Origin of the sequence: Lentzea sp. NPDC058450 (assembly GCF_042721395.1) — a bacterium.
GTDB lineage: Bacteria > Actinomycetota > Actinomycetes > Mycobacteriales > Pseudonocardiaceae > Lentzea.
This window is the reverse complement of record NZ_JBHXLO010000019.1, coordinates 1-174,632: the sequence shown is the minus strand read 5'-3', so window position 1 is coordinate 174,632 and position 174,632 is coordinate 1. Positions and strand designations below refer to the sequence as shown.

At 69.1% G+C, this 174,632-nt stretch carries 166 protein-coding genes, 2 pseudogenes and 2 riboswitches; of the genes and pseudogenes, 91 read left to right on the top strand and 77 right to left on the bottom strand.

Going from position 1 to position 174,632, the window contains the following annotated elements:
* Nucleotides 1–997 (bottom strand): histidine kinase dimerization/phospho-acceptor domain-containing protein (locus tag ACFWNN_RS27870; RefSeq protein WP_382442880.1); only part of this gene is annotated, 997 nt, incomplete at its 3' end.
* Nucleotides 998–1,005: 8 nt separating this feature from the next.
* Entirely contained in the window at nucleotides 1,006–1,704 is a 699-nt protein-coding gene (locus ACFWNN_RS27865; RefSeq protein WP_198680521.1) for a response regulator transcription factor, read from the bottom strand.
* Between the two features lie 135 nt (nucleotides 1,705–1,839).
* On the opposite strand from ACFWNN_RS27865, the gene ACFWNN_RS27860 reads away from it, so the two are divergent.
* From ACFWNN_RS27860 to ACFWNN_RS27850, 3 genes are read left to right on the top strand one after another with little or no spacing between them, the layout of a single operon-like run.
* Entirely contained in the window at nucleotides 1,840–3,198 is a 1,359-nt protein-coding gene (locus tag ACFWNN_RS27860; RefSeq protein ID WP_382442879.1) for a ferric reductase-like transmembrane domain-containing protein, read from the top strand.
* Between the two features lie 14 nt (nucleotides 3,199–3,212).
* Entirely contained in the window at nucleotides 3,213–3,713 is a 501-nt protein-coding gene (locus tag ACFWNN_RS27855; RefSeq protein WP_382442878.1) for an FMN-binding protein, read from the top strand.
* Nucleotides 3,714–3,715: 2 nt separating this feature from the next.
* Nucleotides 3,716–4,456 carry an FAD:protein FMN transferase gene (locus ACFWNN_RS27850; protein WP_382442877.1) on the top strand — a complete coding sequence of 247 codons (741 nt, stop codon included), beginning with the start codon at nucleotides 3,716–3,718 and terminating at the stop codon, nucleotides 4,454–4,456.
* Nucleotides 4,457–4,559: 103 nt separating this feature from the next.
* Here the strand turns inward: ACFWNN_RS27850 and ACFWNN_RS27845 are convergent, their stop codons facing one another.
* Nucleotides 4,560–6,119 (bottom strand): purine-cytosine permease family protein, encoded by a 1,560-nt coding sequence (locus ACFWNN_RS27845; protein WP_382442876.1) that lies wholly within the window; start codon nucleotides 6,117–6,119, stop codon nucleotides 4,560–4,562.
* A 109-nt stretch (nucleotides 6,120–6,228) separates the two neighbouring features.
* Entirely contained in the window at nucleotides 6,229–7,263 is a 1,035-nt protein-coding gene (locus ACFWNN_RS27840; RefSeq protein ID WP_382442875.1) for an ADP-ribosylglycohydrolase family protein, read from the bottom strand.
* Between the two features lie 101 nt (nucleotides 7,264–7,364).
* Here ACFWNN_RS27840 and ACFWNN_RS27835 point away from each other — a divergent pair, with 101 nt between their 5' ends.
* Complete coding sequence (locus tag ACFWNN_RS27835; RefSeq protein WP_382442874.1) at nucleotides 7,365–10,130, top strand: BTAD domain-containing putative transcriptional regulator; 2,766 nt, start codon at nucleotides 7,365–7,367, stop codon at nucleotides 10,128–10,130.
* A gap of 143 nt (nucleotides 10,131–10,273) precedes the next feature.
* Here ACFWNN_RS27835 and ACFWNN_RS27830 read toward each other — a convergent pair whose 3' ends face one another.
* The 7 genes from ACFWNN_RS27830 to ACFWNN_RS27800 all read right to left on the bottom strand — a co-directional run bounded on the left by ACFWNN_RS27830 (nucleotide 10,274) and on the right by ACFWNN_RS27800 (nucleotide 18,338).
* A complete protein-coding gene (locus tag ACFWNN_RS27830; protein WP_382442873.1) occupies nucleotides 10,274–11,047 on the bottom strand; it encodes an SGNH/GDSL hydrolase family protein in 774 nt (257 codons plus the stop codon).
* Between the two features lie 577 nt (nucleotides 11,048–11,624).
* Nucleotides 11,625–12,638: an N-acetylglucosamine kinase gene (locus ACFWNN_RS27825; RefSeq protein WP_382442872.1), complete on the bottom strand. Its 1,014-nt coding sequence runs from the start codon at nucleotides 12,636–12,638 to the stop codon at nucleotides 11,625–11,627.
* A 5-nt stretch (nucleotides 12,639–12,643) separates the two neighbouring features.
* A complete protein-coding gene (locus tag ACFWNN_RS27820) occupies nucleotides 12,644–13,912 on the bottom strand; it encodes a 6-phospho-beta-glucosidase (RefSeq protein ID WP_382442871.1) in 1,269 nt (422 codons plus the stop codon).
* Nucleotides 13,909–14,802 carry a carbohydrate ABC transporter permease gene (locus tag ACFWNN_RS27815; protein WP_382442870.1) on the bottom strand — a complete coding sequence of 298 codons (894 nt, stop codon included), beginning with the start codon at nucleotides 14,800–14,802 and terminating at the stop codon, nucleotides 13,909–13,911. The genes ACFWNN_RS27820 and ACFWNN_RS27815 overlap by 4 nt, the downstream gene beginning before the upstream one ends.
* The gene (locus ACFWNN_RS27810) at nucleotides 14,799–15,773 is read right to left on the bottom strand and encodes a carbohydrate ABC transporter permease (protein WP_382442869.1); all 975 of its coding nucleotides are present in this window, start codon (nucleotides 15,771–15,773) and stop codon (nucleotides 14,799–14,801) included. The genes ACFWNN_RS27815 and ACFWNN_RS27810 overlap by 4 nt, the downstream gene beginning before the upstream one ends.
* 11 nt (nucleotides 15,774–15,784) lie before the next feature.
* On the bottom strand, nucleotides 15,785–17,110 hold the full coding sequence (locus ACFWNN_RS27805) for an ABC transporter substrate-binding protein (protein WP_382442868.1): 1,326 nt from the start codon (nucleotides 17,108–17,110) through the stop codon (nucleotides 15,785–15,787).
* Between the two features lie 16 nt (nucleotides 17,111–17,126).
* Nucleotides 17,127–18,338 (bottom strand): ROK family protein, encoded by a 1,212-nt coding sequence (locus tag ACFWNN_RS27800; RefSeq protein WP_382442867.1) that lies wholly within the window; start codon nucleotides 18,336–18,338, stop codon nucleotides 17,127–17,129.
* Between the two features lie 126 nt (nucleotides 18,339–18,464).
* Between ACFWNN_RS27800 and ACFWNN_RS27795 the strand changes: the two genes are divergently transcribed.
* The 3 genes from ACFWNN_RS27795 to ACFWNN_RS27785 all read left to right on the top strand — a co-directional run bounded on the left by ACFWNN_RS27795 (nucleotide 18,465) and on the right by ACFWNN_RS27785 (nucleotide 21,184).
* Entirely contained in the window at nucleotides 18,465–19,112 is a 648-nt protein-coding gene (locus ACFWNN_RS27795) for a DUF3159 domain-containing protein (protein WP_382442866.1), read from the top strand.
* A 72-nt stretch (nucleotides 19,113–19,184) separates the two neighbouring features.
* Nucleotides 19,185–20,453, top strand: a complete 1,269-nt coding sequence (locus tag ACFWNN_RS27790; RefSeq protein WP_382442865.1) for an AAA family ATPase — start codon at nucleotides 19,185–19,187, stop codon at nucleotides 20,451–20,453.
* Nucleotides 20,450–21,184 (top strand): HNH endonuclease, encoded by a 735-nt coding sequence (locus ACFWNN_RS27785; RefSeq protein WP_382442864.1) that lies wholly within the window; start codon nucleotides 20,450–20,452, stop codon nucleotides 21,182–21,184. The genes ACFWNN_RS27790 and ACFWNN_RS27785 overlap by 4 nt, the downstream gene beginning before the upstream one ends.
* A 1-nt stretch (nucleotide 21,185) precedes the next feature.
* On the opposite strand, the gene ACFWNN_RS27780 is transcribed toward ACFWNN_RS27785, so the two are convergent.
* The 8 genes from ACFWNN_RS27780 to ACFWNN_RS27745 all read right to left on the bottom strand — a co-directional run bounded on the left by ACFWNN_RS27780 (nucleotide 21,186) and on the right by ACFWNN_RS27745 (nucleotide 27,524).
* A complete protein-coding gene (locus ACFWNN_RS27780; protein WP_382442863.1) occupies nucleotides 21,186–22,358 on the bottom strand; it encodes a hypothetical protein in 1,173 nt (390 codons plus the stop codon).
* Nucleotides 22,355–23,659 (bottom strand): hypothetical protein, encoded by a 1,305-nt coding sequence (locus tag ACFWNN_RS27775; RefSeq protein WP_382442862.1) that lies wholly within the window; start codon nucleotides 23,657–23,659, stop codon nucleotides 22,355–22,357. Before ACFWNN_RS27775 ends, ACFWNN_RS27780 begins: the two co-directional genes overlap by 4 nt.
* A complete protein-coding gene (locus ACFWNN_RS27770; protein ID WP_382442861.1) occupies nucleotides 23,656–23,982 on the bottom strand; it encodes a hypothetical protein in 327 nt (108 codons plus the stop codon). Before ACFWNN_RS27770 ends, ACFWNN_RS27775 begins: the two co-directional genes overlap by 4 nt.
* Nucleotides 23,982–24,494, bottom strand: coding sequence for a YbaB/EbfC family nucleoid-associated protein (locus ACFWNN_RS27765; RefSeq protein ID WP_382442860.1), 513 nt, complete (start codon nucleotides 24,492–24,494; stop codon nucleotides 23,982–23,984). The genes ACFWNN_RS27770 and ACFWNN_RS27765 overlap by 1 nt, the downstream gene beginning before the upstream one ends.
* Before the next feature lie 43 nt (nucleotides 24,495–24,537).
* Complete coding sequence (locus ACFWNN_RS27760) at nucleotides 24,538–24,699, bottom strand: DUF397 domain-containing protein (RefSeq protein WP_382442859.1); 162 nt, start codon at nucleotides 24,697–24,699, stop codon at nucleotides 24,538–24,540.
* Nucleotides 24,696–25,511, bottom strand: coding sequence for a helix-turn-helix domain-containing protein (locus ACFWNN_RS27755; protein WP_382442858.1), 816 nt, complete (start codon nucleotides 25,509–25,511; stop codon nucleotides 24,696–24,698). Before ACFWNN_RS27755 ends, ACFWNN_RS27760 begins: the two co-directional genes overlap by 4 nt.
* A 151-nt stretch (nucleotides 25,512–25,662) precedes the next feature.
* Nucleotides 25,663–26,733, bottom strand: coding sequence for a 3-dehydroquinate synthase II family protein (locus ACFWNN_RS27750; RefSeq protein WP_382442857.1), 1,071 nt, complete (start codon nucleotides 26,731–26,733; stop codon nucleotides 25,663–25,665).
* On the bottom strand, nucleotides 26,730–27,524 hold the full coding sequence (locus ACFWNN_RS27745; RefSeq protein ID WP_382442856.1) for a 2-amino-3,7-dideoxy-D-threo-hept-6-ulosonate synthase: 795 nt from the start codon (nucleotides 27,522–27,524) through the stop codon (nucleotides 26,730–26,732). The genes ACFWNN_RS27750 and ACFWNN_RS27745 overlap by 4 nt, the downstream gene beginning before the upstream one ends.
* Before the next feature lie 203 nt (nucleotides 27,525–27,727).
* On the opposite strand from ACFWNN_RS27745, the gene ACFWNN_RS27740 reads away from it, so the two are divergent.
* Nucleotides 27,728–28,636, top strand: a complete 909-nt coding sequence (locus tag ACFWNN_RS27740; protein ID WP_382442886.1) for a LysR family transcriptional regulator — start codon at nucleotides 27,728–27,730, stop codon at nucleotides 28,634–28,636.
* Nucleotides 28,637–28,643: 7 nt separating this feature from the next.
* Here ACFWNN_RS27740 and ACFWNN_RS27735 read toward each other — a convergent pair whose 3' ends face one another.
* A complete protein-coding gene (locus ACFWNN_RS27735) occupies nucleotides 28,644–29,567 on the bottom strand; it encodes an N-acetylglucosamine kinase (protein ID WP_382442855.1) in 924 nt (307 codons plus the stop codon).
* A 51-nt stretch (nucleotides 29,568–29,618) separates the two neighbouring features.
* A complete protein-coding gene (locus ACFWNN_RS27730; RefSeq protein WP_382442854.1) occupies nucleotides 29,619–32,435 on the bottom strand; it encodes a S8 family serine peptidase in 2,817 nt (938 codons plus the stop codon).
* Nucleotides 32,436–32,548: 113 nt separating this feature from the next.
* Here ACFWNN_RS27730 and ACFWNN_RS27725 point away from each other — a divergent pair, with 113 nt between their 5' ends.
* From ACFWNN_RS27725 to ACFWNN_RS27685, 9 genes are read left to right on the top strand one after another with little or no spacing between them, the layout of a single operon-like run.
* Entirely contained in the window at nucleotides 32,549–33,403 is an 855-nt protein-coding gene (locus tag ACFWNN_RS27725) for a fumarylacetoacetate hydrolase family protein (RefSeq protein WP_382442853.1), read from the top strand.
* Complete coding sequence (locus ACFWNN_RS27720) at nucleotides 33,403–34,710, top strand: enolase C-terminal domain-like protein (RefSeq protein WP_382442852.1); 1,308 nt, start codon at nucleotides 33,403–33,405, stop codon at nucleotides 34,708–34,710. The genes ACFWNN_RS27725 and ACFWNN_RS27720 overlap by 1 nt, the downstream gene beginning before the upstream one ends.
* Nucleotides 34,707–35,459: an SDR family NAD(P)-dependent oxidoreductase gene (locus ACFWNN_RS27715; RefSeq protein ID WP_382442851.1), complete on the top strand. Its 753-nt coding sequence runs from the start codon at nucleotides 34,707–34,709 to the stop codon at nucleotides 35,457–35,459. Before ACFWNN_RS27720 ends, ACFWNN_RS27715 begins: the two co-directional genes overlap by 4 nt.
* Nucleotides 35,460–35,473: 14 nt before the next feature.
* On the top strand, nucleotides 35,474–36,511 hold the full coding sequence (locus ACFWNN_RS27710) for a sugar ABC transporter substrate-binding protein (protein ID WP_382442850.1): 1,038 nt from the start codon (nucleotides 35,474–35,476) through the stop codon (nucleotides 36,509–36,511).
* On the top strand, nucleotides 36,511–37,986 hold the full coding sequence (locus ACFWNN_RS27705; protein WP_382442849.1) for a sugar ABC transporter ATP-binding protein: 1,476 nt from the start codon (nucleotides 36,511–36,513) through the stop codon (nucleotides 37,984–37,986). The genes ACFWNN_RS27710 and ACFWNN_RS27705 overlap by 1 nt, the downstream gene beginning before the upstream one ends.
* Nucleotides 37,983–38,996, top strand: a complete 1,014-nt coding sequence (locus ACFWNN_RS27700; RefSeq protein ID WP_382442848.1) for an ABC transporter permease — start codon at nucleotides 37,983–37,985, stop codon at nucleotides 38,994–38,996. The genes ACFWNN_RS27705 and ACFWNN_RS27700 overlap by 4 nt, the downstream gene beginning before the upstream one ends.
* 5 nt (nucleotides 38,997–39,001) lie before the next feature.
* Nucleotides 39,002–39,313 carry an L-rhamnose mutarotase gene (locus tag ACFWNN_RS27695; RefSeq protein WP_382442847.1) on the top strand — a complete coding sequence of 104 codons (312 nt, stop codon included), beginning with the start codon at nucleotides 39,002–39,004 and terminating at the stop codon, nucleotides 39,311–39,313.
* The gene (locus tag ACFWNN_RS27690) at nucleotides 39,310–40,266 is read left to right on the top strand and encodes an aldo/keto reductase (RefSeq protein ID WP_382442846.1); all 957 of its coding nucleotides are present in this window, start codon (nucleotides 39,310–39,312) and stop codon (nucleotides 40,264–40,266) included. Before ACFWNN_RS27695 ends, ACFWNN_RS27690 begins: the two co-directional genes overlap by 4 nt.
* Nucleotides 40,263–41,093, top strand: a complete 831-nt coding sequence (locus tag ACFWNN_RS27685; RefSeq protein WP_382442845.1) for an amidohydrolase family protein — start codon at nucleotides 40,263–40,265, stop codon at nucleotides 41,091–41,093. The genes ACFWNN_RS27690 and ACFWNN_RS27685 overlap by 4 nt, the downstream gene beginning before the upstream one ends.
* Here ACFWNN_RS27685 and dapA read toward each other — a convergent pair.
* Nucleotides 41,090–41,947, bottom strand: coding sequence for a 4-hydroxy-tetrahydrodipicolinate synthase (gene dapA / locus ACFWNN_RS27680; protein WP_382442844.1), 858 nt, complete (start codon nucleotides 41,945–41,947; stop codon nucleotides 41,090–41,092). The genes ACFWNN_RS27685 and dapA overlap by 4 nt on opposite strands.
* 71 nt (nucleotides 41,948–42,018) lie before the next feature.
* On the opposite strand from dapA, the gene ACFWNN_RS27675 reads away from it, so the two are divergent.
* Together ACFWNN_RS27675 and ACFWNN_RS27670 are read left to right on the top strand one after the other, a co-directional pair.
* Nucleotides 42,019–42,897 carry a LysR family transcriptional regulator gene (locus ACFWNN_RS27675; RefSeq protein WP_382442843.1) on the top strand — a complete coding sequence of 293 codons (879 nt, stop codon included), beginning with the start codon at nucleotides 42,019–42,021 and terminating at the stop codon, nucleotides 42,895–42,897.
* Nucleotides 42,898–42,943: 46 nt separating this feature from the next.
* Nucleotides 42,944–43,681, top strand: a complete 738-nt coding sequence (locus ACFWNN_RS27670) for an NYN domain-containing protein (RefSeq protein ID WP_382442842.1) — start codon at nucleotides 42,944–42,946, stop codon at nucleotides 43,679–43,681.
* A gap of 79 nt (nucleotides 43,682–43,760) precedes the next feature.
* Here ACFWNN_RS27670 and ACFWNN_RS27665 read toward each other — a convergent pair whose 3' ends face one another.
* Nucleotides 43,761–44,435 carry a FadR/GntR family transcriptional regulator gene (locus ACFWNN_RS27665; protein WP_285642861.1) on the bottom strand — a complete coding sequence of 225 codons (675 nt, stop codon included), beginning with the start codon at nucleotides 44,433–44,435 and terminating at the stop codon, nucleotides 43,761–43,763.
* Nucleotides 44,436–44,624: 189 nt separating this feature from the next.
* Between ACFWNN_RS27665 and nagA the strand changes: the two genes are divergently transcribed.
* Nucleotides 44,625–45,827: an N-acetylglucosamine-6-phosphate deacetylase gene (gene nagA, locus ACFWNN_RS27660; protein WP_382442841.1), complete on the top strand. Its 1,203-nt coding sequence runs from the start codon at nucleotides 44,625–44,627 to the stop codon at nucleotides 45,825–45,827.
* Nucleotides 45,828–46,040: 213 nt separating this feature from the next.
* Entirely contained in the window at nucleotides 46,041–47,069 is a 1,029-nt protein-coding gene (locus ACFWNN_RS27655; protein WP_382442840.1) for a serine hydrolase domain-containing protein, read from the top strand.
* Between the two features lie 54 nt (nucleotides 47,070–47,123).
* Here the strand turns inward: ACFWNN_RS27655 and ACFWNN_RS27650 are convergent, their stop codons facing one another.
* From ACFWNN_RS27650 to ACFWNN_RS27630, 5 genes are read right to left on the bottom strand one after another with little or no spacing between them, the layout of a single operon-like run.
* Nucleotides 47,124–48,167, bottom strand: a complete 1,044-nt coding sequence (locus tag ACFWNN_RS27650) for an SIS domain-containing protein (RefSeq protein ID WP_382442839.1) — start codon at nucleotides 48,165–48,167, stop codon at nucleotides 47,124–47,126.
* Nucleotides 48,164–49,582, bottom strand: a complete 1,419-nt coding sequence (locus ACFWNN_RS27645) for a glycoside hydrolase family 3 protein (protein ID WP_382442838.1) — start codon at nucleotides 49,580–49,582, stop codon at nucleotides 48,164–48,166. The genes ACFWNN_RS27650 and ACFWNN_RS27645 overlap by 4 nt, the downstream gene beginning before the upstream one ends.
* Nucleotides 49,583–49,585: 3 nt before the next feature.
* Nucleotides 49,586–50,404: a carbohydrate ABC transporter permease gene (locus tag ACFWNN_RS27640; protein WP_382442837.1), complete on the bottom strand. Its 819-nt coding sequence runs from the start codon at nucleotides 50,402–50,404 to the stop codon at nucleotides 49,586–49,588.
* On the bottom strand, nucleotides 50,404–51,402 hold the full coding sequence (locus ACFWNN_RS27635) for a carbohydrate ABC transporter permease (RefSeq protein WP_382442836.1): 999 nt from the start codon (nucleotides 51,400–51,402) through the stop codon (nucleotides 50,404–50,406). Before ACFWNN_RS27635 ends, ACFWNN_RS27640 begins: the two co-directional genes overlap by 1 nt.
* 10 nt (nucleotides 51,403–51,412) lie before the next feature.
* The gene (locus ACFWNN_RS27630) at nucleotides 51,413–52,687 is read right to left on the bottom strand and encodes a sugar ABC transporter substrate-binding protein (RefSeq protein WP_382442835.1); all 1,275 of its coding nucleotides are present in this window, start codon (nucleotides 52,685–52,687) and stop codon (nucleotides 51,413–51,415) included.
* Between the two features lie 223 nt (nucleotides 52,688–52,910).
* Here ACFWNN_RS27630 and ACFWNN_RS27625 point away from each other — a divergent pair, with 223 nt between their 5' ends.
* Together ACFWNN_RS27625 and ACFWNN_RS27620 are read left to right on the top strand one after the other, a co-directional pair.
* Nucleotides 52,911–53,666: a GntR family transcriptional regulator gene (locus ACFWNN_RS27625; protein WP_089910302.1), complete on the top strand. Its 756-nt coding sequence runs from the start codon at nucleotides 52,911–52,913 to the stop codon at nucleotides 53,664–53,666.
* Nucleotides 53,663–55,123, top strand: a complete 1,461-nt coding sequence (locus ACFWNN_RS27620) for an MFS transporter (protein WP_382442834.1) — start codon at nucleotides 53,663–53,665, stop codon at nucleotides 55,121–55,123. The genes ACFWNN_RS27625 and ACFWNN_RS27620 overlap by 4 nt, the downstream gene beginning before the upstream one ends.
* On the opposite strand, the gene ACFWNN_RS27615 is transcribed toward ACFWNN_RS27620, so the two are convergent.
* Nucleotides 55,097–56,005 (bottom strand): threonine/serine dehydratase, encoded by a 909-nt coding sequence (locus tag ACFWNN_RS27615; protein WP_382442833.1) that lies wholly within the window; start codon nucleotides 56,003–56,005, stop codon nucleotides 55,097–55,099. The two genes, ACFWNN_RS27620 and ACFWNN_RS27615, sit on opposite strands and share 27 nt — an antisense overlap.
* Nucleotides 56,002–56,931 (bottom strand): threonine/serine dehydratase, encoded by a 930-nt coding sequence (locus ACFWNN_RS27610; protein ID WP_382442832.1) that lies wholly within the window; start codon nucleotides 56,929–56,931, stop codon nucleotides 56,002–56,004. Before ACFWNN_RS27610 ends, ACFWNN_RS27615 begins: the two co-directional genes overlap by 4 nt.
* Before the next feature lie 64 nt (nucleotides 56,932–56,995).
* Here ACFWNN_RS27610 and ACFWNN_RS27605 point away from each other — a divergent pair, with 64 nt between their 5' ends.
* The gene (locus ACFWNN_RS27605; protein ID WP_382442831.1) at nucleotides 56,996–57,484 is read left to right on the top strand and encodes a hypothetical protein; all 489 of its coding nucleotides are present in this window, start codon (nucleotides 56,996–56,998) and stop codon (nucleotides 57,482–57,484) included.
* A gap of 693 nt (nucleotides 57,485–58,177) precedes the next feature.
* Nucleotides 58,178–58,996 carry a S1 family peptidase gene (locus ACFWNN_RS27600; protein WP_382442830.1) on the top strand — a complete coding sequence of 273 codons (819 nt, stop codon included), beginning with the start codon at nucleotides 58,178–58,180 and terminating at the stop codon, nucleotides 58,994–58,996.
* A 52-nt stretch (nucleotides 58,997–59,048) separates the two neighbouring features.
* Here ACFWNN_RS27600 and ACFWNN_RS27595 read toward each other — a convergent pair whose 3' ends face one another.
* A complete protein-coding gene (locus ACFWNN_RS27595; RefSeq protein WP_382442829.1) occupies nucleotides 59,049–59,975 on the bottom strand; it encodes an NADP-dependent oxidoreductase in 927 nt (308 codons plus the stop codon).
* A gap of 49 nt (nucleotides 59,976–60,024) precedes the next feature.
* On the opposite strand from ACFWNN_RS27595, the gene ACFWNN_RS27590 reads away from it, so the two are divergent.
* Nucleotides 60,025–60,588 (top strand): TetR/AcrR family transcriptional regulator, encoded by a 564-nt coding sequence (locus ACFWNN_RS27590; RefSeq protein WP_382442828.1) that lies wholly within the window; start codon nucleotides 60,025–60,027, stop codon nucleotides 60,586–60,588.
* On the opposite strand, the gene ACFWNN_RS27585 is transcribed toward ACFWNN_RS27590, so the two are convergent.
* Nucleotides 60,571–61,332 carry a dioxygenase gene (locus ACFWNN_RS27585; RefSeq protein WP_382442827.1) on the bottom strand — a complete coding sequence of 254 codons (762 nt, stop codon included), beginning with the start codon at nucleotides 61,330–61,332 and terminating at the stop codon, nucleotides 60,571–60,573. The two genes, ACFWNN_RS27590 and ACFWNN_RS27585, sit on opposite strands and share 18 nt — an antisense overlap.
* A gap of 31 nt (nucleotides 61,333–61,363) precedes the next feature.
* The gene (thiE, locus tag ACFWNN_RS27580) at nucleotides 61,364–62,002 is read right to left on the bottom strand and encodes a thiamine phosphate synthase (protein WP_382442826.1); all 639 of its coding nucleotides are present in this window, start codon (nucleotides 62,000–62,002) and stop codon (nucleotides 61,364–61,366) included.
* 26 nt (nucleotides 62,003–62,028) lie between these two features.
* Nucleotides 62,029–62,140, top strand: a riboswitch (TPP riboswitch).
* On the opposite strand from thiE, the gene ACFWNN_RS27575 reads away from it, so the two are divergent.
* The 5 genes and pseudogenes from ACFWNN_RS27575 to ACFWNN_RS27555 all read left to right on the top strand — a co-directional run bounded on the left by ACFWNN_RS27575 (nucleotide 62,126) and on the right by ACFWNN_RS27555 (nucleotide 64,821).
* On the top strand, nucleotides 62,126–63,091 hold the full coding sequence (locus ACFWNN_RS27575) for an FAD-dependent oxidoreductase (RefSeq protein ID WP_382442825.1): 966 nt from the start codon (nucleotides 62,126–62,128) through the stop codon (nucleotides 63,089–63,091). It overlaps the preceding riboswitch by 15 nt.
* Nucleotides 63,088–63,288: a sulfur carrier protein ThiS gene (thiS, locus tag ACFWNN_RS27570; protein ID WP_382442824.1), complete on the top strand. Its 201-nt coding sequence runs from the start codon at nucleotides 63,088–63,090 to the stop codon at nucleotides 63,286–63,288. The genes ACFWNN_RS27575 and thiS overlap by 4 nt, the downstream gene beginning before the upstream one ends.
* 1 nt (nucleotide 63,289) lies before the next feature.
* Nucleotides 63,290–64,045, top strand: coding sequence for a thiazole synthase (locus ACFWNN_RS27565; protein WP_382442823.1), 756 nt, complete (start codon nucleotides 63,290–63,292; stop codon nucleotides 64,043–64,045).
* Between the two features lie 77 nt (nucleotides 64,046–64,122).
* Entirely contained in the window at nucleotides 64,123–64,566 is a 444-nt protein-coding gene (locus ACFWNN_RS27560; RefSeq protein ID WP_229693556.1) for a MarR family winged helix-turn-helix transcriptional regulator, read from the top strand.
* Between the two features lie 49 nt (nucleotides 64,567–64,615).
* A pseudogene (locus ACFWNN_RS27555) lies at nucleotides 64,616–64,821 on the top strand (VOC family protein).
* Here the strand turns inward: ACFWNN_RS27555 and ACFWNN_RS27550 are convergent.
* Nucleotides 64,777–65,214, bottom strand: coding sequence for an SRPBCC domain-containing protein (locus ACFWNN_RS27550; RefSeq protein ID WP_382442822.1), 438 nt, complete (start codon nucleotides 65,212–65,214; stop codon nucleotides 64,777–64,779). The pseudogene ACFWNN_RS27555 and the gene ACFWNN_RS27550 overlap by 45 nt on opposite strands.
* Nucleotides 65,215–65,216: 2 nt before the next feature.
* Here ACFWNN_RS27550 and ACFWNN_RS27545 point away from each other — a divergent pair, with 2 nt between their 5' ends.
* Nucleotides 65,217–65,819 (top strand): TetR/AcrR family transcriptional regulator, encoded by a 603-nt coding sequence (locus ACFWNN_RS27545; RefSeq protein WP_382442821.1) that lies wholly within the window; start codon nucleotides 65,217–65,219, stop codon nucleotides 65,817–65,819.
* On the opposite strand, the gene thiD is transcribed toward ACFWNN_RS27545, so the two are convergent.
* The 3 genes from thiD to ACFWNN_RS27530 form a co-directional block, all read right to left on the bottom strand.
* Nucleotides 65,762–66,577: a bifunctional hydroxymethylpyrimidine kinase/phosphomethylpyrimidine kinase gene (thiD, locus tag ACFWNN_RS27540; protein WP_382442820.1), complete on the bottom strand. Its 816-nt coding sequence runs from the start codon at nucleotides 66,575–66,577 to the stop codon at nucleotides 65,762–65,764. The two genes, ACFWNN_RS27545 and thiD, sit on opposite strands and share 58 nt — an antisense overlap.
* Nucleotides 66,574–68,229, bottom strand: a complete 1,656-nt coding sequence (thiC, locus tag ACFWNN_RS27535; protein WP_382442819.1) for a phosphomethylpyrimidine synthase ThiC — start codon at nucleotides 68,227–68,229, stop codon at nucleotides 66,574–66,576. The genes thiD and thiC overlap by 4 nt, the downstream gene beginning before the upstream one ends.
* A riboswitch (TPP riboswitch) is annotated at nucleotides 68,219–68,343 on the bottom strand. (Overlaps the previous gene by 11 nt.)
* Before the next feature lie 712 nt (nucleotides 68,344–69,055).
* A complete protein-coding gene (locus ACFWNN_RS27530) occupies nucleotides 69,056–69,658 on the bottom strand; it encodes a LysE family translocator (RefSeq protein ID WP_382442818.1) in 603 nt (200 codons plus the stop codon).
* Between the two features lie 89 nt (nucleotides 69,659–69,747).
* On the opposite strand from ACFWNN_RS27530, the gene ACFWNN_RS27525 reads away from it, so the two are divergent.
* A complete protein-coding gene (locus tag ACFWNN_RS27525) occupies nucleotides 69,748–70,680 on the top strand; it encodes an aldo/keto reductase (protein ID WP_382442817.1) in 933 nt (310 codons plus the stop codon).
* Here ACFWNN_RS27525 and ACFWNN_RS27520 read toward each other — a convergent pair.
* Entirely contained in the window at nucleotides 70,677–71,252 is a 576-nt protein-coding gene (locus ACFWNN_RS27520) for a peptide deformylase (RefSeq protein WP_382442816.1), read from the bottom strand. The two genes, ACFWNN_RS27525 and ACFWNN_RS27520, sit on opposite strands and share 4 nt — an antisense overlap.
* A gap of 108 nt (nucleotides 71,253–71,360) precedes the next feature.
* On the opposite strand from ACFWNN_RS27520, the gene ACFWNN_RS27515 reads away from it, so the two are divergent.
* Together ACFWNN_RS27515 and ACFWNN_RS27510 are read left to right on the top strand one after the other, a co-directional pair.
* On the top strand, nucleotides 71,361–71,639 hold the full coding sequence (locus ACFWNN_RS27515; RefSeq protein ID WP_382442815.1) for a DUF3263 domain-containing protein: 279 nt from the start codon (nucleotides 71,361–71,363) through the stop codon (nucleotides 71,637–71,639).
* The gene (locus ACFWNN_RS27510) at nucleotides 71,639–72,247 is read left to right on the top strand and encodes a LytR C-terminal domain-containing protein (protein WP_382442814.1); all 609 of its coding nucleotides are present in this window, start codon (nucleotides 71,639–71,641) and stop codon (nucleotides 72,245–72,247) included. Before ACFWNN_RS27515 ends, ACFWNN_RS27510 begins: the two co-directional genes overlap by 1 nt.
* Nucleotides 72,248–72,280: 33 nt before the next feature.
* On the opposite strand, the gene ACFWNN_RS27505 is transcribed toward ACFWNN_RS27510, so the two are convergent.
* A complete protein-coding gene (locus tag ACFWNN_RS27505) occupies nucleotides 72,281–74,434 on the bottom strand; it encodes an AAA family ATPase (protein WP_382442813.1) in 2,154 nt (717 codons plus the stop codon).
* Between the two features lie 230 nt (nucleotides 74,435–74,664).
* On the opposite strand from ACFWNN_RS27505, the gene ACFWNN_RS27500 reads away from it, so the two are divergent.
* The 4 genes from ACFWNN_RS27500 (at nucleotide 74,665) to ACFWNN_RS27485 (ending at nucleotide 85,269) form a co-directional block, all read left to right on the top strand.
* Nucleotides 74,665–74,952 (top strand): hypothetical protein, encoded by a 288-nt coding sequence (locus ACFWNN_RS27500; protein ID WP_382442812.1) that lies wholly within the window; start codon nucleotides 74,665–74,667, stop codon nucleotides 74,950–74,952.
* Between the two features lie 250 nt (nucleotides 74,953–75,202).
* Nucleotides 75,203–78,481: a LamG domain-containing protein gene (locus tag ACFWNN_RS27495; protein WP_382442811.1), complete on the top strand. Its 3,279-nt coding sequence runs from the start codon at nucleotides 75,203–75,205 to the stop codon at nucleotides 78,479–78,481.
* A gap of 31 nt (nucleotides 78,482–78,512) precedes the next feature.
* Nucleotides 78,513–84,770 (top strand): RHS repeat-associated core domain-containing protein, encoded by a 6,258-nt coding sequence (locus ACFWNN_RS27490; protein WP_382442810.1) that lies wholly within the window; start codon nucleotides 78,513–78,515, stop codon nucleotides 84,768–84,770.
* Between the two features lie 19 nt (nucleotides 84,771–84,789).
* A complete protein-coding gene (locus ACFWNN_RS27485; protein WP_382442809.1) occupies nucleotides 84,790–85,269 on the top strand; it encodes a hypothetical protein in 480 nt (159 codons plus the stop codon).
* A gap of 104 nt (nucleotides 85,270–85,373) precedes the next feature.
* Here ACFWNN_RS27485 and pssA read toward each other — a convergent pair whose 3' ends face one another.
* The 4 genes from pssA to glp form a co-directional block, all read right to left on the bottom strand.
* Entirely contained in the window at nucleotides 85,374–86,333 is a 960-nt protein-coding gene (gene pssA / locus ACFWNN_RS27480; protein WP_382442808.1) for a CDP-diacylglycerol--serine O-phosphatidyltransferase, read from the bottom strand.
* Nucleotides 86,334–87,029: a phosphatidylserine decarboxylase gene (locus ACFWNN_RS27475; protein ID WP_382442807.1), complete on the bottom strand. Its 696-nt coding sequence runs from the start codon at nucleotides 87,027–87,029 to the stop codon at nucleotides 86,334–86,336. It lies immediately after the preceding gene.
* A 204-nt stretch (nucleotides 87,030–87,233) separates the two neighbouring features.
* Nucleotides 87,234–88,634, bottom strand: a complete 1,401-nt coding sequence (locus ACFWNN_RS27470; protein ID WP_382442806.1) for a M48 family metalloprotease — start codon at nucleotides 88,632–88,634, stop codon at nucleotides 87,234–87,236.
* Nucleotides 88,631–89,827 carry a gephyrin-like molybdotransferase Glp gene (gene glp, locus ACFWNN_RS27465; protein WP_382442805.1) on the bottom strand — a complete coding sequence of 399 codons (1,197 nt, stop codon included), beginning with the start codon at nucleotides 89,825–89,827 and terminating at the stop codon, nucleotides 88,631–88,633. The genes ACFWNN_RS27470 and glp overlap by 4 nt, the downstream gene beginning before the upstream one ends.
* A 72-nt stretch (nucleotides 89,828–89,899) precedes the next feature.
* Here glp and ACFWNN_RS27460 point away from each other — a divergent pair, with 72 nt between their 5' ends.
* The 4 genes from ACFWNN_RS27460 to groL all read left to right on the top strand — a co-directional run bounded on the left by ACFWNN_RS27460 (nucleotide 89,900) and on the right by groL (nucleotide 93,979).
* Entirely contained in the window at nucleotides 89,900–90,541 is a 642-nt protein-coding gene (locus tag ACFWNN_RS27460) for an AIM24 family protein (protein WP_382442804.1), read from the top strand.
* A gap of 88 nt (nucleotides 90,542–90,629) precedes the next feature.
* Nucleotides 90,630–90,836 carry a cold-shock protein gene (locus tag ACFWNN_RS27455; protein WP_030470913.1) on the top strand — a complete coding sequence of 69 codons (207 nt, stop codon included), beginning with the start codon at nucleotides 90,630–90,632 and terminating at the stop codon, nucleotides 90,834–90,836.
* Between the two features lie 82 nt (nucleotides 90,837–90,918).
* Nucleotides 90,919–92,154, top strand: coding sequence for a serine/threonine-protein kinase (locus ACFWNN_RS27450; RefSeq protein ID WP_382442803.1), 1,236 nt, complete (start codon nucleotides 90,919–90,921; stop codon nucleotides 92,152–92,154).
* A gap of 205 nt (nucleotides 92,155–92,359) precedes the next feature.
* On the top strand, nucleotides 92,360–93,979 hold the full coding sequence (gene groL, locus ACFWNN_RS27445) for a chaperonin GroEL (RefSeq protein WP_382442802.1): 1,620 nt from the start codon (nucleotides 92,360–92,362) through the stop codon (nucleotides 93,977–93,979).
* Nucleotides 93,980–94,709: 730 nt separating this feature from the next.
* Here the strand turns inward: groL and ACFWNN_RS27440 are convergent.
* Both ACFWNN_RS27440 and ACFWNN_RS27435 read right to left on the bottom strand, forming a co-directional pair.
* Entirely contained in the window at nucleotides 94,710–95,186 is a 477-nt protein-coding gene (locus ACFWNN_RS27440; RefSeq protein ID WP_382442885.1) for a carboxypeptidase regulatory-like domain-containing protein, read from the bottom strand.
* 5 nt (nucleotides 95,187–95,191) lie between these two features.
* Nucleotides 95,192–95,797: an RNA polymerase sigma factor gene (locus ACFWNN_RS27435; protein WP_093593868.1), complete on the bottom strand. Its 606-nt coding sequence runs from the start codon at nucleotides 95,795–95,797 to the stop codon at nucleotides 95,192–95,194.
* A 347-nt stretch (nucleotides 95,798–96,144) separates the two neighbouring features.
* Between ACFWNN_RS27435 and ACFWNN_RS27430 the strand changes: the two genes are divergently transcribed.
* From ACFWNN_RS27430 to ACFWNN_RS27410, 5 genes are all read left to right on the top strand, one after another.
* Complete coding sequence (locus ACFWNN_RS27430) at nucleotides 96,145–96,804, top strand: copper homeostasis protein CutC (protein WP_382442801.1); 660 nt, start codon at nucleotides 96,145–96,147, stop codon at nucleotides 96,802–96,804.
* Between the two features lie 82 nt (nucleotides 96,805–96,886).
* Entirely contained in the window at nucleotides 96,887–98,164 is a 1,278-nt protein-coding gene (locus tag ACFWNN_RS27425; RefSeq protein WP_382442884.1) for an extracellular solute-binding protein, read from the top strand.
* Nucleotides 98,165–98,166: 2 nt separating this feature from the next.
* On the top strand, nucleotides 98,167–99,051 hold the full coding sequence (locus ACFWNN_RS27420; protein WP_382442800.1) for a carbohydrate ABC transporter permease: 885 nt from the start codon (nucleotides 98,167–98,169) through the stop codon (nucleotides 99,049–99,051).
* Nucleotides 99,048–99,881 (top strand): carbohydrate ABC transporter permease, encoded by an 834-nt coding sequence (locus ACFWNN_RS27415; RefSeq protein WP_382442799.1) that lies wholly within the window; start codon nucleotides 99,048–99,050, stop codon nucleotides 99,879–99,881. The genes ACFWNN_RS27420 and ACFWNN_RS27415 overlap by 4 nt, the downstream gene beginning before the upstream one ends.
* Entirely contained in the window at nucleotides 99,878–101,248 is a 1,371-nt protein-coding gene (locus tag ACFWNN_RS27410) for a beta-N-acetylhexosaminidase (protein WP_382442798.1), read from the top strand. The genes ACFWNN_RS27415 and ACFWNN_RS27410 overlap by 4 nt, the downstream gene beginning before the upstream one ends.
* On the opposite strand, the gene ACFWNN_RS27405 is transcribed toward ACFWNN_RS27410, so the two are convergent.
* Together ACFWNN_RS27405 and ACFWNN_RS27400 are read right to left on the bottom strand one after the other, a co-directional pair.
* Entirely contained in the window at nucleotides 101,249–101,479 is a 231-nt protein-coding gene (locus tag ACFWNN_RS27405; protein WP_382442797.1) for a PspC domain-containing protein, read from the bottom strand.
* Nucleotides 101,480–101,565: 86 nt separating this feature from the next.
* Entirely contained in the window at nucleotides 101,566–101,949 is a 384-nt protein-coding gene (locus tag ACFWNN_RS27400; RefSeq protein ID WP_382442796.1) for a VOC family protein, read from the bottom strand.
* A gap of 191 nt (nucleotides 101,950–102,140) precedes the next feature.
* Between ACFWNN_RS27400 and ACFWNN_RS27395 the strand changes: the two genes are divergently transcribed.
* From ACFWNN_RS27395 to ACFWNN_RS27355, 9 genes are all read left to right on the top strand, one after another.
* Nucleotides 102,141–102,971 (top strand): AAA family ATPase, encoded by an 831-nt coding sequence (locus ACFWNN_RS27395; RefSeq protein WP_382442795.1) that lies wholly within the window; start codon nucleotides 102,141–102,143, stop codon nucleotides 102,969–102,971.
* On the top strand, nucleotides 102,968–103,942 hold the full coding sequence (locus ACFWNN_RS27390) for a VWA domain-containing protein (RefSeq protein WP_382442794.1): 975 nt from the start codon (nucleotides 102,968–102,970) through the stop codon (nucleotides 103,940–103,942). Before ACFWNN_RS27395 ends, ACFWNN_RS27390 begins: the two co-directional genes overlap by 4 nt.
* Complete coding sequence (locus tag ACFWNN_RS27385; RefSeq protein WP_382442793.1) at nucleotides 103,935–105,026, top strand: XdhC family protein; 1,092 nt, start codon at nucleotides 103,935–103,937, stop codon at nucleotides 105,024–105,026. The genes ACFWNN_RS27390 and ACFWNN_RS27385 overlap by 8 nt, the downstream gene beginning before the upstream one ends.
* Nucleotides 105,027–105,106: 80 nt before the next feature.
* Entirely contained in the window at nucleotides 105,107–105,640 is a 534-nt protein-coding gene (locus ACFWNN_RS27380; RefSeq protein ID WP_382442792.1) for a (2Fe-2S)-binding protein, read from the top strand.
* Complete coding sequence (locus ACFWNN_RS27375; RefSeq protein ID WP_382442791.1) at nucleotides 105,637–108,063, top strand: xanthine dehydrogenase family protein molybdopterin-binding subunit; 2,427 nt, start codon at nucleotides 105,637–105,639, stop codon at nucleotides 108,061–108,063. The genes ACFWNN_RS27380 and ACFWNN_RS27375 overlap by 4 nt, the downstream gene beginning before the upstream one ends.
* Nucleotides 108,060–108,875: an FAD binding domain-containing protein gene (locus ACFWNN_RS27370; protein ID WP_382442790.1), complete on the top strand. Its 816-nt coding sequence runs from the start codon at nucleotides 108,060–108,062 to the stop codon at nucleotides 108,873–108,875. The genes ACFWNN_RS27375 and ACFWNN_RS27370 overlap by 4 nt, the downstream gene beginning before the upstream one ends.
* Entirely contained in the window at nucleotides 108,872–109,468 is a 597-nt protein-coding gene (locus tag ACFWNN_RS27365) for an SRPBCC family protein (protein WP_382442789.1), read from the top strand. Before ACFWNN_RS27370 ends, ACFWNN_RS27365 begins: the two co-directional genes overlap by 4 nt.
* A 26-nt stretch (nucleotides 109,469–109,494) precedes the next feature.
* Complete coding sequence (locus tag ACFWNN_RS27360) at nucleotides 109,495–110,586, top strand: CapA family protein (protein WP_382442788.1); 1,092 nt, start codon at nucleotides 109,495–109,497, stop codon at nucleotides 110,584–110,586.
* Between the two features lie 54 nt (nucleotides 110,587–110,640).
* Nucleotides 110,641–111,186 (top strand): Uma2 family endonuclease, encoded by a 546-nt coding sequence (locus tag ACFWNN_RS27355; protein ID WP_382442787.1) that lies wholly within the window; start codon nucleotides 110,641–110,643, stop codon nucleotides 111,184–111,186.
* On the opposite strand, the gene ACFWNN_RS27350 is transcribed toward ACFWNN_RS27355, so the two are convergent.
* The 4 genes from ACFWNN_RS27350 to ACFWNN_RS27335 form a co-directional block, all read right to left on the bottom strand.
* Complete coding sequence (locus tag ACFWNN_RS27350) at nucleotides 111,176–112,093, bottom strand: o-succinylbenzoate synthase (protein WP_382442883.1); 918 nt, start codon at nucleotides 112,091–112,093, stop codon at nucleotides 111,176–111,178. The two genes, ACFWNN_RS27355 and ACFWNN_RS27350, sit on opposite strands and share 11 nt — an antisense overlap.
* 8 nt (nucleotides 112,094–112,101) lie before the next feature.
* On the bottom strand, nucleotides 112,102–112,548 hold the full coding sequence (locus tag ACFWNN_RS27345) for a GerMN domain-containing protein (RefSeq protein ID WP_382442786.1): 447 nt from the start codon (nucleotides 112,546–112,548) through the stop codon (nucleotides 112,102–112,104).
* Between the two features lie 308 nt (nucleotides 112,549–112,856).
* On the bottom strand, nucleotides 112,857–114,212 hold the full coding sequence (locus ACFWNN_RS27340; RefSeq protein ID WP_382442882.1) for an ATP-binding protein: 1,356 nt from the start codon (nucleotides 114,210–114,212) through the stop codon (nucleotides 112,857–112,859).
* 26 nt (nucleotides 114,213–114,238) lie between these two features.
* Nucleotides 114,239–114,949 carry a response regulator gene (locus ACFWNN_RS27335; RefSeq protein ID WP_382442785.1) on the bottom strand — a complete coding sequence of 237 codons (711 nt, stop codon included), beginning with the start codon at nucleotides 114,947–114,949 and terminating at the stop codon, nucleotides 114,239–114,241.
* Nucleotides 114,950–115,050: 101 nt separating this feature from the next.
* On the opposite strand from ACFWNN_RS27335, the gene ACFWNN_RS27330 reads away from it, so the two are divergent.
* Nucleotides 115,051–116,562 carry a trypsin-like serine protease gene (locus ACFWNN_RS27330; protein WP_382442784.1) on the top strand — a complete coding sequence of 504 codons (1,512 nt, stop codon included), beginning with the start codon at nucleotides 115,051–115,053 and terminating at the stop codon, nucleotides 116,560–116,562.
* Here ACFWNN_RS27330 and phnE read toward each other — a convergent pair.
* The 4 genes from phnE to ACFWNN_RS27310 are packed head-to-tail and all read right to left on the bottom strand — an operon-like array spanning nucleotide 116,480 to nucleotide 119,995.
* A complete protein-coding gene (gene phnE / locus ACFWNN_RS27325) occupies nucleotides 116,480–117,283 on the bottom strand; it encodes a phosphonate ABC transporter, permease protein PhnE (RefSeq protein ID WP_382442783.1) in 804 nt (267 codons plus the stop codon). The two genes, ACFWNN_RS27330 and phnE, sit on opposite strands and share 83 nt — an antisense overlap.
* A complete protein-coding gene (locus ACFWNN_RS27320; RefSeq protein ID WP_382442782.1) occupies nucleotides 117,280–117,897 on the bottom strand; it encodes a phosphonate ABC transporter ATP-binding protein in 618 nt (205 codons plus the stop codon). Before ACFWNN_RS27320 ends, phnE begins: the two co-directional genes overlap by 4 nt.
* Nucleotides 117,897–118,784, bottom strand: coding sequence for a phosphate/phosphite/phosphonate ABC transporter substrate-binding protein (locus tag ACFWNN_RS27315; RefSeq protein WP_382442781.1), 888 nt, complete (start codon nucleotides 118,782–118,784; stop codon nucleotides 117,897–117,899). Before ACFWNN_RS27315 ends, ACFWNN_RS27320 begins: the two co-directional genes overlap by 1 nt.
* Complete coding sequence (locus tag ACFWNN_RS27310) at nucleotides 118,784–119,995, bottom strand: TIGR03364 family FAD-dependent oxidoreductase (RefSeq protein ID WP_382442780.1); 1,212 nt, start codon at nucleotides 119,993–119,995, stop codon at nucleotides 118,784–118,786. The genes ACFWNN_RS27315 and ACFWNN_RS27310 overlap by 1 nt, the downstream gene beginning before the upstream one ends.
* A 107-nt stretch (nucleotides 119,996–120,102) precedes the next feature.
* Between ACFWNN_RS27310 and ACFWNN_RS27305 the strand changes: the two genes are divergently transcribed.
* Entirely contained in the window at nucleotides 120,103–120,849 is a 747-nt protein-coding gene (locus tag ACFWNN_RS27305) for a GntR family transcriptional regulator (protein ID WP_382442779.1), read from the top strand.
* Nucleotides 120,846–121,514 carry a phosphonatase-like hydrolase gene (locus tag ACFWNN_RS27300; RefSeq protein ID WP_382442778.1) on the top strand — a complete coding sequence of 223 codons (669 nt, stop codon included), beginning with the start codon at nucleotides 120,846–120,848 and terminating at the stop codon, nucleotides 121,512–121,514. The genes ACFWNN_RS27305 and ACFWNN_RS27300 overlap by 4 nt, the downstream gene beginning before the upstream one ends.
* On the opposite strand, the gene ACFWNN_RS27295 is transcribed toward ACFWNN_RS27300, so the two are convergent.
* Nucleotides 121,488–121,913 carry a hypothetical protein gene (locus tag ACFWNN_RS27295; protein ID WP_382442777.1) on the bottom strand — a complete coding sequence of 142 codons (426 nt, stop codon included), beginning with the start codon at nucleotides 121,911–121,913 and terminating at the stop codon, nucleotides 121,488–121,490. The genes ACFWNN_RS27300 and ACFWNN_RS27295 overlap by 27 nt on opposite strands.
* On the bottom strand, nucleotides 121,913–123,553 hold the full coding sequence (locus ACFWNN_RS27290; RefSeq protein WP_382442776.1) for a DNA repair helicase XPB: 1,641 nt from the start codon (nucleotides 123,551–123,553) through the stop codon (nucleotides 121,913–121,915). The genes ACFWNN_RS27295 and ACFWNN_RS27290 overlap by 1 nt, the downstream gene beginning before the upstream one ends.
* A 109-nt stretch (nucleotides 123,554–123,662) precedes the next feature.
* Here ACFWNN_RS27290 and ACFWNN_RS27285 point away from each other — a divergent pair, with 109 nt between their 5' ends.
* The 4 genes from ACFWNN_RS27285 (at nucleotide 123,663) to ACFWNN_RS27270 (ending at nucleotide 126,539) form a co-directional block, all read left to right on the top strand.
* A complete protein-coding gene (locus ACFWNN_RS27285; RefSeq protein ID WP_382442775.1) occupies nucleotides 123,663–124,244 on the top strand; it encodes a hypothetical protein in 582 nt (193 codons plus the stop codon).
* Between the two features lie 50 nt (nucleotides 124,245–124,294).
* A complete protein-coding gene (locus tag ACFWNN_RS27280) occupies nucleotides 124,295–124,777 on the top strand; it encodes a hypothetical protein (RefSeq protein ID WP_382442774.1) in 483 nt (160 codons plus the stop codon).
* A 314-nt stretch (nucleotides 124,778–125,091) separates the two neighbouring features.
* Nucleotides 125,092–125,643, top strand: coding sequence for a hypothetical protein (locus ACFWNN_RS27275; protein WP_382442773.1), 552 nt, complete (start codon nucleotides 125,092–125,094; stop codon nucleotides 125,641–125,643).
* Between the two features lie 83 nt (nucleotides 125,644–125,726).
* Complete coding sequence (locus tag ACFWNN_RS27270) at nucleotides 125,727–126,539, top strand: hypothetical protein (RefSeq protein WP_382442772.1); 813 nt, start codon at nucleotides 125,727–125,729, stop codon at nucleotides 126,537–126,539.
* 58 nt (nucleotides 126,540–126,597) lie between these two features.
* On the opposite strand, the gene ACFWNN_RS27265 is transcribed toward ACFWNN_RS27270, so the two are convergent.
* Nucleotides 126,598–127,575 (bottom strand): ABC transporter substrate-binding protein, encoded by a 978-nt coding sequence (locus tag ACFWNN_RS27265; RefSeq protein ID WP_382442771.1) that lies wholly within the window; start codon nucleotides 127,573–127,575, stop codon nucleotides 126,598–126,600.
* Between the two features lie 484 nt (nucleotides 127,576–128,059).
* On the opposite strand from ACFWNN_RS27265, the gene ACFWNN_RS27260 reads away from it, so the two are divergent.
* The 4 genes from ACFWNN_RS27260 (at nucleotide 128,060) to ACFWNN_RS27245 (ending at nucleotide 133,225) form a co-directional block, all read left to right on the top strand.
* Nucleotides 128,060–131,398 carry a nitrate- and nitrite sensing domain-containing protein gene (locus ACFWNN_RS27260; RefSeq protein ID WP_382442770.1) on the top strand — a complete coding sequence of 1,113 codons (3,339 nt, stop codon included), beginning with the start codon at nucleotides 128,060–128,062 and terminating at the stop codon, nucleotides 131,396–131,398.
* Nucleotides 131,395–131,814, top strand: a complete 420-nt coding sequence (locus ACFWNN_RS27255) for a roadblock/LC7 domain-containing protein (protein ID WP_030470879.1) — start codon at nucleotides 131,395–131,397, stop codon at nucleotides 131,812–131,814. Before ACFWNN_RS27260 ends, ACFWNN_RS27255 begins: the two co-directional genes overlap by 4 nt.
* A gap of 201 nt (nucleotides 131,815–132,015) precedes the next feature.
* Nucleotides 132,016–132,639 (top strand): DUF742 domain-containing protein, encoded by a 624-nt coding sequence (locus ACFWNN_RS27250; protein ID WP_382442769.1) that lies wholly within the window; start codon nucleotides 132,016–132,018, stop codon nucleotides 132,637–132,639.
* Nucleotides 132,620–133,225: an ATP/GTP-binding protein gene (locus ACFWNN_RS27245; RefSeq protein ID WP_093605474.1), complete on the top strand. Its 606-nt coding sequence runs from the start codon at nucleotides 132,620–132,622 to the stop codon at nucleotides 133,223–133,225. The genes ACFWNN_RS27250 and ACFWNN_RS27245 overlap by 20 nt, the downstream gene beginning before the upstream one ends.
* A 142-nt stretch (nucleotides 133,226–133,367) precedes the next feature.
* Here the strand turns inward: ACFWNN_RS27245 and ACFWNN_RS27240 are convergent, their stop codons facing one another.
* On the bottom strand, nucleotides 133,368–134,183 hold the full coding sequence (locus tag ACFWNN_RS27240; protein WP_382442768.1) for a hypothetical protein: 816 nt from the start codon (nucleotides 134,181–134,183) through the stop codon (nucleotides 133,368–133,370).
* Between the two features lie 121 nt (nucleotides 134,184–134,304).
* Nucleotides 134,305–136,551, bottom strand: a complete 2,247-nt coding sequence (locus ACFWNN_RS27235) for a helicase-associated domain-containing protein (protein ID WP_382442767.1) — start codon at nucleotides 136,549–136,551, stop codon at nucleotides 134,305–134,307.
* A gap of 85 nt (nucleotides 136,552–136,636) precedes the next feature.
* Here ACFWNN_RS27235 and ACFWNN_RS27230 point away from each other — a divergent pair, with 85 nt between their 5' ends.
* The 4 genes and pseudogenes from ACFWNN_RS27230 to ACFWNN_RS27215 all read left to right on the top strand — a co-directional run bounded on the left by ACFWNN_RS27230 (nucleotide 136,637) and on the right by ACFWNN_RS27215 (nucleotide 139,775).
* The gene (locus ACFWNN_RS27230; protein ID WP_382442766.1) at nucleotides 136,637–136,822 is read left to right on the top strand and encodes a hypothetical protein; all 186 of its coding nucleotides are present in this window, start codon (nucleotides 136,637–136,639) and stop codon (nucleotides 136,820–136,822) included.
* Between the two features lie 107 nt (nucleotides 136,823–136,929).
* Nucleotides 136,930–138,312: an NAD-dependent malic enzyme gene (locus tag ACFWNN_RS27225; RefSeq protein WP_285642747.1), complete on the top strand. Its 1,383-nt coding sequence runs from the start codon at nucleotides 136,930–136,932 to the stop codon at nucleotides 138,310–138,312.
* A 91-nt stretch (nucleotides 138,313–138,403) separates the two neighbouring features.
* A complete protein-coding gene (gene moaC, locus ACFWNN_RS27220) occupies nucleotides 138,404–138,877 on the top strand; it encodes a cyclic pyranopterin monophosphate synthase MoaC (RefSeq protein ID WP_382442765.1) in 474 nt (157 codons plus the stop codon).
* Nucleotides 138,874–139,775, top strand: a pseudogene (locus ACFWNN_RS27215) (molybdenum cofactor biosynthesis protein MoaE). Before moaC ends, ACFWNN_RS27215 begins: the two are co-directional and overlap by 4 nt.
* A gap of 761 nt (nucleotides 139,776–140,536) precedes the next feature.
* Here the strand turns inward: ACFWNN_RS27215 and ACFWNN_RS27210 are convergent.
* Nucleotides 140,537–141,178, bottom strand: a complete 642-nt coding sequence (locus ACFWNN_RS27210; RefSeq protein WP_382442764.1) for a transglycosylase family protein — start codon at nucleotides 141,176–141,178, stop codon at nucleotides 140,537–140,539.
* 460 nt (nucleotides 141,179–141,638) lie between these two features.
* Here ACFWNN_RS27210 and ACFWNN_RS27205 point away from each other — a divergent pair, with 460 nt between their 5' ends.
* Nucleotides 141,639–142,049, top strand: a complete 411-nt coding sequence (locus ACFWNN_RS27205) for a hypothetical protein (RefSeq protein ID WP_382442763.1) — start codon at nucleotides 141,639–141,641, stop codon at nucleotides 142,047–142,049.
* Nucleotides 142,050–142,078: 29 nt separating this feature from the next.
* Nucleotides 142,079–144,496, top strand: coding sequence for an ATP-binding protein (locus ACFWNN_RS27200; RefSeq protein ID WP_382442762.1), 2,418 nt, complete (start codon nucleotides 142,079–142,081; stop codon nucleotides 144,494–144,496).
* Nucleotides 144,497–144,502: 6 nt separating this feature from the next.
* Here ACFWNN_RS27200 and ACFWNN_RS27195 read toward each other — a convergent pair whose 3' ends face one another.
* Together ACFWNN_RS27195 and moaA are read right to left on the bottom strand one after the other, a co-directional pair.
* Nucleotides 144,503–144,769, bottom strand: coding sequence for a MoaD/ThiS family protein (locus ACFWNN_RS27195; protein ID WP_382442761.1), 267 nt, complete (start codon nucleotides 144,767–144,769; stop codon nucleotides 144,503–144,505).
* A complete protein-coding gene (gene moaA / locus ACFWNN_RS27190) occupies nucleotides 144,766–145,824 on the bottom strand; it encodes a GTP 3',8-cyclase MoaA (protein ID WP_382442760.1) in 1,059 nt (352 codons plus the stop codon). Before moaA ends, ACFWNN_RS27195 begins: the two co-directional genes overlap by 4 nt.
* A gap of 115 nt (nucleotides 145,825–145,939) precedes the next feature.
* Here moaA and ACFWNN_RS27185 point away from each other — a divergent pair, with 115 nt between their 5' ends.
* From ACFWNN_RS27185 to ACFWNN_RS27170, 4 genes are all read left to right on the top strand, one after another.
* A complete protein-coding gene (locus ACFWNN_RS27185) occupies nucleotides 145,940–146,386 on the top strand; it encodes a MarR family winged helix-turn-helix transcriptional regulator (protein ID WP_382442759.1) in 447 nt (148 codons plus the stop codon).
* Between the two features lie 4 nt (nucleotides 146,387–146,390).
* The gene (locus ACFWNN_RS27180; protein WP_382442758.1) at nucleotides 146,391–147,179 is read left to right on the top strand and encodes an HAD-IIA family hydrolase; all 789 of its coding nucleotides are present in this window, start codon (nucleotides 146,391–146,393) and stop codon (nucleotides 147,177–147,179) included.
* A 94-nt stretch (nucleotides 147,180–147,273) separates the two neighbouring features.
* Entirely contained in the window at nucleotides 147,274–148,059 is a 786-nt protein-coding gene (locus ACFWNN_RS27175) for a metallophosphoesterase (RefSeq protein WP_382442881.1), read from the top strand.
* Nucleotides 148,060–148,073: 14 nt separating this feature from the next.
* On the top strand, nucleotides 148,074–149,669 hold the full coding sequence (locus ACFWNN_RS27170; RefSeq protein WP_382442757.1) for an AMP-binding protein: 1,596 nt from the start codon (nucleotides 148,074–148,076) through the stop codon (nucleotides 149,667–149,669).
* Here the strand turns inward: ACFWNN_RS27170 and ACFWNN_RS27165 are convergent.
* A complete protein-coding gene (locus ACFWNN_RS27165; RefSeq protein WP_382442756.1) occupies nucleotides 149,666–150,202 on the bottom strand; it encodes a DUF3558 family protein in 537 nt (178 codons plus the stop codon). The genes ACFWNN_RS27170 and ACFWNN_RS27165 overlap by 4 nt on opposite strands.
* 117 nt (nucleotides 150,203–150,319) lie before the next feature.
* On the opposite strand from ACFWNN_RS27165, the gene ACFWNN_RS27160 reads away from it, so the two are divergent.
* Complete coding sequence (locus ACFWNN_RS27160; protein WP_382442755.1) at nucleotides 150,320–150,706, top strand: VOC family protein; 387 nt, start codon at nucleotides 150,320–150,322, stop codon at nucleotides 150,704–150,706.
* A 4-nt stretch (nucleotides 150,707–150,710) separates the two neighbouring features.
* On the opposite strand, the gene ACFWNN_RS27155 is transcribed toward ACFWNN_RS27160, so the two are convergent.
* A complete protein-coding gene (locus ACFWNN_RS27155; protein ID WP_382442754.1) occupies nucleotides 150,711–151,085 on the bottom strand; it encodes a YccF domain-containing protein in 375 nt (124 codons plus the stop codon).
* A gap of 22 nt (nucleotides 151,086–151,107) precedes the next feature.
* Here ACFWNN_RS27155 and ACFWNN_RS27150 point away from each other — a divergent pair, with 22 nt between their 5' ends.
* Nucleotides 151,108–152,061: a Gfo/Idh/MocA family protein gene (locus ACFWNN_RS27150; protein ID WP_382442753.1), complete on the top strand. Its 954-nt coding sequence runs from the start codon at nucleotides 151,108–151,110 to the stop codon at nucleotides 152,059–152,061.
* On the opposite strand, the gene ACFWNN_RS27145 is transcribed toward ACFWNN_RS27150, so the two are convergent.
* A complete protein-coding gene (locus ACFWNN_RS27145) occupies nucleotides 152,040–153,245 on the bottom strand; it encodes an Nramp family divalent metal transporter (RefSeq protein ID WP_382442752.1) in 1,206 nt (401 codons plus the stop codon). The genes ACFWNN_RS27150 and ACFWNN_RS27145 overlap by 22 nt on opposite strands.
* A gap of 52 nt (nucleotides 153,246–153,297) precedes the next feature.
* Nucleotides 153,298–153,840 (bottom strand): TetR/AcrR family transcriptional regulator, encoded by a 543-nt coding sequence (locus ACFWNN_RS27140; protein ID WP_382442751.1) that lies wholly within the window; start codon nucleotides 153,838–153,840, stop codon nucleotides 153,298–153,300.
* A 52-nt stretch (nucleotides 153,841–153,892) separates the two neighbouring features.
* Between ACFWNN_RS27140 and ACFWNN_RS27135 the strand changes: the two genes are divergently transcribed.
* Nucleotides 153,893–154,510 (top strand): HAD family hydrolase, encoded by a 618-nt coding sequence (locus ACFWNN_RS27135; RefSeq protein ID WP_382442750.1) that lies wholly within the window; start codon nucleotides 153,893–153,895, stop codon nucleotides 154,508–154,510.
* On the opposite strand, the gene ACFWNN_RS27130 is transcribed toward ACFWNN_RS27135, so the two are convergent.
* Entirely contained in the window at nucleotides 154,482–154,685 is a 204-nt protein-coding gene (locus ACFWNN_RS27130) for a hypothetical protein (protein WP_382442749.1), read from the bottom strand. The two genes, ACFWNN_RS27135 and ACFWNN_RS27130, sit on opposite strands and share 29 nt — an antisense overlap.
* Before the next feature lie 125 nt (nucleotides 154,686–154,810).
* On the opposite strand from ACFWNN_RS27130, the gene ACFWNN_RS27125 reads away from it, so the two are divergent.
* A complete protein-coding gene (locus tag ACFWNN_RS27125) occupies nucleotides 154,811–155,200 on the top strand; it encodes a cold-shock protein (RefSeq protein ID WP_285642948.1) in 390 nt (129 codons plus the stop codon).
* Between the two features lie 375 nt (nucleotides 155,201–155,575).
* Complete coding sequence (locus ACFWNN_RS27120; RefSeq protein ID WP_382442748.1) at nucleotides 155,576–156,160, top strand: HD family hydrolase; 585 nt, start codon at nucleotides 155,576–155,578, stop codon at nucleotides 156,158–156,160.
* Here ACFWNN_RS27120 and ACFWNN_RS27115 read toward each other — a convergent pair whose 3' ends face one another.
* From ACFWNN_RS27115 to ACFWNN_RS27105, 3 genes are read right to left on the bottom strand one after another with little or no spacing between them, the layout of a single operon-like run.
* On the bottom strand, nucleotides 156,161–156,595 hold the full coding sequence (locus tag ACFWNN_RS27115; RefSeq protein WP_382442747.1) for a DUF2771 family protein: 435 nt from the start codon (nucleotides 156,593–156,595) through the stop codon (nucleotides 156,161–156,163). It lies immediately after the preceding gene.
* A 31-nt stretch (nucleotides 156,596–156,626) separates the two neighbouring features.
* Nucleotides 156,627–158,132 carry an MFS transporter gene (locus ACFWNN_RS27110; RefSeq protein ID WP_382442746.1) on the bottom strand — a complete coding sequence of 502 codons (1,506 nt, stop codon included), beginning with the start codon at nucleotides 158,130–158,132 and terminating at the stop codon, nucleotides 156,627–156,629.
* Between the two features lie 4 nt (nucleotides 158,133–158,136).
* Nucleotides 158,137–158,889 (bottom strand): glutaminyl-peptide cyclotransferase, encoded by a 753-nt coding sequence (locus ACFWNN_RS27105; RefSeq protein WP_382442745.1) that lies wholly within the window; start codon nucleotides 158,887–158,889, stop codon nucleotides 158,137–158,139.
* Between the two features lie 58 nt (nucleotides 158,890–158,947).
* Between ACFWNN_RS27105 and ACFWNN_RS27100 the strand changes: the two genes are divergently transcribed.
* Together ACFWNN_RS27100 and ACFWNN_RS27095 are read left to right on the top strand one after the other, a co-directional pair.
* On the top strand, nucleotides 158,948–159,742 hold the full coding sequence (locus ACFWNN_RS27100) for a DUF3027 domain-containing protein (RefSeq protein ID WP_382442744.1): 795 nt from the start codon (nucleotides 158,948–158,950) through the stop codon (nucleotides 159,740–159,742).
* Entirely contained in the window at nucleotides 159,739–162,513 is a 2,775-nt protein-coding gene (locus ACFWNN_RS27095) for a sacsin N-terminal ATP-binding-like domain-containing protein (RefSeq protein WP_382442743.1), read from the top strand. The genes ACFWNN_RS27100 and ACFWNN_RS27095 overlap by 4 nt, the downstream gene beginning before the upstream one ends.
* Here ACFWNN_RS27095 and ACFWNN_RS27090 read toward each other — a convergent pair.
* From ACFWNN_RS27090 to ACFWNN_RS27080, 3 genes are read right to left on the bottom strand one after another with little or no spacing between them, the layout of a single operon-like run.
* Nucleotides 162,479–163,741, bottom strand: coding sequence for an MFS transporter (locus ACFWNN_RS27090; protein WP_382442742.1), 1,263 nt, complete (start codon nucleotides 163,739–163,741; stop codon nucleotides 162,479–162,481). The two genes, ACFWNN_RS27095 and ACFWNN_RS27090, sit on opposite strands and share 35 nt — an antisense overlap.
* A 58-nt stretch (nucleotides 163,742–163,799) precedes the next feature.
* Nucleotides 163,800–164,225, bottom strand: coding sequence for a MarR family winged helix-turn-helix transcriptional regulator (locus ACFWNN_RS27085; RefSeq protein ID WP_382442741.1), 426 nt, complete (start codon nucleotides 164,223–164,225; stop codon nucleotides 163,800–163,802).
* Between the two features lie 40 nt (nucleotides 164,226–164,265).
* Entirely contained in the window at nucleotides 164,266–165,699 is a 1,434-nt protein-coding gene (locus ACFWNN_RS27080) for an NCS2 family permease (protein ID WP_382442740.1), read from the bottom strand.
* Nucleotides 165,700–165,715: 16 nt separating this feature from the next.
* Here ACFWNN_RS27080 and ACFWNN_RS27075 point away from each other — a divergent pair, with 16 nt between their 5' ends.
* A complete protein-coding gene (locus tag ACFWNN_RS27075) occupies nucleotides 165,716–165,982 on the top strand; it encodes a DUF2530 domain-containing protein (protein WP_382442739.1) in 267 nt (88 codons plus the stop codon).
* Between the two features lie 6 nt (nucleotides 165,983–165,988).
* A complete protein-coding gene (locus ACFWNN_RS27070; protein WP_382442738.1) occupies nucleotides 165,989–166,753 on the top strand; it encodes an ABC transporter permease in 765 nt (254 codons plus the stop codon).
* A gap of 137 nt (nucleotides 166,754–166,890) precedes the next feature.
* Here the strand turns inward: ACFWNN_RS27070 and ACFWNN_RS27065 are convergent, their stop codons facing one another.
* Complete coding sequence (locus tag ACFWNN_RS27065) at nucleotides 166,891–167,514, bottom strand: superoxide dismutase (protein WP_382442737.1); 624 nt, start codon at nucleotides 167,512–167,514, stop codon at nucleotides 166,891–166,893.
* 86 nt (nucleotides 167,515–167,600) lie between these two features.
* Between ACFWNN_RS27065 and ACFWNN_RS27060 the strand changes: the two genes are divergently transcribed.
* Genes ACFWNN_RS27060 through ACFWNN_RS27050 form a run of 3 tightly spaced genes read left to right on the top strand, consistent with a single transcriptional unit; the run spans nucleotide 167,601 to nucleotide 170,699 of the window.
* Nucleotides 167,601–169,253 (top strand): ABC-F family ATP-binding cassette domain-containing protein, encoded by a 1,653-nt coding sequence (locus ACFWNN_RS27060; protein WP_382442736.1) that lies wholly within the window; start codon nucleotides 167,601–167,603, stop codon nucleotides 169,251–169,253.
* Nucleotides 169,250–169,660, top strand: a complete 411-nt coding sequence (locus ACFWNN_RS27055; RefSeq protein ID WP_382442735.1) for a hypothetical protein — start codon at nucleotides 169,250–169,252, stop codon at nucleotides 169,658–169,660. The genes ACFWNN_RS27060 and ACFWNN_RS27055 overlap by 4 nt, the downstream gene beginning before the upstream one ends.
* 55 nt (nucleotides 169,661–169,715) lie before the next feature.
* Nucleotides 169,716–170,699 carry a hypothetical protein gene (locus ACFWNN_RS27050; protein ID WP_382442734.1) on the top strand — a complete coding sequence of 328 codons (984 nt, stop codon included), beginning with the start codon at nucleotides 169,716–169,718 and terminating at the stop codon, nucleotides 170,697–170,699.
* 12 nt (nucleotides 170,700–170,711) lie between these two features.
* Here ACFWNN_RS27050 and ACFWNN_RS27045 read toward each other — a convergent pair whose 3' ends face one another.
* Complete coding sequence (locus tag ACFWNN_RS27045; protein WP_382442733.1) at nucleotides 170,712–172,208, bottom strand: glutamate--cysteine ligase; 1,497 nt, start codon at nucleotides 172,206–172,208, stop codon at nucleotides 170,712–170,714.
* 209 nt (nucleotides 172,209–172,417) lie between these two features.
* On the opposite strand from ACFWNN_RS27045, the gene ACFWNN_RS27040 reads away from it, so the two are divergent.
* The gene (locus tag ACFWNN_RS27040) at nucleotides 172,418–173,209 is read left to right on the top strand and encodes a TrmH family RNA methyltransferase (protein ID WP_382442732.1); all 792 of its coding nucleotides are present in this window, start codon (nucleotides 172,418–172,420) and stop codon (nucleotides 173,207–173,209) included.
* Nucleotides 173,210–173,260: 51 nt separating this feature from the next.
* On the opposite strand, the gene ACFWNN_RS27035 is transcribed toward ACFWNN_RS27040, so the two are convergent.
* On the bottom strand, nucleotides 173,261–173,869 hold the full coding sequence (locus ACFWNN_RS27035; protein WP_382442731.1) for a DUF2537 domain-containing protein: 609 nt from the start codon (nucleotides 173,867–173,869) through the stop codon (nucleotides 173,261–173,263).
* Between the last annotated feature and the right edge of the window lie 763 nt (nucleotides 173,870–174,632).

The window sequence follows — 174,632 nt, the reverse complement described above, 5'->3', positions numbered from 1 at the left end:
CCACCGAGAGGTCCATCTCCTCCGGCCGCAACGGCGGTTCGGACTCGGCGGAGTCCAGGCGGGCCAGCAGCAGGAGGTCGTCGAGCAGCACGCTCATGCGCGACGCCTCGGACCGCAGCTTCTCCAGGTGCTTCTCGCGTTCGCCGGGTTCGTTGGCGGCCGCGTACTTGAAGAGGTCCGCGTAGCCGCGCAACGACGTGAGGGGCGTCCTCAGCTCGTGTGAGGCGTCGGCGATGAACCGGCGCAGGCGTTGCTCTGCGGCTGTGCGTGCGGCCAAGGAAGAGTCGATGTGCGCGAGCATCTTGTTGAACGCCTCGCGCAGCTCCTCGACCTCCACGCCACCGCCGCTGCTGTCCACGCGCATCTTCAGGTCGCCCGAGTCGGTCAGGTCGTGCGACGAGATGTCGTGCGCGGTGTCGGCCATGTCCGACAACGGCTGCATGCCCTTGCGGATCAACGCCTGACCGCCCACGACCAACGCCACCAGCGCCGCCAGGAACGCGATCACGCCGACCGTGACGAGCTGCGAGATCGTGCCGTCGCGGTCGTGCATCGGGGCCGCGCTGACGACGATGTACTCGTCCTTGATGACCTGGCACGCGCGCAACCGGAACTTGCCCTCGTCGCGCAGGTACTCGGTCTCGAACTCGTCGGCGACCAGCGCCTTCCTGGCGAGGGCGTCGAAGTCCCCGCGCTCGCCATCGGGCGGCAGCTGGTCGCCCGGTTGCGGCTGGAGGTCGCCGTCCTCGATCTTGTAGACGACGGCGAACCAGTCCGGTGGGATCTTGGTGATCTTGCCGTAGTACTCCAGCTCCTTGACCGAACCCTGCTGGCTGATGATCATCTGGTCGTCCAGGCGGCGGTCGAGGAAGTCCTTCATCGACGTGACCATGACCCAGCCGACGATCGCGAACACCGTCAGCGCCAGCGCGCCGAGGCCCAGGGCGAGGCGGGTGCCGAGCCGCCAGTCGCGGACCGGCTTCACGCGGAACTTCATCGCCGAACTCACTCTGCTGCTCGGCGGAGCACGTACCCCACACCGCGCACGGTGTGGATCAACGGCTCGCGGCCGTCGTCGAGCTTGCGGCGCAGGTGCGAGATCACGAGCTCGACGACGTTCGAACGGCCGCCGAAGTCGTACTCCCACACGTGGTCGAGGATCTGCGCCTTGGTCAGCACGGCCGGTGAGCGCCGCATCAGGTACCGCAGCAGCTCGTACTCGGTCGGCGTGAGCGTCACGAGCTTGCCGCCGCGACGGACCTCGCGGGTGTCCTCGTCCATCACCAGATCGGACACCTTCAGCACCGACCGCTTCCACGACGGACCGGTCGAGCGGCGCAGCACGGCCCTCAACCGGGCCATCAGCTCCTCGACCGAAAAAGGTTTCACGAGGTAGTCGTCGCCGCCCCGGGTGAGTCCCGCCACCCTGTCCGCGGTGCCGTCGCGGGCCGTCAGGAAGACCACCGGGACCATCGCGCCGGCCGCTCGCATTCGATCGAGAACGGTGAATCCGTCCAGGTCAGGCAGCATGAGGTCGAGCACGACGATGTCCGGCTGGAACTCGGCTGCCTCTCTCAACGCGTCCTCGCCGTTGAGCGCCGTCGCGGCCTGCCAGCCCTCGTACCGGGCGACCGTCGCGACCAGGTCAGCGATGTGCGGCTCGTCATCTACGACGAGCAATCGAACCGAGTTCCCCTTGTCCACGTGCTCATGGTGCGTCACCCCGTGGCCCTCGCGCTCGATCGACAGGAACTCGACAGCGCGTGCAAAGGGGAGCCACAGCTCGACAGCTGAGGATCGACACCGACCGACAGAGACCGCCCGACCGAGGAGCCCGCCGTGACGACCACCCTGCAGCACACCGCGAGACAGGCTCCGGCCGGTCGCGCGACGCCGCACAAGGTGCTGGCCAAAGCCGGCCTGTACGTGTTCCTCCTCGCCAACGCGGCCTTCGTGACGTACCTGTTCAACGCGGCCGGTGTGGGGTCCAACAAGCTGATCAACTTCGGCCGGCTCGCCGGGCTCTACGGGGCGCTCGCCATGGCGTTCCAGCTGCTCCTGGTGGCGCGGCTGCCGTGGCTCGACCGCCGCCTCGGCATGGACAAGCTCACCGGCTGGCACCGCTGGGTGGGCTTCTCGATCTTCTGGCTGCTGATCGGCCACCTGGTCTTCATCGCGTTCGGCAACGCCGGTGACGAGGGCCCGATCGCCGAGGTCGTCCGGCAGGCGACCGAGCTCGAAGGCATCCTCCGCGCCCTGGTGGCGTGGGCGATCATCATGATCGTCGGCATCGTCTCGGCCCGGTTCGCGCGCCGCAAGCTCGCCTACGAGACCTGGCACTTCATCCACCTCTACACCTACGTGGCGATCTTCCTGGCGTTCTCGCACCAGGTCGCGGTGGGCAGCACGTTCCGCAAGTCGGCGCTCGCGACCGGCTACTGGTGGGGCCTGTGGGCGTTCGCGCTCGGGTCCGTCCTCGCCGGACGGGTGATCCTGCCGCTCTACCGCAACTGGAAGCACCAGTTCCGGGTCGCGGCCGTCGTGCCGGAGGCGCCGAACGTCGTGTCGGTCTACATCGAGGGCAAGGACCTGGACCAGCTCAACGCTCGCGCCGGCCAGTTCTTCCTCTGGCGCTTCGTGACCAAGGACCGCTGGTGGCAGGCCAACCCGTTCTCGCTGTCCGCGGCGCCGAACGGCAAGTACCTGCGCCTCACCGCGAAGGCCCTGGGCACCGGCAGCGCCGACGTCCGCAACGTCAAGGTCGGCACCCGCGTGTTCGCCGAGGGCCCGTACGGCGCCTTCACGACCATGCACCAGACCAGGCCCAACGCGCTGCTCGTCGCGGGTGGCGTCGGCGTCACGCCGGTGCGCGCGCTGCTGGAGGAGATCCGCGGCCACGTCGTGGTGCTCTACCGGGTCAGCGACCCGCGCGAGGCCGTGCTGCTGCGCGAGCTCGAAGGCCTCGCCAGGGCCAAGGGCGCGGTGCTGCGCCTGGTCACCGGGTCGTCCAAGACCATCACCGCCAACGGCCCGTTGCTCGGCCCGGAGAACATCATCGCGCTGGTCCCGGACGTGCAGGACCGCGACGTGTTCATCTGCGGCCCCGGCGGCATGACCGGTGCGGTGATCAAGAGCCTGGACGAGCTGGGCGTGCCCGCCAACCAGATCCACGCCGAGCGCTTCGCGCTGGCCAACTGAAGGGGTTCGACGACGTGAAGTGGGCAATTCCCGTAGCGGTGCTCAGCGTGGCCGGTCTCGTTCCGGTCTGGCTCTACTCGCCCGGCGCGGCGCACGAGGGTGAGATCAACGAGGTCGCGGCCCCGCCCGCGCAGGAACAGCAGACCGTTCCGCCGGCGACCACCACCGCGCCGCAGACCACCGGGTCCGCACCGAAGACGACCGGCTCCGCGCCCAAGACGACCGGCAGCACCCCGCAAACCCAGCAACAGCAGCAGAACCGCACCGTGGCCGGCCCCGCGGTCAACACGTCCGAGGGCACCGTCCAGGTGCAGGTGACGTTGCAGGGCACCAAGATCGTGGACGTGAAGGCGTTGCGGGCTCCCAACTCCGACCCGACCAGGATGGCGCTGCCCCTGCTCAAGCAGTCGGCGCTGAAGGCCCAGAGCGCGGACATCGACACGGTCTCCGGCGCGACCGCGACCTCCGAGGGCTACAGGCAGTCGTTGCAGGCCGCCCTCGACGGGGCGAAGTAAGCGTGTCCGTGCGGCGCGTCGAGCACATCATGGGCCTGCCGATCTCGGTGGACCTGCGTGACGGGGACGCCGCACTGGCCGAGGAGGCGTTCGCCTGGCTGCGCGCGGCGGACGCCCAGTTCTCGCCGTTCAAGCCGGACAGCGAGGTGTCCCGGCTGGACCGGGGTGAGCTCACCAGGGATGAGCTCACCCCGGACCTGGTCGAGGTCCTCTCGCTGTGCGACTGGTACGAGCAGTCCACCGGCGGCGCCTTCACCGCACGGGTCCCCGGCCGCGGCCTCGACCCGTGTGCCGTCGTGAAGGGCTGGGCCGTGCAACGGGCCGCGGACATGCTCCGCGACGGCGGTGCCACGTCGTTCTGCGTGAACGCCGGCGGCGACGTGGTGGTGTCCGGCGAGCCGGAACCCGGAAAGCCTTGGCGCGTGGGCGTTCGGCATCCCGACCTCGCCGACCAGCTGTCGGTCGTGCTCGGCGTCCGCAACGGAGCTGTTGCCACGTCAGCGTTGTACGAACGCGGGCAGCACATCCTCGACGGCCGCACCGGCGAGCCGGTCACGGGGATTCTTTCGGTCACAGTTTTCTCCGACGACCTCGCGATCGCGGATACCACTGCCACAGCAGCGTTTGCGCTGGGCAGGGACGGCATCGAGTGGGCGGCGGAGCAGGAGGGCTGCGAGGTCTTCATCGTCGACGAAGATCGTCAGGTGTACTCGAGCCCTGGACTTCCCGTACACATCTGTTAACATGCCCGCCCAACGGAGCTTTGACTCCGGGGCACGTTTCTCGTTGATCAAGAGCTGGATCGGAACTCGCGCTCGGGGCAAGACCCGGCCTGCTGTTGACCAACTACTCGTGCGGAACAGCCCGTCGTTGAGCGAATTCGGGAGCGCTCTCCGCCGGGCTGTTCCTGTTTCCGGTGATGGGCGGGACTTCCACGTCGACGGCGGGCACCAGCCGCGGCCCGTCCGGCCCGTAGACCGCGCGCGGTTCGGGGAACACGAACAGCAGCACCAGGAACAGGATCGCGGCCACCCCGATCGACAACGGCAGGCTGACGTCCACGCCGCCGGCGACGTCCCCGAGCGGCCCGACGAACTGCCCGGGGATGTTGGTGAACAGCACGCCCACGAGCGCCGCGACCCACCACGCCGTCATGCCCCGCCAGTTCCAGCCGTGCCGGAACCAGTAGCGGCCACCGCGCTGCCGCCGGTTGAAGACCTGCAACGCCTCCGGGTCGTACCAGCCGCGCCGGGTGAACAGCCCGAGCATCATCACGACCATCCACGGCACGGTGCACGTGATGATCAGCGTCGCGAACGTCGAAATGCTGCGCACCAGGTCGAACCCGAAGCGCCCGATGAAGATGAACACGATCGCGAGCGTGCCCACCAGCACCGTGGCCTGCACCCGCGACAGCCGGGGGAAGACCGAGGAGAAGTCCAGGCCGGTGCCGTAGAGCGCGGTCGTGCCGGTGGACATGCCGCCGATCAGCGCGAGCAGGCACACCGGCAGGAAGAACCACTGCGGCGCGATCGCGAGAAGCCCGCCGACGAAGTCCTGGGTCGCCGGGTCCAGGTAGGACGGTGCCTTCGTGGCGATGATGCTGGCCGTCGCGAGCCCGAAGAGGAACGGCACGAGTGTCGCGACCTGTGACAGGAACGCGGCCGCCACGACCCGGCGGTGCGGGGTGTCAGCCGGGATGTACCGCGACCAGTCCCCGAGGAAGGCGCCGAACGACACCGGGTTCGACAGCACGATCAACGCCGACCCGATGAACGCCGGCCAGAACATGTCGTCGCTCGGCAACATCCCCGCGTACGACGGGTCGAAGTCGCCCGCGAACGCGATCGCGCCCAGCACGAACAGCAGCGTCGCCGAGACGACCGCGATCTTGTTGACGAACAGCATGAAGCGGAACCCGTACGTGCACACGACCAGCACGAGCCCGGCGAAGATCGCGTACGCCGCCGCGTAGGCGAGTCCGCTCCGAGGCAGACCGAACAGCCGGTTCGCGCCGCCGACCAGCGCGTCTCCGGAACTCCAGACAGCGAGCGAGAAGAACGCCACCGCCGTGAGCAACGACAGGAACGAACCGACCACCCGGCCGTGCACACCGAGGTGCGCCGACGACGACACGGCGTTGTTGGTGCCGTTGACCGGACCGAAGATCGCCATCGGGCAGAGGATCAACGCGCCGGCAAGCACGCCCAGCAGCGTCGCGGCGAGCCCCTGCCAGAACGAGAGTCCGAAGAGGATCGGGAACGCGCCGAGCACACATGTCGAGAACGTGTTGGCGCCGCCGAACGCGAGCCGGAACAGGTCGAGCGGCTTCGCGGTCCGCTCGGCGTCCGGGATCCGCTCGATGCCGTTCGTCTCTACCTGGGTCAGCGAAGGTGGCTCGGCCATGAGGGGCTCCTGACGCGGCGGGGTGGTGCGCCGACGCTACAAAGCCGAGCTGACCTGCGAACACTGGATGTTTCGTCCAATCTCGCAGCCGAGATTGGACGAAACGTCCTCACGCGTAGCGGTCCTCGTTGAAGTCCAGGTTCACCGCGGACATGCCGAGGTCGCGGCCCATCGCGTCCAGCACGTCCACCATCTCCAGCCCCATCAGCCAGTCCCGGGGCAGCGCGTCCGTGCCGTGCAGCGCGCCGAGCACGTTCCCGGTCAACGCCGCAGTGGCGTCGCTGCCGCCGGAGTGGTTGGCCGAGGCCCGCATCGCGTCCACGAACTGCGACGGCTTCGGGTGCGTCAGCACGGTGTAGACCGCGATGGCCAGCGCCTCCGGCCCGGTCCACCCGCTGCCCAACCGGTCGACGCGCACCGGTGCCGACCCGTCGTGCTCCTCCGCGAGCACCACGGCCCTGGTCAGCACCGTCGCCGTGTACGTGTCATCGCGCAGAACCCGGCCGATGACCTGGTCGATCGCCTCACGCAACGGCCGCGCCTTCACGGCCAGCAGGTGGATCAGCAACGCCAGCGCGCCACCGGACACCCAGCCACCCGTGCCGCCGTGCGTCAGCGCGGCGAACCGGCACCCGAGGTCGTAGGCGATCGCCGCCGAAGGCGCGAAGCCGGCCGGGGCGGTGCGGGTGACGCCGTTGCAGCCGGATGACTCGTTGTGCGGGTTCTCCGGAGTGGACGGTGTCTCGGCGGCCAGAGCACGCAGGCACGTGAGGCCCGGCGACCGGCTCTCGTACAGGCGCTCGTCGGCGAGCAGGCCGACGGAGCCGTGTTCGGGGGCCGGTTGCTGCTGGGTGACGAGCCACCGGCGGTAGCTGTGCCAGACCATCTGGGACGGTTCCCACTCGCCGGTCCGCTTGCCGCGCACCCAGGCGCGCAGATAGCCGTCGGCGGTGAAGAGGGTCAGCTGGGTGTCGTCGGTGAACAGCGCGGGCTTGGGCGGGCCCAGCACGCCCTCGGGGCCGTGTTCTCGCTGGATGTCGGCCCAGCCGAGGTACTGCACGGGCGCTCCCAGCGCATCACCGAGAGCGCCGCCGAGGAGGCACCCGGCGCCGCGGTCCACCACGGAATTCCTGTCTCGCGGCACGTGTGAACAGTAGCGTCCCGCGAACTCGGGCCGAACTTGTATCTGAGACACGGGCTTGCGCACCTTCTGAAGTGACGAGGTCAGCGCACCTGAGGAGGGGCATGCGGAGCAAAACCGGACTCGAGTTCGGCGTGCTCGGTCCACTCCAGGTGCTCGCGGACGGACGGCTCGTGCAGCTCGGCCGCCGCGGCATGCGAGGACTGCTCGCCATGCTGGTCGTGGAGGCGAACCGACCCGTCTCCATAGATCAGATCGTCGACGCGCTGTGGACGGACACGCCTCCGGCCACGGCGCGGACGATCGTGCACGGCTACGTCTCGCGGCTGCGCAAGGTGCTGGAGGAGTCCGATCCCGCGGGCTCCGCGACGATCCGCACCACGCCGACCGGGTACCAGCTGACCGTCGATCCGTGGCGTCTCGACCTGCACCGCGCCCGGCAGCTCGTGGCGTCTTCCCGCGGCAAGCCCGCCGCCATCAGGGCGGGCCTGTTGCGCGAGGCGTTGGGTCTGTGGCGCGGGCCGGTGCTCGCTGACGTACCGGGTGACCCGATGACCTCCGACCTCGAGGAGCTGCGGCTGTCGGCGCTGGAGGAACGCATCGACGCCGAGCTGGAACTCGGCCGCCACCTGGAGCTCGTGGGTGAGCTGCGCGGTCTCTGCACCGAGTACCCGTACCGGGAGCGCCTGGTCGCGCACAGCATGCGGGCGCTGTACAGGTCGGGCCAGCGCGCCGACGCCCTGGAGGCCTACCAGCGGTTCCACCGCCGGGCAGGGGACGAGCTGGGCATCGACCCCGGTCCGCAGCTGCGGGCGTTGCAGGAGCAGGTGCTGCGCGACGACCCGTCGTTGAGCGTGATCGGACCGGTCGAGTCGCGGCCCGTCGCGCCACGGGCCGGGATCGTGGCGCCCGCGTTGCTGCCGGCGTCCGCGTCGAGGCTGTTCGGCCGTGACGACGACCTGATGTGGCTCGACAACGTCGTGACGGCCAGGAACCTGCTGGCGACGACGGTGACGGTGCTGACCGGCCCGCCCGGTGTCGGCAAGAGCGCCCTCGCGATCACGTGGGGGCACGAGAACTCCGAGATGTTCCCGCACGGCGTGCTGTTCGCGGCGCTCGGCGACCAGGAACCGGGCGAGGTGCTGACCCGGTTCCTGGTCGCGCTGGGCGTGCCGGCGGACGGCGTGCCGGTCGGCGTCGAGGACCGCGTCGGGCTCTACCGCTCGCTGCTCAACCGCCGCCGCGTGCTCGTCGTGCTGGACGACGCGACGGCGTTCGAACAGGTCCAGCCACTGCTGCCGCCGGGCTCCGGTTCGGTGGTGGTCGTGACGTCGCGGTCGCAGCTGGAACGCCTCGTCGTCACCAACAGCGCCCGCGTGCGCAAGCTCGGGCCGCTGGAGGACGAACCGGCCCGCGCGCTGGTCGACGACGTGCTCGGCAGGCCGTTGTCCGAGGAGGACCCGGTCGCGGCCAAGAAGCTCGCCGAACTCTGCGGCGGACTGCCGCTCGCGCTGCGGGTGGCCGCCGCGAAGCTCGTGATCAGTCCCGAGTGGACGGTCGACGAGCTGGTGGGGGAGCTGGCCGACGACGGGCAGCGGTTGCGCGGCCTCGACCTGCCCGAAGCAGGCGTCGGGGTGTCGCGGGCGCTCGACCTGTCGACCCGCGACCTGCCGCACGAGCTCGGCGAGGTCTTCCAGTCCGTCGGCATGGCGCCCGGCCGCTGGATGTCGTCGCACGCCGTCGCCGCGCTGACCCGCACCCAGGTCGAGGCGGCCCGCTCGCGGCTCGGCCAGCTCGTCGGGGTGAACCTGCTGGTCGAACCGTGGCCGGACGGGTTCACGATGCACGAGTTGGTGCGCCTGTACGTGCGCGGCGCCGGACGGCCGGACCTGGACTCGTTGCGGCGCCTGGTGAACTACTACCTCGTCGCCTGCGACCACGTCCGCCGCTACCTCCGGCCGGCGCGGGACGGACTGGACTTCGTGTTGCGGGACAACGGTTCCACCGCGCTGCCCGCGTTCGAGGACCCGGTCGACTGGTTCGACCAGGAGTGGCCCAACATCGTCGCGGTCGTGCACGCGTCCGCCGAACGGGGCCTGCACGACCAGGTGTGGCAGCTCGTACGGCTGTTGCACCACTACGCGACGGTGCGCGCGCTCACGGGGGAGTGGGTGGCGCTGGTCGGGTTCGGTCTGGCCGCGGCCGAGGTGACGGGGAGCCGCCTCGGCCAGGTCCTCATGCTGGACACGACCTACACGACGAACGCCCGGCTCGGCAGGCCCGTCCTGCTGCCGGACGCGCGTCGTGCGCACCGGATCGCGGCCGAGCTCGGCGAACGCCAGTTGCTGGTGCTGACCCTCGCCCAGCTCGCCGACGTGCTGTTCCGGCTCCAGCTGCACGACGAGGCGCTGCTGCACTTCTGGGAGTCCGTGCAGCTCGCGCAGCAGTCCGGTGACGTCGTCGGCGAGGCGCACGGGCTCAACAACGTGGCCCAGGTGGAGCAGGCCCGCGGGCACGTCGAGGTGGCGTTGCGGCACCAGGCCCACGCGGTCGAGGTGTACCGGCGCTCCGGCGACACCGTGGCGTTGATCCGCGGCCTCGCCAACCTGGCCGAGCTCAACCTCGAGGCAGGGGCGCTCGACCAGGCCGAGACCCTGGCCCGCCAGGTCGTGGACCAGGCCGCCGTCGCCGGGGTGACGTACCTGGAGGGCTTCGGGCGGCACGTGCTCGGCGGGGTGCTGCTCCGGCGGGCGGAATGGGTTGCTGCACAAGCGGAATTGACGGAGGCACTGCGCCTGTACGCGCAGGTCAACTCGGCGCGCGCGGTCGAGGTGAGGGCCGCTTTGGACACTCTCTCGTCCGAGGTTTAGTCAGCGTTTAGTCGTCTGGTCCCAAAGCATGGGATGTTGGACGAGCAGGTTGCCGAGTGGGGGATTACCGAGGGGGTAAGGCGGCCTGCTTCTGGAGGGCCCGACCGGCATTCGGGGGAGAGTGCCGGTCGGGCCTTCCGCCTTCACTGGCTCTGCTGGAAGTTCTCCCCGGTGCAGCGCGCGACCGGAAGCAGTTCCGGACGCTTCGGCGCCAGGCCGTCGCCCATCGACTCGCCCCGCAGCGTGCGGCCGATCCACGGCACCACGTGCTCGCGCGCCCACTTCAGGTCGGCCTTGCGCTGGGTGACCCAGTCGGCCTGTTCGAGCGCGGGCCACGGCTCGTTCCACGAGTGGTCGTCGATCAGCCCGAGCACCTCGGCGGCCTTCAAAGCGACCCGCTGGTGCCCTTCCGGCGAGAGGTGCAGCCGGTCCGCGCTCCACGCGCGACGGTCGTGCAGCGGGTGCATGGCCCACAGGTCGACCATCCGGCAGTGGTAGCGCTCGGCGATCGACCACAGGTGCGTGTTGTAGATGGCGACCTTGCCGCGGATGCTGCGCAGCAGGGGCGTGGACCGGGTGTCGAAGCCGGTGAAGATCACGACGTCGGCGCCGGTGGCGCGGAGGTCGGCCACGGCCACCTCGTAGACCTCGGCCAGCGCGTCCGGGTCGCTGTTGGGCAGCATGATGTCGTTGCCACCACCGCAGAACGTCACGAGGTCCGGCTTGAGCGAGATCGCGAGCGACACCTGGTCGTCGATGATCTCCTGCAGCATCTTGCCTCTGACGGCGAGGTTGGCGTACCGGAACTCCGGCGCCCGCTGGGCGATCATGCCGGCCAGCCGGTCGGCCCAGCCGACGTAGGTGTCTCCCGGGCCCGGGTCGTCCATTCCCTCGGTGAAGCTGTCCCCCAGGGACACGAGACTGTTCCATCGCAGCAGCACAACATCCCCCTATCTCCGTGCGACGTGCCTGTCCGACCACCGCCCGCGGGCTCCCGTCCGAAGGCGACTAGTTAGCATGCACAACGAACCCGTGGTTACGCCACCGTCGGTTACGGCATCGTAGGTTTTGTTGCACTGGGTGACGATTCTTTTACCACTCGATCGAGGGAAACTAGAGGCTGTTCCGGGGGATTCGTCCTTCTGTGTCGCTAGTTTTTACCTGTGCGTTCTGATTTGCCGCTTCCGTTCCTTTCCTTCGGTGTCGCGCTTCTCACAGCCGCCGCGCTGGCCGCTGTCGCACTGAGTGGACCACCCGGAGGAACGGTCACTCCGCCACCGCATTCCAATCCGGTGGTGACCCCGCGCACCGGCGCGCCCGTTCCGTCGCCAATGGAAAACCCCGCAGCGACCTCGGCGCGTGAGGTCGCTGCGGGGTCGTAAGGCCTTTCCGGGCAGACGCCGCCGCCGGTCTTGTCCACCCGGAAAGGGGTTCGGGACCGTCTCAGGGGGCGCCGCCGCCGATCTACCCCCTGAGACGGGTTCCGCGAGCGGGCTAGCCGCTCGCCGCCACGTCCAGCTCAGGCGCCGGAACGTGGTCGTTGTAGGCCGAGCGCAGCCTCAGCTCCGCGCTCGGCGAGGCCCCGATGTGGTCGAGGCCGAGGAGTGCCGCACCCACCACGGGCGGGACGTCGACCAGGCGGACCTGGGCGAGCGGTGCGGCTTCCAGGATCTGCTGACGGACGGGACCCACGACCGTCTCGCCGGTGTGCGTGAGCACGCCACCGCCGAGCACGACGTCGACGGGCTCGTTCATCAGGTCGAGCTTGCGCATCGACACCGTCGACAGCAGGACGATCTCCTCGATGAGGCGGTCGATCTGCGCCAGCGCGACCTCGTCACCCTGCTCCGCGACCTGGAAGACCAACGGGCACAAGGCGTGCGGGTCGAGCTCGAGCTCCTCGAAGTGGATCTTCTCCACGACGTTGAAGATCGACTTCTCGCCGTAGTGCGCGAGCAGCGCGTCGAGCAGCAGCGTGGGCTTGCCGCGGCCGTCCTCGGCCCGCACGGCGTGCCACAGCGCGTCGTTGCCGAGCTGGCCACCGCCACCCCAGTCACCCGAGATCGCGCCCAGGGCGGGGAAGCGGTGGGTACGTCCGTCGCGTGCGACACCCACGGCGTTGATCCCTGCACCGCAGACGACCGCCACACCCCCAGCGGCGGCGGTCCCTGCCCGCAGGAGCGCGAACGTGTCGTTGCCGACGAACGTGGTCTTCGACCAACCTCGCTCGGTGATCGCCCGCGTCAGGTCCTCCTCCTCGCGGGGCAGGTCGGCCCCGGCGAGGTAGGCGGACGTGTGCGAGGCGATCGGCTCGTCGGGGGACAGTCCCGCCTGAGCTGCGGCCTCACGTGCCAGTCCCTCGAACACGTCGAGTCCGCGCTTCATGCCCACGGTCTGCGGCGGGGCGCCGGGCCCGCGCACCTGCGCGAGCACCTTGCCGTCCGCGTCGACCAAGAGCACCGCGGTCTTGCTGTTCCCGCCGTCGATGGCGAGCACCCGGTCGGTCATCGTTGTCAGTTTCCCTTCACCCACGGCAGCAGATCGCGGTTCTGCGCGATCAGCTCGTCGGCCAGCTGGTCCGCGATGGCGTGCTGGCCGATCAGCGGGTGAGCGAGCAGCGCGTTGGCCACCCGGTCCCGTCCGCCGTGCTTAGCTGCTTCCAGAGCCAGGTACTCGTACGCGGTGACGTGCGAGATCAGGCCGGAGATGGACGGTTCCACGGGACGCACCGGCAGCGCCTTGCCGCCGTTGGCGTCCACAGTGGACGAGACTTCGATCACGGCGTCGTCGGGCAGGAAGGGCAGCGAGCCGTTGTTCTGCACGTTGACCACGTGCTTCTCCGCGCCCTCGCCCCCGGTCAGCGCGTGCACGAGCTGCACGGCCGCCTCGGAGTAGTACGCGCCGCCGCGCTGCGACAGCTGCTCCGGCTTCGTCACGACCGACGGGTCGCCGTAGATGTCGAGCAGTTCCTTCTCAACGGCAGCAACGACTTCCGCCCGCGGCGGAGTCTCCAGCTGCTTCTTCACGACGGCGTCGTGGTTGTAGAAGTAGTTCAGGTAGTACGACGGCACCATGTTCAGGCGCCGCATCAGCCCGCCGTCGATGCCGATGTGCTCCGCCAGGCCCTCGACGTGCTTCTCGAGCAGCTCGGGCAGCCGGTCGACCCCGTCGACGTACACGCCGCGTTCCCACGTGAGGTGGTTCAGGCCGACGTGCTCCAGCTCCACCGACGACGGATCGACGCCGAGCAGTGCGGAAGTCCAACGTTGGAACGTGATCGCCACGTTGCACAGGCCGATGGCCTTGTGGCCCTCCTGCAGCAGCGCACGGGTCACGATGCCGACGGGGTTCGTGAAGTTCACGATCCACGTGTCGGGCCCGGCCAGCCGGCGCACCTTGTCCGCGATGTCCAGGACCACCGGCACGGTCCGCAGGGCCTTGGCGAGGCCTCCCGCGCCGGTGGTCTCCTGGCCGACGCACCCGCAGGTGAGCGGGAACGTCTCGTCCGAGGCACGCGCCTTCTGCCCGCCCACCCGCAGTTGGAGGAGGACAGCCGACGCACCCTCGATGCCTTCTTCGAGCGACGAGGTGGTGCGCACCTTCGCCGGGTGACCCGCGTGCTCCAGCAGGCGCTGGCTGAACGGGCCGACGATGCCGAGGCGGTGCTGGTCCGGGTCGACGAGGACGATCTCGTCCACCGCCAGGCTGGTGCGCCGGCCGGCGATGCCGTCGATCAGCTCCGGTGTGTAGGTGGACCCGCCACCGACGACCGTGAGTTTCATCCTTTTACTCCCGTGAACGTGATGCCCTTGACGAACGACTTCTGGGCGAAGACGAAGAGGACGACGGCCGGGATCATCGTCAGGAACGTGACGGCCATCGAGGAGTTCCACTGCACGATGTGCATGCCCTTGAACGTCGCCAGCGCCAGCGACAACGTCCACTGGTCCTTGACCTCGCCCGTGTACAGCAGCGGCCCGAAGTAGTCGTTCCAGGTGAAGAGGAAGCAGAACAGCGCGGTCGCCGCGATGCCCGGCTTCGCCATCGGCACGATGATCCGCACCAGGGCCTGGAACTCCGAGCAGCCGTCCACCCGCGCCGCGTCCACGTAGGACTGCGGGATGGTCAGCATGAACTGGCGCAGCAGGAAGATGCTGAACGCGTCGAACAGGAAGTACGGCGCGATCAACGGCACCAGCGTGCCGGTGAGGCCGAGCGACGACCACGTGTCGTACAGCGGCACGGCGACGACCTGCGGGGGCAGCATCATGGCGCCGATGACGAGGATGAACGCGATGTTCCGGCCACGCCACTTCAGCTTCGCGAGCGCGTAGGCCGCCGGGATCGACGAGACCAGCATGCCCAGAGTCGCCAGCAGCGAGTAGGTGAGGCTGTTGATCAGGTACTGGAAGAGCGGCGCCTTGTCGAAGACCTCGACGAAGTTCTCCCAGTGCCACTCGCGCGGCCACAGGTCCGAGGTGAACGCCTGGTCGTCCGACATCACCGCGGTGAGGAAGACGAAGACGACGGGTGTGGCGAACATCAGGCCGAGGGCGAGGCCGAGAGCGTGCGTAGCGACCCAGTTCAGGAGGGCCCCGACGTTCATCTTGCGGCGTGGCTCTTCCGGCTCCGCTGGGACGTCGACCGGTGGTTTGGTCAGCGTGGCGGTCATGCTCCCGGACCCCCTTCCTCAGCGGTGGAGTTCTTGCGCATCCGCTGCACCAGTACGATGGTCACGGCGAACGAGATGATGAACAGGACCGTGGCCATGGCGGCCGCGTAGCCCATGTCGAAGTAGCGGAAGCCTTGCGTGTACAGGTAAACCGGGAACGTCAGCGTGGAGTTGTCCGGGAAACCGAGATATTTGGTCGATCCCGTGGCGTCCGCCGCTCCCGATGCCGCCGACCCCGCGACGACGGCCTGGGTGAAGAGCTGCAACGCGAGGATCACCGAGTTCACGATGCCGAAGAGCAGCACCGGGGAGATCGTCGGCAGCGTGACGTGCCACCAGCGCCGGATCGGGCCGGCGCCGTCGAGCTCCGCTGCCTCGTACTGCTCCTGCGGCACGTCCAGGATCGCGGCGAGGATGATGATCATCAGGTCGCCGGAGATCCACAGCATGATCGCCGTGATGCCGGGCCGGGACCACGCGGGGTCGGCGAACCACAGCGGCGAGTCGATGCCGAACCAGCCGAGGATGCTGTCCAGCGGGCCGCCGTTGGGGCGCATCACCATGAAGAACACGAGGGTCGCGGCCACCGGCGGTGCCAGGGACGGCAGGTAGCAGAGCGTCCGGATCAGGCCGACGCCCGACTTCAGACGAGCGATGACCGATGCCACGCCCAGCGCGAACACCGTCCGCGCGATCGTGAGCACCACGACGAACCAGAGCGTGTTCGAGATCGCCTTGATCAGCAGGGGATCCTTGAACATGAACTCGTAGTTCGCGAGGCCGTTGAACTCCGGCGCGTTGATCAGGTCGTACTTCGTGAAGCTGAAGATGACCGTGGCGATCAACGGGTACACGAAGAAGATGGCGAAGCCGATGATGGCCGGGGCCATGAACCCGAGCACGGCGAGACGGTGGCGGGCACGAGCCCGCCCCCTGCCGGGGGCGGGTCGGGCGCCGAGCGTGGCGGTCATCTGGCGAGTCCCTACTTGCCGCTCTTGGCGATCAGGTCGTCGATGTTCTTGTCGACTTCCTTGAGACCGGCGGCCAGGTCCGGGACCTTGCCGGCCTGGTAGGAGATCGAGAAGTCCGTGACGGCCTTGATGTGCGCGTCACCGATCGGGGTGACCGGGTTGCCCTTGAGCTTGTCGCTCTTGGCCAGGTCGATGAACGTCTTGAACTGCTCGTCCACCTCGAGCTTGGAGCTCTCCATGGCGGCCTTGGTGCTCGGGACGTTCTTGATGGCGTTCGACAGGCCCACGATGGTGTCGGTGTCGAACGTCAGGTGCTTGATCAGCTCCCACGCGGCGCCGGGGTTCTTGGCGCCCTTGGGAATGCCCATGATCGTGCCCGTGGTGAACGCGGTGCCGTAGTCGACGCCCTTGGCCGTCGGGAACGGGGCGGTGCCGAACTTGATCTGCGGCGCCTGGGCCTTGAGGAACGCGGTGCGGTACTCACCGTCGATCATGATCGCGATCTTGCCCTGGTGGAACGCATGGTCGGCCGAGTACTCCTGGCCGAGGCCGGCGCGGAACCGCTCCAGCGCGTCGTAGCCGTAGAAGTCGACGAGCTTCTTCTGGAAGGTCATCATCTCGGTGAAGCCGGCCGAGCCCGCGAGGTTGGACTTGCCGTCCTTCTCCCACTCGCCGCCGAACGTCGGCGCGAGGATGGTCGGGCGGTTGGCGTAGAAGCCCATCGTGGGCAGGTAGCCCGCGACCTCGATGTCACCGTTCGGCGCCTTCTTGGTCGCCTTCACGGCCGCGTCGTACAGCTCGTCGAGCGTCTTCGGCGGAGCCGTGATGCCGGCCTCGGCGAGCTTGTCCTTGTTGTAGTACATGGCGTACACGTCGGTGAGCATGGGCATCGCGCAGCGGTTGCCCTTGTACTCGGTGTACTGCTGAACCGCCGGGGTGAGCTGGTTCAGGTCGACCTTGTCGCGGTCGATGTAGGACTTCAGCGGCTGGAACGCCCCGGAGGAGCAGAACTGGCCGATGTTGTCCGTGGTGAACGACAGCGCGACGTCCGGCGTGTTGCCCGACCGGATACCCGCGGTGATCTTGTCGTCGTCCTGCGAGCCCTCGTGCTTGATCTCGATGTTCGGGAACTTCTGGTTGAACGTCTTGAGGGCCTTCGTGACTTCTTCGTACTCGCGGTCGGAGTAGTTGCTCCAGACCGTGAGGGTGAGCTTGTCGTCCTTGCCAGGAGCAGCTGCGGCGTCAGAACTGGCGCCACCACCCTTGCCCGCCGCACATGCGGTGAGGGTCAGCGCTGCGGCGACACAGAGCAAGGCAGCACGGGTGTGCTTGCGCATGTGCACTCCTTCTCGATCAACGTGGGGACCCGGCGACCACAGGGCCGCGGAATGGAGCCGTGGTGGCTGCCGGGAGGCCGAACACCTGTTCACGTGCCGCGGCCAGGGCCGAGTGCAGTGCGCCGCTGCGCACCGGTTTCCCGGTCACCAGAGCCAGCTGAATGGGTGTTCTCGGCACCACCAGTTGCCGCAGTTCCGCGGCAACGAGGTCGTTCAGCGTGGTTCCGCCTGCCTGCGCGATGTCGCCGGACAGGAGGATGAGTTCCGGGTCGAGCACCGCGACGACGCTAGCCACGCCCGTGGCTATGCGCTTGGCGAGATCGGCCATGAACTCACGGCCCGCCGGACCTGCGGCCAACGCCTTGCGCACGGCCCCGTGGCCGTTGCGCGCGGCGAGCCCGTGGGCCCGTGCGAGCTTGCAGATCGAGGTGTTGCTGAGCAGTTCACCGAACGTGCCGCCGGAGCGGTCCGTGTCGGTGTCGGCCGCCGCGCGGTCCGGGATCATGAGCCCGTCGATCTCGCCCGCGCCACCGGAGGCACCGCGCAGCAGCGCTCCGTTGACGACGACGGCGGCACCGACGAGGTCCGCGGGCCAGATGACGACGAAGTCGCGCACCTTCGTGGCCCTGCCGGCGACCATTTCTTCCAGCGCGACCAGGTTGACGTCGTTCTCGACGCTCACCGAGGTCGCGAGCTGCTCCCGCAACTGGCCGGGCATGTCGAAATTGCTCCAGCCGGGCAGATGTGGTGCGTAGGCGAGTTCGCCGTTCGCGGGGTTCACCGCTCCCGGACAGCCCACCACGACGTGCAGCAGCTGGTCGGCGCTCAGGCCCGCTTGACCGCAAGCCTTGCCGACCGCGCTCACGAACGCCTCCAGCACGCCGTGCTTCGCGGGCATCGGCGCCTTGTGCTCGGTGAGCACGGCACCGGAGATGTCCGCGATGGCGATGTCGACCGTCTCGGGGGTGAGATCGACAGCGGCGATGTGCGCAAGCGCCCCGTTGACCGACCACAGTTGTGCCCTCGGCCCGCGTCCGCCGCCACGAAGTCCGTTGCGGACCACCGTGTCGGCGTCTTCGAGACGCGTGAGCAGCTGTGCGGTCGCCGGCTTCGAAAGACCGATCAGGCCTTCCAACTCCGACCTGGTCAGCGGCCCGTTGCGCAGCAAAGCCTCGATGGCTGCGCGGTCGTTGATCTCCCGCAGCAGTCGTGGGCTTCCGGCACGCATTAGGTCCGCTCCTGTCTGTTAACTTTCCAGACGATTTCGGGCAACGGTAGTGACGCCGTTCACCCCGGTCAATCCCCGATACGGGTCCGTTACCTGACTTAGGCTCACCTAAGGCACCCTGGAACCATGACGGACGTGCGCCAGGAGTCGCTCGCATCACTGCTAGGAGGCCGAGGCGGCGCCCTCGACGCCTCCCTGCCGCCCCTGGCGTTCGTGGCGGGGTGGCTGATCTGGGGTCACTCGATCGGCGCAGGTGCGATCGCGGCCGTCCTGTGCGGCGTCGTGATCGCGGTGGTGCGGTTCGTGCGCGGCGGCAAACCCCGCGCCGTCGTCTTCTCGGTCTTGGCCGTAGTGGCCGCGTCGCTGGTCGCCCTGTACACGGGCCGCGCCGAGGACTTCTTCCTGATCCAACTGCTGTCCAACGTGGCGTCCGCGCTGGCCTGGGCGGGCTCGATCGCCATCCGCTGGCCGTTGCTCGGCGTGGTGGTGGGCACGCTGCTGGGGCAGAAGACGCGGTGGCGGCGGGACCCCGACCTGCTGCGCGCGTACTCCGTGGCGTCCTGGCCGTGGGTCGGGCAGTACGTGCTGCGGGTGGCCGTGTTCACGCCGTTGTGGCTGGACGCGCAGGTCTACTGGCTCACGGCGGTGAGGCTTGCGCTGTCCTGGCCGTTGCAGATCGTCTGCATCCTGGTGTCGGGGTGGATGCTGCGGCGGGCGCTGCCCGCGGACCACCCCGGGTTCCGGCATCCGCGGGTACCGGAGTCTGCCTCTTAGAACAGCGGGTGCTGTGGATGGCCCACTAGAGTTGCGCCAGGAACTTTGTGCAGCTAGGCGACCGGAGTGGACATGTACGTCTCGCAGGTGAAGCTGCGGAACATCAAGGGGTTCCACGGCGCCCGCGAGGCAGACCTGACCCTTACCCGGCCGGATGGTTCGCACGCCGGTTGGACTGTCATCGCAGGGCGCAATGGTTCGGGAAAATCCACCTTGCTGCAGGCAGTCGCCAGCACGCTCTGTGGCCCCCGTGTTGCGTTCGCTTTCATGCAGGATTTCAGGAACTTTGTGAGTCACAAGGCGCATGAGGCCACGACGGACCTGTTGATCAGCCAAGACACTGAGCTCGACTTTTTCGAGAACGGCACGCTACGCACCGAGACGCTTCATCGGCTGGTGATTGATTGGGCGCGTAGCTCTTTGCGCATCGGTGCTGATGAGTACCTGCTCGAAGGTCCCTGGAGCCTCGAGTCAAGCGGGTGGCTGTGCGTGGCCTACGGGCCATTTCGCCGGCTGACGGGAGACACTCGCAAACTGCGTGGCCGGGCAGCCCGGATCTCCACCCTGTTCAACGAGGATGCTTCTCTGGCAGAGGGCGTCAGCTGGCTGATCCAACAGCACCTGAAGGCGCTCGAAGGCGAGTCTGGAGCCAAAGAGCTCAAGGATGCCGCGTTGCGTCTCTTGAGCGATGGTCTGCTTCCCGATGACCACAGGGTTGAGGACGTCACTTCTGACGGCCTTTGGGTCACGTGTGACGGCAACAGGTTTCCGCTGCGCGAGACGAGTGACGGCTACCGGACAGTGACCGCTCTCGTCGTCGACCTGCTCAAGCAGATTCACGACGTCTACGGGAAACTCGATGTGGAGGGAAACGCGGTCACCGCGCCCGGCGTGGTGATCATCGACGAGGTCGACGCCCATCTGCATGTCTCCTGGCAGCAACGCATCGGCGGCTGGCTCAAGGCGCATTTCCCGAACATCCAGTTCATCGTGACGACCCACAGCCCGTACATCTGCCAGGCCGCCGACCCCGGAGGCCTGATCCGGTTGCCCGGGCCAGAGGAACAGTTGCCTCCGCACGTGGTTGACCAGGACCTTTACGAACGGGTCGTGTACGGCAGCGGCGACGACGCCGTGCTCACCGAGCTGTTCGGCCTCGACTCGCCTTACTCCGCGCAGGCCGAGCAACTCCGCGCCCGGCTGGTCGACCTGGAGGTCAAGGTGCTCGCCGGAACGGCGGACGAGCAGGAAGTCCAGCAGTACAAGGAACTTCGGGAGAAGCTGACCAGCTCGCTGACGGCGCGGGTGGACGAGGTCGCCGCCCGGCTGCGCGACGCATGATCCGAATCGCACGGTCCGATCTTCCGCGGCGTACGGCAACCGCCCTGGCCAAAGCGACCGAGAAGATTCGTGCTGCACACCCTGATGAGCGGTACACGAACGCCAAGGCGGCGTGGGAGAACTCCTCAGCCAAGAAGACCGTCAAGGCAAAACTCGAGGAGATGGCCTACGGCTCTGAACGATGCATGTACTGCGGGGAGAGCCGGGGCACGAGTGTCGATCACTTCGAGCCCGTCGAGCGGAACCCGCTGCGCACCTTCGACTGGCTCAACCACCTCCTCGCCTGCACGACGTGCAACTGTCATGAGAAAGGGAAGCAGTTCCCGGTCGACGACGCCGGCAACCCGTTGCTGATCGACCCGACGGCGGAAGATCCGTTCGATCATCTGCTGTTGACGCTGTCTCTGGGGATCTACCGCCACCTGACTCCCAAGGGCGAGGCGACCATCGCCGTGTGCGGGCTGAATCGGCCCGGCCTGACGAGAGGGCGGATGCAGGCGCGCAGCGTGGTCGCGCTCGCGTTGCGTGAATGGGATCGGGCGCGCGAGCGCGACAGCGCGGACGAGATGCTGGGACAGGTTCAGGTCGTGCGGGAACAGCCGATGGCGGACGTGTGCCAGTCCATGTTGCGGCAGGCGTTCAGCCCTGGCGCGGACCTCGTGTTCAGCGACTCGCCGGATCTGCTCGCTCTGCTGCGCCGTGAGGACCTGCGCCAGGCACTCCTCAGTTAGGTCAGCGCTTCTTCCGCTTCTTGCCCGAGCCCGGCATCGTCCCGGTCTTCGGTGGCAGCGGCGGAGCCTCCGGGTACGCCTCGATGGAGTCCTGGTGCTTCATGAAGCCGATGAACTCCTGGATCACGAAGCGGTTCAGCAGGTACAGGAACACGACCGAGGCGACGCCGAGCGTCACGACCCAGATCGAGTCGGCGTGGCCGTCGACCACCTGGAACTGCTTCTGCATCCGCGCTGACCCCGTGAACTGGGACAGCACGGTCCCGCAGAGCATCACGAGCGGCATGAGCAGGAACGCCCCGACCACACCCAGGACGTAGGGGCGGCTGTCGGTCCGGAACTCCCAGTTCGCGGGCCGCAGTTCGTGCCTGCGCAACGGCCGGTACGACCAGAGCGGACGCTCGCCCGTCTCGATTCCCTCGGAACGTGCCCGTACCGCCGCGAGCGCGGTTGCGCCGACCTCCGCCGTCACCGGGATCAGCAACTCGCGCACTGTGCCGACGACGTGCAGCGCGGGACCAGGCCGCACGTCGAACGTGCGCGGCCTGCCGACGTCCCCGCCGGCGTAGACGATCACCTGGCAGGCCATCTCCTGCTCGACCTCGACGAGCTCGATCGACCGCAGCGCCGTCCACGGCACCGCGACGACGTCCCGCGAACGTTTGCGCCGCGATGCGAGGCTGTCGAGCACCAGCCGGTCCTCGCGGACGCACAGCCTCGCCTTCAGGTCACGCACGGGAAAGGGGATCTCGAGCTTCGACGCGATCAGGCGTGGGGTGACAGGGCGCGTCGTCACGAGCCGGACGGCCTCGCTCAGGGCCCAGCACAGGACGGCCAGGCCCAGCCACAGGCCGAGCGCCACCGGCTCGCCCCGGTCGCCCGCGAGCTGCACGCATTCGAGGAACGCCGCGAACAGGCCGGTGGCCGACGCCCAGCGAGACCAGATCGGCCACATCGTCATGCGCCGCCAGTGCCACCACAGACCCACGAGGACGACCGCCCACAACGCCGTGCCGATGACCGCAACGTCGGCGATCCCGAGCGGCGCGACCGACTTCCTCGCGGCGAGCGCGTTCTCCCACGCGGACAGCCTGGCGGCGGCGACCACGGGCACCGCCGTCGCGAGGAAGATCAGGAGCAGACCGGCGGCTCTGCGGGCGAGCACCTCGATCACAGATCGCCCTCCATGCGCGGGAACGACCTGGACTGGTCGACGTTCGCGCGCTGTCCCTCCCAGTACTCGCGCCAGGCCTCGTCCTTGTCGTCCTGCTTGGCCCCGGCGTCCGCCTCACGATGCGTCTGGTCGCTCCACTCCTGGACCACCGCGTTGCCGAGCACCTTCGGGTAGTTGGGCACCGAGAACGGCAGTTCGTGGCCGGCGACCCTGGGGCGCAGCTCCCGTTCGAGCACGTCAGCGGCATCATCCAGCCTCGGGTCACCGGTGCCCAGGCGCTCGCGGAGGTTGTCACCGCGGGTCTCCACCAGGTCGTCGACGACCTTCTTCTTGTCGGCCATCAACTTCTCGCCCTGCTCGCCCAGCTCCCGCAACTTCTTGGCGTCGTCCGCGTCCAGCTTGCCCGCCTCCGCCTTCTTCGCCATGTGCAGCGCCTTGTTGGCGTGCTTGGCCGCGTCGCGGTTGTAGTCGGTGACGGTCTTCTTGAGGTTCCTGGTCGTGCCTTTGATCATGTTCCGCGAGTTCTTGGCCTCGTCCGACACCTTCTCCAGCTGTTTGACGACCTTGCTGACCTTCTTCGCGTTCTTGCCCGCGGTGATCGCACCCTGAGCGACGGTGTCGGCGATGAACGCCGCCTCCGACGCGCCGAACGTCACCGGTGCCAGTGCGGTCGCCGCCGCGAACTTGATGATCGCGTTGGACACGAAGGTCGCGATGGCGTCCCGGATCGCGCCGCGCACCACGCCCACCGCGGACGCGGCGACGGTCATCGCCTGGGCGGCGGAGGTGGCGTGACTGGCGCCGCCGGCCACGACGTTCGAGAAGTCCTGCACCGCTTTGCGGTAACCGTCCATCGCCGGGCCCTGAGCACCGGACAGCGCACCGAGCGTGCTCGTGTACTTGTCCGCGGTCTCCTGCATGCGCTTCGCGATGTTGGTCCACGTCTCGGCGATGGCGTTGACGGCGTCCGGGTCGCCCGCCACCAGGTCGAGCGCCTCCTTGATGAACGCGATGTGCTCGATCAACCAGCCGATCCCCGCCGACAACAGGCTGCCGAGCGGGTTCGTCACGAAGCCGAGCAGGTCCATGCCGAAACCGGCCGCGTCACCCAGCACGGCGGTCCAGTCGCCCTTGATGCCGTCGTAGATCAGGTTCGCCGAGCTGCTGAAGATGCCCGCCGCGTCCCACGCCTGCGTGGGACTGTCGAAGTTGGAGAAGACCTCCGTCCCGCCGCCCTCGGGTTCCTTCGTCGCGTCGAGCGGGTTCAGCTCGCCGATGTTCTTCGGGCCGGGCTCGCTCACGGCTGACCCCCGTCCAGGCCCTCGCGCAGCTTCCGGAACATCTCCGCGGCGGATTCCTCCTGGTCGGCATAGGTCTTGCACATGTCAGCGAACCGCTGGACCAGCACGTCGCCCGCCTCCTTGACGGCGTCGACGTACTCGCTCGCGTCTCCCGTCCAGTTGTTCATGAGAGCGGCGAACGGCTGACCGGCGACACCCCACGCCTCGAAGTTCCAGAGGTTGTCCGCACCCGACGCCTTGGCGTCCGGAAGACCGCTGATGAGTGCCTGCAGTTCCCGTCGGTGGACGTCGAGGACGTGGAGGTCGACGTTGAAGCCCGACATCACCAGCCACCTTCCTTCTTGAAGAGGCTGCGCTGGTCGAAGTCCGTGTCGTCGTCCTCGGCGGGGCGGCGGGCCGGGCGCGGCGGGGGCTGGTGGGCGGCGGCTTCCTGCTGTTCCTCGTTCACCACGAACTGCGGTGGTGCCTGGGGCGTGGGTTCGTCCGGGACGTCTATGTGCGGGATCTGGGATTGGACGAACTGCATGGCTTCGCTGTTGTCGCCGATGAGCGGGGCCATGATCGTGGCGATCTGGGCCACGGCCTGGGCCTGGGCTCGCTTGGACGTCGACATGACGAGTGCGGCCAGGCGGTCTTTGGGCATGTCGTCGGCTTTGTGGCCGAAGGACAGGCTGAGCAGGGCGCCGCCTGCCGTGACGGTCACCGTCACGGCGCCGTCCGAGCTGGTTGCGGCGCCGGTCAGGTTCGCGATCTGGGACTTGGCCTCTTCGGCCTGGTCGAGCAGGGCTGCGGTGCGCTGCTCGTAGTCCTCGATGAGCTGGTTCGGATCGGTCATTCGGGCCCCCCAGGCATGTGCGTGAGGGGGACGTTACCGAGGGTTACCGGGTCGTGCGGTGCGAACGCAGGAATGCGGACCAGGCTTCGGCGGAGACCGGGAGGTGGGTCGCTGGGGACTTGCTGTCGCGGATTCCCACGCCGTGGCCGACTTCAACGCAGTTGTCGCCGCTGCCGCTGTAGCTGCTCTTCCGCCACACGGTCATTGGAGGCCCTCCAAGATGTTGTCGATCACCTCCCTCGATTCTTCCTCAGGCAGAGCGACAGCCGCGAGCGCCGTCAGGATGTCGTCGTGGACCTTGATGGTGTCCGCATCGTCGAAGAACAGGCAGTAGTTGACGCTCTCGACGTAGACCACTGGCGGGTACTTCGGGAACTTCATCATTCGGAAGTCGCCGGACGTGCCCGCGTGCATGCCTGCTGAGCGGGGAACGATCCGGATGCTGATGTATTTGCGCACCGACAGTCTGAGCAGGTGGGCCAACTGTTCACGCCACACCTCGATTCCGCCGACCGGGAGTTCGAGCGCCTGCTCGTGCACGTAGAAGACGAACTTTCGGCCGGGCTCCAGAATGTTCGCTCGCGCGGCCCTGATGGCGGCCACCTTCGGCACGGCCTCGGCCTCGATCACCTTTGAGTGCGCGGTGACGACGTAGGCGTACTCAGGCGTTTGCAGCAGGCCGGGTACGAGGATCATCGACCAGCAGATGATCTCTTGCGCGGCCTTCTCCTGGTCGATCAGCGTGCGCACCTGGTCCGGCAGGCCGTCTTCCGGCATCTGGAGCCAGGCCTTGCCTGATTCGCGGAACAGTTCGAGGAGGTATTCGCGTTCCGCGACGGTGGCTTGGCAATAGGCGAGCAGGATCTGCACCTCGATCTCGGTCACGCCGCCCTTGCCGAGCGTCATGTCCGAGATCTTGGCTTCCTGCCAGCCGATCCGTTCGGCGAGTTCGCGATGCGTGAGTCCGGTGCGAGCGATGATGGCGCGAACACCCGCACCGAACTCCCGTCCCGCCACGCTGGAGGATCTTTTGGGCATGCGGGAAAGCTAGGGCCGGAATGTCAATCCCTGCCATTGTTTCCGGTCAAATGTGCCTGAAGGTAGGACGCATGGAGCGGCTCCACAATTCAGGTGATCTTCCCGGTAGGAGTACGGGGAGCGTGTCCTGTCAGGACTCCTTGCAGAACTCGCCGATCGGCAGGCCCACGTGCCGTTGTTCGGTGGCGATGTGGCCGAGGAGCTCGTCGCCGGGGCGGAGTTCGGTGACGTTGAGGACCTTGCCGCCGGGGCCCAGGACGCGGACGTGCCAGTCGTCCTGGACCATCAGGTCGACCACGACGCCTTCCGGGGAGCGGGCGGTGATCGTGAGCATCGGGCGTGACTCGAGCTTGGCGCGGCCCACGGTGAGTTCGCGGGTGCGGCCGTCGGCGTTGACGGCGAGGACCTTGCTGCCGGAGCGCAGTTCGGACAGGTAGTTCGTGCGGTTCGCCGGGCCGAGGACGTACGAGTGCAGTGCGCCCGCGTTGACGCGGAACGGCCTGGTCGGCATGTACGGCAACGGATGCGTTTCGCTGCAACACAACACGAAGCCGGACGAGAACGAGCCGACGAGGATGCCTTCGTCCTCGGCGAAGTGCGAGGCGGTGTCGACGCACACGCGGTCGCCCAAACCGTTGTGCGTCAACGCTTCCACGGTGAGCGTGGTCAAGGTCAACGGCTCGGACTTGGCCTCCAGCAGGCGGGCCAGCCGGAACACGTCGGTCGCGTCGGCGGGGGCCATCAGGACGCCGTCGGAGCCGTGTTCGAGGCATTCCAGCACGATCGCGGCCTCGACGAGGTCGGTGACGACGGTGATGAGCTTGCCCGGGGCGCCGTGCGCGGCCGCGATCACGATCTCCAGGGGGATCTTGGTCGGGTCGGTGAACGCGACGAGCGTGTGGTCTAGGCGTTCCGCTGCGGCACAGGCGAGTTTGAGCGTGCGGTCGTCGCTGACCGTCACGAACGCCGACCGCGAGGGCAGCCGGTCCAGCGAGTCCTGGTCGTCCACCGGGACGATCACCAGGTGTGGACTCTCGACGTCCGGGCCGACCAGCACTCGGGTGATCGTGGGCGGGAGGTCGTCGAGCAGCGCGGGATCGTCCGCGACGACACCGGCGACGCGGGTGTGGACGGCCGCGTCGATCACCGCGGTGCGGTGTGCTTCCGGGACGGTCCGGACGTCGATCCAGGCGAACTTCACCGGTTCTCCAAGGCTGTCAGTGCGTGGATGAGGCCTGCGTCGGCCGGCGCGTGCACGATGGACGCCAGTTCGGCGACCAGCGGCATCGGTGCCGGTGAGGTGAAGACACGTCGTCCCACGGCGAGGCCCGCGCACCCGGCCGTCATCGCGGCCCTGGCGTGGCCCGCGAGGCTGGTCGTGGAAGCGGGACCACCGGCCACGACAACGGGAATCGGGCAGTTCGCGACGACGTCGGCCATGTCCTGAGCCGAGTGTGAGAGCGTGGTCTTGACGATGTCCGCGCCCAGGTCCGCTGCGATGTTGACGACGTGCGCGAGCAGTGCCGGGTCGCGAGGATCGCTCACGCGAGGGCCGCGAGCGTAGGCCATCACGACCAGCGGGACGTTCCACGAGTCGCACGCCGCCGCCACCCTGCCGAGGTCGGTGAGCTGGGCGGCTTCGGTGTCGGAGCCGATGTTGACGTGCACGCTCACCGCGTCCGCGCCGAGCCGCAACGCCTCGTCGACCTCGCCGACGAGCACCTTCGCGTTGGCGTCGGCCATGTGCGCGGTACCGGCGCTGAGGTGCACGATCAACGCGCAGTTGCCCAGCACCGCCGGATCGACCGCCCGCACCCGTCCTTTGTGGACGATGATGGCGTCGGCGCCGCCCAGCACGACCGCGCGGACCAGTTCGTGCCACCGGTCGCGCGGCACCACCGGTCCGTCGGAAACGCTGTGGTCCAACGGCACGAAGAGGTACCTGTCGTCGTTCGGACGGGAAAGCCGTCGCAGCCGCAACGCTTTCCTCATGGCGCTCTCACCTCCTGCACTCGTTTGGTGGCCAACAGCCTGGGGTAGCCCGCGCGTGCGGCGGCAGGTGTGAGATGCCGATAACTCACGGGTTATCGCCCTGACAGACCAATCCGGCTTGCGCCGACCACGGTGTGTCATCTGGTGACACCCACGTGGCCGATTTTGTTGGTCAGCAACTCCTTTAGGCTTCGTCAGTGCGAATGGAGCTGAGACATCTGCACGTGGTGCTGGCCGTGGCACGTGCGGGGAGCATCAGCAGGGCCGCCTCCCAGCTGAAGATCGCGCAGGCCGGGCTGACCGCCCAGGTCCGCCGGATCGAGGCAGGTCTCGGCGGGCCGTTGTTCCTGCGCCGCACGGACGGCGTCGAGCTCACGGAGCTGGGCCGCCACGTCGTGCTGCGGGCCCAGGACCTCGTGGAACAGTTCGACGACCTGCTCGTCACCTCGCACAAGCTCGCCGGGCGCGGCGACTCGGGCCTGCGGCTCGGCGGGGTGGTGGGGTCGCCGACGGCGCTGCTGGTCGGGGTCGTCCGCGAGATGCTGCCGAACCTGCCGCAGACCACGCACATCGAACGCGCCGGCGACACCGTGCTGGAACTGGTCCGCACGGGCGAGCTGGACCTGGCCCTGGTGGTGGAGTTCCCGCGCAGCCCGTTGCGCTACCCCGAAGCCGTCGGCCTCCGCGGGGTCGTCACGGAACGCATGCTGATCGGCGTTCCGGTGGGACATCGGCTGTCCGGCCGCAGCGAGGTGCTGCTGTCCGAGCTCGCCGGCGAGGAGTGGGTCGTGCCGGACGAGCACCACGGCGGGCGCCTCAACCTCGACCTGGCGTGCGAGGCCGTCGGCTTCACGCCCCGGTGCGCGCACTTCGGCGTCGATCCGGCGGTGGCGGCCGACCTCGTGAGGTCGACGGGCGCCGTGGCGGGGTTCTTCCCCGGCCACGAACCGCCGGGCGTGCTGCTCAAGCCGATCATCGGCAACCCGTTGCACCGCCGGATCACGCTGGTGTGGAACGACGACGCCGCCGAACACGTGGACGACGTGCACGCGGGGTTGTTGAGGGCGTACCACGAACGCATGCCGCACTCGGGGAGATTGCTGGCCTCCTGACGGGGCGTCAGGACCGGCTGGGCCGAGGCGCGTCCGGCCCGAGCACGTCCACCGCCGCGAGCCACGCGGCTCCCGCCGCCCCTTCCGTCGCCATGATCACCTGAGCGTTGCACCGGGCGAGCAGCTCCTGCTTGAGGTGCGTGCCGACCGGCGTCTTGATCAGGCTGCCGACGAGCACGATCGGTGAGGTGTCGGCGGGTTCGCGCACGGCGGTCGCGGTGTCGGCCAGCAGCCGGGCCGCCGTCGACACGATGCCCAACGCCTCGGGATCGCCGTGGTGGTAGGCCGAACTGACCAGCGGCGCGAACTTCGCCAGCGCGATGGGCGCCTGGTCGTTGACGACGTTGATGAGCTGACCGCGGTTGCGAGCCCCCGCCGCGGTGAGCACCGCGGTGGCGAGACCTTCCAGCGGGGCGCCCAGGTCCAGGAGCTTCAGGGTGGCCCGCACGGCCTCGCGGCCCAGCCAGAACGCCGACCCGTCGTCGCCGATCAGCCAGCCGTAGCCGCCGGACTGGGCGACCATCCGATGCCCGGCGATGCGACCCGCGATGGATCCGGTGCCTGCCACCAGGGCCGTGCCGTCCGGGGACGACGTGCCGGTGGCGAAGGCCGCCTCGATGTCGGTGATCACCCGCATCGGGCAGTGCAGGCCCGCGTGCGTCCAGGCGTCGTGGAACAGGTCGAAGATCGCCGGGTCGGCGAGCTTCGTGGCGCCCGCCATGCCGAGGACGCCGGAGCGGACCTTGCGGGAGTCGAGGCCGTCCAACGCTTCCACCAGCGCCTCGCCGACGTGCGCGGCGGCGACGTTCGGCGGATGGGAGTTGGGGTTGGCGCCGCCCGCCACGCCCTGACCCAGCCTCGCGCCGTCCAGGTCGAGCACCAGGGCCCTGGTTGACGTGCCGCCCGCGTCGAGTCCCACGACCAGATCCATAAAGACCGAGTATGCCGAGAGACTCGGGCGGGAGGCACGCCCAACCGGGTGTCACCGCACGAAGGCGCGGTTACCGCTCGCGTTGTGGTGGAACAGCACCAACGATCCAGAAGGAACTCGATCACCCGGACGGACCACAGTGGACAGTGCGGGAACGATCAAGCTGTAGTCGAACGTCGCCTGCGGGGCCACGTCCACCAGGTCGTCGGTGTCCGCCGGCGCGGTGTAGCGACTCTGCACGCCGACGGTGTAGGTGACCGGGCCGGAAGGCAGCGAAGCTCGCGAAACGGGCAGCACCACGACGTCGCTGTCGAACAGGTTGGTGTCCACAGCGCCGTCGAAGCCGTTCAACGGTTGCTCGTCGACGACGTCCTCGGTGCCAGCCACGACCGTGCGGGCGAACCAGATGTCGGCCGTGATGTCGCCGTCCGGGTTGGTCTGCTTCTCGGCGGTCGTCACGAAGTCCTTGCCGCCCACCGAGAACCGCACCTCGGGCTTGGTGGTGCTGCCGATGTTCGCCCAGGTGTCCCAGGTCGCGACGCCGAACGCCAGCAGGTCGTTGGTCGCCGTGGCGCCGACGTACCGCAGGTCGCCGCCGCGTGCCGTGCGGTTGACGGCGCAGTCGTCCTGCACGCCCTCACCGCACGAAGGCAGCCGCTCGGAGCGGGCGCCGAGGGTCAGCACGGTCATGCGCGACTGGTAGCCGGGCTGGTCGATGCCGCGGCCCGCGACCCGGCCACCGGCGAGCGTCAGGCGCGACACCGGCTTCGGCGCCGCGTAGACCGGGACGCGCAGGGTGCGGTCGCCGGTGAACATCACCAGGCCGGACGCCTCTGCCAGGAACTGGCGACCCTCGTCCAGCGACACCGTCGGGTCGGGGGTCTTGCGCAGCGCGGCGGGGTCCGAGATCCGCACCTGCACGGCCACCGACGCCGTGGCGGCCGGTCGCAGCGTGACCTGGGGCGTGACGACCTTGAACGTCACCCCGGGCACCGACGTGATCGGCTCGTAGCGGGCGTTCAGCGACACGGTCTGCTTGCCCTTGTTGACCAGCTTCAACGTCCGGGTGAGCGACGTCGGCCCGGAGGCCTCGACCGTGCCGAACGCCGCGTCGCCGAGCACCAGGACGTCGGACTGGAGTGCGGCGAGCCCGTCGACTCGTCCGGCGCCGACGCGCATCGGAGCCTCGCGCACACCCTTGGAGTCCTTGACGACCCCGGAAGCCGTGTTCATCAGGGCTGCCTTGACCTCCGCGACCGTCCACTCCGGATGGACCTCGCGCAGCAGTGCCGCGATGCCCGCCACGTGCGGGGACGCCATCGACGTGCCACCCATCGACACGCCGTCCGAGGCGGTGCCGGACGCGGCGGAGAAGATCGTGTCGCCCGGTGCGGCCACCGCGATCGACGAGCGCGACCGCGAGGACGACGGCGTGATCGTGTCCTCGATCGACGGCGTGATCGACTTGACCGCGACCTTCAACGACGAGGTCAGACGCACGGACAGCGTGCCGGCCTCCAGGGCCGGGCGCAGGGTCTTGGTGGCCTCCGCGGTCAGCTGGAACGCGGGGATGTGAGCGTTTCCGGCGATTCCGGCCGCGAACACCGGCAACGTCGTGGGCAGCAGGACACCGGCGGCCCCGGCCTTCCAGGCGTTGTCGGTGCGGGCGCCGGAACCGCAGGCGCGGGTGGCGTCGCTGTCGTCCCACTCCAGCCAGACGATCTTCCCGGCCAGTGACTCCGAGATCGGCTGGCAACCGTCCACGTTGGACGAAAGCTTCACGACCGGCTGGGTCAGGTCGAAGGACTCCTTGAAGTTCTGGCTGTACTGGCCCGCGTACTGCTTCCCGCCGGCCTCCAGGCCGTCCAGCATCGAGAACGAGTCGCGGCTGTTCGCCACGGAGATCGCCTCGGGGGAGTTGCCCGGCGAGCCGGACACGTCGTAGAAGTCGCCGCCGTTGCCGGCCGCCGCGACCACCACGACGCCGTGCTCGACGAGCTTGCGCACGAACAGCGCGTCGGGGTCGTCGGGGGCGCCGAAGTCGCTGCCCAGCGACAGGTTGACCACGTCGAGCTTGTCGGAGAAGTCGCCGTCGCCGTTGGGGTCGAGCGCCCAGTCGAGCGCCTGCGCGGTCAGGTTCGTGCCGCCCTCGCAGCCGAACACCTTCAACGCGTAGAGCGATGCTTTGGGGGCCGTACCAGGGCCGATCTTCAACGCGTCGAGATCCACCGAGGAGTACGAACCGCGGTAGGTCGTGCCGTCGGCGTTCACCCCGAACCCGGCCGCGGTGCCGGCGACGTGCGTGCCGTGGCCCTCGCAGTCCAGCGGATCCGCGTCCGGTTCCGGCACCGACCCCGGCTTGGCCGTGTAGGCGTCGCCGGCGAAGTCGTAGCCGCCGACGACCTTGGCGGTCGGGAACGTGCCGCCGCCGAAGTCCGCGTGCCGGTAGTCGATGCCGGTGTCGATCACGCCGATCCGCACGCCGTCACCGAACCTCCCGAGCGACTTCCAGACGTCGGACGTCCGGGTGAGCCGGACGGCGTGCGCGTTGGAGAGCCGCTTGGGGACCATTCGGTGCACCGCGCGGACCTCGGGCATGCGCGACAACGAGGACAAACGCGACCTGTCGGTCGAGAGCACCACGCCGGGCACGGCGTTGGTCGTTCGGGCGACTTCCCGGCCACCGGACCGGGACACGACCCGGGAAGCGTGCTCCGATGTCGTGTCCCGCGCTGAACGCGCCTGTGAAACAGTGCCCGTGTCGACCGCTGCCGTCGAGGTCAGCTCCACGAAAACGGTTACAGGCTCGACCGGCGCTGCCGGTGCCAGCAGTGCGCCGACCAGGACTGACGCGGCGGCGAGATTCATGATCAACTCCTCTTATTCATCGGACGACTTCCGGACGAGCCCTAGACGAGAGCGGCCTCGCGGGGCTATACATCCGATGTATTTCGTAGGGTGTGAGCAGAGGAGGAACGGCCGTGCAGTTCTTGCGCCTGGGGCCGGTCGGCGATGAGCGTCCCGCAGTCAGGGCCGACGACGGGATCACGTACGACCTCCTGCCGATCACCCCGGACATCGACGGGGCGTTCCTCGCGAACGACGGCGTGAACCGCGTGCGCGCCGCACTCGAAGCGAACGAGCTGACCGTCCTCGACCACGAGGACCTGCGCGTCGGGCCTCCGCTCGCGCATCCGGGCAAGGTCATCTGCATCGGCCTCAACTACCGCGACCACGCGGAGGAGACCGGCGCGGACATCCCCGGTGAGCCGGTGATGTTCCTCAAGACGCCCGACACCATCGTCGGCCCGTACGACCAGGTGCTCGTTCCCCGCCGGTCCGTGAAGACCGACTGGGAGGTCGAGCTCGGGGTCGTCATCGGGAGCACCGCGCGTTACCTGGAGTCCGAAGAGGAGGCTCTGGCGTGCGTCGGCGCGTACGTGCTCTCGCACGACGTCTCCGAGCGCGAGTTCCAGATCGAGCGCGGCGGAACGTGGGACAAGGGCAAGAACTGCGAGACGTTCAACCCGCTCGGTCCCTTCCTCGTGCCCGCCGACGAGATCGCCGACCCGCAGAGCCTGGCGATGCGTCTCTGGGTCAACGGCGAGATCAAGCAGAACTCCTCCACCAAGAACATGATCTTCTCGGTCGCGGAGATCGTGCGCTACCTCAGCCAGTTCCTTGTCCTTCGTCCGGGTGACGTCATCAACACCGGTACACCCGCCGGTGTCGCGCTCGGCCAGCCGGAGCCCAAGCCGTACCTGCGCGCCGGTGACGTCGTGGAACTGGAGATCGAAGGACTCGGCAAGCAGCGCCAGACCCTCGGGCAGGCGTGATGCCGAAGATCACCGCACTGGACGTCCTGGACATCCGGTTCCCGACGTCGCGCGAGCTCGACGGCTCCGACGCGATGAACCCCGACCCGGACTACAGCGCCGCCTACGTGGTGCTGCGGACCGACGACGGGCCGGAGGGCCACGGGCTCGCGTTCACCATCGGCCGCGGCAACGACGTGCAGGCCGCCGCGATCAGGGCGTTGGCCCCGCACGTCGTCGGCAAGGACGTGCCGGAGAACGCGAAGGCGCTGGCGGAGCTGTACTTCGAGCTCATCGGCGACTCGCAGATCCGCTGGCTCGGGCCCGAGAAGGGCGTCGCGCACATGGCGATCGGTGCCGTCGTCAACGCGGCGTGGGACCTCGCCGCCCGCCGCGCCGGACTGCCGGTCTGGAGGTTCCTCGCGCAGATGACGCCCGAGGAGATCGTCAGCCTGGTCGACTTCCGGTACCTCTCCGACGCGCTGACGCCCGACGAGGCGTTGCAGATCCTGCGCAAGGTCGAGCACGGCAAGACCGAACGCGTCGAAACCATTGCCCGCGAAGGGTATCCGGCCTACACGACGTCACCGGGCTGGCTCGGCTACTCCGACGAGAAGCTCGCCAGGCTGGCGCGCGAGGCCCTCGCCGACGGCTTCGACATGATCAAGCTCAAGGTCGGCGGCAGCCTCGACGACGACGTGCGCCGGATGAAGCTCGCCCGCGAGGTCGTCGGCGACGACGTGCGCGTGGCGGTCGACGCCAACCAGCGCTGGGACGTCGACACGGCCGTGCGGTGGATGAAGGAGCTCGCGCCGTACGACCCGTACTGGATCGAGGAGCCCACCTCGCCGGACGACGTGCTGGCGCACCGCGCGATCGCCGACGCGCTGGCCCCGATCCGGGTCGCCACCGGCGAGCACGTGCAGAACCGGGTGATCTTCAAGCAGTTGCTGCAGGCCGGGGCGATCGACTTCCTGCAGCTCGACGCGTGCCGGGTCGCGGGCGTCAACGAGAACATCGCGATCCTGTTGCTGGCCAAGAAGTTCGACATCCCGGTGTGCCCGCACGCCGGTGGCGTCGGCCTGTGCGAGCTGGTCCGGCACCTGTCGTTCTTCGACTACGTCGCCGTGTCCGGCGAGGTCGGCGAGCGCGTGATCGAGTGGGTCGACCACCTGCACGAGCACTTCCTCGACCCGGCCGTCGTCGAGAACGGCCGCTACCTCGCGCCGTCGCAGCCGGGCTTCTCCGCCCAGCTCAAGGACGAGACGCTGGCCGACTACGTCTACCCCGAAGGTCCTGTGTGGACGGAACTGGAGGGCGAGAAGTGACCGACTTCGAAGGGCTCGTCGCCGTCGTCACGGGCGGAGCGTCCGGCATCGGCCTCGCCACCGCCGAGTTGCTGAGCAGCCGGGGCGCCACGGCCGTCGCGCTGGACTTGAACCCGGACGTCAAGGACCCGCTGGTGGGCATCCGCGCGGACGTGTCGGACGACGAGAGCGTCAAGGCCGCGATCGACGAGGTCGTCGCGCGGTTCGGACGGCTCGACGTCGTGGTCAACAACGCCGGCATCGGCGCGCAGGGCGACGTGACGGCCAACGACGACGCCCAGTGGTCGAAGGTGCTGGACGTCAACGTCCTCGGCATGGTCCGGGTGTCCAGGGCCGCGCTGCCGCACCTGCGGAACTCGCCCGCCGCGGCGATCGTCAACACCTGCTCCATCGCTGCCTGGGCCGGGCTCCCGCAGCGAGCGCTCTACTCGGCCAGCAAGGGCGCGGTGTACTCGCTGACGCTCGCGATGGCCGCCGACCACGTGCGCGAAGGCATTCGCGTCAACGCGGTCGCCCCCGGCACGGCGGACACCCCGTGGGTGGGCCGTCTGCTCGACTCGGCGCCGGACCCAGCCGCCGAGCGGGCCGCGCTGGAGGCACGCCAGCCGCACGGCCGGCTCGTCTCCGCCGATGAGGTCGCGGGAGCCATCGCCTATCTGGCGAGCCCGCTTTCGGGATCCACCGCCGGCACGATCCTCGCCGTCGACGGTGGCATGTATGGCTTGCGCTTGCGTCCCCAGCAGTCATGAAAGGCAACACAACGATGAAGCGTCGCAACCTCACCGCCGCGGTGTGCCTCGCGCTCGCCGGTGCACTGACACTGTCCGCGTGTGGCGGCGGTGGCACCGCCGGCACCGGAGCCAGTGGTGTCGGCCCGATCGGTGCCGACCACCCGCGGGCCGACTCGGACTTCTGGAACTCCTACATCAAGTACTTCCCGGACAAGGCCAAGGAACTCGGGATCAACCTGCTGAACCCGACGAACTCGCAGAACAAGGTCGAGAACCTGGTCGCCAACGCCCAGTCGCTGCAGTCGCAGGGCGCCAAGGCGATCGTGATGGCCCCGCAGGACACCGGCGCCATCGCGTCCACTTTGGACCGACTCGACAAGGCCGGCATCCCGGTCGTCACCGTCGACACCCGTCCGGACAAGGGCAAGACCTACATGGTCGTGCGCGCGGACAACAAGGCGTACGGCGAGAAGGCCTGCAAGTTCCTCGGCGACAAGCTGGGCGGCAAGGGCAAGGTCGTCGAGTTCCAGGGCGCGCTGTCGTCGGTCAACGGCCGCGACCGCTCCGAGGCGTTCGCCGCCTGCATGAAGTCGAACTACCCCGGCATCACGGTGTTCGAGGAGCCGACGGACTGGGAGGGCGCCAAGGCGTCCGCCGCGCTGCAGACGCGCCTGAACCAGCACCCGGACATCAACGGCATCTACATGCAGGCCGGTGGCGTGTTCCTCGCGCCGACGCTGCAGGTGTTGCGGCAGAAGAACCTGCTGGTCCCGCCGACCGACCCCAAGCACGTGTGGATCGTCTCCAACGACGGCATCCCGTCGGAGCTCGAAGCGATCCGCAAGGGTGAGATCGACGCCACCGTGTCGCAGCCGGCCGACCTCTACGCGCAGTGGGCGCTCTTCTACGCGAAGGCCGCGGTCGAGGGCAAGACGTTCCAGCCCGGCCCGACGGACCACGACTCCACGATCGTCGACGTCGGCGGCGGACGCCTGGAGGACCAGCTGCCCGCGCCGCTGATCACCAAGGAGAACGTCGACGACAAGGCGTTCTGGGGAAATCAGATCTGATGAGCGACTTTGCGGCTGTCGCGCGCGGCGTGACGAAGAGGTTCGGTCAGACGCTCGCGTTGGACGACGTGGGCATCGAGATCCGGGCCGGCGAGTCGCACGCGCTCGTCGGTCGCAACGGCGCGGGAAAGTCGACGCTGGTGTCCGTGCTGACCGGCATGCAGGTGCCGGACGCGGGCGAGGTCAGCTTCTTCGGCGAACCCGCGCCGCCCGTCGCGGACAGCGCGGCGTGGCGCCGGCACGTGGCGTGCGTGTACCAGAAGTCGACGGTCGTGCCCGATCTGTCCGTCGCCGAGAACCTGTTCATCAACCGGCAGGACCTCGGCGGCGGGCTGATCAAGTGGAAACGGCTGCGGGCCGAGGCTTCCGCGCTCCTGGAGACCTACGACGTCGCGGTGCACCCGGACGCGCTGGTCTCGACGTTGACGGTCGAGCAGCGGCAGCTCGTCGAGATCGCGCGGGCGTTGTCGATCGGCTCGCGGTTCGTGATCCTCGACGAACCGACCGCGCAGCTCGACGGCCCGGCCATCGAGCGGCTGTTCGACCGGATGAGGTCGTTGCAGGAGCGCGGGGTGACGTTCCTGTTCATCTCGCACCACCTGCAGGAGGTCTACGAGGTCTGCCAGACGGTGACGGTCTACCGCGACGCGCGGCACATCGTCACCGCGCCGGTGGCCGAGATGTCGAAGCCCGATCTGATCGAGGCGATGACCGGCGAGGTCGGTGGGCTGAACGTGCCTTCCGGCGACGACCGGCCTTCGTCGGACGAGACGGTGCTGGCGGTGTCGTCGTTGAGCGGCGACCACTTCTCGGACATCACGCTGTCGGCCACTCGGGGCGAGGTCATCGGGCTCGCCGGCAGTGCGTCGTCGGGCAAGCACGAGTTCGCCGAGACCATCTACGGGCTGCGCAAGCCGTCGGCCGGTTCCGTTGCCGTGGACGGGTCCGTGGTGCGCGGCGGTGACGTTCCGGCGGCTCTGCGCGCGGGAATCGGTTGTGTACCAAGGGATCGGCACCACCAGGGACTGGTGCTCGACCTGTCGATCGCGGAGAACGCGACGATGAGCACGGCCGGAGCGTTCGTGTGGACGTCGGCGCAGCGTTCGGCGGGCAGCAACGCGATCGACTCGTACGACGTGAAGGCCGCCGGACCGGACCAGCAGGTGTCGGACCTCTCCGGAGGCAACCAGCAGAAGGTCGTGATGGCGCGGGCGCTGGCCGGTGACCCGTCGGTGCTGGTGCTGATCAACCCGACCGCGGGCGTCGACGTGAAGTCGAAGGAGTCGCTGCTCGGGGTCGTCGACGCGCAGGCGCGGCGGGGCAAGGCGGCGATCGTCGTCTCGGACGAGCTGGACGACCTGCGGGTCTGCGACCGGGTGCTGGTGCTGTTCCACGGCCAGGTCGTGCGGGAGTTCGGGCGCGGCTGGCGCGACCAGGAACTGATCTCTGCGATCGAGGGAATGAGCTCGGAATGACCAAGGCCATGACTCCGCCGGTTGCGGCGCCTTCTGCCGAGAAGCAGAAGTTCCGGCTGGCGCGCTATCAGGACCTCGCGCTGGTCCCGGTGATCATCCTGCTGCTGATCATCGGGGCGATCCTCTCGCCGATCTTCCTGACGGCCAACAACCTGATCGCCGTGCTGACCCAGCAGAGCGAGCTGTCGTTGCTGGTGCTCGGGCAGGCGATGATCCTGATCGTCGGCAAGATGGACCTGTCGCTGGAGTCGACCGTCGGTCTGGCGCCCGCGCTGGCCGTCGCGCTGATCATCCCGTCGTCAGCCGGCGGTCTGGACGTCGGTCTCGCGGCGTGGCTCGCGTTGCCGTTGTGCATCCTGATCGGCGTCGCGATCGGCGGGCTGAACGGGTTCCTGATCCTGAAGGTAGGGCTGTCCGGGTTCATGGTGACCCTGGGCATGCTGACGATGCTGCGCGGTCTGCAGCTCGCGATCACCGAGGGCAAGTCGCTGATCGACGTGCCGGAGTCGTTCCTGTACCTGGGTTCCACGACGTGGCTCGGGCTGCCGGCGGCGGTGTGGATCTGCGTCGTCTGTTACGCCCTGGGCATCTTCGTGCTGAAGTACCTGCGGGCCGGGCGGTCGTTGTACGCCATCGGCGGCAACTCGGAAGCCGCGCGTGCGGCCGGTATCCGGGTCGACCGCGTGGTGTGGATCGTGCTGATCATCGGGTCCGTGCTCGCCGTGATCGCGGGCATCCTGATGACCGGACGCCTCGGTTCCGTCGCCGCCACCCAGGGTGAGGGCATGATCTTCCAGGTCTTCGCGGCCGCGGTGATCGGCGGTATCTCGTTGAACGGCGGCAAGGGCACGCTGTTCGGCGCGCTGTCCGGTGTGCTGATGCTGGGGCTCGTGGAGCAGATCCTGCGGTTGCAGGGTGTCTCCGGCTTCTACATCAAGGCCTCGTACGGCGCGGTGATCATCCTGGCGTTGATCGTGACGCGGTTCGCCACCGGTCAGAAGCAGGAGTAGGGGCGTTGGAGACCGTCGCGTTGCACACCCGGCTCCGTGCCGGCGCCGAGGCCGAGTACGACCGCGTCCACGCAACGATTCCCCTGGAACTGGACGGGGCGTTGCGCGAGGCCGGCGTGCACTCGTGGCGGATCTGGCGGTCCGGGCGGGAGCTGTTCCACCTGGTGGAGGTGGAGGACTACCGGGCGATGCGGGAGTTCCTGGCCTCGCATCCGGCCAACGTTCCGTGGCAGGCTCGGATGGCCTTGTTGCTGGAGGTCGAGGACGACTACTCCGGTGCTGAACCCGATGTGCGACTCGTGTGGGAGCTGCCGTGAAGGTTGCTGTTTCTCGTCTGGGCTTTGGTGGCGCGCCGATCGGCAACCTCTACCGCGAGACGTCCGATTTCGACGCCTTCGGTGCGGTGGAGGCGGCTTGGGACGCCGGTGTCCGGTACTTCGACACCGCGCCGCACTACGGGCTCGGGCTGTCGGAACGCCGTCTCGGCGTCGTGCTGGCGGACAAGCCGCGCGACTCGTTCGTGATCTCCACGAAGATCGGGCGGGTGCTGGAGCCGTTCGACGGGACCGGGTTCGACGACGAGGGCTTCGCCGTGCCGCGGAACTTCCGCCGTGTGCGGGACTACTCGGCTGACGGCGTGAAGCGGTCGCTTGAGTCCTCTTTGGAGCGACTTGGGACGGATCGGGTGGAGATCGTCTACATCCACGATCCCGACGACCACTGGGACGAGGCCTTCGGCGAGGCCTATCCGGCGTTGGAGTCGTTGCGGTCGCAGGGGGTCGTGGGTGCGATCGGCGTCGGGATGAACCAGTGGGAGATGCCGGAGCGGTTCGTCCGCGAGACCGACATCGACGTGGTGATGCTGGCTGGGCGGTACACCCTGCTGGAACAGCCTGCGCTGCCTTCGTTCCTGCCCGCTTGTGTCGAGCGCGGGGTTTCTGTTGTGGCCTGCGGGGTGTTCAACTCCGGGCTGCTGTCGAAGCCCGTCGTGGCTGCTGATGCGAAGTACAACTACGAGGACGCGCCCGCTTCGTTGGTCGCGCGGGCTCGTTCGATCGCCGAGGTGTGCGCGCGGCACGGCGTGACGTTGCCCGAGGTGGCGATCCAGTTCGCGCTCGGGCACCCGGCCGTGGAGTCGGTGGTGATCGGGGCGCGGAACGCCGCGCAGATGACGTCCAACTCCGCCTACTTCTCGGCCTCGATCCCTGCTGCTGTGTGGGACGAGCTGAAGTCGTCCGGGCTGCTGGGCGCGGAGGTGCCGACGCCGTGATCGTCGACGCGCACCACCACCTGTGGGACCTGTCGGTGCGGGACCAGGACTGGATCACCGATCCGCCGATGGGCGTGATCCGCCGGTCGTTCCTGGAGCCCGACTTCGTGGCCGCCGCCCCTGAAGTTTCGGCGTCCGTGCTGGTCCAGACGGTGTGCGTGCCGGAGGAGACGCCGGAGTTCCTCGCCGTGGCGGCTTCTTCGGACGTCGTCTCGGCCGTGGTGGGGTGGGTCGATCTGACCTCGGCCGGTGTTTCCGATGCCTTGGCGGCGTTGGTGGACTCGCCGGACGGTTCGTGGCTGCGCGGGATCCGGCACCAGGTGCAGGGTGAGGCCGACCCGGAGTGGTTGTGCCGCAAGGACGTCTGGAACGGACTGGCGGCCGTTGGCGCTGCCGGGCTGGTGTACGAACTGCTCACGTTGCCGCATCAGATGCCCGCGGCGCGGCGGACCGTGGCGGCGTTGCCGCAGGTCGAGTTCGTGGTGGACCACTGCTCGAAGCCCGCCGTCGGAGCTGATCCGGGGGAGTGGGCCGAGCTGATCCGGTCGCTGGCGGCGCACGAGAACGTGACGTGCAAGCTGTCCGGGCTGGTCACCGAGGCCGACTGGAAGTCGTGGAGCGTCGGGGAGTTGCGGCCGTACTTCGAGGTCGTGCTCGACGCGTTCGGGCCGTCGCGGCTGATGTTCGGCTCGGACTGGCCCGTGTGCCTGCTGGCCGCCTCCTACGAGGAGTGGCTTGGCGCGGCTCAGGAACTGGTCTCGGAGTTGTCGGCCGGCGAGCAGGACGCGATCTTCTCGGGCACTGCTCGCCGGGTCTACGGGCTCTAGAAGAGGGCCTTCAGCTCGTTGATGAGCTGCGGCGTGGCGCCGGCCAGCGGTTCGCGGACCGGGCCGGAAGGCAGGCCGAGCAGGTTCAGCGCGGCCTTCACGGCGACGGCACCGGGCTCGCGGGTCATGATCGCGGTGATGACCGGCAGCAGGGCCTGGTGGCGGCGCAAGGCTTCCTTGTTGTCGCCCTCGTCGTAGGCGTCGAGCATCGCCTTGATCTCGTTGCCGACGACGTGGCCGACGGTGCTGACCGTGCCGACGCCGCCGATCGAGTACAGCGGCAGGATCAGCTCGTCGTTGCCGGAGTAGTAGTCGAGGCCGGTCTCGGCGATGACCCTGGCCGTCGCGAGCAGGTCGACCTTGCAGTCCTTCACGCCGACGATCCGCGGGTGCTCCGCGAGCCTGAGCAGCGTCTCGGTGTCGATCGCGGTGCCGGTGCGGCCGGGGATGTCGTAGAGCAGCGCGGGCAGGCCGGACGCGTCGGCGACGACGCGGAAGTGGTTCTCGACGCCTTCCTGCGTGGGCTTGCTGTAGTACGGCGTGACGACGAGCAGGCCGTCGGCGCCGTTCTGCTCCGCCTGGTGCGCGAGCTCGATGGTGTGGCGGGTGGAGTTGGTGCCGACGCCCGCGAGGATCTGCGTGCGGTCGCCGACGGCCTCCTTCACAGCCTTGATGATCTGCGCCTTCTCGGCGTCGGTGGTCGTGGGCGCCTCGCCGGTCGTGCCGTTGACGACCAGCCCGTCCGCGCCACCCTTGTCGACGAGGTGCGCCGCCAGCTCCTGCGCACCCTTGAGGTCCAGGTCACCGTCGGGGGTGAACGGGGTGACCATCGCTACCAGCACTCGTCCGAACATGACTCCAGCGTGGCTCTAGTCTTCGCGAAGTTCCAGTTAGAAGTTCTGCTCGGAACGTTAAGCTGAGCTTTGTGTTGGATGTGCGACGTCTCCGTTTGCTCCACGCCCTGTCGGTCCACGGCACGGTCACGGCCGCCGCCGAGGCGCTGCACGTGACCTCGCCGGCCGTGTCCCAGCAGCTTGCGGCTTTGGAACGCGAGGCCGGCGTCGCCCTGGTCGAACGCGACGGCCGTCGGCTGGCGTTGACGCGCGCCGGGCACGTGCTGGCCGCGCACACGCAGCTGGTGCTGGACCAGTTGGCCGCGGCCGAGGCCGATCTGGCTTCACTTCGGACTTCGGTGTCCGGTGTGGTGCGGGTGGGCGCTTTCGTTTCGGTGGCTGCTCTTCTGCCCCGCGTGATCCAGGTGCTGCGGTCGGCACACGGGTCCGATGTGGACCTGTTCGTGCACGAGATGGAACCCGAGGCGTCGCTGCCCGCGTTGCGGCGCGGGGACATCGACATCGCGGTGATCCACTCCTACAACATCATGCCGCGCTCGCTGCCGCCGTCGTGCGAGTCGTTCGAGCTGTTCGTCGAGCCCGTGAACGTGGCGCTGCCGTTGTCGGACCCGTTGGTGCAGCAGGACTCCGTGGACCTGGCCGTGCTGGCCGACCGGCCGTGGATCATGCCTCGGACGGACGCCTCGTGCCACGAGCTGACCCAGCGGGCGTGCGGCGCCGCCGGGTTCGTGCCTCGGGCGCAGGCGTACTGCGACGACTTCGGGGTGATGTGCGGGCTGGTCGAGGCCGGGCTCGGGGTGGCGCTGGTGCCGTCCGTGGCGCGACGGCCCGGGGTGGCGTTGCGGCCGTTGAAGCAGCAGGTGTTCCGGACGGTGTCCGCGGTGGTGCGCAACCGTGCCGACGGTCAGCCCGCCGTGCGGGCGGTGCTGGAGCAGCTACGCCAGGTCTGAGCATCACTCGTTTGGGTCCATTGTGGATTCGGGCTATCGTCGCCGGATGCGTGTCGGCGTTTATGTGGATGGCTACAACCTTTATTACGGCGGACGAAAGCATTGCGGCCGCGGCGCATCGGGTTGGCGGTGGCTCGATGTGCGGGGGTTGGCCAATTCCTTGCTCGCCGAGCAAGGAACGAACTGGCCGGGCGCGACAATAGATCGGATCGTTTATTGCACTGCCAGGATCAGCTCGGCTCATAACGCTTCTGGCTCACAGGATCAGGACGTTTACCTGAAGGCCCTGCTCACAGCTGGAAGCGTCGATCACATCGAATACGGCAACTACATCAGCAAGGTGATCAAGCGACCACTGGCGACCGAAGGCAACCGCGGTCGTCCTGTGCTGGTGGCACCGGACTGGCCGATCAAGGTGCAGGCGCAGGGGCAGCCGGTTGCCGGGGCGCTGTTCATGGCATCCGTGGCAACGTTCGAGGAGAAGGGCTCGGACGTCAACGTTGCGGCGCATCTTCTCGTGGACGTGCTCGGTGGCGCGGTTGATGCGGTGATGCTCATCAGCAACGACAGCGATCTGCGGTTGCCTGTTGAGCACGCTTGGAAAAGGGTGCCGGTGGGCGTGGTCAATCCGGGTAGTGGCTACACGGCCGGCGCTTTGTCCATGAGGGCTGGAACCGGTGTGGGCACCGGCCACCACTGGTGGCGGACGTTGACGGCGGCCGATTATCAAGGACATCAGTTGTCAGATCCTGTCGGCCGCTACACCCGGCCGCCAGGTTGGTGATGCATGCAAGTCTCGTGCTAGCATGTGTGCATATCCGCCCGGTCCCTCGTGGGCCGGGTTTCTTTTTGCCCTGAGACGGCTACGCCAGGTCTGACAGCCACTGCTCGACGCCCGCCACGTGCACCGTGGACCAGCTGCGGGCCAGTTCCGGCTGGTGGGCGGCCAGCGCGTCGACGATGGCGCGGTGCTCGGCGACCGTGCGGTCCACGGCGTTGGACTGGGTGATGCCGCGCCAGATGCGCACGCGGACCGTCGGGCCGGCCAGCGTGTCCAGCAGCTGGGCCAGGTAGGCGTTGCCGGAGCACTGGGCGATGGCGCGGTGGAAGTCGAGGTCGTGCTCCACCAGTTCCTCGACAGATTTGGCGTGCTCGGCGGCGTCGCACAGCGCCCGCAGCTTCACGATCTCGTCCGGATCGACCCTTTGGGCAGCCATCGCGGCGGCCGCGGGCTCCAGGATCCGGCGAACCTGGAGGACTTCCAGGACCGAATCTTCGCCTCGGTGCAGGTCCAGCACGAACGAGAGCGCCCCGAGCAGGTCGTCCGCGCGCAACGAAGAGACGTACGTGCCGTCGCCCTGTCGGACGTCCAGCACCCGGACGAGAGACAGCGCCTTGACGGCCTCGCGCAGCGAGTTGCGCGACAGACCGAGACGTTCTGCCAGGTCAGCCTCACGCGGGAGACGGTCGCCGGGCTTCAGCTCGCCCGAAACGATCATCTCCTTGACGCGCAGGATCGCATCGTCAGTGACTGCCACGGCACCCTCAACTCGTCGTAGACCTCGGATGTCTGGGGACCAGTATGCGCCACAGATGGTCATCTTCGGCGCATCCCGGCATTTCCGGCGATCATTAACGAGGTCACATGTAAGATGGTTATCTCCTAACGACACGTGACGTGGACCTCTGTTGTGGCCATAATGGTCTGGACCATTCAAGGAGGGATCTTGGACGCCGTTGTCGCAGCACCGCGCGCTTTGCTCGGTCGCACGATCGTCGGTCCTGCCTCGGTGCGGATCAGGGACGGCCGCATCGTCGAGGTGACCACCGGTGAAGCTCCACCCGGCGCGGAGGTCCTGTCCGGCGGCCTGCTGACACCGGGCCTGGTCGACGTGCAGGTGAACGGCGCCGTGGGCGTCGACTTCGCCGAGGTGGACGCCGCCGGAATGCGTTCCGTGGCCGAGGCTCTGCCGTCCACCGGAGTGACCCGGTTCCTGCCCACGTTGATCACCGCACCGGTCGACGTGGTGCTCAGGCAGGCGCGGGCGGTCCTGGCCGCTTCCGCCGCTCTGCCCTACGGCGTGGGAGCCCGGCCGTTGGGCGTACATCTCGAAGGCCCCTTCCTGTCGCCGAAACGGGCAGGGGTGCACGACCCGTCGTTCATGGTCGAGCCTGGTCCGGACCAGATCTCGGCCCTGTTGGACGACGAACTGATCCGCCGCGCGTTGCGGATGGTGACCATGGCGCCGGAACAGCCCGGTGGTCTGGAGGCGGTCCGCCGTCTCGTCGAGGCCGGGGTGCTCGTCGCGGTGGGCCATTCCGACGCCACGGGTGAGCAGACCCGCGCCGCCGCCGATGCGGGTGCCCGCATGGTGACGCACCTGTTCAACGCCCAGAGGCCGCTCGGCCACCGCGAACCCGGCGTGCCCGGCGTCGCGCTGGTCGACGAGCGCTTCACCCTCGGCCTCATCGCCGACCTGGCCCACGTGGGCCCGGACGTGTGCCGGCTCGTGTTCAACGCCGCCGGGGCACGAGTCGCGCTGGTCACGGACGCCGTCGCCGCCGCGGGGATGCCGCCCGGCCGCTACCACCTCGGTGGTGCGGACGTGCTGCTCACCGAGGACGGCGTGCCGCGCTCGCCGGAGGGCACGATCGCCGGCTCCGCGCTCACGCTGGACCGCGCCGTGCGGAACATCGTGTCCGTGGGCGTGCCGGTGGCCGACGCGCTCGCCTCGGCCACGATCGTGCCCGCCGAGGTCATCGGCGAGTCCGGTCTCGGCCGGCTCGCACCGGGTGCCGTCGCGGACCTGGTGTGGTGGGACGAGGACCTGCGGCCCAAGAAGGTCTGGGTCGACGGTCAGGTCGTGTTCGACGCCGAGGTTCCGGTGGCCGCACCGGTCGCGGCCGGATACGCGACCGCGGGCCAGTAGCTCCAACGCTCAGAGGGCGCTCTCTTCCCCCGTCGCACGGGGAGGGGAGTGCCCTTTGTCGTGCGTGGCGTTCAGGGCATTCTCATTGCAACGGCTTCGTTGCGTTGAACGCATACCCGATGCAACGATCTTGAAGCTTTAAGCTGCTGATACTCGACCTGAAGGCGGCAACGCCGTTGTTGCAATCAGGAAACTCGACGTAGCGTTTCGCTCATGAGAAACAAAATGGCGCAGGAAATGGTCGACGCGGGTCTCGTCGGTGTGACGGTCCGCCTGAGGGACGAGCACGGCGACCAGGTCGTGAGCGCCGGGCTCAGCGATCTGGCAGGAAGCGCGCAGCCACCGCCGAACGGGTACGTCCGGATCGGCAGCAACACCAAGACGTTCGTCGCGGCGGCGGTCCTCCGGCTCGTGGCGGAGAACCGGATCGGGCTGGACGACCCGGTGGACGCCCACCTGCCCGAGTTCGGCGTCGACCGCCGGATCACCGTGCGGATGCTGCTCCAGCACACCAGCGGGATCTTCAACCACACCGGCGAGTACTTCGAGGACGGCACGATCGCGCCGGGAATCCCCTGGCAGGGCAGGGAGTGGCTGGACAACCGGATGAAGGCGCACCGCCCGGAGGACCTCGTGCGGTTCGCGCTGGCCAAGCCGGTGCGGTTCGAGCCGGGCGCGGATTGGAGCTACTCCAACACCAACTACGTGATTGCCAGGCTGCTCGTGCAGAAGATCACCGGCATCCCGTTCGCCGAGGCGATGCACGAGCTGGTGCTCGCCCCGCTCGGGCTCGCGGACACGTCGGTGCCGGCCGGGCCGGAGATCGCCGAGCCGCACGCCCACGCCTACTACCGGCACGAGGACGAGACGATCGACCTCACCCGCCTCGACCCGTCGTGGATCTCGAGCGGTGGCGACATGATCTCGACGACCGCGGACCTCGCCACGTTCATCGCCGCGCTCGTGCGGGGTGAGCTGCTGCCGGCGCCGCTGCTGGCCGAGATGCTGGACCCGCATCCGAAGGTGGGCTACGGCCTGGGCGTGTTCGTCCAGGACGCGGCCGGCGGCAAGGTGATCTCGCACAACGGAGGCGCGATGGGGCACGCCGCGTTGATGTACGCGGCGGCCGACGGGAGCAAGGTCCTGACCGCCGCGCTGAACTACGTCGACGACGCCGGCCTGTCGCTCGCGCCGGCGTTCCAGGAGATGACGAAGAAGCTGGTCGACGAGGTCTTCGGCTGAGCGAAAAAAGAGCCCCGCCCGGGGGGACCAGGCGGGGCTCCTCGGTGGTGCGGGTCAGAGGGTCCGGGTGACCTTGTTCAGGCCACGCGGGCTGTCCGGGTCGCCGCCGCGGGCCAGGGCCAGGCCGTACGCCAGGCGCTGCACCGGGAGGATCTCCAGGACGGGTGCCACTTCCTCGGCGGTCTCGGGGATCGGGATGGACAGCGTCGCGCCCACCTTCTCCGAGGCCGAACCGACGGCCACGACGTCCGCGCCGCGCTGGTGCACCACGTCCAGGGCGTCGCGCAGCGAGTCGCCGCCCTTGCCCAGCGACGTGACGGCCAGGACCGCGGTCTCGCCGTCGACTGCGGCCACCGGGCCGTGCAGCAGGTCCGCGCCGCTGTACGCGCGGGCCGCCAGGTAGGAGGTCTCCGCCAGCTTCAGCGAGGCCTCCAGCGCCGTGGCGTAGGAGTAGCCGCGGCCCGTGGTCAGCACGCGGTCCACGAAGCGGTAGCGGCGGACCGCCTCCTCGACGGTCGGCGCCGAGGCGTCCAGGGTCACCTGGGCCAGGTCGCCGAGCGGCGCGGCCGCCTCGCCGTTGCCGCCCCGGATGGCGTCGATGAGCAGGTACAACGCCAGCAGCGTCGCCGAGTAGGTCTTGGTGGCGGCGACGGCGTGCTCCACGCCCGCGGAGACGTCCACCGAGAGCTCGGCGGCCGCGTTCAACGGCGACGACGGGGTGTTGGTGACCGCCACCGTCAGGGCACCGCGCCTGCGGTAGGAGGCCGTGACCTCCAGCAGGTCGGGGGAGCCGCCCGACTGGGAGACGGTGACCAGCAGGACGTCGCGCAGGTCGGGCTCGGCGCCGTACAGCGTGGTCGTCGAGGCCGAGACCAGGCCCGCCGGCAGCTGCAGCAGGATCTCGGTCAGGTACTTGGCGTAGATGGCCGCGTGGTCGCTCGAGCCGCGGGCCGCGAACAGGACGAAGCGCGGGGCCCGTTCGCGGATGACGGCCGCCACCTCGGCGATCGCGGACCGCGAGGCGTAGAGCGACGAGAAGATCGACGGCTGGGCCGCGATCTCCGCTGCCATGTGCCGGCCTGGCTGGGGCGTGGTCATGTGGTGCCTTTCAGGATCAGCTCGGCCGCGGCTCGGAGGCTCACCCGAGAACCGCCGTGGGTGTCGATGCGGGCGACGCTGCCCAGGTCCGGACCAGGCACGCCGGTTTCCACGTGCACCACGTCCAGGCCCAGATTAGTTAAGTTTGTTACCAGTTGTCGAGCGCTCGTGTGGCGGTGAGCGTCTCTGGTCACGACCACGATTGTGCGATCACCGGACACCCGCGCAACTTCGTCGGCCGAGACGTCGCGGACCGCGATCACCTCGGTGCCCGGGAGGACCTCGCGCAGGTACGGGCCGAGGCCCCAGGGGACGTCGCCCACGGCGATGGACGGGTCGACCACCAGGTCCACGACGACCGGGGAGGAGCCGACGTCGACCTTGCCGCGGACCTCCAGGGCGCGGCGGGCGGCGGTGAGGCCGATCTCCGCGTCGTGGGCGTCCACGGTGGACGGCGGCAGGCCCAGCGCCAGCGACCGGGCCGCGGCCTGCGTCAGGCGTTCCTCGGAGAGCTCGCCGGACTTCACGGCCGCGACGATCGAGTCGATCAGCCACTTGAGGTCGTCGTCGTCCAGCGACATGCCGCCGAGGCACATCGCGTCGACACCGGCCGCCAGCGCGCGCACGGCGCCCTGGGCGAGGTCGCCGCCGACCGCCTTCATGTCCAGGCCGTCGGTGATCACCGCGCCGGTGAAGCCCAGCTCGGTGCGCAACAGGTCGATCGCGTGCTTGTTCAGCGTCACCGGCGCCGGGCCCCACTCGGGGACGACCAGGTGGCCGGTCATGATCGAACGGACGCCCGCGTGCACGGCCGCCTGGAACGGCACGAGCTCGACGGCGCGCAGCTGCTCCTCGGTGCGCGGCAGCACCGGGAGCTGCTCGTGGGAGTCCTCAGTGGACGCTCCGTGGCCGGGGAAGTGCTTGGCGCAGGCGGCGACGCCCACGGCCTGCAACCCCTCGACCCACGCGGCGACGTGCCGGGCCGCGAGCACCGGGTCCGACCCGAACGCGCGGACGCCGATGATCGGGTCGTCCAGCGTCAGCACCAGGTCGGCCGACGGAGCGAGGTTCAACGAGATCCCGCACTTCGCGAGGCGCGCGCCGATGGACGCGGCCACCGAGCGGGTCAGGTCGAGGTCGTCCGCCGCGCCCAGCGCGTGGTTGCCCGGCACCTCGGAGCCGCGACCCGCGTCGAGACGCGTGACGTCGCCGCCCTCCTCGTCGATGCCGATCACCACGTCCGGGCGCACCGAACGCAGTTCGCCGCACAGCGCGGTCACCTGGGCGTCGTCGACGACGTTGCGCCCGAAGAGCACAACGCCGCCCAGCCCGTCAGCGACCCGCCGCAGCAACCAGTCGGGGGCGGTCGTTCCGGTGAATCCGGGAAGCAGAACGGCTGCGGCCAACTGATCCACGCGTCATCCCTTCACAGCACCAGCGGTGACGCCGGCGACCATCTTGCGTTGCACGATCAGGAAGAACACCAGCGCCGGCACGGTGAACAGGACGGACGCGGCCATCGCGCCACCCCAGTCGGTGCCGAACGCGGTCTGGAACCCGGACAGCCACACGGGCAGCGTCTCGCTGTCCTGGCTGCGGATCAGCACCTTGGCGAAGAGGAACTCGTTCCACGCCGTGATGAACGCGAACACCGAGGTGGCCACGAGACCCGGTCCCAGCAGCGGCAGCGTCACCTTCTGGAACGCCTGCCAACGGCCGCAACCGTCCACCATGGCCGCTTCCTCGAGCTCCGCCGGGATGCCGTTGACGAACCCGCGCAACGTCCACGCGCAGAACGGCAGCGTCACCGCGAAGTACACGAGGATCAGCGACGAGAGGTGTTCGTACAGCTGGAGATCCCGCATCATCAGGAACATCGGGATCAGCAACGCCTCGAACGGCGCCATCTGCGCGACCAGCATCAGCAGCACGAAGCTCTTGCGGCCGCGGAACGCGAAGCGCGACATGGCGACCGCCGCCGTGATGCCGATGACCACCGCGGCGAGCACGGCCGTCAGCGTCACCATCAGGCTGTTGCCGAGCGACGACAGGAAGCCCGGCTTGGTCCACGCCGTGACGAAGTTCGTGAGCGTCACCGAGAACGGGATCAGGTCGTAGTCCGACGTGATCGTCGTGCCCTTGGGCTTCAGCGCCGACGTGATCATCCAGTACGTCGGGAAGATGAAGAACAACGCGAGCAGGATGCCCGTGATGTTCGCTGCGGACTTCTTGAGCATCAGAGCTTGCCCTCCTCGGTCTGCAGCAGCTTGCGCAGGTACTGGAACGTGATCAGGCCGAGGATCAGCATCATCAGCACGGAGATCGCGGCCGCGACGCCGAAGTGGCTCTTCGCGATGCCTTCCAGGTACTGCAGCACCGGCAGCGTCGTCGACTCACCACTGGGACCGCCCTCGCGGAACACCCAGATCTGGGCGAAGACCTTGAAGTCCCACAGGGTCGACAGGAACGTCACCATCATCAGCAGCGACCGGATCTCCGGCCACGTCACCGCGCGGAACGTCTGCCACGGCGAGGCGCCGTCGATGCCCGCAGCCTCGTAGAGGTCGCGCGGGATGCCGACGAGCCCGGCGTAGAGCGAGAAGGCGAGGAAGGGGATCGCCTGCCAGATGATCAGCAAGCCGACGACGGACAGCGTCGAGGTGCCCGACGAGAACCACGAGTAGCCGGCGTAGGAGTCGAAACCCAGCTGCACCAGCGTCTTGTTCAAGATGCCGTAGTTCTGGTCGAACATCCACTGGTAGACCGTGGTGGACGCCAGGATCGGCATGGCCCACGCGCAGAGCATCGCGATCTGCAACGCGATCCGCACCCACGGCGTGAGCACGCGCATCAGCAACGCGATCCCGAGACCCGCGCCCACCGAGGCGCCGACGACGGCGACGGTGAACACGACGGTCCGCAGCGAGGCGATCCAGAACCGCTCGTCCTGCAGGACGGTGGCGTAGTTGTCGAGGCCCGTCCACACGACCTCGCCGCGCACCAGCTCGCCGAGGTTCAGCTGGCGGAAGCTCGTCACGAAGACGGAGACGACCGGCCAGCCGATCAGCCAGAGGATCGCGATGAGGGCGGGTGCGAGCAGCAGGTAGGGCAGGGCCCGGTCGAAGGCGCTGCCCCGGCGGCGCCGCTTGGGCGCCTCCCGGGTCGTGGCAGGCGGCAGCGCCGGGGGGATGGTCCCCGCCGGCGCTGCCGCTTCGGTCGTGTTGACGGCCGTCATCTCAGCGTGGCTAGGCCATCGCCTTGGTGATGGCGTCGCTCGCGTCCTTCGTCGCCTGGTCCAGCGTCTTCGCGCCGGTCAGGTACGCGGTGAGCGCGTCCTTCAGCGGGTTCTGGCCCGCCTCGACGGCCGCCCACTTCGGCGTCACCGGGGTGACCTTGCCGTTGGGGGACGAGTCCGCCATGGCCTTGCCGATCGCGTTGCTGGCGAGCTTCGAGGTGTCCTTGGAGGTACCGGGGACGGCACCACCCGCGGCGAGCTGGTCCTGGTAGTTCTTGGAGGACAGCAGCGCCAGGTACTTCTTGGCCGCGTCAGCGTTCTTGCTGGACGCCGGGATGGCGAGGTTCGAGCCGCCGAGGAACACCGGCGCGGCCGAACCGGCCTTCTTGGACGGGATCGGGAACGCCGAGGTCTTGTCGGCCAGGTCCGGCTTCGCCTTGACGGCGCCGCCGAGCTCCCACGGGAGGCCGACCATCATGCCGACGTTGCCCGTGCCGAAGACCTCCATCTGCTGGGGCTTCGCCTCGTCGATGTCAGCCGGGACCTTCTTGGCTGCCGACGCGTCGTAGAGCTCCTTGTACGCCTGGAAACCGGCCTTCGCCTGCGGCGTGTCGAGGGTGCCCGTCCACTTGCCGCCGTCCTGCTTGGCGATGTCGCCGCCCTCGTCCCAGATCAGGGACAGCAGGAAGTACCAGGACTGACCCGGCAGGTACAGGGCCTGGAAGTCCGGGTTGGACGCGTTCGCGGCCTTGAGCTTGTTGATCGCGTCGAGCCACTCGGCGCGCGACGTCGGAGCCTTCTCCACGCCCGCGGCCTTGAGCAGGTCCGTGCGGTAGATCACGGTGCGGTTCGCGGCGTAGAACGGCACGCCGTACTGCTTGCCGTTCAGCGTCAGCGAGTCCTTGAGGCCGCCGAGCCACTCGCCGCCGTTGAACTGGCCCGCGTCCGCGGTCAGGTCGGCGAGGGTGCCCTGGTCGGCGAAGCTCGCGGTCTGGGTGTTGCCGAGCTCGATGACGTCCGGCGGCGTGCTGCTCGCCAGCGCGGTGGTCAGCTTCTCCTGGATGCCGGTCCACTTCTGGACCTCGTACTTGACCTTGATCCCGTTCGCCGACTCGAACTCCTTGTTCAAGGCGTCGGTCAGGGTCGTCGGCGCGGAGCCGTCCATGAGCCACACGGTGATCTCTTTGGTCTCCGTGGCTCCACCGCTGCTCGTGCTCGTGCCACAACCTGACACGGCCACTGCCAGCGCGGCGGCACCGACAGCGAGTCCTCTCCAGCCCTTCACAGTTCGCGCCCTTTCACCAAGCCCGGCTCTCGGCCGAGCGGTCCAAGTGGTGTAGACCAATGCGGAACAGCGTGTGCTGCGTCACCGCGTCTGTCAAGCGCGTGACCAAGACGTTGCGAAGTCATCGGACGAATTTCGCGGCTCATGTCGGGGGTTCGGACGCACGAATCGGCACGGACAAGGCATCCTTGTGATGCGTGACATGGAGTGCGAGGAGGAGGCCATGCTGGAGACGACGCCTGCATCAGGCGTGGACGCCAGGACGCGTGCGCAACGCGAACCCAAGTACTGGGGTCTCAAGCGGCACCTGCTCGACCTGTTGAGGGCGCTGCCGCCCGGTTCGCCGATCCCCACGGAACGGTCGCTCGCGGCGGAGTTCGACGTCTCCAGGACGACCGTTCGCCAGGCGCTTGCCGAGCTGACGGTCGAAGGTCGCCTGCTCCGAGTGCAGGGCAAGGGCACCTTTGCGGCGGAACCGAAAGTCGCCCAGAGGTTGCAGCTGTCTTCGTACACAGAGGACATGCGGGCCCAGGGCCGCGTGCCGTCGTCGAAGCTGATCGAGGCTTCCGAGATGCCCGCGGAGGCCGAGCTCGCCCGGCTGCTCGGCGTGCGTCCCGGGGCGAAGGTGCTGCGGTTGCACCGCCTGCGCCTCGCCGACAACGAGCCGATGGCCATCGAGACGACCCACCTCGCGCTGGGCCGCTTCCGCGGGCTGCGCCGGTACCTGGCGCCCGGCGCGTCGCTGTACCAGGTGCTGTCCGAGCGGTTCGGCGTCGAGATGGGACACGCCGAGGAGACGATCGAGACGGCGCTCGCGTCGCCCGAGGAGGCGGAGCTGCTCGGCGCCGACATCGGCCTGCCGATGCTGCTGCTCTCGCGGCACTCGTACGACACCGACGGCAACCCGATCGAGTGGGTGCGCTCGGTGTACCGCGGCGACAGGTACAAGTTCGTCGCGACGCTGAACAGGCCGTCTTGATCGCGTGGGGCACGCCACGCGCCCGCTGGGTGCTGGCGACGACGATCCTCGGCTCGGGCATGGCGATGCTCGACGGGACGATCGTCAACGTGGCGCTGCCCCGGATCGGCGCGGAGTTCTCCGCGTCGGTCACCGATCTGCAGTGGATCCTGAACGGGTACCTGCTGGCCCTGGCCTCGTTGATCCTGATCGCGGGGTCTCTCGGGGACCGGTTCGGCCGGCTCCGGGTGTACGTGATCGGCGTCGTGTGGTTCGGCGTGGCCTCGCTGCTGTGCGGTGCCGCCTGGAACGTTCCCGTGCTGGTCGCGGCACGGGTGCTGCAGGGCGTCGGGGCGGCGTTGCTGACGCCGGGTGCTCTCGCGATCCTGCAGTCGTCGTTCAACCGGGAGGACCGGTCGCGGGCCATCGGCGCGTGGTCGGGGCTCTCCGGTGTGGCGACGGCGGTCGGGCCGCTGGTCGGCGGGCTGCTCGTGCAGGCCTGGTCGTGGCGGCTCGCGTTCCTGGTGAACCTGCCGGTCGCGGCGCTGTGCGTGTTCCTGGCGCTGAAGTACGTGCCGGAGTCGCGGGACGAGTCCGCCGGGCACCCGAACTACCTGTCCGCGCTGGTCGGGGCCGTGGGACTCGCCCTGCTGACCGGCGGGCTGGTCGAGCAGTCGTACGTCCTGGCGATCCTCGGCGTGGCCGCGATGGTGGCGTTCGGGGTCGTGCAGAAGCGGTCGGCCGATCCGCTCGTGCCACCCGAGCTCTTCCGCAACCGGACGTTCCTCGTGTCGAACGTCCTGACGTTCCTGGTCTACGCGGCGCTGGGCGGCGTGATGGTGCTGCTGGTGCTGCAGCTCCAGATCTCCCTCGGCTACTCGCCGACGGCCTCGGGCCTCGCGAGCGTGCCGATCACGATCATCATGCTGCTGGCGTCCTCGACGTCCGGGAAGATCGCCCAGCGCCACGGGCCCCGGTTGCAGCTGATCGCCGGCCCGATCCTGGTCGGCGTCGGCATGCTGCTGCTCCGCAACGCCACGCCGGGCGCCTCGTACGTCTTCGGCGTGCTGCCGGGCGTGCTGGTGTTCGGCATCGGCCTGGCGATCGTGGTCGCGCCGGTGACGGCCACCGTGCTCGCCTCCGCGCCTGATCACCACGCGGGTGTCGCGTCCGGCGTGAACAACGCCGTGGCCAGGACCGGCAGCCTGCTCGCGATGGCCGTGCTGCCGGCCGCGGTGGGGCTGATGGGCGAGGACTACGCGAACCCCGCGGTCATGACGGCCGGGTGGGAGATGGCGCTGGTGCTGTGCGCGGTCGCCGCGATCCTGGGCGGTCTGCTGGCGATCGGCGTGGACAACCGGGTGCTGGCCGCGGCCCCGGAGCAGCAGGAAGCGCCGCATCCGGGGGAGTGCCTGCACTGCGGGGTGGAGGGACCACCCACGCACATCCGGTCAGGTGGCGAGAAGGCGCACCAGTAGGTCCGGGTCCACGTTTCCGCCTGACACGATCGCGACCCCCGCGCCGCCGATCTTCTCCAGCGCGGCCACCGCCACGGCCCCGCTCGGCTCCGCGACCAGTCGCGCCTTCCGGGCCAGCCCGGCCACCGCCGTCAGGATCTCGTCCTCCGACACCGTGATCACGTCGTCCACGTGCGTGCGGATGTGCTCCCAGGTGAGCGCCGAGGGTTCGTCCCTCAACGCGTCAGCGGCCGTCTGAGCCCGTTTCAGGGGGTCCCAGCGCACCAGTTCGCCCGTTTTGAGCGATTCGGCGATGTCGGCGGCCAGCTCGGGTTCGGCGCCGAGCACGCGGACGTCCGGGCGCAGCGACTTGATCGCGGTGGCCACGCCGGAGATCAGTCCGCCGCCTGACATCGGCACCACGACGGTCGACACGTCCGGCTGGTCGGCGAGGATCTCCAGGCCGATCGTGCCCTGGCCCGCGATGACGTCGGGGTGGTCGAACGGCGGGATCAGCGCGGCGCCGCGTTCGGCGACCAGGGCCTCGGCGCGCTCGACGCGTTCGGTGATGCCGACGATGAAGACCTCGGCGCCCAGGGCCTTCGTGGCCTCGATCTTCACGGCCGGGGTGTTGTCCGGCATCACGATCGCGGCCGGGACGCCGTGCAGCCGGGCCGCGAACGCCACGGCCTGGGCGTGGTTGCCGCTGGAGTACGCGACGACGCCGTTCGCGCGGTTGTCCAAGCGCGCCAACGCGTTCAGGGCACCACGCAGTTTGAAGGCGCCGATCGGCTGAAGATTTTCCGGCTTCAGCCAGCCTTCGCCGAAAGGCAGCAGCGGCGTGCGCACCACGTGCGGCGCGATCACCGCCGCTGCCGAGCGGACCTGTGAGAGCGTGATCATCCGAGGATCGACGCGAGCTGGGCGGGCTCGATGTTGCCGCCGGAGACGATCGCGACGGCCGGTCCTGCCGGGAGCGTGCGGTTCAGGTACGCGGCCACGGCGACGGCACCGCTCGTCTCGGACACGACCCGCGTGCGGCGTGAGATCTGCTTCACGGCGTCGCGGATCTCGTCCTCCGACACGGTGACCACGTCGTCCACGTGCTCCTGGATGTGCGCCCAGGTCAGGTCGGACGGTTCGGCGCGCAGTCCGTCCGCGACGGTGCGGGCGCGGTCGTGCGCGTCCCAGTGGACCTGCTCGCCCGCGGCGAACGACGCGGCGGTGTCGCCGGCCAGCTCGGGCTCGACACCGATGACGCGGACGTTGGGGCGCAACGCCTTCACCGCCACCGCGACGCCGGAGATCAGGCCGCCGCCGCTGACCGGCACCAGGACCGTCGCCACGTCGGGCAGGTCCGCGCAGATCTCCAGGCCGATCGTGCCCTGGCCCGCGATGACGTCCGGGTGGTCGAACGGCGGGATCAGCGTGGCCTTGCGCTCCTCGACGAGCTCGTAGGCGCGCGACTCGCGTTCGGTGATGCCGACGACGAACACCTCGGCGCCGTGCGCGCGCGTCGCGTCGATCTTCAGCTGCGGCGTGTTCTCCGGCACGACGATCGCGGCCGGCATGCCGAGGGTCTTGGCCGCGTAGGCGACCGCCTGCGCGTGGTTACCGCTCGAATACGCCACGACACCGCGCGCCCGGTCCTCGGAAGGTATGCGGGACAACGCGTTCACGGCGCCGCGCTGCTTGAACGCACCGATCGGCTGCAACGACTCGGGCTTGATCCACAGTCCGGAGTCGAACGACAGCAACGGGGTGTGGACGACATGCGGGGCGATCGCGGCGGCGGCCGCGTGGACGTCTTCGAGAGTCACCAGGCGCATGGCGTTGATGATGCACGTCACCGGGCCACAACCGGTGAACTGTGCCCAACGTCCTACGTGTGTCATGTCTGAGAAGGAGAAGATCACCCCCGTCAAGCTCGTCGCGAGTGTGCTCGCCGCCGCCACGGCGGCCGTGCTGAGCCTTCGCCTGAACCTCGTCGGCACCGTCATCGGCGCGATCCTCGCGAGCCTGGTGACCACTTTGGGTGCCGTGTTCTACCAACGGTCGATGGAACGCGAGAAGCGCTGGCAGGTCATCGCCGTCGGCGGAGTGCTCGTGTTCGTGGTGACCGTGCTCACAGTCGCGAGCGTTCAGCTCGTCACCGGCAAGCCCGTCACGGCCGATCCGGGCAAACCGTCCACAAGCACTCATACCGAGACGCACACCGAGACCACGAAGACCGAGACGATCACCGTTTCGCCTAGTCCGACCACGTCCGTTCAGTCGCCGACCGAGAGCACGACGCCAACCGGACCGCCCTCGTCGACGACAGAATCCCGACAGGTTCCGGACAGCTCGACGGCGCCGCCGAGCAGCGACCCCATTCGGTGATCACGTCACTACGTTGAGCGACAGTTAACTGTCAATTGCTACGCACCGGAGTTGATCTGTCGTGAGCTGTGACACACTTCGTTCACGTTCGAGGCGGGGCGTCATAGCCAACAGCCCCGTAACTTCACTCGAACGGGCGTAAGGATTCGGTCCGAAAGAGACCGGGAGGAGGCGCAATGAGGCTCGTGGCACGTCCGCTTGAGCCCGGCGCCTGCCGTGAAGCCGAGAGGCAAAAAGGGATGGGAGGGGTGGGGCGACCCCTGCCGCCGCCCCACCACCCGTCCCCCTAGAGCCCCCGAGAGAGGTCCCTGCAACCGATCTCTCGGGTTCCCCTGCACCCGAAAGTGAGGGAGACGTCTGATGAACCGCACGAGTGCGGCCCGTGTAACCGGTGCCGTGGTTCTCGCCACCGGAGTCCTGACTGCTCTCAGCGTACCGGCGTTTGGCGCCCCTGCCGCACCAGTCGCCCCAACCGGTTCCGATACGGAGAGCTACCCGGCCGAATTGCTCCAAGCGGTCCAGCGTGATTTGGGCCTGAACGCTGACCAGGCCCGCGTCCGATTGGCCAATGACGCCCAGTCAGGCCAAGTTGCCGAGTCCGCCAAGGCGTCCCTCGGCGACGCGTTCGGCGGAGCCTGGATCGACCAGGCCAGCGGCAGACTGACCGTCGCGGTGACCAAATCAGGACTCTCCGTGACCGGAGCGGACACCAAGGTCGTCGCGAACTCGCTCTCCCAGCTCAACGGGACGAAGTCGGTTCTCGACCTCATGACGGCCCCCGCGGCCATCACGAGCTGGCGCGTGGACGAGAAGTCGAACAGCGTCGTCGTCGAGGTCAACAAGAACGTCCGCGACGCCGCGTCCGACCAGTGGATCGCGACCGCGAAGTCCATCAGCGGCTCGGTGAAGGTCGACGAGGTCACCGAGAGCCCCACCCCGCTGTACGACTCGCGCGGCGGTGACGCCATCTACATGGGCGGCGGCCGTTGCTCGCTCGGCTTCTCCGTGACCGGCGGCTACGTCACCGCGGGCCACTGCGGCACCACCGGCACGGCGGTGTCCGGCTACAACCGCGTCGCGCAGGGCTCGTTCGCCGGCTCGGTGTTCCCCGGCAACGACTACGCCTGGGTGCGCACCAACGCGAACTGGACCTCGCGCCCGTGGGTCAACCGCTACAACGGCACGAACGTGATCGTGCGCGGCAACACCGAGGCCGCCAACGGCGCCTCGATCTGCCGCTCGGGTTCGACGACCGGATGGCGCTGCGGCACCGTCCAGGCCAAGAACCAGACCGTGAACTACCCGCAGGGCCAGGTCCGGGGCCTCACCCGCACCAACGCCTGCGCCGAGGGTGGCGACTCGGGTGGTTCGTGGGTGGCGGGCTCCGGCTTCGGCCAGGCCCAGGGCGTGACCTCCGGCGGTTCGGGCAACTGCTCGTCCGGCGGCACCACGTACTTCCAGCCGCTCAATCCGATCCTGTCGCGCTACGGCCTCACGCTGACCCGCGGCTAGTACTGATGTGAAAGTGCCGCGGCACCCTCGGGTGTCGCGGCACTTTCGCGTTTCAGACCAGCACGATCTTGCCGTGGGCGTGGCCGGTCTCGCTGAGCCGGTGCGCGTCGGCGGCCCGGTCGAGCGGGAAGACCCCGGCGAGCGGGACGGTGAACGAGCTGAGGCCCGCGGCGATCGCGAGGCCGTGCAGCGCCTGGGGGTCGGCGCCGGGACCGCCCGCGGTGTGGGTGAGCCGGACGCCGTGCTCGCCGGACAGGTCGGCGATCGTCACCACGCGGTCCGGTGAGCCGGCGAGGGAGATGAGGTCGGGCACGGGACCCGCGCAGTGCAGCACCGCGTCCACGGCACCGCCCCTCTCGACGCCCCGGCCCGCCGAGATGGCCGAGACCCGGTCCACCAGCCCTTCGCCGTAGACCACCGGGACGGCCCCCATCGCCGCGACGAAGTCCTGCGTCGCCGGCCCCGCGGTGCCGATCACCCGCGCGCCCCGCGCGGCCGCCAGCTGGACTGCCACCGTGCCGACCCCGCCCGCCGCGCCCGCGATCAGCAAGATCATCCCGTCGCGCACCCCGAGCAGGTCCAACGTCCTCGTGGCGGTCTCCACGTTCGCGGCCGCCCCGCCCGCCTGCTCCCAGCTCCACGCGGCAGGCTTGGGTGCCCACGCGACCAGCACCGCGAACTCGGCGTTGGCCCCGCCGAGCAGGGCCAGGTCGACCATGCCGAACACCTCGTCGCCGAGGTTCACGCCGGTCACTCCCTCGCCGATCTCGTCGACGACCCCGGCCGCGTCCACGCCGGGCACGTGCGGCAACGGCAACCGGTCGCCGAACATCCCGGAGCGCAGGTAGGTGTCGCCGGGCGTGACCCCGGACGCGCGCACGGCGACCCGGATCTGGCCAGGACCGGCGTGCGGTTCGGCCACGTCGGCGACGTGCAGCAGGTCGGCGGGGCCGTACTCGGTGAACTGAAGTGCTCGCATGGCGGCGAAATTAGTGGAACAGGGCGTCCGCTTAGCCGAAACTGAGACGGTGACGAGGAATCTGACTCACAACCTGCGCTCGGACGCCCAGGACAACCGCGACCGGATCATGGCGGTCGCGCGCGAGGTGTTCGCGGTGGAGGGCCTGGACGTGTCGATGCGCGAGATCGCCCGGCGGGCGGGCGTCGGCCCGGCGACCCTCTACCGCCGGTTCCCGACGAAGGAAGCGCTGGTGGTGGAGGCCTTCTCGGAGCAGATGGCGGCCTGCTCGACGGCGGTCGAGGAGGGGCTCGCGCACCCGGACCCCTGGGAGGGGTTCCGCTTTACCGTGCAGGAGGTCTGCCGGTTGCACGTGCTCGATCGCGGGTTCGCGGCGGCGTTCACCACCGCCTACCCGAAGGCGATCGACTTCGCGGCGCTGCGCGACACGGCGTTCCAGGCGCTCGGCGAGCTCATCCGCCGCGCGAAGGCGACCGGCCGGCTGCGCGCCGACTTTTCGGTGGACGACGTGGTGCTGTTGCTGATGGCGAGCTCGGGCGTCCGCAACGGGACGCCCGCCATCGCGCGCCGGCTCGCCACCCTGTTCCTGGACGGCTCAGCTGAACTGCACTGACCGCTTCGACAGGCCGTACCAGAAGCCGTCGACGGTGCTCGCGGCCTTCTCGTCGCTCGCCGCCCCGAGAGCCACGAACAGCGGCGCGAAGTGCTCGGTCCGCGGGTGCGCGATCCCGGCGGCCGGGGCCTTGGTCTGGAAGTCCAGCAACGAGTCCACGTCGCCGGCGGCCAGTTGCCGGCCCGCCCAGTCGTCGAACTCCTTCGACCACGACGGCGGGTCGTAGTCCGGGCCCTGGCCGAAGTGCACGCAGCTCAGGTTGTGCGTCATGAAGCCGCTGCCGACGATCAGCACGTTCTGGTCGCGCAACGGCGCGAGCTTGCGGCCGATCTCGTGCAGCTCGCGCGGGTCGAGCGTGGGCATCGACATCTGCAGCACCGGCACGTCGGCGTCCGGGAACATCTCCTTCAACGGCACGTAGGCGCCGTGGTCGAGGCCTCGCTGCTCGTCCTGCTCGACGTGGCCGCCGAGGAGCTTGCGCACGTCGTTCGCGAGTTCGGGCGCGCCCGGCGCCTCGTACGTGACCTCGTAGTAGCGCTGCGGGAAGCCCCAGAAGTCGTAGACCAGCGGCACGGTCGTGGTCGCGCCGATGGTCGTCGGCGCCTCCTCCCAGTGCGCGGAGACCATGAGCACGGCCTCCGGGCGCGGGAGGGTGGCGGACCAGTCCTTCAGCTCTCTGGTCCACGTCTCGTCGTCAGCCAGCGGGGGTGCCCCGTGGCTCAGGTACAGCACAGGTGCGCTCACGTCGTCGAGAGTACGCCTGATAGTTCAAATTTCAACGATCAAGTTCGGATTTGAACGACTTGGCGGCCTTGCGCGGGTCCTCGGCGTCGGTGATGGCCCGCACGACGACGACACGGGTGGCGCCCGCCGCCTTGACCTCGTGCAGGTTCGTGAGGTCGATGCCGCCGATGGCGAACCACGGGCGGTCCGTCTTGGTGGCGCGGACGAGGTCGAGGCCCGGTGCCGGACGGCCCGGCTTGGTCGGGGTCGGCCAGCACGGGCCGGTGCAGAAGTACTCCACGCCGGGTTCCGCGGCCGCTTTTGTCATCTGGTCGACGTCGTGGGTGGACCGGCCGATCACCACGTCCTCGCGGACGATCCGGCGGGCCAGCGGCACCGGCAGGTCGTCCTGGCCGAGGTGCAGCACGTCGGCGTCGACGGCGTGGGCGATGTCCGCGCGGTCGTTGACGGCGAGCAGCTTCCCGTGGCGTTCGGTGGCCTCCGCGAGGATCTCGATGGCCTCGATCTCCTGCTTGGCCTCGAGTGACTTGTCCCGCAGCTGGATGATGTCGACGCCGCCCGCGAGGGCCGCGTCCGCGAACTCGGCCAGATCAGGCCGGTTCGGCGTGCAGAGGTAGAGCGTCGCGTCGGCGAGTCGTTGCCTGATCAGGTTTCCGTCGAGTCCTGGCACGTACGCACGTTAACCGTTATGTTGAGCAAGGTCCGCACGGGAGCCTGGAGAACACCGGGCTGAGAGGGAGCGTGGTTCGCTCCGACCGTCGAACCTGATCCGGGTCATGCCGGCGCAGGGAGCGTGAATGCCTTGAGTAGTGTGGAAGTGGCCGTCCGGGGTGGCGGCGTCATCGGCCTGTCCGTCGCGTTGGCGTTGGCACGGGCCGGGTTCTCGGTTTCGGTGTGGGATCACGGGTCGCCGCACGCCGGTTCGCGGGTCGCGGGCGGGATGCTGGCGCCGTTGACGGAGGCGTGGCCCGGCGAGGAAGCCGTGGTGGCGCAGGGGGTTGAGGCGCTCGCGCTGTGGCCGTCGTTCGCCGCGTCGATCGGCGTGCCGTTGTTCGAGGCCGGGACGCTGGCGGTCGGCACCCAACCCGGTGACCTCGCCGACCTGCGGCACGCGGGGGAGTTGCTGACGTCACGGGAGATCCGCGCCCTGGAGCCTTCGCTGGGTCCGGCGGTCCGGGGTGGCGTGTACGCCGCGGGTGACCTCGCCGTCGACAACAGGCTGCTGCTTTCCGCACTGTGGAAGGCTTGTGTCGATCTGGGCGTGCGGTCTGATGTGGACGGACGGGTCCAGGTGATCGCCGCCGGGGCGTGGAGCGGGGCGTTGCACCCGGCGTTGCGCGACGTCATCCGGCCGGTCAAGGGCGAGATCCTCCGGCTCACGCACCGGCCAGGGGCGTTGCCGCCGCCTCGGCACACCATCCGCGCGCTGGTCTCGGGCCGTCCGGTGTACCTCGTGCCGCGCGACGACGGACTGGTCGTCGGCGCCACCCAGTACGAGGCCGGGTTCGACACCGACGTGTCCGTCGCGGGCGTCCGGGACCTGTTGCGGGACGCGGAAACCGTGCTGCCGGGAATCGCCGAGTACGCGCTGACCGAGGCCGCCGTCGGGTTCCGCGCGGGCAGCCCGGACAACGTGCCGGTGGTGCGGTGGCTCGAACCGGGCGTGATCGCGGCGACGGGCCACCACCGCAACGGGCTGCTGCTCGCCCCGCACACGGCTCGGACCGTGGTCCGTCTGCTTGAGGAGGGAACTTCGTGAAGGCACAGGTGAACGGGACTTCCCGCGACTTGGCCGAGGGCACGTCGGTGGCCGCGGTCGTGACGCTGGTGGGCGCGCCGGACAGGGGCGTGGCCGTGGCGCTGAACGGCGCCGTGGTGCCGAGGGCGTTGTGGGACAGGACGATCGTGCCGGACGGCGGCGTCGTCGAGGTGCTGACCGCGGTCCAGGGAGGCTGACGTGGACGATCCGTTGATCATCGCGGGCCGGGAGTTCCGGTCCAGGCTCATCACCGGCACCGGCGGTGCCGCGAACCTCTCGGTGCTGGAACGCGCGCTGGTCGCGTCCGGCACCGAGCTCACCACCGTGGCGATGCGGCGGGTGGACGCGGCAGGCCAGACCGGTGTGCTGGAGTTGTTGCGGCGCCTTGGAATCGAGGTGCTGCCCAACACCGCCGGCTGCCGCACGTCCGCCGAGGCCGTGCTGACCGCCCAGTTGGCGCGCGAGGCGTTGGAGACGAACTGGGTCAAGCTCGAGGTCGTGCACGACGAGGAGACCCTGCTGCCGGACCCGGTCGAGCTGCTCGACGCGGCCGAACGGCTGGTGAACGACGGCTTCGTCGTCCTGCCATACACCAACGACGACCCGGTGCTCGCGCGCAAGCTGGAGGACATCGGGTGCGCGACGGTCATGCCGTTGGGTTCTCCCATCGGTACGGGCCTCGGCATCCGCAACCCGCACAACATCGAGATGATCACTTCTCGTGCTTCTGTTCCAGTAGTTCTGGACGCGGGCATCGGCACGGCGTCCGACGCGGCACTGGCGATGGAGCTCGGCTGCTCCGCCGTCCTGCTCGCGACCGCCGTCACACGAGCTCAGGACCCGGAACGGATGGGCGCCGCCATGCGTTGTGCGGTCGAGGGCGGACGGCTGGCGCGGCTGGCCGGACGCATTCCGCACCGCTTTTGGGCCCAAGCGTCTTCGCCGAGTCGCTGAGGTCGCTACCGTGGGTGCACACGTGTTGGGGGATGATGGAGAACTACCTGAAATCCCGCCGAGGAGGACGACAAGCCGTGACGGCCCCCATTGACGCCGAGGTCGAGGACGCGACCGCGCGTCTGTACCTGGCGATCGGCCGGCTGGCCCGGTTGCTGCGACGCACCGGTTCGCCCGGACTCGGCCCCGGCGCGGTCAGCGCGCTGGCCACCCTCGCACGCTGCGGCCCCATGCGCCTGGGCGACCTCGCGAACAAGGAGGGCGTGGCACCCCCGACGCTGTCCCGCATCGTCGCCGCGCTGGTCGAAGCCGGGTACGTGAAGCGCGAGCCCGACCCGCAGGACGGCCGCGCCTGGCTCGCCACCCCCACGCCCGAGGGCGAGACGATGGTGTCCGGCGTGCGGTCCGCGCGGGTGCGCGAACTGCAGCGCCGCATCGAACAGCTGACCCCCGAACACATCTCGGCGCTGGTGGGTGCGCTGGACGCGCTGGAGACGTTGGTGGGCGAGGAACCGAAGTAGCCCATCGCACGGGGAATCGAGGCGGCGCGTGAAGTCCAGGACCGGCGGCATGTGGTGGGGCACGTCGATCGAGGCGCCCGACCCCGCCGCCCTGGCGCGCTTCTACGCCGAGCTCCTCGGCTGGCACATCGGCCACGAGGAGCCGGGCACCTCGTGGCGCTGGGCGCGACGGTGGCGGAACACCAGCCGCAGCCGAACGTCCGCGTGCTGCTAGACCCCGCCGGCCACCCCTTCTGCCTGTGCCTGGACGAGTAGCGCCTGGTTGAAGGCGTCGAACTCCGCGACGAGCACCTCGCGGGTCTGCGCCAGCACGCCCGCGGCCATCGCGCCGGTGAAGCTCTCCGCGTTCACCAGCCGGGTGCCGTCCTCGACCTCGGTCAGCTCCCACCGGTGGCGCCCGAAGAACGTCTCCGGGTCGCCGCCCTGCGAGGCCAGCACGTACGGCTCGGCCGACGTGATCTCGCCGTCGAAGTCGCGCTCGAACGGCGTGCCCCTGGCCGCCTTCACCTTGGTGTGCAAGCCATCCACCTGCGTGTACTCCATGACGGGGTTCCAGCGCGCATACCCGTCGAAGTCCACCAGCACCCGCCACACGACGTCGATCGGCGCGGGGATGACCAGCTCGGTCCTGACCTCATTTTCCTGCATGGTTGTTCAGCATAATCACGCGCGCTAGGCTTTTTCCCATCGTCGGGATCAAGGGGCAGGTTCAGCAGCGCGGCGTCGAGCGACGCCGCGACATCGTCGACGCCGCGATAGACCTGTTCGGCGCCAACGGGTACGCGGGTACGGGCGTCGCGGCGATCGCGAAGCAGGCAGGCGTGACGCCGTCCGCGGTGATCCACCACTTCGGGTCCAAGGAGAACCTGCTCAAGGCGGTCCTGGACGAGTTCGACGCGCGGGCGGCGGCGCGGGTGACGGGGAACGACCTGGTCCAGGCGTTGCTCGACGACGCCGAACACACCATGCGGCACAAGGGTTTGGCGACGCTGCACACGGTGCTCCAGGCCGAGCACCTCGCGCGCGACGACGACATCACGCGCCGGTTCCGCGAGCGCAACCGCCTGCTCCGCGGCCACTTCGCCGCACGATGGGGCGAAGCGGCCGCGCTGGAGCTGATCGCGTTCCTCGAAGGCGCGCTGACGGTCTGGCTGCTCGACCCCGAGACCGCCGACCTGCGCGCGATGTACGCCCGCTACCTGTCGAGCCTCCACAACGGCGACACCGGCCCGGATCCGGCGCCCAGCGGGTAGGCGGCGGCCACCGACTTCACGATGAACTCCTTGCCGAACCGCACCGCCTCCGGCACCGAGGCACCGCGAGCCAACGCCGAACTGATCGACGACGCCAGGGTGTCCCCGCTGCCGTGCGTGTGCTCGGTGTCGTAACGAGGACCGGGCAGCTCGATGAACGACCGCCCGTCGTAGAGCAGGTCGAGGCACTCCGGGTCGTCCCACATGTGGCCGCCCTTCACCAGTACCCACTCAGGCCCCAGGGCGTGCAACGCCTCGGCCGCCACGCGCTGGTCCGCGCGGTCCTTCACGGTGATGCCGGTGATCAGCCGCACCTCGTCGAGGTTCGGCGTCACCAGGGTCGCGCGTGGGAACAGCAGGCCGCGCAACGCGTTCAGGGCGTTGTCGGCCAGCAGCGGGCTGCCGTGCATGGACGCCGAGACCGGGTCGACGACGAACGGCACGCCGCCGGAGCCGATGCCCGCGCGGTCCAGCGCCGGGGTGATCGCCTCGATGATCGCGGCCGACGCGAGCATGCCGGTCTTCGCGGCCTGCACGCCGATGTCCGAGGTCACCGACTCGATCTGGGCGGCGACGACGTCGGCCGGAACTTCGGAGACTCCCGTGACGCCCACCGAGTTCTGGACCGTCACGGCCGTCAGGGCCACGCAGCCGTGCACTCCGCACGCGAAGAGCGTGCGGAGGTCGGCCTGGATGCCCGCACCACCGCCGGAATCGCTTCCGGCGATGGTGAGCACCCTGGGAGGTGCGACGGTCACGAGGTCTCCACGACCGGCAGGTAGACCTTGTTGCCCGTGTCGGCGAACTCGCCGGACTTCTCCGCCATGCCGGCCTCGATGGCCTCCACAGTGGACAGTCCGCGCTCCTCGGCGTAGCGCCGCACGTCCTGGGTGATCTTCATGGAGCAGAACTTCGGCCCGCACATCGAGCAGAAGTGCGCCGTCTTCGCCGGTTCCGCGGGGAGCGTCTCGTCGTGGAACGAGCGCGCGGTGTCCGGGTCGAGCGACAGGTTGAACTGGTCCTCCCAGCGGAACTCGAAGCGCGCCTTGGACAACGCGTCGTCCCAGTCCTGCACGCCGGGGTGGCCCTTGGCGAGGTCAGCGGAGTGCGCCGCGATCTTGTAGGTGATCACGCCGGTCTTCACGTCGTCGCGGTTCGGCAGGCCGAGGTGCTCCTTCGGCGTGACGTAGCAGAGCATCGCGGTGCCGAGCCAGCCGATCTGCGCCGCGCCGATCGCGGACGTGATGTGGTCGTACGCCGGCGCGATGTCCGTGGCCAGCGGCCCGAGCGTGTAGAACGGCGCCTCGCCGCACCACTCCTCCTCGAGCCGGACGTTCTCGGCGATCTTGTGCATCGGCACGTGGCCGGGGCCCTCGATCATCACCTGGACGTCCTTGGCCCGCGCGATGTGCGTGAGCTCGCCCAGCGTCCGCAGCTCGGCGAACTGGGCCTCGTCGTTGGCGTCCGCGATGGAACCCGGCCGCAGCCCGTCACCCAGCGAGAACGTCACGTCGTACGCGCGCAGGATGTCGCACAGCTCCTCGAAGTGCGTGTAGAGGAAGCTCTCCTGGTGGTGCGCGAGGCACCACGCGGCCATGATCGAACCGCCGCGCGACACGATGCCCGTGACGCGCTTCGCGGTCAGCGGCACGTACCGCAGCAGCACGCCCGCGTGCACGGTCATGTAGTCGACGCCCTGCTCGCACTGCTCGATCACGGTGTCGCGGTAGACCTCCCACGACAGCGCGGCCGGATCGCCGTTGACCTTCTCCAGGGCCTGGTAGATCGGCACGGTGCCGATCGGCACGGGCGAGTTGCGCAGGATCCACTCGCGCGTCTCGTGGATCCGCTTGCCGGTCGACAGGTCCATGATCGTGTCGGCACCCCAGCGGGACGCCCACACCATCTTCTCGACCTCGTCCTCGATCGACGACGACACCGCGGAGTTGCCGATGTTGGCGTTGATCTTCACGAGGAACTTCTTGCCGATGATCATCGGCTCGGCCTCGGGGTGCTTGCGGTTCAACGGAATCACCGCACGCCCGATGGCCACCTCGGCGCGCACGAACTCCGCGTCGACGTTCTCGCGCACCGCGATGTAGCGCATCTCCGGGGTGATGATCCCGGCCTTCGCGTACGCGAGCTGGCTGACAGCTCCGTTGATCGGTTCCCGTGCCGCGACCCACCCGGACCTCAGGTCGGGCAGTCCACTGTGGACGTCGATGGTCGCGTTGTCGTCGGTATACGGACCGGAAGTGTCGTACAGATCGACATGTTCGCCGTTGGTCAGTTCCACCCTGCGGAAAGGCACCCGGACGTCAGCAGAGACTTCCCGGTACACCTTGCGAGAGCCCGAGATCGGGCCCGTGGTCACACTGGGCTTGACCGAACGGTCGTCAAGTGCCGTCACGACATTCCTCCCTACGCCGGCATTACCCGGTCAGGTTCAGGCGGTCGGTGACACCGGCACTACGGCCAGTCACCCTCTCAGCCCGCTCAGGCGCGAGCTCCCGCGTTGTGTTGAGTTGTCGAGAACCGACCATAGTCAGAGCGCGCCGCTGCTGCCAAGGGCGTCGTTTGCCCCTAATCTCTTCCCCGTGGCTGATCACCAGCCGTTCCCGCCCGGCGCGCGACGCGGCCAGCGTCCCGCCGTGGTCTCGGCATGCCCGTCCTGCGGGGAGCTCGCCGGTCGCGGCTACCCCGACTGCGGTTTCTGCGCGGAGCTGCTCGACCAGTTCTGGCTGGCCGACTGGGAAGCGCTGCGCACGTCGTCGCAGCTCGCCGACCGGGAGCTGGCCGAGCTGGTGACCTCGGCCGACGTCGGGCAGTACCCGTGGACGTGCGTGGACTGGGCGATGACGCTGCTGGCCTGCTCGCGGTGCGGTGCCGAGCTCGGCACCGGGCCCGTCGAGTGCGTGCGGTGCGCCGTCACCGAGGAACGCCGCTGGAACTGGGACCACGCGGCGCACCCGTACACGATGAGCGCGAACGAGCACCTGCTGCGCGTCGCCAGGGCCGCGCTCCGGGCACCTCACCGGCGTCGTCCGGCCGTCGTGCAGGCCTGGCAGCTGGTGCTGCCGTTCCTGATCGCCGGTGAGGTGATCGAGTTCGGTCGTCTGGACCGCATCCGCGCGCACGTGCTCGCGGGCGGCTACGCGTCGATGGCCGCGTGCCACACGTTCGCCGAGCTGGCGGGCCTCCCCGAGCTCTTCTGGCGGCGGGGAGGCGACGCGATCTCAACGCGGGTCGAGTACCAGCCGGATTCCGAGCGCCAGCAGCACGCCGCCCGACAGCTTCTCCAGCGCGGGACGGACGCGCGGCCTGCTCAGCCAGCCGCGGATGGTGTGCAGGATCGACACGATGATCAGGTACCAGACGGTGTCGATCAGGACCCACCCGACGGCGAGGAAGAGCAGAACCCCCTGGCCGGCCTCCCCGGCAGGCACGAACTGCGGTAGGAACGAGATCGCGAACACGCCGAGCTTCGGGTTGGCGAGGTTCACGACCAGGCCGCTGCGGAACGCGTGGCTCGCGGGCGGAGGTTCGGACAACGGCATCGTCTTGCTGATCAGGGCCTTCACGCCCAGGTAGATCAGGAAGACCGCGCCGATGATCCTGAGCCCGTGGTAGGCGATCTCCGACGCCGTGAGCAGCACCGACAGGCCCAGTGCGGCCGCGACCGCCCAGCAGGCGACGCCGACCTCCATGCCGAACACCGTCGCGAGCGCGGCTTTTCGCCCGTGCACCGACTGTCGCAGGACCATGGCCGTGCCAGGTCCGGGCGACAGTGCGATGAGGAACGAGGCCGCGACGAACGCGACGATGTTTTCGAGTGGCATGCCATTGATGGTCGCTGGTCGTCGCAATCGTTTTTCTAGAAGCGGCTGGTTCTTGACCTGGAGCGCGCTCCAGGATGTTCGGTGGGTGCATGACAGTGGAACTGGGGAAGTTGGGTTTCGGCACGTGGGCCATGGGTGGCCCGATGACGTACCAGGGGCAGCCGGTCGGCTGGGGTCCCACGAACGACGAGGAGTCGCTCAAGGCGTTGCGGAGGGCCCACGACCTGGGCGTTCGGTTGATCGACACGGCGGACGTCTACGGCTGCGGGCACGCCGAGACGCTGGTGGGGCAAGCGTTTGCGGACGTGCGGGACGAGGTCGTGATCGCGACCAAGTGGGGCGACGAATTTGACCCCGCGACGTGGGAGCTGACCGGGTACAACGGCACCGTCGGGTACCTGCGCCGCGCCGTCGAGGGGTCGTTGCGGCGGCTGGGCACCGACCACATCGACCTGTACCAGCTGCACCTCGGCGACCTCGGGCTCGACGAGGCGGCACTGCTGCGCGACGAGTGCGAGGCGCTGGTCGCGGCGGGCAAGATCCGCGCGTACGGCTGGAGCACCGACGACCCGGAACGGGCGCGGTTCTTCTGCGCCGGTGAGCACGGGATCGCCGCGCAGGCGGACATCAACGTGCTGTTCGACAACCCGGAGATGTACGCGGGGGAGTACGCGGTGCTGTGCCGCCGGCCGCTCGCGATGGGGCTGCTCGCGCGGGACACGTTCGCGGAGCTGCCCGCCGACGACGTGCGCGCGTCAGACCCGGCGTGGCTGCTGTTCTTCGAGAACGGCCGCCCGACGCCCGCGTACTTCCAGGCGCGGGAGGCCGTGCGGGACGTGCTGACGTCCGGCGGGCGCACGCTGGTGCAGGGCGCGCTGGCGTGGTTCTGGGCGCGTTCTCCCCGCCTGGTGCCGATTCCGGGCGTCCGGACGGTGGCTCAGGTCGAGGAGAACGCGGGCGCGCTGGAGTTCGGTCCGTTGACGCCTGAGGAACTGGGCCAGATCGAGGCCGTCCTGCGTTAGTCCTCGTCCTCGAAGTTCGCGGGGTCGGCCGGGTCCCAGGAGTTGCCGGGCACGCCCCACTCGTTGTCGCGCAGCATCCGCTTCGCCTCCTTCTTGTACCGGCCGACGAGGCGGTCCGTGTACAGGAAGCCGTTGAGGTGGTCGGTCTCGTGCTGGAGGCAGCGCGCGAAGAAGCCGGTGCCCTCGACCTCGAACGGCTGCCCGTCGATGTCCTGCCCGGTCACCTTCGCCCATCGGGCGCGTCCGGTCGGGTACGCCTCACCGGGCACGCTCAGGCAGCCCTCGAAGTCGTCGTCCGGGTCCGGCATGGTCTCCGGGATCCCGTCGGTCTCCAGCACGGGGTTGCAGATCGCGCCGCGGTGCTGCACGCCCTCGTCGTCAGGGCAGTCGTAGACGAAAACCCGCAGGTCGATGCCGATCTGGTTGGCCGCGAGCCCGACTCCGCGCGCGGCTGCCATCGTCTCGAACATGTCGTCGACGAGGGTCTTCAGCTCGGTGTCGAACTCGGTGACCTCGCGCGTCGGATTGTGGAGCACGGGGTCGCCTGCGATGCAGATGCGGTGGACGGCCATGGTCAGACGATAAGCCGTCCAAAACTGTCGGTGTCGCGCGGTAGGTTGGAACGATCACGTGATTGAATTGCCCGCACCTGAGATGGTGTGGCGACCGTGGGGAGCCAGATGGATCACACCGAGACGCTCACCTCCGCTGACGGCCTGACCAGCCGCGAACGCACCATGCTCGCGTTCGAGCGCCAGTGGTGGAAGTACTCGGGATCCAAGGAACAGGCCATCAGGGAACTGTTCGACATGTCAGCGACCCGCTACTACCAGCTGCTCAACGCGCTCGTGGAATCCGAAGCCGCCCTGGCCGCCGATCCGATGCTGATCAAGCGGTTGCGAGGCGTCCGGACAGGCCGTCAGAGGGTTCGCGCACGCGCCAGGAGCACCGAGGACTGATGACCTCCCCCGAGTCCGCAAGCCCGTCCCGTCCGGCCAAGGCTGCCGGCTTCGCCCTGCTCGGCGTCGCCGCGGTGGCGCTGGTGATCGGCGTCATCTCGCTCTTCGGCGGAGGCTCCGACGACACACCGCCGGCCGCCGGGGGCACGTCGACCGCGCCGCCCGCCCAGACCACCACGGCCGCCTCCGAGCAGCCGCCCGCCTCCACACCTTCGTCCGCCCCGCCCGGGACCACGACGGGCTCGCCGACCGTGCCGCCGCCGTCGTCCGCGGCGACACCGCCCCCGCCGGTCACCCAGCCGGGTGCGACCAAGGCCCCGGTCCGGGTCTACAACAACTCGACGATCACCGGTCTGGCCTCCAAGGCCTCCGACGAGGTCCGCTCGAACGGGTGGACGGTCGCGGAGACCGGCAACTACTCGTCCGGCACGATCCCGACCACCACGGTCTACTTCCGCCCCGGCACCGAGGAGGAGGCCTCCGCGAAGGAGCTCGCCGCCACGCTGCGGGCGCGCGTGGAGCCCCGCTTCGACGGCATCCAGTCGGCGGCGGCCGGGATCATCCTGATCGTCACGAACGACTACCAGGGCCCGCCCAAGAGCAAGTAGTGGCTGGTGGGGGCGGCCGCGCCGCCCCCACGCTCAGCGGTTCGCCGCGTAGGCCGCGAGCCCGGCCAGCTGCACCGGGTCCAGCGACGGCCGCACCACGTCCCGTGCCTTGGCCAGGTGCGCCTGCGTCACCTCGGCCGCGTCCAGCGACTCCCGCATGGCCGTCAGCGCCGCCTCGCGGATGAGCGCCGCGCAGTCCGCCGCCGAGTACATGTCCAACTCGCCCGCCAGCGTCGCGAGGTCGACGTCCCCGGCCAGCGGCGTGTTCCGCGACGAGGCCTTCAGGATCTCCGTGCGCGCCTCGGCGTCGGGCGGCGGAACGTAGATGATCCGCTCCAGCCGGCCGGGTCGCAGCAACGCCGGGTCGATCAGCTCCGGCCGGTTGGTCGCCCCGATCACCACGACGTCCCGCAACGGCTCGACGCCGTCCAGTTCGGTGAGCAGCGCGGCGACCACGCGGTCGGCCACACCGGAGTCAGACGACTGCCCCCGGCGCGGCGCCAGCGCGTCCACCTCGTCCAGGAACACCAGCGCGGGCGCGGCGTCCGCGGCCCGCCGGAACAGCTCCCGGACCGCCCGTTCCGACTCGCCGACGAACTTGTCCATCAGCTCGGCGCCCTTGACCGTCAGCACGTTCAGCTGACCCGAGCCCGCCAGCGCCCGCACCAGGAACGTCTTGCCGCATCCCGGCGGCCCGTAGAGCAACAGCCCGCGCGGGGGCTCGACGCCCAGCCGGGCGAAGGAGTCCGGGTACCGCAACGGCCAGAGCGCGGCCTCGGTCAGCGCCTGCTTGACCTCGGTCATGTCGCCGACGTCCGCCAGCGTCAACCCTCCGGTTTGGACGGTGTCCGACGCGGACATGGAGATCGGCCGGACCGTGCCGAGCGCCGCGATCAGATCCTCCTGGCCCACGCGGGGTTCCGCCACGTCGCGCTGGCGCAGTGCCGCACGCACCGCGGCCTCCCGCCGCAACGCGCACAGATCCGCCGCCACGAAACCGGGAGTGCGGGCCGCCACCTCACCGAAGTCCACATCGGACTCCAGCGGCACGTCCCTCAGCAGCACGCGCAACAACTCGGTGCGCCCGGCCGCGTCGGGCAGGGGGAGGGCCAGCTCGCGGTCCACCAGATCGGGCGCCCGCAACCGCGCGTCCACCGACTCGGCCCGCGCCGACGTCACCACCAACGCCAGGTTGGGGCGGGAGATGGCGGTCCGCAGGATGTCCAGCACGACCGTCGCCACCGGTGGCGGAGCCGTGGGCAGCAACGAGTCGATGTCCGTGAGCAGCAGCACCGTCGGCTTCTCGGGAACGCTCGCGATCGAGTCCCCGAGCTGCTTGGCCATCGCGCCGGGTTCCAGCACCGCGATGCTGGGCGCCGCGAGCTCGACGACCACGGCGTCCACGGACTTCGCCACCGCGCGCACCAAAGTCGCCTTGCCGACCCCTTCCGGCCCGCTGACCATCGCGGCCAGCCGGGCCGACGCCCCCAGCTTCGTGAGCAGCTCGGGCTGCCGGAACATCAGCTCCAGCCACTCGGTCAACCGGCGGGCCTGTTCCCGTTGCCCCACCAGGTCCGTGACGGGCAGCGCGTCGTGCTTCTCCTGCACCACAACGGGAGTCACCTCGGCGGCGGGTGCCGAAGCCGACCGCCACCCCACGACGCTCGACGGCTGCACGGCCACCGGCCCGGCCGGATCGGTGGAGGTGATGGTGATCAGCTCGTTGGTCCACGTCATCCCGATGGCGTTGGACAACCGGCGCCGCGTCTCCGACACGTTCGCACCAGGCGGCGGCGCGAGATCCTGCGGCAGCAACGAAACGTTGTCGCCCACCGTCAACACCTTGCCGGTCAACGCCATCCGCACGTGCTCGGGAGTCAGCGCCGTGGTGGCGAGCCGGGAGCCGGCCACGGTGATCGAGCGGGCGGCGGTCACCTGCACCGGCGACACGACGATCTCGGAACCCTCGACCACGCCGAGGTTCGTGAGCGTCACGTCGTCGACCAGGACCACCCCCGGTGGCTGTTCGCCGGCGGCGGCGAGGGCGGCGCTCACTCGGGCGCCGGTCAGCTTCACGGCGTCCCACGCGCGCAGCCCCAAGGCGTCGAGCACCTCGGGGTGCAGGCGGACCACCCCGCGGCGGGTGTCCAGAGCGGACGGGGACAGGCGAGCCGTCAGCGTGATCACCCCGAGAACTCTAGTTCCTCGTGGACCGTCCGCAGGGCGGATGGATCGCCCATCGGGAGCAAAAGGGCGAACCAGGCGTGATTAGGCCAACTGGAGTCTTCCGGTTGAGGCCTGTGTGAAGGCACGGTGTAGTTGCCGAGCCTGGGGGCTCGGACGTCGCGCTGCGTGCGATGCACAAGGTCCTGGGGGGCTTAACAACAATGCGCCACCGAAGGGCGCGCCTATTTGGCGTGCGCTCGTTCGCTCTCGTACTGGCCGTTTCGGCCAGTCCGCTCGCACCCGACGCGCTCGCGGCGCCCACTCCGGCGGAGCTGCCCGACGAGGTGTCCGCGCTGGCGGCGGCCAAGAAACACGACAAGCCGGTCAAGGTCTCGGCGCTCACGACCGAGGTGGCCGAGACCGTGGCGAACCCGGACGGTCGGATGGAGCTGGTCCAGTCCCTGAAGCCGGAGCGGGCGAAGCGCGGGGGCAATGGGTTCCCGTCAGCACCAGGCTCCATGAGGGCGCGGACGGGCTGATTCGGCCCGGAGGCGGCCATTGTCGATCTCCAGTTCTCCGGTAAGGGGAGGGGCAAGCCGCTCGCGTTGATCTCCAAGGACGGCGTCGAGGCGGGGTTGACCTGGGTGGAATCCCTGCCGAGCCTGCGGTGGATGGTGCCCGGACGACCTGTCGGGAGGTCTGGCCGGGCGCCGACCTGATCATCGAGGCGACCGCGACCGGCTCCACCCAGCTGCTCGTTGTGACATGAAAACAACTATGGGGGAATTGATGCGCCACAAACAGGCGCGCGCATTCAGCCTGCGCGCGTTCGGTCTCGTGCTGGTCGTTTCGGCTGGTTTCATCACACCTGCCGCGCAAGCGGCACCTGCTCCGGCCGAGCTGCCGGACGAGGTGTCCGCGCTGGCTGCGGCGAAGAAGTTCGACAAGCCGGTGAAGGTCTCCGGTCTCACGACCGAAGTGTCGGAGACCGTCGTTCAGCCGAACGGCAAGATGGTCTTCAGCCAGTCTCTCAAACCGGAACGGACGAAGCGCGGGAACAAGTGGGTTCCCGTCGACACCAAGCTGCGCAAGCACTCGGATGGCGTGATCCGTCCAGAGGCTGCGGTGGTCGACGTTCAGATCGCCGGCAAGGGCGAGGGCAAACCACTCGCGGTGGTTGCCAAGGACGGCGTCGAGGTCGGGCTTTCCTGGCCTGAGGCGCTGCCGGAGCCGAAGGTCGAGGGCGCCAAGACGACGTACTCCGACGTGTGGCCGGGCATCGATCTGACGGTTGAGGCGACTGCGACCGGGTTCAGCCAGCTCCTGGTCGTCAAGACCGCCGAGGCGGCGAAGTCGGAGAAGCTGCGCAAGGTCACCTACGGCTCGCACGTCAAGGGCGGTGAGCTGAGCCAGGTCGACGGTGTGCTGACGGTGAAGGACGACAAGGAGTCTGTGCGGTTCACCGGTGACGCGTCGCAGATGTGGGACGCGACCGGCCGCCCGGCGAAGATGGGTGTCGAACTGACCGACACCACCATCTCCGTGCTGCCCGACCAGGCATTCCTGGCTTCGCCGGAGACGAAGTTCCCGGTGTCGATCGACCCGAAGTACAGCTGGGCCGGGTTCAAGAACCACCACGCCGTGGCGCAGCAGAACTTTCCGGAGGCCCGCAACTACGACCGCACCGACGGTGAGCTGGGTGACCTCAAGGCCGGCTGGCACGGCAGCACGGGCTACTCGCTCACCTACCTCGAGATGAACTTCGCCCCGATGGTCGGCAAGAAGATCCACTCGGCGAAGCTCGCGATGAAGGTCATCCACTCCTCGAACTGCGCCCAGGCCGAAGCGACCGGTGTGTGGCACACCGGACCCATCGGGCCCGACACCAGGTACAACGCCGGGCCCCAGTGGTACGGGAAGCAGTCGTCGAGCAACAGGACGAACAACGCCGGTTTCTGCCCTTCCGACGGGCAGACCGAGTTCGACGTGCTCGGTCAGGCGCAATACCAGGCGGACAACGGGTACTCGAACCTGACCGTCGGCCTCGCGACGGACAACGGGGTGGCGAACGACAAGGCGTGGCGCCGGTTCGACCTCAACCCGGTGCTGCGCATCGAGTACAACTCGTACCCGTTGCGGGCATCGGACCGCAGCCTGGAGCGCGGCCTGTACGCGTGCGGTGCGGGTGGAGCCGCGAACGCCGTTCACGTGCCGACCAGGACACCTCGGATGCGCGCCAAGATCGAGGACCCGGACGGAGGTGTCCTGTGGTCGTACTTCGAGTTGTTCAAGGACACCGGGGAGCGCTTCCCGAAGTTCATGGCCGGCTACCAGAACCAGGACACCCCCTCGGGTTCCTATTCGGAAGCAGCGATTGCACCCGGCACGATCACCGAGGACGGCAATTACGTGTGGGCCGTGGGAGTCGGCGACGGCGAACTCGACGCCAAGTGGGGGTACCAGGAATGGTGCTACTTCGTCGTGGACACGGTGAAACCAGTGGTTCCTCAGGTGAAGTCAGTCGAGTACCCGGAGCCGCAGCCGGGCGGTGGTGTCGGTGTGACCGGCACGTTCGAGCTCGATTCGGTGAAGTCGTCGAGCGGTGACGTCGCGAAGTTCCACTACTCGTTCACCTCGGACGGCGGTGAGTCGCTCAACAAGGAGATGGCTGCCGGTGCGGATGGAAAAGCGACGATCCGGTGGACGCCGTCGACGGCGGGCACGCAGACGCTGTTCGTGAAGACGGAGGACCGCGCGGGCAACCTGTCCGAGCTGAAGAGGTACGAGTTCGTCGTGCTCGCCGGTGGCCATCCGACCGCGCACTGGGCGCTGGACGGCACGCTGACCGACACCAACGGCGGCAACGCGTTCACGGCCAACGGCAACCCGGACGTCGCCGCGGTGGGTTATGCGGGCAAAGGTGTCTCGCTGAACACGACGCAGGACCACCTCAGCCGTGCCGCGGTAGTCGACACGTCGCAGAACTTCACGGTGTCGGCGTGGGCAAGGATGAACGGCGGAGCGGCCGGACAAACGGTGATGTCCACTGTGGATGCATCTGCTCTCTCCTCCAGCCTTTACTACGACCAGGGCAACAAGCGCTGGGCGTTCGGCATGACGGCGAAGAACAACAAGGCCGACCTCAGGGTCGTGCATTCCCAGGCCGAGGCGCAGGTTGGGGTCTGGACCCATCTGACCGGCACGTACGAGGCCACGGCCAAGAAGCTCACGCTGCACGTCGATGGCATCAAGCAGGGCGAAGTCGTGGGTCTGGAAGCGTGGCAGGCGTCGCAGCTGCTGGTGGGCCGGCACCGTTGGAACGGCCAGGACACCAGTGGCTTCGTGGGGTCGATCGACGAGCTCAAGATCTACAACCGCACGTTGAACGAGTCCGAGATCAAGGTGCTGGCCAAGCAGGCTGGTGTTCGTGCGCACTACAAGATCGGCGAGGGCACGGGCACGTCCACGAAGGACGAGGTGTCCGGCCGCCAGGCGACCCTCGGCGGCGAGACGACCTGGGAAGTGGACGGCGACGAAAAGTCGTTGCTGTTGAACGGTCCTGATGTGGAGGGTAACGCGCAGGACGTGGAGGCGTATGCGTCGGCTGCTGCGCCTGGTGTGCGTACGGATCGGTCTTTCACGGTGTCGGCGTGGGCGAGGCTGGATCTGGGCGCGCATGAGGACAAGGCGCGGACGATCGTGAGTCTGGTGAGCAACGGCGTCTCTCAGGTCGATCTCCGTTATGGCGGGGTGTCGAGGAAGTGGGAGTTCGTGATGGGTGGCGTCACCGTGCCGACCGCGTATCGCGCGGATCTGCGGAAGTGGGTGTATTTGACGGCCGTGCACGACACGACGGCTGGTGAGATGCGTCTGTATCTCAACGGTGTGTACATCACGAGGGCTCCGTTCGCGGGGGGTTCGGCTACGACCGAGTCCACTTTGGAGTTCGGAAGGCTCACGCCGGCCACTGCCGAGGGTGCCTTCTGGAAGGGCGGTATCGATGATGTCCGCGTTTACGCGGGTGCGCTTTCGGATGAAGTGATCCTGGCGCAGGCCGTCCGCAGCTGACTCAGCACCTCACTCCTAACAGAGGAAGTTCATGCGCAACCACAAGCGGTGGTCGCGCGCTCTAGCCCTGTCGTTGGGCTGGGTCATGATCGCCGGCGTCGTCTCTCCGATGCCGTCGATCGCCCAGCCCACGGGCAGAGACGTGCGCAAACCCGACACCCAGTCCGAGAGGAACGTTCCCGGTGAGGTCGCGACGCTGCGGCCGGTCACCCAGATCGCGGCGAGCAACCAGGCCGTCCCGAACGTCAGGTGGCCTTCCGCGGCCGAAGCCGAGGTCGCGGCGGCAGGCGACTTCAAGCAGGCCGGCGCGTCGCCGGTCAAGGTCAGCAAGGTCGACGCCGCTCCGCTGCGGGTCGAGACGTTCGGCCAGGACACGTCGGCGAAGGTCGGCGTGGCCGGTGTCGTGCTGAAGGTGTCCGACAAGGCCGGGAAGGCACTCGGCAAGACCTCGGTCGAGGTGGACTACAAGGGCTTCGAGCACGCCTACGGTGGTGACTACGGCTCGCGCCTCAGGCTGGTGCGGCTGCCGGAATGCGCACTGTCCACTCCGGACAAGGCGGAGTGCAGGACGCGCACGCCGGTGCAGTCGCGCAACGACGTCAAGACGAAGAAGCTGACGGCCACCGACCTCGCGCCTTCCACGGGCGCGTTCGTGCTCGCGGCCGAGCCGGCCGCGGGTGGTGCCGGTGGGTCTTTCCAGGCGACGTCGCTGTCGCCCGCAGGCAGCTGGTCTGCAGGTGGTTCCAGCGGTGACTTCACCTTCAGCTACCCGGTCAAGCTGCCCGGGTCGGTCGGCGGAGGTGCGCCCCAGGTGGCGCTGGGCTACTCGTCGGGCGGTGTTGACGGTCGCACCAGTGCGACGAACAACCAGGCCTCGTCGGTAGGCGACGGCTGGGACCTCAGCGCGGGCGGGTTCATCGAGCGCCGTTACAAGAGCTGCGGTGAGGACCTCAACGCCGCGATCGGCCAGAAGAAGACGGCCGACCAGTGCTGGGTGACGGACAACGCCACGATCCAGCTCGCCGGCATCTCTTCGGAGCTGGTCAGGATCGGCACCACGGAGACGTGGCGGGCGAAGAACGATGACGGCTCCAGGATCGAGCGCCTGTACCGCACGCCGGTCGCCGGTGGCGACAACAACGGCGAGTACTGGAAGGTGACGACGCCGAACGGTACCCAGTACTTCCTGGGGTCGCGCGAGGCGGAGTCGACGTGGACGGTGCCGGTGTTCGGCAACCACCCCGGTGACCAGTGCTGGGAGGCGGGCAAGCAGTTCAAGGACCTGTCATGCCGTCAGGCCTGGCGCTGGAACGTCGACTACGTCGTCGACCCGAAGGGCAATGTCACCCGTTTCTACTACGGGACGGAGAAGAACCGGTACGGCCGCAACCTCGACGCCGCGGACGGTGTCGAGTACGAACGGGCTGGTCGGCTGGTCCGCATCGACTACGGTCTGCACAACTCCGACGAGAACGCCCCGGCGCCTGCGCGTGTCCACTTCCACTACTCGGAGCGGTGCGTTCCGTCGAGCGGCTTCGACTGTGCCCCGGGCAAGCTGAACAAGGACAACGCGAAGCAGTGGCCGGACGTGCCGTTCGACCAGATCTGCGCACCTGGTTCGCGGTGCGAGAACCAGTACTCGCCGACGTTCTTCAGCCAGCTGCGGCTGACGAAGATCAGCACCGAGGTGCGCAAGGAGAACGTCGCGGCCGAGTGGCGGCCCGTGGACCAGTGGGAGTTCGGTTCGTCGTTCCCGCCCTCCAACGACGGCCTGGACCCGGCGCTGTGGCTCGACAGCATCAAGCACACCGGACTGGTGGGCGACGCGAAGTCGTTGCCGCCCACGAAGTTCGAGCGGATCACGCTGGCCAACCGGGTCGACGGCGACGCTGATGTGTACCCGCCGCTGTTGCGCGGTCGTGTCAAACGAGTCCAGCACGAAGCCGGCGGTATCACCGAGGTCGAGTACACGGACAAGGACTGCGTGCCCGGCCAGCGCATGCCCACCATCGCCAACGCGCACCTGAACACGATGAGGTGCTTCCCGTCGTACTGGACGCCGGAAGGCGCTCTGGAGCCGCAGCTGCACTGGTTCCACAAGTACGTGGTGCGTGCGGTGATCACGGACGACCGCGTTCGCGAGCTCAGCGAGCAGACGAAGGTCTACTACGAGTACGAGAGCATCGCGAACGCCCCGTTGTGGCACTACGACGAGAACGACTTCGGTGACCCGAAGCACCGGACGTGGTCGCAATGGCGTGGCTACAACAAGGTGCGCACGATCTCCGGCGACACCGCCGAGCCCGACCGGCCGGTCACCGAGAAGATCTTCCTGCGCGGCATGGACGGCGATACCTTGCCGGGTGGCGGGAAGCGCGACGCCTGGGTCGAGTACGACGGCGACCGGATCGAGGATCACGAGCGGCTCAAAGGCTTCGAGTGGAAGACGTTCTCGCTGAACGGCGGTGCGGTCCAGACGAAGACCACGAGCGAACCGTGGCTGTCGCCTGCGACCGCCGAGAGCGGCGACGACAAGGCGTTGCTGCTCAACACCAAGACGGTGACCACGAAGACCTCTCTGGGTGATGACCGGTGGCGGACCAAGCGGGCGAGCACCAGGTTCGACGACGCTCACGGCCGTGCTCTCAGCGTCGAGGACGAGGGTGATGTCGACGTCACCGGCGATGAGCGTTGCACCAACACCACCTACGTGCCGAACGAGGCCGCGTGGATGTGGAATTACGCCGGCCGGATCCTCACTTACGCCGCGAAGTGCGACGTCGCGGCTACGCACGACAACATCATCAGCGACACCGTCTCCGCGTACGACGGCAAGGCAAACGGAGAGGCGCCGACCAAGGGGCTCGTGACCACCGCTTCACGGTGGAACGGCGAGCGCACGAACCCGCCCGTGTACCAGGCGGTCACGACCACCGAGTACGACGTGTACGGCCGGGTCAAGAAGACGACCGATCCCGCGCTGGGCACGATGACCACGACGAACGAACCCGCGTTCGGTTTCCCGGTGCGCAAGGTGACCACGACCAACGCCAAGGGGCACAAATCGACCGTCGAGTACGACCCCGCGCTCGGTGTTCCGGTCGCGCAGGTGGGGCCGAACGGTGAGCGGATCGACGCGAAGTACGACGCGCTCGGCCGGCTCACGCACACCTGGTTGCCGCACCGCGACAGGGATCTCAGTGCGAACGCCCAGTACGAGTACATCTACGACGAGTCGACCGCGACCGTCATCGAGGTCTCGAAGTCGTTGAGGGAACGGGACGAGGGCTACAACGTCTCGTACAAGATCTTCGACGGTTTGATGCGTGCCCGTCAGACCCAGGTGCCCGACGGCGAGCAGAAGGCCGGGGAGCTCGGCCGGATCATCACGGACACGTTCTTCGACTCGCGTGGCTTGGTGACGAAGACCAGCAACGCGTACTTCAACAAGCAGGCGCCCGACGGCAAGCTGTTCGTGGTCGCGGACGTCCAGGTGCCCAACCAGGAGTTCACCAAGTACGACAAGCTGGGCCGCCCGGTCAGCGTCGCGTTCCACAAGTTCGGCACGCCTCAGTGGAGCACGACCACGGTCTACGCGGGCGACCGCGTGCACGTGACGCCGCCGCCGGGGCAGATCCCGACGACCGTCGTCAGCGATGCGCACGGTCGTGAGGTCGAACGCATCCAGCACAACGGTGTCGGCGCCGACGTGACCACGTCGAAGTTCAACTTCAAGGGTCAGCTGGAGCAGGTCACCGATCCCGCGGGCAACAAGTGGTCGTACGTGTACGACCTGCTCGGTCGCAAGTTGAAGGAGACCGACCCGGACCGAGGCACGACCACGGTCGAGTACAACAGTCTCGACCAGGTCGTGAAGACCACCGACAGCGAGAACCGGTCGGTGTCGTTCAAATACGACCAGCTGGGTCGCAAGACCCAGATGCTCTCCGGCGAGACGACGCTCGCCGAGTGGGCCTACGACGCCAGGAAGAAGGGCCTGCTCGACTCGGCCACCCGCTTCTCCGGCGGTCAGGCGTACGTCCAGCGCGTCACGCAGTACGACGCGTACAGCCGCATCCTCCAGTCCGAGGTCGTGATCCCCTCGACCGAGGACGCACTGGGCCGGACCTACCGGTTCGAGCGCGACTACACGCCGGTCAGCGGTGACCTCCTCTTCACCCAGACGCCCGCTGCCGGCGGTCTGGCGGCGGAGCGGGTGTCCACCACCTACAACGACCTGGGTGCGCCGATCAAGACCAGCGGTCTCAACACCTACGTCAACGAGCACATCTACTCGAAGTTCGGCGAGACGCTGCGCTTGACCCTCGGCTCCGAGGGCAGCCCCGACCAGCTCTGGCTGACGAACTACTTCGAGGAGGGCAACCGCCGCCTCGAACAGTCCATCGTGGACCGTTCGCGGGACACCGACTGGCGGATCTCCAACCAGAAGTACTCGTACGACCTCGGTGGCAACATCACGAGGATCGCCGACGAGCCGAGCGACAAGACGGCCTGGGACACCCAGTGCTTCCAGTACGACAAGCTGCGCAGGCTGACCAAGGCGTTCACGCCTTCGTCAGGTGACTGCGCTTCGACGACTGTCGGTGGCGCCGCGCCGTACCACAACCAGTACCAGTACGACGCGATCGGCAATCGCACGAAGGAGATCACGACCACGGGCTCCACCGTGGTCGAGCGCAAGTACAACTACGACCCGGCCAACCAGCCGCACGTCGTCCGCTCGATCAACGAGTCCGGCCCCTCCGGCACCGCGGTCGACGAGTTCGGCTACGACAAGACCGGGAACACCACCACCCGCAAGATCGCGGGCAACACCCAGACGATCTCCTACGACGTCGAGGGGCGCACCTCCAAGGTGGTGGAGGCTTCCGGCAAGGAGTCGTCGTACCTGTACGACGCCGACGGCAGCCGCCTGATCAAGCGCGAGCCGGGCCGCACGACCCTGTACCTGCCCGAGGGCATGGAACTGGTCAAGGACGACGCGGCCAACACGGTGTCCGGCAAGCGCTACTACTCACACGGCGCCAACCTCGTGGCGCTGCGGACCTCCGCCGGCCGCCTGTCGTACGAGGTGGGCAACCACCAGCGCACGCCGACCGTATCGGTGAAGGCTGGAGAGCTGACGTACCAGCGTCAGTACTTCGACCCGTTCGGCAAGGCCCGCGGCCCCAACGGCGGCTCCTGGCAGGACGACAAGGGGTTCGTCGGCGGCACCCGGGACGTGTCCGGTCTGACACATCTCGGGGCCCGTGAGTACGACCCGGCGACCGGGCGGTTCCTGGCGGACGACCCGATCATGAACATCGCCAATCCGCAGCAGGTCAACGGGTATTCCTACAGCAACAACAACCCGGTCACCTTCTCCGACCCGTCAGGCATGTACCTGGAGGGTGGAGTCGGCGCGGACGGCCACAGCTACGGCATCGACAAGGAACGGAACATCATCGTCGGCAACTCGCCGTCAGATGGTGACCACGGTCTTGCCCAGGCGTATCCGTCTGCCGGCCGGAAGCAGCAGAGAGGACAGGCGAGCACCGCGGCCGCGCAGCAGGCCCGCTACGACGCTGCCGGCGGCAAGGACAAGTACGAGGAGTACCTGCGCGAGGCCAACAACTCGCAGACGTGGTGGGACGTTGTCGTCGCGGAGCTTCCTGACCTGTTGATGGACCTCACGGGCATCAACGACGTCAAGGACTGCTTCACCAGTTTCGACATCCTCGCCTGCGTCAGTCTGGTGCCGGCGGCGAAGGCGTTCAAGATCTTGCAGGCCGGTGAGCGGATCGCGAGAGCGATCATCAAGGCCAACAAGATCATGGACAAGATCGCCGACTTCGGCAGGAGACTGCGCGGTGTCGAGAGGAGGGCCGAAGAAGCCGCTGAAGAAGCGGCTGAGCACCTGACCGTCGCACCGGTCGATCTGTATGCGTTCGGCCCTAAGGACACTGGTCCGAGGCCGCCGCGCGACCAAGATGTCGAGATAGGCGCTGACGGTAAGCTCGTTCCGCAATCGGGTCCGTTGCCGACTGGGGCCTCGACGTTCGGCGACGTCGACCAGGCTGACCTGACCGGCCAGTACCACAAGATTCCGAAGGGCACTCCCATGCCCGACGGGTTCGCGGTCATCGCCGACAGCGTGGACGAGATCAAGACTTCGCCGCACGCAGCGACGCACCACACGATCTATGCGACGAAGCCCATGACGCCTGCGGAGTTCGCCAAGGGGTTCGCGGGTCTTGGCTGGCAATGGGCGGGAAAAAAGAAGAAATAGAAGAGTTGGTAGGTGACGGGTGAACGCGCGGGATAAAGGCATCTGGCTGGAATTCGTTAGTGCGGAAAAGGCTTACATCGCGGCCATGGCGAACCTTCGTAATGTGGACGAGGTGGAAGTTCTTCGAGAAGGGCTGCTCAACGCAGCGTGGCGGCGGCCTGCCCTGCTGGTGATCGGGTTGACCGACGTGAAGGTTGCCGAGCTGCTCCTTCCCGAGCTTTTGGCGCTCGCGAATGTCGGGCACTCGCTGATCAGCGAGGTCCGGAGGTGCATCCTGCGCGTTCAGCCCGAAGTTCTGGGGCCGCACGTCGCCCGCCACGTCGCTGGTTTGATCGATGATCCGTCAAGCGATGACGAGGCGTACCGGAGGATCGCGGAGCTGCTCGTGGACATGGAGGATTGGGGGCTCTTGAAGACTCTGACGAATGCAGCCGCGCTGTCGTCCGATCCGGACATCCGTGAAGTGGACGAGGACTTCGGCTACCTGTGCGGCGATTGACCGTCATGAGTGAGACCAGGGTTGCGAAGCTCTGGTCTTGACCGCGCAACGCTGAGGGCCGGACACGGTGAACGTGTCCGGCCCTCAGCCTGTTCAGGAAGCGATCAGCGCTTCGGCTGGCGCCTCAACCCCAGCTGCCGCCACGAACGCCGACGGCCGTTGACCGTGCCCTCCGTCGCCGCAGCCGCGGAAGCATCCCGCCGAGGCCGACGAACGGCCCGCATGGCCGCACCGGCGACCCGACCGCTCAACGGCTGGCGCAACCCAAGTCGGCGTGCTGCCACGCCATGGGCCCGCTTGATCGCCCGCCGATCAGCCCCGGTAACGGTCCAAGCCTCAGGATGCTTCGACAGCCACACGTACCGCCGCACCGAGTAAGGCAGGTGCCCGAGGTACACGACCATCGCGATGATCAACGCCACCAACGGATACGTGATGACAGCGGCGGCCAGCAGACCAACACCCACCAGCAGGGGAGCCACCGCACGAGGCGGCACCTTCACCGTCTTGACGGACAGTGTGGGAATGCGGGACACCAGCAGCATCGCCACCAGCACGGTCCAAGCGGCCACGACGTAGGAGTTGTTCCACCAGCCGTCAGCACGCACCTGCTCCTCGATGATCAGAGGCAGCAGCAGCAACAACCCACCGGCCGGAGCCGGCACGCCCACGAAGAACTCCTTCGCGAACGGCGGTTGTTCCTTCTCCAGCAACGTGTTGAAGCGGGCGAGGCGGACGACCATGCAGACCGCGAAGATCAGCGCGATGACCCAGCCCGCGCGGTTGCCCTCGAACTTCCAGAGGTAGATCGCCAGCGCTGGGGCGACGCCGAAGGAGATGGCGTCGGCCAGTGAGTCGAGTTCCGCGCCCATCTTCGACGTCGCGTCCAGCAGGCGGGCGATGCGGCCGTCGAGGCCGTCGAAGACGGCCGCTGCCGCGATCGACGCGATGGCCGCGCCCCACATGCCGACGTTCGCGAAGTGCACTGCGGACAGGCCCGAGCACATGGCCAGGACCGTGATCGCGTTCGGCAGCAGGCGAACGCCGGGCCCGCTGGGTGCCACTTACGCCTCCGGGAGTTCGGCGAGAACGGTCTCGCCGCCGATGGTGCGCTGGCCTGCCTCGACCAGGACGCGGCTGCCGCGCGGGACGTACAGGTCCACGCGCGAGCCGAAGCGGATCAGGCCGTAGGTCTGGCCCGCGGCGACCTTCTCGCCCTCGGCGACCTCGCACACGATGCGGCGGGCGACGAGGCCGGCGATCTGCACGACCACCAGATCCACGCCCGACGTCGTGCGCAGCCACACGGTGTTGCGCTCGTTCTCCTCGGAGGCCTTGTCGAGGTCTGCCGAGAGGAACTTGCCGGGGTGGTACGAGACCTGGACGATCTCGCCGTCCGCGGGCACGCGCTGCACGTGCACGTCGAAGACCGAGAGGAACACGCTGACGCGCGTCATCGGCTGCGAGCCGAGGCCGAGTTCGGCGGGCGGGACGGCGTCGACCACGTGCGAGACGGTGCCGTCGGCCGGGGCCACGGCGAGGTTCGGACGGGTCGGCGTCACGCGCTTCGGCTCGCGGAAGAACCACGCCACCCACGCCGTGACCAGCGCGAGGACGACGCCCAGGCGCTTGGAGCGCAGCCGGACGAGGAGGGTCGCGATCGCCGCACCGGCGACGAACGGGCGCCCCGCCGGGTGCATCGGCGGCACCATGCCGCGCGCGAGTTCGAGGAAGTGGGAGACGGGCTTCTCGCTGCTCATCGTGTCTGTGGGTTCCGTAGCTTCCGTGGAGTGTCGGGCGGCTTCACGCTACGGCAACGGCCCAAACCGCCCATCGGGACTGCCGGAAAGACAAGTGGCCGGTGGGCCCGTGCATCCCCCGACGAATGCACGGGCCGACCGGCACCTGCGGGCAGTGTAATCCCCGTCACATGGAGTTAACAACGTCGCTCGGTGAGCGTTCCGTCACAGCCCGTCCACTCCGAGAGACCGCAGGCGCGACCTCAGCTCGGCGACCTGATTAGCGTCACGGACCGCGGGCTCGACCAGGTCGTCCGGGTAGACCGCAGCTCCATCGGCCGTGCGGAGCAGGAACAGGCCGCCCCAGTTGAGTTCCAGCGTCGCGCGGTTAGCGGTGACGAGCTGGTCAGACACCATGCAGCCGAGCAGTTCCGTCACGGCTTCGACGGCCGCGAAGTGCACCTGCTCCGACGTCAGCGAGGCGTCGACGGGCCGCCCGGTGAGGTCGTGCAACCTGCCCTGTTCCAACGCCGTGAGCAGGTCCGGCAGGGTGTCGCCGATCTTGCTGACCCGACCGGCGTGCCGCAGCGCTTCCGCCTTCCAGCGCACCAGCGCGGGCCCGGCCAGCGGCGCGAGCTCCGGCCACGTGATCGGCGGCCCGGACACCCCGACTAGGTCCGCGACCTGCGTCCCGGCCAGCAACGTGTGCGCGGGCCGTTCGTCCACGGCCTCCGCCACCTGCGACAACGCCCTCATCGCGGCGACCCGCTCGCGGACCGGTGGGTGGCTGTCGAACACCGACGTCGGCTCCAGCTCGGCCATCAACGGCTCGAGCTCGCGCAACTGGTGCACCCGGCGCGGGTGGTCCAGGTACGTGCGGAATCCCTCGACCAACGGCGGGGTGCGGCCTGCGTGCGTCGCGAGTGAGACGTACCAGGTCAGGTAGTCGCTCCAGGCCTCGGTGACCGGCCCGATCCGCAGCATCGCCCGCGCCGCCGCCTCCCGCCCGGCCGCCGCGACCGCGACCTCGTCGGCGAACAGCTCGTGCTTGCGGCTCTCCGGCGCGGCCACCAGCGCGTACAGCCGGGCCCACGCGTAGAGGACGCCGGTCGTGTCGAACCGCTCGGTCGTGAGCCGGAGCGTGAGCGACGCGCGGTACGTGAGCGCGGAGAGCTTGGTGTGCCCGCCGCTGTAGTGGCCGAGCTCGTGCGCCAGCACCGACCGCAGCTCACCGATGCTCATCCCGGCCACGAACGGCAGCCCGAGCGACATGTACCGCGCCCCGCCGTGCTCCCACACGCTCGCGTTCGGCTCGCTGATCAGCCGGATGTCGTGGGGACCGGGGGTGCCCGCGATCCGCGCCAGCTCGTCGACGTGCCACCACAGCTCGGGGTGCGCCTCGCGGGTCAGCGGAACGCCGCTGGGCCGCGGCGTCACCCAGATCGCGATCCCCATCGCCACCAGCGGAGGGCCGCCCAGCGCGAGCGCCATCAGGGCCAGCGCGCCGCCGGCGACGACCTCACCCTGCTCGAACTGGTCGAGCGACAGCGCGCCCAGCGTCCCGAACAACCCCAGCGCGAGCAGGAAGAACCCGAGCAGCATCGCCAGCGCGAGCACCGCCCTCACTGGAGGTATCGCACGGTGACCTCGGAGCTCGCCGCCAGCTCGGTGACGTCCTCCGGCACCTCGATCAGGCAGTTCGACAGCGCGAGCGCCGACAGCAGGTGCGACCCCGGCCCGCCGACGGGCGTCACGACCTCGCCGGACGACGGGTCGTGCAGGCCGCGCCGGAACTGCGTCTTGCCCGCCGGCGACGTCAGACCCGTCGTGATGCGCGCACGTGCCGTGCGACGTTCTGGATCCGTGTGCCCCATGGCCGCCATCAGTGCCGGACGCACGAACACCTCGAACGACACCTGTGCGCTCACCGGATTGCCCGGCAGCGACAGCACCGCGACGCCCTCGTACCGCCCGGAGCCCTGCGGCCCGCCAGGCTGCATCGAGACCTTCGTGAACCGCACGTCGTGGCTGGCCAGGGCGTCCTTGACCACCTCGTACGCGCCCGCGCTGACCCCGCCGGACGTGACGATCGCGTCCACCGCCCCGACGTACGGCTTCAGCGCGCTGTGGAACGCCTCCACGTCGTCCGGCACGAACCGCAGCTGGATCGCCACGCAGCCCGCGTCGCGCACCGAGGAGGCGAGCATCATGCCGTTCGACTCGTAGATCTGGCCCGGCAGCAGCGGTGTCCCGGGTTCGACCAGCTCGGAACCCGTCGACAGGACCAGCACGCGCGGGCGGCGCCGCACGGGCAGTTCGGGCAGACCGAGCGCCGAGGCGAGGCCGAGCGTGGACGGGCGCAGCACGGTGCCGGCGAGCAGTACCGGATCACCTTTCTGCACGTCGTCGCCGCCGACGCGGATGTTCTGGCCGGGCTCGACGGGCCGGTGGATCGTGACGGTCTCGGTGCCGCCGTCGGTCCACTCGACCTGCACCACGGCGTCGGCGCCAGAGGGCACGGCCGCGCCGGTCATGATCCGCTGCGCGGTGCCGGGGGCCAGCGGCGTCAGCTCGGTGCGACCTGCGGGGATGTCGTCGGTGACGACGAGGCGGGTCGGTTCGTCGCGGCTCAGATCGGCGGCCCGCACCGCGTAGCCGTCCATCGCGGAGTTGTCGAACGGCGGCAGGGCGAGCGGCGCGATGACGTCGGCGGCGAGCACCAGACCCAGGCACTCCTCGAGCGGGAGCTGCACCACGGGCATCAGCCCGACGAGCTCCGCGACGCGCTGGCGGTGTTCGGCGACAGAGGTGGGGGACACGACTGCATACTGCCAACGTCGCGCCGCTCGTGAGCGCCGCATTGCCCCCAATCCTCACCGGAGGTGTTGTTCGTGCAGGTCCGGACCAGGCACACCCCGACGTTCGGCGTGGCGAGACTCGTCCTCGCGCCCGGCGAGGCGGTGCTGGTCGACCCGTTGACCATCGCGGCCACCAGCTACGGGCTCGCGGTCGAGGTGAAGGGCGCGGGCTCGGTGGCCGTCGCGCTGGCCACGGCCGGCGCGGAGGGCGGCTGGCTCGACGCGGCGCCCGTGCTGCCCGGCGACCTGCACCAGGTCGAGCTCGACGGCACGCACGGCTGGGTCCTCGCCCGGCACAGCTGGATCGCCCAGAGCAGCACGGTCGCCATGAACCCGGACGCGCCGCCCATGCAGGCGATCTTCGGCGGCGCCGAGGGGTTCATGAACTACGCGCACGGCCAGGGCGGCGTCGTCCTCGCCTGTTGCGGCGCGCTCGACCTCGTGACGCTGGAGGCCGGGGAAGCGGTGACCATCAGCAGCGACCACGTCGTCGCGTTCGCCGACACGCTGCAATGCCGGCTGCGGCCGTCGGTACCCGATGGCGTGCAATCCATTCAGACCGGTGAGGGCCTGGTGTTCGACTTCGCAGGTCCCGGTGCCGTGCTCACCCAGACGCGCGGTCCCCGCAGACTCACCACCTGGTTGCGCGCCAACGGAGTCAGCCCCCGTTCATGACTCCGTAAGGAGGTATCCGAGTGAGTTTTCTTCTTTTAGCGTTGCGTTCTGCGCTTTGCGTGAGATGCGTGATCTGAAGGAGGACGTCTTGGCTCTCGGTACCGTCAAGTGGTTCAACTCCGAAAAGGGATACGGCTTCATCGCAACCGATGGCGGGCCCGACGTGTTCGTGCACTACTCGGCGATCCAGATGGAAGGCTTCCGGACGCTCTCAGAAGGCGACCGGGTGGAGTTCGAGGTGCAGGCCGGCCGGGACGGGCGCAGCCAGGCGTCGGACGTGCGCCGGGCGGGCTGACTGAGCCGGTCGGACGTCGCTCTGATCACGGCTTCGGTGAACCCGGGGCAAGCCGATCTCGCCGGACGTTAGGCTGCCTCGCGTGTCGGAGGACCTGAGCGGGCGGCGAATCGCGCATTACCGGATCGACGGCGTGCTCGGCCGCGGTGGCATGAGCGTGACCTACCGGGCCACGGACGTGAGACTGGGCCGGAAAGTCGCGCTCAAGGTCATCGGTGAGCATCTCGCGCCCGACGCGGAGTTCCGCGAGCGGTTCGTCGACGAGGCGCGCAACACCTCCGCGATCGACCACGCCAACATCGTGCCGCTGTACGACTTCGACGAGGTCGACGGCCTGCTCTACATCGCGATGCGGCTGGTGGACGGCCAGGACCTGGCCGGGCACATCAAGTCGGGCCCGCTCACGCCCGCGCGCACGTTGACGCTGCTCGCCCAGGTGGCCGAGGCGCTCGACATGCTGCACGGCAAGGGGCTCGTGCACCTCGACGTGAAGCCGGCGAACGTGCTGGTGACCGAGAAGGAGGGCGTGCGCGAGCACGTCTACGTCGCCGACTTCGGCCTGACCCGCCGCGGCGCCACCGGCCACCGCACCCGAACGGGTGATTTCCTCGGCTCGCCGACCTACGCGGCGCCGGAGCACCTGCGCGGTGAGCCCGTCGACGGCCGCACCGACCAGTACGCCCTCGCGTGCATGCTCTTCGCCTGCCTGTCCGGGCGCCCGCCGTTCCAGGGCGGCGTGCAGGAGGTCATCGCGGGCCACCTCGGCAGCGCGGTGCCGGCGTTGTCGCAGCTCGTGGCGTTGCCGCCGACCATCGACGACGTGATCCGCAAGGGCACCTCGAAGGACCCGGCGCAGCGGTACGCGAACTGCGCCGAGCTGATCGCCGCCGCCCGCGTCGCCCTCTCCGGGGTCGCGCAGGGCTCGGCTCCCGCTCAGGCCGGGCCGCAGTCCGGCTCGTTCCCCGCTCAGGCCTCGCCGGTGTCCGGGCCCATGCCCGTGCAGCAGCAGGGCGGCCCGTACCAGGGCGGCGGCTACCAGCAGCCGTTGCAGGACCCGGTCCGGCTGCGCCCGCCGAACCAGGTGGGCGTGAGCGCTTTCACGTCGTCCGGCAAGAAGGAGCGCCCGGCGTGGTTCGCGCCGGTCATCGCCGCCGCCGTGGCGATCGTGGTGATCATCATCGTGGTCGTCATCCTCTCGCCTGGTGACGAGCCCGCACGTCAGCCCAAGACGAGCTCCGCCCCGTCGCTGCACATCGGGGACGACCCGACCTCGAACAAGCCCCTGCCGACCTCTGTGCCCGTCCGCACCTCACGCTGAGTTCGCTTGCACTCGTCGTGCCCGAGTGCTAAACACGAACTAGCACTCGGCTCCGTCGAGTGCCAAAGAAGTGAGGCTAGGAAGGTGAGGCCCTCCGGGGTCGTCCGTCGCGGGCACCGAACCTTGCCACTCGCATCGTGTTCCGCTGTGGGCTCTGCCGGCTCACAGTGGCCCAGAATCCACAAAGGCGGAGGAACACACCGCAATGGCCAAGATGATCGCGTTCGACGAGGACGCCCGCCGCGGTCTCGAGCGGGGTATGAACACCCTCGCCGACGCCGTCAAGGTGACGCTCGGCCCGAAGGGTCGCAACGTCGTTCTTGAGAAGAAGTGGGGTGCGCCGACGATCACGAACGACGGCGTCTCCATCGCGAAGGAGATCGAGCTCGAGGACCCGTGGGAGAAGATCGGGGCCGAGCTCGTCAAGGAAGTTGCCAAGAAGACGGACGACGTCGCTGGTGACGGCACCACGACCGCGACCGTTCTCGCCCAGGCCCTGGTTCGCGAGGGTCTGCGCAACGTCGCCGCGGGCGCCAACCCGCTCGGCCTCAAGCGCGGCATCGAGCAGGCCGTCGAGGCCGTCGCCGAGCAGCTGCTGAAGGCCGCCAAGGAGATCGAGACGAAGGAGCAGATCGCTGCTACCGCGTCCATCTCCGCCGCTGACCCCACGATCGGCGAGCTCATCGCCGAGGCGATGGACAAGGTCGGCAAGGAAGGCGTCATCACCGTCGAGGAGAGCAACACCCTCGGTCTCGAGCTCGAGCTCACCGAAGGCATGCGCTTCGACAAGGGCTACATCTCCGGTTACTTCGTGACCGACCCCGAGCGTCAGGAAGCGGTCCTCGAGGACCCGTACATCCTGCTGTTCGGCTCCAAGATCTCCACGGTCAAGGACCTGCTCCCGCTCCTCGAGAAGGTCATGCAGGGCGGCAAGCCGCTCCTCATCATCTCCGAGGACGTCGAGGGCGAGGCTCTCGCGACCCTGGTCGTGAACAAGATCCGCGGCACCTTCAAGTCCGTCGCCGTCAAGGCGCCCGGCTTCGGTGACCGTCGCAAGGCCATCCTCCAGGACATCGCCACCCTCACCGGTGGCCAGGTCATCACCGAGGACGTCGGCCTGAAGCTGGAGAACGCCGACATCTCGCTGCTGGGCAAGGCCCGCAAGGTCGTCGTCACCAAGGACGAGACGACCATCGTCGAGGGCTCGGGCGACGCCGACCAGATCCAGGGTCGCGTCAACCAGATCCGCGCCGAGATCGAGAAGTCGGACTCCGACTACGACCGCGAGAAGCTCCAGGAGCGCCTCGCGAAGCTCGCCGGCGGCGTCGCCGTCATCAAGGCGGGCGCGGCCACCGAGGTCGAGCTCAAGGAGCGCAAGCACCGCATCGAGGACGCCGTTCGCAACGCGAAGGCGGCCGTCGAAGAGGGCATCGTCGCGGGTGGTGGCGTCGCGCTGCTGCAGGCCGCCGAGGCTGCCTTCGCGGGCCTGCGCCTCACGGGCGACGAGGCCACCGGTGCCAACATCGTCAAGGTCGCCGTCGAGGCGCCCCTCAAGCAGATCGCGGTCAACGCCGGCCTCGAAGGCGGCGTCGTGGTCGAGCGCGTCAAGTCCCTCCCCGCCGGCGAGGGCCTCGACGCCGCCACCGGCGAGTACAAGGACCTGGTCGCCGCGGGCATCATCGACCCGGCCAAGGTCACGCGTTCCGCGCTGCAGAACGCCGCGTCCATCGCCGCGCTGTTCCTGACGACGGAAGCCGTCGTCGCGGACAAGCCGGAGAAGAACGCGGCCCCGGCCGCGCCGGACGCCGGCGGCATGGACTTCTGAGTCCACCCGCACCACAGCACCACCCCAGGAAGGCCCGACTCGCTCCGCGAGCCGGGCCTTCCGGCCGTCTGGGGCCAGTAACGGGCGGGCGGCAGGTCAGCTGGAGGGCTCAGGGGCGGCTCAGGTGAGTGGGCGGCAGTCACGGGGCGCGGGGGACGCCTGCGGCGCCGGCCGGGGTGGCTCGGGTGGTCGCGCCTCGCGGCAGGGACGGGCGGGTGGCGCCGGGCGGTGGGAGGCGGGGCGGCAGGACTGAAGAGGAGGCGAGGGCTGCGGGGCAAGGCGGGGTGGAGCCCAGACTCAGGTCACCAATGGCTTGAGGGCTCGCGAAGCCGAAGGCGAGCCCGTACGAGCGTGCGGACGCGACGGCGCAGCCGAGCTACCTGACCTCAACGCAATGCCGAAGGCGAGGCGTGACTCCATGCTCATCACGGCAACCGGTAATGACGTGACGTGCCCGCCTAACGTGCCCACGCTGCAAAGAGATTGGGGCTTGACTTTGGGTGCGAGGTGCTAGCTTCTCGAGCTCGGCCGGGCGCTTTTCAGCCCGGCCTTTTCCGGCCGATGAGCGCCTCGCAAGGGCCCCGAAGTCAAGCCCCAATCTCTATCGTCGCGCAGCGGCGATGACGAAACCAAAGCTTGTCAAAGTTCTTTGCCACCAACCCAGCCACCTGCGCAAAGGTGACCGAACCCGCCCAATCCCCAGTAACTCCCCAGAACCCCAGTCAAATCGTCAAAGCATGATCGTGGGCGTGACCACAGTCCGCCCAGGCTCCCCACGAGAATTCACCAAATGCACCAGAATCTGAGTGGTCCCGGTAGGAACATCAGGCAGAACGAACCGCCCACCGTCATCAGCCCGAGTGCAAGAGGACTGGTGATCGGCCACCCGAACCTCCACCTCGTGCTCCCCGGCCGGCACCAGCCACCCGTCGATCCGGTGCCGTGACCCGGTCGAGGTGAAGTTGACCATCAGGGTCAGGTTGTCCACGGTGAACGTGATGGTGCCGGTCTGCCCACCCCGCACCCCGGCGAACGACCCGGCCCGTTCCCACCGCGCCACCTCGACGTCCAGGGACTCCAAGGCGATCGCGAACTTCACGCGGTCCACCAGGTCGGCGGGTGGCGGGTCCAGTTCGTCGACGAGCCTGTTCAGTTCGGAGAGGACTGCGGTGTCCTCGGGGCCCCTGCGGTCGTCGCGCGGGTCGATCTCGTTCACCGCGATCCTCCTTCCGTCTCCAGGTAGTTGCGCAGCAGTGTCAAACACCGTCCCCTGGTCGGACCGATGCTGCCGTGGGGCATGGCGAGTGCTTCGGCCACTGCCCGGTACTCCGCGCGGCCCGCGAGCACGGTGAGTCGGAGCAGTTCCTGGCACCTCGTGGTCAAGCGGCCGAACGCGAGCCACAGGCGGCGGTCGCGGTCGTCCAGCAGCGTGACGTCCTCCGGCAGGCCGGTGTCGGACTCCAGCTGTTCGGCGTACTCGTCTGAAAGGTGCGTTTCACGCTTGTTGGGTGTCCAAGTTCGGCGTGCTTCACGCCTCGTCGTCACAACCAGGTAGCCGACCAGGGCTTTTGGCTCGTTGATGTTCTCGATGTTCTTGAGGAACGCGAGCCACACCGTCTGCACCACGTCCTCTGCGGCGGCGCGGTCCAGGCCCTGCCCTCGCGCCACGTGCCACAGCAGTGGGGTCAGCTCCGTCACGAGCACGTCCAGTGCGTTGCGGTTGCCCTCTCGTGCGGCCGCCACGCACATCGCGTGTCGTTCGGTGCCTTCAAGCCCGTCCCACGGCGGACGGTCATCCGCCGTGTGCAGCTCGTCCATGTGGCACCTCCGATCGGCCGCCCTGTCAGCGCCGTCCGCCAACTCATGAAGGGCTAACTGGGCGGTAGATACAAAATTCACTCGATTGGAGCAGTATCACCGCCAAGGTGATCCTCATCTTCCTCCGGGTATGCCAGCGGCCCGTGATTCCCCCTCCGAGTCACGGGCCGCCAGTGGTGGGAGCCTGCGTCAGCCGGCACCCCTCGAACCGGCTGACGCGTGCTCCACGCCTGAACAAAGCGCTCTGCAAGGAAAGAGCGGAACTCAGGCGGGTAGATACAGCCCTCTGACGCGGGAACCGGCGCGGAGGCTCCCGATTCACGAAAGCACACGTTATGGTCTAGACCATGCCGATTCTCGAAGTGATCGCCCTGACCGCGAAGGACGCCGAGGCCGCCCAGGCCGGTGGCGCTGACCGGCTCGAACTCGTCGCCGACATGGCGAGCGACGGCCTCACGCCGTCAGTCGCCACCTTCAAAGAAACACAGCGCGCGGTCGACATCCCCATTCGCGTGATGCTCAGGGACGCCCAGGGCTTCGCGCCCGGCAACCTCAAGCAGCTCCGCCGGCAGGCCTGGGAGCTCAGGGAGGCGGGCGCCACCGAGTTCGTCCTCGGCTTCCTCGATGCCGGAAACGAGATCGACGAGGGCGTCACTCTCAACCTCCTCGCGGAGTTGGAAGGATGTGCCTGGACGTTCCACCGCGCCCTCGACAACTCCAACGACGTCTTCCGCTCCTGGGCGGTCGTGCAGACCCTCGGCTGCGACACGGTGCTCGCCGCGGGCGCCAGGACCGGCGTGAAGGACGGAATCGAGAACCTGAAGAAACTCGTCAGCCAGGGCCCGCCCGCCCTGCTCGTCGGCGGCGGTCTGCAGCAGCACCACCTGCCGGAACTGCTGGCAGCGGGCGTGAACGGATTTCACGTTGGCAGCGCGGTCCGTCCGTCCGGCTGGGACGGACCGGTCGATTCGGCATCAGTTCGGGAATGGGTCAATCGTCTGGTCTAGACCCTTGCCTAATCGCGTTCTACAGTCACGTTGCTTCCTGTGAAATAGCTGTTGCAACATACGCAACGTGAAGGGCGCGACGATGCGGCTGAAGACACTTGCGGCGGTGCTGGGCGTGGGCGCGGTGGTGGCCTGCGCACCGGTGCAGTCGGGACCGACGAACGCGGGCACGGACGAGCAGACCGGACAGCTGCGGGTGTGGCTGTTCGACGAGGTCAACCGCGCCCCCAAAGAAGCCGTGGTGAAGGAGGCGATCTCCGAGTTCCAGGGCAAGCACAGCGGCGTCACCGTCGACGTGCAGTACATCCAGGTGTCGAGCCGGGCCGAGCGCTTCAAGGCCGCGTTCAGCGACCCCAAGAGCGCTCCGGACGTCGCCGAGTTCGGCAACACCGACCTCGCGGGCTACGTCTCCGCCGGCGGCTTCTCCGAGCTCGACCTGGGCAAGTGGGACGAGTCCAAGGACCTGGTCCCCACGATCCTCGACACGGCCAAGGTCGACGGCAAGACGTACGGCGTGCCGTGGTTCGTCGGCGTGCGTGCGTTGTACTACCGCACGGACGTGTTCAACGAGCTCGGCCTCAAGCCGCCGACGACGTTGGACGAGATCGCGACGACGGCGCGGGAGATCCGGCAGAAGAAGCCCGACATGATCGGCATCTCGGCGGGCGGCAAGTACCTCTTCGCCGCGCTGCCGTACATCTGGGCGCAGGGCGGCGACCTCGCGAAGTCCGACGGCGGCAAGTTCACCGCCACGATCGACAGCCCCGAGGCCAAGGCCGGTGTCGCCAAGTACACCGAGCTGATCAAGGACGACATCTGCCCGCCCGCCGCCTGTGCGGGCAACGGCGGTGACGCGAGCGTCGAGGCGTTCCGGGCCGGCAAGGCCGCGATGACCATCGGCGGCGACTTCAACCGCAAGTCCGTCGACGCGTCGAGCGCGGCCGGCAAGTACGCCGTCGTGCCGCTGCCCGGCAAGGACAAGGGCTCGGTGGCGCCCGCGTTCGCCGGCGGCAACCTGCTCGGCGTCATGAAGGGCACGCAGCGCAAGACGCTCGCCAACGAGTTCACGCAGCTGCTGGCGTCGAAGAAGTACCAGCAGAAGATGTACACGGCGATGGGCAACCTGCCGACGTTCGCCGACGTGCAGAAGCAGGTCGCGGACTCCGACAAGTTCCTGGAGCCGTTCACCAAGACCCTGCAGTCCGGCACGAAGTTCGTCCCCGTCACCCCGGCGTGGGCGAAGATCGAGGCGCAGACCGTGGTGCCGACGATGATCCAGGAGATCGTCACCGGCGCGAAGAACGTCGACACGGCCACCGCGGACGCCGCCAAGACGATGAACGCGGCCTTCACGTCGTGAGCATGACCGCCAAAGGCCAGGGGCGGACCGCGTTCGCCTACCTGGCTCCAGCGCTGCTGATCCTCGGGGGCCTGCTGGCCTACCCGATCTATCAGCTGGTGCTCATCTCGCTCTACGACTACGGCCAGGAACAGGTGAGCGGCGGCGCGCCGCTCGAGTTCCTCGGTCTCGGGAACTACCAGAAGCTGTTGGGAGACCAGCAGTTCTGGGGTGTGCTCGGGCAGACCGTCGCGTTCGCGGCGGTCTGCGTGGTCGGCACGTTGCTTGTGGGCGCGTTCCTCGCAATCCTCGCCACCCGCGTCCGCACGTGGGTGCGCATGACGTTGTTCCTGGCGGCACTCGGCGCGTGGTCCACGCCCGCGGTCGCCGGCTCGACGATCTGGCTCTTCCTGTTCGACGCGAACTTCGGGTTCGTCAACGAGGTCCTGGGCATCCAGGGCTTCTCCTGGACGTTCGACAAGTGGACGGCCTTCGGACTCGTTGCGGCCCAGGTGATCTGGTGCTCGTTCCCGTTCGTCATGGTGACGCTCTACGCGGGCATCAAGGCGATCCCGGGCGAGGTGCTGGAGGCCGCGGCGCTCGACGGCGCGTCGGCGTTCCGCACGGCGTGGAGCGTCATGCTCCCGTTGCTGCGGCCGATCATCCTCGTGGTGACGATCCAGTCGATCATCTGGGACTTCAAGGTCTTCACGCAGATCTACGTGATGACGAACGGCGGCGGCATCGCCGGGCGCAACCTCGTGCTCAACGTCTACGCCTACCAGCAGGCGTTCGCGGCGTCGGAGTACGGCCTGGGCGCGGCCATCGGTGTCGTGATGACCGTGCTGCTGCTGGGAATCACGATGTTCTACCTGCGTGCACTCAAGCGTTCGGGGGAGGTCCTGTGAGGCGCTGGCTGACCGAGGGCTTCGTCCTCATCATCGCCGCCGTGGTGGCGTTCCCGCTGTTCTGGATGGTCCTGTCCGCGTTCAAACCGGAGGACGAGATCATCTCGGCCGACCCGGTGCCGTGGACGACGCGGCCGACGCTCGACAGCTTCACGCGGGCGCTCACGGTCGCGAACTTCGGGCGCTACTTCATGAACAGCATCGTCGTCGCGTTGATCGTGGTCGCCCTGAGCATCCTGATCTCGTTCCTCGCGGCGACCGCGCTGACCCGCTTCCGGTTCCGCAGCCGCACGACGCTGCTGATCATGCTGCTGGTCGTGCAGATGGTGCCGGTCGAGGCGTTGACCGTGCCGTTGTTCTTCCTGATGCGGTCCGTGGGGGACAGCGTTCCGGTCTTCGGCCTGAACCACCTCGGCTCGCTCGTGCTGGTGCACCTGGCCTTCAGCCTGCCGTTCGCGATCTGGATGCTGCGGGGCTTCGTCGCCGCGGTGCCGGTGGAACTGGAGGAGGCCGCCACCCTGGACGGCGCCTCGCGCTTCCGGTTCCTGTGGCAGGTGCTGTTCCCGCTCGTGGCGCCCGGCCTGGTGGCCACGAGCGTGCTGTCGTTCATCCACGCCTGGAACGACTTCCTGTTCGCCAAGACGTTCATCATCTCGGCCGTGGAGAACCAGACCCTGCCGCTGGCTCTCCAGGTGTTCGTCAAACCCGACCAGAACGATTGGGGCGCGATCATGGCGGGCTCCACCCTGATGACCATCCCTGTGCTGATCTTCTTCGTGCTCGTGCAGCGCCGTCTCGTGTCCGGCCTCGCGGGGGCGGTGAAGGGATGAACCTGCTGCCCCGCCCGGTTTCCTATGTGGACGGTGGAAGGCTCTGCGAGTACAAGGGCTGGCAGACCGTGCACGCGGACAGCCCGCCCGGCGGTTACCGGCTCGTCTCTTCCGACGAGGGCGTGCTGATCGAGGCCGGTGACTCGGCCGGCGAGATGAACGCCTTGCAGACCCTGCGCCAGCTGCTCGGTGTGCAGGCGTTCCGGGCGGCCGGCGCCAAGCCGTCGGTCATCCCGGCGTGCGAGGTCGTGGACTACCCGCGGTTCGAGTGGCGGGGCGTGATGCTCGACGTCGCACGGCACTTCCTGCCCAAACGGGAGGTGCTGCGCTACGTCGAGCTGATGTCCGCGCACAAGCTCAACGTCCTGCACCTGCACCTCACCGACGACCAGGGCTGGCGCTTCGAGTGCAGGCGCTACCCGAAGCTCACCGAGGTCGGGGCGTGGCGCGAGGACTCGCGGTTCGGCGACCGGCGCTCCGGAGGGCTGAAAGGCCGTCCGCACGGCGGTTTCTACACGCAGGACGACCTGCGCGAGATCGTCGAGTTCGCGAAGTCCCGCTACATCACGGTGATCCCGGAGATCGACATCCCCGGCCACTCGCAGGCGGCCATCGCGGCCTACCCGGAGCTCGGGCTGCACGGCGGGGGAGTCTGGACCGACTGGGGCATCAACGAACGCGTGCTCAACACGGGGGAGTCCACAGCGGACTTCTACCGGAACGTGTTCGACGAGCTGATGGACGTCTTCCCGGCGGAGATCATCGGTCTCGGCGGGGACGAGGCGCCCGGTCACGAGGACGGAACCCTCGTCCGCGCGATCGCCGAGCACATCGTGAGCAGGGGGCGCAGGCCGTACGGGTGGGACGAGGTCCTGGAGGCGCGTCCGCTGCCGCACGGCACGGTCGTCGCGTCGTGGCGCGGGGTCGAGGGCGGCGTGACGGCGCTCGGCGCGGGCCACGACGTCGTCATGTGCCCTGAGCAGCACGTCTACCTGGACTACCGGCAGTCGGAGTCGCCGGACGAACCGATCCCGGTCGGCACGGTGACGACGCTGGAGGACGTCTACGCGTGGGAGCCGGTGCCCGAAGGCCTCACGGGCGAGGAGCCCGGACGGCTGCTGGGCGCGCAGGCGAACATCTGGACCGAGCACCTCGACTCGGCCCGGCGGGTGGACTACGCGGCGTTCCCGAGGCTGGCCGCGTTCGCCGAGGTCGTGTGGTCCCCGGCGGAGAAGGACCCGGAGTTCGTGACGAGACTGCACGAACACCACCTGCCCAGGCTCGACGCCCTGGGGGTGGAGTACCGACCCCTCACCGGTCCCCACCCCTGGCAGCGACTACCTGGTGTTCCTGGTTTTCCACGGTGATCACATCGCAGCGTCTTCCTCGGGCATGAGGATCCAGGCGGCGACGTAGAGGACCGCTCCGGTGCCGAACCCGAGCAGCGTCGCCGCCACGAGGACGATCCGCAGGATCGCCGCGTCCACGCCGATCATCTTGGAGACGCCGCCGCAGACGCCGGCGACCATCTTGTCGCTGCGACTCCTGCGGAGCTTCTTGACCTGGGCCGTTGCGTCGTCGAGAACGTTGTTCGTCATGTACCAAGAATCGCGTTTTCACGCTCACCGCACATCGGTGACCACCCCGAACCCGACCCTGAACCGGGCCGGGGGTCCCAGGGTCGTCAGTCGAGGCAGAACTCGTTGCCCTCGACGTCCTGCATGACGATGCACGACTCGTTCTCCTCGTCGGCCTCCATCACGCGCACACAGGTGGCGCCGATCGCCTCCAGCCGCGCCCGCTCGGCCTGCAACGTGGCGAGCCGTTCGGCGCCCACGAGCCCGGTGCCCGCCCGCACGCAGACGTGGACGCGGTTCTTGACGACCTTCGACTCGGGCACGCGCTGGAAGAAGAACCGCGGACCCTCACCGGTCGGGTCGGCGACCGCGGACCACGACCCGTCGCTCTCCGGCGGCGCGCCGTACCCGAGCACCTGGCTCCAGAACTCCGCCACCCGCACGGGTTCCGCGCAGTCGAACGTGATCTGGACTTTCTTGATCGACCCCATCCGCCCAGGCTAGTGGGTTGGCCCGGAACGTGGGCGAGGTAATCCACGCTCAGCAGGGCGCCTCGCGGCACCGCCCCCACGCCCCCGTACAACCAGTACGAGGACGTGGGGGCGGCACCACGATGCACCCGTCTGACCGCGAATTACCTCGGCAACGTTCCGGGCCAACCCACTAGTCGTACCCTGAGCCGATGGAGTCCCCAGAGGAACTCGGCGCCGCGCTCGACCGCGCGGGGTACCTGCCGGACGGCGGCATCGCCACGGCGGCGTTCCTCGCGGTCGCGATGGGACGGCCGCTGTTCCTCGAAGGCGAGCCCGGCACCGGCAAGACCTCGCTGGCCCTCGCGCTGGCCAAGGCGATGGACGTGCCGTTGATCCGGCTCCAGTGCCACGAGGGCATCGACGCCACCCAGGCGTTGTACGACTGGGACTACCCGCGCCAGCTCATGCACCTGCGCGTCCTCGAAACGCGCGGCGAGGTCGACGAGGCGTCCCTCTACACGCGACGGTTCCTGCTGGCGCGCCCTCTCCTCCAGGCGTTGGAGAACGCGCCGTGCGTGCTGCTCGTCGACGAGATCGACCGGGCGGACGACGAGTTCGAGGCGTTCCTGCTGGAGGTCCTGTCCGAGAACGCCGTGAGCATCCCCGAGTTCGGCGAGATCCGGGCGACCACGCCGCCGTTGACCGTGCTGACCTCGAACCGCACCCGCGAGGTGCACGACGCGTTGAAGCGCCGCTGCCTCTACCACTGGCTGGAGCACCCGGCGCTGGAACGCGAGGTGGCGATCCTCCGCCGCACGCTGCCCGGCCTGGACGAACGGCTGGCGCGCAAGGTCGCCGAGGCCGTGCAGCGGATGCGGGGCCTGGACCTGCTGAAACCGCCGGGCGTCGCGGAGTCGTTGGACTGGGCGCGCGCGTTGCGGGCGTTGGGGCGCACGGAGCCGGACGCCGACACGCTCGGCGCCGTCCTGAAGTACCGGGAGGACGCGGAACGCGTGACCGGAAGCGCAATCGTGGGATGACGGAAGCCTGCGTGGGGTTCACGAGCGTCCTCAAGGGCGCCGGACTGCCGTGCGGGCCAGACCGCGTGCAGGCGTTCCTGCAGGCCACCGAGCACGTCGACCTCTACTGGGCCGGGCGCCTCACGCTCTGCGCCGACCCGGACGACCTGCCGCGCTACGACGCGGCGTACCGGGCGTACTTCGGCGGCACCCCACCCCGTCCACGCACGACGGTCGAGCTCGACTCGGTGACCGTCGGGGTGGCCGCGTCCGACGTGGAGGTGTTGAAGCACAAGGACATCTCCGAGTTCGCCGCCGGGCCGTTGATCGCGCGGCTGAACCCGCTGCCGCCGCGCCGACGGTCCTGCCGGCTCCGCAAGGCCCGCCGGGGCAGGCTCGATCTGGCCAGGACCGTGCGCGCGATGATCGAGACCGGCGGGGAGATCGCCCTGCCACGGCATCGTCGGCGCGGCACCAAGGCGCGCAGGCTGGTGTTGCTGATCGACGTGTCCGGCTCGATGGCCGCCTACTCGGACGCGCTGCTGCGGTTCGCGCACGTCGTCGCCCACGCGATGCCCGTCGAGGTCCGCACGATCGGCACGAGACTCACCCGCGTGACCCGTCAGCTGCGCGAACGCGATCCCGAACGGGCCTTGAAGGCCGCCGGTCGGGCCATCCCCGACTACGAGGGCGGCACGCGGCTCGGCGACTCGCTGCGGCGGTTCAACCAGCAGCACAGGCAACGCGGCGCGGTGGTCGTGCTGTTCAGCGACGGCTGGGAACGCGGCGACCCGAGCCTGCTGGCGTCCGAGATGGCACGGTTGAGGCGGGTGAGCCACAAGGTCATCTGGGCCAACCCGCACGCGGGCAAGGCGGGCTACCGGCCGGTGCAGAGCGGTGTGGTAGCGGCGCTCCCGCACGTGGACGTCATGATCGCGGGCCACAGCGTGCACGCGTTGGAAGAGCTGCTGAAGGAGGTGCGCCGTGCGTGATGTCCTCTACGACCTGGCCGGACGGGTGGCGAACGGCGAGACGGTCGGCGTCGGCACGGTGGTCGCCACCTTCAGCTCGGCGCCGCGGCCTCCCGGCGCCGCGATGCTCGTGACGCAGGACGGCGAGGCGGTCGGCAGCGTGTCCGGCGGCTGCGTCGAGGGTGCCGTCTACGACCTCGCGCAGGAGACCGGCGGCCCGGTGCTGCAGCGGTACGGGGTGAGCGACGACGACGCGTTCGCGGTGGGGCTGACCTGCGGCGGGATCATCGACATCTACGTCGAGAAGATCAACGCCGAGACGTTCCCGCAGCTCGGCGAGGTCGTGGAGACGGTCCGCGCCGAGGAACCGGTGGCGGTCGCGACCGTCATCGAGCACCCGGACGGCATCGGCCGTCGCATGGTCATCTGGCCGGACCGCCGCGACGGCACCCTCGGAAGCGAGCGCATCGACGACGCCGTCACCGACGACGCGCGCGGGATGCTCGCGTCCGGGCGCAGCGGGGTGCTCCAGTACGGACCGGACGGTCAGCGGCGCGGCGAGGGCATGAGCGTCTTCGTGAACTCGTTCGAACCGCCGCCGCGCATGCTCGTGTTCGGAGCGATCGACTTCGCCGCCGCGATGGCACGGCTCGGCGCGTTCCTCGGTTACCGGGTGACGGTGTGCGACGCACGGCCCGTGTTCGCGACCCGCAGCCGTTTCCCGGAAGCGGACGAGGTCGTCGTCGCCTGGCCGCACAAGTACCTCCAGGCCGAAGCGTCCAAGCTCGACGAACGCACGGTCATCGCCGTGCTGACCCACGACCCGAAGTTCGACGTGCCACTCCTCGAAGTCGCATTGCGACTGAAAGTGGGCTACGTCGGCGCGATGGGATCCCGCCGGACGCACGAAGATCGACTGAATCGGTTGCGGGACACGGGAATGAGCGAATCCGAACTTGCGGCGTTGTCGTCGCCGATCGGGCTCGATCTCGGCGCGCGAACGCCTGAAGAGACCGCAGTTGCGATTGCCGCCGAGATCATTTCCTTGCGGTGGAAGGGAACCGGTCAGCGACTCACAGGGCTGGAAGTCCCGATTCATCGGTGATCGGGTTGTTGAACCCGCAAACAGGGAGCAAGCTGGTGTGACCCTCGTCATACAGCGCCCACCACCCTGGGAGGGTTCGAATGCACATCTCGGTCAACGTCGACGGAGTCACGTACGCCGACGAGGTCGAACCCAGGCTTCTCCTCGTGCACTACCTGCGCGAGCGTCTGGGCAAGACCGGCACCGTCGTCGGCTGCGACACCGGAAACTGCGGTTCCTGCACGGTGCACCTGGACGGCCACAGCGTGAAGTCCTGCTCGATGTTCGCGGTTCAGGCGAACGGGCACGACATCACCACTGTCGAAGGCCTGGCCCGCGACGGCAAACTGCACCCGGTGCAGGAGGCCTTCCGGGCGAACCACGCGTTGCAGTGCGGTTTCTGCACGCCCGGCATGATCATGCAGGCGATCGACCTGCTCGCCGACGAGTCCGATCCCGACGACGAGACCGTGCGCAAGGGACTGGAGGGCAACCTCTGCCGCTGCACGGGCTACCAGAACATCGTGCGCGCGGTGCAGGACGCCGCCCAGCGGATGAAACCCGGTGCCGGCCCGGACCAGGAGCGGCACAGCGACGAGCACGTCACCGCGAAGCAGCCGGTAGGTGGCGAATGACCGCCACAGCCGAGCCGGAGGTCGGCAAGGCCCGGCTCCGCAAGGAGGACGCCCGGCTGATCACCGGGCAGACGAGGTGGACCGACAACCTGCAGCTCACCGGCATGCTGCACATGGCCGTGCTGCGCAGTCCCGTCGCCCACGCCCGCATCACGAACGTCGACGTCAGCCGCGCGACGGCGATGCCCGGTGTGGCGCTGGTGCTGACCGGTGAGGACTTCGCCGCCGAACAGGGCTCGCTGCCCTGTGCCTGGCCGATCACCGAGGACATGAAGTCGCCCGCCGCGCCCGCGATCGCCGTGGACCGGGTCAACTTCGCCGGCGAGGCCGTCGCCGTCGTGATCGCCGACAGCGCCTACCACGCCGCGGACGCGCTGGAAGCGATCGACGTCGACTACGACGAGCTCCCGGTCGTGCTCGACATGGAAGAAGCCTTGCAGGACAACGACCTCGTGCATCCCGACCTGGGCACGAACAAGTGCGCGACGTGGGTCTTCGACTCCGCCGAGGCGGGTTCGGGCACGAACGTGGAGGACGAGATCGCGGCCGCCGAGGTCGTGATCGAACGGACGTTCAAGCAGCAACGGCTGATCCCGGCGTTCATGGAACCGCGGTCGGTCGTCGTGGACGTCACCGCCGGTATGTACACCGTCTGGTCGGCGACGCAGATCCCGCACATCCTGCGGTGGATGCTCTCGGCCGTCACCGGCATCTCCGAGCACAAGCTCCGGGTGATCGCGCCGGACGTCGGCGGCGGTTTCGGCGGCAAGCTCCAGGTCACGCCGGAAGAGCTGCTGTGCCTGCTGATCGCCCGCCGGATGGGCCGCCCGGTCAAGTGGACCGAGTCGCGCACCGAGTCGATGCTGTCGGCGCACCACGGCCGCGACCAGATCCAGAAGATCACGCTGGCCGCCCGCCGCGACGGCACGGTGACCGGCCTGAAGGTCGAGCTGCTCGCCGACATGGGCGCCTACCTGCGGCTCGTCACGCCGGGCGTGCCGATCCTGGGCGCGTTCATGTTCAACTCGATCTACAAGTTCGCCGGGTACCGGTTCGTGTGCACGAACGTCTTCACGAACAAGGTGCCGACCGACGCCTACCGCGGCGCCGGACGCCCCGAGGCGACGTTCGCGATCGAACGCATGATGGACGAGCTCGCGGTCGAGCTCGGCATGGAACCGATGAAGCTCCGCGAGATGAACTGGATCAAGCACGAGGAGTTCCCGTTCACCACGGTCGCCGGTCTCACCTACGACTCCGGCAACTACGAGGCCGCGACGGCCCGTGCGATGGAGCTGTTCGGGTACGACGAACTGCGCGAGGAACAGGAACGCCGGCGTGCCTCCGGCGACGTCGTGCAGCTCGGCATCGGCATCTCGACCTACACCGAGATGTGCGGCCTCGCGCCGTCCCGCGTGCTGGGCGCTCTGCGGTACGGCGCGGGAGGGTGGGAGACCGCGTCGATCCGCATGCTGCCCACCGGCAAGGTCGAGGTGATCACCGGGACCTCGCCGCACGGGCAGGGCCACGAGACGGTCTGGTCGCAGATCGTCGCGGACCGGCTCGGCGTGCCGTTCGACGACGTCGAGGTGCTGCACGGCGACACGGCGACGTCGCACAAGGGCATGGACAGCTACGGGTCGCGGTCGTTGGCCGTGGGCGGAACGGCTCTGGTGCACGCGGCGGACAAGGTGCTGGCCAAGGCTCGCACGCTGGCGGCGCACATGATGGAGTGCGACGAGGCGGACGTGGAGTTCGCCTCCGGCTCGTTCTCGGTCCGCGGCACGTCGACCGCGCGGACTCTCGGTGACGTGGTGCTGGCCGCGCACGTCGCGCACGACCTGCCCGAGGGCATGGAACCGGGCATGGACGCCGACGCCACGTTCGACCCGGACAACTTCTCCTACCCGCACGGAACCCATTTGTGCGCAACGGAAGTCGACACCGAGACGGGCATGGTCCGCATCTCCCGGTACGTGGCGGTGGACGACGTCGGCACGGTCGTGAACCCGTTGATCGTCGACGGTCAGGTGCACGGCGGACTCGCGCAGGGCATCGCGCAGGCGTTGTACGAAGAGGCCACGCACGACGAGATGGGCACGCTGACGACGGCGACGTTCGCCGACTACCTGGTGCCGTCGGCGGCCGACCTGCCGGCGTTCCTGACGGACCGCACCGCGACCCCCGCGACGTCCAACCCTTTGGGCGCCAAGGGAGTCGGCGAGGCGGGCACGATCGCCTCGACACCCGCCGTGGTGAACGCGGTGCTGGACGCCGTGCGGCACCTGGGCGTCCGGGACATCGAGATGCCGATGTCGCCGGAACGCGTGTGGACCGCGTTGCAGGGTCGTGAGGACACGGGTGCCGGAGAGGTCGCCGCGGGCGGGCTCGGTTCCCTCGACGCGCAGGGAGGCCAGGCATGATCCCCGCGGACTTCAAGTACCTGTTCCCGTCCTCTGTGGACGAAGCGGTGCGGATGCTCGCCGAGGAGGGCGAGGACGCCAAGGTCATCGCGGGCGGGCAGTCGCTCGTACCGGTGCTGCGGATGCGGCTCGCCGCGCCCACGGCGTTGATCGACATCGGCGGCCTGACCGAGCTGACGGGCGTGCGCGACGACGGCGACTCGTTGCTCATCGGTGCGATGACCACGCACTACGAGGTGCAGCGCGATCATCTGGTGCAGGACCACGCGTTGTTGTTGAGGCTGGTCACGGACACCATCGCCGATCCGCAGATCCGGCACCGCAGCACGTTCGGCGGCTCGTTGTGCCACGCGGACCCGGCCGGTGACCTGCTGGCGCCGGTGCTCGCGCTGGACGCGGTGATGGTGATCGCCGGTCCCGGCGGACGTCGTGAGGTGCCCGCGGCGGAGTTCTTCGTCGACTACTTCACGACGGCGCTGGGCCCCGACGAGATCCTGATCGACGTGCGCGTGCCGAAGTACACGGGCTGGCGCGCGCACTACGAGAAGCTCAACCGGGTCGCGCAGGCGTGGTCGATCGTCGCGGTGGCGGCGACCGTCCAGGTCCAGAACGACGTCATCTCCGCTGCTCGGGTGGGCCTCACGAACGTGGGGTCCGGGCCGGTGCGGGCGGTCGACGTCGAGGCGGCGCTCGTAGGGCAGCCCACGTCGGCGATCGCCGAGGCGGCCCGGCTGGCGTCCTCCGGCGACGGCTACAAGGACAACCTGGCCCGCGTGCTGACCGGCCGTGCGTTGACGGCGGCGGTCGGATGAAGTTGACGCACTCGTTCACCGCACCGGGGCCGGCCGAGGAGGTGTGGGAGGCGCTGCTCGATCCGGAACGGGTGGCGCCGTGCCTGCCCGGCGCCACGCTGACCTCGGTGGACGGCAAGACGTTCAGCGGGGAGGTGAAGGTGAAGCTCGGCCCGGTGCAGCTGCTGTACCGGGGGAGCGGCGAGTTCGTCGAGGTCGATCCGGTGCTCCGCCGTGCCGTCATGAAAGCCGCGGGCAAGGACACCCGCGGCAACGGCACGGCGTCCGCGCTGGTGACCTTCGTGGTCGGCGACACCGTGGAGGTGGAGACCGATCTGGCGATCACCGGGCGTCCCGCGCAGCTGGGCCGCGGCCTGATCGCCGAGGTCAGCGGCAAGCTCGTCGACCAGTTCGCGGAATGCCTGGCGGGCACGCTGAGTTCCGTGGATCCTGACGAGGTGGCGCAACAGCAGCATCTCCGAGTGGTCCCCGACGAGCCGATCGACCTGATCGACACGGCAGGCGTTCCGGTGTTGAAGCGCGTGCTGCCCATCGCGGCCGCGGTGCTGGCCGTCGCGTTGTTCGTGGTCCTGCGGCGCCGGCGGCAGCGCTGAAGCGTGAAGTCCGGTGGCTGGCATTCGTGCTGGTCACCGGCTCTTTGCTGTCCGCGTGCACCGGCTCGCCGACCGTCAGCACCCCGAAGCCCGCGCCCGCGTCGACCACCTCCGAGGGGCCGCCTCCGCCGCGGTCGTTCACGCTCACGGCCGGTGGGGACGTCCTGATCCATCCCGCGCTGACCGATCAGGCGGTGGCGGACGGGGGTGCGGCCGGGCGTGACTTCCTGCCGTTGTTCTCCGGCATCAAGGAGACCCTGAAGGCCGACCTGGCGCTGTGCCACCTCGAGGTGCCGCTGGGTGCCAAGGAAGGGCCGTTCTTCGGGTACCCGTCGTTCCTGGCGCCGCCCGAGGTCGCGAAGGGCCTGGTCGACGTCGGGTACGACTCGTGCTCGACGGCCTCGAACCACACGCTGGACCGCGGCGTCTCGGCGATCACCTCGACGCTGGACGCGATGGACGCCGTCGGGCTGAAGCACACCGGGTCGTACCGCACGCAGGAGGAGTCCGCGGCGCCGTTGATCCTGGACGCGGGCGGCGTGAAGGTGGCCCAGCTGTCGTTCACGTACGGCTTCAACGGGATTCCGCTGCCGCAGCCGTGGCGGGCGAACCAGATCGATGCTTCGAAGATCCTGGCCGATGCGCGGGCCGCGCGGGCCGCCGGTGCCGAGGTCGTGGTGCTGTCCGTGCAGTGGGGCAACGAGTACCAGCACGAGGCGACGGCCGAGCAGAAGGCGCTGGCCCGTCAGTTGCTGGCCGATCCCGCCCTGGACCTGATCATCGGGACGCACGTGCACGTCGTGCAGCCGTTCGAGAAGATCGGCAACAAATGGGTCGCGTACGGGCTGGGCAACGAGGTCGCCCGCCACGCCGAACCCCGCGGCGTGACCGAGGAGGGCGTGGTCGCCCGGTTCAAGTTCGAACTGGGGCCCGCCGGGTGGTCCGTCGTCGACGCCTCCTACACGCCGACGCTGGTCGAGCTGGGCCCGCCGATCCGGCTGGTCGACCTGACCCGCGTGTCCGCCTCCGAGCGCCGGACGCAGGCGATCAACCGGACCGAGGGCATCGTGTTCAGCCTCGGGGCGGGCGAGCAGGGACTCACGCGCGGCAAGCCGTAGCTCGAAGGAGTGACTCCTGACCTTGGAGTTTCTCCATGTGCGACGGTGAGTTGCGTGGCACTTCCTCCGCTCACCGTCGCCCAGTACACCGCCCTCGGCGCCGCCGAGTCCGGTTACGCCGAACTCGTCGAAGGCCGATTAGTGCTGTCGCCCGGCGCCCTCGCCGACCACAACTTCGCCTGCGGCAACCTGATCTCGCAGCTGTCCGCCCACCTGCCCGCGCACCTCCAGGTCACCTACGCCCTGGACGTGAACCTGGAGCTGGCGCCCGCCGACGCGCCCGGCTTCGTCCGCCGCCCCGACCTGGTCGTGTGCCACCGCAGCGCCGTGCAGGCGTTGGTCCCGGCGTCCGAGGTGGTGGTCGCCGTCGAGGTCCTGTCCACGCACTCGCACTACACCGACCGCCGCTGCAAACGCCTCGACTACGCCGAGGCCGGTATCCCGTTCTACTGGCTGGTCGACCTGACCGCCCCGGTCTCGCTGACCCCGTTGCGCCTGACCCCGGACCGGAGCTACGAGGAGGCACCCGCGGCGACCGAGACCTACGAGGCCCGCGACCCGTTCCCGGTGCGCCTGGACCTGACCCAGCTCACCGGCTGAGCACCCGCTCGAACCGCTCGACCCACCACCGGTCGCCGGTCTCGAACTCCGCGATCCGGTCCGGCACCGGCGCGGTCTTCAGCACGGGCAGGAACCCGTCCTGGGGCAGCAGCGGCGCGCTCGTGACGTCCCCGTCCAGCAGTTGCAGCGTGGCCAGCCCGCACGCGTAGTCGAGCTCCGGCAACGCGGCGGCCAGCGCCACCCCGGCCGCCATCCCGACCGACGTCTCCAACGCCGACGACACCACACACGGCAACCCGCACGCCTCGGCGACCTCCAGGGCCTTCCGCACCCCGCCGAGCGGCGCCACCTTGATCACCGCGATGTCCGCGGCCCCGGACACCGCGACCTTCAACGGATCGTCGGCTTTCCTGATCGACTCGTCGGCGGCGATGGGGACGTTCACCTTCCGCCGCACCGTCGCCAGTTCGTCCAGGGTGCGACACGGCTGTTCCACGTACTGCAACCCGCCTGCGGCCTTGTCCATGGCCCTGATCGCGTCGACAGCCGTGTCGACGTCCCACATCATGTTCGCGTCGACCCGGATGAACCCGTTGGGCCCCAACGCATCCCGCACGGCCTCAAGCCGCGCGCAGTCCTCGGCGAGCGTCGACTCGGCCACCTTCACCTTGGCCGTGCCGCACCCGGACTTCGTCACGATCTCGTGCGCCCGTTCCGGACCGACCACGGGAACCGTGCAGTTGACGGGAATCCGATCGCGCACCGGCGCCGGCCACCCGTCGTGCGCGGCCTCCACCGCACACGCCAGCCAGGCCTTCGCCTCTTCGTCGTCGTACTCCTCGAACGGGCAGAACTCGCCCCACCCGGCAGGACCTTCCAGGAGCAGTCCGGTGCGCTTCGTGATGCCGCGAAACCGCGCGCGCATCGGAATGGAGTAGACGTGCACGCCCCGATTCAAGCGCACTTCTGGAACTCCAGCGAATGCCCACCCCCGCGCAGGTTGACCGTCCCGACCGGCTGAAGCGCGAGCAACGTGCACACGATCTGCTGGACCGCGGGCGCGCTGAGCTGCGAGACATCGCTGGAGATGGTGACGTCCAGCCCGTTGCTGACCCGATCGACCGACGCCGGAACGGCATCGAACGGCACCTCGGACGTGAGCCCGCGAGCCTGCTCGGCGTTGGTGGGCCCCTGGGCCAGCAACGCCACGACGTCGCGCCCGCTCAGGCTGCCCTGGTCGCGGGCGACCGGCACGACCCGGCCGCCGGCGGAGACCCAGAAGAGGGACGGCGAGGTGTTCTCGACCGGCCCGTGGGGTGCTTCGAGGCCGGGGATCGGGTCGGTGGGCCGGATGCCGCACGCCGTCAGCATCGCCAGCACCACGACCACGAGCCCGACCACCCGCCCAAGCCCGACTGCCCGCTTGAGCCCGATCGTCCGCGTAAGCCTGACTACCCGCCCGAGTCCGGCCGTTCGCCCAAGCTTGACTGCTCGGTTGAGCCCAACTGCTTGCTCAAGCCGGACCACCCGCTCAAGCCGGACTATCCGCCCGAGTCCGGCCAGCCGGTCAAGCCCGCCTGCTTGCTCAAGCCCGACTGTCCGCCCAGACCCGGCCGCTCGCTCCACTGCCAGCCCAAGCTCACGCAGGGGTCCCCTCCCGGGGGTCCCCCAATTTCCATTCTCCCAGCCGCCACCGACAGTTTTCGGCCTCACTCGTCACCGCCCAGCGGCATCCGCAGCGTGAACAGTGCCCCGCCCTCAGGCCGGTTGGCCGCCGTCAGCGTCCCCCCGTGCAGCCGCGCGTTCTCCCACGCGATCGCCAGCCCCAGCCCCGACCCCTCCGACCGCCCCCGAGCCGAGTCCGCCTTGTAGAACCGCGCGAACACGTGCGGCAGCACCGAGTCCGGCAGTCCCGGCCCGGAGTCCGCCACGTGGATCACCAACGACGACCCCGCCACCGACAGCACCAGCGACACCGGTGGCGCGCCGTGCCGCAGGGCGTTGCCGACCAGGTTCGCCACGATCACGTCCAGCCGGCGCGGGTCCAGTCGCGCCCGCACCCCGTCCGGCAGGGAAGCGGTCACCTCGGTGAACCCGCGCATCCGCAGGCACGTCCGCACCACCTCGGCCACGTCGACGTCGTCCAGCGCCAAAGCCGCCGTGCCCGAGTCGAAGCGCGTGACCTCGATCAGGTCGTTGACCAGGCGCGTCAGGTTCAGGGTCTCGCGGTTCACGAGTCGTGCGGCCTGTCCGGCCACACCTGGCAGCGAAGCGGTCTCGGCGTCGAGGACGTCGGTCACGGCCGTCATCGCGGCCAGCGGGGTGCGCAGTTCGTGCGACACGTCCGCCACGAACCGCCGCGCGTCCGCCTCCATCCGCGTCAGCTCGCCGACGTGGTGTTCCAGCGAGGAAGCCGTGCTGTTGAACGTCGACGCGACGGACGCCAGCTCGTCGCGCCCGCGCACCGGCACCCGCGCGGTCAGGTCGCCTTGGCCGAGCTGCCACGCCGCCAGCTGCAGCTCGCGGACCGGTCGCAACACACCTCGTGCGGCCAGGAAACCGAGGCCCAGAGCCAGGATCAGCACTGCCGAGCCGATGAGCCACGCGTTGCGCGCCAGCTCGTCCACGACCTCGATCTCCGACGTGAACGGCCGCAGCACGTACACCTCGACGCCGGACGACCGCGACGAGCCGTCCGCCGTGATCCGGAGTTGCATGCCCACCACCAGCCACACGGCACCGGCGTAGGACACGCGTTGCCAGCCGACGCGCCCGTCCGACACGAGCGAACGCAGCTCGCCGGTGATCACCGAAGGGTCCATGCCGCCGGCCGAGATGCCGTCGCCGTAAGCGATCGCGGACCCTTCGCGGCCGGACACGCGGCCCGCGATGCGTTCCAGGGCGGCGTGGTCCAGGGACCGCGCGGGCAACGGGTAGAGCTGCTCGACGCGGTTCGTGATCTCGATGACGGCGTTGTCCTGCGCGCGTTGCACGATGGCGTCGCGCGAGCGCACGTACCCGGCGCCGGCGACGGCCGCCGCGGTCACGATGGTCAGGAGGCCCATCGCCAGCAGCAGCCGCAGGCGGAGCGTCACAGCGGTCCGAAGCGGTAGCCGAAGCCCCGCACGGTCTGGACGTACGCGGGCGCCGCCGGGTCGTCCTCGATCTTCGACCGCAGCCGCTGCACGCACGCGTCCACCAGCCGCGAGTCGCCGAGGTAGCCCTGGTCCCACACCGCGCTCAGCAGCTGCTGCCGGGACATCACGCGGCCGGGCGACGCCGAGAGCTCCAGCAGCAGGCGCAGTTCCGTCGGGGCCAGCGAGACCGGCTTGCCGAACCGCGTCACCACCAGGCCGTCGCGGTCGATCGTGAGGTCGCCGTGCCGTTCGGCGACGACCTCGGCGACCGGGGCGGCGGACGACCGGCGCAGCACCGCCCGGATGCGCGCCTCCAGCACGCGGGCCTGCGCGGGCTTGACCACGTAGTCGTCGGCGCCCGCCTCCAGGCCCGCGACCACGTCGATGTCGTCGTTGCGCGCGGTCAGCATGATGATCGGCAGGTCACCGGTGGCGCGGATGCGGCGGCACACCTCGAAGCCGTCCACGCCTGGCAGCATCAGGTCGAGCACGACGACGTCCGGCGTGACGCTCGTGAGCAGGTCGAGGCCCTCCTCGCCGGTGGGCACCGCGTCCACGGTGTGGCCCTGGTAGGTCAGGGCGAGCGACAGTCCCTCGCGGACCGCCTCGTCGTCCTCGATCAGCAGTACGCGCGGCATGCCCTCAGCTTTCCCGACGGGTCTCATGGGGACGTCCTTGCAACGTCATCGTTGCGTAACGACCTCCCGTGCGCAGTTGTTGCACGGCCATCACGCCGTGCGGACACGCGTCCGACAGCCTCGGCGACATGCGAAAACTCCTCCTGACGACGAGCATCGCGGCGTTCGCGATGATCACCACCGTCACCCCTGCCCTGGCCATCAGAGGAGGCGTCGAAGCCCCGCGGGCGTACAGCTTCTCGGGCTCCCTGCAACGCCCCGACTCGCCCCGCGCGGACGGCCACACCTGCGGCGTCACGCTCGTCGCGCCGACGTGGGCCGTCACGGCGGGCCACTGCACCCGCAACAACCCGAGCCTCGCCCAGGTCGGCAGGCCGAAGGACTGGTCGGTCCGCCTCGGCACGCTCGACGCGGGCAGCAGCGGCGAGGTGATCGCGGTCGAGCGGTTCATCACCTACGCGCCGAACCCCGTCCACGACGGCGACATCGGCCTGCTGAAGCTGAAGCGGCCGGCGAAGACCAAGCCCGTGGCGTTGCCGTCGACCAGGCCCGCCGACGGCACCCAGGCGCGCATCCTCGGCTGGGGCATGACGTGTGACCGCCGCGCCCCCGAGTGCTACCCGCAGAAGCTGCGCGAGGCCGACACCGTCATCCAGCCCGCGACCGCCTGCGACGGCATCTACGCCGACCGCGAGCTGTGCATCGGCGCGCTGGACGGCAGCGTCGCCGCCACCAACATGGACTCCGGCGGCCCCGCGCTGGTCCGCGACGGCGACCGCTGGGTGATGGCGGGCCTGGTCAGCGGCGCGGGCGCCGACGACCGGCCCGTCATGTACACCGACGTGCACCACTTCCGGGGCTGGATCGACGACGTCGTCACCGGTCGCCTGAACCCGCCGGACACCCCGGTGCCGAACCTCGAAGGCGCGGCGTCGCTCGCCGGCAACTGCTCGGGTTCGGTGGTCAGGACCTCGCAGACCAAGGAGAACGACCCGGCGTTGCTGCTCACCAACGGCCACTGCGTTCCCGAACGCCCCGCGCCCGGCGAGACGCTCCGGAACGTGCCGATCGACGTCCCGGTGACCATCGGCGACCGCCAGGGCTACCTCCAGGCCAAGGCGCGGACGACGCACCTGCTCCGCGCGACCATGTCCGGCACCGACACCGCGCTCTTCCAGCTCGACCAGACCTACGCGCAGCTCAGGGCCAAGCGCGTGAAGATCTTCAAGTTGGCCGACCGGTCGGCACGGCCCGGCGAGCGCGTCGACATCATCTCGTCGGGCAACGGCGACCGCTTCAAGTGCACCATCGAGGCCGTTGTCCCGCAGCTGCGCGAAGAGGGCTACACGCAGGACAACGCCTATCGCTACAACCGCGAGTGCACGCCGTCGCACGGCGGTTCGGGCTCACCGATCGTGCTGCAGGACGGCGTCACCGTCGTCGGAGTGCACAGCACCGGCAACGACAGCGGTGAGCAGTGCACCGCCAACAACCCCTGCGAGGTCGCGGCGGACGGCTCGGTGACCGTGCACCAAGGCGCCCGCTACGGCCAGCAGGTCAGGCACCTAGCCGCTTGCGCACCAGCGCGGACGCCTGATCGACCACGATCACCAGCAGCAGCACCACGAGGATGTGCGTGACCATCTCGTCGAACCGGAACAGCTTGATCGACTGGTTGATGAGGAACCCGATGCCACCCGCGCCGACCAGGCCGAGGACGAGCGACGACCGCACGTTCACGTCCAGCCGGTAGAGCAGGAGTCCCGCCAGGGACGGCATCACGGTCGGGAGCACCGCGTGCAGCGCGATCTGGGGACCGGACGCGCCGGTCACCTTCAGCGCGTCGCGCGGCCCGCGGTCGCTCTCGTCCATCGCCTCGGCCCAGAGCTTGCCCATCACGCCGGTGTTGTGGAACACCAGCGCCAGCACGCCCGCGAACGGCCCGAGCCCCACCGCCGTGACGAAGATCAGCGCGAACACCACGTCCGGCACCGACCGCAGGAACGACAGCACGGCCCGTGCCGCCTGCTGCGCCCACGCCGCGGAAGTCGTTGCCCTGGAGGCGATGAGGGCCAGCGCCAGCGCGAACGGGATCGAGAACGTGGTGCCCAGCAGTCCGATGTAGAGCGTGATCACCGCTGCTTCCACCGACTTCCCGAGCACGGAGAAGTCCGGCGGCAACGACTCGGTGAGGAAGTCGGCCATGCCCTCCCAGCCCGCGATCAACGCGGCGGGCGAGAACTCCGTGGCCTGCCAGGCGAACACGTGCACGGCGAGGAGCACGGCCACGACGACCCAGACGACGGGGGAGGGCCAGCGGCGCTTCGGAACCACGATGGCGCCTTCCTTCGTGCCGATCACGCCGCCACCCCCGCGCGCATCTCCACGATCCGGTGCGCGTAGCTGTGCGCGAGCTCCGGCTGGTGCAGCACCGCCACCACCGCCATTCCCTCGCCCGCCAACGCTTGCAGCAGTTCCATGACCTGCACCGCCGCCTGCGGGTCGAGCGCCGACACCGGTTCGTCCGCGAGGATCACGTCGGCGCGCTGGCACAACGCCCGCGCGATCGCCACCCGTTGTTGCTGCCCACCGGAAAGCCGGGCGGTCCGGTCCAGCGCGCGGTCTGCGAGCCCGACCCGTTCCAGACAGGCCATGGCCTCCTCCCGGACGTCGTGCGGGAAGACCAGCGAACGCCGCAACGTCAGCCTGCCGAGCGCGCCCGAGCAGACGTTGTCCAGGGCGTTGCGCCGCCCGACGAGGTGGATCTTCTGGAACACCATCGCGGCCGTTCCGCCGACCTCGATCTCGCCAGCGTCCGGCGTCTCCAGCCCGACGACGCACCGCAACGCCGTGGACTTGCCCGACCCGTTCGGCCCGAGCAACGCCACGAACTCCCCGGCCTCGACGGTGAGGTCGAAGCCGTCCAGCACGGTGCGGCCGCCGAACGACTTGCGCAGGCCGCGGATGGCGAGCATCAGACGTCCTCTTCCTTGAGCCCCAGCGTGGTCGCGAGGTCGAAGAGCACCTGGTACGTGTCGTTGCCGACCTCGACCAGCGGCCCGGGAGGCGTGACGTCGAGGAACGCGCCGACCTTCTCGACGTCCTGAGGCCCGAGCTCCAGCAACGCCTTGCGCACCTTGCCCTTGAACGCCGGGTCGAGATCGCCGCGCACGGTGATCGGGTCGTTCGGGATGGGCTCCGACTTCCAGACCTGCCGGAACTTCGCCTCGTCGAACGTCCCCGCCGCCTTGGCCGTGGCGAGCGTCTGGCTGTTGATCTCGGCGGCGTCCACCTTGCCGTTGAGCAGCGACAACATCGCCTCGGGATGCCCGCCGGCGTAGTCGAGTTTCACGTCGTTGACGTCGTGCTTCTTGAGGCCGTAGCGAGGAAGCGCGTCACCGGACGCACTGCCGACGCTGCTCAGCGCCAACGACCTGCCGGCCAGGTCCTCGATCTTCTGCACGGGCGAGTCCTTCGCCACCCAGATCCCGGCGGTGTAACTGGTGAGCTTCCCGGACCCGTCCGCGAAGCTGACCACGGGCTCCGCCTTGGCCTTCTGCGAGGCGAACACGTACCCGAGCGGCCCGAACTGCGCGATCTCCAGCTTGCCGTTGCGCATCGCCAGCACCTCGGCCGCGTAGTCGTCCACGACCTGCAGCTCGACCTCGCAGCCGAGCTTCCCGGACAACGCCTTCGCCAGCACCTCGTAGGCGGGCTTGAGCTTCTCGGGGTCCTCGTACGGCTCGACGCCGAAGCGCACCTTGCCGTCGTTGGGACAGCCGTTCGAGCTGGTGCCGGTCGTGCCGCAAGCGGTGGCTGTCAGCAGCAGCGTCGCGGCGAGGACGACGTTGAGGGCTCTCATCACATCTCCTGGAGGAGGTCGTCGAGCACGGCCGGGGCGAGGCCGAGCGCGGTGGTCATGCCGATGCCGGAGGTGACCGAGACGACCCTGGTGAGGGGCACGGGCGCCGCGGTCAGGAAGGGGTCGGGGGCCGACGCGTAGATCCCGCGCCAGCGTTCGAGGACTTTCAGTTCGCGGACGCCGAGCAGCCGTGCCGTCTCGGTGAGCACCAGGTCGTCCAGGTGCTCGGGGCGGTACGGGTCGACAGTGCGGCCGTAGTGGTGGGTGTCGCCGATGGTGAGCGAGCCGTCGGGGAGCTGGGTGAACATGAGGTTCAGGCCGGCCTCGACGAGCTCGGGGTGGTCGTCGGTGAGGCGCGCGCGGACGTGCTCGGTGGTGGGGCACTGGGCGAACGCGTCGTAGCGCAGCATCGAGAAGCCCGTCAGGACGGCCGGGTCGATCACTTCGTCGTGTGCCACGCGGAGCATGCGGAGCTGGCAGCGCTGGACCTGGTGGTGCTCGGCCAGGTCGGGGAAGAACCTGTCGATGTCGTGGCCGACGGCCAGGACGGTGGCTCGGCAGGTGATCTCGCCCCTGGCGGTCCTCACTCGGCCTGGTTCGACGGTGAGGACGTTGGTCGACCAGTGGAACCGGACGCCTCGCGTGGCCAGGTGGGCGGCGATCGCGTGGACGGCCTCGCGTGGGTTGACGCGGATGTCTTGGGGGAGGAGGGCGGCGGCGAGGATCGAGGGATTGTTCAACGATCCTGCGATCGGATTGTTGAACGAACCGCTGCTGCTGCCGCTACCGCCGTCGCTCGAAGGATTGTTCAACAATCCAACGTTCGGGCCGGCGGATCGTTGGATTGCCGGATTGTTGAACGATCCCTTCGAAGGATCGTTCACCAACTCGACATCCCGCACCTCGGCGAACTCCCGGAGCACCGCCACCTCGTCCTCGTGACGAGCCACCACGAGCGTCCCGGCCTCCCGAACCCAGAACCCCGCCTCCGAAGCGAGCTTCAGCCACGACTCCCGAGCGGCCATCGCGTACGAGAAGGCCACCCCGGACTGGGCGGTGAAGCACCCGTGCCCGAAGTTGCGCACGGAAGCCCCGACGCAGTGGGAGTCCCGCTCGACCACGGCGACGGAGAGTCCCCGCTCCACCGCGTGCCAGGCGTGCGCGAGCCCGACGATCCCCGCGCCGACGACCACCAGGTCCACGCTTGTCATGACAAGAACGATGGGCCGGGCCACCACGAGAAAGCAACGGCCACGCCGAGGTGTACCGACCTGTTCACCGGCAGTTCAGACTTGTTATGACATGTATCGTTGGGTGCATGGAGACGCCCCTGCACGAGCGGATCGCCGCCGACCTGCGCCGACGAATCGCGTCCGGTGAGCTCGAAGTCGGGGCCGCGGTGCCGTCCGAGTCGCAGCTGTGCGCGCAGTGGAACGCCTCGCGCGCGCCGGTCCGGCAGGCGCTCACGACGCTGCGGGCCGAGGGCATGATCGGCGGCGGCCGCGGCAAGCCCGCGGTGGTGCGCCGGCACACGTTGTCGCAGCCGTTCGAGACGTTCCTGTCGTTCTCCAGCTGGGCCGCGGGCCTCGGCCACACACCGGGCCAGAAGACCCTCGAGATCGCGCGCAGGCCGGCGGACCAGGACATCGCCGACGCGCTGCAACTCGACGAGGGCACTCCGGTCGTGCAGCTGCTGAGGCAACGCCTGATCGACGGCAGGCCGACGATGCTGGAGCGCACCACGTTCGTCGAGCCGGTCGGCAGGTTGCTGTTCGACTTCGACTGCGACAGCGGCTCGCTCTACGCCCACCTGGCGGAGCAGGGCGTCGACATGACCGTTGCGAGCCACCAGATCGACGCGGTGGCGGCGAACGAGACCGACGCCGAGCTGCTCGAAATCCCGGTGGGAGCGCCACTTCTGCGGGAGCGGCGCAGGGCGTCCGGAGTGGACGGACGACCCGTCGAGTACTCCGACGACCGGTACCGGCCCGACATGGTCAGCTTTTCGATCGAGAACTCCCAGCAGGCGCACCCGGCCCTGCTGCGGGACTGGAGGGCCTCGTGAACACCGCAACGCAGGTCGACCTGGTGGTGCTGGACATCGCCGGCACGACGGTCGAGGAGCACGGACTGGTCTACAAAGCGTTGGCGGACACCGTGATCGCGGCAGGCGGCGACGCGACGAACATCGGCAACTGGATGGGCGCCGACAAGTACGAAGCCATCTCCAGCTTGCTCGGCAGAGAACACGTCGACGCCGAGTTCCAGGACTTCCACGAACGGCTCGCCAAGTACTACGCCGAAACGCCGCCGACGCCCATCGACGGCGTGCCGGAAGCGCTCAAGCGGTTGCGGGACAACGGCATCAAGGTGGCGCTGACCACCGGCTTCGACCGCCCGATCGTCGACGGCCTGCTCGACGTCCTCAACTGGCGGAACGACGTCCTCGACGCGGTCGTCACGGTCGACGACGTCAAGGCGGGCCGGCCGGCGCCGTACATGATCCACAAGGCGATGGAGCTGACCGGCACCAGGAACGTCCGGCGCGTGCTGACGGCCGGCGACACCACGAGGGACCTGGAAGCCGGCATGAACGCGGGCGCGAGGTTCGTGGTCGGTGTGCTCAGCGGCAGCCAGACCAGGGAGGAACTGGCCCGACAGGAGCACACCCACCTGCTGAACAGCGTCGCCGAGATCCCGCGGCTAGTCCAGGGCGGCGGTGTGGCGTAGCTGCTCCGGCGACGGAGACGTGACGAGCACGCGCAGGGCGTCGGCGAACTGGTCGAAGCGGCGGTCGAACTCGGCCAGCTCCCGGGACGGTTCCGCCACCAGTGCCGCACGCCCGGCGCGCGGCACGGCGGTCGCCAGGGCGTCCCGCACGGGCTGGGACCGGCGCAACGCCACCAGCAACGTCCACAGCCGCTGCTCGACCAGCGCCACCTGCGCCGGATCCCCGGCGACCTGCAGGAAGTCCGACCGCACGGCCGAAGCCCGGCGGCGCTGGACGGGACAGGTGAAGTCCGCGGAGCGGACGACCTGGGACGCAGGTGCGGAGGAAGCCAGCGACTCCTCCGACCGGAAACGGCGCGACGGCACCGTTCCGGCCGGGTCCCACATCCACCAGGTCATCAGCCGACCAGGTCGTCCGCGTCGACGATCTTGTACGCGTAGCCCTGCTCGGCCAGGAACCGCTGCCGGTGCGCCGCGTAGTCGGTGTCCAGCGTGTCGCGCGCGACGACCGAGTAGAAGTGCGCCTGCCGCCCGTCGCCCTTGGGACGCAGGATGCGGCCGAGGCGCTGGGCCTCTTCCTGGCGCGAGCCGAACGTGCCGGACACCTGGATCGCGACGGACGCCTCGGGCAGGTCGATCGAGAAGTTCGCGACCTTCGAGACCACCAGCGTCCGCAGCTCACCGCGCCGGAACTGGTCGAACAACTCCTCGCGCTCCTTGTTGCGAGTAGACCCCTTGATCACCGGTGCCCCCAGTTCCTCGCCCAGCTCGTCGAGCTGGTCCAGGTAAGCACCGATCACGAGAGTCGGCTCGTCGGGATGCTGTTCCAGCACCCGGCGGACCACCGGGATCTTGGTCCGGGCCGTCGAGCAGAGCTTGTAGCGCTCCTCGGGCTCGGCCGTCGCGTACTGCAGGCGCTCGTTGTCCGTCAGCGTCACGCGGACCTCGGTGCACTCGGCGGGCGCGATCCAGCCCTGCGCCTCGATGTCGCGCCACGGCACGTCGTACCGCTTCGGCCCGATCAACGAGAAGACGTCGCCTTCCTGCCCGTCCTCGCGCACCAGCGTCGCGGTGAGCCCCAGCCGGCGGCGGCTCTGCAGGTCGGCGGTCATCCGGAACACCGGCGCCGGCAGCAGGTGGACCTCGTCGTAGACGATCAGGCCCCAGTCGCGCGAGTCGAACAGCTCCAGGTGCTTGTACTCGCCCTTCGACTTGCGGGTGATCACCTGGTAGGTCGCGATCGTGACCGGCCGGATCTCCTTGCGCTCACCCGAGTACTCGCCGATCTCCTCCTCGGTGAGCGACGTGCGGGCGATCAGCTCGCGCTTCCACTGGCGCCCGGCCACGGTGTTCGTGACGAGGATCAGCGTGGTCGCCTGCGCCTCGGCCATCGCCGCCGCGCCGACCAGCGTCTTGCCCGCGCCGCACGGCAGCACGACGACGCCGGAGCCGCCCGCCCAGAACGCCTGGGCGGCGAGCCGCTGGTAGTCGCGCAGCTTCCAGCCGTTCTCCTCCAGCTCGATCGGGTGCGCCTCGCCGTCGACGTACCCGGCGTGGTCCTCGGCCGGCCAGCCGACCTTGAGCAGCAGTTGCTTGAGCCGCCCGCGCTCGCTCGGGTGCACGATGACGGTGTCGTCGTCGATGCGGGCGCCGAACATCGGCGCGACCTTCTTGTTGCGCAGGACCTCCTCGAGGACCGCGCGGTCGGTGGAGTGCAGCACCAGCCCGTGGGCGGGGTTGTTGGTGAGCACCAGCCGGCCGAACCGGCTCATCGTGTCGACCACGTCCACCAGCAGCGGCTGCGGCACCGGGTAGCGGCTGAACCGCACCAGGGCGTCCACCACCTGCTCGGCGTCGTGGCCGGCCGCGCGCGCGTTCCACAGCGCCAGCGGCGTCACGCGGTACGTGTGCACGTGCTCGGGGGCACGCTCCAGCTCGGCGAACGGCGCGATGGACGTGCGCGCTTCGTCGGCGAGCGGGTGGTCGACCTCGAGCAGCAGCGTCTTGTCCGACTGGACGATCAAAGGGCCATCGGTCACGCCCACAAGTCTCCCTGACGACGCCAAATGCGTTCGACCTGCGTCAATTGGCGACGACAAGTGTGAGGCGACACACGAAGCCAACACGTCGTGTCGTACGTTCTCGCCCATGAGCACCGAGTCGACTGATCCCGTCGAGCCTTCGGCCGTGGTGAACCCCGCGGAGGAGCCCGAGACCGACGAGTCGCCCAAGAAGAACAGCTGGCTGAAGTTCGCCATCGTCGGCGTCCTGGCGATCGTGCTGGTCGGCGGTGGGGTCTGGGCCCTGACCGCGCTCAACACCACCGGCGTAGGCGACTGCGTGAGCGCCTCGCCGAAGGACGTGGACAAGCCGGACGGTGACTGGAACATCTCCTCGGAGGGCTGCGACAGCACCTCGGCCACGCACCGCGTCGCCTCGCTGCTGAACAACCCCGAGGACCCCTGCCCGGCCGAGGGCATCTACGAGCCGGTGAAGGACGGCAGCAAGACGATGTGCTTGATGCCGAACCTCGCCGAAGGCAACTGCTACACCTCCGGTGACGACGGCGCCTTCAAGAAGGAGGCGTGCACGACCGAGTCGCCGGTCAAGATCGTGAAGAAGGTCGACGGCCTGCCCGAGGAGGGCACGGTGTGTCCCGAGGGGTCGAGCGAGCTGCGGTTCAGCGAGCCCGCCTCGGTCTACTGCATGGGCGTGCACGAAGGCTCCTGATCGGGTGAACTCGGTTGAGTTCGACCCCGTGTGACGCCGATACCCAGGCCATGAAGAAGGTCGGCCTGGGTATCGCTGTCGTGTTCGCGCTCGTCCTGCTCGGCGGCTTCGTGGTGAGCCAGCTCGGCGACGTGGCGAAGGCGGCGCGCGCGGGCGACTGCGCGCGGATCTCCGGCGCGCTCGACAACCCGACCTACGAGGCCCTCGACTGCGGCTCCGAGCAGGCGAACGTCAAGATCGCCAAGGTCCTGCAGTGGAACGAGAAGGCCTGCCCCTCCGGCGGCATGGACTACTCGACGTACACCGGCGACGCCACGCTGTGCCTGATGCCGAACTTCGTCGAGGGCGCCTGCTACGGCCAGAGCCCCGAGACCGGCATCGCCAAGGTCGACTGCACCACCAGGGACTCGGTGAAGGTCGCCAAGGTCGTCTCCGGCAAGGCCGACGGCGCCGCCTGCGGTGACCAGCGCGCGGCCGTCTTCCCGGAGCCCGCCGTCACGTTCTGCCTGGAGCGCGGCGACCAGCGGCAGTGATCTTGCGGCAATCCGCTCCGAAGTCGACCGTCCACGTGGGACGCTGCGCGGCGTGATCCTCGACGAGCCGCCCGCGCCCAGGAAGAGCCTCCGCAGGCGGGTGCTGCCCTACGTCCTCACGCTGCTCGTCGCGGCCGTCGTCATCTACGGACTCTCCGTGCTCGTCCACTGACGGTCAGCCCTTCAGCTGATCCAACCAGTCGTAACGTTTCCGTAAAGCCTGAGCGCTTTGCGGCGCTGCGTGGCACTCTCTGCTCCGGCTGTGTCGGGGGGCATGGGCCGTCTGGGGTATTGGGACAGATGAAGGAACCGCAATGAGCACGACTGAAGCCGCTTCGCCCGCGCCGGAACCCACCAAGGAGTCCGCGCCGAAGAAGTCGGGTATCGGCAAGAAGATCCTGACCTACGTCGTCGGCCTGATCGTCGTCGGTGGCGCGTTCTACGCGTTCAACTACTTCACCAGCGACGTCGCGCAGGCGAAGGTCGGGGACTGCGCTGTCGTCTCCGGCACGTCGGCCAGCCCGGAGTACAAGCCGGTCGACTGCGCGTCGGCCGAGGCGAACTACACCATCGGCAAGGCCGGCAGCACCAGCGAAGTCTGCGACCCCGCGTACGACGAGTACACGCAGACGCAGCGCCGGGGCCCGAAGACGAAGCTCTGCCTCGCGCCGATCTACGCCGAGGGCAAGTGCTACGGCGACAACGTCGGCGGTGTCGGCGCGAAGGTCGTCGAGTGCACCGAGTCGGCCGCCTTCAAGGTGACGAAGGTCGTCAAGGACTCCGCCGCACCGCAGTGCGCCGAGGGCGAGGAGGCGCGTTCCTACGCCGCCGCGAAGCTCCAGTACTGCGTTGGCGCACCCGTCTAAAGGCTTGAACCAGCGAAACCGGAGTCGTGTGACCACGGCTCCGGTTTCGCTGTCTTTCGCGTGACCCGTCCGAGAGGAATCCAGTGACCGACCCCAACCACCCCCAGCAGCCAGGGCCCTACGGGCCGCCTCCCGGTGGACAGCCGCAGCAGCCGTACGGCCAGCAGCCCGGTCAGCCGGGCCCCTACGGCCCGCCGCCCCAGCAGCCCTACCCAGGCCAGCCGGGTGACCCGTACGCCCAGCAGCAGCCCTACCCGGGCCAGCCCGGACAGCCCGGTCCGTACGGCCCGCCGCCGCCCGGGATGCCCGGTCAGCCGATGCCCTACGGCGCGATGCCGCCGAAGAAGAAGGGCAAGGCCGGCAAGATCATCGGCTCGATCGTCAGCTTCGTCGTGCTCGCCGGCATCGTCATCGTGGTGAAGATGGCGGTCAGCGGTGGCCTCGGCGCCCTCACCGAGCCGTCGGCCAAGCCCGGCGACTGCGCGAGCGTCACCGGCACGACCTTCAGCCCGAAGTACAAGAAGGTCGACTGCTCCTCGCCCGAGGCGAACTACTTCATCGCCAAGGCCATGAACTCCACGTCGGAGGCGTGCCCGAGCGAGGACTACGCCGAGTACACCGAGTCCGGCCGCCGCAGCTCGTCGCTCAAGCTCTGCCTCGTCGAGAAGCTCGAAGAGGGCAAGTGCTACGAGGAAGAGCTCGTGAAGATGAACATGGAGGGCATGAAGCCCGTCGACTGCTCGAAGGGCGGCAACGAATTCGCCGTCCAGAAGATCTTCAAGATCGAGAAGGTCGTGCGCGAGGGGAACGCCACCTGCGCCACCGGTGAGCCCATTTCGTACGCCGAACCGGCGCCGGGCATCACTTACTGCATCACGGCGCTCGGCGGACAGTGACCGAAAGCGAATAGGCGGGCCGGTATTCCGGCCCGCCTATTCGCATGCCCGAAGGCAACTAATTCGTGGTGCCAGGCGGTAGCAGCTGCTGCACGTCGAGGCGCCCGGACAGGACGTCCTCGGTGTCCATCATGTCGGCGACGCGCTGGAGCCGGATCGGGTTCAGCGACAGCGGGAACGTGCCCACGGACACGAGGGCCGCCGTCGGTGCGTCCACGTCGGCGTAGCTGGTCAGCGAGTCCTGCACGGCCAGCTTGTTGGCCTGCGCGCGCTGCTGCGCCTCCCGCAGCACCTCCCGGAACAGCTTCATCGTCTTCGGGTTCTCCTCGGCGAACTTCTTCGACGAGGCGTACCCGGACATCGGGAAGTCGAGTGTCGGGCCGCGCGCGGTGTCGGTGACGATCTTCGCGCCGATCTTGCGCTGCGCCTTCGTGATGAAGGGTTCGATCATGAACGCCGCGTCGACGGTGCCGCTGGTCAGCGCGTTCTCCATGTCCGCGAACGGCATGGAGGTGAACTTGATCTTCTGCTTCTCGACCGCGGCGGTGTCCAGCACGGCACGCGTGGTGAGCGCGCCGATGTCGGTGTCGCTGTTCACGGCGATGCGCGGCGCGTCCTTCTTGCCCGGGTCGTCGTAGTCCGATCCGGCGGCCGCGACCAGCGCCATCGAGTTGGGGCCGGCCTGGTAGGCCTCGCCCTGCAGCTGGAGCTCGGTGCCCTCGGCGACCGCGCGGAAGATGCTGACGTGCGTCGCCCACGTGAGGTCGAGCGTCGTGCCCAGCTGCTTGATGGCCTCTGCCTCGCTGGGCTGCGTGACCAGGTTGACCTGCAGTCCGGCCTTCTCGAACAGCTTCTCGGTCAGCGCGATCCGCAACGGGGCGACGTCGACGACCGGCAGCACGCCGATGCGCAGGACGTTGCGCTCGATGTCCGCGTTCGCGCCGTCCGACGAACCTCCGAACAGGCCGCAGCTCGCGGTCAGAACACACGTGGTGAGCACTGCGACAAGCCGCAGAGCTGTGGCTCGGGTAGCCATGGCACCTCTCGCCGGTAGGGCTTGGGTAGCTTCGAATTGATCAGTGAGTGTCGCCACAGACCAGGGTGTCCGCAGCGCGAACTGCGCGTTCGGACGGACATGGGGTGTGCCGACAACCGGGGATGTTAACCACCTGAACGTATGAAACGACACCCCATCTCGATACGGTGAGTGCTTCTGGAGACTTCCCCAACACAGGGGGTGCCCATTACTCTTCCGGCTCGGGTGGCACCGGTTGTAGTAGACCGACGTGTCTTCAGACGGGGTAGGGCGCCTCACCGGGCGAACGACCTCTGTGCTGCAATTCGGCCCGTTTGACGAGTCCATGCTCGGTCCTGGGGAGAGACCGGGACACTGCTGCTGGAAGAGGAAGCCCAGAGTGGCCCGACGTGAGAGAGGTCCCAGCCAGTTTGGCGTGGGTGACACCACACGCTCCGAAAGGCCCGAATCGGGTGACGGACTGGCTGCGCTGGGTGACGGACCGATGACCGTGACACCGGAGCCGGTGAAGCACGACGTCGGTACCGGAGCCGGTGCCGGATCTGCCCGATCCGCGGGCTGGCGCCTGCGCAACTGGCGGTTGCGCACGAAGCTGCTCGCCGTTCTGCTCATCCCGACGGTCTGTGCGCTCGCCCTGGGTGGTCTGCGCGTGCGCACCGACCTCCAGGCCGCGACGGAGTTCAACAACCTCGCGAACCAGATCCGCCTCGAGACCGCCGTCGCGGACCTGGTGCAGCAGCTGCAGCGCGAACGCGACCTGTCGGTCAGCTACGTCGCGTCGAACAAGAGGGTCGACAGGGTCGTCCTCGAACGCCAGCTGCGCCGCGTGAACGACACCACCGAGGCGTTCAGCAATCGCATCGCCGAGCTCAGCTCCGACCTGAACTCGACCGCCGTCGAGCGCTTCCAGGTCGCCGCGAAGCAGCTCGACCGCCTGAACAGCCTCCGCAACTCGGTCCGGGACACGCAGTACCCCGCCGAGGCCGTCCAGCGGACCTACTCGGAGTCGATCGAGACGCTCATCGGCCTCGGTGAGCAGACGATCGCCGAGATCAGCGACCCGGAACTGGTGCGACTGCACCTGACCACGAACGCCATCGCGCGCATCAAGGAGCAGGAGTCGCTCAAGCGGGCGATCCTCCTGGACGTCTTCCAGCGCAAGGCGTTCACACCGTCCCAGCTGCGCTCCCTGCAGGCAGCGGACGCCGAGCTCGGCGCGGCCCGCAACGACTTCCGCAAGTCCGCGACGCCCGAGCAGGCCAAGATCTACGACGACACCGTCACCGGCCTGATCGTCGACAACGCGAACGACATGCAGGAATCGGCGATCAACGCGCAGGCCAGCCAGAAGGCCTTCACGCAGGTCACGCCCGAGAAGTGGGACATCGCCGCCACGCTGACGGTCAACCTGACGCGCGACGTCGAGAACCTGCTCGTCGAGCAGCTCCAGACCAAGACCGACCAGCTGGCCGCGGACACCCGCACCAGGGCGTACGTCGAGTCCGGCCTCGTGCTCGCGATCCTCGCGCTCGCGTTGCTCATGGCGCTGTTCGTCGCCCGCTCGATCCTGAACCCGCTGCGCACGCTGCGCCGCACCGCCCTCGACGTCGCCGACCACGGGCTCCCCGACGCGGTCGAACGGATCCTCGCGGACCCGAACCCGGAGGACGCGGCCAAGACCGCCGTCGAGCCGGTGCCGGTGCACACGCGGGAAGAGGTCGGCCAAGTGGCGCGCGCGTTCGACGCGGTGCACGGTGAAGCGGTGCGACTGGCCGCCCAGCAGGCCCTCCTGCGTGACAACGTCAACGCGATGTTCGTCAACCTGTCCCGCCGCTCTCAGGCCCTGGTCGAGCGCCAGCTGAACCTGATCGACCGGCTGGAGCAGGACGAGCAGGACCCGGACCAGCTGGCCTCGCTGTTCGAGCTGGACCACCTCGCGACCCGCATGCGCCGCAACTCGGAGAACCTCCTGGTCCTCTCCGGTACGGACCTCTCGCGTCGCCTGACCCGGCCCGTCCCGGCCGCCGAGGTCCTCGGCGCCGCGGTCTCCGAGGTCGAGCAGTACGCCCGCGTGCAGGTCGGCCAGACCCCGGACCTCACCGTCCAGGGTCGCGCGGTCAACGACCTCGTGCACCTCATCGCCGAGCTGCTGGACAACGCCACGGCGTTCTCCGACCCGGTCACCAAGGTCACCGTTCGCACGGCCAAGACCCGCAAGGGCGAGCTGGCGATCGAGATCCAGGACCGCGGCGTGGGCATGGGCGACCAGGAGATCATCGACGCCAACGAGCGTCTGGCCGACCCGCCGGACGTCGACGTCGCCGTCTCCCGCCGAATGGGCCTGTACGTGGTCGCGCGGCTCGCCAAGCGCCACGACATCAAGGTCCGCCTGCGCGGCAACGAGGACATCGAGGGCGGCACGACGGCACTGGTGATCGTGCCGGAGACGCTCATCGCGATCCCCGGTCAGGCACCGACCTCGACCCCGCCGTCCGGTTCCGGTGGGCTGGCGTCCGCGTTCGGCATGTCGCCGACCGCGTCGTCGCCCGCGATGCAGCCGGTGCCGCTGGCTCCGGCCGAGCACACGACCGAGATCGGCACCACCGCGACGAGGGCCAGCGGCATCGCCGGCGCGTTCGGCGGGTCGACGGGCATGCAGCCGCGGATCGACGAGTCGAGCCCGAGCAACCCCGGCATCCCGGTCAACTTCGTCCCGAGCGGCATCACCGACACCGGTGCGGGCGCGACGGCGATCCCGGTCTACCAGGACCCGCCGCCCGTCGAGGACGTGACGCCCTCGGAGCGGTGGCGGCGCGACCAGCTGGCCGCGGTGGAGCCCGAAGGCGCGTTCGGAGAGCCCACGCTCTTCACGGCCTACGAGGACCGCAACGAAGAGGCCGGCGAGATCTCCTTCGAGCCCGGCTACGAGACCACGCAGTTCGTGCCGATCCCCCCGATCGACGACGACCGAGCCTCGACCAACGGCGTGTCGCACGCCTCGGCCGACGAGGGTCGTCTCGACATCGGGATGGGCCACCGCAACGGCTCGTCCAGCAAGAAGGTCGAGCACGACCTGGACGCCCCGACCGAACGCCTCCCGATCTACGAGGCCGTCCTGTCGCAGTGGTTCCAGGCCGTGGGCAGTGAGACGTCCGCGTCGGCCGCTCAGCCGGTCCGTGCGGCCGCGGAGGACGACGCGCCCGCCACCACCAACGGACACGTCGAGTCGAGGCTCGGCGGGACCGACAAGGGTGCGGTCGAGTACATCGACGAGCCGCCGACCGTCCCGCCGCTCTCGGACGGGCCGGAACCGGAGCTCCCGACCCGTTCCCGCAAGCCTGTACCGGCGGTGGCACCCACCACCACGTCGGCCGCTGGTCTTCCGGTGCGCACGCCGCGCTCGAAGGTCCAGCCGGCGGTCGAAGAAGTACCCGCACCCGCCGAGCAGGAGCGAGTTGTGGAACCGGAGCCCGTTGTGGAGGAGACTCCAGCGGCGGCATCCACTTCCGAGTCGGCCTGGCAATCGCCTGCCGATGAGGGATGGCACGCGGCTCAGGCGTTGTTGAACAAGACGCCGGAGACGAAGACCACGGCAGGATTGCCGAAACGGACACCGAAGGCTCAGCTCGTGCCAGGATCTGCTGCACCCAAGCCGCAGTCCCTGACATCGACAGCGCAGCGCCCGCCGCTGCCGCCCCGTACCGCCGACGCGGTGCGCGGACGGATGTCGAGCCTGCAGAGTGGTGTCAAGCGAGGCCGGCACGCATTGATCGAGGCATACGCTGGTGACCAGTCGAGCCGGCAGAACGAGGAGCAGGAGTGACGACCGCAGCGCAGCCAGGCAGCTTTGGTTGGCTTATCACCGACTTCGTGCGGAGGGTGCCCGGTGTGGCACATTCCGTTGTGGTGTCCGCGGACGGGCTGTTGCTCGCCGGTTCCCAGGGCTTGCCCCGGGACCGCGCAGAACAGCTTTCCGCGGTCGCGTCCGGACTGGTCAGCCTCACCCAGGGTGCTGCCCGCTGCTTCGAAGCAGGCGGGGTCAACCAGACGGTCGTCGAGATGGAGCGGGGTTACCTGTTCCTCATGTCGATCAGTGACGGCTCTTGTCTTGCCGTCCTGGCGGCACCCAACTGCGACATCGGCCTCGTGGCCTACGAGATGACGCTGTTGGTGGAGAGAGTCGGTCAACAACTCACCCCTGAGCTGCGCGCGCAGCTTCAGGGCGTGGTCCGTCGCTAGACCTCATCTGAAGTTCAGGGGTGAGAACAAATGGCTGGTAGATCTGGCGCTAGAGGCCGGGGCTTCGGTAGGAACTTCAACTACCAGGAGTGGGCTTCTGGTGGGTTCCAGTTCGAAGAGCCTGATGCGATACCCCAAGAACCAGAGGAAGCCGAGGACACCCCCCACGATGAGCGGGTTACAGGGCAAGGGCTAGGCGATATGTCTCAGCGTGAGGTGGATGACTCGTCGTCGTATCCGTACGACGACGTGCCGAACAGGTTCGACATAGACGGGTACGGCACCGGGTTGTTCGGTGGACCCGGTGCGGACCTCTTCGGCCAGCACGAGATGCCGGACGCGGTGCCGGAGCAGTTGCCGTACACCACCGGTTCGCACCCGGTGTACAGCACCGGTGCGCAACCGGCCTACAACACCGGCGGGCAACCGTCGTACAGCACCGGTGCGCAGCCTTCGGTACGTCCGGAGGAGAATGCTTCTGCGGACTCGGGTTCACTGGTGCGGCCTTACACACGCACCGGTGGACGCACACGACCTGACTACGACCTTGCTATCGAGGCGCTGATCTCCACCAGCGAAAAGGGCCTCGAACGGGATGCCGCAGTTCTTCCCGAGCACAGGTCGATCTGCGGGCTGTGTGTCGACACGCGGTCGGTGGCCGAGGTCGCGGCACTCCTACGCTTGCCACTTGGCGTCGTGCGGGTGTTGATCGGCGACATGGCAAGCATGGGTTTGGTTTTGATTCACCAGGGCGGTCTGGTCGTGGGGGACCGGCCTTCCATGGAATTCCTGGAGAGGGTGCTCAGTGGGCTTCGCAAGCTCTAGTCCCCAGGGCGCCGAGGGCGCACGGAAGCCGACGACGTCTGCCAAGATCGTGGTGGCGGGTGGCTTCGGTGTGGGCAAAACGACGTTCGTCGGCTCGGTGTCCGAGATCGTCCCGTTGACCACCGAGGCGGTGATGACCGAGGCCAGCGCGGGGGTGGACGACCTCTCCGCCACGCCCAACAAGGTCACCACGACCGTCGCGATGGACTTCGGCCGCGTGTCGCTCGACAGCGACCTGATCCTGTACCTCTTCGGTACACCGGGTCAGCACCGGTTCTGGTTCATGTGGGACGACCTGGTCCGTGGTGCCATCGGCGCCATCGTCCTGGTCGACACCCGCCGCCTGGCCGACGCGTTCGCCTCGATCGACTTCTTCGACGACCGGCAGCTGCCGTACGTCGTCGGCGTCAACTGCTTCGACGGCCTCCTGCACCACAGACTGGAGGACGTGCGCGAAGCGCTGACGATCGACGAGTCGGTGCCGATCGTGACGTGCGACGCGCGGAACCGGCAGTCGACGAAGCAGACGCTCATCACGCTGGTGGAGCACGCGATGCGCCAGTGGATGTCCGTCCGCGCGGGCTGAGCTCCTTCCGCCGGAGTTCCAGCACCGCACGACAACTGAACGAGGCGAGCGCCACCTTCGGGTGCGGCGCTCGCCTCGTCGTTGCGGTCTGATTCAGTTCGGTAACGGATCCAAGCGGTCGTCCTTTCGCCGTGAGGTCCTGCTATCCGATGGTCAGCCCGATCCCGACGAAGGCACCGACGGAGACGTCACCACTGCCGAGGTCCACGTCAGCGCCTGCGCCGACACCGGCCCCGACTCCGATGTCGAGCAGACCGCTCAGCAGACCGTGGTGGTGGTGTCCGTGGTACCCGTCGTGGACGCCGACCCCGATGGTCGCGTCGACGTCCGCATCGATGTCGGCCTCGACCGCGAGGGCGGCGTCGACGTCGACGTCCGCCACCGCTTCCGCGGTGACCGCGGCCGCCGTGGCGAGAGGAGCCTCGGCGGGTGCGGCGGGCACCGGTTCGACGGTCGGCGCGGCCGGCGCGGCAGCGTGTGCGCGGCCCTCGTCCGTTTCGCTCACGTCGGCAGCGACATCTGCGTCAGCTACCACCGCGGCGTTCACGGCCGGTTCCACTTCCACGTCCGCGTCGACCGCGGCGACCACGGTCGGTTCCACTTCGACGTCCGCGTCCACCGCGGCGTCGACGTCCGCCTCGATGTCGAGATCGGACACGTAGCCGTCCACTCCGGCGCTCAGGTCCGCGTCGACCTGCGCCGCGAGTCCGAGTGCGACCTGGATGCCGCCGTTCGTCATGACGCTGATGCCGGGTCCGGTGTCGATCGCGACCTGGGCGCCGGCCGCGACGTCGAGCATGTCGACGTTGCCGCTCACCCCCACCGTCGCGTTGACGTTGTTGTCACCCAGGATCTGGATGATCGGATCGGCGTTCGCGGTGCCCGTGCCGAACGGCAGGGCGAACGCCAGGGTCGTGACGGTGGCGGCGGCTTTCACGGCCCACCGGGAGCTGACCATGTGCGAGTGACCTCCTAGGTCGATGCGGACGTGTCTCGGGTACGTCCACGTCAACCGACGCTAGGTCGCGCACTGGCCACGCAAGGGTGGTCGGGAGTTCCTACCGGGGGATGACCGACCGTCAGTCCTCGTCCACCAATGCGGCGGACGTGACGCGATGAAGAGGGAACCTGAGCACCTCTCCGTAGCTGTGGTCGTATCCCTCCAGCACGCCACCCCCGACGACGTGCGGCTCGATCACGCGCTGTGCCGCCGTGCCGTGCGAGTCGACGAACCCCACGAGCACCCGGCGCCGGGCGCGTGCGGCCTGCTGGAGCAACGACAGGGTCGCCGACGGGCCGGCGCCGAGGTTGCCGGGGACGGCCACGCGTTCACCCCGTGGTGTCGCCGCGGCGCGATCTCCGGCCCGGACCAGCCGGACGAGTTCACCCAACCGCTCGTCGGCCTGCACGGCCGGTGACGCCGGTTTTCTGGCCGTCCGCTGCCTCGGCGTGGTCCGGCGGCCACCCGGCCGCAGGTCCAGCACCTGGCCGTCGGGGCCCTCCGCGGCCGGGGCGAACCCGGCCGAGCGCAGCCCGTCCAGCACGTCGGCCAGCGGCAACGGGCTGACGATCACGGTCGGGGCGATCCGGCGCAGCTCCAGCCGGGCGGCCTCGGGGTGGGCGAGGACCTCGGTGATCAGCACCGAGTCGTCGCAGCGCAGGAACGAGCCCGCGGCGCCCCCGCGCAGCCTGCCGTGGCGGCGGGCGGCGTCGTCGATCAGGTAGCTCAGCGACTGCGGGACGGGGGTGCGCGAGCGCTGGGCGAAGAGCTCGCGCAGCTCGTCGGCGGTGCGTCCGGCGTCGAGGGCGCGGCGGACGGTGGCCTCGCTGATCCGGTAGACCGTGGCGCTGCCCGCCGACTCGACGTCCGCGACCAGCGCCATCTCGTCGGCGAGGTCGGGTTCGAGCCGGCCGGGGGCGACCACGGTGAGGTCGGCCTGCACCAGCACGTGGTCGAGCGGTTCCGGCAGGGCGTCGCCGAGGGTCTTGGCGGCGTGGCCGGGGCCTTCGTCGAGCAGCACGCGGCCCGCGGCGGTGATCGCGCCCAGGGCCAGCACGCCGACGGCGGTGCCCTCCTCGACGGTCCAGCGCACCAGCTCGTCGCGCTGCCTGCCGCCGCGTCTCGGCGCGCGCCAGCCGAGCAGCGCGGCCAGGTCGGCGGGGTTCGCGATCGCGGTGCCCTTGGGGAACGCGGCCAGCGTCTCGAGGACCCAGCGGCGGTCGCGCGGGGCCTGGGCGCGGCGGATCTCGTCCGCCAGCGGGTTGAAGAGCTTGTCCTTCTCGTCGCGGCGGCCGATCAGCGCGGGCAGCCGCGGCAGCTCCAGCCAGGCGTTCGCGAGGGTGGCCCAGCGGACCTCGGCGGTCGCGGCGAGCCACACGTCGGCCTTGGTCGTCGGCACCCACTCGGGTTCGGTGGCCTCGGTGTTCGCGGCGAGGTCGGCCCCGACGACGAGCTCGATCAGCAGCGCGGCCCGGCGTTCGTCGACGTCGAGGTCCTTGGCGGCCTTGCGCAGCTCGCGCACGCCCAGGCCGCCGGTCCGCAGCACGGGCGCGGGTTCGGCGGACCAGCTCGCGATGAGCTTCTCGACGTGCCGCACGAGCTCGAGCGCCTCACCGCCGCCGGTCGCGTCGATGCCGCTCTGGTCCAGAGTGCTGGTCTTGGGCTTCGGCTCGGTGACCTGGATCGGGCCGAGCGGCCGTTCGCCGCGGAGCGTGAGAGCGATCTCGCGGGGCAGCTCGACGGTGCCGGGGTCGCGGCGCAGCAGCAGGCCGCGCGCGAGGAGCCGTTGCACCGGGGTCTCGGCCTTCTCCAGCGGGACGACCCTGGAGGCGTCCTTGGTGTCGCCGATGGGCGGCCCGGCGGCGAGCTTCTGCAGGACCCGCTGCTCACCCTCGGAGATGCCTTCGAGGTCGTAGGTCTGCCCGGTCCGGCGGCCGAGACCGCCGGGGTGGGCGCCGAAGGCCTCGCGTGTCAGCGGCGGGACGGACAGCGCGTCGTCGTCGCCCCAGACCAGCGCCAGGGCCTTCAGTCGCGCGACCGCCTGCTTCAGCGGCTTCGGCTTGACGTCCGGGCCGAGCAGCTGTGTGGGCAACGCCACGGGCTCGGCGTCGGCGCCGTCGACCACCAGGGCCTCGAGGACGGCCAGCGTGAACGTGTCGAGGTCCTCGCAGGCGCGCGCGATCGACGCTCTCGTGCCGATCCGCGTCGCGAGGACGGACATATCGGCAGGTGGGGGCGTTGCCAGGTCAGGACGCGCGCGCAGCAGTGCGACGAGAGCAGCGTCGTCCTGGGCGCGCAGCCAGTCGGCGAGTGTGATGCCGGACATTCTCACCACGGTATATGGGCCGCTTCGGATCCCGACGTGCTCTGTCACACTTGTCGCGTCATCTGACACCACCGAGGAGGAGAACGTGGCGAAAGGACGCCCTGGACGGGTCGACCCGCACTGGCCTGAAGGCGCGGACGGCAGCCATCCCGTCACTGAACTGACCAGTGACCTGCAGGGTGCGCTCTCCCCGTTCGGCACGGTGACGTTCCCGCTGCCGGTGGAGGACCTCCCGTACCGGCACCCGGTGACCGAGATCAACAAGTCCTGAGTGGATTGTCAGGCCGGTCTTAAGACTGGTCGAGTCGCGTGCGTACCGCAAAGGGCCCGGGGATAGGCTCACTTCCCGCTTGAGCTGTACTTCGTGGGAGGACGACGATGCCGGTCCCCGGCCCTGGTTACTCGATCACCGTTCGTCTGGAGGCGCCGCCGTCAGCGAGCGCCGCGGGTGACCTCACCTCGGCCGTCGGCCGCGCGGGCGGTGTGATCACCGCGTTCGACGTCGTGGAGTCGCACAACGACCGCGTCGTCATCGACCTCACGTGCAACGCCCTGTCGGCGAACCACGCCAAGGACATCACCGACACGCTGGAGACGTTGCCCGGCATCGTCGTCCGCAAGGTGTCGGACCGCACGTTCCTCGTGCACCTCGGCGGCAAGATCGAGATCGCGTCGAAGGTGCCGCTGCGCAACCGTGACGACCTCTCTCGTGCGTACACGCCTGGTGTGGCTCGTGTGTGTGAGGCCATCGCCAAGAACCCGGACGACGCGCGCCGCCTGACCATCAAGCGCAACACCGTCGCCGTCGTCACCGACGGTTCGGCCGTGCTCGGTCTCGGCAACCTCGGCCCCGCCGCCGCTCTCCCCGTGATGGAGGGCAAGGCCGCGCTGTTCAAGAAGTTCGCCGGCGTCGACGCCTGGCCGGTCTGCCTGGACACCCAGGACACCGAGGAGATCATCCGCGCGGTCGAGCTCATCGCTCCCGTGTACGGCGGCATCAACCTCGAGGACATCTCCGCGCCGCGCTGCTTCGAGATCGAGGCCCGCCTGCGCGAGAAGCTCGACATCCCGGTGTTCCACGACGACCAGCACGGCACGGCGATCGTCGTCGTGGCGGCTCTGCGGAACGCGCTGCGCGTGGTCGGCAAGGACATCAAGGACTGCCGCATCACGGTCTGTGGTGTGGGTGCGGCCGGCTCCGCGATCATCCGCCTGCTGCAGGCGCAGACGCCCGGCGACATCATCGCCGTGGACGTCGACGGCATCGTGCACCGCGACCGTCCGGGCCTCGACGCGAACCTGAAGTCGATCGCGTCGTCCACCAACAAGGACAACCAGGCGGGCCGCCTGCACGACGCGCTGGTCGGCTCGGACGTGTTCATCGGCGTCTCGGCCCCGAACCTGTTCGGCGCGGAGCAGGTCGCGACCATGGCGAAGGACGCCATCGTGTTCGCGCTGGCCAACCCGGACCCGGAGATCGACCCGATGGAGGCCCAGCAGCACGCCGCCGTCGTCGCGACCGGCCGTTCGGACTTCCCGAACCAGATCAACAACGTGCTGGCGTTCCCCGGCGTGTTCCGCGGCCTGCTGGACGCGCACGCCCGCACCATCACCGACGCGATGCTCCTGGCCGCGGCCGCCGCCATCGCCGACGTGGTGGACGGCGACAGGCTGAACGCGTCGTTCATCGTGCCGTCCGTCTTCGACAACACCGTCGCCCCGGCCGTCGCCGAGGCAGTGCGCAAGGCCGCTACTTCCTAAGGGCCACCTCGCGGAGGCTCTGCGCAAAGCCACTACCTCTTAGAGGCTTTGCGCACGGGCTCCGCGTCTTGTGCAGGCATACGATCGCCGTATGACCAAGCAGTTCACCCACCTGGACTCAGCTGGCGCGGCCCGGATGGTCGACGTCTCCGGCAAGGAGCAGACCACCCGGACCGCCGTCGCCAGCGGGGTCCTGCACACGACCGCAGAAGTGGTTGAGTTGCTGGGCGCCGACGGCCTGCCCAAGGGCGACGCCCTCGCCACCGCCCGCATCGCCGGCATCATGGCGGCGAAGCGCACCTGGGAACTCGTGCCGCTGTGCCACCCGATCTCGCTGTCGTCGGTCGTCGTGGACCTGGCACTGGCCGACTCGGCCGTGCTGATCACCGCCACCGTCCGCACCACCGACCGCACCGGCGTGGAGATGGAAGCCCTGACCGCCGTGTCGGTCGCCGGCCTGACCCTGCACGACATGGTGAAGTCGGTCGACCCGGCGGCGTCGTTGGACGCGGTGCGGGTGGAGCGCAAGGAGGGCGGCAAGTCCGGTCTGTGGGAGCGCCCGTGACCGACTACTCGGCCGTCGTCGTGGTCGCGTCGAACCGCGCCGCCGCGGGGGTTTACTCGGACCGCTCCGGACCGTTGATCGTCTCCTGGCTCGTCGAGCGGGGTGTGTCGGTGGCCGACCCCGTGGTCGTGCCGGACGGCGATCCGGTCCGCGTGGCCCTTGCCGACGCGGTTGCGGCGCGTGTGGACCTGGTGCTGACGACCGGTGGCACCGGCATCAACCCGACCGACCGGACCCCCGAGGCGACCCGTGCGGTGCTCGACTACGAGGTGCCTGGGCTGGCGGACGTGATCCGGATGTCCGGCTGGCCCGCCGTTCCCGGGTCGGTGTTGTCTCGTGGCGTTGCCGGGGTGGCGGGGCGGACGTTGATCGTGAACCTGCCGGGGTCCACCGGTGGGGTTCGGGACGGGCTGTCCGTGCTGGACTCCGTGGTGGAGCACGCCCTGGACCAACTGCGTGGAGGGGATCACAAGTGAGCGTGGTGCTTCGGGCTGCTGTGACCGAGGAGCCGTTGTCGGTCGAGGAGCACGCTTCGCTCGTCGGGTCTGACCGGGCCGGTGCTGTGGTCACGTTTTCCGGCGTGGTGCGGGATCACGACGGTGGGCGGTCGGTGGTGGAGTTGGAGTACCACTCGCACCCGTCGGCTTCGGATGTCGTGGCCGAGGTGGTGGCTGCTCTTGCGGAGAAGTACTCCGGAGTGCACGGGATCGCCGTGTCGCACCGGGTTGGGCCGTTGAAGATCGGGGACGTGGCTTTGGCCTGTGCTGTGGCCGCTGAGCATCGGGGGGAGGCGTTTTCCCTGTGCGCCGATCTTGTCGACGAGGTCAAGGCTCGGTTGCCGGTGTGGAAGCGGCAGGTGTTTCCGGACGGGACCGACGAGTGGGTCAACTGCCCCTGAGGTTTCCGGATGCCGGTTTTGGGGTCCGGTTCCTGTTCCAGCGGGGTTGGTTGCGTTCCGTTGGTTGGGCTGCGGTTGCGAGAGTTGGTTGCGTGGGTCTCGACGAAAGACCTGGGGTGTGCGATTGGGGCTTGACTTCGGGGCCCTTGCGAGGCGCTGGTCGGCCGGAAAAGGCCGGGCTGAAAAGCGCCCGGCCGAGCTCGAGAAGCTAGCACCTCGCACCCAAAGTCAAGCCCCAATCGCCTTGAGCGGCGTAACCGGCTCTGTGGCGGGCATCAGCCCGTTCGGGCTCGCCTTCGGCTTCGCGTGCCAGGTTTCGTAGGTGGTTGGGGTGCGTTGACGGCTGTCCGGTTGGGTGCGCGCGCCTGGCTTGCGTGCGTGGTCGCCTTGCGTTGACGACTGCGGTTGGCACCGCCGTGCTCGATCGCCGCCTCAGCTCCGCATCGCCCAAGCTACGCGTCGCGTCCTCGCGCCCGCCTCTCCAGGCTTGCGCACATTCCACGACTCGGGGCCCTTCGCCCGCGTCTCGCAGCCGCCCGCATCCCGCGTCCCGCTGCCCGCGTCCCGCTGCCCGCGACTTGCCGCCCGCCGACCGCATCCCGCGATCTGCCGCCCGCGCCCAGCACCTGGTCGCCCCCTCCAACGCAGGCAGGGACCTCACCGCCGGGGGGATTGCGGTGAGGTCCCTGGTTCTGCGTCAGCCCGCGTCACGCGCGCTGGCGATCATGCGACCCATCAAGGTCCGCTGATCGAGCCGTGGCTCAGATCAGGATCTTGTCGCCCGTGAAGATCAGGTCCGGGTTCGTGAGGAATTCCTTGTTCTTCTCCACGATGGCCTGGTAGCCGCCGGTGACCTTGTTGGCCTCCGCGATCTTCGACAGGGTGTCGCCCGCCTTGATCTCGTAGTTGCCGTTCGGGTTCGACTTCGAGCCCGCCAGCTGCACGACCGGCGCCTGCTGCTGCACGGGGGCCTGGCGCTGCTGCGGCGCCGCCTTGCGCTGCTGCTGCGGGGCCGGGGCGGCCTTGGGGGCGACGCCCGTGTAGTTGCCGATCCGCTTGCTGCAGGACGGCCAGGCGTTCGCGACGCCCTGGCCCGCGGCCACGCGCTCCGCCACGGCGATCTGCTGCTCGCGGGAGGCGTTGGCCGGGTTGCCCTGGCCGCCGTAGGCGTTCCAGGTCTGCTGGGTGAACTGCAGGCCGCCGTAGTAGCCGTTGCCCGTGTTGGCGCCCCAGTTACCACTTGCCTCGCACTGCGCGAGGGCGTCCCAGTTGACGGGGGCCGCGTTGGCGGTGCCAACGGCCAGGCCCAGAGGGGCGCCGGCGATGATGCCGACAGCCGCGACCTTGGCGATAGTGCGAGCGGCGGAACCCTGCTTGCGCTTGCTGCCTCGGTTGAAAGCCATGTGCCTCTCGGTCCACCGCGCCTGCGGACAGGAACTCGGGTTCGGGGCCCGGTGCGTTCCTGCGTCCCAGTCCGGCGGTTTCTCTCGCTCGGGGTAGGTGCCGGAGAACCCTCGGACTGGGTTCGGTGCTCGGTCCTCCGGATCGTGCTTGCGGCTGGTTCGGGCCAGCCGAGGAGCGACCGTACGTAACCGCCGGGGTGCTCTCCAAATGTTTCGAGCTGTGACGCGCGTCACAGTAACGACGCGGAGTGTTGTGGAGAGGCTACAAACGCGCAGGTCAGCGGTGTCGTTATCGGTTCGTTTCCATCCTGAGATCGACCGAGATCTATCACGGAAAGTGAGGCGTGGCTCACGCGTGTTGGGCCGATCGAGAGCCCCGTTCACGGTCGAGCGAGGGGCGTGAGAGGTGCGCGCGGGCAAGCGGGACCGGTCCCCTCGGGAGGCCTTCAGACTCGGTTCCATGACCCTCCCGGCCCCTCGCCCGAAGCGTCCCAGGGTTCTGGTCGTCGCCCTCGTGCTGCTGCCGCTCGCGGCCGCGTTCTTCGGCATGAACGTCGCGAACCTCGGCGGCCGCGGCGGCATGAACGGCAACGGGCTGCCGTCGGTGGTCCTCGTGATCAGCGTGCTGGCGATCTGGTTCAACTGGGCCCGCCTCACCGCAGTGGTGTTGCTGGCTTTCGAGACCGTTCAGTGGCTGCCCGGCGGCATCCGGTTCATCGGCGACCCGGACGTCTCCCAGGCCGCGAGCTACACCGTGATCGCCTCGGTGCTGTTCGGCGTGGGGGCGGTGCTGGTCTTCCAGCTCCCGTCGAACGAGTACTACCGGCAGGTCAGGCTCTGGAAGAAGGAGCGCGGGCGCCAACAAGCCTGAGGCGGCACGGGCTCATACGATCGGACTCCGTGACGAGGATCGAGGCCCTGCGGAACGCGCTGGCCGCCCGGCCGGGGCTGCCCGTGCCGTTCGACGAGCTCGTCGACGCCGTCTGGGGCGCCGACCGGCCCGCGAACCCGAGGGCCGCGCTGACCAAGCTCGTCCACCGGCTGAGGGCCACCGACCAGGTCGTCACCGAGCCGTACGGCTACCGGCTGGTGCCCCGCCGGCGTGGGCCGCGGCAGCTCCCAGCCGACCTGCCGGACTTCGTCGGCCGCGCCGCCGAGATCGACGCCGCGCTCTCGTCGGCCGGACGGGTGCTGGCGATCACCGGCCCGCCCGGTGTCGGCAAGACGGCGCTCGCGGTGCACCTCGCGCACCGGATGGGCGACGGGTTCGCGGACGGGCAGCTGTACGTGAACCTGCGCGCGTTCTCCGAGGGCGATCCGGTGACGGTGGGCCAGGCGTTGTCGCGGTTCCTGCGCGCGTTCGGGGTCGAGCAGGTGCCCGCCGACCTCGACACGCAGATCGCGTTGTACCGGCAGCTGACCGAGGACCGGGTGGTGCTCGTCGTGCTCGACAACGCGGACCGCGACCAGATCGGCCCGCTGGCGCCGCGGGGGAGCCGGTCCCGGCTGGTCGTCACGAGCCGTCACGACCTGCCCGAGCACGACCAGATCCGCGTCGGCGTGCTCGCGGACGGGGAGGCGCAGGCGCTGCTCGGCGCCATGGGCGTCGCGGGCGAGGAGGGCGACCGCGCCGAGCTGGTGAGGCTGTGCGCGGGACTGCCGCTCGCGTTGCGCATCGCCGCCGCGCACCTCGCGGACCAGGACATCACCGACTACCTCGCCGACCTGCGCGGCGACGGCAGGCTCGACGCGCTGGAGATCGAGGGCGACCGGGCGGTCCGCGGCACGTTCGAGCTGTCCTACCGCGCGCAGCCGGTGTCGTCGCGGCTGTTGTTCCGGCTGCTCGGGCACGTGCCGGGCGCCGACTTCCCGGTCGAGGCCGCCACGGCGCTGCTGCATCAGAACGCGGCCGAACCGCTGGCCCGGCTGGTTGCGGCGAACCTCGTCCAACGGGACGGGGAGCGGTACTCCCTGCACGACCTGCTCGGCGCGTACGCCCACCGCCTGGGCGCGCCCGCCTCGACGCGGCTGCACGAGTACTACCTGCGCAACACCGACGCCGCCGGCCGCACGCTGAACCCCGAACTGCACCGGATGGCGTCGCCGGAGCTGCCGGCGGACCTGCCCGTGCACGACCTGAGCGACATGCCGAGCGCGCTCGCCTGGCTGAACGCCGAGCACGCGAACGTGGTCGCCGCCGCGGTCTCGGCAGGAGACCGGCCGATCGCCTGGCAGCTGGCCGACGCGATGCGCGCGTACTTCCTGCACCACGCGGCGAACGTCGTCGACTGGTACGTCGTCGCCGAGGCGGGGTTGAAGGCCGCGCAGCACCTCGGTGACGTCACCGCCGAGGCGAACATGCACGCCTCGCTCGGACTCGCGCACTGGCGGTCGGGCAGGTTCGTCGACGCGCTGCCCGAGTACGAGCGCGCCGTCGCACTGGCCCGGCAGGCCGACGACCGGACCTCGCTGACGTCGTACGTCGGCAACCTGGGCATCATCCACTGGGAACTGGGCAACCTCGCCGAGGCGGCGGACGCCATGCACCAGTCGCTCGCCATCACCCGCACGCCGAACACGTTGTTCAACCTGAGCTGCGTGCTCAACGACCTCGGCCCGCTGCGGCTCGCGGCGTCCTACTGCGAGGAGGCGCTGCGGAGCTCGACCGAGCGGAACCTGACCGCGGGCATCGCCTTCTGCCTGCACGGCCTCGTGATCGCCCACCTCTTCGTCGGCGACCTCGGCGAGGTCGAGAGGTACCTGGACGAGGTGGAGCCCCTCACGACACCGGAGCTCGGCCCGACGTTCCAGTCACGCGTGCTCGACGCCCGCGCGTTCCTCCTGCTCGAACAGGACAGGCTCGCCGAGGCCGAGGTCGTCGCGAGGCAGGCGGTCGAGGTCGCCACGCGCACCGCGAAGGACATGGCCGAGTGGGACGCCCGGTGCACGCTCGGCGCGGTCCTGCGGCGCCGCGGGCGACCGGACGAGGCCGTGGCCGAGCACGAGCAGGCGCTGAGGGGGAGCAGCACCGCCGCGTTCGCGCGCGGCGAGGTCCAGGCGCTCACCGGGCTTGCGGGCGACCACCGCGTGCTGGGGGGCCTGCGGGAGGCGCTGGCCCGCGCCACCGAGGCGAACAAGATCGCGGAACGAGGTCAGCTGCGGGTGCGCCAGGTGCAGGTCGAGGCCGAGCTCGCGGAGATCCACCTGGCCGCGGGGGACGCCGCCGAGGCCGAACGGCACCGGCTCCGGGCGTGGGAGCTCGCACGCGAGACCGGACGCCGGGCGTGGGAGGCGAGGCTGGCCGGTCCGCTCGTTTGAGAGAGCTCAGCCGCCCGCGAACGGCGGCAGCACGTCCAGCTGAGAACCGGCGGGCACGCGCACGGACGTGTCGCGCACCGCCACGCCGTCCAGCAGGAAGCTGGAGGCGGCGAGGACCTTGCCCAGCTTGTCGCCGTGGCGTTCCCCGATGGTGCTCACGACGAGCGCCACGGTGGGGTCGGGGGCGTCCAGCAGCAGGTCCTCGTCGGCCACCCCGGCCGCGGCCCGCGCACCCGCGAAGTAGCGGATGTTCACGGCGGTGCTCACTGTCATCCTCCGATGGCGCTCATGGGACGGTCGGGCTGTTCGAAGCCCGCCTCGTTGATGCCGTGACCGGCCTTCTTGGCCCACATCGTGGCGCGCCAGGCGTCGGCGATCGCGGTGTCGGGGGAGCCGTCGCGCAGCAGCGCGCGCAGGTCGGTCTCGCCGTGGCTGAACAGGCAGTTGCGGATCTGGCCGTCCGAGGTGAGGCGGGTGCGGTCGCAGGCGGCGCAGAACGGCCTGGTCACCGAAGCGATCACGCCGACGACCGAGGGGCCGCCGTCGACCAGCCACTTCTCGGCGGGCGCGCCGCCGCGAGGGGTCTCCGAGGGCGTGAGCGTGAACGCGGTCGAGAGCATCGTGAGGATGTCGTCGGCCGTGACCATGTCGGTGCGCGTCCAGCCGTGCTGGGCGTCCAGCGGCATCTGCTCGATGAACCGCAGCTGGTAGCCGTTCTCGACGCAGAACCGCAGCAGCGGCACGGCCTCGTCGTCGTTCATGCCGCGCATCAGCACGGAGTTGACCTTCACCGGCTCCAGCCCGGCCTCGCGGGCGGCGTCGAGGCCGTCCAGCACGTCCGTGATGCGATCGCGCCTGGTCAGCGTGGCGAACCGGTCGGGGTCGAGGGTGTCGAGCGAGACGTTGATGCGGTTCAGCCCGGCGTCCTTGAGCGACTGCGCCCTGCGCTTGAGGCCGATCCCGTTCGACGTCATCGACATGCGCGGCCGGGGCTCCAGCTCGGCCGTCGCGGCGATGACCTGCTCCAGCCCGCGCCGCAGCAACGGCTCGCCGCCGGTGAACCTGATGTCCGTGACGCCCAGGTCGACCACGGCGATGCGCATGAGCCTGATCAGCTCGGCGTCGGTGAGCAGCTCGTCCTTCTTGAGCCAGTCGAGTCCCTCGGCCGGCATGCAGTACGTGCACCGCAGGTTGCACCGGTCCGTGAGGGAGACCCGGAGGTCCTTCGCCACCCGCCCGAACCTGTCGACGAGCAGCGGCGAGTCCGGACGTGCGGACACGTCAGGCGTGCCGCGCACGATCGGTATCCCCAACTCCACTGCTGTCACCTTATTTAGCTTAATGAACAACCCCTTGTAGGTGACTCCACAAACGAGGTTTCTCACGTTCCGCCCGTTTGGAGCACTCTGACAAGTAATTGTCTTAGTCGCTAAGATGTTCGACATGGAACCTGAGGCCCTGGAGAGGTTCACCCTCTACATGAGGGAGCAGAGCGCGCTCACCGTCATGTTCCACGCGCGGGTGGCCGAGAAGATGGGCCTGTCCGCGACCGACGAGAAGTGCCTCGATCTCGCCATGCGGGCGGAGGGCCCCGTCACGGCGGGCCGGATCGCCGAGCTGTCCGGCCTCTCCACCGGAGCCGTCACGGGCGTGATCGACCGCCTCGAACGTGCCGGGTACGTCCGCCGTGTCCGGGATCCCCACGACCGCCGCAAGGTGCTCGTCGAGGTCACGCCGGGTGACCTGGAGAAGTTCGGCGCGATCTTCGAGGTCGCCCGCCAGAGCATGATCGAGGTCCTGGACCAGTTCTCCGCCCCCGAGCTGGAAGTGATCGAGCGTTATCTCAAGCTCCAGATCGAGACGTTTCGCACGCGCGTCATCGATACTTAGGCCCATGTGGCACTACTTGATGGACATGGACGGCGTCCTCGTGCACGAGGAGCACCTCATCCCCGGAGCGGACGAGTTCGTCGCGGAGCTGAGGGCCTCCGAGACCCCGTTCCTCGTGCTCACGAACAACTCCATCTACACGCCACGGGACCTGCGCGCGCGCCTGCAGCGCACCGGCCTCGACATCCCGGAGAAGTCCATCTGGACCTCCGCCCTCGCCACCGCCAAGTTCCTCGACTCGCAACGCCCCAACGGCAGCGCGTTCGTCATCGGCGAGGCCGGCCTCACCACCGCCCTGCACGAGATCGGCTACGTCCTCACGGACCGCGACCCGGACTACGTCGTGCTCGGCGAGACCCGCACCTACAGCTTCACCGCCATCACCAAGGCCATCCGCCTGGTGGAGGAGGGCGCGAAGTTCATCGCCACCAACCCGGACGCGACCGGTCCGTCGCGCGAGGGTTCTCTGCCCGCGACGGGCGCCGTGGCGGCGTTGATCGAGCGGGCGACCGGCCGTGAGCCTTATTACGTCGGCAAGCCGAACCCGTTGATGATGCGCTCGGCGTTGCGCGCTCTCGGCTCGCACTCCGAGCAGGCGCTGATGATCGGCGACCGGATGGACACCGACGTCCGGTCGGGACTGGAGGCCGGCCTGTCGACCATCCTCGTGCTGTCCGGCGTCTTCAGCGCCGAGACGGCCGAGATGTACCCGTACCGGCCGACGCGCGTGCTGAAGTCGATCGCGGAGCTGGTCGGTCACGCTGCCGACCCGTTCGGTGACTGGTCCGCCTAGCTCTTCGCGTGACGGGACCACTGATCCGGGCTGACGACTGACGCGCGAGGGTTCATCACCTATCGTCGCGGAGGTGGACACGGATCGACGCCCGATGCACGTCGTGGGTGACGTGCACGGGCACCTCTCGGAACTGATCAGAGCCCTGCACGTCGCCGAGCTGTGCGACGAGGAGGGGCACTGGATCGGCGGCGAGGCCGAGCTGTGGTTCCTCGGCGACTTCGTGGACCGCGGGCCCGACGGGGTCGGTGTGATCGATCTGGTCATGCGGCTCGGCGAGGAGGCGGCCGAGGTCGGGGGCACGGTCAGCTCCCTGATCGGCAACCACGAGGTGCTGCTGCTCGGCATGTACCGGTTCGGGGACGAGCAGGTGCCGGACAGCCTCGGGCCGCGGTCGTTCGCGCGCAGCTGGTTGCTCAACGGCGGGCTGCGCAGCGACCAGGACCGGCTCACCGAGGCCCACGTCGAGTGGCTGACGAGCAGGCCCGTGCTGAAGCTGCGCGACGACCACCTGCTGATGCACTCCGACACGGTGGCCTACCTCGAATGGGGGGCCTCGATCGAAGAGGTCAACGAGTCCGTCCGGCAGGTGCTGAAGGGCGACGACCTCGTCGACTGGTGGGAGTGCTGGCGCAAGATGACGACCCGGTACGCGTTCCGGGGGCCGCAGGGGCCGGAGATCGCGGACGAGCTGCTCGCGACGCTCGGGGGCAGCCGGATCGTGCACGGGCACAGCGTCATCGCGGACCAGCTCGGGGTCACGCCGGACCAGATCGACGGGCCTCTCGTCTACGCCGACGACAAGGTCCTGGCGATCGACGCGGGGCTCTACAGCGGTGGTCCGTGCCTCGTCGTGCCCTTGCCATACGCCGAAGCCTGACTACCGTCTGAGGGATGACCTCCAGCTACTCCTCGGGCACGTCCGCCGCCCCGCTGCTGGGCGACACGATCCACGCGAACCTCGCGGCCACGGTCGCGCGCTTCGGGGATCGCGAGGCACTTGTCGACAAGGCCACAGATCGACGGTGGACGTACGCGGAGCTCTCGGCTGAGGTCGACCGGGCCGCCGCCGGGCTGCACGCGCTCGGGGTGCGCAAGGGCGACCGGGTCGGGATCTGGGCGCCGAACTGCGCCGAGTGGGTCTTCGTGCAGTACGCGACGGCCCGGATCGGCGCGATCCTGGTCAACGTCAACCCGGCGTACCGCGTGCACGAGCTGGAGTACGTGCTGAACCAGGCGGGCATCCACACGCTGGTGTCCGCGCGGTCGTTCAAGACGTCGGACTACGCGGGCATGATCGACGAGGTCCGCCCGCGCTGCCCCGAGCTGAAGCACGTCGTCTTCACGGACGATCCTCAGTGGAGCGGCGACGAGCTGCCGGACGTCGAGCTGGACCGGGACGACCCGATCAACATCCAGTACACGTCCGGCACCACCGGATTCCCCAAGGGCGCCACGCTCTCGCACCACAACATCCTCAACAACGGGTACTTCGTCGGCGAGCTGATCAACTACACCGAGGACGACCGCATCTGCGTGGTGCCGCCGTTCTACCACTGCTTCGGCATGGTGATGGGCAACCTCGCGGCCACCAGCCACGGCGCGTGCGTGGTGATCCCGGCGCCCGCGTTCGACCCGGCGAAAACCCTTGCGGCGGTTCAGGAAGAGCGCTGCACGTCGTTGTACGGCGTGCCGACGATGTTCATCGCGATGCTGGACCTGGTCGACGGCTACGACCTGAGCAGCCTGCGCACCGGCATCATGGCGGGCTCGCCGTGCCCGGTCGAGGTGATGAAGCAGGTCGTCGACCGGATGGGCATGCGCGAGGTCTCGATCTGCTACGGCATGACCGAAACCTCCCCGGTGTCAACGCAAACGCGCGTCGACGACTCCCTCGACCGTCGTGTCGGGACGGTCGGCCGGGTCGGCCCGCACCTCGAGGTGAAGATCGTCGACCCGGAGACCGGCCTCACGGTGCCGCGCGGCGTGCCGGGGGAGCTGTGCACGCGCGGCTACTCCGTGATGCTCGGCTACTGGAACGAACCGGAGAAGACCGCCGAGGCCGTCGACCGCGCCGGCTGGATGCACACCGGCGACCTCGCCGTGATGGATGACGACGACTACGTCAACATCACCGGCCGCATCAAGGACATGGTCATCCGCGGCGGCGAGAACATCTACCCGCGCGAGATCGAGGAGTTCCTCTACACGCACCCGGACGTGCTCGACGCGCAGGTGATCGGCGTGCCGGACGCGCGGTACGGCGAGGAGCTCATGGCGTGGGTGCGGCTCCGCGACGGCGTCGGAGAGCTGACCGCCGAGGCCGTGCGCGAGTTCTGCACCGGCAAGCTCGCGCACTACAAGATCCCCCGGTACGTGCACGTCGTGGAGGAGTTCCCGATGACGGTCACCGGCAAGGTCCGCAAGGTCGAGATGCGGGCGAAGTCGGTGGAGCTGCTCGGCCTCGACGACAGCGCGAAGCACGCCTAGGGGAACGAGGGCTCGATCTTCTCGGCGACCCGCTGGGCGATGTCGCAGGACTCCTCGACGTCCTGCGCGCGGGAGTAGATCGACACGTGCCCGTCGGCGGTGACCAGGGACAGCTGGCAGCCGCCGGGGATCTCGCGCTCCTCGTACAGCTTGCCGTCGTGCGCGCCGACCGTGACGTCGGTGACCCTGGCCGCGTTCAGCGGAGGCGTCGCCCGCTCCAGTGGCAGCCCCGACCAGATGGCGAGGCTGAGGGCGTTCCCCTTGCCGTAGCCGAGGTCCTCGGACCAGTCGCAGGTGTAGATGTTGTCCGCGGTGACCTTGAAGTCGTTGCCCGGGAGCTCCTTCGCCGCGTCGTACAGGTCGCACGGCTTGGGCCATTCGAACTTCGTCTCGGTCGCGGTCTGCGTGGCGGGCTGAGCGGGTGCGGTGGTGGTGGTCTCGGTCGGTTTCCCGAAGGTGAGACCCGGCGCCAGAGCGGAGCAGCCGGACAGCGCGAACGCTCCGGCGAGCACGGCGGGAAGCAGTCTGTTCACGGAGCGAAATCGTCCCGTGAACCAACCATCGCCGCTGGTCACGAAGGAGTGAAAGGACCCTTGTGCGACGGAGGCGGCAGGCGCAGCATCAGTGCTCCCCAGTCGAAGGAGGCGAGCATGCTCACCGCCACCAAGACCACGACGATGCTGCCCGTGGAGGACGCCGACCGAGCCGGTCGCTTCTACGAGGACCAGCTCGGCCTCAAACCCGTCGCCACGCAGCCGGACGGCACGCGGATCTTCGCGCTCGGCCAGGGCGACGCGCTCGGCCTGATGCCCGCGGAGAAGGGCGCGCAGACCGGCCACACGGTGCTCAGCTTCGAGGTGCCCGACCTCGAGGGCGAGATCCGCGAGCTCGAGGGCAAGGGCGTCCGCTTCGAGGACTACGACCTGCCGGACTTCAAGACCACGAACCACATCGCGGTCATGGGCACCGAACGCGCCGCGTGGTTCCTCGACACCGAGGGCAACATCCTCTGCCTGCACGAGCTCACGGAGGGCTGACGGGTCACGGCAGCTCGATGATCTCCTTGCCCAGCGGGACGAGCGAGACCTTCACGAGCTTGAAGTTCGCGACGCCGAGCGGGATGCCGATGATCGTGACGCACAGGGCGATGCCGGTGATGATGTGGCCGATGGCGAGCCAGAAGCCGGCCACGACGATCCAGATGATGTTGCCCAGCAGCGATCCGGCTCCCGCGCCGGGCTTGTCGACGACCTCGCGCCCGAACGGCCAGAGCGCGTAGTTCGCGATCCGGAACGACGCGATGCCCCACGGGATCGTGATGATGAGGATGCAGCAGATGATGCCGGCGACCGCGTACCCGACGGCCATCCAGAAGCCGGCGAGCACCAGCCAGATCACGTTCAGGATGAGGCGCATACCTCCAATCTAAGCTGATCGCATGACGTGGGGTGTGATCGCAACGGGCGGAATCGCGCATGCCGTGACCGCTGACATGCTCAAGGCGGGTGTCCAGGTGGGCGCCGTGTCCTCGCGCGACATCGCGAAGGCGCAGCAGTTCGCGGAGAAGTTCGGGATTCCGCGCGCGTACGGCGACTACCACGAGCTGCTCGCCGACCCCGAGATCCAGATCGTCTACGTGGCCACGCCGCACGGCCAGCACCACGAGGTCGTGCTCGCCGCGCTCGACGCGGACAAGAGCGTGCTGTGCGAGAAGGCCCTCGCGCTGACGGTCGCGCAGGTCGAGGAGATGGTCGAACGGGCGCGGTCGAAGCAGCTGTTCCTCATGGAGGCCATGTGGACGCGCTTCAACCCGTTGATCCGCAAGATCGCGGACGCCGTCGAGAACGGCGAGATCGGTGACGTCCGGGAGATCCGCGCCGACTTCGGGTTCAACCACGCGTTCGACGCGAACGACCGCCTGTGGGCCAAGGAGGCCGGCGGTGGTTCGGTCCTCGACCTCGGCGTCTACCCGATCTCGCTCGCGCACCTGCTCCTGGGCGTTCCCAGCGAGATCCACGCGCACGGCAGCCTCGCGCCGACGGGCGTGGACGCCGACGCGGGCATCCTGCTGGGCTACGAGGACGGCGCGCACGCGTTGCTCGGCTGCTCGCTCACCGCCGACACGGGCGCCGGTGCCACGATCGTCGGCACCAAGGGGCGCATCGACCTGCCCGAGTCGTTCTTCAACCCCACCAGGGCGATCATCAACGGCGTCGAGCACGTGATCGAGGACGGCGGCTACACCCACCAGATCCGGTCGGTCGACGACTGGGTCGCCCTGGGGTACGTCGAGCACGAGAACATGACGCTGAACGACTCGCTGGAGATCATGCGCATCATGGAGACCGCACTGGGTCAGCTCGGCGTCTCCTACGCGGACACCGTCAGGTAGATCAGCACCACGTTCAGCACGACGACCGCCGCCGCCACGAGCCACGCGGCGGCGGTCACGGACCGCCGGTTCGCGTAGGAGCCCATCACGGACCGGCGCGCGGTCAGCCACACCAGCGGCACCAGCGCGAACGGGATGCCGAACGACAGCACGACCTGGGACAGCACCAGCGCGAACGTCGGATCGACCCCGAGCGCCAGGATCGCGAGCGCGGGCACCAGCGTGATCAGACGCCTTGCGAGCAAAGGGATCCGGACGTGCAGCAGGCCGTCCATGACCACCGCGCCGGCGTAACACCCGACGGCCGTGGACGCGAACCCCGACGCCAGCAGGCCGAGCGCGAACAGCAACGCGATCCCGCCGCCCAGCGTGGCGCCGACGGCCGCGTGCGCGCCTTCGAGCGTGTCGACGTTCTCCTTGCCCTGCAACGCGGACGCGGCGAGCAGCAGCATCGCCATGTTGACCGCGCCCGCCAGCACCATCGCGACCACGACGTCGACCTTGGTGGCCTTGAGCACCGACGGGTTGCGGCCGTGCCGGTCACGCGCCAGCGCCGAGTGCAGGTAGACGGCGTGCGGCATCACCGTCGCGCCGAGCATGCCCGCGGCGAGCAGCACGCTGTCCGCGCCGTCGAACCGCGGCAGCAGACCACCGAACGCCGACGGCACGTCAGGTGGCGCGACGAAAAGCCCCGCCATGAACCCGACCGCGATCACGGCCAGCATCGTGGTGATCACGCGCTCGAACGGTTTCTGCCCGCGCTTGTCCTGCACCAGCAGCAAAAGCGTCGACACGACACCGGTGATCACGCCGCCGAGCAGCAGCGGGAGGTCGAAGAGCAGGTGCAGCGCGATCGCCCCGCCGAGCACCTCGGCGAGGTCGGTGGCCATCGCGACGACCTCGGCCTGCCCCCAGTAGGCGAGCCGCACCGGCCGTGGCAGGTGGTCGCGCACCGCCTCCGGCAACGACTGGCCGGTCACCAGCCCGAGCTTCGCCGACAGGTACTGCACGAGCCCCGCCATGACGTTCGCGACGACGAGCACCCAGACCAGCAGGTACCCGTACGTCGCGCCCGCCGCGGTGTTGGTGGCCACGTTGCCGGGGTCGACGTACGCGATCGCGGCGACGAACGCCGGACCGAGCAACGCAGCCCCCGCGCGGAACCGCGCCGACACAGCGACCACCAGGACACCTCCCCGTTCCTGCAAGATTATTGCAACAACGGGGCCTGCCGGGTCATGCGTCCATCGTCACCCTGGCGACCTTCACCACGGCGTCCATCGCGCTGTCCAGGTCGCCGCTCGGCATCAGCAGGTGGCTGAGCGCGAGCCGGACCGTCGTCTCCGCCGTGAACCGCACGTGCCGTCCGGGGAAGTGCCTGCTCAGGTGCTGCTCGACGACCTCGGTGGCGTGGAAGAGGATCGGATGGCCGCGGATCGTGATGAACGGCAACAGGTCCTCGGCGTTCTGACCGGTCAGCACGGCCGAGACGAGCCGGTCCTTCTCCGTCTGCTCGAAGGTGAAGCGGAACGCGGACCGCATCGCCTCCCACGGGTCGGTGTCCTCCTGGAGCCGGGTCATGATCCCGGTCAGGTACTCCTCCGTCTTGTGCACGGCGACGGCCTGGACGAGGCCCTCCTTGTTGCCGAACTCGTTGTAGACGGTCTGTCTGCTCACCCCGGCGCGGCTGGCGACCTCGATCATGCGCAGCCCGTGGAACCCCCGGGCCGCCAGGAGGTCGGCGGCCGCGTCCAGTAAGAGCTCGGTGATGTCGCTCACCTCTTCACCTTTACACAGTTATTGCTTTTGTAAAGACGTAGAGTCAGGTTCCGTGCCGTTCACCGTGGGCTTCGACCTGGACATGACCCTCATCGACCCCCGGCCGGGCATGGCCGCCGTGATGAACGAGGTGGGCGCCCGCAGCGGCTACGCCCTCGACGGCGAGCTCTTCGCGTCGAACCTCGGCCCGCCCCTCGACATGACCTACCGCGAGATGGGCGTGCCCGAGGCCGAGATCCCGGACCTGGTGGCGCTGTTCCGCTCGCTGTACCCGGAGGTCGTGATCCCGGCGACCGTCGCGCTGCCGGGAGCCTTCGAGGCGTTGCGGAGCGTGCGGGAGCTGGGCGGCTCGACCATGATCGTGACCGGCAAGTACCGCAAGAACGCGGCCCTGCACCTGGAGGCGCTGGGCTGGGAGGTCGACCACCTCTACGGCGAGCTCTGGTCGACCGGCAAGGCGGAGTCCCTGAAGCTGCACGGCGCCGCCGTCTACGTGGGCGACCACATCGGTGACATGCGCGGCGCTGCTGCTGCTTCCGCCTTGGGCGTCGGCGTGGTCACCGGGCCGTGCTCGCGTGCCGAACTGCTGGAGGCCGGCGCGGCCGTGGTGTTCGACGACCTGCGCGAGTTCCCGGAGTGGCTCAGGACTTCTTCTGTCGTGACTTCCTGATCACCGCGATGATCCCCAGCCCCAGCCCGACCGCGGGCAGGTAGGTCGCCGCGACGTTCAGCCACACGGGCAGATCGCCATAGCCGGCGGCGAAGAGCACGAAGACCGCGACGATCGCCAGTACGCCCACGGCGAACAGGCCGATGGCCAGCGGCATCAACTTCGGAGCGGTCATGGTCCGCAGCGTAGTCGCGCTAACGGAGGTGCCTTCGCCCTGGTCTTCTGGCTACTCTGGTGGAACGCGTCTCGGGTACGCCTGGGGCGCGTTCGTTGTGCAGAGGTAAGGGAATGGTGAGCGCGGTGCCGACCGGCAAGGTCAAGTGGTACGACACGGAGAAGGGCTTCGGATTCGTCACCCAGGACGGTGGCGAGGACGTCTACGTCCGCAAAGCGGCGTTGCCCCCCGGTGTCACCGGGCTGAAGGCCGGCCAGCGCATCGAGTTCGGCATGGCGGAGGGGCGGAGGGGCCCGCAGGCGTTGTCCGTGCGGTTGATCGACCCCGCTCCGTCTGTCGCCGAGGCTCGGCGGCGGCCCGCGGAGGAGCTGCACGGGCTGATCGAGGACATGATCAAGCTGCTGGAGAACAAGGTGCAGCCTGATCTGCGGCGGGGGCGGTATCCGTCGGACAAGAAGAGCATGAAGCTGGTGGCTGAGGTGGTTCGGGCGGTGGCCCGGGACCTCGACCCGTAAAGCTTCAAGGGCTGCTGGCACGTCACCTTTGTTGTGTGGTTGCGTTGGGGTGCAAAGACTTTGACGAGCCGGGTCATTTCATCGCCGCTGGCGCGTCGATAGAGATTGGGGCTTGACTTCGGGGCCCTTGCGAGGCGCTCATCGGCCGGAAAAGGCCGGGCTGAAAAGCGCCCGGCCGAGCTCGAGAAGCTAGCACCTCGCACCCAAAGTCAAGCCCCAATCTCTTGCAGCGTGGCTGAGTTGGGTCTGCACGTCACCACACCGCTGTTCCGATGTGCGGCGCTCATACGGGCTCGCCTTCGGCTTCGCGGGTGGAGGGGGCGTGTGCGCCTGTCCTGCTGGCGCTTGGCGTCGATCCGTAAAAGGATCAGCGGCATGTCTGACGCTGACAGGATCGTCGAGTTCGTCTACGAGGTCGGCCAGCTCAAGCGCCTGCCCAGGGCGGGATGGCTCTTCGCCGGGGTTCAGCACCCCGAGACGGTGGCCGCCCACTCGTTCCGGGTCGGGGTGCTGGCCTACGCGATCGCGGTCCAGGAAGGTGCGAACCCCGACCGGGCGGCGACTCTCGGCCTCTTCCACGACGTGCCCGAGACGCGCATCGGCGACATTCCCTACGTCGGCAAGCTCTACGTGGACGTCAAGGTGGCTCCGGAGCAGGTGGCGCGTGACCAGGTTCGGCACCTGCCTCCGCGACTCGCCGAGCACGTCGTGCAGTTGGTCGCCGAGCACGAGGCGGCCAAGGATCTCGACCACACGCCCGAGGCGCGGTGCAGCCGGGATGCCGACAAGATCGAGCTGCTGTTGCAGGCCAGGGAGTACCAGGCCACTGGCGTCGGGAAGATGGAGCTCTTCATGCAGACCATGCGGGCTTCGGTGGTCACCGACACCGGCAAGGCGTTGATGGAGGCCGCCCACCGCATCGCGCCCACCGAGTGGTGGGAGGCGTTCGGGCGGCGTTGATCAGCGGGTGACGTCGACCACCCACGAGCCGCGCATGAGCGGCTGGCCGGTTTCCAGGACCGCGGCGGCCGCCTCGTGGACCTCGATGCGGAGCAGCTGGTCCGAGTCGTTCGGGACGGCCAGGGTGTAGGTGTAGTCGTCGCCCCTGCCCAGGAACGGGGAGGAGCAGCCTTCCTGGACGCGGGCGGCGTTCTCGTACACGCACACGACCTCCCAGATGCCCGACGCGAGCTGGCCGTCCACGGAGATCTGCACGACCTTGCCGGCGGGCACCTTCAGCGAGGCGGGGGCGTTCTTCTCGACGCAGTCGGAGCCGTCGAAGGCGCAGTAGATCGTCGGCTCGATGCGGATGGTCTTGCCGTTCGCGTAGAACGTGACCTCCGGGTCGTGCTGCTGCAGCGAGCAGCCCGACAGCACGAGAACACTGGCAGCCATAAGCGAAGCAAGTCGACGCACGTCAGGCAGCCTACGGGGTCGCTGGAGCCGGCCTGCGGACGAGTCTCGCCACGAGCAGGTGCAGCGAGGTGCCGTTGCGGTACATCCACGTCTGGGTCAGGCCCAGAGCCAGCAGGATCGACAGCACGAGGAAGCCGACCCAGAACGTCGCGGGCAGCAGCACGCCGAGTGCGCCGCCGAAGACCCAGGCGAGCTGCAGGATCGTCTCGGAGCGGCCGAACGCCGACGCGCGCGACTCCTCCGGCAGGTCGTCCTGGATCACCGCGTCGAGGCTGATCTTGGCCAGGGACGAGGCGGTGGCGCCCAGCAGGCCGACGACGGCCGCGGTGACAAGGCCCGGGAGGGCGGCGGCGACGATCGTGGCGGCGAGGGCGGTGGCGACGCAGGCCAGCACCACCTCGTCGGGCTTGCCGAAGTGCTGACGTGCGCCGATCGCGTTGCCCAGGAAGCTGCCGACACCGGCGGCACCGGCGATCACGCCGAGCAGCAGCAGCTGGCGGACGGCGTCGCCCTCGGTCTGCTCGCGCACCACGAAGGCCGCGAACAGGGTCAGGAAGCCGGTCAGCATGCGGATGGAACCGTTGCCCCACAACGACACCGCGACGTGCCGCGAGATCCGTTGCCTGGCGGGCTTCGAGGTCAGCGTGGCCGGGACCTCGCCCTCGGTCACCTCGACCCAGGCCGGGATCTTCATGCACAGCCAGGCGTTCACCCCGCACAGCACGGCGGTGAACCACAACGCCCCCGGCGAGCCGAACAGGTGCGCGAACCCGGCCGCCAGCGCACCGAACACGGCACCCGCCGCGAGCCCGAACACGGTCATGCGCGCGTTGGTCTTGGACAGCGTGATCTCCGGCGGGAGCACGCGCGGGGTGATCGCGGACTTCAGGACGGTGAACGACTTCGACAGCACCATGCTGCCCAGCGCGGCCGGGTACAGCAGCCAGTTGTCGAAGTTCAGCGCCATCACCACGGACAACCCGATCCGCAGCACGCACGACGCCGCGAGCGCCAGCCGCCGGCCTCGCTGGATCTTGTCCAGCAACGGGCCGATCACCGGCGCGATCAACGCGAACGGCGCGACCGTGATCAGCAGGTAGAGCGCGACCTTGGTCTTGGACTCGGCCGACGCGGCCGAGAAGAACAGCGTGTTCGCCAGCGCCACGGCCATCGCGGCGTCGGCGGCGTAGTTCATCATCACCGCGTAGGTGACCGACGTCATGCCGGACTTGCCGGCGCCGTCCGCCCGCGCCGCCCGCCGGAACGCCGCCACGGCCTGCGCGGAGATCTGCTTGCTGCGGAACCACGCGACGCGCGTGACGGTGAGCTTGCGCGGCGGCTTGGGCGTCGGGGTCGTCTGCTGGTCGGCGTTCGGCAGCGGACGGGTCTGCTGGGGCGGGGGCTGGAAGCCGTGCTCGGACGTGGTTCCGCCACGCTCCCGCGGCCGGTACTCGTCGTCCTGCCACGGGTAACGCTTCGGAGGCTCTTGGTCACTCCACCCGCGGTCGCCCGTCACACCGTCAATCCTGCCCCATCCCGTTGAACCTCACTCGGAAGATGGTCGGCCAGTTCTTGCCTGTGACCAGGAACTCGTTGGTTCCGGGGATGTGCGCGATGCCGTTGAGGACGTCCACGTCCCCGGAGGGCTTCAGCGACGACAGGTCGTAGGTGGCGTCGACCTTCCCCGTGGCCGGATCGATGCGCACGATCTCGTCGGTCTTCCACACGTTCGACCAGACCCGGTCGCCGACGCACTCCAGCTCGTTCAACTGCGTCAGCGGCTTCCCGTCCCGCGTGACCTGCACGCTTCCGGTCTCGGCGAACGTCTTCGGGTCGCGGAACGTCAGTTTCGCCGAGCCGTCGCTCATGACCAGGCGCTTGCCGTCGTCGCAGATGCCCCAGCCCTCGCCCTCGTACGAGACGCGGCGGAGCTCGTCGAACGTCTTGCGGTCGCGCTCGATGGCGACGCCGTTCTGCCACGTGATCTGCCAGATGGTGTCGCCGACGACGGTGATGCCCTCGCCGAAGAAGTCCGGCGGCAGGTCGACCTTCTTCTGGACGTTCCCGGTCGCCGGATCGAGGGCGCGCATCGTCGACTCGCCCTCCAGGCCGGTGCCCTCGTAGAGGACGCCGTCGACCAGTTCCAACCCCTGGGTGAACGCCGACGTGTCGTGCGGAATCTTTTGCAGGACTTCTACCTGCGGTTTCGCTGATTCGGGCGCGGAACAGGCGGCCAAGACCGCGACGAGGACCAGCCAGACGGGTGAGCGCACCCAACGGAGGGTGGCACGAGTTTTCGTCCCGGCGAAGTCCTGCGGCACAATTCAGCTCGTGAACGCCACGCAACTGCTCGCCGACGCCGTTGACCTCGCCCGCGAAGCAGCGCAGGACGAAGCAGGCTTGGAACGCGTCGGTGCTCACGTGGGGGTGCTCGGCGAGGACGAGTACTCCGTCACGCACCTCTTCGACGCCGAGCACGCCGGCTACCGCGGCTGGACCTGGGCGGTGACCGTCGCCTACGCGGGCGAGGGCTCCCCGGTCTCGGTCAGCGAGGTCGTGCTGCTGCCCGGCCAGGACGCGCTGGTCGCCCCGGAGTGGGTCCCGTGGAGCGAACGGGTCCGCGCCGGTGACCTGGGCGTCGGCGACCTGCTGCCGCCCCGTGAGAACGACCCGCGCCTGGTCGAGGCGTACGTGCAGTCCGACGACCCCGCCGTCGAGGAGGTGGCGCTGGAGATCGGCCTCGGCCGCACCCGCGTCCTGTCCCGCGAGGGCCGCCTGGACGCCGCCGACCGCTGGGCGACCTCGGACTTCGGCCCGCGCTCCGACATGGCCCGCAGCGCCCCCGCGCACTGCGGCACCTGCGGTTTCTACACGCGCGTCGCCGGTGCGTTCGGCGCGGCGTTCGGTGTGTGCGCGAACGAGATCGCGCCCGCCGACGGCCACGTCGTGCACGTCGAGTACGGCTGCGGCGCGCACTCGCAGGTCGAGGTCGACATGGGCTCGATCGTGCCCGTCGCGGACCTGGTCTACGACGACGCGCAGCTCGAGGTCGTGGAGACCGAGGTCGTCGTTCCGGCGCCCGCCGAGTCCGCCGAGTCCGTCGACGCGGCGAGCGTCTCGGAGTGACCGACCCGTTCGGCACCGAGGTCCTGCGCGCCTCGGTCCTCGCGGCGTGGCGTGGTTCGCCCACCCGGTTCCGCGAGGACGCCAACGCCGAGGAGGACCTGCGGCTCGGCGGCTACCGCGACCGGCTGCTGGTCGAGCTCGCCCAGAACGCGGCCGACGCGGCGGGCGACGAGCCCGGTGTGTTGCGGATCACGCTGGTCGACGGTGAGCTGCGCGCCGCGAACACCGGCGCCGCCCTGACCGAGGCCGGTGTCGCCGCGCTGGCGTCGCTGCGGGCCTCGTCGAAGGAGTCCGGCGTCGGCCAGTTCGGCGTGGGCTTCGCGGCCGTGCTGGCGGTGTCCGACGCGCCGCGCGTGATCTCCACGTCCGGCGGTGTCGAGTTCTCCGCCGAACGCACCCGTGCCGAGGTGCCCGAGCTCGCCTCCGAACGCGGCGGCGACGTGCCGGTGCTGCGGCTGGTGTGGCCGGTCGCCGAGACCGTGCCGGACGGCTTCACGACCGAGGTCAGGCTGCCGCTGAAGGTCGATCTCGCGCTGGAGGACCTGGCGGAGGAAGTCCCGGACCTGCTGCTGGCGTTGCCCGGCCTGCGCCGCATCGAGGTCGGTACCCAGTCCTGGGAACGCTTCGTCACGGCGGACGGCGTGGTCACCGTCGGTTCGGCGCGCTGGCTGGTCGAACGCGCGGTCGGCGAGCTGCCCACCGAGTTGGTGCAGGGCGTCGAACACCGTCCGCAGTGGACCGTCTCGTGGGCGTACCCGCTGGACGAGCCGCTGGGCGAGGACGTGCTGCACGCGCCGACCCCGACCGACGAACGCCTGTCGCTGCCCGCCCGCCTGATCGCCACGCTGCCGGTCGAGCCGTCGCGCCGCCGCATCCTGCCCGGCCCCGCCGCCTGGTCGGTGCTGGACGCCGCCGCCGAGGCCTACCCGGCCCTGATCGCACGGATCCCGGCCGTCGAACGCACCGCGCTGGTGCCGCTGCCCGGCTTCCCCCTGTCCGAAGTGGACGATCGACTCCGCACGGCGCTGCTGCGCTCGTTGCGCGCCTCGGCCTGGCTGCCGCTCGCCTCCGGTGAGTGGATCGAGCCGTCCCGCGCCCGCGTCCTGGACGTCGGCTCCGAGGAACTGGTCGACCTGGTCGAGGACGCCCTGCCGGGCCTGCTCGACGCCGAGCTCTCCGCACCGGTGCACGCGAAGGCGTTGGCAGCGCTGGAGGTCCCGCGCGTGACGACGGCCGAGGTCGTCGCCGCACTGGCCGGCGTCTCCGGTGACCCGGGCTGGTGGCGGGACGTCTACGCCGCCTTCGAGCCGCTCGCCGAGGTCGACCCGGACGTGCGCGAGGCGTTGCAGTCGCTGCCCGTGCCGCTGGCCGACGGCCGCACCGTGACGGGCCCGCGCACCACCCTGATCGCCGACGAGCCGCTGCCCGGCCTGCGCGTCGTCCACCCGGACGCCGTGCACCCGCTGCTGGTCCGTCTCGGCGCCGTCGAAGCAGGCGCCTCCGAACTGCTGGCCGACCCGCAGCTGCGCGAGAACGTGGCGCGCTCGCTGGAGGACGCCGAGGCAGGCCTCGACGGCGAGGACCTGATCGAGACCGTGCTCCGGCTGGTGGACCGCGCGGCCGTGCGAGCGGGCGAGGAACCGTGGCTCGGCGCCCTGGCGTTGCCCGACTCCGGCGGCGAGTGGCACCGCGCCGACGAGCTCCTGCTGCCCGACTCACCGCTGGTCGGCGTGGTCGAGGCGGACGCGTTCCCGGTGCTGTCCAAGGAGATCGCCGAGACCTACCCGCGTGCCGCCCTGGTGGCCGTGGGCGTGGTCGACGGCTTCTCCCTGGTGATCGACGACGAACCGTCCGGCGCCGACCACGACCTGCCGGACGAGTCCGCGTGGTGGTCGTCGACCCCGGACGAGCCGCGCCGGGTCGTGGCCGTGCGCGACCTCGACCTGGTCGCCGACTGGCCCGCCGCACTGCGTTTGCTCGCCTCCGACCCGGTCACCTGGCGCGCCGTCACCGAACCCGACGGCTACACGGGCTGGTGGATCGCCCGGCACGCGTCGCTGGCCGGCAAGGCCCCGCGCGAGTACCGCCTCGCTGACGCGACCCTGCTGGACGGCCTCTTCGACACCGTGCCCGACCTCGAACTGCCCGAGCACGTGCTGCGCGCGGCCGGCGTCCGGTCCCGGCTGGAGATCTGGGACGACGACGATGCCGAGTTCGTGCTGGACCGCCTCGGCGACGCCGACCGCGTGATCGCCGACGCCGTCGTGCTGCGTGCCTACGCGGCGCTGCCCGAGGGCGATTTCGCGCCGCCGGAACGGGTGCGTGTGCTGTCCGGCACCGTGGCCGCCGCGGACGACGTCGTGGTGCTCGACCACCCGTGGTTGATGGGCGTCGCCCCGGCCGATCGCGTGCTGCTGGCGGACGGCTCGGAGGAGCTGGCCGACCTGCTCGACCTGGCGCTGGCCTCGGAGGAGTTCGACGGGTCACCGGACCACGTCGGCGAGTTCGTGTCGTGGCGTGATCTCGGGGCCGTGCGCAAGGCGTGCGAGCTGCTGGAGGTCGAGCTGCCGGACGGCGTGGTCGTCGTGCACGACGAGCTGCACGTGGACGGTCAGCGCGTCGAGTGGTGGATGGTGGACGGGGTCCCGCACGCCGCGGACACGCCGGAGGGCCTCTCGCGGGCGCTGGCGTGGGTGACGGAGCGCTGGGACGACCGGCACGCGTTCGCCGCGCTGATCAGCGATCCGACGGCTGCAACTCTGCTGGGCTGATCTCGGCGGCGAAGCCGCGCCTGCGCAGGCGCGGCTTCGCGATGTCGCCGCGCCGCACCAGGATGATCCACGCGGCGATCGTCACGACCATCGACACGGCACCGCCGATGATGATCGGCGCCCGGCCGTTGATCTCGCCGAGCCATCCCATCAACGGCCCGCCGACGGGGTTCCCGCCCAGGAACACCAGCATGTAGATGCCCATCACGCGGCCGCGCATCTCCGGTTCGACGGCCAGCTGGATGGTCGCGTTGGCGGTGGTGTTGAACGTCATCATCGCGACACCGACCGGGATCATCATCAGACCGGTGAGCAGCATCGTCGGCATCATCCCGGAGATGATCTCCAGCACGCCGAACACCACACCGGACCCGATGAACACGGTCATCTTCGGCGTCTTCCGCTTCGCCGCCAGGGTCGCACCGGCCAGCGTTCCGACCGCGATCAACGTCGACAGGAGCCCGTACGCGTCGGCATCGCCGCCGAAGACGTTGCGCGCCATGATCGCGAGCGTCATGTAGAAGTTCATGCCGAACGTGGCGATGAAGAACACCAGCAGCATGACCGTCATCAGATCCGGGCGACTGCGCACGTAACGCAGGCCGGACAGCAGCTGGCCCTTCTCACGCGGCAGCGGATCGGAGCGCATCAGCTGCTTCGTGCGCATCAGCCAGATGCCGCCGACCACGCCCACGAAGCTGATGGCGTTGGCGAGGAAGACCCAGCCGGTGCCGATGGCCACGATCGTCACGCCCGCGATGGCCGGGCCGATGATGCGCGCGAGGTTGAACATCATCGAGTTGATCGCCACGGCGTTGGTCAGCTGATCACGGCCGACCATCTCCACGACGAACGACTGGCGCACGGGCGTCTCGACCGCGGAGAAGGCACCCAAAAGCAGACACAGCAGATAGACGTGCCAGAGCTGCGCGATCCCGAAGACGTCCAACAGACCCAGGGCCAGGGCGCAGACCCCGAGCGCGGACTCCAGCCAGAGCAGGAGCTTGCGCTTGTCCATGCGGTCGGCGAGGACGCCGCCCCACATCGACAGCAGCAGGACGGGCAGGAACTGGAGCGAGGCGGCGAAGCCGAGGGCGATGGGGGAGCCGTTGGACAGTTCCAGGACCAGCCAGTCCTGGGCCACGCGCTGCATCCACACGCCGACCAGCGAGATGATCTGGCCGGAGGCGTACAGGCGATAGTTGTATATGCCTAACGATCCGAACATTCCGGTACGACGAGGTGGCGAACTGTCTGCTCCACCACCCGCGTAACCCGACACGTTCTTACTGACCCGCCATCCTGTCGATGATGTCGGCGGCCCGTGTGAGCAGTTCCCGTTCCTCCGGGTCCAGCTCGGCCAGCCGCTTGTCCAGCCACGCTTCGCGGGCCGTGATCTCGTCTTCCAGGTACGACAAGCCTTCGCGCGTGAGCTCGACGATGGCTTGACGGCCGTCGGTGGGGTGCGGGCTGCGCGTGGCGAACCCGAACTCCTCCAGGGCGGCGATCACGCGCGTCATCGACGGCGGCTGCACGCCTTCCTTGGCCGCTAGCTCTCCCGGGGTCAGCGGTCCGCACTTGTGCAGAGTGGACAGCGCTGACACCTGCGTGAGCGACACCGCGGAGTTGGTGCGCTGCGCCCGCAGGCGACGGTTGAGGCGAACGACGGCAAGCCTCAGCCTGCTCGCCAGTCCGTGCTGATCGGTCGCCACGTAGTTAGCATACCTCACGAAATAGTTTCCTGCCGAAAGGTCAGCTCAGCAGGCTCTGGATCGGGCCCAATGCGAAGTAGACGACGAAAGCGCCCGCCACGATCCACATCAGCGCGTGAATTTCGCGAGCTTTGCCCGTCAACGCCTTGAGCAGCACGTAGCTGACGAAGCCGGCGCCGATGCCGTTCGCGATCGAGTAGGTGAACGGCATGACGACGATCGTGAGGAACGCCGGCAGGGCGATGGTGAAGTCGGTGAAGTCGATCTCACGGACCTGCATCATCATCAACGCGCCGACGATGACCAACGCCGGTGCGGCCGCTTCGATCGGCACGACCTCGTAGAGCGGCGTGAAGAACATCGCGAGCAGGAACAGCACGCCCGTCACGACGTTGGCGAGACCGGTCCGCGCGCCTTCCGCGATGCCGGACGCCGACTCGATGTAGACGGTGTTGGACGAGCTCGACGCGGCACCACCGGCGACGGCACCCAGGCCGTCCACGAACAACGCCTTGCTGACGTTGGGCAGCTGACCGTCCTTGTCGATCAGCCCGCCCTCCTTGCCGAGGCCGGTCATCGTGCCGACGGTGTCGAAGAAGTCGGTCAGGACCAGCGTGAACACGATCAACGCGGCGGCCAGCGCCGGGATCCGCGTCCACGCGCCGAACGACACCTCGCCGAGCAGGCTGAGGTCCGGCACGCCGAAGACCTGGTCGGGCAGCGCGGGGTAGCCGAGGTTCCAGCCCTTGGCGTTGACGCCCGCCGACGGCCCGGCCTTGACCACCGCTTCGAGCACGATCGCGAAGATCGCCGTGGCCACGATGCCGATGAGGATCGCGCCCTTCACCCGGCGCGCGAACAGCACACCCGTGAGCACCAGCCCGACCACGAACACCAGCGTCGGCCAGCTCGCGATCGACCCGTTGATGCCGAGCCCGACCGGCACGGTGGTGTTGGCGGCGTCCGGCAGGCGGCGCACGAACCCGGCGTCCACGAGCCCGATGAAGCAGATGAACAGACCGATGCCGACGGCGATCGCGGCCTTCAGCTCGTTCGGCACGGCGTTGAACACGGCGGTCCGCACACCCGTGACGACCAGCAGCAGCACCACGAGACCGTTGACGAGGATCAGGCCCATCGCCTCTGGCCAGGTGACCTTGGCGGCGACGCTGACCGCGACGAACGAGTTGATGCCCAGGCCCGTGGCCAGCGCGAACGGGTAGTTGGCGATCAGTCCGAAGAGGATGGTCATCACGCCGGCGACCAGCGCCGTCACCGCCGCGACCTGCCCGACGGGGAGGATGTTGCCGAGCACGTCGGGGTGCGATCCGGGACCGCTCGGCGCGAAGCTGCCGATGATCAGCGGGTTCAGCACGACGATGTAGGCCATCGTGAAGAAGGTCACGACGCCACCGCGGACCTCGCGCGCCACGGTCGACCCGCGCTCGGAAATCTTGAAGAACCCGTCCAGCATCTGGTCTCCTATCGATGTGTCCGAACGCGACTCCGCCCCACCGCACCCGCCGGCGCTGCCGCACAGGCTGGCAGACCCCGTGCCCGTCGTGCTGGGTGGTACCGCGCTGTGGTTCCTCGGATTTCTGGTCGTCTTGATCTTCGACCGCGAGAACAGCACGCTGCTCTGGACGACCCTGTCCGGCGGTCTGCTCGGGATCATCGGGTACGGAGTCTTCTACTGGCAACGCCGAGCTGCGAGGCGAGGGTCACGCGGGGCCCAGCAGGGTCTCGAAGACGCGTAGCCGCCCGTGGTCCTCGTCGCCGACTGGGTCCGGCTGCTGATCGTCTGCGTCGTCTTCGTGGCCGCCGCCGTCGCGATCGCGCACTACACCCGCCTCACCAGCCCGAAGCCGTTCCTCGGCGCGGCCGCCCGAGGGGTTCTCCAGCTCGCCGCCGTGTCCGCGGTGATCACCTTCGTGCTGACCCACCTGGGCCTCACCTGGGCGTTCCTCGTCGTGATGGCCGTGGTCGCCACGGCGACATCGGCGGCCCGAACGGGCACCGGCCGCAAGGGTTTCTGGGTAGCCGCGGCGATTCTCGTGGGCACGGTCCCGGCACTCGGCCTGCTGCTCGCCATCGGCCTGCTGCCCGTCCAGGGCATCGCGTTGATCCCTGTCGGCGGCATCCTCATCGGCGGCGCGATGACCGCCACCACTCTTTCCGCCCGCAGGGCCCTCGACGCGTTGCACGAGCGGTACGGCGAGTACGAGGCCGCGCGCGCGTTGGGCTTCCACGAACGGGACGCGGTCTGCCTGATCATCCGGCAGCCGGCCGCCGAGGCGTTGATCCCGGCGCTCGACCAGACCAGGACGGTCGGGCTGGTCACCCTTCCGGGTGCTTTCGTCGGCATGCTGCTCGGCGGTGCGCCGGTGTGGCAGGCGGGCGCCCTGCAGATCGTGGTGCTCCTGGCCCTGCTGGCGGTCGAAGCGGCCGCTGTCGCGACCGTGGTCGAGCTCGTCGCGAGGCGGCTGATCAGGAGGGCTTCCCAAGGAAGCGAAGTTAGGCTAACCTAAGTCTCGTCGCTTCGTGGTGGGAGCGGCAGTCAGTTCGGGAACGGACGAGGCCCCCCTCTGGGCAGAGGGGGGCCTCGTCGTATTCGGCAGCGGGAGCTTGTCGGAGCATCCACCGCCGAAGCATCAGTGCCGTGTCATCAGGGCAGCAGCAGGCCGTTCTGGCCGCCGCGCGCCGCCTCGAAGCGGGCGGAGACGTCCTCCCAGTTGACGACGTTCCACAGCGCCGAGATGTAGTCGGCCTTCAGGTTGCGGTACTGCAGGTAGTACGCGTGCTCCCAGATGTCGAACGCGAGCAGCGGCGTGACCGCGATCGACAGGTTCGAGTGGTGGTCCTTCAGCTGCAGCGTGATCAGCTTCTGGGCGATCGGCTCCCAGGCGAGGATGCCCCAGCCGGAGCCCTGGATGGACGACGCGGCGGCGTTGAGCTGGCCGCGGAACTTGTCGAACGAGCCGAAGTGCTCGTCGATGGCCGCCGCGAGCTCGCCGACCGGCTTGTCGCCGCCGTTGGGGGAGAGGTTCTTCCACCACACCTGGTGCAGCGCGTGGCCCGCCAGGTGGAACGCCAGCGTGGTCTCCAGGCCGACGATCGAGCCGAACGACTCCTTGTCGCGGGCTTCGGCGATCTGCTCGATCGTGTCGTTCGCGCCCTTGACGTACGCCGCGTGGTGCTTGCCGTGGTGCAGCTCGTTGATCTCACCGATGATCGCCGGCTCGAGGTCGCCGTAGTCGTAGTCGAGATCCGGCAGCACGTACTGGCCCATGACAACTCCTGCAATCTCTTGGTATCTGCAACTTACTAGCAATAAGGGTGAGTAAACCAGTTGTGCGGGGCCGTAGCGTCATGGGCGTGTCCGTGCTGACAGCCAGGAATATTTCGCTGTCGTTCGGTCCGAGGACCGTGATCTCGGAGGTTGATTTCGATGTTTCGCCTGGTGACCGCGTAGGCCTGATCGCGCCCAACGGCGTCGGCAAGTCCACGTTGCTCCGCCTGCTCTCCGGTGAGCTGCTGCCGGAATCCGGTTCTGTCTCAAGCACCGGGACCGTCGCGCACCTGACGCAGGAGACCCTCCACTTAACTGGAGAGTCGCTCCGCGACCACCTCGCCCGTCGCACCGGCGTCGCCGAGGCCGAGCGGTGGCTGCAACGCGAGGCCGAGGCTTTGGCCGACGGTGGCGGCGAGCAGTACTCCGATGCCTTCGACCACTGGACCGCCATCGGTGCCGGTGACTTCGACGAACGCGCCGAGGTCGTCTGCCAGCGCCTCGGGCTGCCCGCCGACCTGCTGGACGGCCGGGCTCCCGACGAGTTGTCCGGTGGACAGCAGGCACGGCTGCGTTTGGCCGCCGTGCTGCTGACGCGCGCCGACGTGCTGTTGCTGGACGAGCCGACCAACGACCTCGACGCGGCCGGGCTCGACCTGCTGGAGTCCCACGTCGTCGGCTACCAGGGCGCGATCGTGCTGGTCAGCCACGACCGGGAGTTCCTCGCGCGCACCACGACCGCGATCGCCGAGCTCGACGAGTTCAGCCACAGGATCACCGTGTTCGGTGGCGGCTGGGACGCGTACGTCGACGAGAAGGCGAACGCGGACCGTCGTGCGCACGAGGAGTACGAGGTCTACGAGACCAAGCGCGCCGAGCTCACCCAGCGCAGCCGCCAGGTCAGGGAGTGGTCGCGCAAGGGCGTGCGCCGGGCCAAGAGCGCCAAGATGCTCAACGACGAACCCGACCGCAACGTCCGGGCGGGCCACAAGCGCGGCGCCGAGAGCCTGACCGCCAAAGCGTCCGTTGTGGACCGTGAGCTGGCGCGGCTGGAGGAGGTCGAGGAGCCGCGCGAGGCGTGGGAGCTCCGGCTCACCCTGCCGTCCGCCGGCCGGGGCAGCTCGATCGCGTTCACGTTGCGCGGGGCCGTGGTCAGCCGCGGCGACGTCACGCTCGGGCCGGTCGACCTCACCATCGGCGCGGGCGAGCGGTGGCGCCTCGTCGGTCCCAACGGCAGCGGCAAGTCGACGTTGCTCGGCGCGTTGCTCGGCCGGATTCCCTTGCGGGAAGGTGACAGGTCCATCGGGCCGGGTGTCGTCGTCGGCGAGGTGGACCAGCTGCGGGCCGAGTTCGCGAGCGACGCCAGCGCGTTGCGGATCGTTGCCGACGCGACCGGACTCCAGGACGTCGAGGTGCGCACGCTGCTGGCGAAATTCCGGCTCGGCGCCGACGCGGTGCTGCGACCCGCCCGCGAGCTGTCACCGGGCGAACGCACCCGCGCCGGCCTGGCGTTGCTCCAGGCGCGGGGCACGACCTCTTTGGTGCTCGACGAACCGACCAACCACCTCGACCTGCCGGCCATCGAACAGCTCGAACAGGCCTTGGAAACGTACGAAGGAACGTTGCTGCTGGTCACGCACGATCGGCGGCTCGCTTCGGCCGTGCGGGTGGATCATGAGATCGACGTCCGCGACCTTCTCACGTTTCCTCGTGTGAAGGGTGGAAGATATGACGCATGACCACCGAGGAGGACTGGCCGGTCGAACAGACCTGGTCGATGCGCAACACCCACTGGCACGCCTATGTGGAGCACACGTCACTCGATCACGCCTCTCCTCGGCAGGTTCGGCTCGAACGCACCCCTGAGGAAGTCCTGACGTCGCCGGACGAGGTCGCCGCGTGGCTGGAGGTCAACCTCCGCAGCGCCACGCGGCCGGAGGAGACCGGCAAGAAGCGGGTCAAGGACGAACGCGACTTCACCGACTCCAACCGGGTGCACGCCTCGCTGGCGTCGCGCGGCGAGTCGATCTACACGGGAGTGAAGGGCGAGCTGACGCTGGCGGTCGAGGCCGTCACGCCGGACGAGTGCCGCACCTCCCACGACGGTGCGGACGTCGCCCCGCTGAAGTCGGGCCGCCGCCGCTAGCAGACCTGAGGGCTGGACGGCACCGCTAGATTCGAACCCTGGGGTTGGGGGTTCGATGAAGCGTTTCCTGCCCGTGCTGGGTGCGTCGGCGTTGCTGGTCGCGATTCTCGGACTCGTTGTGTGGCAACGACCTGACGCACCCGCGGAGGCCATCGTCCAGGGCGACGTCGTGGTGCAGTTCGCGAACGGCGTGACGATGTGGCGTCCCGGCGAGCGGGAGACGCCGGTGGTGAAGCAGGTGCTGCGGGAGCTCGGCGTCGCCGGGTTGTCCCCGGACGGGCTCCGCGCGGCGGGTGGCGGCGTGGTGGTCACGACGATCGACTCGAGGGCGCAGGGCGCCGCGAACGAGTTGATCAACCAGTTCTCGCTGCAGAAGCCGGGGTCGTACCTGCAGCAGTCGATCACCGCCGTGGACCCGGTGAACGGCGCCGTGCGGGCGTACGTGTCGCGGGAAGGCCACCCCCAGGACTACGCGGGCGGGATCGTGCGCGCGGCCGGGACCGCGTTGCGGCCGTTCGGGTCGGCGGAGGTCGCGCGGGCGGCGGGAGTGCCGGAGTTCGCCGAGGTGGACGGCAAGATCATGGCCCTGCTCGCCGACGACGAGGAGTTGTTGCGGCCGCTCGACCTCGCGAGCGCCTACGCGACGCTCGGCGCTGACGGTGTGCGCCATCGGGCGCACTTCGTCACGCACGTCACCGACGCCAGTGGCAGGACGGTGTACCGGGCGGCGACCGCGGGGCGGCCGATGTTCGAGGGCGATCCGGTGCGCAGCAAGGAGTTCGCGGCTCGGGTCAACGAGGAGCTGCGCGCCGACCCGTTGTGCGGGATCCCGCAGGACGCGGCGTGCCTGCCCGCCGAGAAGTGGTCGCGCAAGGTCGTGGAGCACGCCTGGATGATCGGCTACACGCCGCGGTTGTCGATCGTCGTGTTCATCGGCTCCGACACCCTGGTCGCCGACAGGCTGGGCAACCCCGTCACGGGGACGGGCCTGCCCAGCGAGCACCTGCGGGCGTTCCAGGAGAAGCTGATGAACTGGTGACGTCCGGCGCGACTAGCCGACGTGCCAGGTGTGCACGGGTTCGCCCGCGTGCATCAGCTCCATGTACCGCTTGAGCATGCCGGACAGGGCGGCGTCCCTCGACAGGCCCCGTTCCTCCAGCAGCGCAACGGTTTCCCGCTGCCACGACGATCCCGTGCGCCGCGCGAGGCAGCGCTGCTCGATCACCCCGAGGTAGCGTTCGCGGGCCTCGTCGGAGACGCCGCAGTCGCGCAGGCCGTCGTGCGCCATCGGCAGCAGGCGGCGCAGCACCAGCTCGTCCGGCGGGATCCAGCCGATGCCCGGCCAGTACAGCTGGGCGTTCATGCCGTGCCTGGCCCCGGTGTAGAGGTTCTCCTCCGCCGCCTGGAACGACATCTGCGTCCACAGTGGACGTTCCTGGGCGGTGAGCGCGCGCTGGGCGCCGTAGAAGAAGGCGGCGTTGGCCATCGTGTCGAGCACCGTGGGACCGGCGGGCAGGACCCGGTTCTCGACGCGCAGGTGCGGCACTCCGTCAACGACGTCGTAGACGGGGCGGTTCCAGCGCCAGATCGTGCCGTTGTGCAGGCGCAGCTCGGAAAGCCTCGGCGCACCACCGGCTTCGAGGACCTCCAACGGGTCCTCGTCGTCGGTTTCCGGCAGCAGGCTGGGGAAGTAGCGCACGTTCTCCTCGAACAGGTCGAAGATCGACGTGATCCACCGTTCACCGAACCACACGCGCGGCCGGACGCCCTGGTTCTTGAGCTCGTCCGGACGGGTGTCCGTGGCCTGCTCGAACAGCGGGATGCGGGTCTCGTGCCAGAGCGCCTTTCCCAGCAGGAAAGCCGAGTTCGCGGCGATCGCGACCTGCACGCCGGCGAGGCACTGGGCGGCGTTCCAGTGCGCGGCGAAGTGCGTCGGCTCGACCTGCAGGTGCAGCTGCACCGAGGTGCACGCGGCCTCCGGCAGGATCGACTCCGCGTAGCTCAGCAGCTTCTCGGGTGTCTTGCCCGGCATCGCCGGGCCTTCCATGCGCAGCACCATCTCTTCGCCGCGAGCCTTGAAGATGGTGTCGTTGAGCAGCGCGTACCGCGGCGCCTCGGAGAGCCACTTGCGGTCGAAGTGCCGCTCCCGCAACGTGGGCAGCACCCCGATCATGGCGAGGTTGGCGCCGACGTCGTTGGCCTTGGAGTCCGCGTTGTCGAGCGACGTGCGCAACTCCTCTTCCAGGCCGAGCATCTCACCCCCCGCGAGCTCACGAGGGGGAACGTTGATCTCCAGGTTCTGCTGACCCAGTTCCAGCGTGTAGGACGGGTCGTCGATCTTCTCCAGCACCTCCGAGTTCGCCATCGCCGGCCGCATCGCGTCGTCGACGAGGTTCAACTCGATTTCGAGCCCCATCTGCCGACGGGGAAAGGAAAACGTGTCTTCGGCCAGCATCGTGGCCAGTGCGTCGAGACTCCGCTGCATCTTCTCCCGGTAACGCTGGCGGTCGTCTCTGGTGAAAGTGCGGCTGGACACTTCACTTCCCATGCCGCTACCCCTTCGCTCGGCGCCGGTGGGCGCGGGCCAGGCGGAACGACCAACGTGACACAGCCGAAACCTCCTTTACATCGCCCAAATCGGTGCTCTCTGTCACGTCGGGGTAACAACCAGCGATCATCCGCTGGTCGGGCGTGTGCGGTTCCGCCCTCCGGACTACCTCGCCTGTTCCACCCCGGCCCGGATGCGAAACTTCCGGCGTGGCAGACGTGATCGAGATCAACGACCCGGCCGACCCCCGGCTGGACGACTTCCGCGACCTCTCAACAGCCGACCGCAGGCCGGACCGCCCAGGCGGACGAGGCCTCGTCATCGCCGAGGGCGTGGTCGTCGTGGAACGTCTGCTGGCGTCGCCGTACCCGGTGCGCGGGCTGCTCGGGGTACGACGCCGAATCGAGGCTCTGGACCTTTCTGACCTGGACGTTCCCGCCTACGTGACCTCTGCAGAGGTTATGGCGTCGGCCGTAGGTTTCCACTTGAACCGGGGTGTACTGGCTGCCGCGGACCGGGCCCCCGCGGTGTCCTTCGAGTCGTTGGTGTCCGGGGCTCAGCGGCTCGCCGTCCTGGAGGGCGTCGGCGACCACGAGAACCTGGGATCGATCTTCCGCAACGCCGCCGCACTGGGCGTCGACGGGGTCGTGCTGGGCCCCGGCTGCAGCGACCCCCTGTACCGCCGCAGCGTGCGCGTCTCGATGGGCCACGTGCTGCGCGTGCCGTTCGCTACCACGGATGAGTGGCCCGCGGCGCTGAACCTGTTGCGGCAAAAGGGTTACACGATTGCCGCTCTCACACCCCGAGCGTCAGCGCTGCACCTCGCGGACGCGGGGCTGCGCGGTCGGCGGGTGGCCGTGCTGCTGGGGTCGGAGGGGCCGGGGCTGAGCGAGGAGGCGATCGCCGCCGCCGACCTGGCCGTGCGCATTCCGATGTCGTCCGGGGTGGATTCCCTGAACGTGGCCACGGCCGGGGCCGTGGCGTTCTACGCGTTGCTCTGAGGGTGTGAAGGTTGTGAGGGTGCTGAGGGTTCCAAGCGTTTGCTTGAGGGTTCAGAGGAGCGTCAGGATCAGGGAGAGCCAGGCGACCAGGACTCCTGTGACGACGCCGTACGCGACCCAGCGCCACACCGGGACCCTGCGGCCCAGCCAGACGCTCGGGGCGAGGCCGCCGACCACGAGGACGTTGGCGACCAAGGCCAGCCAGCGGCTCGTCTCGCCCAGGCCGAGCGAGAGGGACACGACCGTCACCGTGACGATGGCCGCCGTGATGAGGCTGACCGTCAGGCCCGTTCCCCACGGGGTGGGCTCGGGCTCTTCGGTGTCGGGCTCCGGCTCGGCGTAGGCAGGTTCGGCCGCGGGCTGTTCCGGGGCGTCGACGCTCACCAGTTCGCCGCTCACCGGGTCGGTGTAGCTGACCTGGGAGTTCATGACGGTGGCGATGCGGATGGCCAGTTGCTTGCCCCGGCGGGCGACCAGGGCGTTCGCCACGCCGTCCTGCGGGGTCTCGGTTCGGGTGACCGCGTCGGCCACCTTCGCCCACTCGTGGAGGGCTTCGGCCAGGTCGGCGCCCAGGGGCAGGCTGTGCGGGTCGACCTCGCGTTCGCCGGACTCGTCTTCGCCGGCGAGCACGGCGCGGCCGTCCCGGACTCGCAACTCCACTGGGCCCTCCTCGGTCTGGAGCTTTCGTGCCAGAACCTATCGGATGGGGGTGGGGGCGGGTTGGCACCGAAGGCTGGGAGTTCGCGGGCCAAGAGCAAAAGCCAAGACCTGGACGAGCGTGGTCCATGCATCGCCGCTTCGCGTCGATAGAGATCGGGGCTTGACTTCGGGGCCCTTGCGAGGCGCTCATCGGCCGGAAAAGGCCGGGCTGAAAAGCGCCCGGCCGAGCTCTCGAAGCTAGCACCTCGCACCCAAAGTCAAGCCCCGATCTCAAGCGTGCGTGGTTGCGTTTGTGCTGCTACGTCACGTCATTACCGGTTGCCGTGATGAGCCCAGGAGGGACGCCTCGCCTTCGGCATTGCGCTTGCGGCAAGGTAGCTCGGCTACGCCATCGCGGACCTTGCGCTCAGACGGGCTCGCCTTCGGCTTCGCATGTCCTCAAGCCATTGGTACCCGGCAAGGTCCACCCGTCTTGGCTCACCACGGACCCATGCGCTCAGCCGCCACGTCCCGGCCGCTGCGCACAGCAACCTTGCCCCGGCCGCTGCCTTCGGCCACCCCATCCCGGCCATTGCGCTTGGTGACCTCGCCTCGCCCGGCCGTTGCACTCGGGGCGCCGTGCCTGGCCTCGGGTCGGGAGCGTGAGGTGGCGGTGGGGCCCCCGACCCCGAGGGGGGGACGCCACCAGCCCGCCGAGGGGGCGGAGGGGGCGCCCGGCCGGGGGAAAGCCCCCCAACCGCCCCCCCCCCCGCAACACAACCCC

Excerpts from the sequence above, each read along its gene's own strand:
- ACFWNN_RS27275 (WP_382442773.1), top strand. The coding sequence starts at position 125,092 with ATGAGCACGACTGAAGCCGCTTCGCCCGCGCCGGAACCCACCAAGGAG.
- ACFWNN_RS27760 (WP_382442859.1), bottom strand. The coding sequence starts at position 24,699 with ATGACCGTGTGGCGGAAGAGCAGCTACAGCGGCAGCGGCGACAACTGC.
- ACFWNN_RS27420 (WP_382442800.1), top strand. The coding sequence starts at position 98,167 with ATGACCGCCAAAGGCCAGGGGCGGACCGCGTTCGCCTACCTGGCTCCA.
- ACFWNN_RS27235 (WP_382442767.1), bottom strand. The coding sequence starts at position 136,551 with ATGTCCGGCATCACACTCGCCGACTGGCTGCGCGCCCAGGACGACGCT.
- ACFWNN_RS27800 (WP_382442867.1), bottom strand. The coding sequence starts at position 18,338 with ATGCGTGCCGGAAGCCCACGACTGCTGCGGGAGATCAACGACCGCGCA.
- ACFWNN_RS27700 (WP_382442848.1), top strand. The coding sequence starts at position 37,983 with ATGACCAAGGCCATGACTCCGCCGGTTGCGGCGCCTTCTGCCGAGAAG.
- ACFWNN_RS27740 (WP_382442886.1), top strand. The coding sequence starts at position 27,728 with ATGGAGCTGAGACATCTGCACGTGGTGCTGGCCGTGGCACGTGCGGGG.
- ACFWNN_RS27050 (WP_382442734.1), top strand. The coding sequence starts at position 169,716 with ATGAAGCGTTTCCTGCCCGTGCTGGGTGCGTCGGCGTTGCTGGTCGCG.
- ACFWNN_RS27170 (WP_382442757.1), top strand. The coding sequence starts at position 148,074 with ATGACCTCCAGCTACTCCTCGGGCACGTCCGCCGCCCCGCTGCTGGGC.
- ACFWNN_RS27510 (WP_382442814.1), top strand. The coding sequence starts at position 71,639 with ATGACCTCCCCCGAGTCCGCAAGCCCGTCCCGTCCGGCCAAGGCTGCC.
- ACFWNN_RS27550 (WP_382442822.1), bottom strand. The coding sequence starts at position 65,214 with ATGCAGGAAAATGAGGTCAGGACCGAGCTGGTCATCCCCGCGCCGATC.
- ACFWNN_RS27330 (WP_382442784.1), top strand. The coding sequence starts at position 115,051 with ATGCGAAAACTCCTCCTGACGACGAGCATCGCGGCGTTCGCGATGATC.
- ACFWNN_RS27335 (WP_382442785.1), bottom strand. The coding sequence starts at position 114,949 with ATGAGACCCGTCGGGAAAGCTGAGGGCATGCCGCGCGTACTGCTGATC.
- ACFWNN_RS27315 (WP_382442781.1), bottom strand. The coding sequence starts at position 118,784 with ATGAGAGCCCTCAACGTCGTCCTCGCCGCGACGCTGCTGCTGACAGCC.
- ACFWNN_RS27380 (WP_382442792.1), top strand. The coding sequence starts at position 105,107 with ATGCACATCTCGGTCAACGTCGACGGAGTCACGTACGCCGACGAGGTC.
- ACFWNN_RS27410 (WP_382442798.1), top strand. The coding sequence starts at position 99,878 with ATGAACCTGCTGCCCCGCCCGGTTTCCTATGTGGACGGTGGAAGGCTC.
- ACFWNN_RS27115 (WP_382442747.1), bottom strand. The coding sequence starts at position 156,595 with ATGGCTGCCAGTGTTCTCGTGCTGTCGGGCTGCTCGCTGCAGCAGCAC.
- ACFWNN_RS27820 (WP_382442871.1), bottom strand. The coding sequence starts at position 13,912 with ATGAAACTCACGGTCGTCGGTGGCGGGTCCACCTACACACCGGAGCTG.
- ACFWNN_RS27365 (WP_382442789.1), top strand. The coding sequence starts at position 108,872 with ATGAAGTTGACGCACTCGTTCACCGCACCGGGGCCGGCCGAGGAGGTG.
- ACFWNN_RS27625 (WP_089910302.1), top strand. The coding sequence starts at position 52,911 with ATGCTGGAGACGACGCCTGCATCAGGCGTGGACGCCAGGACGCGTGCG.
- ACFWNN_RS27475 (WP_382442807.1), bottom strand. The coding sequence starts at position 87,029 with ATGAGCAGCGAGAAGCCCGTCTCCCACTTCCTCGAACTCGCGCGCGGC.
- ACFWNN_RS27405 (WP_382442797.1), bottom strand. The coding sequence starts at position 101,479 with ATGACGAACAACGTTCTCGACGACGCAACGGCCCAGGTCAAGAAGCTC.
- ACFWNN_RS27210 (WP_382442764.1), bottom strand. The coding sequence starts at position 141,178 with ATGGCTTTCAACCGAGGCAGCAAGCGCAAGCAGGGTTCCGCCGCTCGC.
- ACFWNN_RS27520 (WP_382442816.1), bottom strand. The coding sequence starts at position 71,252 with ATGGCCGTCCACCGCATCTGCATCGCAGGCGACCCCGTGCTCCACAAT.
- ACFWNN_RS27430 (WP_382442801.1), top strand. The coding sequence starts at position 96,145 with ATGCCGATTCTCGAAGTGATCGCCCTGACCGCGAAGGACGCCGAGGCC.
- ACFWNN_RS27180 (WP_382442758.1), top strand. The coding sequence starts at position 146,391 with ATGTGGCACTACTTGATGGACATGGACGGCGTCCTCGTGCACGAGGAG.
- ACFWNN_RS27225 (WP_285642747.1), top strand. The coding sequence starts at position 136,930 with ATGCCGGTCCCCGGCCCTGGTTACTCGATCACCGTTCGTCTGGAGGCG.
- ACFWNN_RS27795 (WP_382442866.1), top strand. The coding sequence starts at position 18,465 with ATGACGGACGTGCGCCAGGAGTCGCTCGCATCACTGCTAGGAGGCCGA.
- ACFWNN_RS27605 (WP_382442831.1), top strand. The coding sequence starts at position 56,996 with ATGTCTGAGAAGGAGAAGATCACCCCCGTCAAGCTCGTCGCGAGTGTG.
- ACFWNN_RS27295 (WP_382442777.1), bottom strand. The coding sequence starts at position 121,913 with ATGACCTGGTGGATGTGGGACCCGGCCGGAACGGTGCCGTCGCGCCGT.
- ACFWNN_RS27735 (WP_382442855.1), bottom strand. The coding sequence starts at position 29,567 with ATGGATCTGGTCGTGGGACTCGACGCGGGCGGCACGTCAACCAGGGCC.
- ACFWNN_RS27150 (WP_382442753.1), top strand. The coding sequence starts at position 151,108 with ATGACGTGGGGTGTGATCGCAACGGGCGGAATCGCGCATGCCGTGACC.
- ACFWNN_RS27370 (WP_382442790.1), top strand. The coding sequence starts at position 108,060 with ATGATCCCCGCGGACTTCAAGTACCTGTTCCCGTCCTCTGTGGACGAA.
- dapA (WP_382442844.1), bottom strand. The coding sequence starts at position 41,947 with ATGTTCGGACGAGTGCTGGTAGCGATGGTCACCCCGTTCACCCCCGAC.
- ACFWNN_RS27160 (WP_382442755.1), top strand. The coding sequence starts at position 150,320 with ATGCTCACCGCCACCAAGACCACGACGATGCTGCCCGTGGAGGACGCC.
- ACFWNN_RS27395 (WP_382442795.1), top strand. The coding sequence starts at position 102,141 with ATGGAGTCCCCAGAGGAACTCGGCGCCGCGCTCGACCGCGCGGGGTAC.
- ACFWNN_RS27320 (WP_382442782.1), bottom strand. The coding sequence starts at position 117,897 with ATGCTCGCCATCCGCGGCCTGCGCAAGTCGTTCGGCGGCCGCACCGTG.
- ACFWNN_RS27615 (WP_382442833.1), bottom strand. The coding sequence starts at position 56,005 with ATGATCACGCTCTCACAGGTCCGCTCGGCAGCGGCGGTGATCGCGCCG.
- groL (WP_382442802.1), top strand. The coding sequence starts at position 92,360 with ATGGCCAAGATGATCGCGTTCGACGAGGACGCCCGCCGCGGTCTCGAG.
- ACFWNN_RS27805 (WP_382442868.1), bottom strand. The coding sequence starts at position 17,110 with ATGCGCAAGCACACCCGTGCTGCCTTGCTCTGTGTCGCCGCAGCGCTG.
- ACFWNN_RS27595 (WP_382442829.1), bottom strand. The coding sequence starts at position 59,975 with ATGCGAGCACTTCAGTTCACCGAGTACGGCCCCGCCGACCTGCTGCAC.
- ACFWNN_RS27065 (WP_382442737.1), bottom strand. The coding sequence starts at position 167,514 with ATGGGCCAGTACGTGCTGCCGGATCTCGACTACGACTACGGCGACCTC.
- ACFWNN_RS27265 (WP_382442771.1), bottom strand. The coding sequence starts at position 127,575 with ATGGCTACCCGAGCCACAGCTCTGCGGCTTGTCGCAGTGCTCACCACG.
- ACFWNN_RS27240 (WP_382442768.1), bottom strand. The coding sequence starts at position 134,183 with ATGGTCAGCTCCCGGTGGGCCGTGAAAGCCGCCGCCACCGTCACGACC.
- ACFWNN_RS27790 (WP_382442865.1), top strand. The coding sequence starts at position 19,185 with ATGTACGTCTCGCAGGTGAAGCTGCGGAACATCAAGGGGTTCCACGGC.
- ACFWNN_RS27490 (WP_382442810.1), top strand. The coding sequence starts at position 78,513 with ATGCGCAACCACAAGCGGTGGTCGCGCGCTCTAGCCCTGTCGTTGGGC.
- ACFWNN_RS27640 (WP_382442837.1), bottom strand. The coding sequence starts at position 50,404 with ATGCTCAAGAAGTCCGCAGCGAACATCACGGGCATCCTGCTCGCGTTG.
- ACFWNN_RS27765 (WP_382442860.1), bottom strand. The coding sequence starts at position 24,494 with ATGACCGATCCGAACCAGCTCATCGAGGACTACGAGCAGCGCACCGCA.
- ACFWNN_RS27610 (WP_382442832.1), bottom strand. The coding sequence starts at position 56,931 with ATGCGCCTGGTGACTCTCGAAGACGTCCACGCGGCCGCCGCCGCGATC.
- ACFWNN_RS27710 (WP_382442850.1), top strand. The coding sequence starts at position 35,474 with ATGAAGCGTCGCAACCTCACCGCCGCGGTGTGCCTCGCGCTCGCCGGT.
- ACFWNN_RS27705 (WP_382442849.1), top strand. The coding sequence starts at position 36,511 with ATGAGCGACTTTGCGGCTGTCGCGCGCGGCGTGACGAAGAGGTTCGGT.
- ACFWNN_RS27090 (WP_382442742.1), bottom strand. The coding sequence starts at position 163,741 with ATGTTCGGATCGTTAGGCATATACAACTATCGCCTGTACGCCTCCGGC.
- ACFWNN_RS27260 (WP_382442770.1), top strand. The coding sequence starts at position 128,060 with ATGACCGTGACACCGGAGCCGGTGAAGCACGACGTCGGTACCGGAGCC.
- ACFWNN_RS27205 (WP_382442763.1), top strand. The coding sequence starts at position 141,639 with ATGACCCTCCCGGCCCCTCGCCCGAAGCGTCCCAGGGTTCTGGTCGTC.
- ACFWNN_RS27720 (WP_382442852.1), top strand. The coding sequence starts at position 33,403 with ATGCCGAAGATCACCGCACTGGACGTCCTGGACATCCGGTTCCCGACG.
- ACFWNN_RS27400 (WP_382442796.1), bottom strand. The coding sequence starts at position 101,949 with ATGGGGTCGATCAAGAAAGTCCAGATCACGTTCGACTGCGCGGAACCC.
- ACFWNN_RS27655 (WP_382442840.1), top strand. The coding sequence starts at position 46,041 with ATGAGAAACAAAATGGCGCAGGAAATGGTCGACGCGGGTCTCGTCGGT.
- ACFWNN_RS27495 (WP_382442811.1), top strand. The coding sequence starts at position 75,203 with ATGCGCCACAAACAGGCGCGCGCATTCAGCCTGCGCGCGTTCGGTCTC.
- moaC (WP_382442765.1), top strand. The coding sequence starts at position 138,404 with ATGACCAAGCAGTTCACCCACCTGGACTCAGCTGGCGCGGCCCGGATG.
- ACFWNN_RS27175 (WP_382442881.1), top strand. The coding sequence starts at position 147,274 with ATGCACGTCGTGGGTGACGTGCACGGGCACCTCTCGGAACTGATCAGA.
- ACFWNN_RS27390 (WP_382442794.1), top strand. The coding sequence starts at position 102,968 with ATGACGGAAGCCTGCGTGGGGTTCACGAGCGTCCTCAAGGGCGCCGGA.
- ACFWNN_RS27045 (WP_382442733.1), bottom strand. The coding sequence starts at position 172,208 with ATGGGAAGTGAAGTGTCCAGCCGCACTTTCACCAGAGACGACCGCCAG.
- ACFWNN_RS27815 (WP_382442870.1), bottom strand. The coding sequence starts at position 14,802 with ATGACCGCCACGCTGACCAAACCACCGGTCGACGTCCCAGCGGAGCCG.
- ACFWNN_RS27080 (WP_382442740.1), bottom strand. The coding sequence starts at position 165,699 with ATGCTGGACGGGTTCTTCAAGATTTCCGAGCGCGGGTCGACCGTGGCG.
- ACFWNN_RS27810 (WP_382442869.1), bottom strand. The coding sequence starts at position 15,773 with ATGACCGCCACGCTCGGCGCCCGACCCGCCCCCGGCAGGGGGCGGGCT.
- ACFWNN_RS27825 (WP_382442872.1), bottom strand. The coding sequence starts at position 12,638 with ATGACCGACCGGGTGCTCGCCATCGACGGCGGGAACAGCAAGACCGCG.
- ACFWNN_RS27340 (WP_382442882.1), bottom strand. The coding sequence starts at position 114,212 with ATGGGCCTCCTGACCATCGTGACCGCGGCGGCCGTCGCCGGCGCCGGG.
- ACFWNN_RS27185 (WP_382442759.1), top strand. The coding sequence starts at position 145,940 with ATGGAACCTGAGGCCCTGGAGAGGTTCACCCTCTACATGAGGGAGCAG.
- ACFWNN_RS27515 (WP_382442815.1), top strand. The coding sequence starts at position 71,361 with ATGGATCACACCGAGACGCTCACCTCCGCTGACGGCCTGACCAGCCGC.
- ACFWNN_RS27785 (WP_382442864.1), top strand. The coding sequence starts at position 20,450 with ATGATCCGAATCGCACGGTCCGATCTTCCGCGGCGTACGGCAACCGCC.
- ACFWNN_RS27195 (WP_382442761.1), bottom strand. The coding sequence starts at position 144,769 with ATGACAGTGAGCACCGCCGTGAACATCCGCTACTTCGCGGGTGCGCGG.
- ACFWNN_RS27425 (WP_382442884.1), top strand. The coding sequence starts at position 96,887 with ATGCGGCTGAAGACACTTGCGGCGGTGCTGGGCGTGGGCGCGGTGGTG.
- ACFWNN_RS27845 (WP_382442876.1), bottom strand. The coding sequence starts at position 6,119 with ATGGCCGAGCCACCTTCGCTGACCCAGGTAGAGACGAACGGCATCGAG.
- ACFWNN_RS27530 (WP_382442818.1), bottom strand. The coding sequence starts at position 69,658 with ATGCCACTCGAAAACATCGTCGCGTTCGTCGCGGCCTCGTTCCTCATC.
- ACFWNN_RS27525 (WP_382442817.1), top strand. The coding sequence starts at position 69,748 with ATGACAGTGGAACTGGGGAAGTTGGGTTTCGGCACGTGGGCCATGGGT.
- ACFWNN_RS27730 (WP_382442854.1), bottom strand. The coding sequence starts at position 32,435 with ATGAATCTCGCCGCCGCGTCAGTCCTGGTCGGCGCACTGCTGGCACCG.
- ACFWNN_RS27130 (WP_382442749.1), bottom strand. The coding sequence starts at position 154,685 with ATGACCGCTCCGAAGTTGATGCCGCTGGCCATCGGCCTGTTCGCCGTG.
- ACFWNN_RS27055 (WP_382442735.1), top strand. The coding sequence starts at position 169,250 with ATGACCACCGAGGAGGACTGGCCGGTCGAACAGACCTGGTCGATGCGC.
- ACFWNN_RS27770 (WP_382442861.1), bottom strand. The coding sequence starts at position 23,982 with ATGTCGGGCTTCAACGTCGACCTCCACGTCCTCGACGTCCACCGACGG.
- ACFWNN_RS27120 (WP_382442748.1), top strand. The coding sequence starts at position 155,576 with ATGTCTGACGCTGACAGGATCGTCGAGTTCGTCTACGAGGTCGGCCAG.
- ACFWNN_RS27670 (WP_382442842.1), top strand. The coding sequence starts at position 42,944 with ATGCGTGTCGGCGTTTATGTGGATGGCTACAACCTTTATTACGGCGGA.
- ACFWNN_RS27435 (WP_093593868.1), bottom strand. The coding sequence starts at position 95,797 with ATGGACGAGCTGCACACGGCGGATGACCGTCCGCCGTGGGACGGGCTT.
- ACFWNN_RS27745 (WP_382442856.1), bottom strand. The coding sequence starts at position 27,524 with ATGAGGAAAGCGTTGCGGCTGCGACGGCTTTCCCGTCCGAACGACGAC.
- ACFWNN_RS27635 (WP_382442836.1), bottom strand. The coding sequence starts at position 51,402 with ATGACGGCCGTCAACACGACCGAAGCGGCAGCGCCGGCGGGGACCATC.
- ACFWNN_RS27285 (WP_382442775.1), top strand. The coding sequence starts at position 123,663 with ATGAGCACCGAGTCGACTGATCCCGTCGAGCCTTCGGCCGTGGTGAAC.
- ACFWNN_RS27650 (WP_382442839.1), bottom strand. The coding sequence starts at position 48,167 with ATGACCACGCCCCAGCCAGGCCGGCACATGGCAGCGGAGATCGCGGCC.
- ACFWNN_RS27250 (WP_382442769.1), top strand. The coding sequence starts at position 132,016 with ATGTCTCAGCGTGAGGTGGATGACTCGTCGTCGTATCCGTACGACGAC.
- ACFWNN_RS27155 (WP_382442754.1), bottom strand. The coding sequence starts at position 151,085 with ATGCGCCTCATCCTGAACGTGATCTGGCTGGTGCTCGCCGGCTTCTGG.
- ACFWNN_RS27305 (WP_382442779.1), top strand. The coding sequence starts at position 120,103 with ATGGAGACGCCCCTGCACGAGCGGATCGCCGCCGACCTGCGCCGACGA.
- ACFWNN_RS27835 (WP_382442874.1), top strand. The coding sequence starts at position 7,365 with ATGCGGAGCAAAACCGGACTCGAGTTCGGCGTGCTCGGTCCACTCCAG.
- ACFWNN_RS27280 (WP_382442774.1), top strand. The coding sequence starts at position 124,295 with ATGAAGAAGGTCGGCCTGGGTATCGCTGTCGTGTTCGCGCTCGTCCTG.
- ACFWNN_RS27310 (WP_382442780.1), bottom strand. The coding sequence starts at position 119,995 with ATGACAAGCGTGGACCTGGTGGTCGTCGGCGCGGGGATCGTCGGGCTC.
- ACFWNN_RS27375 (WP_382442791.1), top strand. The coding sequence starts at position 105,637 with ATGACCGCCACAGCCGAGCCGGAGGTCGGCAAGGCCCGGCTCCGCAAG.